Source organism: Nocardioides sp. AN3 (genome assembly GCF_054653495.1).
Map to the genome: position 1 here is coordinate 1 of NZ_BAAIGC010000002.1, position 226291 is coordinate 226291.

Below are 226291 nucleotides of genomic sequence, written 5' to 3' on the forward strand. Positions count from 1 at the left end.
TTGTCGAGTTCGCCGAACGACCGCCGCATGCGACCACTCTAACTCAGTTTCACGCTATAAACAAACACACGTTCGAAAGGCGCGCGGTCGTGCCTGGAGTCGCGGACGGGCGAGTGAGGCCGGTGTCTCGTCTGGTGGTCGCCGCCGGCGCTCCCGAGGTCATCGATGCACCCCTAGTACGTCCCCTTGATCACGAAGAACGAGCCGCGGATCGTGCCCGCGAGCTTGGACTTCTGGCGAGCGAACTTGAACCGCTCGGCCAGCTCCGCGGGCACCTCCATCCCGTCTGACAGCTTGAAGCCGACGGCGCGCTTGCCGCTGTCCTCGATCGTGTACATCACGTTGATCGACAGGCCTGACTCGTAGAAGACGTAGGCCATCCGTATCCCGTCGACCTCGAAGGCCGTCGCCTCCAGTGGCGTCGACTCGATGACGAGGTCGCGCTCCTTCTGGAGGATCTCGTGCACCCAGTCGATCACCTCTCCAGCCTTTGCCGCAGGCTGAACCGTGAAGACGTGGTCATACTTGTTCTTGAAGTAGCGGGCCTCATTGGCTCGCAGGCCAGCGAGCGCCTCAGCGACGGGCGAGGACTCCAGACCGATGGTCGAGACGTCGTGGAAGTCAACTGCGTAGGACATGAGTGCTCCTGAGGTGTGAGGGGGCGGATGAGTCACCGTGGTGATCTGCCCTGTCGACGATGACGGGCGCCGGAATGTGACAACCCGCGAGGAGAGCGCCCCATCTGGGGGAGATCGCCTCGCCATCGCACGGGCTGTGTGCTCTGATGAGGAAGGAGCCGTCTGGGCAGCACGTGGCTGCTTCTCGGACCTTGGACGGTGGGCCACCCCAACCGGAGAAGGAGCCGAACATGTCACTGTCACCTGCGATCCGACGAGCGGTGATCTCTGCCGGAGTGGCGGTCCTTGCGGTCGGGGGCACCGCGCTACCGGCGAACGCCGCCGATTTCGTGGCACCGTCGTGCCCGGGCTTCGACGTCGGCGTGACCTTCTTGACCAGTCATGGCAACCCGATCCAGGCGGGTCCGCGAGCGATCATCGCGGCTGGCAGCGGCACGAGTGTCGTGGACAACGAGACGACCAAGGCGAGCGTCACCATCCAGGGCGCCGGCGCGTTCCGAATCACAGACAACCCCGATGGCACCCTCACCTTCACCGCCACGGGACGCTCCGTCGTGCTGCTGTTCGACACGGACCCGGGCGGTCCGGCGACCACCCTGTACACCGGCGGAGTGACGACCCTTCTCGGCACCGACGGGACACTCACCGTCGTGTCTCACCAGGGCGCAGCCACCGACCTCTGCGCCGCGCTCGGGGGCTGACAGGTCTCCCCGCACGACCGGGCCGCGCCGAGAGGCTCGAGATCAGCTGCTCGTCGTCCTCGTACGGCGCCAGCCGCCGGCCCGATTGTTCGCGACGATGGCGCGGAGCAGCTCGACCAGCGCAGGTCGGTTGATGATGTCGCCCTCGTAGATCTGAATCGCGCGGGCGGTCGCGTTGTCCTGCCCTTGGTTGATGATGCCGTCCGGGTCGGGGACCGTGGGGTCGTAGAGGAACAGGTTGATGTGGTCCTTCGTGGCCAGCAGTGCGCCGACGTTGCCGTGGAGCACGAAGTAGGGCCGGACCGATCGCTTGATCGTCTCCTCGATCTCGGGGTCGGCATCCCAGATGATGTGACGCAGCTCGGTGCAGACCTCGCGCTGCCAGGGTGGCGGTCCGGCGAGGTAGGCATCGACGCCTGGATGGGCCCGATCCGTCATGTCCCGGCTTCGCGCTTCGGTCCGACCGGCGTCAGCGGGCGCCGGGGAGGTTGCTGGCGTCGTCCCACGAAAGCGTCGTGCAGACGAACGTCGTGAAGATACGACCGATCTGGTCGGCGTCGACGAACCTGGTGCCGGCGGATGTCTGCACGTTGATGCCGTCGAACACGTCGACCGGCTCATCGACGAGCACCGCCTCCACGGTCCCGAAGTCGCGGCCGTCGGCCGTCTGCACCGGCGTCCCCGGCTGCAGCGCGGCGTACGCGATCGGGACAGGCTCTGCCTCCATGGAGCGACTCTACCGGGGTGGTCGAGCCGTCCGCCTCCGCCGAAATGAGTGACCTCCGGCCGAAGTGAAGCCAGCCTCCACCTGTCCGTCATCCGAAAGATGCCCGCTCCTCACCGGTCTCGGGTTACCGTCTTCGCGAACACGGGCCTGCGTGCCCAGCCAGACATCACCCCTGCGCCTCGCGGGCGGTGCCTGACACGAAGGAACGACCCGATGCCCGCACTCGAGCTCGGCACCGCGGCCTAGATGCGCGCATCCGCCGTTCCCGCTGCTCCCTCCATCGTCGAGCCGACCCTCGTCCACGTCGGACGGCTCCCGGCTGCCTTGCTCCGGGGCTTGCTGCTCGTCGGCGAGGTCGTCGTCGTCCCCGGTCTGCTTCTCTACGCCCTCGTCGCAGCGGGGCACCCGATGCTGGGCCTCCTCGCGGTCTTCGGATGGCGTACGGCGTGCATCGGCGGCCGCCTCTCCGCACGAGTCCGTGTCCCGGCGACCTGCTGGCTCGCCTTCGGCCTGTTCCTGGCGCGCACCGTCGCGGGGCTCGCGGTCTCCTCGGTCAGTCTCTACCTGTTCGTCCCCGTCGTGCTGTGCGCGGCTCAGGGAGTCTTCTTCGTCGGATCGACCTTCGCCCGGCGACCGGTGATGATGCGCCTGGCCGCCGACTACACCTCCGGGATCCCGGACCGATCTGAGCTGCGGCGTGTGTTCGCCCAGATGTGTCTGATCTGGGGCGGTGTCCACGTGGCGTCCGCGGCACTGGGCGCCTGGGCGCTGACGACGCTGGCGAACGTGGACGCCGTCGCGGTGACCAGCATGCTCGGCCTCGCCTGCACCGTCTTGTCTGCCGGCGGGTGCGCCGTGTGGGGCCTGTGGCGTGCGTCGCGCATCCCGGACCTGCGGATCGTCTGCGCGAACAAGCCCGTCCACCTCAACGTCTCGACCAGGGTTCCCGTCCCAGCGGCGGCCTGAGAAGGCTGCGTCATCCCTCCACGGCCTGCGTGACCTCGCCGTCGAGGAAGTCATCGCCCGGGCCGGCGAAGGTCCCGTCTGCGTTTCAGAGGAACAGGCCGACGTAACCCCTGCCCGGGCAGTCCGGCGTTCCGAAGTCGAAGAGCTCGTCGCTCAGGAAAGAATCTGCGTCCGTCTTCTGTCGTTCCCGCGTACGGCACGCTGCGGCTGCGCACGTCGTGTGCCTCTGGCGCGAACGAGCCCGGGGGAGCACCCTCAGAGGATGATGGCGAGCGAGGCGGGCGAGACGTTCACGCTGGGGTCGGCGTTCAGACCCAGCACGGTCGATGAAGCCGCAGTGGAGCAGATGGTGACGATCCTCGACCTGCAGGACGCCGCGCCGTCGATCGAGCGGCTGCGCGTGTGGGTGCTCGCGGCTGCTGATGTGCGCCCCGGCGATGTGTGCGTGGACGTCGGGTCCGGCACCGGCACGATGACGCGGCGGCTCGCCGCTCTGGCATGCGCCGATGGTGTCGACGGCCGGGCGCTCGGCGTCGAGCCGAACGACACCCTCCGCGAGATCGCGACGAAGCGGGCCGCCGAGACGGGTTCGCGTGCCGAGTTCACTCAGGGGCTGGCCACCGCGCTGCCTCTACCCGACGCCAGCGTGGACGTCGTCTGGTGCGAGCGGGTCCTGCAGCACGTGCCGGATCCGTCGGCCGCCATCGCCGAATTCGCGCGCGTCCTCAGGAAGGGTGGTCGCGCGTTGCTGCTCGACTCCGATCACGAGTCGCGGGTGGAGTCCGACATGGATCCGGAGGCCGCCCGCGCTCTCACGTTGGCCTTCATGGGCCAGCTGGCCAACCCGCGGGCGGCGCGCAGCATCCCGCGGCAGGCGATGGGGGCGGGGCTGGTGGTCGACCCCGACATCGGGTCCTCGGCGTTGGTCTTCCCTCAGGAGCAGCTGGCGATGGCTCGCCTGCACCGGATGGCCGCCGACCAAGCAGTCGCCGACGGACTGCTTGACGCCTCTGCAGCGGATGCGGCCGTCCAGGCGATCTCCGAAGCGGCCAAGCAGGGGTGGGCCTTCTCCGCGGTCACTGTCTTCGCATTCGTCTGTCGCAAGGCGTAGTGGCCGGACCATCCGGCCCGGGTGATGCGCCCAGCCCTGAGACGGGCGAGCATTGATGCATCGGGCAGAGACCGTCTTCCGGGAAGAGGAAGAGAGGCGATGGATGATGACGGAGGTCAGCACGCGCGGAACACATGTGCACCCGGCCGTTGCGATGAGCCTCATCGTCGTCGCGAGCCTCCTCGGTCTTCAGGCGTGCTCGTCCGGCACGCCGGCGATCTGTGAAGACGTCAGCTCACTGAAGTCATCGGTCGACGACCTGAAGAACGTGAAGATCGACGGCAACGTGCTGACGACGGTCTCGACCGATCTTCAGGCCATCAACGACGATCTCAAGCAGCTCACGTCCGACGCCGACTCGGAGTTCGGCGGCGACGTCGACAAGGTGACCGCGGCGGCCAAGCAGGTCGAGACGAGCGTGCAGTCGGCCGCAGCGACGCCGTCAGCTGCCACGATCGGCGCTGTGGCCACGGCTGTCCAAGGGCTTGTCGACAGCATCAAGGCCCTCGATGAGGCGGTCTCAGCCAAGAAGTGCTGACCCCCTTCGGCGGGCATGCCGCTCGGGCGCCCGGGGTACAGGATCCATCGCGCGGGCTCCTTTTCGCAGCCCCGCACAGTGAAGGAGGTCCGACCATGGGTGTGGGAGACAAGGCTCGTCACGCCGCCGAGAAGGCGAAGGGCAAGGCAGAAGAGGCTGTCGGGAAGGCGACCGACGACCCGACCCTGACCGGCCACGGTCAGCGGAAGCAGATGAAGGCCGACCTGAAGCAGGCCGGTGAGAAGACGAAGGATGCGTTCAAGGGCTGAGTCCCGGCACGGCATCACGAGAGCGCGGAGGCGGCCTGATGGCCGCCTCCGCGCTTCTTTGCCCCACCCCCCGTGTGTCACGGCGGCGCGGCATCGACGCGCCGAAGATATCTCGTCACGTCATGTCGAAGTGGCTCGTCGCCGTTCGACGTCCGTGTGAGAAGCAAGCTTCCGCCAATGAAAGAGGAGTGATCGACATGCCGCGCTTCATGGGATTCGTGAGGATGGAGGAGGGTGTCGGGACGCCGCCGCAGGCGCTCTTCGACGCGATGGACGCCCACGTCGGCGAACGGGCCGCCCAAGGCATCTTCCTCGATGGAGGGGGTCTCTACGGCACGGAGGACGCCGTCAACTTCGTCGTCCGCAAGGGCGAGGTCACCCGGGTCGACGGGCCGTACGCCGAGGCGAAGGAGGTCGTCGGGGGCTGGGCCATCATGCAGTACGACACCCTCGAGGAGGCCGTGGCCGACCAGCAGGTGTTCGCCGAGCTGCACGCGAAGCACTGGCCCGAGGTCACCGTGATCTCGACGCTGCGCCAGATCTCGACAGGTCCGGAGGCGCCCGGCGACTGAGCCGGACTCACTACGCTGGCGTCGTGCCGGCAGAGCCCAGGACGGATGGCCCCACCGAGGCCATCATCGCCGCGTGGCGGGCCGAGTCGGCCCGCCTCGTCGGCGCCCTCATCCGGATGACACGCGACGTGGAGCTCGCCGAGGATCTGGCGCAGGACGCACTGGTGGCCGCCCTGGAGCAGTGGCCCGCGACCGGTGTGCCGGAGAACCCGGCCGGCTGGCTGATGACCACGGCGAAGCGTCGTGGCATCGACCACTTCCGGCGCGCGGACAACCTCCGCCGCAAGGTCGCGGAGCTCGAGCACGCCAGCGGAGGGGAGGACGAGAGCATGCCCGACCTCGACAGCCAGGTGGACCACATCGAGGACGACGTCCTTCGGCTCATCTTCTTGTCCTGCCACCCGTCGCTGACCCCGGAGTCCCGGGCGGCGCTGACGCTGCGTCTGGTCGGGGGCCTCACGACAGCCGAGATCGCTCGGGGGTTCGTGGCGACCGAGTCCACCGTCGGCCAACGCATCTCGCGAGCCAAGAAGACACTGTCGCAGGCCCATGCCGAGTTCGAGCTGCCCACTGGGACGGATCGGACCAGGCGCCTCGACGACGTCATGGCCGTGATCTACCTGATCTTCAACGAGGGCTACACCGCCACCGCCGGTGACGACTGGATGCGGCCCGACCTGGCGAACGAGGCGGTGCGACTAGCGCGCATGCTCGCCGCACTCGCTCCCGACGAGCCCGAGGTGCTCGGACTGCAGGCGCTGGTGGAGATCCAGGGGTCACGGATGGCGTCTCGGCTCGACGACGACGGCGCGCCGGTGCTGCTCGAGGCCCAGGACCGCGACCGATGGGACCGACTGCTCATCCGACGCGGCTTGGCCGCGCTGCGGCGCGCCGAGCTCCTGGCCGCGCGCGGGACACCGGTCGGGAAGTACTTCCTGCAGGCCGCGATCGCCGCGGAGCACGCCCGCGCACAGCGTGCCGAGGACACGGACTGGAGGAGGATCGCCGCCCTGTACGACGTCCTCGCTGGCGCCGCACCCGGTCCGGTCGTCGAGGTCAACCGGGCCGTCGCGCACGGGCGGGCGTTCGGGCCGGACGCAGGCCTGGCGGTGCTGGAGGACCTGGAGGAGGATGCACTCGGCGACTCACCGCTGGTGCCGAGCGTGCGCGGAGACCTTCTCGAGCGCGCCGGCCTTCATGACGAGGCGACCAAGGCGTTCACCGAGGCGGCGGCCCGCACCAGGAACGAGAGCGAGCGCATGGTCCTGCGCCGCCGGGCCGAGCTGAACCGCGAGCATGCGTCGGAGTCCGGCGGAACGTGACCCCGCCCGGGCCTTCCTCGATGCTCATCGACAGAGCCCGTTGTGCGGGCGCAGGCTGTACGAAGGCCTGGATGAAGGCCGCGAGGCTCGGAGGTGAGCGATGAAGGTCGTCGGTGTGTGGCGCTATCCCGTCAAGTCCCTCCAGGGGGAGGCCCTCGATGCTGAGGTCATCGAGAGCGACGGACTCGCGGGCGACCGGCGTTGGGGTCTCCGCGACGAGCTCACCGGCCGGATCCTCACCGCGCGGCGACGACCTGAGCTGCTCCATGCTGCTGCCTGCGAGCAGGACGGCGTACCGCTCATCACCTTGCCTGACCGTGAACAGGCCTACGGCCCGGGGCACGCGACCGACCGGCTGCTGTCGGCATGGCTGGGCAGTCCCGTCTCGTTGGTGTCGGCGGTGGGGGCGTCGCCCGGCCGTGCCGAGTTCTTCGAGGACGCGACCGACGACACGAGCCGTGCGATCGAGTGGACCATGCCTGAGAGCAGATACGTCGACGCGGGTGCGCTCCTTGTGCTCACGACCGCATCACTGCGCACCGCCCGCGCGCTTCATCCGGCCGGTTTCTGGGAGCCTCGGCGCTTCCGGCCGAACCTGCTGATCGAGGACGACGCAGAGGGCTGGACCGAAGACGCATGGCTCGGCCAAAGGCTGCAGGTCGGGGCCGCGACGCTCACCCCGGATCAAGGCTGCATTCGTTGCACGATGGTGACGCGCGAGCAACCCGGCATCGATGCCGACCGCGAGATCTTCCGCGTGCTTGCTCGACATCATGGGGCCAGGTTCGGGTTGTGGTGTGACGTGGCGGAACCCGGACGCGTCGCCATCGGAGACGCGGCCTCGGTGCTGATGCCACGCGCCACCGCACCGCACTGAGGCTGTCGGAGGCGTGGAACGCCAAGGCTGCCAAGCGATCGGCGACCGGGCGCGGCCACTGATGGGAAGCACGAACGCTCACGTCTGATCGGCCGTAGCCTTCGGTCTATGACCGAGGAGGCGCGCTGGTGGGAGATGCGCCCCGCACAAGGCAGACAGGCGAAGACCTATACCTGCCCGATCTGTCACCGTCGCTTGTTGGCGATGAATCCGAACACGCTGATGTTCCCGGAGGGCGACCGTGAGCATCGCCGTCATGCCCATACCGAATGCGTGGCCAAACAGCGGAAAGCCGGGAAACTGTTGACGAAAGCGGAATGGGAACGGGCTCATCAGAGGCCAGGGGCAGCCAGACGGCGGTGGTGGCGACGGCTGTTCGGCGCGTGATCCGGACAAAGGTTGAGCGCGATCTCGGTTGAATTCTGGGCCTAACGAAGGCCCATGCCGAAAGCGCCGATACGGCCACGACACTTGAAGTGCGTGCCGGATTCGGGTAAATCGCCCGTAAACGCGGTACTCTCTCGCTTGTCACCCGCGGGCGGCGTATCAAGCAGCGTCAACAGGGCTTCAAGCATTCGACCGGATCTTCCCGCGATACACACGAGTTCAGGAGAACAATGAACAAGGCTGACATCATCGACCGCCTCGCCGAGCGTCTGGGCGACAAGAAGGTTGCTGCTGCTGCACTCGACGGCATCATCGACATCGTCGAGCGCGCAGTGGCGAAGGGTGAGAAGGTCTCGATCACCGGGTTCGGCACTTTCGAGACCTCTGCTCGTCCTGCCCGTATCGGTCGCAACCCGCAGACCGGTGAGTCCGTCAAGATCAAGAAGTCGACGGTTGCCAAGTTCCGTCCCGGCACCCGTCTCAAGGGCGTCGCGAACAGCAGCGTGAAGGTGGGCCGTGAGCCCAAGCACGTGCCGCTGCTGCCTTCCGGCGTCACGACCCTCGTCAAGCGTCTGGACAACGCGTCCGGCGCGGCGGCTGCTCCGGCGAAGAAGACCGCCACCAAGGCCGCTCCGGCAGCGAAGAAGGCAGCACCGGCCAAGGCGGCTGCCACCAAGGCTGCTCCGGCCAAGGCCGCTGCGACCGGCACGGCCGCGAAGAAGACCGCCACCAAGGCTGCTTCTGCCAAGAAGGCTGCGCCCGCAAAGGCCGCTGCCACCAAGACCGCGGCGGCGTCGAGCACGACGGCGAAGAAGACCGCCACCAAGGCGACGTCTGCGAAGAAGGCCGCACCGGCCAAGAAGGCTGCCCCCGCGAAGACGGCCGCCAAGAGGGCCGCCAAGCGGTAACGCATCCGTCTCCTCACGAACGCCTCGACGCCGTTGTGCGTCGGGGCGTTCGCCATGTCTCGGGGTCAGCTTCTCTTCGACAGCAGTTGGAGCACGGTCTCGCCAGGGCAGGTCGCGGATCTCTTGGTCGCCCACCGTCCTGTGAAGCCGTTGCCGGTCCAGTTCGCCTCGGCGTCGCTCTCCTCGGTCTCACCACCGGTGATGGCGAAGCCCGCACTCGGTGCGGAGTTCATCGCGTCCGCACCTCGTGGAAGGGCGTCGCAGTGACGCCGGTGGCGATGACGCCGTCTGCTCCCCGGTCCTCCACGTTGAACACCACGGTTCCTCTCGCGAGCGGGAAGGATCGCGCGAAGCCGTCGGGCTCGGAGGTGACGGGCGTGGCGTCCTCGAGGCACGTGCTGGTGTCGGCCGCGCCGGACGTGACGCCGGCGTCACGATCGCCTGACATCTGACTGGCGTCCTTGTCACCGCTGGCGTCCGTGCCGCCACCACCGCCGCTGCCCGAACGTCGTGCCACCGTCATGAGACGCGGCGCAGAACGCCGTCGCGTCGATGAACAGGATGGGGTCGAGACTGGTCAGTCCGCCCTGGAGGCACCCGTTCGTCGGCGTGGCGGAGACGTCGCTCCACGTCCGGGTATGCGGTGAACTCGGGCGCACTGGCGGTGCCGGGCGGCGACGAGACGAGATGACGGGACACGCACGATCATGAGTGATCTCCTTGTGGGCTGTCGCTGAGTGCCTCACGACGCGAGGTGGCCAGCGTCACGTGTGATGGAGCACAGAGGTGTCGGAGAGGCGTTGTCGGGGAACCCGGAAGGGATCCGGGGAGGTGTTGAGGTTGCTGCTCAGCGACACAAGCGATCTGTGGTGGAAGACGGCGGTCATCTACTGTCTCGACGTCCAGACCTTCATGGACTGGAACGACGACGGCATGGGCGACTTCACCGGCCTGATCGAGCGGGTCGACTATCTCGCGGATCTCGGCGTGACGTGCTTGTGGCTCATGCCGTTCTACCCGACCGCCGACCGTGACGACGGCTACGACATCACCGACTACTACGGGGTCGATCCGCGGCTGGGCACGTCCGGCGACTTCGTCGAGTTCATCCGCACCGCCCGGGACCGAGGGATGCGCGTGATCGTCGACCTCGTCGTCAACCACTCCTCCGACCGGCATCCGTGGTTCCGTGCCGCGCGATCCTCGCCGCAGTCGCCGTTCCGTGACTTCTACATCTGGCGGGACGACCGGCCGCCGGACACGTCCAAGGACGTGATCTTCCCGGACAAGGAGGACAGCCTCTGGCAGTACGACGACAAGGCGGCCGCATGGTACTTCCATCGCTTCTACCGCTCCCAGCCGGACCTCAATGTGACGAACCCGGTCGTTCGCGACGAGATCCTCAAGGCCATGGGCTACTGGCTGGAGCTCGGTGTCTCCGGCTTCCGGGTAGACGCGGTGCCGTTCGTGATCGAGACGACGGGTGTCGACGCGCAGGAGCTGCATCGCTTCCATGATCCGCACGCCTATCTGCGCGAGCTGCGGTCGTTCGTCGGCAGGCGCACCGGCGACGGCATCCTGCTGGGAGAGTGCAACCTGCCGCATCGGGACCAGAAGACGTTCTTCGGTGGCGACGACGGTGACGAGCTCACCATGCAGTTCGACTTCATCGGGATGCAGAACCTCTATCTGTCGCTGGCGCGGCAGGACGCCCGACCGCTTGTGCGGGCCCTGAGTCAGCGGCCCGGAGTGTCTCGGGAGTCGCAGTGGGCGACGTTCGTGCGCAACCACGACGAGCTCACCCTCGACAAGCTCTCCGACGACGAGCGCGAGGAGGTGTTCGCCGCGTTCGGTCCCGACCCCGACATGCAGCTCTACGGCCGCGGGCTCCGTCGTCGGCTGCCGTCCATGCTCGACGGCGACCCGCGTCGGATCCGGATGGTCTACAGCCTGCTCTTCTCGATGCCCGGCACGCCGGTGCTGTTCTACGGCGAGGAGATCGGCATGGGCGAGAACCTCGCCATCGACGGGAGGCTGGCGGTCCGGACACCGATGCAGTGGACCTCGGAGGCCAACGGTGGCTTCTCGCGGGCCCGGGCATCCCGCCTGCGTCGACCGCTGGTCGAGGGTCCCTTCGGGCCCGAGCACGTCAACGTCGCGGACCAGCGCGCCGACTCCGAGTCGCTGTTCGCCTTCATCTCGTTGCTCGTCAAGAGGTATCGGGAGTCGCCCGAGCTCGGGTGGTCGCAGTTCCACGTGCTCGACCAGCCGCATCGCAGCGTCCTGGCTCAGGAGTGCGTCCACGACGACCGCCGACTGGTCACCCTGCACAACCTCAGCCCGACGAGCTGCGTGGTGCCGCTCGAGCTCGAGGGCTGCGACGGCAGCTACGAGCTCCTCGACCTTCTCGTCGACGGCAAGCGGACGACCCTCGACGACCGTGGCCGGACCGAGGTGCCTCTGGAGGGCTACGGCTATCGCTGGCTCCGGGTGAGACCGCCCGACACGAAGCGCCTGTTCTGACCCGAGACGGCTTGGGTCGGGGACGTCATGCGGCTGGAGCAACCGCTTCCTCGATCCGCATGACGTCCCGGCTCAGGACAGATAGCTGCGCAGGCTCCCCATCGCGCGGTCGAGGATCGCGAGCAGCCGGGCGTTCGACCGGTCGTGCGGGCCAGCGGTCTCGGGCACGCCGAGCCACTCCTCGTAGGCGCTCACGGCGAGCGCGAGGGACACGTGCCCGACCAGCCGGGGGAGAGGGTCGCTGGCCGAGACGCCGGTCTCCGCGGCGACGTACTCCGCGATCACGCCGCGCCACTGGGCATATTGCAGCACCGAGTGCGCCTGGAGCGTCGGTGTGCCGAGGATGAGCCGCATCCTCTCGCGGTGCGCAGGCTCGGCATCGTCGGGGAACTCGTTGAAGCCGATGACGGCGCGGTGCACCCGCTGCCAGAGCGGAGCGTCGTCCGGCGCCGTGGCGAGCAGCTGCCTGAAGTGCTCCAGCGTGCGGTCGAACTGGCCCCACGGGATGTCGTTCTTCGAGCGGTAGTACCGCGTCAGCGTGCGCTGCCCGATCCCGGCCTCAGCGGCGATGTCGCTGAGCGTGGTCGCGTCGAAGCCCCGTTCGGCGAAGAGCCGGAACGCCGCCTGCTCGATGGCGGCGTGCGAGGTGACCGCAGGGCGCCCCCGCAACGACGGCCGTGCGGCGGCGGCAGCGGGCGCCGCGGACTGGGTGGAGGGGTGAGACGACATCGGAGGAAAACCTAGCGTGTCTTGCCCCTTCCATTTTGACCATGACTGCCATTAATGTGGCGGCGACCACAACCCACTTCGGAGGTGCCACATGAGCGCACAGACCACGACGGCCCAGACCTCGGACCAGGCGACGGCCGAGCTGACCGCGGATGCCCTGATCGAGGAGGTCTCGATCGACGGCATGTGCGGCGTCTACTGAGCCGGCGACAGAGCAGCTGGTGCATCTGATGAAGGTCACGCTGGAGAGCGCCTGGGCGCTCTCGCCGTCGGTGGCGCTGCGGCCTGAGCCGTTCGGTGCCCTGGCCTACCACTTCGGCAACCGGAAGCTGACCTTCCTCAAGACGCCGGCCCTGGTCGGGGTGGTGCGCGGTCTGGCGGAAGGGCCGGACGTGCGCACCACCTTGATCCAGGTCGGCGTCGCCGAGCCGGAGTACGACGCCTATCTCGCCGCCCTGCAGGGCCTGGCCGAGACCGACATGATCGTGGAGCACCCAAGCATGGAGTCTGGCGCATGAAGCTGATCGAGCACTTCGAGCAGGGCTTGGACGCCCCGATCTGCCTGACCTGGGAGCTGACCTATGCCTGCAACCTGGAGTGCGCGCACTGCTTGTCCTCCAGTGGCCGGCGTGATCCGCGTGAGCTGACCACCGAGCAGTGCGAGGCGGTCATCGACGAGCTCCAGCGGATGCAGGTCTTCTACGTCAACATCGGCGGGGGAGAGCCCACGATCCGTCCGGACTTCTGGCACCTGGTCGAGTATGCGGTGGCCCATCAGGTGGGGGTGAAGTTCTCCACCAACGGGGTTCGTCTCACCCCCGAGCGGGCGGCCTGGCTGGCCTCCCCGGCGTGCGGTGGCTACGTCGACGTGCAGATCTCCCTCGATGGTGCGACGGCGGAGGTCAACGACCGGGTCCGCGGGCCGGGGTCGTATGACACCGCGATCACCGCGCTGCGCAACCTGCACGAGGCCGGCTTCTCCGATGCCAAGCTGAGCGTGGTCTGCACGCGGGAGAACATCGGCCAGCTCGACGAGTTCAAGGCGATCGCGGACAGCTACGGGGCCACGTTGCGGTTGACCCGGCTGCGGCCCTCGGGTCGTGGCGCGGACGTGTGGGACGAGCTGCACCCGCTGCCCCACCAGCAGCGCGAGCTCTACGACTGGCTCGTCGCCCACGGAGACGGAGTCCTCACGGGGGACTCGTTCTTCCACCTCGCCGCCTTCGGTGACAGCCTCCCTGGTCTGAACCTGTGCGGCGCGGGCCGGGTGGTGTGCCTGATCGACCCCATCGGGGACGTCTACGCCTGCCCGTTCGCGATCCATGACAACTTCCTGGCTGGCAATCTGCTGCGCGACGGCGGCTTCCAGTCGGTGTGGCAGACCTCGGAGCTGTTCGCCGAGCTGCGCTCACCGCAGACCGGCGGCGCCTGCTCGAGCTGTGCGCACTACGACGGCTGCCGCGGTGGCTGCATGGCCGCGAAGTTCTTCACCGGCCTCCCGCTGGATGGTCCCGACCCCGAATGCGTGCAGGGGTACGGCGAGCTCGCGCTGGCCGGTGCCCGTACCCTGCCCGCGCCGAGCCAGGACCACTCGCGCACCGCGCCGACCCGCAACGCACCGGTGCTGTTGACGCTGTCGCGCCGACGGCCCGACGCCGACATCAGCCCGGCGGCCCCGCCGGTCAGCGCCTGCGCCGAGAGCCCGCTGGCGGGCTTCAGCCCGAACTAGTCCCGAACTAGTCCAGCAGAACTGGCCCAGCACGGAGCCATCACCAGACCTCCGCGTCGGCGGGCCGGACCCGAGAACCGCCCGCCGACGCGGATCAGACCCCACGAAGGAAACACTCATGTCCCGTCCTGCCTGGCTTGAGAACCCCTGGAAGCAGAACCCGTGGTTCGAGTCCGTCGCCGTCGCCCAGCAGCGTGCCCGCAAGCGGCTGCCCAAGCCGGTGTACGGCGCGCTGGTCGCCGGCTCTGAGCGCGGCCAGTCCAGCGCCGACAACGAGGCCGCCTTCGGTGAGCTGGGGCTCGCACCGCATGTGGCCGGCCAGCACCCGAAGCGGTCGATGGAGACCACCGTGCTGGGCCAGCAGGTCAGCCTCCCGGTCATCATCAGCCCGACCGGGGTGCAGGCCGTCCACCCCGACGGCGAGGTCGCCGTCGCCCGCGCGGCCGCAGCGCGGGGCACGGTGATGGGGCTGTCCAACTTCGCCTCGAAGTCGGTCGAGGAGGTGGCGGCGGCCAACCCGGCGACGCTCTTCCAGATGTACTGGACCGGCGACCGCGAGGTCATGGTCAACCGCATGCAGCGCGCGCACGCCGCCGGCGTGAAGGGTCTGATCGCGACCCTGGACTGGTCGTTCTCGATCGGCCGCGACTGGGGCAGCCCGGAGATCCCGGAGAAGGTGGACGTCAAGACCGCGGTCCGGTTCGCGCCGAAGGTCGCGACGAAGGTGCGGTGGATGAAGGACTTCGCGAAGGCCGGCGTGATCCCCGACCTGACCGCGCCCAACCTCGCACCGTCCGACGGTGCTGGTGGGTGGGGCCAGGCGCCCACGTTCTTCGGCGCCTACTACGAGTGGATGTCGACGCCGCCGCCGTCCTGGGACGACGTCGCCTGGATGCGGCAGACGTGGGCCGAGATGAGCGGCACTCCCTTCATGCTCAAGGGTGTGTGCCGGGTCGACGACGCGCGGCGTGCCGTCGACGCGGGGGTGGACGCGATCTCGGTTTCCAACCACGGCGGCAACAACCTCGATGGCACCCCGGCCGCGATCCGCTGCCTGCACCCGATTGCCACTGCGGTCGGCGGCCAGATCGAGGTGCTGCTTGACGGTGGCGTCCGGCGCGGCTCCGACGTCGTCAAGGCCGTCGCCCTGGGCGCCCGCGCGGTGATGATCGGTCGTGCCTACCTGTGGGGGCTGGCCGCCAACGGCCAGGCCGGCGTGGAGAACGTCCTCGACGTCCTGCGCATGGGCATCGACTCCGCGCTCCTGGGCATGGGTGTCTCCTCGATCGAGGAGCTCACCCCCGAGCACCTGCTGGTCCCCGACGGCTTCGGTCGCGCCCTGGGCGCCTGATCCGGGCACAGCCCGACCGATGATGTGAGCACCCGATGAGCCTCTCCGACGCCGTGTGGCCCGACCTGGCCGGCGCCGGCATCGTCCTGGTCCCGGTCGGCTCGACGGAGCAACACGGCCCCCACCTCCCGCTCAACACCGACACCGTGATCGCCCAGGCCGTCGCCGACGAGCTCGCCCCGCTCCTCGGTGCGCGGGTCGCCCCGGCGGTGCCCTACGGCGCCAGCGGCGAGCACCAGGCCTTCCCGGGCACCATCTCCATCGGCACCGAGGCGCTGACCACGGTCCTGGTCGAGATGGGCAGGTCGCTGACCGAGTGGGCCGCCCAGGTCGTCTTCGTCAACGGTCATGGCGGCAACCTCGACGCCCTCAACAGGGCGGCCACACTGCTGCGGGCGGAGGGTCGGCGTGTGTCGTGGGTGCCGTGCGCCACCCGGGACGGGGACCTTCACGCCGGCCGCAGCGAGACCTCGCTCATGCTCCACCTCGACCCCCACCGGGTGCGCTTGGGCCAGGCCGAGGCCGGCAACACGGGTTCGCTCGCGGAGCTCCTGCCGAGGCTGCGTGCGGGCGGCGTCGCAGCGGTGTCGGCCAACGGCGTCCTCGGTGACCCGAGCGGTGCCACCGCGGCCGAGGGGAACGAGCTTCTGCGCCACATGGTCAGCGCCGCCTACGACCGCATCCGCACCCAGGTCGTCGTCGCATGATCAGGCCGGCGACAGCTCCAGGGAGAGTGGCGCTGGTGACCGGCGCCGCGCGAGGCATCGGGGCTGCCACTGTGCGCAGGCTCGTCGAGGACGGCCTGCACGTCGTCGCGCTCGACTGGTGCCGAGGGGAGGACGGCCCGGCCGGCTATCCGCAGGCGACGAGCGCCGACCTCGACGCGCTCGTCGCCAGCCTGCCGGCCGACCGGGTGCTCCCGATCGTCGGCGACGTGCGCGACGAGTCGGTGCTCGCCGACGCCGTGCAGCAGGCGGTCGAGCGGTGGGGGCGCCTCGATGTCGTCGTCGCCGCCGCGGCCGTCGTCGCGGGCGGGCGTCCGCTGTGGGAGGACTCCTCGCTGGAGCTGCTCTGGGACGTCGACGTTCGAGGCGTCTGGAACACCGCCGCGGCGGCCGTCCCGGCCATGCTCGCGGGCCCGGACCCGGCCGGATGTCGCTTCGTCGCGGTCGCGTCGGCCGCGGGCTCCTCGGGGCTGTTCCGGCTGGCGGCGTACACGACGGCGAAGCATGCCGTCGTCGGCCTCGTGAAGGGGCTCGCGGCCGACCTGGTCGGGACCGGCGTCACCGCCTGCGCGGTCTCCCCGGGCTCGACGGACACGCGGATGCTGGCCGCGACGGCGGACCTCTACGGCGTGACCGTCGACGAGCTCGCCAGCCATCAGCTGCTGCGCCGTGCCCTCGAGCCTGACGAGGTGGCCGCCACCATCGCCTTCGCCGCGTCACCCGCGGGAGCCGCACTCAACGGGTCGGTCGTCGCCGCCGACGGCGGCTTCGGCGGATGAGCACGACGGCCATGGCAGCTCCGCGTCCCGCACTTCCGGACGGGTTCACGGTGCGGGTGCGCGACGACGTACGCCGCCTCCCGGACGGCACCGGTGGCGAGGTGCTCGTCGGCGGCTCGCCGTTGCGGGCGCTCCGGCTCGCGGCGGCTGCACGCCCACTGTTCACCGGACGCACCCTCACCGTCCATGGGTCGACCGGCAGCGGCGTCGCCCGGCGGCTCCTCGACGGCAACCTGGCCGACCCGGTGGACCTGGACCCCGCACGGCATCAGGACGTGACCGTGGTGGTGCCGGTCCGCGACCGCTCCCAGGAGCTCGACCGGTGTCTGGGGATGCTGGCCGGGCTGCGCACGATCGTCGTGGACGACGCCTCGCAGGACCCCGCCGCCGTCCGAGCGGTGGCGGAGGCGCACGGAGCCGAGGTGGTGGCGCTCGACCGCAATGTCGGACCCGCCGGCGCCCGCAATGCGGGACTGGCCCACGTGCGCACGCCGTACGTCGCCTTCGTCGACTCCGACGTCCACGCCGACCCGGCGATGCTGTGTGCCCTGGCCGGGCACTTCGCGGACCCGAGTGTCGCGCTCGTCGCGCCGTTGGTGCGCGGCCGGGCCTTCAGTGCGCGACCGCGGTGGTTCGAGCGGTACGACGAGCACGCCTCGTCGCTCGCCCTCGGGACACGCGCGTGCTCCGTGCGACCCGGCGCCGCGGTCGGCTGGCTGCCGAGCGCGTGCCTGGTCGGACGGACCGACGCACTCCGAGCCGACGGCGTCGACGGCTTCGACGCTCGGCTCCGCGTGGGCGAGGACGTCGACCTCGTCTGGCGCCTGCTCGCCCTCGGCGAGACGGTCCGCTACGACCCGACCCTGGTGGCCGACCATGCCGTCCGCACGAGCATGCGCGCCTGGCTCGGGCGGAAGCTCTTCTACGGCAGCGGCGGTGCGGAGCTGGGCCGTCGGCACGGCGAGGCCATCGCCCCGGCCGTGCTCTCCCCGGCGATGGCGCTCACGGGTGCGGCGCTCCTGACGCGCCGATGGTGGTCGATCCCGCTCGCGGTAGCGGGCCTGGTCTGGGCTCGCCGGTCGGTCGCGTCGGCGCTGCCCCCGGTCGAGGGAAGTGCCGCGGTCGCCACGTCGCTGGCGCTGCGCGGGCTCGGCTGGTCGGTCCGGCAGGAGGCGGCGCTGGTGGTGCGGCACTGGTGGCCGGCCGCGCTCGCCGCAGGCCTCGTGAGCCGGAACGCCCGCCGCGTGATCGCCACGTCCCTGCTGGTCGACGGAGCGGTCGGGCTCGTCGAGTACGACGGTCAGGGGCTCCTCGTGCCTGTTGCGGGGCGGCGGCTCGACGACCTCGCCTACGGGGCGGGCCTGTGGTGGGGCGCGTGGCGCACGCGGAGCGTCGCCTGCCTGCGGCCCAGGCTGGTCGGCAAGGGACCGGGCCGTTGGTCGAGTAGCGAGCGCCAGCGAGCGTATCGAGACCGCCCGACGTCGTCATCCTTCTAGCCGGACCCCGCATGGCGCGCGCTCCCGCGGGGAAATGACGTGCTGAGCAGTGAGATCGGGGAGGTGACGGGATGGGCGCAGCCGACGACCAGTCGGCCGAGGAGCAGCTGACCATCGACATCGACCGGTCAGACGGCGTGCCGGTCGTGCGCGTCCTCGGCGAGCTCGACCTCGTGTCCGTGGGTCGCCTGCGCGCCGTCCTCGACGAGCTCCTCCTCGGCTCGGGGCCGGTCATCGTCGACCTTCGTGAGCTCGCGTTCATCGACTCCGCGGGGCTCGGTGCCCTCGTGCGCGCGCACAAGAAGGCACGCGTGCTCCGGGGCTCTGTGACCTGCCTGTGCCTGCCGAACAGCCAGGTGGCCGGACTGTTCCGCATCACGGGCCTGCACCGGGTGCTGCGTGTCGCTGCCACGGTCGAGGAGGCGAGAGCGCTGCCGGTGCCGGAGGCGCCGGGCGGCGACCGTCGTTGAGCCCTTTCGCCCGCCGATGTGAAAGACTTCTCGCGACCTGAAGCAGACGGGCGTGAATGTCTCCACGTGAAGATCAGAGCGGCATGGAACTGACCAGTGAGCGTCTCGTCGTCGACCGGTTGCGCACGAGGGTGTCCGCGTGACGCGTGACGCCGCCCTGCGTGTCGGGACACCCCTCACGATCGCCAACACCTCGCCGCCGCCGGACAGCGCCGGGGCCGATCCGGGGCTGAGCCGCCTCTTGGACGCCGTGCGGTCGACGATGCACGCCGACACGGCGACCGCGCTGGTGCTCGACCGCACCAGGACGCTCCTGGAGCCGCTTGCCACCGTGGGGCTCGACCGCACGCTGCGGCGGGCGCGCCGGGTGCCGTTGGGGCACGGGTTCGCCGGTCGTGTGGCGCAGACCCGTCAGCCCGTGTCGCTGACCCAGGTCGACAGCTCGACGGTGGTCAACCCGGTCCTGCTCGACCACGGTGTCCAGTCGCTGCTCGGCGTCCCCGTGATGTTCGGCAGCGAGCTGCTGGGCGTGCTGCACGTCGGCTTCTCACGTCGCCACGAGGCCGACGACAACGAGAAGCGGGTGCTCACCGAACTGGCGTCCGAGGTCGGGGAGGTGTTGCACGAGCGCTTCGTCAACAGCCAGCACACGGCGGCGCTCGCTCTTCAGCGGAGCCTGCTCCCGACCGTCGTCGAGACGCCGGTCGGCATCTCCATCGCGGCCCGCTACGTCCCCGCGGACGGCGACCTGGGTGGCGACTGGTACGACGTCTTCGAGCTGCCGGACGGTCGCCTGGGCCTCGTGATGGGCGACGTCGCCGGTCACGGCCTCGAGGCCGCGATCGTCATGGGCCGCATGCGCAGCGCGCTGCGTGCCTACGCGCTCGACCACGACGACCCGGCCGAGGTGCTCTCGCGCCTGGACCGCAAGATCTGTCACTTCGAGCCGGATGCGCTCGCCACCGTCACCTTCGGTGTGGCGTCTGCGCCCTTCACCGAGTGGCGCTTCAGCTCTGCCGGACACTACCCGCCGCTGGTCGGAGTCCCCGGTCAGCCCGCCGTGGCCGCCGAGCTGCGCCCCGACCGGCTCCTCGGTGTCTCGCCCGACGCCGATCGGCAGAGCGCGCTGGTGTCGGTGCCGGCCGGAGGCTTCCTCTGCCTCTACACCGACGGACTCGTGGAGCGGCGTCCGGTGGGCGGGCGCACGCTGACCGAGACCGTGGACGACAACACCGCGCGGCTCACGGCCGCCCTGGCGGACGCCACGGACCCCGAGATGGGATGCATCCGTGCGCTCGCCGAGGTCGTGGGGGACCACATCGCCGAGGACGACATCGCCGTCCTCGTCGCGCACGTCGACCCTGCTCCGGCCGATCCTGGGTCTGGGGATTTGGCGTCTGCAGAGCGGGCGTCTGCAGAGCGGGCGTCTGCCGAGCCGCCGTCCGCTGTCCGCTGACCGCGGCGGCCGGTGCTCCGAGACATGCCGGGACAGCGCCGACCCTCCACGGCGTTCCTCCGACTCTCCACGGCGTGCCGCCGACCCTCCACGGCGTTCCGCGGACGTGCGCCCGCTGCACAGCCACTGATCCTCAGCCGACCGGGTCGAGGCGGTGGCGGGGACGCATCGTCGGGAGGCGGTGGACGACGTTCTGACAGCCGCACCGCACGACCTCGCCGTCCTGGCCGGCGACGAACGCACGGCAGGACTGCTGCGTCTTGCGCACGGGCACCATCAACGGCCGGTAGACCAGGTGCCCACAGTCAGGGCACGCGGGCGGCTGCTGAGGGCTCTCCGGCATGCGTCGATCTTCGCGGGCGGCCCCCGTCGACCAGCCGATGTCTCACGCCAGGGCACCGAACTGGGGTGGTGAATCCCTCAGTCGGGGGATGCTCGGCTAGTCACCCGAGGACGCCGAGGGCCTGGGAGCGACGTGCTCCCAGGCCCTCGTGCACCGGCTCGCCCGGCTGGCCGGGCGCGGCCGGCTGGCCGGGCTGGCCGGGCGCGGCCGGCTCACGCGGTCGGTTCAGCTGACCAGGTCAGCCACAGCATCCGCGTTCTCGTCATCGCGACGAACGAGACCCACGATGACGCCGACGACCAGGCCGATGATCGGGAGCAGGACGAGGAACCAGCCCAGCGCCGACAAGCCGAAGGTCTGCGTCGTCGGGTCGACGCCGGCGGCGACGGTGCCGGCGAGCAGGCCGAACCGCGACATCACCAGGTAGTAGGCGAGCACCAGGCCGAGGATCGACAGGACCGGCGCGGTGACGGTCTTCCACCAGTGGGGCTCACGGCGGAAGTAGACGATCACCGCGAGGGAGACCAGCGCCTCGACGAGCAGGATGGCCAGCACGGCGAGCGCACTGAACCAGCTGAACATCGTGGTCACCGGATCCTTGTGGGCCGCCGCGAAGACGACGATCACGATGCCGGAGATCACGGTGGTGGCGAGAGCCCCGTAGATGGGCGCGCCGTGCTTGTTGACGCGGTCCAGGGCCCGGGGCAGCACGCGGGCCCGGCCGAGCGAGAAGAAGTAGCGCGCGGCGCTGTTCTGGAAGGCCAGGAGGCCGGCGAAGAGCGAGCTGAGGACCAGCCAGCTCATGAGCGTGGCCAGCCAGCCGCCCACGAACTGCGTCGCCACCGAGTAGATGACCTCCTCAGGGCTGCTCAGGTTGTTGGAGATCTTCATGACGTTGTCGACGACGTGGTCGCTGCCGACGCCGCTGACGATGGCCCACGAGGTGATCGCGAAGAGCGCGGCGATCAGGGTGACGGCGGTGTAGGTGGCGATCGGGACCGCTCGCTTGGGGTTCTTGGTCTCCTCGGCGTAGATGGCCGTGGCCTCGAAGCCGATGTAGGAGGCGAAGGCGAAGGCCAGCGCGATGCCTGCGCCGCCGTTGAGGCCGCCGGCGAAGATGTTCCTCGGTGCGAACGACGCCGCGAAGTCGAGCCCGTCCGGGCCGCCGCCCTGCGCGATGACCGCCACCGCGGTGATGACGAGCGTGAGGATCTCGACGCCCATCAGCACGCCGAGCACCTTGGCGCCGATGTCGACCTGGAGGATCGAGAGGATGGCGACGACCGCCCAGGCGATCAGGCACCAGGCCCACCAGGAGAGGTTCGTTCCGAGCTTGTCGTTGAGCTGTCCGGCGGCGACCGCGCCGAAGAACCCGTAGACCGCGAGTTGGACGGCCAGGTAGGCGAGCAGCGACACGAAGGCGGAGGCGACGCCGGCGATGCTCCCGAGGCCGCGGCCGACGAAGGCGAAGAAGGCGCCGGTGTTGCTCACGTGGTGGCTCATCGTGGAGTAGCCGACGCTGAAGAACAGCAGCACGATGCCCGCGACGAGGTAGGCCCCGGGTGCGCCTGCGCCGTTGCCGAGGCCGATGGCGATCGGCACGGCACCGGTCATGCCGACGAGGGGCGCCGCGGCGGCGACGACGAAGAAGACGATGCCGGCGATGCCCAGGCGGTTGGCGGCCAGGCTCTCGTTGGCGGAATCGGGGCTGGCAGCCGGCTCGGTCTGTGCGGTCATCGGGAACCTCCTGGCGGCGACGCACGAGAATGTGATGTGGCGCACGCAGACTAGTTCGGGTCCAAACGATCTGTCGAGAGGGTGCGAGGAAAATGTTCGCGCGCGCATGACGCCTTGACCGTCTCTGTGCCAGGCAATACGTTTGGAGCCAAACGATCTCGGCTCCGGCGCGCTCGCGCCGTTCGATGGAGGATCCATGACCCAGCAGAAGGCGCCCCAGGCCACCCCCCAGGCGGCCCCGCACGTGGCTGTCGTCGAAGGCGTGGCCGTCGACACCCGGCACTGGATCGGAGGCGAGCGCGTCGCGTCGGCGCGGACCTTCGCCGACATCTCGCCGGTCGACGAGTCCGAGATCGCCCAGATGTCGGCGGGTGGCGCGGCCGAGGTGGACGCCGCCGTGGCGGCCGCTCGGGAGGCGTTCGGGGCGTGGGCGGCGTTGCCGGTGGCCGAGCGCTCGTCGATCCTGCGTCGGGTCGCGGACGGGATCGAGGCCCGCATCGAGGATCTCGCCAAGGTCGAGACGCGGGACAACGGCTCCCTGATCCGCAGCCACCGGCGCGGGGTGATGCCGCGGGTGGCGATGAACTTCCGTGCGTTCGCCGACTTCGCCGAGCACAAGCTCGGCCATCCCGACATGGAGGTGCCCGGCCGGGGTCACCGGCAGCGGATCACCTATGAGCCGGCCGGCGTGGTCGCGATCATCACGCCGTGGAACGCGCCGCTCATGCTGGCCACCTGGCGGATCGGTCCGGCGCTGGCGGCGGGGAACACCGTCGTGGTCAAGCCCCCGGAGTGGGCGCCGCTGACCGCTAGCCTGCTGGCCGACATCATGGCCGAGGCGGGTGTGCCGGCCGGTGTCTTCAACGTGGTGCAGGGCACCGGCGCGGAGGCCGGGGCGCCGTTGACGGCGCACCCGGGCATCAACCGGCTGGCGTTCACGGGCTCGGTGCCGACCGCGGGGGTGATCTCGAAGGCGGCGGCGGAGAACATCGTGCCGCTCTCCTACGAGCTGGGCGGCAAGTCGCCGCTGGTGGTCTTCGAGGACGCCGACCTCGACCTCGCCGTCGAGATCGGGGTGGAGCAGTTCGACAACGCCGGCCAGGTCTGCCTGAAGGCCGCACGCATGCTGGTGCACTCCTCGCTGGTCGAGGAGTTCACGCGGCGGGTGGTGGCTGGGGCGGAGGCGCTGCGCCAGGGCGACCCGCGTGAGGAGGACACCGACGTCTCGGCGCTGATCTCGCGGCGCCACTTCGACCAGATCTCCGGCTTCGTCGAGCGGGCCATCGCCGACGGTGCCCGGCCCCTCCTCGGCGGCGGGCCCAATGACGACCTCGGCGGCCTCTACTTCCGCCCGACCATCCTGGTGGATGCCAAGCCGGACGCCGAGATCATGACCGAGGAGGTCTTCGGGCCCGTGGTCACCATCGAGTCCTTCGACACCGAGGACGAGGCCGTCCGCCGCGCCAACGACACCCGCTTCGGCCTGGCGGCGACGCTGGTCACGGGCGACCCCGACCGCGCCGAGCGGGTCTCGGCCCAGCTGGATGCGGGCACCGTGTGGGTGAACTGCTTCTTCGTGCGCGACCTCGAGGCGCCGTTCGGCGGCAACGGTCGCTCGGGCATCGGTCGCGAGGGTGGCGTGTGGTCGTTCGACTTCTACACCAACATCAAGAACAGCGTCTTCAGCCCCGAAGGCTGGCGCACGGCGAAGGAGGCCTGACATGGGCGAGGTGGTGGGCGCCGGCCTGCTGGCGCACGTGCCGACGATCATGCTCCCCGAGGACATCAGGCGGGAGCTCAACAACGGCGAGGACAGCACGCTGGTCTCGGGGCTGCAGCAGCTGCGGCGCGAGGTCTTCGAGACGCTCGACTACGACACCGTGGTCGTGCTCGACTCGCACTGGGCGACGACGGTCGAGTTCGTGGTGACGGCGCAGGACCGCCGCAGTGGGCTGTTCACGTCCGAGGAGCTGCCGCGCGGCATGCAGCGCCGGCCCTACGACTTCCCGGGCGACCCGGAGCTCGCCCACGCGATCGCGGCCAAGGCGGGCGAGAACTCGACCTGGATCACCGCGATCGACGACCACTCGCTGCCGATCTTCTACGCGACCACGAACCTGTGGGAGTACCTCGGCCAGGGTCTGCCCGAGAAGCGATGGATCTCCATCGGCGTGTGCCAGACCGCCGACGCCGACGACTGCTTCCGTCTGGGCCGCGCGCTGGGTCAGGCGATCGCGGAGTCGGACCGCAAGGTCCTGCTCATCGCCTCGGGCGCGCTCTCGCACACGTTCTGGCCGCTGCGTCAGCTGCGCGACCACGAGGCCGCCGGTCACGAGCACATCTTCTCGCCCGAGGCGCTCGCCGCCGACCTCGAGCGGATCGCATGGTTCAAGGCTGGCGACCACAAGCGGGTGCTGGACACGATGGACGAGTTCTACCGGCACAGGCCCGAGGCCAAGTTCATGCACTACCTGATGATGATCGGCGCGGTGGGCGAGGAGTTGTGCACCGCACCCGGGCGTCAGTACGGCGAGTACGAGAACTCCGTGGGCACCGGCCAGGTCCACCTCTGGTTCGACCGGCCCGCCGACAGCTTCCCACCGCCGCACTCCACCCCCACCGACCCCGACTACGTCCGCCAGATGGGCGGCACCGGTGCGGACGTCCCCGCCGCCGGCTGAAAGGACACACGAACGATGACCCAGCGTGAGACCCTGCGCGAGACCCGTCGGATCCTGCTCGACGGCAACCCCGTCGACGTCGTACGCCGCGACGAGACCCTCGTCGCCGGCGACGGCCGCGAGGTGGCGATCGCCGACGCGATCCACCTGCCGCCCGTCACGCCGTCGAAGATCGTCTGCGTCCACCTCAACTACATCAGCCGGGTCACCGAGATGATGACGACGCTGCCGCCGGCGCCGACGTACTTCCACAAGCCCGTCTCCGCGCTCAACTCCCACGACGCCGCCGTGGTGCGGCCTGAGGGCTGCAAGTGGCTGAACTACGAGGGCGAGATCGCGATCGTCATCGGCCGCACGGCGCGCAACATCTCGCCCGCCGAGGCCGGGGACTACATCCGCGGCTACACCGTCGCCAACGACTACGGCCTGCACGACTTCCGCGACACCGACTCCGGCTCGATGCTGCGGGTCAAGGGCGCTGACACGCTGTGCCCGGTCGGGCCCGGCGTCATCGAGGGCTGGGACTTCCGCGGCAAGCAGATCCAGACCCGCGTCAACGGCGAGGTGCGCCAGGACGGCAACACCGACGAGATGGAGTGGGACATGCACTACCTCGTCGCCGACATCGCGCGGACCATCACGCTGCAGCCGGGCGACCTGCTGCTCTCGGGCACGCCCGCCATCTCGCGGACCGTCTACCCCGGCGACATCGTCGAGGTCGAGGTCGAGGGCCTCGGCACCCTGCGCAACCACATCGTCACCGGCCCCACCCCCATCCGCACCGACGTCGGCGCCCAGCCCACCGAGTCCGAGGAGGTCCTCTCCACGGCGCAGGGCGGCGACTGGGAGTTCCGCGGCATCCGCAAGCCGGCCCCGGCCGCGCACTGACCTGAGGTCGACCATGGTCGAGTCCGAGCGCCCCGGCCGCAGGCCGCGCATCGTGATCCCGGCGCGCTTCTCCACGAGCGCGTCGGCACTGCGGTACGCCGCAGAGGTCACCTCGCGCAACCTCGTGGCGGCCGTGTACGCCGCCGGCGGAGAGCCCCTCGTCCTGCACCCCCATGCCCCGGGCGGTCGCGTCTTTGATGCCGAGGTCGCCGAGCGGCTGGCCGTCGCAGGCGGCGTCCTGCTGCCCGGCGGTGGCGACCTCGGCGCGCACTGGAGCGGTCAGGAGCCGCACCCGACGCTCTACGACGTCGACGACGAGCAGGACGCCTTCGACCTCGCCGTCGCCCGCGTCTGCCTCGAGAAGGGCATCCCCCTGCTGGCCGTGTGCCGCGGCCTCCAGGTCGTCAACGCCGTCCGCGGCGGCACGGTCGTGCAGGACATGGACGAGACCTACGGCGAGATGCGCCACCACCGGCATCGCGTCCACACGATCGCGATCGAGGACGGCTCGCTGCTGGCGGCCACTGTGGGCGACAAGATCGAGTCCTCCTGCTACCACCACCAGTGTCTCGACCGCCTCGGAGAGGGCATGCAGGTCGTTGCCCGCGCCGAGGAGGGCGTGGTGGAGGCGGTCGAGATCCCGTCCGCGCCCGGATGGTTCCTCGGTGTGCAGTGGCACCCCGAGGACACCTGGCACACCGACGCCCAGCAGCTCGCCGTCTTCGAGGCCCTGGTCGCCGCTGCCCGCTGAGTCTTCCTCACAACGTCATACGCCCCGGTCGCTACGGCGACCGGGGCGTATGACGTTGCGGCGGCTCAGAGCCGCTCCGACGTCTGGACCAGCATCCGCAGCGCCTCCGTCATCGCCTCGAGCTGACCCGCGTCGACGTCGCCGACCACGGCCGACTCGGCCTTGTTGAACTCGGGGTAGATCTCGTCCATCAGCGCGAGACCGGCCGGGCTGAGCTCGAGGTTGACGAGCCGCCGGTCGACCGTGCTCGGGATCCGCACGATGAGCCCGCGTGCGGCCAGCGTCTTCGCGACGCCGGTCAGCGTCCCCTTGCTGATGCCGACGGACTCGGCGATGTCCCGGGTCTCCATCGAGTCCCAGATCCACAGCGTCCACAGCACCAGGAACCCGGTCCAGGTCAGGTCGTGGGGGCGCAGGACAGAGTTCGTGAGGTGGGCGCGCACCGCGTTCGCCGCGCGGTAGACGCTGAGCAGCGCATGCGAGGCGGCGAAGTCGAGCGGAAGGTGCTGGACACGCTCACGCGTCGCCCGCTCGGTCTCGGCAAGAGTGTGGCGGTCGGGCATGGCCGAAACTCTAGAGGCAGGGCCGAGGGCCTCAGCCCACGGACACGGGCGAGGACTCGGGTGAGGACCCGCGCGAGGACTCGGGGGAGAGCCGCGCGAGCGACGTGCCGCCGTTCCACTCGACGCCGACCTGGCGGAAGTAGCCGCCGATGATCTCCTCCACCTCGAGGCTGGCCAGCTCCTCGGTCGGCGCGTCGAAGAGCCGCAGCTCCGCGTCGCCCTTCCATGCCTGGCCGCCGGAGAAGGAGCTCGCGCCCGAGGAGATCAGCTCGGCGTAGGCGTCGCCCTGTCCTGCGATGTCGGGGTAGATGCGGTGGTGGGCCATCGGGTGGGCGTTGACGAAGCCGTTGGTGTCCGACTCCTCTCGCAGCGTCACGACGGCCTCGGCGATCCGGCGGTCGGCGGCGGCCAGGGTGGCGCCGAAGACGCCGCCGGGGCCGATCTGCGGGGCGGCCTGGGCGAAGGGGTGCGGCCGGGTCTGCCACATCGAGCCCAGCTTCTTCGGGTAGCCCTGGTGCAGGCCACGGGCGATCGCGAAGTCCTTGTCGACCCAGATGAAGACGCAGCGCGAGTAGGTCACGCCCTCGTAGGAGCAGCGGACGACGACGAACGCCTCCTTGTACTGCGAGAGCACCGGGTCGAGCAGCTCGTGCCGGTCCGAGGAGCACGACTGCCAGTCCGCCCAGATCAGCGCGACCGCGCCCGGGTCCTCCGGGGCGAGCGAGAGCGGAGCGGGGAGCAGCGCCTCCACGTTGGCGGGATCGGTGCGGTACTCGACCGTGAGCAGGTCGCCGGAGTAGAACCACGGCGGGGACGGGATCAAGGACGACGTGCCCGTCCGGGTGCGCGGGTAGAGGAAGCCGTTCATCTGCGTCATTCGAAGCTCCTGAATCTCGTTTGGATCCGTACGATACAAGTGATCCAGGTCGCAGGGAAGTCTTGTCAGGCGCCGTGATGCGGATTACTGTTCGGATCCAAACGATTCGGAAGGACTCATCGTGGCCCACTTCGACACCTCCGGTCTCGAGCCGGCGCAGCAGCGCCTCGAGGCGGACGACATCGACGTCGTCCGGTTGGGATATGCCGACCTGATCGGCGTGGACCGGGGCCGCGACGTCCTGGTCAACCGACTCGCGCGGACGGTCGGCGGCGGTGTGGCGTTCTGCCGCTCCGTCTTCGGCACCACGCCCCGCGGCGGCGTCGTCGACTTCGACGGCGGTCTCTCCGCGGGTCTTCCCGATGTGGTCGCCTTCCCGGACCTCAGCACCCTGCTGCCGGTGCCGTGGGAGCCGGGCGTCGCGCACTGCATCGCCGACGTGTTCAACCCCGACGGCACGCCGTCGCAGGAGAGCCCGCGCTATGTGCTGCGTCAGCTGTGCGAGCAGTTCGCCGAGCTGGGGCTGACCCCGATCGTCGGACCTGAGCTGGAGTTCTACATCCTCGAGGAGTCGTCTGAGTCGCCGTCCGGCTGGCGCCGCTACGGGGAGGGCACGGGCAACGTCTACACCTCGGGGCGCAAGGGCGACCCGGAGAACGTGCTGCTCGAGTCGCTGCGTCTGCTGGGCGACTACGGCATCGAGGTCATCGCCGCCAACCACGAGTTCTCCTCGGCCCAGTTCGAGATCAACCTCTGGCACAGCAACGCCCTGGACGCGGCCGACCGCGCGCATCGGTTCAAGGACGCGATCAAGGAGCTCGCCCGCCGGCGGGGCCACCTCGCCACGTTCATGCCCAAGCCCTTCAACGACGAGGGCGGCTCGGGCTACCACCTGCACTTCTCCCTCGTCGACGCCGACGGACGCAACGTCTTCGACGACCCCACGGCCGCCGACGGCCTCTCCAAGATCGCCCACCAGGCGATCGGCGGCATCCTGACCCACGCGCCCGCGCTGGCGGCGGTGGCGAACCCGACGATCAACTCCTACAAGCGCTTCGGCCCGGACACCCTCGCCCCCTGGCTGATCGACTGGGGTCTGGACAACCGCAGCGCCATGGTCCGCATCCCGCCCGAGCGCGGCGCCGCCAGCCGGCTCGAGCTGCGGCTGGGCGACGCGAGTGCCAACTCCTACCTCGCCATCGCCGGCATGCTGGCCGGCGCGCTGCTCGGCATCCGCAACCAGATCGAGGCCCCCGAGCCGCTGGTTGGCTACGGGTACGACGAGTCCAAGTCCGACAAGCTGCCCCAGGACCTCACCCATGCTCTCGACGCCCTCGAGCGCGACAAGGAGATGAGCGACCTTCTCGGCGACCCGTTCGTCAAGGCGTTCCTGGCCTACAAGCGCGACGAGGTCGAGCGCTTCCGCACGTGGATCACCGACTGGGAGTTCCACGAGTACACCTACCACATTTGAGCCCCATCTGAGCCACACCTCAGCCCCACCTGAGCCACATCCGAGGAGCCCGCCATGCCCCGCCACGCACCAGTCCCGCTCTCCGAGGTCGACCTGTCGGACATCGACGGCTTCGACGACGGCCGCGGCTACGCCCAGTTCGACACCCTTCGTGCCGAGGACCCGGTCCACTGGACCGACGAGAAGGACGGGGCCGGCTTCTGGGCGGTCACGAAGTACGACGACATCTGGGCCGTCGACCGTGACTCCGAGACCTACACCAGCGAGAAGTTCGTCAACCTCGAGGACGTCGACGACGACCTGCGCGACTTCCGCCGCTCCCTGCTCGAGACCGACGGCGTCCGCCACCAGGCCCTTCGCCGGCTCATCCAGCGCGAGTTCACCCCGCGCAACCTCATGAAGAACTACGAGTCCTTCCTGCGTCAGCTGACCAAGGACACCGTCGACCGCGCACTGGCTGCGGCCGCCGAGAACCGCGGTGAGATCGACTTCGTCAAGATGATCTCCGCGGACTTCCCGATCCAGGTGCTCGCGCGGCTGCTCGACGTCCCGGTCGAGCACACCGGTCAGCTGATCGCCTGGGGCAACGAGATGGTCGCCAACACCGACCCCGACTACGCGAAGGTCAAGCTGGATGACCCGGAGTCGGAGAAGTACCGCCACCTCCCGTTCCGGTCCCCGACCGTCCAGGAGGTCTGGGACTACGGCAACGACCTCAAGGCCAAGCGCATCGGCGGCGACGGCAACGACCTCGTCTCGATCCTGGCCAACCGGATGCCCGAGGACCAAGTGCCCCTGAGCCAGCAGGACTTCAACAACTACTTCTCCCTGCTCGTCATCGCGGGCAACGAGACGACCCGCCACGCGATCAGCCAGTCGATGCTCGGCCTCATCGAGCAGCCCGAGCAGCTGCGCCTGCTCCAGGACAAGCCCGAGCTGATGGCCGGCGCCGTCGAGGAGCTCCTGCGCTGGGCCTCCCCGGTCTACCACTTCCGCCGCACCGCCACGCGCGACGTCGAGCTGGGCGGCAAGCAGATCAAGGAGGGCGACAAGGTCGTCATGTGGTTCGCCTCCGGCAACCGTGACGAGTCGGTCTTCTCCGACCCCTACTCCATCGACGTCACCCGCACCAACGTCGACCACATGACCTTCGGCAAGGGCAGCCCGCACCTGTGCCTCGGCAACGCCCTCGCACGCCTGGAGATCCGGCTCATGTTCGAGGAGCTGCTGCCGCGGATCGCCGACATCGAGCTGGCCGGCGACGTCAAGCGGATCCGCAGCAACTTCGTCAACGGCATCAAGAGGTTCCCCGTCACGATCACCCCGGCCGCCTGACGTGGGCGCCGTACCGCGGATGTTGCTGATCCTGAGCGAGAACTGGACGCTCGCGTCGGGGCGCGACCTGCCCGAGCTGGTGCGCTGGGCTCGCGAGGCCGAGGACGCCGGGTTCGACTCGGTGATGCTGAGCGAGCACGTCGTCCTCGGACCCGACGCAGGGGCCAAGGGGGTCATGGCGAACCCGCGGGCCTACGCCGCCCCCGGCAACCAGGACCCCGCGACTCCCTGGCCCAACTCGCTGATGCTGCTCAGCGCGATCGCGTCGGCCACCTCCGACATCCGCCTGGTGGCCAGCGCGGTCCTCGCGCCGCTGCGGCATCCGCTGCTGCTCGCTCGGGAGCTCGGCACGCTGGACCTGCTCTCGCAGGGGCGCCTCGTGGTGCAGCCGGGCGTCAGCTGGAGCAAGGACGAGTATGCCGCGCTCGGCGTGCCGTTCGAGCAGCGCGGCGCGATCCTCGACGAGCAGCTCGCCGTGCTCGACACGGTGTGGAAGCAGACACCGGCCAGCTTCCACGGCCAGTTCTTCGACTTCGCCGACGTCTACCTGGAGCCGAAGGCGTTCCGCCCCGAGGGACCGCGGATGTGGTTCGGCGGTCAGCGGCTGCGCGGCCCGGTGCTGCGCCGACTGGTGCAGTCCGGCCACGGCTTCCACCCGTTCGGGGTGCCGACGGCCGACGAGATCGCGCTCCTGCGTCGCTCGCTCGCCGAGGCCGGCCGCGACCCGGCCGAGGTGGAGATGGTCGGCGGCACCCGCGCATCGTTCCCTGATGACGACTCCTGCGCGGACCTCGGCGCCGCGATGGCGCCGATCGCGGAGCAGATCGAGCAGGGCTTCACGACGTTCTGCGTGAAGCCGTCGCAGTTCATCGACGACGCCCAGGAGCTGCCCGCGTTCCTGCGCGAGGTGATGCGTCGCGCCGAGGCGCTCGCCGGCTGAGGCGGTCCGCTCAGGCGCCCAGCACGAGGGCGGTGCCCAGGAGGCCTGCCAGGACGGCGCAGCCGGCCACGACGGCCGCAGCTGTGCCGTCCGCGCGCATCCGGTGCCGGGCGATGGCGGTCACGTCGAGCCCCAGTCGTCGGTGCGCCGCTGCGGCGATGAGCGCGACCAGCGTGAACCCGGCAAGCAGGAGTGCGACCACCGCCACGGGGTGGTCGGCGCGGAGGCAGAGGCGGACCTCCGCGACCGCGACAGCGGCCACCGAGAGACAGGTCCGCGTCCACGAGAGACGGGTCCGGTCGTGCTGCGTCTCTCTCACCGCAGCGCCACCAGGGCGAGGACCGCGACGGCCGCCAGGACGACGCCGCCGCACACCAGCGCCCCGACGGCGAAGCCCGGCAGCGGCTCGCCTCGCCGCAGCGCCCGCTCGTTGGCCATCCAGCGCACGTAGGCCCAGCACGCGCAGGCGACCCCGACGGCGAGGAGGAGGACCGCGACGACCTTGCGCGCCCCGGCCGGCAACCCGGAGGAGAGGGCGTCGAGTGCCACCCCGGCCGCCATCAGCGCGAGCGACGTGCGCACCCAGGCGAGGAAGGTGCGCTCGTTGGCGAAGGTGAAGCGCGGATCGGGCTCGTCTCCCTCGCCGTAGACCCGGTGCGGCCGGCGCTCGGTCGTCGTCACGGAAGCTCTCCCTCCAGGCCGAACGGGGCCATCTCGATGGCCAGGTCCACGAACGCCTTCGCTGCCGGCGAGAGCGGTCCGTTGCGCCGGACGATCCCGATCTCGTGGGCGACCTGCGGCGAGGTCTCCAGCACGTGCGCTCCGAGCCGAGCGGCGTCGAGGGCCATGTGCCGGGGCAGGAACGACGCGCCGACACCCGCCGCGACGAGGTTGACGATCGTGGCGCGGTAGATGGTCTCGACGACGATGTTCGGCTCGGTGACGTTGGCGATCGCCAGAGCATCCTGGAGACGCTCCCGCGACGAGGTCCCGGGCGGGGTGGCGATCAGCGGCAGCTGACCGAGGAGGGAGAGCTCGGCGGGCCCGGGGGGAGGGACCGGCGCCTCCGGAGGCAGCACGAGGTAGTAGACCTGCTGGCCGAGGCTCGTCGAGACGAGGCCGCCGTTCTCCTTGGGCAGCCGCACGACGCCGATCTCGCACTGGCCCCCACCGACGATGGCGGTCGCTCCGCCGGGCACGTCGCAGTCGGTGATCCTCACGCTGACGCCGGGATAGCGCTTGCGGAAGGCGCCCAGGACAGCGCTCAGCGGGTGCGCGGCCACGGTGGGCGTCGAGGCGATGTCCAGCGTGCCGCTGTAGCCGCCGCGGACGTTCGCGACGGCGGCCCGCGCGACGGCATGGTCGCGCAGGACCTGGCGGGCGGGAGCGAGCAGCGCCTCACCGGCGGAGGTGAGCTTCACCTGCCGGCCGAGCCGATGGAACAAGGTGACGTCGAGGTCCTTCTCCAGGGCGTTGATCGCCTGCGAGAGGGAGGGCTGGGTGACGTGCTGCGCTTCGGCGGCCCGACTGAAGCCGCCGTTGTCCACGACCGCGATGAAGTACTCGAGCTGGCGCCTCTCCATGACGGGCAGGATAGGGACAACCCATAGGGAAAAGCCATAGCGTTCCGTCCGCTCCGCCGGGCGTCTGAACGTAGGACTACGGGAGTCGAACCAAGATGCGGAGCAACAGATAGGCATCTCCTATCGTTCGGACACGAAGAAACGTTTGGACCCGAGGGGCGGCTACGGTCACTCTGGTGTGACCCAACCCACGTCTGGAGGCACGATGCGTACACCCCGGTCCGGCCTGGTCGCCCTTCTCGCTGCGGCGGCTCTCGCTCTGGTGGGCTGCGGCGGGAGCAGCGGCGCGACGAAGAGCAGCGACGGGCTGACGACGCTCAAGGTGGCGTACACGCCGATCTACACGATCGGCGCGCTGCAGCTCGGGATCGACCACGGCTTCTTCAAGGACGAGGGCCTCGAGCTGCAGCTGCAGCAGGTCGCCAACCCGCCGGCGGGCATCGCCGCTGTCGCGGGCGGTCAGGTCGACCTCAACTACGCCCCGAGCATTCCGATCATCGGGGCCTCGTCGAGCGGCGTCGGGCTCAAGATCGTCGCGCCGGCCGACGGCACCGACCCCGTCGGGGTCACGAAGATCGAGAGCGACCCGGCAGCCGGGCCGCAGTACGACGACTCCGCAGTCGTGGTCGCGAAGGACGCCAGCATCTCGAGTGCCAAGGACCTCGAGGGCAAGAAGGTCTCCGTCCCGGCGCGCGGCGCGCAGCTCGAGGTGACGATCGCGGCTGCGGTCAAGAAGGCCGGTGGCGACCCGTCGAAGATCAACTGGATCACCCTCGACTTCCCGACGGCGGTCAGCTCGCTGAAGGCGGGTCGGATCGACGCGGCCGGTCTCGTCTCGCCCTTCGTCAACCAGGCGGCTACGGGCGGCGGCAGGATCCTTCTCTCGCCCGGGATCAGCTTCTTCGGCCAGGGGGCGGTCGGGATGTGGGTCACCTCCGCGAAGGAGGCGAGCCAGAAGGCGGACGCCATGGCGGCCTTCTCCCGCGCGATGGCGAAGACCAACGCGTATGCCGAGTCGCACATCGCCGAGGAGCAGGCCGCAGCCGCGAAGATCCTCCACGTCGACCTGAAGACGGTGCAGGGCGGCGCGAAGCCGAACTTCCCGACCACCGTGGACCAGTCGTCGATCCAGCGCACCGTCGACCAGATGCGCGAGCTCGGCTATCTCAAGAGCTCGGTCGACGTCGCCGGCCTGGTTCTCGCGGCCAAGTGACACCATCGGCAGGGGAAGGAGGCACGCCATGAGCGCTCGTGCTCGCCGCTACGGGTGGGGCGCGCTCGGCATCCTGGTCGCCGTGGCGGTGTGGCAGCTGCTCGTCACCGGGCCGTTGGCCGACAAGCCGTTCGCCGGAGTGCCGCAGATCGTGGCGGCCTTGAAGGACTTCGCCGGCAGTGCCGCGTTCTGGACCTCACTGCGCGAGACCCTGACCGTGGCGCTGGTCGGGCTGGCCCTGTCGGTGGTCGCCGGAGTCGCACTGGGGGTCCTCGTGGGCCTCTCGGACGCGGCGTACCGCAGCCTGCGGCTGGTGACGGAGTTCCTCAAGCCGATCCCGCCGATCGTGATCCTTCCCCTGCTGGTGCTGGTCCTCGGACCCACCGACAGGATGGGCATCTTCCTCGTGTTCTTCGGAGGCGTCTTCATCCTCATGACGCAGACGGCCAACGGCGTCGCGGACATCGACCCGGTGGCGATGGAGATCGCACGCTCCTTCCGGCTGACGGCACGCCAGCGGATCACCCAGGTGGTGATCCCGACGGCCCTGCCCTTCGTCGCCACCGGCGTGCGGATCTGTGCAGCCGCGGCCCTCGTGATCGCCCTGGTCTCCGAGATCATCGGCGGCGCCCCCGGGCTCGGCAAGGACATGGTCCTCGCGCAGCTCACCGGGAGCTACGACCAGATCTACGCCCTCGTCGTCGTCTTCGGCGTCCTGGGCATGCTCATCAACGGCCTCCTGGGCTACGTCGAGCGCCGGCTTCTCTTCTGGCACGCCTCGGTGCGATCGGAGGTGCCGGCATGAGAGGCACATGGACACGCCGGCTGGCGGTGGTCGGACTGGAGATCTGGCTCCCGATCCTGGTGGTCGCCGCCTGGTGGGTCTGGTCGGCCGGGGCGAACAGCCCGTTCTTCCCGCCGCTCGCCGACATCCTCCACCGGTTCCGCGAGCTCTGGCTCTTCGCACAGTTCACCTCCGACGTGCTGCCGAGCCTGCGCAACCTGGCGATCGGCTTCGCGATCTCCTCGGCAGCCGGCATCGCGGTCGGGCTGCTGATCGGTCGGATCGGCTGGCTGCGATCGCTGACCGAGCCGGTCGTCACGTTCCTGCGCAGCACACCGGCCGTCGCGATCGTGCCGATCTTCGTCCTGGTGCTCGGCTTCGGCTCCTCGATGAAGATCTCGATCATCGCGGTGGCAGCCTTCTTCCCCACGCTGATCGCGACGGTCGACGGCGTCCGCAGCGTCGACCCGGTGCTCATGGAGAGCGCTCGCGTCTACCAGCTGAGCATCCGCCAGCGGATCTTCCAGGTGCTGCTGCCGAGCGCGGGCCCTCAGGTCTTCGCGGGGCTCCAGGTCAGCCTGCAGACCGCGTTCGTCGTCATGATCGCCAGCGAGATGCTCGGTTCCAGCGAAGGCATCGGTGCCCTGACCCTCAAGGCGCAGCAGTCCTTCCAGGTCCAGGACATGTGGGCGGGCATCGTCCTGCTCGGCGTCCTCGGCTACCTCATCAACCTTCTCTTCCTCCTCGTCCGCCGGCACCTGCTGGGTTGGTACGACGGCGTCCGAAAGGCGGCCAAGCAGTGAGCTCCCTCCACCCCATCGCCCCCGAGGCCACGGCCGACGTCCGCCCGTTCCCCGTCGCCAGGCCGGTTCGCCTCTCCGTCCAGGGCGTCAGCAAGGGCTACGGCTCCGGAGCGACCCGCAAGGAGGTCCTCGCGGACCTCAGCTTCGATGTGCACTCCGGCGAGTTCGTCTGCATCGTCGGGCCCTCGGGTGCGGGCAAGACGACCCTGCTCAAGTGCCTGACCGGTCTGCATCCCGTCGGCGCCGGCCGGGTGTTGCTCGACGGCGAGGAGATCACCGGGCCGCCGGCGCGGATGGCGATGGTGGTCCAGGAGTACACCCGCTCGCTCATGCCCTGGCTGACGGTGGCGAAGAACGTCGCCCTGCCACTGAAGAACCTCCCGATCGACAAGGCCGAGCGCAAGCGCCGGATCGCGGACGCGCTGGCTGAGGTCGGGCTCTCCGACGTGCCAGACAGCTATCCCTGGCAGCTCTCCGGCGGCATGCAGCAGCGCGTGGCGATCGCCCGTGCGCTGGCCTACCGGCCCGAGGTCCTGGTGATGGATGAGCCGTTCGCCTCGGTGGACGCGCAGACCCGCGCCGACCTCGAGGACCTCATGCTGCGCGTGCGCGACGACTTCGGCATCACCATCGTGCTCGTCACCCACGACATCGACGAGGCGGTCTACCTCTCCGACCGTGTCGTGGTCCTCACGAAGGGACCCTGCACCGTCGACGAGATCGTGCCGGTCGACCTGCCGGGCAAGCGGGACCAGATCGCCACGAAGGGTGACAGTCGGTTCGCGGAGCTGCGCGCCCACGTGTTCTCGCTCATCAAGGCGAACGCATGAGGAGGGTCCGCAACGTCGTCGTCATCGTCGCCGACCAGCTGCGTGCGGACCACCTCGGGTTCGGCGGGGGACCGCTCGCGACACCACACCTGGATGCCCTGGCGGCATCGGCCACGGTCTTCGACCAGGCGTACGTCGCGAACCCCACCTGCATGCCCAACCGGTCCACCATCGCCACCGGCCGCTGGCCCACCGCGCACGGGACCAGAGCGAACGGGATCACGCTCGACGGGGATGCGGAGACCTTCATGCGCTCGATGCAGCGGTCGGGCTGGCGGACCGGCGCCGTCGGCAAGCTGCACTTCCAGACGATGGGCTGGCCCTATGAGCCGCACCAGGTCGAGGAGATCCGGCGACGGTGCCCTGAGGTGATCGATCCGGCCATGTCGGACGCGGCGCCGCGCCGTCGTACTCCCGGGTGGGACCAGTGGGAGGACTCCGCCCGTCATCGGAAGTCCTACCTCCCGATGCCCGCGGACTACTACGGCTTCGACGACGTCGACCTGGTGGTCGGTCACGGCGACCAGCCCAGCGGGCACTACCCGCACTGGGCCCGCGAGCGCGGCCTCGACCCCGAGAGCGTGCGCCTCATGGCGGACGCGCTCGTCGCCTTCCCGGGGTGGGACCAGGTCTACCAGTCGGAGGTGCCGGTGGAGCTCCATCCGACGACCTACGTCACGGAGAAGGCGGTCGAGCGCCTGGAGCGGTACGCCGCGGCGCCCGACCCGTTCCTCCTCTTCGTCTCCTACCCCGACCCGCACCACCCCTTCGCGCCGCCCGGCGACTACTGGCACCTGGTCGACCCTGCCGGCGTGAGGCTCCCGGACACCTTCTTCGACACCCACGACCGGTCGCCGGCCCACGTGCGCCACATGGTCGCCGAGCGCGGCCGCCCGGCGGCCGACCCCACGATGACCTGGTCGCCGACCGAGGAGCAGTTCCGCGAGGCGCTCTCGGCCGAGCTCGGCCTCATCGCCCTGCTCGACGCCAGCATCGGACGGATCCTCGCGCGGCTCGATGAGCTCGGTCTCAGCGACGACACCGCGGTCGTCTTCACCAGCGACCACGGCGACCTCTTCGGCGACCACGGGCTGATGCTCAAGCACTTCGTGCACTACAGCGGCGTGACGCGGGTGCCCTTGCTGGTCCGGCTGCCCGGGGCCGCGCCACAGCGGTCCGACGCGCTGGTCAGCAGCGCGGACATCGCGCCGACGCTGCTCGGGCTCGGAGACCTGCCGCGCTACCGCGGGATCCAGGGCGTCGACCTCACTGCCGTGGTGGAGGGTCGCGCCCGGGGAGTGCGGGACGTGCTGCTGGTCGAGGAGGACCAGCCCTTCGGCGTCGAGGGACTCGCCGGCCCGGTGCGCATGCGCACGGTCATCACGCACGAGGCCCGGCTGACGACGTACGGCGGCATGCGGACGCGCGAGCTCTACGACCTGAGCGCCGACCCGCAGGAGACCGAGAACCTCGCCGGCACACTGGACGGTGGTGCGCTCGAGGCGACCATGGTCGGGCTCCTGGCCGAGGAGCTGATCGCCGTGGCCGACACGGGCGTCCGACCCGTCGCCTCCGCATGAGGGGGAGCATGGGCGTCGGCCTGGGCGTGGACCTGGTGCTCCACTCGGGGACCGTGATGACGCTGGACCGGCGCTCCCGCGTCGCCGAGGCGGTCGCCGTGCGCGACGGCCGGATCGTCGCGACCGGCTCGAGCCGAGACATGCTGGAGCTCGCCGGGCCGGACACCCGTCGCGTGGACCTCGCGGGTGGGTCCGTCCTGCCGGGCATCAACGACTCGCACCTCCACCTCGCCTGGTGGGCGGAGAGCCGCGACCGGATCGACCTCAGCGGTGTCACGACGCTCGCCGAGGTGCAGGACGCCGTACGCCGCCACGTGGCCGGCCTGCCTCCGGATGCCTGGGTGCTCGGGCAGGGCTGGCACGAGGGCCGCCTGCAGGGAGTCGGGCCCGCAGGACCCACCGCGGACGACCTCAACGGACTCGCAGGCGGACGGCCGGTCTTCCTGCAGCACTTCAGCGCGCACGGCGGATGGCTGGACCGCGAGGGGTTGCGTCGCGCCGGGATCACGGCAGGTCGGCCTGACCCCGAGGGCGGGACGTTCGTCCGCGACGAGGCCGGCGAACCGACCGGGATCGTCCAGGAGTCGGCGCTGGCCGTCGTCCGGCGTGCTGTCGGTGAGCCGTCCGCAGCCCAGCGCCACGCCCTCATCGAGGAGGCCCTGCGCGAGCTCGTCCGACGGGGCGTCACCAGCGTGACCGACCCGCTGGTCTCGGCCGAGCTCATGCGCGACTACGTGGCTCTGCGCAACGCGGACCGGCTGGCTGCGCGGGTCACCACGCTGCTGAACTGGGGGTCCTACGTGACGACCTCCGTCCCGGTGCTCGAGGACGCGCTGCGGTACGTCGGGTCGGTGACCGGTCTGGGCGACGACCTTCTCCGCGTCGGTGGCTGCAAGCTCATGGCGGACGGTGTCGCCGCGCTCGGCACCTCCTGGATGGAACGAGCGACCGCCGACGGCCACCGCTGCGGCAGCCTCGTCACCGAGGGTGACGACGACGCCGAGCGGCTGGCCAACCTGCGGCGGCTCATCGCGCTCCTGCACGAGCACCGCTTCCAGGTGCAGGTGCACGCCACCGGCGACCTGGCGTGTGACGCGGTGGTCGAGGCCTTCGGCGAGCTGATGACCCGCGACCCCTGGGACGCCCGGCACGTGCTCATCCACGCCAACCACCCGAGCGCGGAGTCGATGCGCACGATGGCCCGGCACGGGCTGGTCGCGAACGTCAACGCGCTGGTGAAGCGGCAGGCCGCAGCGGGGCTGGTGTCGATCCTCGAGCCGGCCGCCTGGCACTCGATGATGCCGGCCCGTTCACTGCTCGAGGCGGGCGTCGTGCTCGCCGACGCCTCCGACGCGCCGGTCACGGAGCCACGTTGGCAGGACGCCCTGCAGATGCTGGTGACCCGCGTACCGCTCGGGTTCGACTCGCCGAGTGGTCCCGACGAGCGCCTGACACGCGAGGAGGCGCTGCGTGCCTGGACCGTCGCGCCCGCCTACCAGGACCATGCGGAGGACCGGAAGGGCACGATCGAGCCGGGCAAGCTCGCGGACCTGACGGTCATCGCCGAGGACTTCCTCACCGTCCCCGACGAGGAGTTGCACGGGCTGACGAACGTCATGACCGTCCTCGGCGGGGAGGTCGTGTTCGAGGCGTAGGCGTCGTCTGAACGCGCGGCGCTGGATCCATCGCCGCCTGCCACCGGGCTGCCGGCCTCAGGCGTGTGCGGGAGTCAACGCGTTCCCGAGCTCCTCGGCGACCATCCGCTGCAGGATGCGTCGGACATGGCTGACGGCCGCGTCGGCGGCGACTGCGATCTCGGGCCGTGGACCCTCGTCGTCGAGGATCTGCTGCATCTGCTCGAGCACCAGGCCGACCCGGGCGTAGTAGGTCTTGAAAAGCGGCCTCAGGATCCCATCCGCCGCGGCGCCGGGTGCGAAGTTCCGGCTGACCCGCCACAGGTGCCGCGTCCGCGTCGCGGAGACGGGTGCCAGCGCGTGGCTGAAGACGAAGGTCGGCCGACCGTCGAGGGCGCCGTGTCCGTCGACCGCGACGGTCCAGCGGTCGACCCAGTAGCCCGGGCTGACGAACTCGCCGGTCTCCACCTGCTCGTGCGTGGCGTCCTCGGGGAGCTGGAGCAGCTGGGCGTGGTAGGCCGACAGCGGCGCCGCCGGGAAGCGCCGCGAGAAACGGACGCTGGTCTCGGAGACCTCGACCTGCATCGGCGGCGTGGGGCCGGCCGTGAGCACCGGGGGTGCGATGTCGGAGTCGATGTGAGGCACGTGGGTGATGTCGCAGAAGTTGTCGAGCAGGAGCCCGAGACGGGCGTCGGTGTCGAGGGCTCCTCCGAAGGAGGTCCAGCCGTCGGCGACGAGCACCCCGGTGTCCGGAGGCGTGCGCAGTGCGGCCAGTCCTGGCTCGCCGGGCCACACCCAGACGAACGCGCCGTCGTCGAGCACGGGGAAGGCGCGCACCGCGGCGCCATACGGCACCTTGTCCTGCGTCGGCACGGAGACGCACTGTCCGCTGCGGTCGTAGGCGAAGCCGGTGTAGGTCGACCGGATCGTGTCGCCCTCGACGCGACCGTCGCTCAGCCGCACCGGGCGGTGGGCGCAGCGGTCCTCGAGCGCGACGGGCTGCCCGTCACAGGTGCGGTAGAGGACGATCGCCGTGCCGAGGAGCCGGCAGGCCAGCGGCATGCGGCCGAGCTCCTCGGAGGCGGCGACCGGATACCAGGTGTGGTGGGGGAGGGCGACGCGTCGCTCGGTGCTCATCGCCGGCCCCTCAGGCGTCCAGCACCAGCTGGGCGCTGCGGGCACGGGAGACGCAGACCATCATGCAGTCGTTCGCGTCGCGCTCCTCGTCGTCGAGGACGGAGTCGCGGTGGTCCACCTCGCCCTCGAGCACGGACTGCTCGCACGTGCCGCAGATGCCCTCCAGGCATGAGCCGAGGACGCTGACCCCGGCCGCGCGCATGGTGTCGAAGACGCTCACGCCGGGCTCGACGGTGAGGGTCAAGCCGGAGCGCTGGAGCACGACCTCGAAGGCGGCGTCCTCCTCGCCATCGGGGCGCTCCTTGGCGGCGAAGCGCTCGACGTGGAGGCTGTTGGCCGGCCAGGCCCGGCAGCTGTCCTCGACCGCCTGGAGCAGGGGCTCGGGGCCGCAGCAGTAGACCAGCGTGCCGGGGTCCGGCGACCCCAGCAGCGTGGCGAGGTCGAGGAGGCCGTCCTCGTCCTGAGGCACGAGGTGCACGCGATCGCCGTACTTGGCGAGGAGCTCGCGGAACGCCATCGAGGCACTGGTCCGGCCGCCGTAGTGCAGCTCCCAGTCCGCGCCCGCGGCGTCGGCCTCCTCGAGCATCGGGAGGATCGGCGTGATGCCGATGCCGCCCGCCAGGAAGACGTAGCGACGGCTCGAGACGAGGGGGAAGTGGTTGCGGGGACCACGGATGCGCAGGCGGTCGCCGGCATTCAGGCCGTGCACCGCGACCGACCCGCCCCGGCTGTCAGGGGTCTTCAGCACCGCCACCTGATACTGCCCGAGGTCCGCAGGGTTGCCGCAGAGGGAGTACTGACGGACGAGGTCGTCGCCGAGGATCAGATCGACGTGCGCGCCGGGCGTCCAGGCCGGGAGGGCGGAGCCGTCCGCGGCGACGAGCGTCAGCAGGACGACGTCGTCGGCGACGCTCTCGGCACCGGCCACCGAGACCTCGGTCTCGAACTCGGTCATCTGGGGCGGAGCTGGCTGAGTCATGGGCTTCTACTCACCTCGGGTTGTCGTTTGTGTCCAAACGATATCGCGAGAGGTGGGTCCCGTCCAGAGGTCGTCGAGTCGGCGTCTCAGGGCTGCGACGTAGCGCCGACTCGGCCCTCGGGGGCGGTCGCGACGTGGGCGAGGAAGCCGTCCACGAGGGCATGCGCCCGCGTGCGGCTGCGGTCGTCGGCGGCGCGGGTCGCCTCGAGGAGTGCGTCGGGGTCGAGCCCGGCCTTGCGGGCCTCCTCGGCGCCGCCCAGCTCGAGCCAGCCCTGCAGGGCAGAGCCGGTGAGCTCGGGGTGGAACTGCACCGCGAGGTTGCGCCTGAGCACGAAGGCTTGAGAGGCGGCCTCGTTCCGCGCGATCTCCCACGCGTCGGCCGGCAGCGTCCACCGGTCGTAGTGCCATTGGAACCACGGCCCGCCCAGGACGATGTCCTCGATGTCGCTCTCGACCGTCGCCCAGCCGATCTCGGGCATGGGCGAGCGGGACACCGACCCGCCATGGGCCGTGGCGAGCATCTGGCCGCCGAAGCAGATGCCGAGGACCGGCACGCCGGCCTCGTCGGCGCTCCGGAGCTGCTCGATCTCGGCGGGCACCCAGCTGCCGATGGTCGGCTCGTCGTACGTCGACCACGGCGCCCCCATCGTCACGACGACGTCATGCTCGGCGAACGCGGGGAACGCCGGGTCGACCCAGGGTGCGTGGTGATGCTCCTCGGACACGACGTTGTGGATCTCGAGGCGGAAGCCGTGTTGTTCCAGGCGCTCGCCGATCGGGCCGATGGGGGAGACGTGGTCGTGGGCGATCACCAGGGCCTTCATGTCGCGCACCGTAGCAAGTTGTTCGGATCCGAACAATCGTTATCGCGCGCCGAGCTCCAGCACGACGGGCACGACCAGGTCGACGTCCTCGGCGCTCGTGCGGAAGTTGACGAAGCACACGCGCAGGCAGACGCGACCGTCGACCACGGCCGGCGCGAGGAAGATCCGGCCGTCGCGCTGCATCTGGAGAGCGAGCCGCTCGTTGTGCTCGTCGAGCTCCTCCTCGCTCAGGCCTGGGGGACGGTGCCGGAAGCACACCGTCGAGAGCATCGGCTCGTGCAGCAGCTCGAGGTCGGGATGGTCGCGGATCTGGTCGGCGAGGCGGCTCGCGTGCTGCAGGGTGGTCTCGATCCAGGTCCGGAACTGCGTGGCGCCATAGACCCGCATCGAGAGCCACAGCCGAAGGGAGCGGAAGGGCCGGGAGTACTCGAAGGTCGAGTCCACGGGGTTGGCGATGTCCTCGCCATGGAGCATGTAGTGCTCCTCGTGGCCGAACGCAGCGCGCAGGGCCCCGGCTCGTCGCAACAGCACCACGCTGCAGCTCTTCTGCATGCCGAGCCACTTGTGTGCGTCGATCGTCACCGAGTCGGCTCGGTCCAGCCCGGCGAACCAGTGCCCCGCGGTCGTCGTCGCGGCGGCCGGCAGGCCGTAGGCGCCGTCCACGTGGAGCCACACGCTCTCCCGCTCACAGACGTCGGCGATCGCGTCCAGAGGGTCGACCGCTCCGGTCAGCGTGGTCCCGGCGGTGGCGACGACGGCCATGGGGGTGATGCCCTCCGCGCGGTCCCGGGTGAGGGCGGCCGTCAAGGCGTCGACGCGCATGCGACGGTGGTCATCGGTCGGGATGCGGCGGACGGCCTGCCGTCCGAGGCCGGAGGCCTCCACGGCGCGTACGACGGAGTGGTGTGCCTCTTCGGAGCAGTAGACGCTTACGTGCCGACCGGACAGTCCGTGCTCGCGCGTGCCCGGAAGGGCGTGCTCCCGGGCCGCGAGCAGAGCGGTGAGGTTCGAGGTCTGGCCCCCACTGGTGAAGTGGCCCTCGGCCAGCGGGAAGCCGACGAACTCCGCGATCCAGCGGACCGCCTGCTGGTCGAGCAGGTCGGCGGCGCCGGCAGCGGTGGCGAGGTTGGCGTCGTACGCCGCCGCCAGCGCCGAGCCCAGCACGCTGGTCTCCAGGCCGCTCGAGCCGACGTAGGCGAGGAAGAGCGGCCGCGACGGAGAGACGCTCGACTCGAGGATGTCGACGGCGTCCCCGAGCGCGGCCTGGGCGTCGCTCGGGCCCTCGGGCAGACCTGCACCGAGCCGCTCGAGGAGCGCGTGGTCGGGCTGCGGCTCCGACGGCCGCGGATGGTCGAACGACGCCCACGCCCTCGACAGGTGGCGGGACAGCTCGCGGAGCACGCCCTCGCGGTCGGCCAGCGCCGACGCCCCGGGGGTCGGCACGTGGAGGGCGGTGTCACTGCTGGTCGGCACGGTCATGTGTCTGAGACTGCTCATGACCGTGCGCTTGCGCAACAGCAATGCGTGGTGCTGATCAGAATGTCACGTCCGTGGTGATCGACGTGTCACGATGATCAACATGGACGCTCTCGATGCCCGCATCCTGCTCGCCGTGGACGACGACCCCGACGCGACCAGCCTCGCGATCGCCCAGCGGCTCGGGATCGCACGCAACACCCTGCAGGCTCGGTTGCGCAGGATGGAGGCGGCGGGCGCCATCAAGCCGTTCAGCCGCCGCCTGGACCCCGCGGCCCTCGGCCGCGGCCTCCTGGCCTTCGTGTCGATCGCGCTGAGCCAGGCCGCCGGCGACCGGGCGACCGAGGCACTCGCAGCCGTGCCGGAGGTGATCGAGATGCACGCCATCACCGGCGAGGCCGACCTCCTGGTCCGGGTGGTCGCCCGTGACACCGCGGACCTGCACCGGGTCACCCGCGCGCTGCTCGCCATCCCGGAGGTCGAGCGGACCAGCACCGTGGTGTCGCTGCAAGAGGAGATGCCGTTGCGGATGCGCGCACTGCTGGAGCAGCTGGCGCGCGAGTGACCTGGTCCTACAGGAGTCCGGCGACGCTTGCGCCGTCGACCCCCAGGGCGACCCCGCTGACGAAGGCCGCCGGCTCGGAGCAGAGAAAGGGCGACGACCTTGCCGAAGTCCGCCGGATCACCGACCGGACCGTCCACCTGACGCTCGCGGAGTCGGTCTGTCGCATGCAGGCCGGGGCATGCCAGATTGACGGTGATGCCGTCGGCGGCCAGGTCCTGCGCCGCTGTCTTGGCCCAGGCCCACAGGCCAGTGCGTGCGACGTTCGAGAGCGCCAGGTCGCGGATCGGCTGACGCACCGACGACGAGGCGATGAAGCAGATCCGCCCCCATCCGACCACACGCATGTGCGGGATGGCGGCACGGGCCAGCCGGACCGAGCTGAGCAGGTTGGACTCGACCGCCGCGTGGACCTGCTCGTCAGCGATGTCGAGAGCCCGCGCGGCGGCCGGCCCACCGTTGTTGCCGACGACGATGTCGACCCGTCCCCAGCGCTCGATCGCCGCGTCGACGAGGCGCTGCGGCAGGTCGGGGGCGCTGGCATCACCGGCGACGGCGAGCGCTGTCGGATGCGCATCGGCGAACTGCGCGAGCTGCTCCTCGCTGCGTCCGTTGACGACCACGCGAGCCCCTTCGGCCACGAGGGCCTCGGCGGTCGCACGTCCGAGCCCGCGCGTGCTGGCCGTGACGATCGCGACGCGATCCCTCAGCCCCAGGTCCATCCCTCAGCCTCCTGCCTCTCGCCGTCGCCGTCTCGCCTCGCGACCCCATCGTGTCGCGCACCGTCTCATCGCGCTCGCTCCGGTCCCCGCGTCGGCCCCTCGAGCGGGTCAGTGCAGCGCGGCGGTCGAGATCGTGAGCCTGCGGGTGCGGGTGGTCCTGGCATCGGTGACGCGCACGTGCCCGGTGACCTGCTCGCCGACGACGGCGACGGCGGAGGAGATCTCGAGCGCCCGAGGCTGCGACGACCTCGACGACGAGCGACAGGTCAGCCGGAGCGACGTGCCGACGTGCTCGGGCGGCCGACACGACCACGCTGTCGAACCGTCGCCGATCGAGTAGCCCGTGACGTTCGCGAGGTCCATGACCAGTCGCAGGGATCCCTCACCCGCCGTCGTGACCGCGACGAACGCCACCGCCGCCTCTCGAGACGTCGCCGCACCGGCCAGGGGAGGTGGCAGGACGAGCGGCGTTGGTGAGCGGGGGACGCCTGGAGCCGGGCCGGGCGGAGCCTCCGGCGGTATGGACGTCAGAGGCGTCGAGTCGGGGCTGGGCGTCGACGGATGGGTCGTGGCCGCCGGCGGAAGGGCCCTGGCCGCCGACGGTGCGTGCGACGGCGTGCTCGGGTGACGTGCGGATTGCTCGTCGTCCCCGCGGGTGAGGCTCCAGACCCCGACCACCGAACCTGCGACGACTGCCGTGGCAGCCAGGCCCGTGACCACGCCCTTGATCGCGCCGAGGTAGCCGGCCTGGGTCGCATGGCTGCCCCCGGCGGCAGACGTGAGACTCGACACGAGACCTGACCCGAGCCCGGCCCCGAGACCTGTCCCGACGGACGCGAGGAGGAGCGCGGGCACGACGAGTGCGCCCAGGTGGGAGTTGACCTGGGCGAGCTCCTCCACGGCGGCTCGGCAGTGGGCGCATCCGTCGAGGTGCTCCTCGAGGCGCTCCTTCTTCCGCGCCGAGAGCTGCCCGCGGATGTAGGCCGGGATGCTCGCCGAGTGTCGTTCGCACTCGCGGGTGGGGGAGCGGGCGACGTACTTCGCCAGGTAGGCCTGGCGAAGCCCTTCGCGGGCGCGGTAGCAGAGCACCGCAGCCGCGTTCGGCTTGATGCCGAAGTGGGCCGCGAGCTCCTCCTGTGACTCCTTCAGCACCTCGGAGCGCCACAGCGCCTCGCGCCAGCGCGCGGGGAGGGTCTTCAAGGCCTGCATGACGACTGAGGTCTCGACGAAGGTCTCCGACTCCGACTCGACCGGAAACAGGTCGGCCTCAGCCTGCAGGTCGCCGACCGCACGCTCGCGGCCGTCGCGTCGCACGCTGTCGAGCATCGAGTTGCGGATCGTGGTGAAGAGGTAGGCCCGGAAGTTGCTCGTCGGTCCGGCGCCGGCGTCGAGGCGGACCATGACCTTCGTGAAGGCGTCGGCGACGAGGTCGTCGGCTCGGATGTCGTCGCCGACGAGGCCGACGGCGTAGCGGCGAGCCGCCTCGACGTGGCGGTCGAAGAGCTCGGCGTACGCCTCGCGGTCCCTGCGCCTGGCGACCTCCAGGAGGGCCGCCTCGGAGAGGTGATCGTCGGCGGGTTCGTTCATGCTCCCTGCTCATTGGCTCGCGACGTGACTGATCGTTGACGCTCGCGGCGCCGCGCTGATGACGCGGGATCAGGCGGATCCTTCATCCACGGGATCGGAGGACTACTTCTCGGCGGATCGCGTCACGAAGCGCGCACCCCGGCCGTCGATTGTCCGTGCCGATGCCTACCCGCCCCGCTCGACCGCTGTGGCGTCGGACCGTCGCGATCGGCGCCGCCGCCGTGACGGCCGCGTGGTTGCCGGCGACCCTCCACGTCCCTGCGGCGGTGGCCGACTCGCCGGTGCTGGCCGCGTCCGTGACGCCTGTGCCCAGTGCGGGTGAGACGTCCGTGCGGGTTCGTGACTCCTCCACCCGTGTGATGACGCTCTCCGGCGGGCTCGGCGACGACCTCCGCCTGGACTCGGTCGGAGTCCCCGCGGGCAGGCTTCGGCCGCTGGCGGGACGGCTCGAGGCGCGGTTGCGACGCGTTCCGGACGGATGCACCGCCGTGGACCGGCAGACCGTGTGGGCGGGGCCGTACGGCGTGCGCGAGGACGGCTACGACGTCGCCGGCACGCTGCCGACGACGATGGAGCAGGCGCTCGAGGACCCGTCCGTGGGCAACGGCGTGGACAACGCGCTCACCAACGACCCCTCCGCGACGTGCAACGACGTCGAGCGGATCGACCTGCTCGGTGCGCCTCACCAGGTCGTGGATCCGGCCGCCGACGGCTACCTCCTGCTCGAGCGCGGCGGCAACGACCCGTTCGGGATCGCTGCCGTCACCGCGGTGGATGCGGGCGGCGACCCGCTCGCCGTCGGTCCGCTGCACGCCGCCCGTGCGGGCGGGTGGGGTTCAATCCGATCGCTCAGCCTCACGGCGCTGGTCATGCGCAAGGATCCGAGCGAGGCCGCCTGGACGTTGACGAGCAGGCTGTCGGAGCAGCCGGTCGCCGGTCGGCTCGTCACCGCTGCCGATCTGGGACTGTCGGCGGGGCAGAGGATGTTCGGCGTCGTGATCGTGGCCGCCGACGTCGCACCCCACGCCGATCTTCTCCGTCCTGACTCGTTCCCGCGGGACACGACCGAGGCCTCGGGTGGGCTGGACCTGATCGGTGCCACCCCGATGACGACCCGGCCGGAGGCCGATCCGGAGCCCGCCGCGCCCACGGGCCTCGCGCTGGCAGCCGACGTCCGGAGCCCGCGGGACCTCGACCACGACGGCGTCGACGCAGGCGACGAGGTCACCGCCCGGTTCGTGGTCCGCAACAGCGGTGCTCTCGCCCTTCGCGACGTCTCCGTCGTCGGCGACCGGCTCGGTCGACTGACCTGTCCCGACTCAGGTCTGCGGCCCGGAGCGTCGATGACGTGCACGGCTGCGCCGCTCCGGCTCGTGCAGCACGATCTCGACGCTGGTCACCTGGTGGTCTCCGCCGTCGCTCGCGCCACGCTCCCCGACGGCCCCCCGCCGGGCACCCAGGTGACCGCGCACGTCGCCACCGATCTCCGTCTTCCGAGGAGGCCGAGCATGAGTGTCGAACGGCGGGCCGGCTCGCGCCCGGCCGGCGCCGCCAGGGCGGTCTTCCGGTTCGTCATGTGGAACACCGGCAACGTGACGCTCACCGATGTCGGTGTGAACATGCCCTTCGCGCGGGAGGTGACGTGCCCCGCCACCACGCTCGCGCCCGGGCGGTCCACGACCTGCTCGGTGGCCGCATCGTGAGGGATTGCGCCGCGGTGAGCGCCGTGTGGCACGACGGAGTCGAGGAGATGCGTAACACCGACCGGCCAAGGGCTGTCCATGGAGTGGATGGCGGTGCGTGCGTCGGATGGCCGGGCCCGCGGATCGCGGGACGCCGACGGCATGGTCGCGATCCGACGACGAGGACGAGCAGGTGTGGTGAGGATGGACGAGAACGAGTGCCCCGGGCCGGGCGAGGTGTGGCCGGCGCGAGAGCTGGAGTTGGTGCGGGAGTCGATCGTGCGAGACGCGATGGAGGATCTGGACCGGCCCCACATCGTGCTCATCCGGGACGGAAGGCTCGACCTGACCCTGGTGATGGGGCCGTTCCCCGACGCGCTGACGGCGACGGTGGCGGCCCACGGCCAGCGCCTCGAGGACGACCGCGAGCTCGGCGAGTCGCAGAGCCGCACCTACGCCGTCTTCGTCCTGCTGCCACCGGTCTCGGTGGCGGTCTGATCGGCCGCGCCCTTGGGTGTCCTCCCGACCGTCATCGAACGCCGAGCTCGTCCGTCATAGAGGGATGACCACCCACACCCTCCGGCGGCCGAGACCGGGAGCGCCGACGCGTGGGCACCGTCGGGGTCGCTCGCGGACGGCCACTGCGCTGGGCACGTGGGGCGCACGGCGAGTCTGTGTCGTCCTCATCGCGCTGACGGGCATCTCGGTGCTGCTGTTCCCGTCCGCTGCGACGTGGCTCTCCGACCGCACGCAGCACGCCGCCATCGGGGGGTATGTCGACACGGTCCGCGGCATGACGCCGGAGGCCACCCGCACGGCGCTCGCGGCGGCGCACGACTACAACCGGCACCTGGTCGCCGGGCCTCTGCTCGATCCCTACACCGCGACGAGCGACGCCAGGGTTCCCTCAGCCGACCCGGTCTACCAGACCTATCTGCACACGCTCGACGTCGGCGGCGACGAGATCATGGGCTATGTCGCCGCCCCCGAGATCGGCCTGAGCCTGCCGATCTACCACGGCACGGCCCCAGCGACCCTCGACCGCGGCATCGGCCATCTCTACGGCACCGCGCTGCCCGTCGGTGGCCCGGGCACGCACAGCGTCCTCACCGGGCACTCCGGGCTGGTCCGCTCGACGATGTTCACCAACATCCGCAAGCTTCGCCGCGGTGACGAGTTCACGGTCACGGTCCTGGACCACACCCTGACCTACCGCGTCGACCAGATCCGCACCGTCCTGCCGGAGGACACCGACGCGCTCCGCGCGGTCGCGGGCAAGGACTACGTCACCCTCGTGACCTGCACTCCGATTGGCGTGAACTCCCATCGGCTGCTCGTCCGCGGCGTGCGGGTCGCCGGTGACGCCGGCTCGTCCCAGCAGGTGTCGGTCGGCGGCCGTGCGGCGGGCGCCGGTTTCCCATGGTGGTTGCTCCTGGCGGTCTTCGCTCTGCTGGTCGTGCTTTTCGCGACCCGCCCCTTGGGCCCGCGTCGCGGGCCGGCCGCGGACGCATGACGGCGCCTGTCGCGCGCCGGCGACGGCTGCTCTGGCTCGGCCTGGGGCTCGTGGCGGTCGGGCTCTCGCTGCTCGGCTATGTCGCGTGGGAGTTCTGGGGCACCGGGTGGGTCACGCACCGGCACCGCGCGGCGGCGATGGGCGAGATCCATCGTGCCTGGGCCAAGCCGCAGGCACGCTCCGCGCAGGTGCGGACCCAGTTCGGCATGGCCAGCGCGATCGTCGAGATCCCGGCCTTCGGGCCGCATTACGCGGTGCCGGTCTTCGAAGGGACCGGAAGCGATGTCCTCGCCGTGGGCTACGGCCACTTCGTCGGCACGGCCGGCCCCGGGCAGGTCGGCAACTACGTGATCGCGGCGCACCGCGTCACTCACGGCGAGCCGCTGCGCCACATGCCGGACCTCGAGGCGGGGGATGTGGTCAGGATCGTCACACGGCAACTCACCTACACCTACCGACTGCTCTCCAGCGGGGCCGACCTCATCGTGCCGATGACGGCGTCATGGGTGACGACCCCGCTCCCACACAACCCCGCCGGGGGCGTCGAACCGCCTCAGCGCCCCGGGCAGCGGCTCATCACGCTCACGACCTGCGCCGAGCTGTTCCACACCGACAACCGGATGGTCGCCTTCGGGGTCCTCGAGCGCACCGACCGCACCGCGTAACGAAGCTTGGTCGCCTAGCGTCAACCTCCTGACGCCGCGCGGTGGGAGGGACCGTGCCTACCGCTGCGCGGCGTCCACGCTGCGGCCCGAAATAGGTGGTGCCGATGGTGGCCTCTATGCTGGAGGTCGAAAGGGAGTAGTCCCCAACAGCCGTGTCGACATGCTGACCTCCGGGTCCGGCGCGGCGGGCCACCTGCGGGTGGCGGACGAGACTTTCGACCAGACACCCGTATGCAGTCGTGCCTGGTCGAAGGGGCGTCCGCGCGAGATCCCTCCGGCCCGGCGCTGGAGAGGAAGAACCGTTGCTGTACGCGTTCCTGTTGAGCACCGCCGTCATCTTCGTGGCCGAGCTGGGCGACAAGAGCCAGCTGATGGCGATGACGTTCGCGGCTCGCTACCGCGCCCGCGACGTGCTCATCGGCATCACCGCCGCCACCGCGCTCGTCCACCTCGCCTCGGTCGCCATCGGCTACTTCATCGGCGACGTCTTCGCGGGCGCCCAGGGCACCATCGAGATCATCGCCGGCGTCGCGTTCCTCGCGTTCGCCGCGTGGACCCTGCGCGGCGACGAGCTGACCGAGGAGGAGGCCGACAAGGCCCGGCACAGCCGCGGCCTGTCCATCGTGGCCGTCGGCACCGCCTTCTTCCTCGCCGAGCTGGGCGACAAGACGATGCTCGCGACCATCACGCTCGCCACCCAGCAGGGCTGGTTCGGCACCTGGATCGGCTCGACCGTCGGGATGGTGGCCGCCGACGCCCTCGCCATCGGCGTGGGCGCGATGCTGGGTCGCCGCCTCCCCGAGAAGGCGATCAAGTACGGCGCCGCCGCGCTGTTCGTGATCTTCGGCGTGCTCCTGATCGCCGGCGGCCTGGGCTGGCTGTAGGCCGCGTCTGCGTTCCGGCCTCCGCCCGTCAATGCCGGTGGTGCCCCAAGCGGATCCGACGTCCCATCGCGACGTCCTCCTTCGCCTTCTTGGCGGCCTTGTCGGTCTGACGGGTGTCGCGAGGCGGCAGCTGGATGCTCTCCTCCGCCGCGATGCCGGCCTGCAGCTCCCGTCCGCGCTCGAGCTCGGCGTCCAGCTCGGCACCGAAGAGCAACGCCAGGTTGGTGATCCAGAGCCACAGCAGGAAGGCGATGACACCGGCGAGCGAGCCGTAGGTCTTGTCGTAGTGGGAGAAGTTCGCGACGTAGAACCCGAACGCGACCGAGGCGATGATCCAGGTCAGGATCGCGACGATCGCGCCGACGCTGATCCAGCGGAACTTGGGCTGGGAGATGTTCGGAGTGACGTAGTAGAGCAGCGCCACGATGAAGACCACCACGAGCAGCATGACCGGCCACTTGGCGATGTTCCAGACCATGACGGCGGTGTGGCCCAGGCCGATGACGTTGCCCACCGACTGCGCGGCGGGACCGGTCAGGACCAGCGCCAGGCCGACCGCTGCCACGAGGACGACCAGGATGAGGGTGAGGAGGAGCATGATCGGCCGTAGCTTCCAGATCGGCCGGCCCTCGCCGACCTCGTAGATCCGGTTCATGCCGCGGCTGAACGCCCCGACGTAGCCCGATGCCGACCACAGGGCCGTGAGCAGGCCGATGACGAAGGCGAGTCCGCCCGACTGGTTGGCGGCCAGCCTGGTGATGGTCGGCTCGAGGGTGTGAGCGGCCGAGCTGGCACCGAGGTCGGAGAGGATCTGCATCAGGTTCGCGACGGTCTTCTTCGGGTCGCCGACGAGGCTCACCAGTGAGAGCACCGCGATGAGGCCGGGGAAGAGCGCGAGGATCGAGTAGTAGGTGAGCGCGGCCGCCAGGTCGGTGCACTGGTCCTTGCTGAACTCGCGCATCGTCTTGCGGCCGACGTACTTCCAGGAGGGCTTCGCCAGGTCGGTCGGCGACTGCGGCTTCTCGCTCGCGTCGGGGTCGGGATAGGCCTGCTTCTCGGTGGTCTTCACGATGCTCTCCCTCAGGTGGGCCACGTCTACGACGGCTCGGTGCCCGCGCACCTTGGCCGTCATGCCCCGCCTGTCACACCGCGGATCACGGAGCGACAGGCTGCCCGGAGAGCTTCTTGTAGGTGTACGCCGCGCCGATGAGCACGATGGGGGCCGAGACGAGGAGACCGATGCAGAGGATGCAGAAGCCGATCACGTAGACGATGAAGCCGACGATCGCCCAGACGAGCACGTTCCCGACGTTGTCCTTGACGAGAGTGAAGCTCGCCTTGACGGCCTCGAGCGCCGGCATGTCCTTGTCGACGACGAAGAACGGCGTGAACAACAGCAGGAACGCCGCGATGAGTCCGGGCACGTAGCACAGGAAGGTGCCGACGGCGGTGATCACCGCGACAAGAAGGCCGGCCAGCAGCACGTTCCCGATGTTGAGCCGCCCGAAGAGGTCGCCGACCCGGAACGGCCGCCCTTCGGTGATGTCCAACGCGCCCCGGATCAGGGCGGCCTGCACGATCCACACCACGAGCGTGTAGATGAGGGTTCCCAGCGCGCTCGAGAGCGTCGAGCCGAAGATGCCCGACGTGCTGCTGTCGATGCCGAGACGGACCGGGAAGTCGATGGCGAGGGCGACGGCGGTGGCCAGCAGGAGCAGCAGCGCCGCGAGCAGGATCTGCCCGAGGTTGGCCGTGAACTTCTCGATGCCGTATCCGAGCGCGTTGCCCACGCTCCACGGCTTGCCGTCGTCGCCGTAGGGCGGGGCGCCGTAGCCGCCTCCAGGGGGCGGGGCACCGTAGTCGCCCGGCGCGCCGTACCCGCCCGGCGCTCCGTACCCGCCCGGGGGCGGCGGAGGTGTCCCGTAGCCGGCCCCGGGAGGTGGGGGCGCGCCGTAGTCGGGGCCGGAGGGTGGCGTCGAGCCGGGGGTGCCGCTTGGCTCGTCCGGAGGAGTCGTGGACATCGTGGGGATCTCCGTTCGTCGTGGCCGGCGCGAGGCCGGCCCCCGGTGATGTCTCGCAACGTATCGTCAGCGACCGCCGGCCGAACAGATCCGCGCAGCGAGAGGCACGCGTGTCGCATCCGCGATGCGCGGGGGCCAGAATGACGACGTGACCAACCTGGAGGCCCGGCCGGACGAGATCGTCTGCGAGAGCCGGGCACACGGCGGCCTGGAGATCATCGCCCCGCGGGTGGTGCCGTTGGGAGGCCCGCGGGCGATGAGCGTACGCCGCACGCTGCCCTCCCGCGAGCGGTCGCTGATCGGGGCGTGGTGCTTCCTCGACCACTACGGCCCCGACGACGTCTCGGCGACCGGTGGCATGAAGGTCGCGCCGCATCCCCACACGGGGCTGCAGACGGTGTCGTGGCTGTTCACTGGCGAGATCGAGCACCGCGACTCCGCCGGCAACCACGCCATGGTGGTCCCAGGCGAGGTCAACCTGATGACCGGGGGTCGCGGCATCAGCCACTCCGAGGTCTCGACCGAGGCCACGCCGGTGCTCCACGGCGCCCAGCTCTGGGTCGCCCTGCCGCACGCAGCCCGCGACACCGCGCCCGGCTTCGCGCATCACGTGCCGCAGCCGATCAGCGGTCCCGGGTGGACGGTCCGTGTCTTCCTCGGAAGCCTGCTCGGCGACACCTCGCCGGTGCCGACATACACCCCGCTCCTCGGCGCCGAGATCCTTCTCGAGCCGTCGACGTCGCTGACCGTGCCGGTCGAGGAGTCCTTCGAGCATGGCGTGCTCGTCGACACTGGAGGGGTCGCGCTCGCGACCGACCGGGGCCTGTCGGCGCTCGTCGGCAAGGACCACCTCGCCTACGCGCCTCCGGGCGCGTCGTCGCTGACGGTCGAGGCCGGGGGGTCCTGGACGCGGCTGCTGCTCCTCGGCGGCCCGCCGTTCGGTGAGTCGATCGTGATGTGGTGGAACTTCGTGGGCCGCAGCCACGAGGACGTCGTCGCCTACCGAGAGGCTTGGCAGTCGGCGATCACCGACGAGGCCGGCGAGGTCGTCGCCGACTCCCAGCTCGTCGCCGACTCGCGGTTCGGGAGGGTCGTGGGCGACCACCTCCCGCCGATCCCGGCACCCCCGCTGCCGGCGGTGCGACTGCGGTCGCGGCAGTAGGTTCCTGTCATGGGTGAAGCACTCGAGGAGCTGGTGAGCGCCCTTCCCGAAGGCGTCGTCATCACCTCACCGGTCGCGATCGAGAAGTACCGGGAGGACTTCGCCCGGGACGGCTCGGCCGGCATGCCGATCGCCGTCGTACGCCCGGAGACCGCCGACCAGGTGCAGACCGCCGTCCGCTGGGCGGCGGAGCATCTCGTCCCCGTCGTGCCGCGCGGCGCCGGCACCGGGCTCTCCGGCGGCTCCTCGGCCGTCGACGGCGGGATCACCATCTCGCTGGACCGGATGACGGCCATCGAGATCGACCCGCAGTGCCAGGTGGCGGTCGTCGAGCCGGGCGCGCTCAACGCCGAGGTCAAGCTGGCCGCCGCCGAGCACGGGCTCTGGTATCCGCCGGACCCCTCCTCCTTCGAGATCTGCTCGATCGGCGGCAACCTCGCCACCAACGCCGGCGGGCTGTGCTGCGTGAAGTACGGCGTCACGACCGACTACGTGCTCGGCATGGACGTGGTCCTCGCCGACGGCACCCTCGTGACCCTGGGCGGCAAGCAGATCAAGGACGTCGCCGGGCTGTCGCTGCTGAAGCTCTTCGTCGGCAGCGAGGGCACGCTCGGCGTCATCACGCGGGCGATCCTCCGGCTGATCCCGCTGCAGACCCCGAAGGCGACGCTGGTGGCGACGTTCGCGACGATGACGGGGGCGGCAGAGGCCGTGGTCGCCATCCGCGGCACGGTCCGCGCGTCCATGCTCGAGCTCATGGACAACGCCAGCATCAACGCCGTCGAGGACTGGCGCCCCCACGGGCTCGACCGCTCGACCGGAGCCCTGCTCGTCGCTCAGTCCGACGCCCCCGGGCAGGCCAGCGCGACCGAGATCGCCTCCATGGCCGCCCGCTGCGAGGACGCGGGCGCCGACGACGTCTTCACCACGACCGACCCGGAGGAGGCGTCGATGTTCGTCTCCGCACGACGCAACGCCTTCCACGCGCTCGAGCAACGCGGCAGCGTCCTCTTCGAGGACGTCGGCGTGCCGGTGCCGTGCCTGCCCGACCTCATCGCCCAGATCGCCGGCATCGCCGAGCGCAACGCGGTCGAGATCGCCGTCGTCGCGCACGCAGGGGACGGCAACACCCATCCGATCGTGGTCTACGACGCCGCCGACGCCGGCTCGGTCGCCCGAGCCCGTCAGGCCTTCGCGGACGTCATGTCCGCGGCCATAGCGATGGGCGGCACGATCACCGGCGAGCACGGGGTGGGCAGGGCCAAGCGGTCCGCCCTGCCGGCGCAGCTCGGCGAGGACGTCCTGGCCCTGAGCTGGCGCGTCAAGGACGCACTCGACCCGCATGGCATCCTCAACCCCGGAGCCGTGCTTCCACCACGCAGCAGAGGAGACCGATGACCCCGATCGTGCGACGCCACCTCTTCGGCCCGGGTCCGACGAACCCGTATCCCGAGGCGACCGAAGGGCTGGCCCGACCGCTCCTCGGCCATCTGGACCCGGTGTTCATCGACATCATGGACGAGACGTGCGACCAGCTCCGCGAGGTCTGGGGCACCGCGCAGAACCGCACGCTGCCGCTGTCGGCGACCGGGTCGGCCGGCATGGAGGCGGCGTTCGTCAACACGGTGACCCCCGGGGACGTGGTGGTCGTCGCGGTCAACGGGCTCTTCGGACAGCGCATGTGCGAGGTCGCGGCTCGTTGTGGTGCCGAGGTGGTCCCGGTCGAGCACCGATGGGGCTCGCCGGTCGACGTCGAGCGTGTCGTGGCGGCGCACCCGTCGCCGGCGATCGTGGCCGCCGTGCACGCGGAGACCTCGACGGGCGTTCGCTCCGACATCGCCTCGTTGGGTGCCGCCGTGCGCGAGGCCGGCGACGCGCTGCTGCTGGTCGACGCGGTGACCTCGATCGGCGGCATCGAGCTGTGCGCCGACGACTGGGGGATCGACATCGGGTATGCCGGCACCCAGAAGTGCCTCGGCGTCGCCCCGGGTCTCGCCCCGTTCACCATCAGCGACCGCGCCTTCGCCCGGCGGGTGGACAGGCCACGCTCCTGGTATCTGGATCTCGGCCTCCTCGGGGGGTACGTCGGCGATGCCGGTGACGCCGCCGACCGGCCACGTGCCCGGACCTACCACCACACCGCGCCCGTCGCGATGGTCGCCTCGCTGCACGCCGCTCTCGGCCGGATCCTCGCGGAGGGGCTCGAGGCGGTGTGGGCCCGTCACGCCGCGGCGGGCCAGGCACTGCAGGACGGCCTGGAGGCGATGGGCCTCGAGCTCTTCGCCGACGCCGGACACCGGCTGCCGGAGCTCACCACCGTCAAGGTGCCCGACGGGGTCGACTCGGCCGCCGTACGCCGGACCCTCCTCGAGCGCTACGACATCGAGATCGGCGCGGGGGTCGGGGAGTTCGCGTCGTCGGTCTGGCGCATCGGCCTCATGGGACCGAACGCCAGCCCCGACGCCGTCGCCCTCGTCCTCGGCGCCCTGGGCGAGGTGCTCTGAACGCTCGGCGAAGGATCAGCCCAGCGCGACCGCCTCGCGAGCGAGCCGCGTGACGGCCTCCCAGTCGCCGGCGTCGAGGGCGGACTTCGGCGTGATCCAGGTGCCGCCGACACAGCCCACGTTGCTCAGGGCCAGGTAGGTCGGCGCCGTGGCGGGGCGGATGCCGCCCGTCGGGCAGAACCGCGCCGCGGGGACGACGGTCGGCAGGGAGGAGAGGTACGCCGTGCCGCCGGACGCCTCGGCGGGGAAGAACTTCATCTGGGTGACGCCGTACTCGAGCACCGCGAGCACCTCGGACACGGTGGCCGTGCCCGGCAGGAACGGCAGCCCGGTGTCGAGCATGGCGTCCATGAGTCGGGGCGTCGCGCCGGGGGAGACGAGGAACGACGCCCCGGCGTCGTGGGCGGCCTTGGCGAGGTCGGGCGTGGTGACGGTGCCGGCGCCGATGGTGATCTCGGGGACCGCGTCCGCGATCGCCCGGATCGCGTCGAGCGCGACGGGGGTGCGCAGGGTCAGCTCGATGACCGGCAGGCCACCGGCGACCAGCGCCTCGGCGACCGGCACGGCGTGGTCGACGGACTCGACGACGACGACGGGGATGACCGGCGCGATGCCGAGGAGGTCGGTGTGGGAGAGATCAGGCGTGGACAACGGAGAGCTCCTGGTGGCTGGTGGTGACGGGGGCGAAGACGGAGGCACCGGTGTCGGCCGAGCCGACCGCGGCCCGGAAGGAGGCGAAGAGCTCGCGGCCGGTGCCGGCCCATTCCTCACCCATCGGCGCCCGGCCGGTGGCCTCCCGGGCGTTGAAGTCGCCAGGGTCGACCTCGATCGTCAGGGTGCCGGTCACGGCGTCGACGGTGATGAGGTCGCCGTCGCCCACACGCGCCAGCGGGCCGCCGAGTGCGGCCTCGGGCGTCAGGTGGATCGCGGCGGGCACCTTCCCGGAGGCGCCGGACATGCGGCCGTCGGTGACGATCGCGACGCGGTGTCCGCGGTCCTGGAGGACGCCGAGCGCGGGCGTCAGCTTGTGGAGCTCGGGCATGCCGTTGGCGGCAGGGCCCTGGTAGCGGATCACCGCGACGAGGTCGTGGTCGAAGCGCCCCTCGGCGAACGCGGCGAGGAAGTCGGCCTGGTCGTCGAAGACCACCGCCGGCGCGGTGACGACGCGGTTCTCGGGCTTGACCGCCGAGGTCTTGATGACGGCGGTGCCGAGGGGGCCGTGCAGCACCCGCAGGCCGCCGTCGGATGAGAATGGCGCCTCGGCCGGCCGCAACACGTCGAGATCACCGGACTCAGGTGCACCGTCGACCCATTCGATGCCGGCGGCGTCAGGCGTCGAGCCGAGCCCGTCGGCTGCCAGGCGGGGCTCCTGGGTGTAGCGCGAGAGCCCGGTCCCGACGATCGTCCGGACGTCCGCGTGCAGCAGGCCGGCGGCCAGCAGCGTCCGGATCAGGTAGCCGATGCCACCGGCCGCATGGAAGTGGTTCACGTCGGCCTGGCCGTTGGGATAGATCCGAGCGACCAGCGGCACGACGGCCGAGAGGTCGGAGAAGTCGTCCCACGTCAGCGCGATGCCGGCGGCGCGGGCGATCGCGACCAGGTGCATCGTGTGGTTCGTCGACCCGCCGCTGGCGAGCAGCGCGACGCAGGCGTTGACGATCGCGCGCTCGTCGACGATCTCGCCGATCCCGTTCGCCGTCCCGGTCAACGCGGTGACCCGGGCCGCCGCCGCGCGGGTCAGCGCCTCGCGAAGCTCGCCGACCGGGGGTGTGAACGAGGCGCCGGGCAGGTGCAGCCCGAGCACCTCCATGAGGAGCTGGTTGGAGTTCGCGGTGCCGTAGAAGGTGCAGGTGCCCACGGAGTGGTAGGACGCCGACTCGGCGGCGAGCAGCTCCTCGCGGCCGACCTTCCCCTCGGCGTACAGCTGGCGCACGCGTGCCTTCTCGCCGTTCGGGATGCCTGACGCCATGGGGCCGGCGGGCACGAAGACGGTGGGCAGGTGGCCGAAGGAGAGTGCCCCGATGAGCAGGCCCGGCACGATCTTGTCGCAGACGCCGAGCATCAGCGCGCCGTCGAACATGTCGTGCGAGAGCGCGATCGCCGCCGACATCGCGATGACGTCGCGGGAGAAGAGCGAGAGCTGCATGCCGTCGCGGCCCTGGGTGACGCCGTCGCACATGGCCGGCACCCCGCCCGCGACCTGCGCGATCCCGCCCGCGCGGAGCACGGCCTTCTTGAGCGCGGGCGGATAGTCGGCGTACGGCGCGTGCGCCGACAGCATGTCGTTGTAGCTCGTCACGATCGCGACGTTGGGCTTCGCGGCCGGGCCGACGATCTGGAGCTCACGCTTGGCGTCCGGCTCGGCGCCGGCGAAGCCGTGAGCCAGGTTGCCGCAGCCCAGACGACCGCGGGCCGGGCCCTGTGCGGCGGCTGCGCGGATGCGGGCGAGGTAGGCCGACCGGGTCGACGCACTGCGGGCGGCGATGCGGTCGGTCACCTCGGCGACGGTCGCGTTGATCGGCGGACCGTGGGTGGGTCCGATGCTGTCGGGTGTCATAGCGAGTCCTCCTGCCAGGAGCGGCCGTCCCGCTCGATGAGGGTGATGGCGTTCGTGGGGCCGGCCGAGCCCGCGGCGTACCGCTTCGGCGGCAGTCCGCTCTCGGTCCAGTGGGCGATGATCGGGTCGCACCACGTCCAGGCCGCTTCGACCTCGTCGCGGCGCATGAACAGGGTGGGGTTGCCCTTGACGACGTCCATGAGCAGCCGCTCGTAGGCGTCGGGGGAGCGTTGCTCGAAGGCGGAGGCGAAGTTGAGGTCGAGCGAGACCGGCTTGAGCCGGTAGCCGCCGGGGCCGGGCTCCTTCGCGGTCAGGTGCAGCCGCATGCCGTCGTCGGGCTGGACCTGGATGTGCAGCCGGTTGGGCGCCGTGACGCCGGTGCGGTGCGGGAAGACGTCGTGCGGCGGCTCCTTGAAGACGACGACGATCTCCGAGGAGCGCCGGTCCATCCGCTTGCCGGTGCGCAGGTAGAACGGCACGCCGGCCCAGCGCCAGTTCTGCACCTCCACCTTGAGGGCGACGAAGGTCTCGGTGAGGCTGACCCTGCCGGACGAGTAGACGTCGTGAGTAACGACCGAGGGCGAACAGAGACCCGCCTCCTCGTCATAGGACGGCACGGCGCGGCCGTTGACCAGCCCCGTGCCGTAGCGACCGCGGACCGTGTCGCGGTCGATCTCCGCCGGCGAGAGGGGCTTGAGCGCTTGGAGGACCTTCAGCTTCTCGTCTCGGACGTCCTCGCGGCCGACCTCGATCGGGGGCTCCATCGCGACGAGGCAGAGCAGCTGGAGCAGGTGGTTCTGCACCATGTCGCGCAGAGCCCCGGCCTGCTCGTAGTAGTCGACCCGCTCGCCGACGCCCAGCGTCTCGGCGACGGTGATCTGCACGTGGTCGACCCAGTGACTGTTCCACAGCGGCTCGAGCAGCGTGTTGGCGAACCGCGTGACCAGGAGGTTCTGCACGCTCTCCTTGCCGAGGTAGTGGTCGATGCGGAAGATCCTCGACTCGTCGAAGACCTCGCCGACGACCGCGTTGATGGCGCGGGCGGAGGCGAGGTCGTGGCCGATCGGCTTCTCCAGCACGACCCGTGCAGGTGCCTCGGTCATGCCGCCCTCCTCGAGGCGGCGGCAGATCGGGCCGAACAGTGCAGGGGCGACGGCGAGGTAGTAGACGCGCACGGTGTCCTCGACCCCCGGGCGGTCCTTCAGCAGGCCGTAGAGCGCGTGCCAGTCGGCCGGCTCGAAGACGTCGACGCCAGCATGGTGCACGCGCGCGAGCAGCCGGTCGGCGGTCTCGTCGTCGAGGTCGCCGACGTGCTCGCTCAGTGCGTCGTGGACCAGTGCGCGATAGGCGTCGTCGTCGAGGTCGGACCGGGAGACGCCGATGATGCGGGTGTCGTCCGGCAGGTGACCCTCGAGGTCGGACTGGTAGAGGGCGGGCAGGAGCTTGCGGAGGGCGAGGTCGCCGGTGCCGCCGAAGACCGTGAAGTCGCAGCGCTGCGGCATCACGGGAATGCCGTTCGCGGTTGCGTCGGGGGCGGAAGCGGGGTGCATGCCTCCACGGTGTCAGGAATTTTGGATCGATACAAGCACGACTTAGGTTTTCCTGAGACAAAAGTGGCGGCTTAAGATCCGTTCCATGTCCGAGATGACCGCTGTCCCGTGGGGCTCCTCCCTGCCGAGCGCAGGGGATCTGCTCGACCTCGTCCGCGCCGGCCGAGCGTCGACGCGTGGCGATCTCCAACGGCTGACGGGCCTGTCCCGCACCGCCGTGGGAGCTCGCGTCTCGGCGCTCGTGGACACCGGGCTGCTGGCGTATGGCGACGAGTCGCCCTCCACGGGTGGGCGGCCGCCCGGCACGCTGCTCTTCAACGCCGACGCCGGGGTCGTCCTGGCGGTCGCGATCGGCCGCTCGCGCAGCCAGCTCGCGGTCTTCGACCTCGAAGGGCGCGAGCTGGCCGGGGACACGCGTGACCACGAGGTCGGGGCGGGGGCGCCGATCCTGATGCCGCAGATGGTCGACCGGCTGCGCACCATGCTCGAGGGCCTCCCGTCGAAGCCTGTGCTGGGCGTCGGCGTGAGCCTCCCCGGGGTCGTCGACCCGGTGCGTCTGGTCAGCGTCGACTCACCGGTCATGGGCGGCTGGGACGGGGTCGAGCTGGCGCCGTTCTTCCGCGAGCTCACCGATGCACCGGTCTACCTGGCCAACGACGCCGACGTGCTGGCCCGTGCCGAGCTGTTCGGGGGCAGTCCCTATCGCGACCTGCTGGTGGTGAAGGCGTCGACCGGCCTCGGGCTCGGCGTGGTGGCGGACGGACGCATCCTCGCCGGCCACCTCGGCGCCGCCGGCGAGATCGGCCACACGCGCACGGAGGCCGGCGAGCTGCCGTGCCGGTGCGGCAGCTCCGGCTGCCTCGAGACCATCGCCGGTGGCTGGGCGCTGGTCAACACGTTCAACGACTCGGGGCGCCAGGCGGGCCACATCCGCGACCTCGTCGCCTTCGCCCTCGGCGGCGACGCGGTGGCGCGCAAGCTGCTGCGCGACTCCGGCCGTCGGCTGGGGGAGGTGCTCGCCGTCGCCATCAACCTCCTCAACCCCGAGGCGGTCGTCATCGGCGGCGACATGGGCCAGGCCTTCGAGGTGTACGCCGCCGGCGTGCGCGAGTCCGTCTACGCCCGGTCCACCGCGTTGGCCACCCGCGACCTGCAGTTCCTGCCCTCCGCGCAGGGCGACTCGGCCGGTCTTGTCGGGTGTGCGGCTCTCGCCATCGACCACGTCCTCGCGCCCACGGCCGTCGACGCGCGGATCGCCGACGCGGTCACTGTCTGACGCCGAACCCCGGGTTGTGGTCCCTCGAACCCCGGGTTCTGGCGACCAGAACCCGGGGTTCGAGGGACCACAACCCGAGGTTCGACGGGACTCCAGGGTCAGCCTCCCAGGAGCGTCTTCTTGATCTCCGTCTTGAGCACCTTCCCGACCTTGGAGCGCGGCAGGTCGGGCCAGACCTCGATCTGCTTGGGCGTCTTCACGCTGCCGATCCGCGCCTTGACGAACTCCTTCAGCTCTCCGGAGTCGACCTCGAGTCCCGGCCGCAGCTGCAGCACGGCGGTCACCCGCTCGCCCCACTTCTCGTCGGGGAGCCCGACGACGGCGCAGTCGGCGACGGCCGGGTGCTGCATCAGTGCCTGCTCGACCTCGGTGGAGTAGACGTTGAACCCGCCCGTGATCACCATGTCCTTGGCGCGGTCCACGATGTGAAGGAGGCCGTCGTCGTCGAGGTAGCCGATGTCGCCGGTGTGGTGCCAGCCGTGCGCGGACGCCTCCTCTGTCGCGGTCGGGTTGCGGTAGTAGCCGCGCATGACGAGCGAGCCGCGGACGACGATCTCGCCGCGCTCGCCCGGCGGCAGCAGGTCGCCCTCCTCCGACATGATGCTGACCGTCGTCAGCGGGGACGGTCTCCCCGCTGACGACAGCCGTTCGCGGGCGACGCTCCCGTCGGGACGGAAGTGGTCGCGCGGCGCCATGGTCGAGACCATCATCGGCGCCTCGGTCTGCCCGAAGAGCTGTGCCATGACGGGTCCGATCCGGTGCAGTGCCTCCTCCAGGCGTGTCGCCGACATGGGCGCGGCGCCGTACCAGAAGCACTGCGATGCGGAGAGGTCCGTCTCCGGCAGGGCGGGATGGTCGAGCACCATGTAGATCAGCGTCGGCGGCAGGAAGGTGTGCGTGACGCGCGCGGAGGCGATGTGGCCCAGGAACGCGCCGACGTCCGGCGTGCGCATCACCACGATCGCCCCGCCCAGGCAGAGCACGGGGAAGCACAGCACGCCGGCGGCGTGGGTGAGGGGCGCCAGGGCGAGGTACGTCGGCCGGGCCGGCGCGTCCGGCCACGGGTAGCTCATCAGCGTGATCGCCGTCATCGTCTCGAGGTTGGTGCCGGTCAGCATCACGCCCTTCGGGCGCCCCGTCGTGCCGCCAGTGCCGACGATCATCGCCAGGTCGTCCTCGGCGGCTCGGTCGATGCTCGAGTAGCCGGAGCCGCTAGGCGGAGGCGTATCGAGACCCAAGAACTCCTCCCACGTCAGCGCCCAGGGGACCTCGCCGTCGAGGCAGACCAGGGTCGACAGCGCCGGCAGATCCCCGCGGATCTGGTCGACGAGCGGCGCGAAGGACGAGGCGAAGACGAGCACCGAGCACTCGAAGAGGTCCAGCAGTTCGCGGTTCTCGGCCGCCTCGTTGCGGGGGTTGATCGGGCACCAGACCGCGCCGGCCCGGCTGATGCCGAAGACGCAGGCGAAGGCGACGGGGTCGTTGGCCGAGAGGATCGCCACCTTGTCGCCCGGCGCGACGCCTCGGGTGGCCAGCGCGGCCGCGACACGTCGACTGATCGACACCACGTCGGCGTAGGTCCAGGTCTCGCCGTCGCAGACCAGGCAGGGGGCGTCGCCGCCGAGCGACGCCCCCTTGTCCAGGTAGTCGACGAGCCGCATCAGCTGCCCTGGTAGGTGACGACCGGCTCCGCCACCAGGCCGAAGGCACGCAGCTGCCCGAGCAGCTCGCGGTGGCCGAACGCCTGGCATCCCGACGCGAAGCCGACCCGCCTCGGCGGCTGCTGCAGCAGCGAGTAGGCGGCGTACGCCTGCATCATCCCAGTCTGCTTGTAGTTCTGGTTGCCGTGGATGACGCAGTGCGCGCGGCCAAGCGGCCCCGAGGCGTGGACCGAGTCGAGCGACTTGTTGAGACGGGGGTTCTCGCGCGGTGGCATCTGGTTCATCACCTGCGCCGCCGTTGCGGTGAGTGCCGCGTCGCGGTCCTCGGGCGTCATGTCCTTGGTCGCCTCGATCGCCGCGGCCACGATCTGCGGCACACCGTTCATGAGTGCGGCGTTGAACACGCCGCCCTGCGACTTGCAACTGGCCACGCGTGGGTCGCGGCGATACCAGACGGGGTGCGACATGCCGCCCCACGGCAACGACATCGCGAGCTCGTGCTGACCCGGGACGACGAGCGGGACGAGCCCCTGCGTCGGGTCGAACTCGACGAAGGCGTTCTGCTGCAGGTAGTGCGCCTTGGACGTCGCGGCGTTGACCAGGATCGTTCGGGTGGAGGCGATCGTGGGCGAGCCGCCCCAGAAGACGGCGATGTCCAGGGTGTCGAGCCCGGGCTTCTCCAGGCAGATCTCGGCGGCGATCTCGCTGGTGGTGTACATCTGCGCGATGCCCGGCGCGAGCAGGAGGCCGGCGCGAGCGAAGGCGGCGCCGTACCTCTCCTCGCACGAGAGCAGCCAGTCCTGCTCACCCGTGGTGTCGGTGTAGTGGCTGCCGGACTCCAGGCAGGCCTGGACGACCTCATGACCGAGGCTGCTGAACGGGCCGACCGTGTTGAGCACGACCGAGGCTCCCGCGAAGAGCGACGCTAGGGCGTCGACGTCGTGGGTGACCTCCGCGACCTCGTAGTCGGCGGTCTCGATGCCGGCCACGTGGGCCTCCATCGAGGCCTTCACCTTGCCGCCGTCGCGGCCGGCTGCGACGAAGGCGACGTTGAACTCGCGGAGGTACTCGCACACGAGGCGGCCGGTGTAGCCGGAGGCGCCGTAGACGACGACGGGCTTGCTGGACATCGTCACATCCCCATTCCGCCGTCGACCGGCAGTCCTGCGCCGGTGATGAAGCGCGAGGCGTCCGAGGCGAGGAAGACCACCGCGTCGGCCATGTCCTCGACCGTGCCGAGACGACCGACCGGCGTCAGCTCGACGACTGCCCCTACCGCCTCCTCCGGCGAGCCGAAGAGCCCGAGGCGGGCCACGTCGTTCGCGAGGCCCGCGCCCATCTCGGTCGGGACCAGACCGGGGTAGAGGCAGTTGACGCGGACGCCGTAGCCCAGCTTGCCGCTCTCCATCGCGGCCACGCGGGTGAGCCGGTCGACGGCCGACTTCGTCGCGGAGTAGACCGAGATGCCCGGGAACGCGATCGTCGCTGCGACGGAGGCCACGTTGATGACGCTGCCGCCCGCGCCGGCCGCGCCGCCCGGTCGCATCGCGCGGAAGGCGTGCTTGATGCCGAGCGCGGTGCCGAGGACGTTGACCTCCAGCATCCGACGGACCTGGTCGGGGTCGAGGTCGACGATGAGGCTGGTGATCTCGACGCCGGCGTTGTTCACGACGATGTCGAGCCCGCCGAGCTGATCGATGGCGGAGGCGACACCCCGCTCCCAGGAGGCGTCCTCGGTGATGTCGAGGTGGACGAAGCCGCCGCCGAGCCGCTCGCCGACCTTCGGTCCGAGGTCGTCCTTGACGTCGGCGATGACGACCCGTGCGCCGGCTTCGGTGAGGGCGGTGGCCATGCCCTCGCCGAGCCCCTGGGCGCCTCCTGTCACGAGGGCCTTGCGGCCGGTCAGATCGAGCTGCTTCATCGACGTGTGCCTCCTAGATCGTAGTGACGTAGATCACACGCTTCCTGCATCCTGGACGAGTGTCAAGAAAAATCTTGACGATCGTCAAGGGCGCACTTCGGCTTGCCATCGGGGGTCGGCGGGCTACCGTGCGAGCCATGGTGGATGCCTTCGCCGATGACGCTCTGGGGCACGACGACGCGGTCGGGCTCGCCGGCCGGCTCGCGGCCGGCGAGGTGAGTCCCGAGGAGCTGGTGGAGGCCGCCATCGGCCGCATCGAGAAGGTCGACGGCGAGCTGAACGCGGTCGCCGTGCGCGACTTCGAGCGCGCCCGGCGGACGACCGGAGCGCAAGGCTTCCTGCACGGCATCCCCACGCTGATGAAGGACAACGTCGACGTGGCGGGCCTGCCCACCCAGCAGGGGAGCGATGCGTACGTCGGTCGCCCGGCGGAGCACGACGGGGAGCTCTCCCGCCTCCTCAAGTCCCTCGGCGTGGTCTGTCTCGGCAAGACGCAGATGTCGGAGTTCGGGTTCTCGGCGACCGCTGAGCATCCTCGGCTCGGGGCCGTGCGCAACCCGTGGGACACCACGCGCACGGCCGGGGCCTCGTCGGCCGGCGCGGCGGCGCTCGTCTGCGCCGGCGCCGTGCCGCTCGCCCACGGCAACGACGGCGGCGGGTCGATCCGCATCCCCGCCTCGGTCAACGGCCTCGTCGGGCTCAAGCCCTCGCGCGGCCGTCTCCCGCTCGAGCCCTTCCACCGTCAGATGCCGCTGCGGATCGTCGTGGACGGCGTGATCACCCGCTCGGTGCGCGACACCGCGGCGTTCCTCCGGGAGGCCGAGCGTCAGCACCCCGCGCCCCCCACGCTGATGCCGATCGGCGACGTGACCCGGCCGGGTCAGGACCGTCTGCGAGTGGCCTTCTTCACCTCCTCGGCCGGGCGCGCGGCCACGTCGGAGGTGGATGGGCTGACGCGATGGACCGCCGAGCTGCTGGAGTCGCTCGGGCATCGGGTCGAGGAGGTGGAGGCGCCGGTGACGCCGGCGTTCGCGGACGACTTCGTCCTCTACTGGGGCTTCCTCGCCCTGATGGTCATCCGCAGCGGTCGCCTGTTCGCCGGCCGCACCTGGGACACCGCGAAGCTCGACAACCTCACCCGTGGCCTGGCGGCGCACACCAGGCGCCGGCTCCACCGGCTGCCGGGCGCGCTCCGGAGGCTGCGGCGCTCGAGCGCCCTGTCGGCCGGCCTCCATGCGACGTACGACGTCGTCCTGACGCCGACCCTCGCCCAGGAGACCCCGCTGGTCGGCCACCTCGACCCGATGCAGGACTACGAGACGGTCATGGATCGGCTGCGGGACTGGGTGGCCTTCACGCCGTGGCAGAACGTCAGCGGCGACCCGGCGATCTCGCTGCCGCTCGCGACGACCTCGAACGGACTGCCCCAGGGCATGATGCTGGGTGCCGGGATCGGGCGGGAGGCACTGCTGCTCGGGCTGGCCTACGAGCTCGAGGAGGCCGTCGGATTCGCGTCGGTCACGGGCTTCGCGCGCGCCTGAGCGGCGGCGATTTCGCGAACCGAGGGGTGGCTCTGTAGTGTTCTCGCTCGTTGCCCCCTTAGCTCAGTCGGCAGAGCGACTCCATGGTAAGGAGTAGGTCTACGGTTCGATTCCGTAAGGGGGCTCTGAGGCAAGGTCGCCCCATGGCCATCTTGCTGACGTGGCGGGGTAGCTCAGGCGGTTAGAGCGCACGACTCATAATCGTGAGGTCGCGGGTTCGATCCCCGCCCCCGCTACCAAGCACCGCATCAGGCACCATCCGACGAAGGACTTCTCATGGCCTCCAAGAGCAGCGACGTTCGCCCCAAGATCACTCTGGCGTGCACCGAGTGCAAGGAGCGCAACTACATCACGAAGAAGAACCGCCGCAACGACCCCGACCGGATCGAGCTGGCCAAGTTCTGCCCGCGTTGCCGCAAGCACCAGCCGCACCGCGAGACCCGCTGACACACCGAGCCCCGGGGTCTCGTCCCTCGAGCCCCGGGTTCTCGCTCAAGGCCGCAGGTTGTCCTGCGGCCTTGTGGCATTTCTCGGGCACGAATCCGGTGCTCGAGGGACCAGAACCCCGGACTCGAGGGGCAACAACCCGGGGCTCGGCGGCTCCCCGTTAGGGTGAGGCCCGTGGACAGCTCGATCGTCGGCCGGCAGTTCCCGCCCGTCGGCCCCTACCTTGTCTCGGCGGAGAAGGTGCGGGAGTTCGCCTCCGCCATCGGCTGGGAGCACGACGGCGTGCCGCCGACCTTCCCGATCGTGCTCGCCGGCGCCTCGATGAACGCCTTCCTCGACGAGGTCGGCCTGGAGCTGTCGCGGATCGTGCACGGGGAGCAGCGGTTCTCCTATGAGCGCGAGCTCGCGCCCGGCGACCAGCTCACCTCCACGTTGACGGTCGCGAGCCTGCGGCAGATCGGAGGCAACGACATCATCGGCACCTCGACGACGTTCACCGACGGCTCGGGCACGCTCCTGTGCACGGCGACCGCCACGCTCGTCCACCGAGGGGCCGCGGCATGAGCGGCGTGAAGCTCGAGGCCGGCGACGCGCTGGAGCCGCAGACCTATACGGTGACGCGCGCCGACCTGGTGCGCTACGCCGGCGCCTCCGGCGACTTCAACCCGATCCACTGGTCCGACCGCACCGCGACCGCCGTCGGCCTGCCGGGCGTCATCGCGCACGGCATGCTCACGATGGCGCTGACCAGCCGGGCCGTCGCGACCTGGACCGACGGCGCGCCGGTCGTCGAGCTCGGCAACAAGTTCACCAACATGGTCGTCGTCCCTGACACCGACGAGGGCACCACGGTCACGGTCGGCGGGACGGTGAAGTCGGTCGCCGACGGGCTCGTCACCCTCGCCCTCGAGGTCACCTGCGACGGACAGAAGGTCCTGGGCGCCCCGAAGGCCGTCGTCCGTGCCTGAGCAGGCGATGCCTGAGCTCCTCGCCGATCACACCACCCTCCGGTTGGGCGGGCCGGCGTCGGCGTACGTCGTCGCTCGCACCGCCCACGAGCTGACCCAGGCCGTCACGACCGCCGACGCGGCGGGGGAGCAGGTGCTCGTCCTCGGCGGCGGCAGCAACCTCGTCGTCGCCGACGAGGGCTTCACCGGGACCGTCGTCGAGGTGGCCACGACCGGCGTGACGTCGGACGTCGAGGACGCGGGTCCTGCATGCGGTGGCGCGATGGTCACCGTCGCAGCCGGCGAGAGCTGGGACGAGCTCGTCGCCACCGCGGTCGAGCACGGCTGGGTCGGCATCGAGGCGCTCGCCGGGATCCCCGGTCGCGTCGGCGCGACGCCGATCCAGAACGTCGGCGCCTACGGCCAGGACGTGTCCCAGACCATCGCTGCGGTGCGTGTCTGGGACCGCGTGCTGAAGGGCTACCGGACCTTCGCGAACGCCGACTGCCGGTTCGGCTATCGCACCTCGCGGTTCAAGGCCGACCCCGGCCGTCACGTCGTGGTCGATGTGACCTTCCAGCTGCGAGTCGGGACGCTGTCCGCGCCCATCGCGTACGCCGAGCTGGCGCGCTCGCTCGGCGTCGAGGTCGGCCAGCGAGCGCCGCTGGGCGATGTTCGCGACGCGGTGCTGCGGCTGCGCCGGGGCAAGGGCATGGTGCTCGACGCCGACGACCACGACACCTGGAGCGCCGGCTCGTTCTTCACCAACCCGGTCGTCGATCCGGACCGGCTGCCGAAGGGTGCACCGGCCTACCCCCAGCCCGACGGTGGCGTGAAGACCTCCGCCGCCTGGCTCATCGAGCATGCCGGCTTCACGCGGGGCTACCCGGGGAGCGGCGCCGCGACGCTGTCGACCAAGCACACGCTCGCCCTGACCAACCGCGGCTCGGCGACGACGAAGGACCTGCTCGGTCTCGCCCGCGAGGTCCGGGACGGCGTCGAGGAGCGGTTCGGCATCCGGCTGGAGAACGAGCCGGTGCTGCTGGGCGTCGAGATCTGAGCCCTGTCAGGACGGCGCCACCAGGTCCTGACATCGGAGGAGTGCTCGACGTGCATCACCGGGAGAGCAGCACCAGCACCTCGTGATGGTCGGTGTGGGGGAACATGTCGAGCAGCCGCCCCGAGACCGGCTCCAGGGACGGCATGGCGGCCAGGTCGCGGGCGAGGGTGTCGACGTTGCACGAGGAGTAGACGACGTGCCGCGCGGCAGACGCCTCGAGCCATCCGGCCAGCTTCACCCCGATGCCGCGCCGAGGCGGGTTGACGATGACCAGCTCCGGCGCCCGGCCTGCGGCGAGGGCGTAGGCCGTCGCGTCGCCGGCCACGAAGGTGGCCCCCACGCCGAGCTCCGTCGCGGTCAGCCGAGCCGACTCGATCGCCTGCTCGCTCGACTCCACGCCGACGAGGACCCGACCCGGGGCCGCCACGTGCAGCCCGAAGCCACCGACGCCGCAGTAGAGGTCCCAGACCGACGCCGGGTCGACCGACGAGACGAGCTCCTGCGCTTCGCGGTAGAGCCGAGCCGCCACCACCGTGTTGGTCTGGAAGAAGGACTGCGGACGCAGGTGCAGGTCCAGGTCGTTGACCCGCATCGTCAGCGTGTCGCCGTGCAGCACCTGCTCCTCCGGGCCCTCGAGCACGGCCTGGTGCGTCGGCTGGAGGTTGACCGAGACGACAGCGGCGGGCAGGGCGTCGAGCAGCGCCGACAGGTGCTTGCGCAGTCTCGGCACCGCCTCGGTCGACCGGAGGACGAACCGCACCATGAGCTCGCCGCTCGGTGCCACGGTGACCAGCAGGTGCTTCAGCTCGCCGCGTCGGTCGGGGACGGAGTAGGGCGCCAGTCGGGCCGTCCGGACCAGCTCGGCGAGCACCGGCAGCGCCTCGCGCAGGCGGGGGTCGTGCAGCCCGCACTCGCGGAGGTCGACGCCACGTCCTCGCGGGTCGAGGATGCCGAGCGTCGGCGCCTCGAGGGTGCCGCTGACGACCATCTTCGCCTTGTTGCGGAAGCCCTCCTCCGGGCTGGCGGCCGGCTCGAGCCAGGTGAGCGGAGGCAGGGCAGCAGCGACCCGAGCCTGCTTCGCGGTCAGCTGCTCGGCGTACGGCAGCTCGATCCACCGGCAGGACCGGCACACATGCGCGTCGTAGTAGGAGCAGTGCACGAGGAGTCAGGCGTTGGTGCCGGTGCTGCCGCCGTCGTAGTTGTCCCAGGAGTCGGCGGTGACACCGATGACCACGAAGAGGGCGATGACCGCGAGGATGACGAGGACCAGCAGCACGGTGCCGATGATGCCCAGCACCACGCCGGCCTGAGCGTTGCCCCGGCCGCCGAGCTGGCCGTTGGACGCGTCGATCCGCTTCTTCGCCTGATGCCCGAGGAACCAGGCCACCGGTGAGCCCAGGAAGCCCAGGCCGACGCAGGCGAGTCCCAGGGCGAGGGCGACGATGCCGACGATCATCGCGGCCTGGGCGCCACCGTCCTCGGGTCGTCGCGGCACGTAGCCCGGATAGCCCTGGCCGTAGCCCTGCGGGTAAGGCTGCCCGTACGTCTGGCCATAGCCCTGGCCATAGCCCTGGCCATAGCCCTGGCTGTAGCCCTGGTACGGCGCCGGCTGAGCATACGGCTGCGGAGCGTACGGATTCTGGCCGCCCGGGTGGTCATCAGCCTGCTGTCCGGCGGACGGCTGCGCCGAGGACGGCGTCCCGAAGGACTGCTGCGTCTCGTGGGGCTGCTGTCCGTAGGGCTGGTCGTACGGCTGCCCGTAGGGCTGCGAGTAGGGCGGCGGGGTGCTGCCGTAGGAGGGACCGTAGGGCTGCGTCGGGGGAGGGACAGCCGGATCCTCAGCGGCGTTCGGCTGCTCGCCGGAGGGGTCTTGCTCGTTGCTGCCGTCGGTCATGGCGTCATTCTTCCCCAGGCGTCTCACTCGGGCTTGGCGAGCCAGGCGTCGATGTCGTCCAGCAGGGCCTGCTGGGTCGACTCCGGCGCTGCCGAGGCCCGCACCGACATCCGGGCGAGCTCGGCCAGCTGGCCATCGTGCAGGTCGTGGGCGGCACGCACCGCGGCGTACTGGCCGAGGAGGCGTGAGCCGAAGAGAAGGGGGTCGTCCGCACCGAGCGCGACCGTCGCGCCGGCTGCGACGAGGGAGGGCACCGGCACCTCGGTGAGGGACGAGTAGACCCCGAGAGAGACATTGGACGTCGGGCAGACCTCCAACGCGATGCCGGCCTCGACGATCCGGTCGAGCAGCGCGGGGTCCTCGGCGGACCGCACGCCGTGACCCAGCCGCCGCGGGTGCAGCGTGTCGATCACCTGCGCGATGTGCTCGGGGCCGCGCAGCTCGCCGCCGTGCGGCACCAGCATGAGTCCGGCCCGCTCCGCGATCGAGAACGCCGGGCCGAACTCGGCCGTCCGCCCACGGCGCTCGTCGTTGGAGAGGCCGAAGCCGACGACGCCGCGGCCGGCGTACTGCGCCGCCAGGCGTGCCAAGGTCCGCGCGTCCAACGGATGGCGGGTCCTGTTCGCCGCGATGATGACCGCGATCGGAAGCCCGGTCTCGCGCGAGGTGGCGGCCGCGGCGTCGATCACCAGGTCGGTGAAGGCCGTGATGCCGTCGAAGCGGGCGGCGTAGCCCGAAGGGTCGACCTGGATCTCGAGCCAGCGCCCGCCGTCGGCGACGTCGTCCTCAGCGGCCTCCCGGACCAGGCGGCGTACGTCGGCCTCGGTCCGCAGCACCGAGCGCGCGACGTCGTAGAGCCGCTGGAAGCGGAACCAGCCCTTCTCGTCGGCCGCACTGAGCTGCGGCGGCCACTCGCTGACGAGCTGGTCCGGCAGGTGGATGCCGTCGCGCTCCGCCAGCTCGAGCAGCGTCGAGTGCCGCATCGACCCGGTGAAGTGCAGATGCAGATGCGCCTTCGGGAGCGCCCGGAGGTCGCGGGTCTCGATACGGGTCTCGATACGCTCGCTGGCGCTCGCTACTCGACCTCCGAAATCGCTGGCGCTCGCTACTCGACCACCGGTCACGCAAAGAGCTTCTGGAGGCGGGTGACACCCTCCACCAGGTCGTCGTCACCCAGGGCGTAGGACAGCCGGAGGTAGCCGGGCGCGCCGAACGCCTCACCGGGCACGACGGCGACCTCGACCTTGTCGAGGATGTACTCCGCCAGCTCGGCCGAGGTGTCGATCCGCCGCCCGTCGTGCTCGCGACCGAGCAGCCCCTTGACCGACGGAAACGCGTAGAACGCACCCTCCGGCGTCGGGCAGACGACCCCGTCGATCTCGTTGAGCATCGAGGTGATCGTCTTGCGCCGCCGGTCGAACGCGGTGCGCATCTCGTCGACCGCCGACAGGTCGCCCTCGAGGGCGGCGATCGCGGCGCGCTGGGAGACGTTGGCGACGTTGGAGGTCGCGTGCGACTGCAGGTTGGTCGCGGCCTTCACGATGTCGGCCGGGCCGATCATCCAGCCGACCCGCCAGCCGGTCATCGCGTAGGTCTTCGCGACGCCGTTGAGGATGACCGTGTAGTCGGCGATCTCAGGGCACAGCGTGGCGATCGAGCCGGTCTCGACACCGTCGTAGAGCAGGTGCTCGTAGATCTCGTCGGTCACGACCCACAGTCCGTGCTCGGCGACCCAGGCGCCGATCGCACGGATCTCGTCGGCGGTGTAGACGGCGCCGGTCGGGTTCGACGGCGAGACGAAGAGCAGGATCTTGGTGCGCGAGGTGCGGGCGGCCTCGAGCTGGTCGACGGTGACCTTGTAGCCCTGGATCTCGTCGGCGAAGACCTCGACCGGCACGCCGCCGGCGAGCTGGATGCACTCGGGGTAGGTCGTCCAGTACGGCGCCGGCAGGAGCACCTCGTCGCCTGGGTCGAGCATGGCGGCGAACGACTCGTAGACCGCCTGCTTGCCGCCGTTGGTCACCAGCACCTGAGCGGGGGTGACCTCGAGGCCGGAGTCCCGCTTTGTCTTGGTCACGATGGCGGCCTTGAGCTCGGGCAGGCCGCCGGCGGGGGTGTAGCGGTGGTTCTTCGGGTCGCGAGCGGCCTCGATGGCGGCCTCCACGATGTAGCCGGGGGTCGGGAAGTCGGGCTCGCCAGCGCCGAAGCCGATCACCGGGCGCCCCTCCGCCTTGAGGGCCTTCGCCTTCGCATCCACCTTGAGGGTGGCCGACTCGGCGATGGCGCCGACCCGCTGGGACACACGACGGTCACGAGGGGAGGAGGTCATGGCGCCACTCTATCGGCCGGGTGCCGCCCCGACGGTGGCCGATCTCGCGGTGCCTCGAGGCAACCCGATTGGTGCTCGGCCCAGCCGACCCGTAGACTCCTCGACTGGTGGATTTCCCACATGCTGTTGCGCGCCTCCAACCGGCTGCGGCGGCGGGACGGCCATCGGAGGGCACTAGCTCAACTGGCAGAGCATCGGTCTCCAAAACCGAAGGTTGGGGGTTCAAGTCCCTCGTGCCCTGCAGGACGCAACACTGAGGAGAGGCATGTCCGAGAGCACCACGGCTCCGGCCCCGAAGAAACGGGACCGGTCCGAGAAGCGCACAAGCCCTTTCCTGTTCTACCGACAGGTGGTCGCGGAGCTCCGCAAGGTCGTCTGGCCGACGCAGCAGCAGCTGACCACGTACTTCATCGTCGTTCTCGTGTTCGTGCTGGTCATGATGGCCACCGTGTCGGCCCTCGACCTGGCCCTCGGCAAGCTGTTCTTCGAGATCTTCGGCGGCCGGAACTAGACGGTTCCGCATCACAGTGAGTTTGGAGCGAAGCGTGTCTGAGCAGGAGTTCGAGGCGGACGCCATCGACACCGAGGTCGAGGCGACCACGGACGACGAGGCGACCCCGGAGACCGCCGAGGAGACGCCTGAGGAGGACGTCGCCGGCGAGGCCGTCCTCGGCGAGGACGTGGCCGAGGAGGCTGACGAGGACGTCGCCGACGTCGCCGATGTCGCCGAGGAGAACGACCCGTTGGAGGCGTTCCGCCGCGAGCTGTGGGCCAAGCCCGGCGACTGGTACGTCGTCCACACCTACTCCGGCATGGAGAACCGGGTGAAGTCCAACCTGGAGCAGCGCAAGCTCGCGCTGAACATGGAGGACTACATCCATGAGATCGTCGTGCCGACCGAGGAGGTCGCCGAGATCAAGAACGGCCAGCGCAAGCTCGTGAAGCGCACCGTGCTCCCGGGCTACGTGCTCGTCCGCATGGACCTCACCGACGAGTCCTGGTCGGCCGTGCGCCACACCCCGAGCGTCACCGGCTTCGTCGGCCACCAGCACCAGCCGGTGCCGCTGTCGATGAGCGAGGTCGAGAACATGCTGGCGCCGGCCGTCGTCGCCGCTGCCGAGGCGGAGGCCGCCGCAGCGGGCACGGCGGCGGCAGGCTCGCCCACCACGCCGGCCAAGAAGCCGGTCGAGGTCGCGGACTTCAGCGTGGGCGACTCCGTCATGGTCGTCGACGGCCCGTTCGCGACCCTGCACGCGACGATCACCGAGCTCAACGCCGAGTCGCAGCGCGTCAAGGCGCTCGTCGAGATCTTCGGCCGCGAGACGCCGGTCGAGCTGAGCTTCAGCCAGATCCAGCGCGTCTGAGCTCGCTCGGCGCGGCTCGGAGCGGTCGCGCGGTTTAGACAGTTCTTGGGTGACCGCGGACAATGGACAGGTTGCCCAGCAACACCGCAGCACGCAGGTGGCAGAGGACGTCGTACGCCCTCGTCATGACCACGAGAAGAGAGAGATAGAGCAATGCCTCCCAAGAAGAAGATCGCCGCGCTGGTCAAGGTCCAGCTCCAGGCCGGCTCCGCGACCCCGGCCCCGCCGGTCGGCACCGCGCTCGGTCCGCACGGCGTGAACATCATGGACTTCTGCAAGGCCTACAACGCCCAGACCGAGTCCATGCGCGGCAACGTCATCCCCGTCGAGATCACCATCTACGAGGACCGGTCGTTCACCTTCGTCACGAAGACCCCGCCGGCCGCCGAGCTGATCAAGAAGGCCGCTGGCCTCGCCAAGGGCTCCTCGGTCCCGCACAAGGACAAGGTCGGCAAGCTGACCAAGGACCAGGTGCGTGAGATCGCGACCACCAAGCTTCCCGACCTCAATGCCAACGACATCGAGGCCGCGATGAAGATCGTCGAGGGCACCGCCCGCTCGATGGGCGTCACCACCGACTGACACCGTGGGAGAGCCGCGCTGGCTCGCTAACCACATCTCCTGACAGACAAAGAGGAACATCATGCAGCGCAGCAAGACCTACCGCGCGGCGGCCGAGTCGTTCGACAAGACCGAGCTCTACGCCCCGCTCGAGGCGATCAAGATCGCCAAGGACTCCAGCAAGAAGAAGTTCGACGAGACCGTGGACGTCGTCATGCGTCTCGGCGTCGACCCCCGCAAGGCCGACCAGATGGTCCGCGGCACCGTCAACCTGCCGCACGGCACCGGCAAGACCGCCCGCGTCCTCGTGTTCGCGAACGGGGACAAGGCCGAGGCCGCTCGTGAGGCCGGCGCGGACTTCGTCGGCAGCGACGACCTCATCGAGAAGGTCGCCGGCGGCTGGCTCGACTTCGACGCCGTGGTCGCGACCCCGGACATGATGGGCAAGGTCGGCCGCCTCGGCCGCGTGCTCGGTCCGCGCTCGCTCATGCCGAACCCGAAGGTCGGCACCGTGACGCCGGACGTGGCCAAGGCCGTGTCCGACATCAAGGGCGGCAAGATCGAGTTCCGCGTGGACCGTCACGCGAACCTCCACTTCATCATCGGCAAGGCCTCGTTCTCCGAGGTCCAGCTCGCGGAGAACTACGCCGCGGCGCTCGAGGAGGTCCTCCGTCTGAAGCCGGCCAGCTCGAAGGGCCGCTACGTCAAGAAGGTCACCGTCTCCACGACCATGGGCCCCGGCGTCCAGGTCGACCCCAACCGCACCCGCAACGTCGCGGTGGAGGACGAGGCCTGAGCCTCACCTGACCTGCGTGACCGGCCGTCGCCCCTCGGGGTGGCGGCCGGTCGCGCATTTCAGCCGTCGGCCTCACGCCACGTCGGGACCCTGCCGGCGTACCTCGCGGACCCGGTCGAGTGACTCATGCAGGTCGCGCAGCCACTCCTCGCTGTTGCGCTGGACCAGCCGGACGCACCAGGCGAGTGCCTCGCTGCGGCTGCGCGCGACCCCGCCGTCGATGAGCAGGTCGAGCACCTGCCGCTCGGGCTGTCGCAGACGGGTCATCACCGGCGCGGAGACGTTGGTGAAGAGGAACCGTCGTCCCTCGCACTCCACGCCCCACGACACCTTCCGCTCGAACCGGTGCTCGGCCTCGCGGGCGACGGCGATCCGGTCGCCACGCGTGCGCTCGCGGAACTCGCTCACCTTGCCGTCGACGGCGGCCGCACGCTCGGCCTCCGACGCCTCCGAAGCGAGGGTCGGGCCAGCGATGCGCCCGATGACGGTGATCTCCTCGCGGTCGACGGCGACCTCGATCAGCTCCTCGAAGAGGCCTTCGGGGAGGCGCCCGGAGAACCAGCCCCGGACGGCTTCGACCTCAGATGTAATCATGTAATCAAACGTACGCCGCCGCGTCGCCCGACGCTAGATGCGCACGCGACTTCCCGGCCGGGCGCGGGCGCTCGGGGGCGCGCGGCGATGGTGTCGGCCCGCCAGTGCGCGTCCAGAGGGCGACTCGCCGCGGCGTACGGCGTGTCGCGGTGATCTCGCGCAGCGGCGGGCCGGGGAGTCTCGATACGCTCGCTGGCGCTCGCTACTCGACCGGCGGACCGGCCGGGTCGTTCGCCGGCCCGCCAGTGCGCGTCCAGAGGGCGACTCGCCGCGGCGTACGGCGTGTCGCGTTGATTCCGTGCAGCGGCGGGCCGGGGGTCTTGCTGGAGCTCGCCGGCGCTCGCTACTCGACCGGCGGACCGGCCGGGTCGTTCGCCGGCCCGCCCATGCGCGCCCAGAGGGCGACTCGCCGCGGCGTACGGCGTGTCGCGCTGATTCCGTGCAGCGGCGGGCCGGGGGTCTCGCTGGAGCTCGCCGGCGCTCGGTCCGCGACCGGCGACGCGACCCTTACTCCAGGATCAGCCGCTCGTCGACGAGCTGCTCGCGGACGAGGGCACCGTCGGGGTCGAAGCGGTTCTGCTCGAAGTGCTTGCGGAACTCCATCTCGATGCCGGCGCGGCCGTTGCGGTTCTTCTCGACGCTCAGGACGACCCACTGGCGGAAGCTCTCGGCGTTCGCGGCGTAGGCGAGGTGTTGGCGCGAGACGATGTCGTACTTGTTGTTGAGGATCAGCAGCACGTCGCACTCGTAGGCGAGCGCGGTGGACCCGCGCAGGTGGTGGGCGCGCATGCGCTTGCCCGAGAGCAGCCCGGCCTTGTCCGAGGCGCTGATGGCCAGCACGGGCACCTGGTGCATGATCGCGAGGTCTTTGAGGTCCTCGACGATCTCGGTCGCGCGCTCGGACTCGAAGGCGGAGTCGGCCTTGACCTTCTGGAGGTAGTCGACGATGACGAGGGGCGTCTGGCCGGTGGCACGGCGCACCTGGTCGACCGCCTCGGCGATCACCTTGATGTTGGTCGTGCTGCCGGTCGAGCGGTGGATGTGGAACAGGTCCTGGTAGTCCAGCACCGCGCCGAGCGCCTCCGCGGCGGTCGGCAGCGTCTGCAGCCGCCCGACGAGCCCGTCGGGTGTGGCGCTCTCGTCCTCGAAGAGGCGACGGAAGCGGTCCTGGTTCGGCGCCTGGGAGCCGTAGCGCAGCCCGGACTCCAGCGAGACCAGTCGGCCGAGCAGGACCTCGGGGTCGTGCTCGTAGCAGAAGTACAGGACCGCCTGGCCGGCCGCGGCGATGTTGCGGGCGATCTGCAGCGACATCGTCGTCTTGCCCTCGCCCTGTGGGCCGGCTAGCAGGATCAGGTTGCCGCTTCGCAGACCGCCATCGAGGATGTCATCGAGCAGCGAGAAGCCGGTCGGCCACACGACCGGTGTGTCGCTGCCGATGCGGGCGCGCTCGTCGACGCGCTCGAGCACGGAGGCGAGGGAGTGCAGCTCTGGGTCCACGTCCATCATGAGAGCAAGGTTTCCCAGGCTCCGCCGACGATTCCCTTAACTTTTTCGCGACACGGCGAAAATTGGGTAGCCGGCGAGGGGTCCCAGGACCGTCCCGGTCGCGGAAATCGGGGCCTTCAGGTCCGCGATTTGGCGAACCTCGCGCCGGTCCGCATACTTGACGACTGAAACCAGAGACCGCCGGTGGTGGCTCCGCCAGGAGTGACCGAAGGTGCCGTGACAGTGCTCAGCGCTGGAGCGGACGGCCAGCGTAGGTGACAGAGCACGAGGACGACGTACGTCGTGATCACGCCCTGAGCCTGCGCTCGGGGCGTTCGTTCATTTCACGGCTCGAAGGCTCAGCACAGCGGTGGTCTCGATTCCACGGAAAAGAGGAGACCCATGGCGCGGGCAGACAAGCAGGCCGCCGTCGCCGAGATCGCTGACGAGTTCAGCGCCTCGGTCGGTGCCGTGCTGACCGAGTACCGCGGTCTCACCGTCAAGGAGCTGAAGGACCTCCGACGCTCCCTCGGTGCGAACGCCGACTACGCCGTGGTCAAGAACACGCTGGCCAAGATCGCCGCCAAGCAGAGCGGCATCGACGGCTTCGACGACCTGCTGACCGGACCGACCGCCATCGCCTTCATCAAGGGCGACGTGGTCGAGACGGCCAAGGGTCTGCGTGACTTTGCCAAGGCGAACCCGCACCTTGTCATCAAGGGCGGGGTCTACGAGGGCAAGGCTCTCGACGCTGCCGAGGTGGCCAAGCTGGCCGACCTCGAGTCGCGCGAGGTCCTGCTGGCCAAGCTGGCCGGCGCGATGACCGCCACGCTCTCGCAGGCGCTCTACGTCTTCAACGCCCTCCCGCAGAAGGCCGCGCAGCTCGCTGCCGCGCTGGCGGAGAAGGCCGAGAACGACCCCACGATCCTCGCAGGTGGTGCTGGTTCGCCGGCTGCCGCCGAGGAGGCTACGACTGAGGCTCCGGCCGACGTCGAGGCTCCCGCTGCCGAGGCCGAGGTCACCGAGGAGGCTGCCCCTGAGGCCGCCGCCGAGGAGACCACCGAGGCCTGAGGCCCGGGACACCACCACCTGAAACCCGGCCGCGCTCGTCGCACGACGCGGCCACACTGAAAGGACAAGCCATCATGGCGAAGCTCACCACCGACGAGCTGCTCGACGCGTTCAAGGAGCTCACCCTCATCGAGCTCTCCGAGTTCGTGAAGGCCTTCGAGGACACCTTCGGCGTCACCGCCGCCGCTCCGGTCGCCGTTGCCGCTGCTCCCGCCGCCGGCGGCGCCGCGGGCGGTGCCGAGGAGGCTGCTGCTCAGGACGAGTTCGACGTCGTCCTCGAGGCTGCCGGTGACAAGAAGATCAACGTCATCAAGGAGGTGCGCGCCCTCACGAGCCTCGGCCTGAAGGAGGCCAAGGACCTCGTCGAGGCCGCCCCGAAGACCCTCCTCGAGAAGGTCAACAAGGAGGCCGCGGACAAGGCCAAGGAGGCCCTCGAGGCCGCTGGCGCCACCGTCACCCTCAAGTGAGTTAGAGGCTGGCCGACCCGGCCTCGCCTACTCCGCCCCACCAGGGCACGCACCCGGCTTCGTTGTCCTCGGTCGCCGTGGCTCCGCCACGGCTCCCTCCTCCGCCTTGCCGGGCACGCACCCTGACGGCGCGGACCACGGCGACTCCGGGTCGGCCAGCCTCACCGCGGGAGGGAATCCCGCAGCCTGATCATCGCCCCAGGGGCGGCCACGCATGTGGCCGCCCCTGGTGGCATTTCGGGACCGTCCCGCCACGCTTCGTCGGCCCACACACGGGGTACGTCGCCCCCGGGGAGCGTGACGAGCGCCTCAATCGACCCGTAACCCCGCCGGTGGACCGCCGTTGTTACTCGTGAGTGGGACGCCGGTCACACCGGGGGGACTGGCCGGCGGCGACGGAGGGAGTGCGGGCGCATGGGCGTGGACATCAGGATCGACCACCTGACGAAGAGCTTCGGCAAGCAACTGATCTGGGGCGACGTCACGCTCACGGTCCCGGCCGGAGAGATCTGCGTGATGCTGGGCCCGTCGGGCACGGGCAAGTCGGTGCTGCTCAAGACGCTCATCGGGCTCCTCAAGCCGGACGCCGGCGCGGTGGTCATCGAGGGCACCGACATCTGCTCGTGCTCGGAGAGGGAGCTCTACGAGATCCGGAAGCTCTTCGGCGTGCTGTTCCAGGACGGCGCGATGTTCGGGTCGATGAACCTCTACGACAACGTCGCCTTCCCGCTGCGCGAGCACACCCGGAAGTCGGAGTCGGAGATCCGGGCCATCGTCATGGAGAAGATGGACCTGGTCGGTCTCATCGGCGCCGAGGACAAGCTGCCCGGCGAGATCTCCGGAGGCATGCGCAAGCGGGCCGGTCTGGCTCGCGCGCTGGTCCTCGACCCCGAGATCATCCTCTTCGACGAGCCGGACTCGGGCCTCGACCCGGTGCGCACCGCGTTCCTCAACCAGCTGATCGTCGACCTCAACGCGCAGATCGACGCGACGTTCCTCATCGTCACCCACGACATCAACACCGCCCGCACGGTGCCGGACAACATCGGCCTGCTCTACCACAAGCACCTGGCGATGTTCGGCCCGCGCGAGATGCTCCTCTCCAGCGAGGAGCCGGTCGTGCGCCAGTTCCTCAACGCCCAGCGGGTCGGCCCGATCGGCATGTCGGAGGAGAAGGACGCCGACCAGCTGGCAGCCGAGAGGGACATGGACCTGCCGCCGCTGCCGCCCATCCCGCTCCAGCTCGAGCCGTCCAACGGCATCCCGCGCCGCAGTCAGCGGCCGCCGGGGGAGTGGTGCCTGCACAACGGAGTGACGCCGCCGCCGGGGTCGTTCATGCCGGACTCGGTGTTGGCCGGCGGAGCGCGGGCCTGACCGTGTCCACGCCGACCGTTCTCAAGCCGGTCGGGACCGCAGGCAGGTTCTTCGCCTTCGCTCTCGACGTCGCCCGGAGCCTCTTCCGGCCCCCCTTCCAGTTCCGCGAGCTGATCCAGCAGGCCTGGTTCATCGCCTCGGTCACGATCATCCCGACGGCGTTGGTCGCCATCCCCTTCGGCGCGGTGATCGCCCTCCAGGTCGGCGGCCTCATCAAGCAGTTCGGGGCGCAGTCGTTCGTCGGCTCGGCGAGCGTGCTGGCCGTCGTCCGCGAGGCGGGCCCCATCGCCACCGCCCTCCTCATCGCCGGCGCCGGCGGATCGGCCATCGCGGCCGACCTGGGCGCCCGCAAGATCCGCGAGGAGCTGGACGCCATGATGGTGCTCGGCATCGACCCGATCCAGCGTCTGGTCGTCCCGCGCGTGCTTGCGTGCATGCTGGTCTCGGTCTTCCTCAACGGCCTGGTGAGCGTGGTCGGCGTCGCCGGCGGCTACGTCTTCAACGTGCTGCTCCAGGGCGGCACGCCTGGTTCCTACATCGCCAGCTTCACCGCGCTGGCGCAGCTGCCCGACGTCTGGCAGGGGCTCGCGAAGGCGCTCGTGTTCGGGATGATCGCGGCCGTCGTCGCCTCCTACATGGGCATGAACGCCGCCGGAGGCCCCAAGGGCGTCGGCGACGCCGTCAACCAGTCGGTCGTCGTCACCTTCATGTTGCTGTTCGTCGTCAACTTCGTCATGAGCGCGATCTACTTCCAGCTCGTGCCGTCCAAGACGGGATGAGCGCCATGTCCCAGCTGAAGTCCGCCTACGAGCGGCCGCTCGCGACGCTCGACAAGCTCGGTGGAGAGCTGTCGTTCTACCTGCGCGCGCTCGCGTGGACGCCACGCACCGTCCGCCGCTACAAGAAAGAGGTCCTGCGCCTGCTCGCCGAGGTGACCCTCGGCACCGGCGCGCTGGCCGTCATCGGCGGCACGGTCGGCGTCATCGCGGCGATGACGTTCTTCACCGGCACCGAGGTGGGCCTCCAGGGGTACGCCGCCCTCAACCAGCTGGGCACGGCCGCCTTCTCGGGCTTCGTGTCGGCCTACTTCAACACGCGTGAGATCGCTCCGCTCGTCTCGGCGATCGCGCTGGCGGCGACGGTCGGCTGCGGCTTCACCGCGCAGCTGGGCGCGATGCGGATCTCCGAGGAGGTCGACGCCCTCGAGGTGATGGCGGTCCCGTCCCTGCCGTTCCTCGTCACCACCCGGATCATCGCGGGGCTGATCGCGATCGTGCCGCTCTACGTGATCGGGCTGCTGTCGTCGTACTTCGCCACGCGGCTCACGGTGACCGTGGTGTTCGGGCAGAGCTCAGGCACCTACGACCACTACTTCACGACGTTCCTCCCGCCGGGCGACGTGCTGTGGTCGTTCGGGAAGGTGCTCGTCTTCAGCGTCGTGGTGATCCTGATCCACTGCTACCACGGCTACCACGCCTCGGGCGGCCCCGCGGGCGTCGGCGTCGCGGTCGGGCGCGCGGTGCGGACCAGCATCGTCGTGATCAACGTGCTCGACCTGTTCCTCTCCATGGCGATCTGGGGCGCCGCGACGACCGTCCGGCTGGCGGGATAGCCGTGGCTGCTCTGCGTCTGCGCGTCCTCGGCGTCTGCTTCCTCGCCCTCGTGGTGGGCGGGGTGTGGCTGACGTATGCCGTCTTCACGCAGAGGTTCACCCACTTCGACCAGATCACGCTCGAGACCTCGCGCGTCGGACTCCAGCTGCCCGACCGCGCCGACGTCAAGGTGCGCGGGGTCCTCGTCGGGCAGGTGCTCGCGCAGAGGGCCACCGCCGACGGCGCGCAGCTGACCCTCGGGATCCAGCCTGACGAGATCGGCACCATCCCGGCCAACGTCACCGGCTCGATCCTGCCGAAGACGCTGTTCGGCGAGAAGTACGTCTCCCTCGTCGTTCCCGACCAGCCGGCGAGCACCTCGATCCGGCCAGGGACGGTCATTGCGCGCACGGCGGTCTCGACCGAGGTCGACAGCGTGCTCTCCGACCTCTACCCGCTGCTGCGGGCCGTGCAGCCGGCCGACCTCAACATGACGCTCAACGCCCTGGCGACGGCGCTCGAGGGCCGCGGCGAGCAGCTCGGCACGACCATCGAGACGGCCGACGCCTACCTGCGTCGGCTCAACCCCCAGATCCCGGCGCTCGTGGAGGACCTCAGGAAGACGACGAGGGTCGCGGACATCTACGGCAGCGTCGTCCCCGAGATCAGCAGCCTGCTGCGCAACACGATCACCACGACCGGCACGCTCGAGGACGACAGCGCCCAGCTGCACGCCCTGCTCACCAACGTCACCTCGGTGTCCGGGACGGCGCGTGACTTCCTCTCGACCAACCAGGACAACCTGATCCGCGTGGCCGACATCAACAACGGCCTGCTGAAGACGGCCGCGCGCTACTCCACGGAGTTCCCCTGCCTGCTCGGCGGCCTGGACAACCTCGGGAAGCGGGAGGCCGACGCCTTCCGCGACTTCACGCTCCACATCGTGCTCGAGACGCTGCCCCGGCAGCCGCGGCGCTACACGCCCGCCGACAAGCCGCACTTCGGCGAGGACCGGGGACCGGCCTGCGGTCACCTGCCGAACCCCCCGTGGAACCAGCAGAACCCGGACGCCCAGTCGCCGTCGATGAACGACGGCGTCTCCGGGCCGGTCCGTCGCGCGCCGCTCGGAGACGCCTTCCGCAACGGCTTCGGGTATGCGGGAAGCCCCGCCGAGACCCGCCTCCTCGACCAGCTGCTGGCGCCCGGCCTGGGCGTCTCGGCGAGCGATGTGCCGGATCTCGGAGGGCTCCTCGTCGGCCCGATGGCGCGCGGTGCGACGCTCGGCTACGGAGCCCCTGACCAGGGGGGTGCGCGATGAGCCTCCTCCTCGACCGGCGCACCCGTGCCGACCTCGTCAAGCTGCTGGTCTTCATCGTGGTCACCACCCTGGCCACCGGCCTGCTGGTGCTGACCATCGGCAACATCTCCTTCGGCGGCACCCACGACTACCGGGCCGTCTTCGCCGACGCCACAGGAGTGAACAAGGGCGACGACGTCCGCATCGCCGGCGTCAAGGTCGGCACCGTCCGCAAGGTCGAGATCACCGATCGGACCCGCGCCCTCATCACGTTCTCGGTCAAGGACGACCAGTCACTGAGCGAGGCCACCCACGCCGCCATCCGCTACCGCAACCTGGTGGGCCAGCGGTACGTCGCCCTCACCGACGAGCTCGCCGGGGGAGCGCACCTCGAGCCGGGTCAGACGATCCCGATCAGCCGGACCAGCCCCGCACTCGACCTGACCGTGCTGTTCAACGGCTTCAAGCCGCTCTTCCAGGCGCTCTCGCCGAGCGACATCAACAAGCTCTCCTACGAGATCGTGCAGGTCTTCCAGGGCGAGGGCGGCACGCTCGAGGGCCTGCTGGCCCACACCGCGTCGGTGACGCAGACGCTGGCCGACCGCGACGCCGTCATCGACTCCCTCATCGACAACCTCAACCAGGTGCTCGACCATCTCGGCGACCGCGACCAGCAGCTCTCGACGCTGATCACGACGTTCCGCTCCTTCGTGCACGGACTGACCGGTGACCGCCAGGCGATCCTGTCCTCGCTCGACCAGATCTCGGGGCTGTCGGTGCAGACAGCGAGCCTGCTGCAGGGCATCCGGTCACCCTTCGTGGCCGACATCAAGCAGCTGCGGCGCATGACGGGCACGATCGACGCCAACCGTGCCGAGCTCGACCGGCAGATGCAGGTGCTGCCCATCAAGCTCAACAAGGTCGGCAACACCGCGACGTACGGGTCCTTCTTCAACTTCTACCTGTGCAGCTTCACCGGCTCGGTGAAGCTGCCGGCCGGACAGGAGCTGCCGGTGACCTACAAGACGGGCGGCGGGAGGTGCAGTCTCGGATGAACCACCCCACCCGACTCTCCTCCCCCGCTTCGCTCCTCCGGACAATCGATCGGGGACCCCGATGATCCCCTTCCGCGAGCGCAACCCCGTCAAGGTCGGCGCGATCAGCCTGGCCGTCCTCGCCCTGGTGATGCTGATGGCCTTCAAGGCCCAGGACCTGCCCCTCATCGGCGGCGGCGACACCTACTACGCCGACTTCTCCGAGGCCGGCGGGCTGAAGGCGGGCGACGAGGTCCGCATCGCCGGCGTCCGCGTCGGCAAGGTGACGTCGGTCGGTCTCGACCGTGGGCACGTGAAGGTCGCCTTCAAGATCAAGGGCGGTGCGGACTTCGGCACCACCACGCGGGCCAGCATCAAGGTGAAGACGCTGCTCGGGGCGATGTTCCTCGCACTCGAGCCGGCGGGGGCCGGTCAGCTCGCCAAGGGCGCCGAGATCCCGGTGGACCGCACGCAGTCGCCCTACGACGTGGTCGAGGCCTTCACCGGACTGGCCGACACAGCCGGCGACATCGACACCGACCGGCTGGCGAGTGCCCTGACGACGCTGTCAGACCTGACGCGCACGACGCCGGCGTCCTTCCGGGCGGCCCTGACGGGTGTCTCGGCGCTGTCGAAGAACGTCGCGGCCAAGAACGAACGGATCGGCACCCTGCTCACCAACCTCAAGCGCGTCTCGACCGTGCTCGACCAGCGCGACGGCGACATCGTCGGCCTGATGAAGGACTCCAGCGTGCTCTTCACCGCGCTCGTGCAGCGGCGCGAGTCGGTGCACCAGCTGCTGGTCTCGACGACGACCCTCTCGACCGAGCTGAGCGCGCTCATCGAGCAGAGCCGTGCCGACCTCAAGCCGGCGCTGACGCACCTCGAGAGCGTGCTGGCCGTGCTCAACAAGAACGAGGACAACCTCGACAACAGCCTGCGGCTGATGGCGCCGTTCTACCGGGTCTTCGCGAGCACGCTCGGCAACGGGCCGTGGTTCGACACCTACATCCAGAACATGCCTCCGGTGCCGGCGGTGGGCGGATGACCCCCCGCATGCAGGGTCTGCTGAAGTGGCTGGTGGCGGGCCTCATCGTGATCCTCGTGGTGACGGCAGGCGTCAGCATGCTCACCGGCGGCGGGGAGCGGACCCTCGTGGCGCACTTCCCGCGGACCGTGTCGATCTACGAGGGCAGCGACGTCCGCGTCCTCGGGGTGCCCGTCGGGAAGGTCGACGCGGTCACACCGAACGGCACCGACGTGAAGGTGACGATGCACTACACCGACGAGGTGAAGGTGCCGGCGGACGCGAAGGCGGTCATCGTGGCTCCGTCCGTCGTCGGGGACCGCTACGTCCAGTTGACGCCGGCGTACACCCGCGGCCCTGTGCTCGCCGACGGCGCCGTGCTCGACACCAGTCGCACCGCGGTGCCGCTCGAGCTCGACGATGTCTACGGCAGCCTCGACGAGCTGGTCGTCGCGCTCGGACCGACGGGTGCGAACAAGAACGGCGCCCTGTCCGACCTGCTCACCCAGACGGCGCGGAACTTCGGGGGCCAGGGCGCCCAGGTCCGCCAGACGATCGGCGACTTCGGCACGCTCAGCAAGACGCTCGACGACAACAAGGACGCGCTCTTCGGCTCGGCGGCCGAGCTGCAGAGCTTCGTCACCACGTTGGCGAAGAACGACACCACGGTGCGCGACTTCAACTCCTCGCTCTCCCAGGTCTCGACGCTCCTGGCGGGGGAGCGCGGTGACCTCGCCGCCGCCCTGCGGAACCTGGCGACCGCGCTGGGCGACGTGACGACCTTCGTGCGGACCAACAAGCAGGTGCTGCACTCCGACATCGCGGGGCTCAACCGTGTGGCGAAGGTCCTCGTGAAGCGCCGCGACCAGCTGAGCGAGATCCTCGACGACGCGCCGCTCGCGCTCAACAACCTCTACTACGCCTACGACCCGAACTCCGGCACGCTCGACACGAGCGCGAACATGCCGAGCGCGGTCGGCAGCGTCGTGAACAACCCGGCGCTCAGCCTGTGCACCTTCCTCGACCAGGCCGACAAGAGCGGCGGCCTGTGCAAGCTCGTCGACGCGGCCCTGCCGCGCAGCGGCCCCTTCGGATCCGGCGCCGTCGGTGCCGGCAGCGGCGGCACCGGCACCGGCTCTGCTATCGGCAAGCACACCGACCCGACACTCGGCGGTCTCGTGAGAGCAGGCTCGCGATGACGCGCCTGCTCGCCCTCCTGGCCGCCGTCTGCCTCACGCTGACGGCGTGCGACTTCGACGTCTACGACCTCCCGCTGCCCGGCGGAGCGGACACCGGGTCGCACCCGTTGACGCTCCACGTCGAGTTCGCCGACGTCCTCGACCTCGTCCCCGACTCAGGCGTCAAGGTCAACGAGGTCTCGGTCGGCAAGGTGACGTCGGTCAAGCTCGTCGACGGGCATGCCGACGTCACCCTCGAGGTGCGTCGCGACACGAGGATCCCCGCCAACGCGACAGCCCAGATCCGGCAGACGAGCCTGCTGGGGGAGAAGTTCGTCTCGCTCGCCGCGCCGACCAGCGGAGCAAGCCCAGCGTTGCTCGAGAGCGGCGACACCATCCCGCTCGCCCGCACCGGCCGCAACCCGGAGGTCGAGGAGGTCCTGGGCGCGCTCAGCCTCATCCTCAACGGCGGAGGAGTCGCGCAGCTCAAGACGATCTCGACCGAGCTCAACAAGGCGCTCGCCGGCCACGAGGACGCCGCACGGTCCGTGCTCAGCCAGGTCGAGGTCCTCACCCGCAACCTCGACGACCACAAGGACGCGATCGTCGCGGCGCTGGCCTCGATCGACCGGCTCTCACAGTCGGTCCGGGGCCAGGAGAGGACGATCGACGCGACCCTCGGGGAGCTGCCGAGCGCGCTGAAGAGCATCGACGCACAGCGCCAGGACCTGGTCACGATGCTCCAGGCGCTGAGCGGGCTCGGCGACGTCGGCGTACGCGTCATCAACGCTTCGAAGGCCGCGACCATCGGCGCGGTCCGCAACCTGCAGCCGACCCTGACCCAGCTCGCCGACGCCGGCGACAGCCTGGTGACCTCGATGAACACCGCGCTGACCTATCCCTTCGTCGACGAGGTCGTCGGACGCGACCCGCAGGTGGCGCGCAACCTGCACATGGGCGACTACGTCAATCTCTCCGTCGACCTCCAGGTCGACCTCGGTGGTCCGCTGGAGGCCGGCGCGAGCGGATCGGCGGTGCCGTCCAACCTCGACCCCACCACGACCGTGAGCGACGTCGTGAAGTGCCTGCGGAGCGGGAGCCTGACCAGCCAGGCCTGCAAGGCCGTGCTCGGGTCGGCCGCCGGGCTCGCCAACCTCACCAACGAGTGCAAGAAGCCGGCCAACCGCGGCACCGCCGTCTGCCAGGGCCTCAACCAGCTGCTGATCGGGCTGCCCGCGCCCGGCGCGGGCGGCACCTCGCAGCCCGACGGGAGCTCCAACCCGCTCGGCGACCTCGGCGGCGGACTCGGGCTGGGTCGTGCGGCACCTGGCGCGCATGTCGTCACCGGGCCGACCCGGTTCACCTACGAAGGCCTCGCCGGCATCTACGACCCCACGCTGGTCAAGCTGCTCGTGCCGGGCCTCGACGCCGGTGCGGCCATCGAGGGCGAGGAGGCGAAGTGATCAGCCACCGGACCAAGCTCCAGCTCGTCGTGTTCGCCGTCATCACGCTGCTCGGGGTGTCCTTCACCGGCGCCCGCTACGCCCGACTCGACCGGCTCCTCCTCGACGACCACTACACCGTCGTCGCGCACTTCGTCGCCTCGGGCGGCATCTACACCGGCGGCGAGGTCTCCTACCGCGGGGTGAAGGTCGGCCAGGTGGGCAAGATGGCGTTGACCCGCAACGGCGTCGACGTCTACCTCGACATCGACAACACGTTCGACAAGATCCCGGCGGACACCCTCGCAGTGGTGGGGAACAGGTCGGCGGTGGGGGAGCAGTACGTCGAGCTGCAGCCGCAGGCCGACACCGCGCCGTACCTGCGCGAGAGCTCCGAGATCGCGCCCACCGACACGCGCACACCGCTGCCGACCGAGAAGCTGCTGGCCGATGCCGCCGACACGGTGTCGTCGGTCCACACCGGCGACCTGAGCACGACCGTCAGCGAGCTCGGCACGGCGTTCGCCGGGTCCGGCGAGGACCTCCAGCGGATCCTGCAGACCAGCTCGGACTTCATCAGGACGGCCAACGACAACTTCGACGTGACCAGCGCGCTCATCCGCGACGGCAACACGGTGCTCAGTGGGCAGGTCGCGAGCGAGAGTGCGATCCGGACCTTCGCCCGCAACCTCTCGCTCTTCAGTGGCACGCTTGCCGGAAGCGACGCCGACCTGCGCCGACTCCTGGTCAACGGCGCCGCCGGCGCCCAGGAGATGCAGGCGTTCCTCCAGGCCAACAAGGTCGACCTGACCGAGCTGTTGAGCGAGTCGGTCACGACCGGCGACATCGTGCTCGAGCATCTGCCCGGGCTGCGCCAGGTGCTCGTGCTCTACCCCTACGTCGTCGAGGGGGGCTTCACCGTCCTCGCCAAGAACAAGGCCGGTCACTACGACGCCCACTTCGGCCTGGTCATGTCGCCGGCGAAGCTGTGCAAGAGGGGCTACGAGGGGACGCGGAAGCGGCCTCCGCAGGATGGCGCCAACAGGGCGATGAACACCGCAGCGCGCTGCTCGGAGCCCATCACCGAGAGCAACGCGCGAGGCGCGCAGAACCTCGGCCGGGCGGCCCCCGCCGGTGCCGGGGCGACCGACTCGCCCGTGGTGGCGGCCTACGACCCGGCGACCGGCAACCTGCAGTGGGGCGACCCCCGAGCGGGCACAGGGACCGTCGATGCTCCTGCGCCGCAGACGTCTGGAAAGGACACCTGGCAGTGGCTCTATCTCCGATCCTCGACCGGCACGACGAAGTGACCGACGCCGACGCCCCCGCGTCGGCCCCAGCTCCCGCGCTGCTGCGCTGGGGCGTGCTGGCGGTGCTCTGCGCTCTCATCGTCGCCTCCCTCGCGGCGCTCGGGATCCAGGCCGCGCGCCGCGGGGGCAACCCGTTCTCCACGACCGACAAGGTCCAGGCCGCTCGCGACGACGCCATGTCGAGGGCGCGGCGGTTCATGCTGCGGGTCAACACCTACGGGCCGGACCTGCTGCAGGGCACCACCATGCCGACCTACCGTCGCGACGTCGCCGCCCTGGTGTCCGCCAAGTTCGAGGCCGACTTCGAGAAGAACGTGCCCTACGCCGAGGCCACCGTCGCGCAGGGCGGGCTCGCGCGCACAGCCCAGGTGTACGCCGTCGGCATCCGCGACCTGGACCTCGACCGGGGCCGCGCGACCGCCCTCGTGGCCGGCGCCTTCACCAACTCCTACCCCGACCCGAAGGACAAGACCAAGCGCGTGAACGCCGACCCCCAGCCCTATCGCGTCGAGGAGACCCTCGTCCTCCAAGGCGGCGTCTGGAAGGTGGACACGTTCGCGCCGGTGGGGGCTGCCCCCTCGTCCGGCGACTCGTCGTCCGGTGGCCCGTCGTCGCCGTCCTCCGTGCCCTCGGGAGGTGTCCAGTGAGCGCCGCCCCCACCTGGTATGACCTGCTCGACGTCGGGCCCACGGCGACGACGGAGGAGATCCGCGCGGCCTGGAGGAGCGCCGTCGCCGACCTCGACCCCACCGACCGCCGCTTCAGCCGCCTCGCCGACGCGGCGGCAGTCCTCCTGGATCCGGAGAAGAGACAGGACTACGACAACAGTCTGAGAAAGGCTCCGGTAGGAAGCGACCCGCACGCCGCCGACAACACGGAACCCACCTCCAGCCGAGCAGACGCAAACGGACCGCAGCGCAGCGAGGACCGGCTTGCGTCGGCTCGGCGTCCTGCGCGTCCTGCGCGTCTCGCGCACCCGGTCCGCCGCCGCCGCACCCTCCCCGCCGACCTTCCGGCGGGCATGGCGGCCTCCTCGGTCGGTGACCTCCCGGAGACCGAGCCGGGCATCTCCGACATCGAGCCGGCCTCGGTCGCCGTCGAGCATGACCCGGAGATCCCCGCGCCTGCCGCCGAGCGACGGTCCGCACGGTGGGCGGCGCGAACCGTGCCCCTCTGGGGCCTGGGCGTCGCCGCCGGCGCGGCGCTCGTTCTCGTAGTCCTGGCCGCGTTCGCCTGGACGCGGCCGGACCCGACTGCCATCGAGCGAGAGGCGGGCACGGCGCAGTCGACCGCGGAACGAGCGGTGGTGCCGGTGCTGTCCTACGACTACCGCACCCTCGCCGAGGGCCAGCATCGGGCGGAGTCGTGGCTCACGCCGCGCTACCGCGACAAGGACTACCGGCCGCTCTTCGCCACGATCAGGAAGAACGCACCGGGGACCCAGACGGTGGTGAGCACCAAGGTGGTCACCTCGGCCGTCGTGCGTGCCGCGCAGGACCGCGTCGAGGTCCTGCTGCTGGTCGACCGGCCGATGACCAACAAGCGGCAGACGACCCCGATCACCTACGAGGACCACGTCACGGTCACGATGCAGCGCAGCGGCGGCGGCTGGCTGATCGACGACATGCAGACCTGAGCGGCGTACGACGCCCGTTGCCACCCAGCCTGTGGGCGGAGTGCTTGACCTGAGGCCCCGATCGGCGCATCATCGTCGCGCAGGGTGGCAGGGACCGGACCGGATCTCGGCGCCGATCTTGAGGTGTCCCCTTATTTGGTGTATCGTTGCGCTTTGCGCGTGCCCTCAAATGCCCTTCAGCCTGCCCGGTGGCTGATCGAGTGGGGGGCATCGTCGCTCACCAACCAGCGAAACCTGTCGAAGGATTCCTCTTGGCCGCGCGCAGCACCTCCGCTGACTCCAAGTCTCGCCGCATCTCTTTCGCAAAGATCACTGAGCCTCTCGAGGTTCCCCAGCTCCTCTCGCTCCAAACCGACAGCTTCGACTGGCTGGTCGGCAACGAGGCTCACGCTGAGCGCGTCGCCGCTCGCCGGGCCGCCGGCGAGGACGTGTCCGAGAAGTCCGGCCTCCAGGAGATCTTCGAGGAGATCTCCCCGATCGAGGACTTCTCCGAGACGATGTCGCTCTCGTTCGAGAACCCGGTGTTCTACGACCCGAAGTACACCGTCGACGAGTGCAAGGAGAAGGACTTCACCTACTCCGCGCCGCTGTATGTCTCTGCCGAGTTCACCAACAACGACACCGGTGAGATCAAGGGCCAGACCGTCTTCATGGGCGACTTCCCGCTCATGACCGACAAGGGCACCTTCATCATCAACGGCACCGAGCGTGTCGTCGTGTCGCAGCTGGTCCGCTCCCCGGGCGTCTACTTCGAGCGCACCGCCGACAAGACCTCCGACAAGGACATCTTCACGGCCAAGCTGATCCCGAGCCGGGGCGCCTGGCTGGAGTTCGAGATCGACAAGCGCGACATGGTCGGCGTCCGTCTCGACCGCAAGCGCAAGCAGAACGTCACCGTGCTGCTCAAGGCCCTGGGCTGGACCAACGAGCGGATCCGCGAGGAGTTCGGCGAGTTCGAGTCCATGATGCTCACCCTCGAGAAGGACCACACCGCCGGTGAGGACGACGCCCTTCTCGACATCTACCGCAAGCTGCGTCCCGGCGAGCCGCCGACGCGCGAGGCCGCGCAGACGCTGCTGAACAACTACTACTTCAACCCGAAGCGCTACGACCTGGCCAAGGTCGGTCGCTACAAGATCAACAAGAAGCTCGGGCTGACCGAGGCCTTCGACCAGCAGACGCTGACCGTGGACGACATCGTCGCCGCGATCAAGTACATCGTCGCGCTGCACGACGGCCGCACCCAGCTCGAGGCGCCCCAGGGCACCATCGACATCGACGCCGACGACATCGACCACTTCGGCAACCGTCGCATGCGCACGGTCGGCGAGCTGATCCAGAACCAGCTGCGCACCGGCCTCGCCCGCATGGAGCGCGTCGTGCGCGAGCGGATGACGACCCAGGACGTCGAGGCGATCACGCCGCAGTCGCTGATCAACATCCGCCCCGTCGTGGCGGCGCTGAAGGAGTTCTTCGGCACCTCGCAGCTCTCGCAGTTCATGGACCAGACCAACCCGATCGCCGGCCTGACGCACAAGCGTCGCCTCTCGGCGCTCGGCCCGGGCGGTCTCTCCCGAGACCGCGCCGGCATGGAGGTCCGCGACGTCCACCCGTCGCACTACGGCCGCATGTGCCCGATCGAGACGCCGGAAGGCCCCAACATCGGTCTGATCGGCTCGCTGGCGTCGTACGGGCGGATCAACCCGTTCGGCTTCGTCGAGACGCCCTACCGCAAGGTCGAGAACGGCCAGGTCACCGACCAGATCGACTACCTCACCGCCGACGACGAGGACCGCTTCGTCATCGCGCAGGCGAACGCGCAGCTCGACGAGAGCGGCCGCTTCGTCGGCGAGCGCGTGCTGGTCCGCCAGCGCGACGGCGAGGTCGCCGAGATCACGGCCGACGAGGTCGACTACATGGACGTCTCGCCGCGCCAGATGGTGTCGGTCGCGACCGCCCTGATCCCGTTCCTCGAGCACGACGACGCCAACCGTGCCCTCATGGGCGCGAACATGCAGCGCCAGGCCGTCCCGCTGGTGCGCAGCCAGTCGCCGCTCGTCGGCACGGGCATGGAGTATCGGGCGGCCGTCGACGCCGGTGACGTCGTCACCGCGACGAAGGCCGGCGTCGTCAAGGAGGTCTCGGCCGACATCGTCGAGACGCTCAACGACGACGGCACCTACTCGACCTACCGCCTGGCGAAGTTCAAGCGCTCCAACCAGGGCACCTGCATCAACCAGCGTCCGCTGGTCAACGAGGGCGACCGGCTCGAGGTCGGCAGCCCCATCGCCGACGGCCCCTGCACCGACGAGGCGGAGATGGCCCTGGGCCAGAACCTGCTGGTCGCGTTCATGCCGTGGCAGGGCCACAACTACGAGGACGCGATCATCCTCAGCCAGCGTCTGGTGCAGCAGGACTACCTCACCTCGATCCACATCGAGGAGCACGAGGTCGACGCCCGCGACACCAAGCTGGGTCCGGAGGAGATCACCCGGGACATCCCGAACGTCTCCGAGGAGATGCTGGCCGACCTCGACGAGCGCGGCATCATCCGCATCGGCGCCGAGGTCACCACCGGTGACATCCTCGTCGGCAAGGTCACGCCCAAGGGCGAGACCGAGCTGACCCCGGAGGAGCGTCTGCTCCGCGCGATCTTCGGCGAGAAGGCGCGCGAGGTCCGCGACACCTCGATGAAGGTCCCGCACGGAGAGGAGGGCACCGTCATCGGTGTCCGCGTCTTCGACCGCGAGGAGGGCGACGAGCTGCCGCCGGGCGTCAACCAGCTGGTGCGGGTCTACGTCGCTCAGAAGCGCAAGATCTCCGTCGGCGACAAGCTCGCCGGTCGTCACGGCAACAAGGGCGTCATCGCGAAGATCCTGCCGATCGAGGACATGCCGTTCATGGAGGACGGCACCCCGGTCGACGTGATCCTCAACCCGCTCGGCGTGCCGCGTCGTATGAACATCGGGCAGATCCTCGAGCTCCACCTCGGCTGGCTCGCCAAGCAGGGATGGGACCTCAACCTGTCCGGCGATCAGGGCGACGCGGAGTGGAAGCAGCGCCTGATCAAGATCCACGCGGACAAGGCGGAGCCCGACACCAAGGTCGCCACGCCCGTCTTCGACGGTGCCCGTGAGGACGAGATCACCGGCCTGCTCGGAGCGACGATCCCCAACCGCGACGGATTCCGCGTCGTGGGCGAGGACGGCAAGGCGCGCCTCTTCGACGGTCGCTCGGGCGAGCCGTTCCCGGAGCCGGTGTCGGTGGGCTACATGTACATCCTGAAGCTCCACCACCTGGTCGACGACAAGATCCACGCTCGCTCGACGGGCCCCTACTCGATGATCACGCAGCAGCCCCTGGGCGGTAAGGCCCAGTTCGGCGGCCAGCGGTTCGGCGAGATGGAGGTCTGGGCGATGGAGGCGTACGGCGCCGCCTACGCCCTCCAGGAGCTCCTCACGATCAAGTCGGACGACGTGCCCGGCCGCGTGAAGGTGTATGAGGCGATCGTCAAGGGCGAGAACATCCCCGACTCGGGCATCCCGGAGTCGTTCAAGGTTCTCGTCAAGGAGATGCAGTCGCTGTGCCTCAACGTCGAGGTGCTCAGCCAGGACGGCTCGAGCATCGAGCTCCGTGACGCGGAGGAGGACGTCTTCCGCGCCGCCGAGGAGCTCGGCATCGACCTGTCCCGGCGCGAGCCCAGCTCGGTCGAAGAAGTCTGACCGGGGGACGCGCGAGCGCAGCGAGCGCTTGTTCCCCGGAGCAAGCCGGCAGCCGCGCGAAGCGCGCCCATCTCGGTCAGTCCACGAACATTCAGTCAGCCTCAAGAGCCAACAAAGGAAATCCCGTTGCTCGACGTGAACTTCTTCGACCAGCTTCGGATCGGCCTGGCCACCGCGGAGGAAATCCGCGCGTGGAGCCACGGCGAGGTCAAGAAGCCGGAGACCATCAACTACCGCACGCTCAAGCCCGAGCGTGACGGCCTCTTCTGCGAGAAGATCTTCGGTCCCACCCGGGACTGGGAGTGCTACTGCGGCAAGTACAAGCGCGTCCGCTTCAAGGGCATCATCTGCGAGCGCTGCGGCGTCGAGGTGACCCGCTCCAAGGTCCGCCGTGAGCGGATGGGCCACATCGAGCTGGCCGCGCCTGTCACCCACATCTGGTACTTCAAGGGTGTCCCGTCGCGTCTGGGCTACCTGCTCGACCTGGCGCCGAAGGACCTCGAGAAGGTCATCTACTTCGCGGCGTACATGATCACCGCCGTCGACGAGGAGGCGCGACACCGCGACCTGTCCTCGCTCGAGGGCAAGGTCGGCCTGGAGCGCGACCGCCTCAACAACCGCATGGAGACGGCTCTCGCCGACCGCCAGAAGAAGCTCGAGGAGGACCTCGCGGCACTCGAGGCCGAGGGTGCCAAGGCCGACCAGAAGCGCAAGGTGCGCGACGGTGCCGAGCGTGAGCTCGCCGCCATCCGCAAGCGCAGCGAGGCCGAGATCGCCCGTCTCGAGGAGGTGTGGGACACCTTCAAGAGCCTGAAGGTCCAGGACCTCATGGGTGACGAGCTGCTCTACCGCGAGATGAAGAACTGGTTCGGCAAGTACTTCGAGGGCCACATGGGCGCCACGGCGATCCAGAAGCGCCTCGAGACCTTCGACATCGACGCCGAGGTGGAGTCGCTGCGCGAGACCATCGCGACCGGCAAGGGCCAGCGCAAGGTCCGTGCCCTCAAGCGGCTGAAGGTCGTCGACGCCTTCCGCAAGACCGGCAACAAGCCGATCGGCATGGTGCTCGACGCCGTCCCGGTCATCCCGCCGGACCTGCGGCCGATGGTGCAGCTCGACGGTGGCCGCTTCGCGACCTCCGACCTCAACGACCTGTACCGCCGCGTCATCAACCGCAACAACCGCCTCAAGCGACTGCTCGACCTCGGTGCGCCCGAGATCATCGTCAACAACGAGAAGCGGATGCTGCAGGAGGCCGTCGACTCGCTGTTCGACAACGGTCGCCGTGGTCGTCCGGTCACCGGTCCGGGCAACCGTCCGCTGAAGTCGCTCTCCGACATGCTCAAGGGCAAGCAGGGCCGCTTCCGTCAGAACCTGCTCGGCAAGCGCGTCGACTACTCCGGTCGTTCGGTCATCGTCTCGGGTCCGCAGCTGAAGCTGCACCAGTGCGGTCTGCCCAAGCAGATGGCGCTGGAGCTGTTCAAGCCCTTCGTGATGAAGCGCCTCGTCGACCTGTCGCACGCGCAGAACATCAAGTCGGCCAAGCGGATGGTCGAGCGTGCTCGCCCGGTCGTGTGGGACGTCCTCGAAGAGGTCATCACCGAGCACCCCGTGCTGCTCAACCGTGCGCCCACGCTGCACCGTCTCGGCATCCAGGCGTTCGAGCCGCAGCTGATCGAGGGCAAGGCCATCCAGCTGCACCCGCTCGTGTGTGGCGCCTTCAACGCCGACTTCGACGGCGACCAGATGGCTGTCCACCTGCCGCTGTCGGCGGAGGCGCAGGCCGAGGCCCGCGTGCTGATGCTGTCGACCAACAACATCCTCAAGCCCTCCGACGGCCGTCCTGTGACGATGCCGTCGCAGGACATGATCATCGGTCTGTTCTTCCTGACCTCCGACCGTGACGGGGAGCCCGGCGAGGGCCGCCTGTTCGCGTCGCCGGCCGAGGCGATCATGGCGTTCGACCACGGTGAGATCACCCTGCAGAGCAAGGTGCGGATCCGTCTCGACGACATCGTCCCGCCGGAGGGTTGGGAGGCTCCCGAGGGCTACGTCGAGGGCGACCCGATCATCCTCGACACCACCCTGGGCCGGACGATCTTCAACGACACGCTGCCGGCGGACTACCCCTACGTCAACGAGGAGGTCGGCAAGAAGCGCCTCGGCGCCATCGTCAACGCCCTCGCGGAGCGCTACCCGAAGGTCGTCGTGGCGGCCTCGCTCGACGCGCTGAAGGACAACGGCTTCCACTGGGCCACCCGCTCGGGTGTCACGGTCTCGATCGACGACGTCACCACGCCGTCGGACAAGGCTGAGATCCTGGCCGGCTATGAGGAGAAGGCCGCGAAGATCCAGAAGCAGTTCGAGCGCGGTCTGGTCACCGACGAGGAGCGCCGTCAGGAGCTCGTCGAGATCTGGACCGAGGCGGCCAAGGAGGTCGGTGAGGCCATGGAGAAGGCCTTCGACCGCCGCAACCCGATCTTCATGCAGGTCATCTCGGGTGCCTCCGGCAACTTCAACCAGATCCGGCAGGTCGGCGCCATGCGTGGCCTCGTGGCCAACCCGAAGGGCGAGATCATCCCGCGGCCGATCAAGGCCAACTTCCGCGAGGGTCTCTCCGTGCTCGAGTACTTCATCTCGACCCACGGTGCCCGCAAGGGTCTGGCCGACACCGCGCTGCGGACGGCTGACTCGGGCTACCTGACCCGTCGTCTGGTCGATGTGTCGCAGGACGTCATTATCCGCGAGGAGGACTGCGGCACCGAGCGTGGCTTCGTCGTGGACATCACGCACGAGGACGTCGAGACGACGGCGTACGCCCGGACCACGGCCGAGGACGTCCTCGGCGCCGACGGCGAGGTCGTGGCCCCCGCGGGCACCGACCTGGGTGACGTGAAGATCGCCGAGCTGGTCGCCGCGGGCGTCAACGAGGTGAAGATCCGCTCCGTCCTCACCTGTGAGGCCGTCACCGGCACCTGCGCGAAGTGCTACGGCCGCTCGCTGGCCACCGGCAAGCTGGTCGACATCGGTGAGGCGGTCGGCATCATCGCCGCCCAGTCCATCGGCGAGCCCGGCACGCAGCTGACGATGCGTACCTTCCACACCGGTGGTGTGGCGTCGGCCGACGACATCACGCAGGGTCTGCCCCGCGTCGTCGAGCTGTTCGAGGCGCGCACCCCCAAGGGTGTCGCCCCGATCAGCGAGGCCGCCGGCCGCGTCCAGATCGAGGAGACCGACAAGGCCCGCAAGGTCCTGGTCACCCCCGACAACGGCGACGAGGTCAAGGAGTACGTCGTCTCGCGTCGTGCCCGCCTCAACGTCGCGGACGGCGAGCACATCGAGGTCGGTCGCACCCTGACGGTCGGCACGCCCGACCCGAAGGAGGTTCTCCGCATCCTCGGTGTCCGCAGCACCCAGAAGCACCTCGTCGACGAGGTGCAGGGCGTCTACAAGAGCCAGGGTGTGGCGATCCACGCCAAGCACATCGAGATCATCGTGCGGCAGATGCTGCGCCGGATCACCGTGCTGGAGTCGGGCGAGACCAACCTGCTCCCGTCCGACCTGGTCGACCGGGCGCTCTTCGAGGTCGAGAACCGTCGCGTGGTCTCCGAGGGTGGCAAGCCGGCCTCGGGTCGTCCCGAGCTCATGGGCATCACCAAGGCCTCGCTCGCGACCGAGTCGTGGCTGTCGGCCGCGTCCTTCCAGGAGACCACCCGCGTCCTCACCGACGCGGCGATCAACGGTCGCTCGGACTCGCTGCGCGGTCTGAAGGAGAACGTGATCATCGGCAAGCTGATCCCGGCGGGCACCGGCCTCGAGCGGTACCGCAACATCCGGGTGGAGCCGACCGAGGAGGCCCGCGCTGCGGCATACTCCGTCACGGGCTACGACACCTACGACTACGAGTTCGGCAACGCCGGCGGCCAGGCCGTCGCCCTGGACGACTTCGACTTCGGTCAGTACCAGAGCTGAGCGTCGTACGCTCCGGGCCGGTGTCTCCCTCGGGAGGCACCGGCCCGGTGTGCTTTTGCGGGCGGTGGTGGGCGGCTGTTCGTCGAGGTATGCAGCCGAGTCGTCACCTCCCGTGCGGAGTTCCGCACGGGAAGTGCGCATTCGTCTGCATACCTCGACGAACAGCCGCGAGGACGGTAGACCGCTCAATGCAGCAACCTCCCGGCCGCCGGCTGCGTCTTCACGACATGAGGACCCCTTCGATGATCGCCGTCGTCGCGACGGCGGCTGCTCTTCTCGTGCCGACGACCGCGTCGGCCCGTGCCACCTCCGTGCCCGAGTGCCGCAGCAGCGACCTGCGGGCCAGCTTCGCCGCCGACGGTGGTGCGGCGGCGAGCCGCTTCGGGCACCTGCGCCTGCGCAACGTCAGCGGCCGCACGTGCGTCCTGCAGGGATACGGCGGCCTCTCCTTGGTCGGGCATGGCAACGGCACCCAGATCGGCGCCGCGGCCACCCGCACACCCTCAGCACGGCCCAGGGTCACCCTGGAGCCGGGCGAGCGGGCCGCGAGCCTGGTCGAGATCACCTCTCCCGACCCGTTCCCGCGCACGACCTGCCGACGGAGGCACGCGGACGGGTTCAGGGTGTACGTGCCCGACAGCCACGTGGCGAAGTTCGTGCCGTTCCCGACCGTCACCTGCGCCAACCCCATGCTCGTCATGCTTCAGCACAAGGCCTACCGCCACGCCTGAGCCGGCCGCCCGGCACCCGTCGATGGGGCGTCGCAGGGCGGTGCTGGAAGAATGCTCGTATGAGCGCCGCCCTGCCCACCTCGACCGACGTGCTGGTCGTGGGTGCGGGGCCGGCGGGATCGGCGGCAGCCGCGTGGGCGGCGAGGGCCGGCCTGGACGTGCTGCTCACCGACATGGCGCACTTCCCCCGGGACAAGACCTGCGGGGACGGGCTGACGCCCCGCGCGGTCGACGAGCTGATCAGGCTCGGGCTGGAGGACTGGCTGCGGGCACACCCGGTCAACCGGGGCCTGCGGGCGCACGGCTTCGGACAGACGCTCCAGCTGCCGTGGCCCGGCGGGACGCTGCCCGACTGGGGCTCAGCGGTTCCCCGCACCGAGCTCGACGACCACCTCCGCACGACCGCCATCAAGGCGGGTGCCACCGCGGTGGACGGGGTCAAGGCGGTCGACGTACGCCGTGAGGGCGACCGGGTCGCCGCCGTGCTGTTCGCGTCGGCAGCCGGTGTCACCGAGGTCGCCTGCCAGCGGGTCATCGTGGCCGAGGGGGTCCGGTCGCCGCTGGGCAAGGCGTTGGGACGTGAGTGGCACCGCGACACGGTCTACGGCGTCGCCGGCCGGTCCTACGTGACCTCCACGCGCACCGACGACCCCTGGATCAGCTCGCACCTCGAGCTGCGCGGCGAGCGGGGGGAGGTGCTGTCGGGCTACGGCTGGGTCTTCCCGCTCGGGACCGGGGAGGTCAACCTCGGTGCCGGCACCCTGGCCACGGCGAAGCGGCCGGCCGACGTCGCGATCAAGCCGTTGATGCGGCACTACGCCGAGTCGATCCGCGAGGAGTTCGGGATCGAAGGCCGGCTGCGCGCCGAGGCGTCGGCGCTCCTGCCCATGGGCGGCGCGGTCAGCGGCGTCGCGGGTCCGAACTGGGCGCTGATCGGCGACGCCGCCGGCTGCGTCAACCCACTCAACGGCGAGGGCATCGACTACGGGCTCGAGACGGGCCGCCTCGTCGCGCACGTGCTCGTCTCCTCGCGCGACCTGTCGCAGGTCTGGCCGACCCTGCTGCGCGAGCACTACGGCGAGGCCTTCTCCATCGCCCGTCGTCTCGCCGGCGTCGCCACCAACCCGCGCCTGGTCGCAGCCCTCGGGCCGGTCGGCATGCGCTCGGACGCTCTGATGACGCTCGCGCTGCGGTGGATGGGCAATCTGGTGAGCGACGAGGACCGTGACCGTGCCGCACGGGTGTGGCGGTGGGCCGGGCGGCGCTCGCTCGCCCGCGACCACCGGCCGCCGTTCTCATGAGCCGCCCGCTCAGGAGCGCGCCCGCAGGCTGCGCGCTCTTCGCCGGTCGCCGTCGGGAGCGCGGATGACGCCGACCCCACCGCGCCGACGGCGACTGCCGCAGGTCCAGCGCGTCGCGGCGTACGCCGTCATCCTGCGCGAGGACACCGACACGGTCGGTCCCGACCCGACGACCGGTCCCCGTCGGCTCATCCTCCTCAGCCGGCTCTCGGACACCCTCACTCCGTCGCCCCTGTGGACACTGCCCGGCGGCGGCCTCGACCACGGCGAGGACCCCCGGGCGGCGGTCGTCCGCGAGGTCCACGAGGAGACGGGCCTCGACGTGAGCGTCGGGGAGACGGCGTGGGTGCTCTCGGCACATCGCGCGAACACCTGGCGGCGCGGGCGCAACGTCGACGCGCACGCCGTCCGCATCGTCTACGACGGCTGGGTGCCGCTCGACTCGCCCGAGCCGAAGACCGTCGAGGTCGGCGGGTCGACCGCGGAGGCGGCGTGGCTGCCGCTGGACGACGTGCTGTCCGGGGCGGTCCCGACGCTGCCGCTCGTGCTCGACGCCCTCGAGCAGCACCGGCTGGCCCGCGTCCAGCGCGTGGCGGCGTACGCGCTCATCCTGCGAGGCCCTGCCGAAGCTCACGAGGTGCTGCTCACCCGGATCGCGCCCCATGCCGTCCACGGCGGCAAGTGGCACCTGCCCGGCGGCGGGCTGGACTTCGGTGAGGACCCGCGTGCGGGGCTGACCCGCGAGGTCCACGAGGAGACCGGGCTGGCGGTCACCGTCGGCGAGCCCCTCGACGTGCACGACATCTCGCTCACCGGCGTCGCGCCCAACGGGCGGTTGGAGGAGTTCCACGGGATCCACCTGATCTTCACCGGCACGGTGGCGCGGGGCGAGGACCCGCGCGTCGTCGAGATCGGCGGGACGACCGACGCGGTGGCGTGGGTCCCGATGGACGCTGTGGCCGGGCTCACGGTCACCAGCACCGTCGAGGCGGCGCTGGCGGCGTGGGAGCGGCAGCGCCAGTGAGGGCCGCGGAGGATCGAGCCTCGATACGGGTCTCGATACGCTCGCTGGCGCTCGCTACTCGACCTCCGAGATCGCTGGCGCTCGCTACTCGACCAGCGGGACGTCGGCTCGTCGCCGAGCCTCGTCTGGGAGAATGCGTCGCGTGACAGCCGTTGCCCTCGACCTCGCCGCCGAGCTTCGCAGCCGGGGCGTCTCCGGAGTCGACGACTCCACGCTCGCGAGGGCGCTCTACAGCTCCGACGCCTCGCTCTACCGGGTCATCCCGCAGGTCGTCGTCAGGCCGCAGCACACCGACGAGCTCCTCGCCGTCCACGAGGCCTCGCGGGCCCTGGGCGTCCCGGTGACGATGCGTGGTGCCGGCACGAGCATCGCCGGCAACGCGGTCGGCCCGGGGATCGTGGTCGACACCCGGCTCCTCGGCAGGGTCCTCGAGATCGACCCGGAGGCTCGCACCGCCCGCGTCGAGCCCGGTCTGGTGCACGCCGACCTGCAGAGGGCCGCCGCGCCGTACGGCCTGCGCTTCGGTCCCGACCCCTCGACCCACCCGCGCTGCACGATCGGCGGGATGATCGGCAACAACGCGTGCGGGTCGCGCGCGCTGGGCTACGGGCGCACCGTCGACAACGTCGAGGGGCTCACGGTCGTCTGGGGGAACGGGGAGGTCGCCTCCTATGACGCCTCCTCGGCCGGCGGCGACCTCGCGGCGGGGCTGCTGGCGATCGCGGATGCCGACCTGGCGCATCTGCGCACCGAGTTCGGCCGGTTCGGGCGGCAGGTCAGCGGCTACTCCCTCGAGCACCTCCTGCCTGAGAAGGGCCGCCGGATCGACCGATTCCTCGTCGGCTCCGAGGGGACGCTGGCCACCGTGCTCGAGGCGACGGTCCGGCTCGTCACCGACGAGCCGGGACGGCTGTTGCTCGTGCTCGGCTACCCGACGATGCACGAGGCGGCCGACGCGGTGCCGGCGCTGCTGGCCGCCGCACCCGGCCGCCTCATTGCCTGTGAGGGCATGGACGCGCGGATCGTCGACCTCGTCCGGGCGAAGGGTGGCGCCGTGCCCGACCTCCCGAAGGGCGGCGGGTGGCTGATGGCCGAGGTCGCGGGGCCTGACGCGCCCGACCTCGTCGAGCGGCTGCGCGCAGCTGGCAACGCACTCGAGACGCGGCTGGTCACCGACACCGCCGAGGCGGCGACGCTGTGGCGCATCCGCGAGGACGGCGCGGGGCTGGCGGGGCGGTCGCTGCCGACGCCGGCGTACTCCGGCTGGGAGGACTCCGCCGTGCCGGCCGAGCATCTCGGTGCGTGGCTGCGGGACTTCGACGAGATCCTGGCCGGCCACGGCCTGCAGGGAGTGCCCTACGGCCACTTCGGCGACGGCTGCATCCACTGCCGCATCGACTTCCCGTTCGCTCCCGGCGATCCGGCCTCGGCGGGCGTCTTCCGCGACTTCATGACGGCGTGTGCGACGAAGCTGAGCGAATACGGCGGGTCGCTGTCGGGCGAGCACGGCGACGGTCGCGTGCGGTCGGAGCTGCTGCCGCTCATGTACGACGCCCGGTCCATCGACCTCTTCCGCGCCGTGAAGCGACTCGCGGACCCCGATGACCTGATGAACCCGGGCAACATCGCCAGTCCCGACGAGCGCGGTCCGGCCTCGATCACCGACGACCTGCGTCCGGTGCGGCCGCGCGCGTCGGTCCGCTCGGCCCTGCGCCTGGTCCACGACGATGGCGACCTCGGTGCCGCGGTCCACCGCTGCACGGGCGTCGGCAAGTGCGTCGCGCCGCGCACCACCGGCGTCATGTGTCCCTCCTTCCTGGCGACTGGCAACGAGAAGGACGCCACCCGCGGCCGGGCACGTGTGCTGCAGGAGGCGCTCGACGGCTCGCTGGTCAACGGCCTCTCCGACCCCGCCGTCGGCGAGGCGCTGGACCTGTGCCTGGCCTGCAAGGGCTGCGCCTCGGACTGCCCGACCGGCATCGACATGGCGACCTACAAGTCCGAGGCGCTGCACCAACGGTGGTCCGGCCGCCGTCGGCCGCGATCGCACTACCTGCTGGGCCGCCTGCCTCTCTGGGCGAGGCTCGGGGCGCCGTTCGCCCGGCTCACCAATCTCTTGATGCGGATCGCGCCGCTGGCGTGGCTCGCGAAGTGGTTCGCGGGCATCGACCAGCGCCGGTCGGTGCCTCGCTTCGCGCCCGTGACGCTCAAGCGCTCGTCCACGACGGGGTCGCTCGCATCGGCCGAGTCGGCCCCCGACGTGTGGGTGTGGGCCGACTCGTTCACCGACCACTTCTTCACCCGATCCGGGCACGCGGCGATCCGCTACCTCGAGGCCCAGGGCCTGACCGTCAGGGTCATCTCCGACCAGGCGTGTTGCGGGCTGACGTGGATCACCACGGGCCAGCTCGACCAGGCCCGCTCGATCATGGAGCGCACGGTGCGCACCCTGGCGCCGTACGTCGCCTCCGGCGTCCCCGTCGTGGGCCTCGAGCCGTCCTGCCTGGCGACGTTGCGGTCGGACTCCGTCGAGCTGTCGGCGCTGCCGGAGGCGCAGACGGTGGCCGACGGGATGCTCACCTTCGCCGAGCTGGTCACCCGGCTCGACCTCCCGCTGCCGGACCTGTCCGGCGTCGAGGTCGTCGCCCAGCCGCACTGCCACCAGCATGCGGTGCTCGGGTGGGCCGCCGACCAGCGACTCCTCGAGAAAGCGGGCGCCAGCGTGACCAAGGTGTCCGGCTGCTGCGGCCTGGCCGGCAACTTCGGTGTCGAGGAGGGGCACTACGAGGTCTCGGTCGCGGTCGCGGAGACGCACCTGCTGCCGGCGGTGCGCTCCCATCCGGACGCGGTCATCCTCGCCGACGGCATGTCCTGCCGCGTCCAGCTCGACGACCTCGCACACGTGCCGACCATGCACCTGGCGGAGCTCTTCGCGTCGCGGGTCTGAACGGCCGGTCGCGGCACTCACCGCCGGGCGGCGTCGTGGGTCTGAACGGACCGGTTCTCGTCCACAGCCGGTCCTTGACGTCGCCTTGTGCACAGGGTCCTCGCGACCCTCGGCCGGCCGGCGGGCGGCCACGCGAGGCTCGGACCATGAGCATCCAACCGTTCCAGCCCGTGCTGCGCACCCAGGCCGACGTCGAGAGCTTCTGGAGGCGCATCTGCCACCCGCTCGGCTGGACCCGCCACGATCTCTGGTTCGCCATGATCGGCGCCGACGGGCGTCCGCTGCCGATCCTGCACGATGTGCGCGACAGGCCCGTGGAGGTGGATCCCTCCGCGGTGCGGAGTCTCGTCGAGCTCTGGCGGAGGCTGGAGGCTGAGCACGCGCCGGGCGGGCGGATCGCCGTCCTGCTGTGCCGACCTGGGGCGGAGGCGATCCAAGCCTCCGACCGGCTGTGGGCTCGCGCGATCGCGACGGAGGCGGCCACACTCGGCGTTGCGCTGGAGGTCATCCACGTCGCCAGCGACGAGGCGATCCGGCCCCTGGTGCTGGACGACGCAGCGTGAACGTGGTGGTATCAGGGGGTACCACGGCATACCATCGCGACATGGCGATGACGCTGCGACTCCCGACCGAACTCGATGTGAAGTTGCGGGAGACCGCCGAGCGCGAGGGCCGCTCGCTCCATGAGACCGTCCTGGTGGCGATCGAGGAGTATGTGACGAAGCGCGACCGCAGAAGAGACGCGCTGCTCTCCCGGATCATGGAGGAGGACCGCGATCTCCTCCATCGCCTCGGCAACGCATGACGTTGTACCTGCGCTTGGACGACTTGCTCACGATAGAGCGGGCGCTCGGGTCTCCCGGTATCCGAGACGTGGGATTGCTCGAGTCCGCCTTGGCGCGACCACAGGCGACAGCATTCGGCGACGAGATCTACCCCACCTTGGCACTTCAGGCGGCGGCGCTCACCCACTCGCTGGTCACCAACCACGGACTGATCGACGGCAACAAGAGGCTCGGCCACGTCGCTCTCCGGCTCTTTCTCGGGATGAACGACCATGATCTGATGGCAACGGAGGACGAGAAGTTCGACCTCATCGTGTCTATCGCTGACGGGACGTTGCGCGACGTGCGAGACATCGCAGACCGCATCGAGCACTTTCTCGTCGAGGCCAGGGCACGATGACGGCCCCGCCGCCCCGCACTCCTAGAATCGACGCGTGAACCCCCGCCATCGCCGCCTCGTCATCCCGGCGGCGCTGGTGGTCCTGCTGCTCATCGTCCTCATCGCCCAGGTGCTCAAGTGACCGAGCCGCTGCTGCGGGCGCTCAACCGGATGCGCGCCCTGATCCTCGACCCGGACATCTTGGTCAAGGCAGTCGCCTCGGGCCGCCAGAAGGGCGAGGAGGCGCCGCCGTGGCGTCGGGTGGAGCTGCGCTACGTCGACCTCAAGGCAGGCCGCCATCTCCAGGTGACGAAGTACGACGCCACCCAGGCCTTCACCTCCAACCACTCGCTCTCCTCCGACTCGGGCGACGCGCGTCAGGCGGTCGACGAGCTGATGGACCTGGCCTTCGGCCACTGGAACGTCTCCACCGTCACCGAGGACCACGCCCTGCGGGTGACGAAGCGTCTCGAGGCGGTCGTCAGCACGACGCCCCGCGCCACCGCGGTCGAGGTCGTCCGCGGTCACGACCAGCCGAAGGCACGGCTGCTGCCGGAGGACGACCCGGTCTTCGTGACGCTTGGCATCTCCGACAAGCAGGGGCGGCTCAAGCCGAGCCGGCAGGCGAAGTATCGCCAGGTCGAAGAGTTCCTCCGCCTGCTCGACGCCTCCGTCTCCGAGGCGGTCGAGAAGGGGCACCTGCGCCGACCCAGCGCCGAGGAGCCGCTGCGGATCGTCGACCTCGGCTGCGGCAACGGCTATCTCACCTTCGCGGCGCAGCGCTACCTGACGAGCGTGCGAGGACTGCCCGTCGTCGTCACGGGCGTCGACGTCAAGGAGCAGTCGCGCGACCACAACACCGCGGTGGCGCGAGAGCTCGGCATCGAGGCCGAGTTCGTCGCCGGCACGATCTCCGGGGTGCGGCTCGAGCAGCACCCTGACGTCGTGTTGGCCCTGCACGCCTGCGACACGGCCACCGACGACGCGCTCGCTCGAGCGGTGGAGTGGGAGGCGCCGCTCGTGCTGGCCGCACCCTGCTGCCACCACGACATCGCGGCCCAACTGCGCAAGGCGCCGACCCCGGCGCCGTACGCGATGCTCACCCGGCACGGGATCCTCCGCGAGCGTCTGGCCGACACCCTGACCGACGCGCTGCGCGCGTCGCTGATGCGGCTCGCCGGCTACCGCGTCGACGTCGTGCAGTTCGTCGAGAGCCAGCACACGCCCCGCAACACGATGCTCCGCGCAGTCCGCACCGGAGGCCCGGTCAAGGGCGGCTCCGTGCGCAAGGAGTACGACGACCTGGTGACCACCTGGGGCCTGCGGCCGAAGCTCGGGGAGCTGCTGGGTGCCCAGGGCATGGCCTAGATCGCCGCGGCCACTGCTGGGCCCGGTGCTGCTCGGACTGCTGGTCGTTCCCTTCCTGCTGGGCGCCGCCGCCGCGCCGAGCGGCCACGCACGCGTGGTGTTCTCCTTCCAGGACCAGCGCATCACCGAGTCCAGCGGACTCGTCGCGCTCGGCACCGGGCTCTTCGTGACGACCAACGACTCCGGCGACAGCGCCCGCGTGTTCACGGTCGACGACCGGGGCCGCACGGTCGGCGTGACGACCTGGTCCGGGCACGCGCACGACGTCGAGGCCCTCGCCCCCGACGGTCCGGGTGAGGTGTGGGTCGGCGACATCGGTGACAACCGGTCCTCGCGCGACTCGATCCAGGTGACGCACGTGCCGGTCGGCCGCGGCGACCGGCACTCGGACGGGCCGGTCTACGAGCTGACCTACCCCGACGGGGCCCACGACGCCGAGACGCTGCTGGCGGGGCCCGACGGCCGGCTCTACGTGGTCACCAAAGGCTTCCTCGGCGGGTCGGTGTATGCCGCGCCGCCTCTCCTCGACGCGGATCACGCCAACCGCCTGGTCCGTGTGGCCGACGGCCTCCTGCCGATGGCGACCGACGGCACGGTGCTGCCCGACGGCCACCACGCGCTCATCCGCGGCTATGCAGGCGCCGTGCTGTACACGTTCCCCGACTTCGGCCGGGTGGCCTCGGTGCCGCTCCCGGCTCAGCCGCAGGGAGAGGGACTGGCGGTCGCGGCCGACGGTGCGCTGTACGTGAGCAGCGAGGGGGTCGGCTCCGACGTCCTGCTGCTGCCGCAGTCGGGCCTGTGCTCGGCCGACTCCGGCATCTGCTCGCGCGACCGCGCCTCCTCCGCCGAGCCTTCGCCGACGCCGGCGCAACCGTCCGCCAGCCCGGACACCCGGGTTGCCTCGAACCATGGCGACGGGCGCAGCCAGGGCTCTCGCGAATGGTGGCCCTGGCTGCTCGGCGGTGCCATGGTCGCAGCTGTCGTGTGGCTGCAGGCGCGCTTCCTGCGGTCGCGCTGAGAGCAGGAATGGCGCGCCTGCCCGGCGGCTACCGAGCGGCCATGGTCAGGCTGCGTCGTACCTCCCCTGAGCAGCCAGGCTGGACGCGCCGGCGTGCCGGGAAGGGCTTCGTCTACCTCGACGAGCACGGGAAGCGCCTCGGGAAGACAGAGGTGGCGCGCATCCGGGAGCTCGTGATCCCGCCGGCCTGGGAGGACGTGTGGATCTCCCCGCACGAGAACGGCCACCTGCAGGCCGTCGGCACCGACGCCGCGGGAAGGCGGCAGTACCTCTACCACCCGGACTGGCGCACGCGGCGCGACGCCGAGAAGTTCGACCGCGTCCTGGTCTTCGGAGAGGCCCTCATGAAGGCACGCGAGCGAGTTCTGCTCGACCTCGGCAGTGAGGGGATGCCGCTCGAACGTGCCTGCGCGTGTGCGGTGCGGCTGCTCGACATCGGCTACTTCCGGATCGGCAACGACGTCTACGCCGACACCAACGGCAGCTTCGGCCTCACCACCTTGCAGCGTCAGCACGTCAGGCGGCTCCAGGACCGGCTGGTGTTCACGTTCACCGGCAAGTCCGGAGTGGACCACCGGATCGAGATCGACGATGCGATGGTCACCGAGGCCATCGAGGTGATGCGGCGCCGACGGTCGGGCGACCGGACCCTGCTCGCCTACCTCGTGGGCCGGCGGTGGCGGGCGATGCTGCCGGCACTGGTCAACGACTATGTGCGCGAGATGACCGGCGTCGACGCGACCGCCAAGGACTTCCGGACCTGGCACGCCACCGTGCTCGCGGCGGCGGGCCTGGCGTCGCGGCTCGGCGAGGCCGGCGGGACGGTCTCGCGCACCCGAGGCCGCCGGATCGTCACGGCGACAATGCGTGAGGTGGCCGACTTCCTCGGCAACACCCCGACCCTGGCCCGGAAGTCCTACGTCGACCCGCGGGTCGTCTCCGCCTTCGAGGAGGGCCGCACGATCATGCCGGCGGTCGCACGCACCTACGGCACCACCGACGAGCGCCAGATCGGCCTCGAGCGTGCGACACTGCGGCTCATCCGGAACGAGGCGGACTGAGCACCAGCACTGAAGCAGGCGAGGGCATGGACATCACCGTCGTCCAGGGCGACATCACCGAGCAGCGGGTCGACGCGGTCGTCAACGCCGCCGACAACGCCATGCGGGGCGGAGGAGGCGTCGACGGGGCGATCCACCGGGTAGGCGGCCCGGCCGTGCTGGAGGACTGCGTCCGGCGCTTCCCGCGTGGACTGGCGACCGGTGACGCCGGCTGGACCACTGCCGGCGAGCTGCACGCCCGCTGGGTCATCCATGTCGTCGGGCCCGTCCACGGCCGTGGCAGCCGCCGCCAGCTCACCTCCTGCTACCGCCGCGCGCTGGAGGTCGCCGACGAGCTCGAGGCGGCCACGGTCGCCTTCCCGCTCGTCAGCGCCGGTGTCTACGGCTGGCCGAAGGACGATGCCGTCGACGCGGCGCTCGAGGTCTTCCGCTCGGCCTCGTCAGCTGTGGCTGAGGCGCGGATGGTGGCGTTCGACGCCGCGACCTACGACCTGATCGCGCAGCGGCTCGCCCTGTGAAGCCAGCGCGAGGCTCGAGCACACCTGGGGTCACGGTGGACTTCACAAGCGCTCGACGACCCAGTCGATGCAGTGCGTGAGCGCCTCGACGTCGGCGGGGTCCACGGCGGGGTACATGGCGATCCGCAGCTGGTTCGCCCCCACACCGCGGTAGGCGTCGAGGTCGACGATCCCGTTGGCGCGCAGCTCGTCCATCACCCGCACCTTGTCGATCGAGGCGTCCAGCTCGACGGTCGCGACGACGGGGGAGCGGTGGGCGGGGTCGGCCACGAAGGGGACGACGTACGACGACCTCTCCGCCCAGCCGTAGAGGTGCTCGGCCGACGCGTCCGTGCGCTTCGCCATCGCGTCGAGGCCGCCTTCGGCGAGCATCCAGTCGAGCTGCTCGGCCATGAGGAAGAGCGTGGCGACCGCGGGCGTGTTGTAGGTCTGGTCCAGGCGGGTGCTCTTGAGGGCTCCCACCAGATCGAAGAACGCCGGGATGTAGCGGTCCGAGGCGGCCAGTCGCTCCGCGCGCTCGATCGCCGCCGGCGACAGGGTCGTCAGCCAGAGGCCGCCGTCGGAGGCGAAGGACTTCTGCGGGGCGAAGTAGTAGGCATCCGTCTCCGCCAGGTCGACCCGCAGCCCGCCGGCGGCCGAGGTGGCGTCGACGAGCACCAGCTGGTCGGCCCGGGCGCCCGCGGGACGCACGACGGGTGCCACGACGCCTGTCGAGGTCTCGTTGTGGGTCCACGTGTAGGCGTCCACGTCGTCCTCGGCCGTCGCCGATGCGAGGGACCCGGGCTCCGCCGACCGCACCGTCGGCTCTCCCAGCCACGGCGCCTTGCGGGCGGCGGAGGCGAACTTCGCGCCGAACTCGCCGAAGACCGCATGCTGGCTGCGATGCTCGACCAGGGCGTAGGTCGCCAGGTCCCAGAACGCCGCGGAGCCGCCGTTGCCGATGGCCACCTCGTAGCCCTCTGGGAGCGAGAAGAGCTCGCCGACCCCGTCCACGACGCGGCGGACGAGCTGCTTGACCGGCGTCTGCCGGTGCGAGGTGCCCATGAGGGCGGCGCCGCTGCCCGCCAGTGCGTCCAGACGCCCGGCGGGCACCTTCGAGGGGCCGGAGCCGAAGCGTCCGTCCGCGGGGAGGAGGTCGTCGGGGATGCGCAGCGCCATGGACGTATTCTCGCAAGGCCCATCCGCGCCCCTGTGAGGAGTCCACGTGCAGGTCCGCCGCGTCGCCTACGACGACCCTGTCGTCGGAGCCCTCGTCGCGCGTGTGCAGGAGTTCTACGTGGAGCGGTACGGCACTCCCGACGACGACCCCACCGACCCGGCCCACTTCGAGCCGCCTGCCGGTGCGTTCTACGTCGGCTATCTCGACGACGCGCCCGTGGCGATGGGGGCCTGGCGCGTGGTGGGGGAGGAGCGGCTCGGCACGTCCAGCACCGCCGAGATCAAGCGGATGTACGTCGTCCCCGAGGCACAGCGCCGCGGCCTCGCACGTCGCATGCTGGCGCACCTCGAGTCGACCGCGGCACAGGCCGGTGTCGAGGCGCTCATCCTCTCGACCGGAGCGGCGCAGCAGGAGGCCATCGCGCTCTACGAGGCCTCGGGCTACGAGCCGATCGAGGGGTTCGGCCACTACGCCGGGTCCGAGCTCAACCGCTGCTACGGCAAGCGGCTCTGACCCGGCGGCGGCGTCAGCCCCAGGCGGAGTCCCAGCCCTCGACCGAGCTGGCCGGGCGCGTCGCCGGGCCGGTGTAGATCGCCGAGGGGCGGATGAGGCGGCCGGTCGTCTTCTGCTCCAGGATGTGGGCCGACCAGCCGCCGGTGCGGGCGCAGGTGAACATCGAGGTGAACATGTGCGCCGGGACCTGGGCGAAGTCGAGCACGATGGCGGCCCAGAACTCGACGTTGGTCTCGAGCACGCGGTCGGGGCGTCGCTCGCGCAGCTCGGCCAGAGCGGCCTTCTCGAGCGCCTCGGCCACCTCGTAGCGCGGCGCGCCGAGCTCACGGGCGGTGCGGCGCAGCACGCGGGCGCGCGGGTCCTCGGCGCGGTAGACGCGGTGGCCGAAGCCCATCAGCCGCTCACCGGAGTCGAGCAGACCCTTCACGTAGGCCTGTGCGTCACCCGACTTCTCGACCTCCTCGATCATGCCGAGCACACGCGAGGGGGCGCCGCCGTGCAGGGGGCCGCTCATGGCGCCGATGGCACCCGAGAACGCGGCGGCGACGTCGGCGCCGGTGGAGGTGATCACACGGGCGGTGAAGGTGGAGGCGTTCATGCCGTGCTCGGCGGCCGAGGACCAGTAGGCGTCGATCGCGTGGGCATGCTTCGGGTCCGCCTCGCCGCGCCAGCGGATGAGGAACTTCTCGGCCAGCGTGGTGCCTTCATCGACGACCCTCTGCGGCACGACAGGGAGGTGGATGTCGCGGGCCGACTGTCCGGCATACGACAGCACCATGACCGCGACCCGCGCCAGGTCGGCCCGCGCCTGCTCGTCGCTGATGTCGTAGGTCTGCCCGAAGCCGAAGGCCGGCGCGAGCATCGCGATCGCCGCCTGGACGTCGACACGGACGTCGCCGGTGTGCACCGGCAGGTTGTAGGCCTCGGCCGGCGGAAGGCCGGGGGAGTAGCTGCCGTCGATCAACAGGCCCCACACGTTCTCGAACGGGACGCGCCCGACGAGCTCCTCGATGTCGACCCCGCGGTAGCGCAGCGCCGAGCCCTCCTTGTCGGGCTCGGCGATCTGGGTCTCGAACGCGACGACGCCCTCGAGGCCGTGGTGTACCTCAGTCATGCCAGCTCCTCCAGCTAAAGGTCCTCCGGCATTCTGCACCAGCCCTCCGACATCGGCGTTGTGAGAGACGCCACTAGGGTGCGGGTCATGACCTCCGAGGATCTGGCCGCCCGACGCGAGGACTACGCCCGGGGCGGGCTGTCCGAGGCGGACCTGGCCGACGACCCGATCGTGATGTTCGAGCGCTGGTATGCCGACGCGATCGCTGCAGGCCTGCATGAGCCGAACGCGATGGCGGTGGCCACGGCCGACCTCGACGGTGTTCCGTCGGCACGCTTCGTGTTGCTCAAGGGCGTCTCGCCGGACGGCTTCGTCTTCTACACCAACCTGACCTCGCGCAAGGGGCACGAGCTGGCGGCCAACCCCCGATGCGCGCTGCTCTTCCCGTGGCACCCGCTCGAGCGCCAGGTCCGGGTCGAGGGTCACGCCGAGCAGCTCCCCCGCGCGCAGGTGGCGGCATACTTCGCCAGCAGGCCGCGGGGCTCCCAGCTCGGCGCGTGGGCCTCGCACCAGTCGGCGGTGGTCAGCGGCCGTGGCGAGCTCGACGAGGCGTACGCCGCGGTCGAGGCCCGCTTCGACGGCGGCGACGTGCCGGTGCCGGAGGAGTGGGGCGGCTTCCGGGTCCGTCCGGAGCGCGTGGAGTTCTGGCAGGGACGGACGGGACGCATGCACGATCGGCTGGTCTACCGGCGTACCGACTCCGGCTGGGCCGTCGAGCGGCTGGCGCCGTAGGGGAACTCAAGTTGTGAGTGAGTGCTCACTCATCTACAGTCATGCCTGTGGAGGCACGACGCGAGCGGGCACGACCGCTCACCCCTGAGGAGCGCCGCGAGGCACTCATCTCGGCGACCCTGCCGCTGCTCTATGTCCATGGCCGTGCGGTCACGACCCGACTCATCGCCGAGGCGGCCGGAGTCGCGGAGGGCACGATCTTCCGCGTCTTCGACTCCAAGGAGGAGCTCATCGACGCCGCAGTCGCCCGCGCCTTCGCTCCGGGCCAGGTCGCGGCCAGGATCGCCGAGGTCGACCCAGCCGAGCCGCTGCGCGAGAAGCTGCTGAAGATGACGAGCATCCTGCAGCAGCGCTTCCGGGCCGTGTTCGGGCTGATGCGCGCGATGGGCGAGATGGGGCCGCCCAAGCACGCCCACACCGAGAGCAGGCGCGCCGAGATGGCGGCGATCCGGGAGGCGCTCGTCGAGCTCGTGGAGCCGAACGCGGCGGAACTGTCGGTGGAGCCCGCCATGCTCGTCCACACGCTTCGCCTGCTCACCTTCGCAGGCAGCAACGAGCAGATCGCCGACGGTCAGGTGCTCACACCCGAGCAGATCGTCGACACCCTCCTGCACGGGATGCTCAGAAAGGGAGACTGACGTGCTGCTGCGGATCCTGCGGACCTACCTGAGTCCCTATCGCTCCTGGCTCGCCATCATCGTCGCGCTCCAGTTCGTGAGCACCGGGGCAATGCTCTACCTGCCCAGCCTCAACGCCGACATCATCGACCAGGGCGTGGTCACCGGCGACACCGGCTACATCCTGCGGACGGGCGCCCTGATGCTCGTCGTGAGCATCGCCCAGATCGCCTGCTCGGTCACGGCGTCCTACTTCGCGTCGAAGTCGTCGATGGGCTTCGGGCGCGACCTGCGCCGGACACTGTTCGGTCGGGTGGGCGGCTTCGGCGCCTTCGAGGTCGGCCGGTTCGGCGCCCCGAGCCTCATCACCCGCACGACGAACGACGCCCAGCAGGTCCAGCTGCTCGCCTACATGCTCTGCGGCATGGCGGTGCAGATCCCGATCATGATGGTCGGCGCGGTCTTCATGGCACTGCACCAGGACACTCACCTGGCCTGGATCTTCGCCGTGCTCATCCCCGCCCTCCTCCTCACTGTCGGCATCATCGCGAGCCGGATGATCCCCAACTTCAAGCGCCTGCAGGCGCGCCTCGACAACGTCAACCGCGTCCTGCGCGAGCAGATCACCGGGATCCGTGTGGTCCGCGCCTTCGTCCGTGAGCCCGAGGAGCGGGCGCGCTTCGGCGCTGCCAACGACGAGCTCACCGACGTCTCACTGCGTGCCGGCCGGTGGCTGATGACGTTCTTCCCGCTGATGATCATGATCGTCAACACCGCGTCCGTCGCCGTGATCTGGTTCGGTGGCCACCTCGTCGACTCGGGCCAGATGCAGGTGGGGGCTCTGACCGCGTTCCTCGCCTATCTGATGCAGGTGATGATGAGCGTGATGATGGGGACGTTCGTCTTCATGCAGGTGCCGCGCTCGTCGGTCTGCGCCGATCGCATCCACGAGGTGCTCACGACGGAGCCGTCGATCGTCGCTCCTGCCCACGGCGTGACGACCTCCGCGATCCGCGGAGAGCTCGTCCTCGACGGCGTGGGCTTCACCTACCCGGGCGCCGAGCAGCCGGTCCTCGCCGACATCAGCCTCTCCGCGCACCGCGGGCAGACGATCGCGGTGGTCGGATCCACCGGCGCGGGCAAGTCGACCCTCCTCAACCTGGTGCCGCGACTCTTCGACGCGACCGCCGGCCGCGTCCTCGTGGACGGCGTCGACGTGCGCGCCTGGGCTCCCGACGCGCTCGGTGCCCGACTCGGGCTCGTGCCGCAGAAGGCGTTCCTCTTCTCCGGCACGATCCGGTCCAACCTGCGCTACGGCAAGGACGACGCCACCGACAAGGAGATGTGGCACGCCCTCGAGGTCGCCCAGGCGGCCGACTTCGTCAGGGCGCTCGGGCACGAGGGTGACAGCGGGCTGGACGCGCCGGTGGTCCAGGGCGGCAGCAACTTCTCCGGCGGGCAGCGGCAGCGTCTCGCGATCGCGCGGGCTCTCGTCCGGCGCCCGGAGATCTACCTCTTCGACGACTCGTTCTCGGCGCTCGACCTCGCCACGGACGCCCGGCTGCGCGCCGCGCTGCGTCCGGAGACCACGGACGCGACCGTGGTCATCGTCGCCCAACGAGTCTCCACCATCCGCGACGCCGACGTCATCCTCGTGCTCGACGACGGGCGGATCGTCGGCCGCGGCACCCATGCCGAGCTGCTGGCGGGCAATGCGACGTACCAGGAGATCGTCGCCTCGCAGCTGAGCGCGGAGGAGGCGGCCTGATGACGACCACACAGACGTCGGCTCCCAAGCAGGGCCAGCAGATGAAGGCGACCGAGCGCATCCAGATGACCGGTGGCCCGGGCCGCGGACCGGGCGGCATGGTCGGGCAGAAGGCCACGACCTTCTGGCCGTCGGCCAAGCGCCTGCTCGGCCGGCTCGCGCCCCAGCGGGTCAAGCTGGCCGGGCTGCTCGTCCTCGCGGTGACGAGCGTGGTGCTCAACGCGCTGGCGCCGCGCTTCCTCGGTCACGCGACCGACCGGATCGTCGCCGGCTCCATCGGTCGCCAGCTGCCGGCTGACGTCACGGTGGAGCAGTACGTCGCGGGTCTGCGCGCGCACGGCCAGGACCGGTTGGCCGACGTCATCGCCGGCGTCGACCACGTGGTGCCCGGCCATGGCGTCGACTTCGGCGCGGTCGCCGCGATCCTGCTGTTCGTGCTGGGGCTCTATGCGTGCTCCAACCTGTTCTCCTTCCTCCAGGGCCTCATGCTCAACGGCCTGGTCAACCGGACGGTGCGGGACCTGCGCGCCGATGTCGAGAGCAAGGTCAACGCCCTGCCGCTGGAGTACTTCGACTCCCAGCCGCGCGGCGAGATCCTGTCCCGCGTCACCAACGACATCGACAACATCAGCCAGTCGCTCAGCCAGACGATGTCGCAGCTGCTCACCTCGGCGGTCAGCGTCGTCACGATCCTCGCGATGATGTTCTGGATCAGCCCGCTGCTCGCGCTCATCGCGCTGGTCTCGGTGCCGATCTCGATGCTGGTCGCGCGCGCCGTCATGAAGCGGTCGCAGGGGCAGTTCATCAACCAGTGGCGCTCGACCGGGCACCTCAACGCCCACATCGAGGAGACGTTCTCGGGCCACGAGCTCGTGCGCGTCTTCGGTCGCCAGGCCGACGCCGAGGCGGCCTTCGCCGAGCGCAACGACGCCCTGCACGACGCCGGCTTCAAGGCGCAGTTCCTCAGCGGCCTGGTGATGCCGGTGATGATGTTCATCGGCAACCTCAACTTCATCGCCGTCGCCGTCGTCGGCGGCCTGCGGGTGGCCCACGGCGCGCTGACGATCGGTGACGTGCAGGCCTTCATCCAATACTCCCGGCAGTTCAACATGCCGCTCACCCAGGTCGCCTCGATGATGAACCTGCTCCAGTCCGGTGTCGCGAGCGCCGAGCGCGTCTTCGAGCTGCTCGACGCCCCCGAGCAGGTCCCGGAGCGGCACGGCACGCTGCCCGACGTGCCTGAGGGACGGCACAGCGGGGAGGTGCGCTTCGAGCACGTGTCCTTCTCCTACGATCCCGACGTGCCCCTCATCGAGGACCTCTCACTCGTGGCACAGCCGGGTCAGACGGTGGCCATCGTCGGCCCCACGGGCGCCGGCAAGACGACCCTGGTCAACCTGATCATGCGCTTCTACGAGCTCGACGGCGGGCGGATCACCCTCGACGGCGTCGACATCACCGAGATCCCCCGGGCGCAGCTGCGCGGCCAGACCGGCATGGTGCTGCAGGACACGTGGCTCTTCGAGGGCACGATCCGCGACAACCTCCTCTATGGGCGCCCCGACGCGACCGAGGAGGAGCTGCTCGCGGCGGCTCGGGCGACGTTCGTGGACCGCTTCGTCCACACCCTGCCGGACGGCTACGACACCGTGGTCGACGCCGAGGGCGGTTCGCTGTCGGCGGGGGAGCGGCAGCTGCTGACGATCTGCCGGGCCTTCCTGGCCGAGCCGTCGCTGCTGATCCTCGACGAGGCGACGTCGTCGGTCGACACCCGGACCGAGCTCCTGCTCCAGCAGGCCATGGCAGCGCTGCGCACCGACCGGACGTCGTTCGTGATCGCGCACCGGCTCTCGACCATCCGCGACGCCGACCTCATCCTCGTGATGGAGAGCGGGTCGATCGTCGAGCAGGGCGACCACGAGCAGCTGCTGGCGGCCGGCGGAGCGTACGCACGGCTCTACCAGTCGCAGTTCGCGGCGCCGATCGAGGACGAGCAGGTCGCCTGACGCCGCCGGGTCGTCTGACCCGCGGACGTCATGCGGACCGGCTGCTCTGACGACCGACTCGCAGGACGTTGCGGACGTCATACGGACCGGCTGCTATGACGACCAACTCGCAGGACGTCCGGCCGCGAGAGCTGCTGCGGAAAACCCGTTGAGCGACGAGCGAGGGCGACGTACGGTCGTCGTACACGGGAAAGGAGGTGATCCGAGGAATGATCGATTCTTGGACGCGTGAGGTGGCTGCCCGCTAGCAGCCCCCAGCAGGGACGCCGGGGTTGAGACACCCCCGCCGGCTGCTGGCGAATTCCAAGCAGCTACCCGACCCGCAGACGACCGGGACCACGTCCCCCGGTGCGGTGCCTCGCAGAGGCGCCACGTCTGCGGGTCGCTGCATGTGTGGGCCGGGTCATCCGCGAAAGAAGTTGCTGATGTCAACCAACCGGGAATATAGTTGTCATAAGCAACCTTTTACTCGTCGAATCCTCGCCCGTCCGCACGTCACGAATCGAGAAGCATGCCCCAGGACGTCCTCGCCCCCGCCGACAGCTCGGCGGAGCCCATGACCCATCAGGAGATCCTCCGAGCACTCTCGGGGCTCCTCATCGCGATGTTCGTCGCCATCCTCTCGAGCACCGTCGTGACCAACGCGCTCCCGACGATCGTGCACGACCTGCACGGCTCGCAGACCGGCTACACCTGGGTCCTCGTCGCCACCATGCTGGCCATGACGGCGACCACCCCGATCTGGGGCAAGCTCGCCGACCAGTTCTCCAAGAAGCTGCTCATGCAGATCGCTCTGGTGGTCTACGTGTCCGGCTCGGCGTTGGCCGGCATGGCCCCGTCGATGACGTGGCTGATCGGCGCTCGCGTCGTCACCGGCCTCGGGGTGGGCGGCGTCATGGCACTGATCCAGATCATCATCGGCTCGATGGTCTCGCCGCGTGAGCGCGGCCGCTACTCCGGCTACATCGGCGCGGCATTCGGTCTCGCGACCCTGATCGGCCCGCTCGTCGGCGGTGTGATCGTGGACAGCCCGCTCGGCTGGCGTGGCTGCTTCTACGTCGGCCTGCCGTTCGCGATCCTCGCGTTCATCGTCCTGCAGTTCACCCTGCACCTGCCGACCACGAAGCGCGCGGTCAAGATCGACTACCTCGGCTCGCTCCTCATCATGGGCGGCGTCAGCGTGCTTCTCATCTGGGTCTCGCTCGCCGGCCAGCAGTTCGACTGGGTCTCGGCGACGTCCGCCGCGATGCTCGTCGGGGGCCTCGTCCTGCTCGCGCTCGCCGTCCTCGTCGAGGGCAAGGTCGCGGCCGAGCCGATCATCCCGCTGCAGCTCTTCAAGGACCGCACCATCACCCTCGCCACGATCGCCGCCGTGCTGGTCGGCGTCGTGATGCTGACGGCGACCACGTTCCTCTCGGAGTACTTCCAGGACGCGCGCGGCATGAGCCCGACCAACGCCGGCCTGATGTCGCTGTCGATGGTGGTCGGCCTGATGATCGTCAGCATCATCTCCGGCCGCATGATCAGCGGCACCGGCCGCTGGAAGATCTGGCTCGTCGGTGGCATGGCCGCCGTCGTCGTCAGCGCGGCGCTGCTCGCGACGATCGACCACTCGACGTCGCTGTGGCTGATCGGCGCCTACATGTTCGTCCTCGGCTCCGGCCTCGGCGCCACCATGCAGAACCTCGTCCTCTCGGTCCAGAACAACGTCGACCAGGCCAACATCGGCGCCGCCAGCTCGGTGGTCGCGTTCTTCAGGACGCTCGGCGGCGCGATCGGCGTCAGCGCGTTCGGTGCGGTCCTCTCCCACAAGATCACCGTGCAGGTCACCGACGGCATCGGCGCGCTGGTCCGGACTGGCAAGGTCACCGTGCAGCAGGCGCAGGGGCTCTCCGGTGGCGGGCTGCCGAGCGTGAGCTCGCTGCCGGCGCCGCTGCGCGGGCTCTTCGAGGCCGCCTTCGGTGACGCCACCGGCCAGATCTTCCTGTTCACAGTGCCGTGCGCAGTCCTGGCCCTGGTGACGGTCTCCCTCATCAAGGAGAACCGGCTGCGGACCACCCTCGACATGATCGAGGAGCCCGAGGTGAACATGGACCTCGCTGCCGAGCTCGAGGCCGGAGGGATCGGTCGGCGATGACCGGCATGACCCGCACCGAGGCCCTGCGCTCGATCGAGGACGAGATCGGCGTGCTCGTCCGGCGCCTCAAGCGTGCCATCGCCGAGCGCGCGCATGCCGTCCACACTGACCTGCAGGGAGCGTCGTACCTCATGCTCCGCTGGCTCGCCGAGAACGGTCCCGTGCGCGCCTCCGCGATCGTCGAGGCGTTCGGGACGGACAAGGGCTCGCTGAGCCGCCAGCTCCAGCACCTGGGGGAGCTGGGCCTGATCGAGCGGACCCCTGATCCTGCCGACGGGCGCGCCACGCTGGTGTCGGCCAGCGAGGAGGCCATACGCCGCCTCGCCGAGGTCGACGAGAAGCGACGCGCCTGCCTCGACGAGCGGCTGGGCGACTGGAGCGTCGCCGAGCTGGACGCCTTCGCCCGGCAGCTGGGGCACTACAACCAGTCGCTTGACTGACCGGCTGGGGTAGACGGTATGGAGTGAGCCTGCGGTTGTGAGGCTTCCCTCGCTGTTGGAGTCTCTGCTGGTGGCCCTGGGTGTCAACGTCGTTCATGCTCGCTTCGCTGCGCGTGCTCCACGTTGACACGCTGGCGGGCCCCCAGCAGGGGCGGCTGGGAGCGAGGGATCGCCGGGGTCTGGGCCAAGGCTGCTCACCGCGATTCAGTGTCTTGGGGGTTGCGGGCCGGGGCCTCGCTCACAAGATTCGTGGGTTACCGAGCAGGGGCTGCCTGCTCGGCCTATCCGACAATTGTGGGAGGGCCCCGGTGTTCACCGAGCGTACGAGTGTTGGGCTCGACGTGCACGCCAGGTCGGTCGTTGCCTCAGCGATCGATGGCGTCACGGGCGAGTTGTTCAGATCGCGTCTGACTCCGTCCTGTGAGGACATCACCGGGTGGGTGCGGGACCTGCCAGGTCCGGTGGCGGTGGCCTATGAGGCCGGCCCGACCGGGTTCGGGCTGTATCGGCACTTGGACGCGGCGGGGATCCGGTGTGTGGTCGCGGCGCCCTCGAAGATGACCCGGCCACCGGGGGACCGGGTCAAGACCGATGCTCGCGACGCGGATCTGTTGGCCCGGCTCTTGCGGCTTGATGACCTGGTGCCGGTCGCGGTGCCCACGGTCGGGCAGGAGGCGGCCCGGGATCTGGTCCGCGCCCGCGAGGACACCCGCGGGGACCTGACCAGGGCCCGACACCGGCTCTCCAAGCTGCTGTTGCGCCACGGGATCGTCTACTACGACGGCAAGCCCTGGACCCAGCGGCACGACGCCTGGCTGCGGGCCCAGCGTTTCGAGCAGGTCGGCACCCGGCTGGCCTTCGAGGGCTGTTATGAGACGGTCGTGGAGGTCTCGGCGCGTCGGGACCGGCTCGACGAGCAGATCGCCGCGATGGCGGCGGACTCAGAGTTCACCGCGCTGGTGCGCCGGTTGGCCTGCCTGCGGGGCGTCTCCACGCTGACCGCGTTCGCCCTCGCGGTCGAGATCGGTGACTGGTCGCGGTTCACCGGTGCCAGCATCGGCTGCTTCGTGGGTCTGGTCCCCAGTGAGCACTCCAGCGGTGAGTCCCGCAGCCAGGGCTCGATCACCCGGGCCGGCAACGGCCACGTGCGACGGCTGCTCATCGAGGCAGCCTGGCACCACCGCAAGCGGTACGTCACGACCAAGACGATGCGTCAGCGGTGGGCGGCCTCGACTCCAGCCGCGGCCCGACGTGGCGATGCCGGCAACCGCCGCCTCCACCACCGCTGGGCAGTCTTCGACGCCCGCAGCAAGAAGGCCACCATCGCCAACACCGCCATCGCCCGCGAACTGGCCGGCTGGTGCTGGTCCCTCGCCGTCATGAACGACTGAAAAGTCGCCCCCCGAGCTCGTCGTCGCAGACGGTGACGCGGCAGCGCATGGAGCACGACTCGGGCCCGCACTATGAGCAACCCCCGCCAGGGCCACGCTCGAGGTTAGACAACCGACCATCGCTCCAGCCGAACGCCCCGTCATGCGGTAGCCAACCCGCGCATATCAGTCTCGACACGCGTCGCAACGACACGCCCCGTCACCAGATCCGACGACGAACGTGGAGCGCCGTCCCGCAACCCAGCAGGGCGGCGCTCCACCATGCCCTCTTGACAACCAGGACCGCCATATCAGTTCGGGACGTTTCCGACCGTTACCGGCCAGTAGACCGTGGGAAACGTCCCGAACTACCTCGGGCGCCCAGCTCAGACCAGCCAGGCGGACGTGTTGGGCGGCAGTGACCGGCCCTCGAGCGGGTCGCTGGAGAGCACGACCTCGCCGGACGGGAGGTCGACGGGCGTCTCGCCGCAGTTGAGGACGACCGTGAGGCCGTCGCGGCGGAAGGCCAGGACGTCCTCGCCCAGGTCGAGCAGCTCGACGGTGTCGCCGCGCTCGGGGCCGGCGTACGTCCGACGGGCGGTTAGCGCGCGCCGGTAGAGCTCGAGGACCGAGTCCGGGTCGCCGGTCTCGGCCTCGACGGTGACCGACGCCCAGTCGGCGGGCTGGGGGAGCCAGGGCTGTCCGGGACCGGGGCTGAAGCCGTACGGCGGCTCCGAGCCCCTCCACGGCATCGGGATGCGGCAGCCGTCGCGGCCCTCCTCGGGCCGAGCGGTGCCGCGGGTGCGCAGCCAGGTCGGGTCCTGCCGGTCGTCGGGTGCGACCTCCACCTGCTCGAGGCCGAGCTCCTCGCCCTGATAGACGTACGCCGACCCGGGCAGCGCCAGCATCGTCACGGTGGCCGCACGCCCGCGGGTGATGCCGAGCTGCCCGCCGCCGTACCGCGTGGTGTGCCGGACGACATCGTGGTTGCTGAGCACCCAGGTCGGCGACGCCTTGACGTCGGAGAGCTCCTCGAGGGTGCCGGTGATGACCTCGGCGAACGCCTTGGCCGACCAGGGCGCCAGCAGCCAGGCGAAGTTGAAGGCCTGATGCATCTCGTCGGGGCGGACGTAGCGCGCGAGCGAGACGGCCGTCTGGGTCCAGGCCTCGGCGACGAGCATGCGGTCGCCCGGATACTCCTCGAGCACGCGGCGCCAGCGGCGGTAGACGTCATGCACCTCCGGCTGGTCCCACATCGGCTCGTCGGTGAGCGAGAGCTCGATCATCGACTTGGCCTCCGAGGAGGGGTCGAGGCCCTCCGGGACGATCTGGTCGCGCAGCGTCTCGTCCTTCAGGAGGCCGTGCGCGACGTCGATGCGGAAGCCGTCCGCGCCACGGTCGAGCCAGAAGCGCAGCACGTCCTCGAACATGTCGCCGACCTCGGGGTTGCGCCAGTCGAGGTCGGGCTGGGAGCTGTCGAAGAGGTGGAGGTACCACTGTCCGTCGGGGACCCTCGTCCACGCGGGACCGCCGAAGACCGACCGCCAGTTGTTGGGCGGCTCGTTTCCGTTCGGACCGCGCCCGTCCCGGAAGAGGTAGCGGGCCCGCTCGGGGGAGCCGGGCGCCGCGGCCAGCGCCTCCTGGAACCAGGCGTGCTCGCTCGAGGTGTGGTTGGGGACGAGGTCGACGATCAGCCGCAGTCCGAGCTCGTGGGCGCGCGCGATCAGCGCGTCGGCGTCGGCGAGCGTGCCGAACAGCGGGTCGATGTCGCGGTAGTCGGCGACGTCGTACCCGTGGTCCTTCTGCGGAGAGGTGTAGAACGGGCAGACCCAGAGAGCGTCGACGCCGAGGTCGCGCAGGTAGGGCAGCCGCGACGTGATGCCCGGAAGGTCCCCGATCCCATCGCCGTTCCCGTCGGCGAAGCTGCGTGGGTAGACCTGGTAGGTCACGGCGTGGCGCCACCAGGGCGCGGCGGAGGAAGCGGTCACCCCACAACCCTAGAATGGGACGGTGAGCGACCTGATCGACACCACCGAGATGTACCTGCGGACCATCTATGAGCTGGTCGAGGAGGGCATCGTGCCGCTGCGGGCTCGCATCGCCGAGCGGCTGCACCAGAGCGGGCCCACCGTCTCGCAGACCGTGGCTCGGATGGAGCGGGACGGGCTGCTCACCGTGGAGGGCGACCGCCACCTGGAGCTCACCGACGAGGGTCACCGCCTGGCCACCCGCGTCATGCGCAAGCACCGGCTCGCTGAGCGGCTGCTGACCGACGTCATCGGGCTCGACTGGGAGCTGGTCCACGAGGAGGCGTGCCGCTGGGAGCACGTCATGTCGGAGACCGTCGAGAAGCGCCTGATGGAGCTGCTCGGCCACCCGACGGAGTCGCCGTACGGCAACCCGATCCCCGGCCTCGACGAGCTCGGCGCCGACATGCTCGGCGAGGACTTCATGGACGGCGTCGAGTCGCTCGCCAAGGTCGCGACCCTCGAGAAGGGCACCGTGCTGGTGCGCCGCATCTCCGAGGAGATGCAGAAGGACGAGACGCTGATGAGCGCTCTGCGCCGGGTCGGCGCCCTGCCGGACAAATCCGTCACCGTGGTCGCCACCACCGAGGGCGTGCTGGTGGGCTCAGGCGGCGAGAGCGCTGAGATCGTCCCCGAGGCGGCCGAGCACATCTTCGTCCGGCGCCTCTGATCGCGGCGCCTTCATCGCGGCGCCCTTCATCAACGGGATCCCCACAGTTCGGCATAGGGCCGGTGAATCCGAGCCCGGGGCCGCCGTTTCGTGATGGCCTGGCTTCCTTGCGTGACAGCCGTCCGGTGGCGTGGCAGCAGCCGCGGGGCCAGGCGGCCGGGGGGAGGGAAGCCAGATGGAGCTGTTCGGGGTCGACATGTCGGCGGCGGAACTGGTCTCGGGTCCAGGACCGCTCGTCGTCTCCCACGAGTCCACCGGCCTCGAGGCCGGGCTCATCGAGGGCCAGGACGTCCTCGTGACCGACAGGGACGGCGAGTTCCACGCCGCCGTCGTCCTGTCCGTCGACCGGTTGCGAGGTGAGGCGGTCTACGCCTTGCACCTCGGCGCGCGCCTGCCGATGGAGATGGCGGCGCAGCGCCTCACCGACGTGGACCTGCTGCCGGAGAACCAGGGCATGCACGAGCTCGTCGACCTGCTCGGCGACCTGCGCGACGCGCAGGCCTTCATGCGACTGCCCTAGCCTCCCTTGCCAGCTCGGTCAGGAACTCGCTGCACCCGGCGTCGACCTTGTACGTCGCCAGGTCGTCGCCTCGCGTGGCGCCGCGGTTGACGATGACGATGGGCGTGCCGTTGCGGGCCGCGCGGCGGGCGAACCTCAGTCCGCTCATCACGGTCAGGCTGGACCCGGCCACGAGCAGTGCGCCCTCGCCGGCGAGGGCATCGACGGCGGCGTAGCACGCCTCCACCCGGTCGCGGGGCACGTTCTCGCCGAAGAACACGACGTCGGGCTTGAGCACGCCGCCGCACTTCTGGCACGCCGGAACGACGAAGCCGTCGGTCGTCTCGAGGTCGACGTCGCCGTCGGGACGCACCGCGACATCGGCGTGCGCGGCGGCCCAGTCGGGGTTGAGCTCATCGAGCCGGCGCTGGAGGTCGGCCCGGGAGCTCACACGGCGACACGCGAGGCACACCACGTCGGAGATGCGGCCGTGGAGCGCGACGACATCGCGGCTGCCGGCCTGCTCGTGAAGGCCGTCGACGTTCTGCGTGATCAGCAGCGTCGGGTCGAGTGCCGCGAGCGCGTGGTGACCGGCATTCGGCGTCGCCGCGCGCATCCGTCCCCAGCCGAGGTGGCTCCGCGCCCAATAGCGCCGCTGCGCCTCCTCGCCCGAGACGAACTCCTGGTAGGTCATCGGAGTCCGATCAGGCGCGCCCGGACCGCGGTAGTCCGGGATGCCCGAGTCGGTCGAGAGCCCGGCCCCCGTCAGCACGACGAGCGGTCGCCCGCGGAGCAGGGCGAGCGCGGCGTCAGCCGGCATACCGAGCCTCGGCGCGGGCGCGTCTCTTGGCCGCCTCGACGTCGCGGTCCTTGGGTGGGGCGGTGGTGACCAGGTCGTCGAGCAGGTGTCTGGTCGCGTGTGCGATCTCGGCGACGGCGCGGTCGAACGCCGCCTGGTTCGCCAGGGACGGCTTCGTCGTGCCGGCCACCTTGCGCACGAACTGCAGCGCCGCGGCGGTCACCTCGTCCTCGGTCGCCGGCGGCTCGAAGTTGTGGAGCGGGCGGATGTTGCGACACATGCGGTCAGGGTACGTCCGCGCGCCGACAGACGGGCGGTCCTCGATCACGTGGCCCATCCGGGTCACTTGGGCCGCCGTCCGGTCGGACCGTCCCTGAGGGGGTCCCGGGGACCCCATCGGCCACCTAGGGTGGTCCGGTGCAGGGACGTCACCGGGCCGCAGTGAGGACCCTGCCCGACGACGTCACCAGATCCCATGCGCTGCTGGACGCGATCGACCTGATCGGGTCCGCCCCGGACCTCGACGAGACGCTGCGACGCACCGCGTCGGTCGCGCGTGCGCTCGCAGAGGCGCCGTACGCCGCCGTCGAGATGAGTGCGGAGGACTCGCCGGTGCATCGCGTCGAGGACGGAGCTGTGCCGGCCGACGATGCGGAGAGCCTCGTCCTGGATCTGCACGCGCACGGCGCGGTGCTCGGGCGGCTCACGGTGGCCCGCCCATGCGCACCGATCGACGGTGAGGACCGCGCACTCCTCGAGCGGCTCGCCACCCTCGCGGCTCCGCTCGTGGGCAACGCGCTGGCCTACGACGAGAGCGAGCGCCGCCGCCGGTGGCTCGAAGGCACCGTCAAGGTCGCCGCCGCTCTCGCACCGACCATGCGCCCCGAGGACGCCCGCGCCCAGCTGGTCTCCGGCGTGCGGACGGTGGCGGGCGCCCGTCGGGTCGCGCTGTTCCTCGACGACGGCCGGGGCGAGGAACGGTGGCATCTGGCCGAGTTCGAGGGTGCGGATGACGACGACGAGGCCGAGGTGCTCGCCGCCGCTGTCGCGCTGCGCGAGGAGATCGCCGCGGCGGGCGACGCCGGCCAGCTGCGCTGCGCCCAGCGCGTCGCCGGGCTGGAGTCGCTGCTCCTTCCTCTGCAGACACAGCTCGCGCCGCCCGGCGTTCTGCTCGTCGAGCAGCCTGGCATCTCCTCGGCGCTCGGAGGCCTGGAGCGGCATCTGCTCTCGACGTTCGCCGGCCAGGTCAGCCTCGCGCTGGACCGAGCCGAGGCGATCGACGAGCGGCATGAGCTCCTGATCGCCGCCGACCGCGACCGGATCGCCCGGGACCTGCACGACCTCGTCATCCAGCGGCTCTACGCGACCGGCATGCAGCTGCAGGCGGCCCGCGGGGGAGGCCCTGAGATGATGGAGGCCGCCATCGCCGCCAGCGTCCGCGACCTCGACACCAGCATCCGCGACCTGCGTGCCACGATCTTCGAGCTGGGCCGCGGCCTCGACGGCTCGCTGTCGACGGCGGCCCGCGCGCTGGTGGAGGAGTACGTCGTCGTGCTCGGCTTCCGACCCGCGCTCCGCGTCAGCGGACCGGTCGACACGACCCTCACCGAGGCCGTCTGCGACGAGGTGCTCCTGGTGCTGCGTGAGGCGCTCTCCAACATCGCGCGGCACGCCCATGCTTCGGCAGCACAGGTCGAGCTGACCGCGTCGGCCGCGTGGTTCATGCTGCGGGTGAGCGACGACGGCGTCGGGATCCCGCCGGCCGCGGGGGTGGCGAGCGGGCTGCGCAACGCTCAGCGGCGGGCGCAGGCGCTCGGTGGCGTCATGCGGACCGGCTCGGCGACACCGAAGGGCGCGAGTCTGGTGTGGATGGTGCCCGCGGCGCACTGACGCGGATCTCGTCGTCCGGAGGGTGATGACGAAAAGCAAAAATCGCGTGTTAGGTAGCGATCCGTCGTACTTCAAGCGTGGGCGGCCGTCGTACGACCCGGTCGTGCCCGGCATCGAGAAGTACTGGCTCGACAAGGCCGCCGGCTACTCCGCCGCCTGCAAGAGCGCGGGCGGGGGTGCTGGCAGACGCGGCGAAGGGCGACCTGACGCTGGCCGAGGACGCGTACGGCGCACCCGGCGACGCCACCTATGCGACGTACCTGGCGGTCGAGTGCACCGACGCGGCCTGGCCGCGGTGGAAGCGGCAGGAGCACGATGCGGACAAGATCGCCTCGTACGCACCGTTCCTCGCCTGGAACAACACCTGGTACAACGCTCCGTGCCTCACCTGGCCGGCCTGGCCCTCGCGGCCGGTCGACGTGAACGGCAAGGGCGTGCCGCCGATCCTGCTGATCGAGGAGACCAACGACGCGGCCACGCCGTGGCCAGGCGCCATCGAGGTGCGCAAGCGGTTCCCGCGGTCGTCGCTGATCGAGGGCGTGCGAGGGACGACGCACGCGGGCTCGCTCTCCGGCGTCTCCTGCACCGATGACGCGATCGCGACCTACCTACTCACGGGCGTGGTGCCGAAGCGGCAGCCGGGCAACAACCGGTCCGACCTCACGTGTGACCCCGTGCCGCCGCCGGCCCCGACGCCGGTCGCCGGTGCGGTCGTCGCCTCGCCGTCCGGCACGGCTGTCCACGACCGGATGGGTGCCGGTCTGCGCAAGCTGATCACGGAGGCGGCGATGCCCCAGCCGTGACGTTTCGCTCGGGGGTGGGGGAAATGGCTGCTCCCACCCCCGAGGCACCTCAGCTGCGGTCGAGCACGGCGCGGACGCCGTCCACGGCGAACTCGTTCCAGGCCCGCACCCGACGCAGCAGGTAGTGCCCCGCGTCGCCCATGTCGGTGAACTCGGCGTCGCAGACGTGTTGGGCGCGCTGGACGAAGCTGCGCGTCGCCGCCGCCGAGGTGATGCGGTCGAGTCGTCCGTGAGCGGCCCGGAGCACCTTGCCGGTCAGCGGCTTCACCGGCTCGCTCGAGGGGAGCCAGGGCGCGAGCGCGACGACGCCCCGTACGGCGGCGTGGTCAGCCACTGCGACAGCTGTTCGTCCGCCCATGGAGTGCCCGACGATCACGACCGGAAGCCCGTGCCGCTTCTCGAGCTCGTCCAGGGCCCACCGGGCGTCGACCACGGGCGCCGGCTCGCCGAGGCGCGCGTTCCACCCCTTGACCCGATAGCGCAGCAGCACGACGCCGACATCGTCACGGCTGAGTGGCCGCTCGATGTCGCGCAGCAGCTGCCGGCCGCGCCGCCACGACAGGCTGCGCCGGTCGACCGGCTGCTCCGCGAAGTCCGCGCCGCCATGGAGCACGAGCGCGAGCGCGCGTGGCGCCTGCGGGAGGCGTACGTCGGTGAAGGCCGCGGCCGAGCCCGGCGGGTGTGAGGTCACAGATCGCATCGTCCTCTGGTTCGGAGCCAGCGCCATGGCGGATCGGTAACCGGCGCGCTCCGTTTCAGACGAGCGTGTTGCCAGGCGGTCATGGCCGACCTTCCCGAGGTGACCGCTCGACGCACGAAGGCCCCCGAGGAGTCCTCGGGGGCCTTCGACTGCCTGTGGCCAGGGGCGGGGTCGAACCGCCGACCTACCGATTTTCAGTCGGTCGCTCGTACCAACTGAGCTACCTGGCCGGGCGAGGGGAGAGACTACCGGACCGGTCGGCGGGGGGACCAATCGGTATCGGTGGCTGACTCGCGGTGGCTGCCTCGCGCTGTCGGCCCCGCGCTCTCGGCCCCGGTGCGTCATGCGGGGTGGCTGTCGGAGCCGCCATCCCGCCTGACGTCCCTCGGTTGGGGAGGTCCGGCGGCAGACCACTAGACTGGCGCGCGCTTGGAGCCCCCTTCGTCTAGCGGCCCAGGACCCCGCCCTTTCACGGCGGTAGCGCCGGTTCGAATCCGGTAGGGGGTACGACGCTCATCGGGCCTGACCTAGAGACGCTACAGACGATGAGGCCGCCGAACTATGACTTCGGCGTGGCCGCAAGTGAGCTCGTCGCGCCCCTCCTGCGGGGGACGCGACGCGACCCAGGGTCGATCGAGCCGCGGACGACCTGAAGCATGCCTGAGCCGTGCCTCTGAATGTGACGGATTTCCTGCAGCGTCACACAGACCGGCCGTCGTCTTGGGTGCTTCCGGCCGGTCGACTGTTGGAATGGCGGTTCAGGTCGCCCTCCCGGGATCGGAGACTCGAAGTGTGGCGAGGTGCCTTCCCTCAGGACGGAATGTCGAGACGTCAGTGGACCCTCTCGGCCGGATCGTTGACCCGCGACGTCGCGGGGATCCCGACCGCATTCAGCGCCGAGTTCGGCAGTGGCGGTCCGGTCATCGCCATCCTCGGTGAGTACGACGCGCTGCCTGGTCTGAGCCAGGCCTCCGGTGTCGCCGAGCGGACGCCGGACCCGGCGAGCACCACGGGCAACGGCCAGGGGTGCGGCCATCACCTGCTCGGAGCGGGGTCGTTGCTCGCGGCCGTCCCGGTGGCGCAGCGCCTCTGGGAAACCGGAGCCGCAGGGCGTGTCCGCTACTACGGTTGTCCCGCGGAGGAGGCGGCCGCAGGGAAGACGTTCATGGTGCGAGACGGTGCCTTCGAGGACGTGGACGCGGCGGTGAGCTGGCACCTTGCCGCGACAACGACGACGCGGCAGATCTTGAGCCTGGCGTATGCGCAGGTCCACTTCCGCTTCCGCGGCGTTGCCGCACATGCGGGTGCCTCGCCGCACCTGGGACGCAGGGCGCTCGACGCGGTCGAGCTCATGAATAGTGCCTGTCGACAGGTTTCGACACCCCGGGGGTCCCGGGTTGGGCCCTGTGCGCGTGCCGGTCCCGACCTCCGCTGTCGCGATCGTCACGGCCGATCGCGAACGTGAGAGGCATCACCGGCGTTCTCGTCTCCCATAACGCCGCCGCAACGTCCCTGTTTCGCAGGTGACATCTCGGCGCTGGAATCTGCCCGGTGAAGGTCGATACGAGGCGCGGCTCTTGATGTGGCCGCCTCGTACGAGGGAGGGAGATCACCGTGGCTCGCCACACCCACAGCTGTGCCGTGCGCTGGTTCGACATGGACGCATACGGGCACGTCAACAACGTGACCTTCCTGCGCTATCTGGAAGAGGCGCGGATGGACTTCGCGCAGAAGCAGGCGGGAAAGACCGAGGCAGGCATCCCGGTGTCCGTCGTCGCTCAGCATGACATCACCTACTTGCGGCCGCTGCGCTACCGAGCGGAACCGGTGATCGTCGAGATGTGGGTGACCGAACTCGGCGCTCGCTCTTTCAAACTGGCCTACGAAGTGAAGGACCGACCGGGGATGTCAGCGGACGCCAACGATGTGTATGTCCGCGCGGGGACGGTCATGGTGCCGTACGACCTGTCCCGCTCGCGACCGCGGGAGCTGAGTGTCGAGGAGCGCGGCGCCCTAGCCGGATTCCTCGAGGAACCGGTCCTCGTCCGGGGTTGAACGTGCCTCCCCTCGACGCCGCCTGGCCTCCACGCTTGGCGTAGCGGGCCTCGCTGGGGCTCCACCGCGACCTGCGTCGCGTCGCATACTCGCTCATCGGGCGGGGCGCCGTCCATCCCCCGGTCGGGTGACTCGGCCCCCGTAGGAGCGCGGGCCCGCCGGCGCACCGCTCTACGGTCCGGGAGGCGGGTCGCCCGGCCGGCCTACCGCGGCGCCCGATGACGCCCGACGACAGCACGGAGGTGGCAACGAATGACCGAGACCATGCGCGCGGTCCAGATCGTCAACCTGGATGGTCCTGCCTCGGCTGTCGAGGTCGCCGAGATCCCCCTGCCCGAGCTGCGGCATCGGCTGGCAGCACCTGACGAGCTCGTGGTGATCGATGTGAAGGCCGCGGGAGTGTCCTTCCCCGAGGTCCTTCAGACCCGCGGCAGGTACCACTACCAGCCCGAGCTGCCGTTCGTGCCTGGGTGCGAGGTCGCCGGACTCGTCCGCAGCGCACCCACCGGTTCGGGCTTCCAAGCCGGCGACCGGGTGGCGGCATACGCCGACCTGGGCGCTTGGGCGGAGGTCGCTGTCGCACCAAGCTGGATCACCGTGCCGTTGCCGGACCGGCTCGACTTCGCCCAAGGTGCCTCACTGCTGCTCAACTACCACACCGCCTACTTCGCCATGGTGGTCCGCGGCCGGATGCAACGTGGGGAGACGATGCTGGTCCAGGGAGCGGCCGGTGGGGTCGGCACCGCTGCGTTGCAGATCGCGCGTGGGCTCGGGATCCGCACCGTCGCGGTGGTCTCCACCGAGGAGAAGGCCGCTGTCGCGTGGGAAGCCGGGGCCGACCAGGTCGTCCTGGCGAACGACGACTGGAAGGGAGCAGCCCAGACGCTCGGCGGCGTGGATGCCGTGCTCGACCCGGTGGGCGGTGACCGGATCCTCGACAGCCTCCGCTCGCTTCGCGACGGCGGCCGGTTGATCGTGGTGGGCTTCGCGGCGGGCACGATCCCGGAGGTCCGCCTCAACCGGCTGCTGCTGCGCAACCTCGAGGTGATCGGGGTCGAGTGGGGTTACGTCTTCAGCCGGCTCGACGTCCACCGCCGCGTGACCGACGGCGTCAACCGGCTCGTCCAGGACGGCTCCATCACTCCCCTCGTCACGCATCGCTTCCCGGCCGCGCGAGCCGGAGAGGCGATGGTGTTGCTCGACGAGCGCCGGGCGGCCGGGAAGGTCGTGCTGGAGTTCTGACCCCCGCCGCGGCCAGCCGGTGCGCAGGTCAGGGCGCGGCTGGTCCGAACGCTAGCCCGCCCCTGGCGAGGGGCGTGACGGCCACGCCGTCCTCGGCACACGCCACCGCCCACGCAGCGTGCACGGCGCGGTGTGTGGCCGCTGCGGTCGCTGCCCGCGGCGCGAGGGTCGAGGTGACGACGGGATCCCGCTCGAGGGTGACCTGGATCAGGTCTCCGCTGTTGCGCACGGTGACCGGGAACCCCGCCGCGCGATGCACCAGCGCGAAGTAGGCGGCCCAGGACCGCGCGCCGGACTCGGCGAGTGCGGCGTCGAAGTAGGGACGGAACGAGCCGACGGTCAGTGCTACGGCGCGACCGATCGCTGTCGTCCCTTCGTCGCCGAGGAGGAGCGGCGCGGCACTGATGTGGTCCCAGGCCCATCCGCTCACGAGGTTGCGCAACGCCCGCAGCCGCCGTTCCTCGGGCCACACGCTCTCGTCGAGCTCCGGCAGCCGACGGTCCTGCGGGGGCGGTGGCGTCGATCCGTGCGCGAAGCGCAGCCGGTCCTCGGGAGGGACCGGACGACCGGTGTCCTCGAAGTAGCCAGCGTCGTAGGGGTCGCCGTCCGCGACCAGGTGGGTCACCACGAAGACCATCCGGTCGTTGCCCAGAGAGGGGCCGTTGTGGACGTACCACCCTCGATAGGCCGCCAGCTGGAGCTCGCGCCGGTACGCCGGTGATGCCACCGACATGATGTTCGGCTGGTAGAAGATCCACGCCTTCGTCTCCGACTCGATCGCGTACCGCGACCGCGATCCCGCGAGGCCCGTCGACAGGCAGTGGTACAGCGCGCAGCGAGTTGCGTCGCTCGCATCGCCCGGAATGCCGAGGAGGTCAGCCCCAGCGGGGAAGTAGGCGCTCTGCTGGGCTCGGAAGACCTGTTCGACGTAGGCCGTCCAGCGCTCGGGCCCGACCGCGCGGAGCAACGCGTTGTCGACCTCGTGCGCGACAGCGTCCCAGAACTGCACGCCTGCCAGCGTCTGCTCCTGGAAGGTCCACTCGGAGGCCGCGCGAGGGCGCGCGAGGCCGTGCAGGTCGTTGTCGAGGATGATCGTCATCGGACCTCCTCCAGGTGGGTCTCCGTTGCAGAGGGGTCGACGATCCGACAGACCAGGTCACCGCGCGTCACGGAAACACCTTCGCGGACACGAAGGTCCGCCACCACGCCGGCTCTGTGGGCCTTGAGCGGCTGCTCCATCTTCATGGCCTCGAGCACCACCAGGACGTCGCCCCCGGCGACTTCCGCTCCCGCCGCGACGGCGACCTTCACCACGGTGCCTGGCATCGGGGCCACGAGCTGGTCGCCGGCTTGCCGTCCGGCGACGGCGCTCACGCCGCGGCGGCGAGGCCTCCGCCCGCGCGTGACGATCCGACCGTCATGGCACACCACCGGGCCGGACGGCCGGGGCACGTGCCGTCCGGCAGGATCCTGAGGGTCGGCGGACTCTGAGCGCTCCGTGCCACTGTAGGGCTCGATGGTGTTGTCGAAGTCGGTCTCGATCCAGGTCGTGTGGACGTCGAAGGAACCGGTGCCCGAAGAGTTCGACGAGGCGACCCAGGCCGGGTCGTTGACGACGACCTCGGCGAAGGTGAGGGCGGTCGGCATGCCGTCGACCTCGAACTCGGCGATCGCGCGGCGGGCGCGCTCGATGGCCTGGGTGCGGTCGCGGCCGGTGACGATCAGCTTGGCGATGAGGGAGTCGAACGAGGCAGGGACTGTCTGGCCGTTCTCGTAGCCACCGTCCACGCGGACGCCCGGGCCTTGCGGCGGGTTCCACCTGGTGAGGGTGCCGGGGGTGGGCATGAAGCTGGTGCCGGGGTCCTCGGCGTTGATCCGGAACTCGATGGCGTGACCGATGATCTCCGGGTCGTCGTAGCCGAGCTCTTCGCCCGCGGCGATGCGGAACATCTCGCGGACCAGGTCGATGCCGGTGACCTCTTCGGAGACGCAGTGCTCGACCTGCAGGCGGGTGTTGACCTCGAGGAAGGAGATAGTGCCGTCGGCCGCGACGAGGAACTCACACGTGCCGGCGCCGACGTAGCCGGCCTCGCGCAGGATGGCCTTGGAGGACTCGTAGAGGCGCTTGCTCTGCTCGTCGGTGAGGAACGGCGCCGGGGCCTCCTCCACGAGCTTCTGGTGGCGTCGTTGCAGCGAGCAGTCCCGGGTGGAGACCACGATGACGTTGCCGTGCTCGTCGGCCAGGCATTGGGTCTCGACGTGGCGGGGCTTGTCGAGGAACTTCTCGACCAAGCACTCGCCGCGCCCGAAGGCCGCCGCGGCCTCGCGCACGGCCGACTCGTAGAGCTCAGGGATCTCCTCGAGGGTGCGGGCCACCTTGAGGCCGCGGCCACCACCGCCGAAGACCGCCTTGATCGCCACAGGCAGGCCGTGCTCGTGGGCGAAGGCGACGATCTCGTCGGCGTCCTTGACCGGGTCCTTCAGACCCGGCGCGAGCGGGGCGCCGGCCGCGAGGGCGATGTGCTTGGCCTTCGCCTTGTCGCCCAGCGACTCGATGGCGGCCGGCGGGGGGCCGATCCAGATCAGCCCGGCGTCGAGGACGGCCTGGGCGAAGTCGGCGTTCTCGGCCAGGAAGCCGTAGCCCGGATGCACCGAGTCAGCCCCGGACTGCTTTGCGAGGTCGATGACCTTCTCGATCACCAGATAGGAGTCGCCGGGCGTCGAGCCCTCGAGCGAGTACGCCTCGTCGGCCATTCGCACGAACAGGGCGTCGCGGTCGGGCTCGGCGTACACCGCCACCGACGCGATGCCGGCGTCCTTGGCCGCACGGATGACCCGAACGGCGATCTCACCGCGATTGGCGATGAGCACCTTCTGGGGGGATCGAGACATGTGTCCTCCTGACGAGGCGGCCGATCCGTCGGAGGATCGCGGTCGCTGCGCCTAGCCTCGGGCTTGGCGGGAGGGACAGCACGCCGTACGGCGCGGGCCATCCCCCAACCGGGCCACCTCGGATGTGGCACCGGACACACGTCGCGGGTCCGGAGCCTAGCGTCGGGATTCGTGACCACGGCAGCAGAGGCCCCCACGCAGTCCGCAGTCGGCACCTTCTCGACCGCCGAGCCCTCCATCGCCTGGATGCTCGGAGGCCACGGGATGCCGCAACCGGTCGATCCGGCCCGCACGGCACTTGTGTGGGAGGGAGGCACGCGCACCTATCGCGAGCTTCGCGAGCACGCGCTCGGTCTGGCCGCCGCGCTGCGTGCCCACGGCCTGCGGCACGGTGATCGTGTCGTCACGCATCTCTTCAACCGTGGTGAGGTCTTCGAGATCTACTTCGCCTGTGCGTTCGCGGGGCTCACCATCGTCCCGGCCAGCTTCCGCGCCACCGCAGCGGAGCTCGCCGACGTCCTGCGGGACGTCGACGCCAGGTTCGTCTTCACCGAGGAGACACTCACGTCGTCCGCACGGCAGGCTCTGGATCTCGCCGGTCTCGCCGTCCCCTTGGTCGTGCTCGACAGCGACCGCAGCGGCACGGCGTACGGCGAGCTGCTCACCACGCCGCCGACGTCCGCTGTGAGCCCCGCCGACCCGCACGTGATCCTGTTCTCCTCGGGCACGACCGGCAAGCCCAAGGGGGCGATGCTCGGCCACCGCAACCTGCTCTACTACGCGATGCAGCAGGCGGCGATGTTCCCCGGCTACCGCGCGGAGATGCGGACCATGGTGGTCCCGACGCTCTTCAACACCGGCGGGCTGCACGACTTCACACTGCCGACGTTCCTCGTCGGAGGAACTGTCTGCATCATGCCCAGTCGGAACTGGAGCGCGGAACGGATGGCTGAGTACATCGACCGGTGGGGCGTGACCCACACCATCGTCTTTCCGACGATGTTCCAGCCGATGCTGCACGCGGACGACGAGTCGCGCCTGCCCCTGGACACCTTGGAGGTCATGCTCACCGGCGGCGAGGTGTGCCAAGCCGACCTCATGCGGCGGGTGCGCGAGCGCTGGCCCGACAAGGAGCTGATCATCGGGTACGGCGGCACGGAGGCTGGCGGCATCACGATCATCGGCAACGACGAGATCGACCGCAAGCCCGGCTCGGTCGGACGACCGGCCCTGGGGCAGGTGCTCCGGATCGTCACCGACGACGGTGTCGAGGCGGCGGTCGGACAGAGCGGCGAGATCTGGACCTCCTCTCCGACCGTGATCACGGGCTACTGGAACGCCCCGGAGCTCTCGGCCGCGGCGCTCAGCGACGGCTGGCTGCGCACCGGTGACCTGGGCTACGTCGACGAGGACGGCTTCCTCTACATCAACGGCCGGGTTCGCGACATGATCATCTCGAAGGGACAGAACGTCTACCCGGCCGAGATCGAGGGCGTGCTGCTGCAGCACCCGGACGTCGATCAGTGCGCCGTGGTCGGGGTGCCGGACCCGGAGTACGGCGAAGCGGTGGTCGCCGTCGTCGTACGCAGGAGCGGGGCGGAGGTGGGCGCGGACGACCTCGTCGCGTTCGTGCGCGAGCACATCGCGTCGTACAAGAAGCCGCAGCACGTCCTGTTCCGCACCGAGCTCCCGATCAGCGTCAACAACAAGGTCCTCAAGCGAGAGCTGGCCCTCGAGGTCGCAGACGTGCTGGCCGTTCGCTGATGGCCCGTCGGCGGTCAGCGGCCCAACGCAGCGATCATTCCGAGCGCCACGTCCACCGTCAGCCGACGGTAGGACTCGGTGCGTGAGGAGCCGTCCCGGCGGCGGGCCCGCCGCAGATCGCGTCGGACCTCGTCGGGAACCTCGCCCGCGCGGGTGAGCACCCTGCTCGCCCATCGGCGGGTGTCGACCGAGCGTGCGGTGAGGAGGGCCTTCCGAGCGATCCGTGCGAGGTCGAGCGTCGCATCGAGGTTCTCCAGCAGGCGTCGGTCGGCCGTGCTCACCTCGACGTCGGCGTCGTCGACCAGGCCGCTCGGGTCGTACGCGAAGCAGGAGGTGATCCGCTCTCGGGCGCTCTGCTGCTCGGCCGCGGTGTGCGGGCCGTCCTCGAGGAGCGCGAGCGGGGCCGGGGCGAGCGCGGGCACCGCGAGCCGGGTGATCGCATGGGCGTTGATCGCGGCCAGCACGTCGACCGGTGTCGCGCTCGGCACGACGACCTCCTTGCGCGGCGGCCAGAAGTCGAAGCCGCTGTGGTCACCCATCGGCGCGCCCACGTGGAGTGCATAGATCTCCGGATACGTCGGGGTCGTCCGCCGCTCGGGCCGTACGTCGAAGAAGGCTGCGACGGCGGCCTGGATCAGCAGGCTCGCGCCCAGGGCGAGCCGTAGGGACGGTCGACGACGATGCCGAAGCGGTCCGCGACCGTCCAGCCGGGGAGGGCGGCTTGCAGGCCGCGCGTGCTCCCGTCGAGACGGAACGCGAACGCCGCGGCGTCGAGCTGCGTGGCGGTGTGCACACCACTCACCCCTCATCGTGAACGCCGGCGGCCTGCCGGTGCGCCCGACGACTGCCGATCAGCGCGCTGACCACCATCAGCAGCACCACGAGGACCAGCATCATGGTCGCGACCGCAGCCAGGGCCGGGGTGACGCCGGACTTGAGCATGGTGAAGATCGTGACCGGCAGCGTCTTGTCGAGCCCGGTCTGGAACAGCGCGATCACCGGTTCGTCCCACGACGTGATGAACGAGACCAGCAGGGCAGCGACGACGCTGGGCACGATGTTCGGCAGCACCGCCCTTCGGAAGGCACGCTGGCGGGAGGCCCCCAGCGTCCAGGCCGCCGGTTCGAGGGAAGAGTCGATGTTGGCCAGCGCATTGTTGAGGATCGCGAACGCGAACGGGAGCGCGATCACGGTGTGCGCCAGCACCAGGCCCACGGTCGAGCCGAGGAGACCGAGCCGCGCCTGGACGTCATACACGCCGATGGCCAGCAGGATGAGCGGCACCACCAGCGGGGCATACACCGCGCTGAGCAGCAGCGTGCGTCCCGTCGCCGACCGGAGTGCCGCCATCGTGCGCGCCAAGACCAGCCCGGCCGACGTGGACGCCACGGCGACTCCCGACGCCACGACGGCGCTCTTGCGGATCGAGTCCGTCCACAGCGGGTTCTGCAACACGTCGGCGTACCAGTGCACCGTGAAGCCCTGCGGCGGCCACACCAGCCGGGAGGTGTCGGTGAACGACACGGCGACCACGACGAGCAGCGGGAGGAGCAGAGCGGCGAGCACCAGCACGGCAGACACCCACAGTGCCACGCTCATGGTAGAGAACCGGAGCGGCTCTGCTGTCACGGTTCCCTTGCTCGACGCTCCGCCCGTCGGTGCCGCGGCCGCGAGACCACCCAGCCGGACGGCAGCGACGTACCCGATCAGCGTGACGACCAGCAGCAGGATGCCGATCGCGCTTGCGGTGCCCCATTGGTAGAGGTCGATCTGCTGCTGGATGTAGATCGCCACGGTCGTGTCCCGCGGCCCCCCGAGTACGGCGGGCGTGAGAAAGAAGCCGAGCGAGAGCACGAAGATCAGCAGCAGGCCGGTCACGATCGAGGACCTGACCATCGGTAGGTAGACGCGGAGGAAGGCCTGCCGAGGCGAGGCGCCGAGCGTCCTGGCGGCGGTCAGCAGGCTGTGGTCCACCCCCGACATGCCGGCGTGCAGGATCAGCACCATGTACGGCAGCAGGTAGACGATCATTCCGATGATCGTCGCCGGAGTGTTGAACAGCAGTGCGTAGGGCCCGTGCCCCCAAGTGCTGGCCAATCGGTTGATGAGGCCGTCCCGACCGAGGATCTGGGTGTAGGCGAACAGCCGCACCAGGATCGAGACCCAGAACTGCAGCATCACGAGCGAGAGAAGGATCATCCCGGCCCGACGCGACAGTCGTGAGATCAGGTAGGCGACCGGGAACGCCAACACGCCCGTCAGCGCCGTCGCCCATGCCGCGATCACGAACGTGTGCCCGATGATCCGGCGCAACGTCGCGTCGGTCAACGCCTCCCGGTAGTGGGCGAGCGAGAGGTGCAGGTCGCTGAGGTGTGCCTGCCCGGCGGGGTCCAGGCTGCGCAGGAGCACGGTGAGGAGCGGCCAGACGAAGAAGACCAGGCAGAGCGCGGCGACGGGGGCGAGCACAGCTCCTCGGCGCAGCGCTGCGGACCCGAGACGTCGCGTGGCGAGCAGAGGTGCCGACCCGTTGAGGGGCAGCTGACGGATGGCTGACATCGGGGGCTCCTGACTGGTTTTCCGACCGTCCGTTTCGCGGTCACACGCGGAACTTCGGCCCTGACTGGGAGGGGAGGGGTGTGCGTGCTGCGAGGGCGAGCAGCCGCGCCAGGACGTCCCGTGACTCACGTGGGTCGATGACGTGCTCGACCGCGAAGTGCTCAGCCGCGCGCCACATCGAGGTGTTCTCGGCGTACTGCTCGAGGATGCGGCGGCGTTCGGCCTCCGGATCCTCGGCGCCCTCGATCTGCTCGCGGAACTCGGCTTCGATGCCGCTGGAGACCGGCATGTCGCCCCACTCTGCCGAGGGCCACGCGATGCGAACGCTGTTGGCATGGGCGTTGCCGGTGGCGTTGGCAGCAAGGCCATACGACCGGCGGACCTGCAGCGTGTACACAGGGACGGAGGCGCGCTGGATCGCCTGGAGCGCTCGGGTGCCGTAGCCGAGCACGCCGCCTCGTTCGGCGTCCGGGCCGATCATGAAGCCCGGGACGTCGACGACGTACACAAGCGGCAGGTGGAACTCGTCGCACAGCTCGACCAGCGAGATCTGCTTGCGTGAGGAGTCGGCGTCGAGGGCCCCGCCGAAGAAGCGCGAGTCGGAGGCGAGCACCCCCACGGCATACCCGTCGATCCGGGCGAGGCCGGTGACGAGCGACCGGCCGAAGTCCGGAGCGAGCTCGAAGAACGAGTCGCCGTCGACCAGAGCGTCGAGCACCAGCCGCGGGTCGAATGGCCGCCGGCTGTCCGGCGGCACCACGTCCAAGAGGGTGTCGGGCTCGGCAGCGGGCTGGCACGGGATGGCTCGCGGTGGCCGCTCGTCCACGTTGGACGGCAGATACCACAAGAAGCTACGGATCGCGTCGAAGGCCTCCTCCTCGTCCTCCGCCGCGTTGGCGATCAGACCCGAGGTCTCCACGTGGACGGCCGAGCCGCCGAGCGTGAGCTTGTCGACGTCGACACCGGTCGCCCGCTTCACCAACGGCGGGCCGCCGGCGAACAGGCAGCCGTGGGGCCGCGACATCACCGTGAAGTGGGTCGCCACGGCGCGAGCAGCGGAGCCACCCGCGGCGGGGCCGAGCACCGCAGCGACGACCGGCACCTGCTCGAGCAGCTCGAACATCGGGTACGTCGGCTGCCCGGCCAGCAGGGTCGCGTAGCCCTTGACGTCCTGCAGCTCGATCGTGCCGCCGGCGCTCTGGATCAGCAGCACCAGCGGAATGCGGTAGCCGAGTGCCAGCTCCTCGATGAAGCCGCCGAAGCCGCCCTTGAAGCGATGCAGGTTCACACCGGCGCTCCCGGCCTGGATCGTGAAGTCCTCCGCTCCTACGGCGACGGGCTCGCCGTTGATCTCGGCGAGGCCACACAGGTAGGTGCTTGGTGCGCTGCCGTCGCCGTCCGGCGTCGTGGCAAGCATGCCGAACTCGAGGAAGGTGTCGGGGTCGACCAGGCGGGTGATGCGCTCGCGCGCCGTCAGGCGACCCCGGGCGTGCTCGCGCTCAATCCGCTCACGGCGCCCGCCCGCCAGGGCGTGCGCACGACGCCGAGCGAGCTCCTCCAGCAGAGGTGCCCACTCGGCGCGTGCGTCGCTCACTGACCGACCCAGTCGGTGAAGGTCTTGCTCAGGCCGGTGATGTTCGCGCTGTACCAGTCCTCGTCCTCCGGCTCCGCATTCGCGATGTTCTGGCCGAGGGGAACCCACTTCGCGACGGAGGGCGGAATCTGCAGGTCCTTGATCGGTGCAGGGTAGGGGAACCGCTTGAGGAAGGCCTCCTGCGCGCCCGTGTTGGTCAGGAAGTGCGCGAGGTAGGCCTGCGCCGCACCCTTGTTCGGCGCATTCGTCGGGACGCCGTAGTAGCCCGACGCGTACAGACCGCCGTTCCACGTGAAGTCGAGCGGTGCATGGTCGTTGGTCACGGCGTCGAAGAGCCGTCCGGTCCAGACGACGCCCAGGTCGCACTCGCCGCTGGTGAGGTACTGGATCGCCTGGTCGCCGCTTGTCCACCACACGATGTCGTTCTTGATGGTGTCGAGCTTGGTCAACGCAGACTTGACGTCGAGCGGATAGAGGTCGCCCGGGGCCGCCCCGCCCGCGAGGAGCGCGGACTCCATCGTGGCGCCGAACTGCGGGTACTCGAACATGCAACGCTTGCCCGGGAACCGCTGGGTGTCGAAGAGGTCGGCCATGGTCGTCGGTGCCTTCCCAGCCGGGAACTTGTCGGTGTTCCAGGCGAGGACGATCCCGTAGCGGTGGGACGGGAAGTAGTAGTCGGTGGCCGACTTGTCGTCGACCTTGTCCAGAGGTACGACGGAGGGGTCGAGCTTCTCGAGGTATCCGTGCTCCTGCGCCGCCTTGGCGTCACCGCCGGTCGCGAACTCGACGACGTCCCACTGACCCTGACCGGCCTGCATTGCGGCGTTGAACTTGGTCATGGTGGCGTTGTAGTCGTCGACCACCTTCACGCCGGTCAGAGCGGTGTAGTCCTTGTCGACCGTGGCGTTCAGGGCGGCGATGCCAGAGCCGCCGCCTGTGTCGTAGTAGGTGAGCTTTCCGCTGAGCCCGCCGTACACGCTGGTGGGGTAGGCGGAGGTGGGGAACTCCTGCGGACTCGCCGTCGCGTGGTCGGAGCCTCCACCGCAGGCCGCGGTGGCCGCGAGGACCAACGCGAGGGGCAGCGCCACCGCGAGGCGTTTGCGTGGGTGCGACATGTTCATCTCCTGATCGGTTGGATGGTTGCTGCTGTCGGCCGCGCCCCGAGCTCAGCCGCGTTCCTGGGTGTCAGCGAGGACCACCGGGATCCCGCTCCGCCAGCCGACCTCGACGCGCTCGCCGACGTCGGGGACCCGGCCGCGCGCGGCGACTTCGGCATCCAACCGGGCGTCCTCGCGGCGCAGCGTCAGGCGGTATCGCCCGCCGAGGAACAACCGCCGGGTGACGTCCATCGGCCCGAAGCGGCAGCGGTCGGCGCGTTCCGGTGCATGCCCGTCGACGATCTCGACGTCCTCGGGGCGGATGCTGCACATCGCCGTTGACCCCACCGGTGCCGGCGCGACGCCCGAGCAGCGGACCTCGATGCCGTCGACGTCGAGCATGCTTGCCGAACCGTGGCTCGACATGACCTGTCCGGTCAGGATGTTGGTGTCACCGAGGAAGGTGGCGACGAAGTGGTCCTTCGGGGCGGTGTACACCTCGGCCGGCGAGCCACACTGCCGAATGCCGCCATCGCTCATGACGACCACGGTGTCGGACAGGATGAAGGCCTCCTCCTGGTCGTGGGTGACGTAGATGGCGGTGATCCCGGTGTCCTGCTGGATGCGCCGCAGCTCGGCGCCGAGCAGCTGGCGGAGACGCCGGTCCAGAGCTCCAAGGGGCTCGTCGAGGAGCAGGACCTCGGGCTCGAAGGCAAGCGCTCGGGCGATGGCCACGCGCTGCTGCTGGCCCCCGCTGAGCTCGCCCGGGTAGCGACTCTCCAGGCCGCCGAGGTGAACGAGGCCCACCATCTCGGCGGTCTGTCGGCTGCGCTGGGCACGGCCGTCGCCCCTCAGCTTGAGCGCGAACTCGATGTTCTCCTGGACCGTCAGGTGCGGGAAGAGTGCGTAGTTCTGGAAGACGAAGCCGATGTTGCGGTGCTGGACGTCGATCTGCGTCACGTCGCGGCCGGCAATGTGGACCGATCCCGCGCTGGGCATGAGCAGCCCGGCGATGATGCGGAGCAGGGTCGTCTTCCCTGAGCCGCTCGGGCCGAGCAGAGTGTAGAACTGGCCTCGGCCGACCTGTAGGTCGAGCTCGTGCAGCGCGATCTGCGACCCGAACTCGTGGCGGACTCCGCGCACCTCGACGGCCGGAGCCGGTTCGGCGACGGCGACGGCGAGGGCAGCAGCGTGTGCTCGGTGGGCAGTGGGCATGCTCGGACCGTAGGAACGGTCCACACGGAGCACCGGGTGTGACGCAGCCGACATCCCCCCGGTGGGGGATGTTTGCCCGTCGGCACCCAAGCGTCAGCTGACGCGGGACATGAGGCTGGACCTCCCCGAGGAGACGGAGCTCGCATGGGCGATCAAGCGGCGCCGGCGCCACCCGATGTGTGCGTGATCGGCTTGGGACACCTGGGCACGGCGGTGGCACGGGCGTTCCTCGATGCGCGCCTGAGGGTCGCGGTCTGGAACCGCACGGCGGGCCCTGCCGAGCAGCTGGGCGGGCGGGGCGCGCTGGCGGCGACCGACCTCGTGGAGGCGGTCGCATCCGCGCCTCTGCTGGTCTCGGTGCTGATCGACCACGACGCGACGTTGGCTGTGTTGCAGTCGCCTGGCGTGACCGAGCGGCTGCTCGGGCGCACCTTCGTGCAGCTGGCGGTAGGTGGTGCTGAGCAGGCGCTGGTCCTGCAGGAGCATGTGACGGGGGCCGGAGCCGACTACCTCGGCGGTCACCTCCGGGCCTACCCGCGTCAGGTCGGCACCGAAGAGGCCGAACTCGTCGTCTGCGGAGGGCAGGTCGCACTTGATCGTCATCGCCATGTGCTGTCGGCCCTCGGTCGGGTCCGGTACGTCGGAAGCGACGTCGTGCTCGCGTCCCACCTCGTCAACTGCCAGGCGGTGCTGCTGGAGACGATCGTGGTCGGATTCCACGAGTGCCTGGCGGCTGCCCGCGCCAGGGGAGCCTCTCCGGAGGAGGTGGTGGCCGGGTTGGAGCAGACGTTCGTCGTGGCACGGCGGACGATCAGCGACACGGTCGATCACCTGCGTGACGAGCCGGACGGCCTGGTGTGCAGCCGCCAGGCCGCCATCGACGTGCACGCCGCCGGTATGTCAGCCCTCCTCGCCTCGGTGGCGGGCACAGGTGTCCGGTCCGATCTCGGCCGAGCCACCCTTGCCATCCTCGATATGGCGCGCGACCGTGGTCTGGGCGCCTACGAGATCTCGGCGTTGCAAGTGGTGCTGCAGCAATCCCCACCCAGTCGGCTCCGCTCCACGTGATCGGCCGCGGCAGCACTGGCCGGGGCACACCCGGCCACGCCCGGTGGGGTCAGTGGATCAGCTCGGTGACGACCTCGTAGACGGGCGCGCCGGGTGCGGGCGGCACGTCGGCGTACTGCGCGAGGTCGTGGAAGAAGGTCTTTGGGTCGATCGCGCCCTCGGGGCCGTGCACGCCGGGTTGGTGGACCTCGCCACGGGCGGCCATGAGCGCAGCGACCGCGAGGGGGATGCCGGTCATCTCGCCCATGTTGCGCTCGGGCTGAACCAGCGCCTGGGCGCCGACGCGGACGCGCTGTCCGTCCTTGGTGCCCTCGGCGATGGCGAAGATGTTGCTGGGTAGCACCGGTGAGGGGCCGGCGCTCTTGCCGCTGAGGTTGGGCTGGCGCAGCAGCTCGTCGGAAGCCTGTCGTACGTCGAGCTCACCGGACCGGACGCGTCCTGCGATGCGGGTGATGGCCTCCATCAGGCCGCGGCGCGCGCTCATCACGTTGAGCGACTCGCGCACCTCCGGCCGGACGCGCGGGAGCGTCAATGGCTCGGGGTGGCCGCACACCCAGACCGGGTCGGTGCCGACGCCGGGGTAGGTCAGGGTGGTCTCCTCGAGACCATAGCCGTCGACGAGGCCGCCGTCTCGCCAGAGCTTGATCGGCTCGGTGCAGTTGTGCACCCAATGCTCGATGGCGGCGGTGGCGTCGGGGAAGTCCTGGCCCTCGCCGGCGCGGGGGAAGTGCGCGGCGGAGGCGCGCCAAGAGGTGTAGACGCGGTCGACGGTGTCGCACTCGTCCATGGCGAGCATCGCGAGCAGGTTGCTGGTGCCGGGGCTGGCGCCCATGCCGATGACGGCGGTCACGCCGGCCGCGCGGGCGGCGTCGTCGAGCTCGAGCATCTCCAGCGTCGGCTCCCAGTCGTCGCAGATGTCGAGGTAGTCGGTGCCGGCGGCGATCGCCGCGCTGAGCACCTCACGACCGAACCGGTAGAACGGTCCTGCGCAGTTGAGCACGATGTCGACGTGATCGAGAGCCAACGACAGTGCGTCGGAGTCGGAGATGTCGAGCGCGAGGGAGGTGGCCTTCGGCCCGAGGTCGATCGCCAGCTTCGCGGCCTTCTCATCATCGCGGTCGGCGACGATGACCTGCTCGACGGCCTCGGCCTGCGCCAGGACGCGGCACGCGTAGGCACCCATCTCGCCGGCGCCGCCTGTGACGAGCACCCGCTTGGGTGCGGTGTGGTTCGTGTCCATGGACGCATCGTGGCTCACCGAAAGAGGCGGCCACGGGCCGCCCGGTGGTCTATGCCCACCTGGGGGAGTGGATCAGCGGTTGTCGACGGACTGCTGCGTCAGCCAGCTCGCGATCTGGGTGCGGGAGGTGAAGCCCAGCTTGGTCAAGATGGTTTCGACGTGCCCCTCGGCGGTGCGCAGCGAGATGACCAGGCGGGCGGCTATGTCTTTGTTCGTCATGCCGGCCGCGACCATCTCCGCCACCTCGCGCTGCCGGCGGGTGAGCAGTGATGCGGCCGGCGCGACGGAGCCACCGGTCGTCGGCGCGACATCCTGTCGTAGCGCCAGTGCGACGGCCTCCTCGGTCGGCATCGACCGGCCCTGCCCGAGCGCGAGCTCGAATGCCGCGTCGCCGGCCTGCTTGCGCGCCATGGCCTCGAACTGCTCGCGCTGGCTGATGAGGTGGCGGGTCCCGACCGCCGAGCTCCAGAGGCGGTCGGCGGCACCGAGCAGGGTGGCCGCTCGTGTCCCGTCCCCCTGCGCCGACGACGTCCAAGCGAGCAGCTCGAGCGCGAAGGCGAAGCCGAGAGTGTCGTGCAGTTGCTGCTTGATGGCCAGTGCCTCGTGCAGGTCGGCCTCAGCGCGGTCGACCTGCTCGCGCAGCAGGGCGACGTACCCTCGTCCCCACAGCGCGTAGGAGAGGTTCCACTGGTCGCCGTTGGCCTGGCACTGCTCGAGCAGTGCGTCGAGGACCTTCGCGGCGTGGTCGACCTCGCCGTTGAAGAGGTACGCCGCGGCGAGCTCGATCCGCAGGCTGTCGGGGTACTGCGCCTGGACCCCGGTTCGGACATAGCCCTCGAGCGCCTCGGTCAGCGGAGGTATCGCGCTGCTGGGGTCGGAGCTGACGGTCTGACGCATCCCCAGCGCATGCAGGGCGTAGGCGATCGCTGGGGCGTCGTCCAGCTCGCGCGCGAGGGCGAGCGCCTCCTCGGGCAGCGTGGCCATCGCCTCCTCGTCCCCCTGGAACACGGCGATGTAGGCCGCGGTGGCCAGTGCCCAGGCGCGCTCGTGGGACGGCTCGCGGTCCAGCGCGAGGGCTCGGTCCAACCAGAGGCGGCCCTCGTTGAGATGGCTCGTCCCGCCCCACAGCCAGGGAACGGCGGCCATTCGTAGCGCGGTCCGGGCCTCGCCGGGCTCGGAGGTGGAGAACTCCAGCGCGCGGCGCAGGTTGGCATGCTCGGTCTCGAGCCGTTCGGCCCACTCGCTCTGATGCGGCCCGACCCACTCGGCGCCGGCGGTCTCGACGAGCCAGAGGCACCAGTCGCGGTGCCGACGGCCGAACTGCTTCGACGCTCCCGCCTCGGTCAACCGGTCCTGACCGTAGGCACGCAAGGTCTCCAACATCCGGAAGCGGACATGCCCTTCGTGCTCGTCACGCAGGAAGATCGACTTGTCCACGAGGCCGGAGGCGGTGTCGATCACCGCCGAGGGCGGCAGGTCCTGGTCGGTGCAGACGGCTTCCATGGCCTCGAGGGTGAAGCTGCCGGCGAAGACCGACGCCCGCGCCCACAGGGCCTGCTCGGTCGGGGTGCACAGGTCGTGGCTCCAGTCGACGAGCGCCTGCAGCGTCTGGTGCCGTTCGGGCAGGTTCCGGTTGCCCTCGCGCAGCAGGCCGTACCTGTCATCGAGCCGGTTGACCAGCTCCTCCGGGGTCAGCACCCGTAGTCGGACAGCGGCCAGCTCGATCGCCAACGGGATCCCCTCCAACCGCTGACACAGGCGGACGACGGCGACCTCGTTCTCCGGCGTCAGCACGAAGCCAGGGAGGACGGCAGCGGACCGCTCGGCGAACAGCATGACGGACGGGTACTGCAGGGCTGTCCCTGGACGGATGGTGGCCTCGGGGTGCGGCGCCGGCAGCGGAGCGAGCGGGTAGGTGTACTCGCCGGCGATCCGGAGCGCCTGGCGACTGGTCGCAAGGATCTGGACGTCGGGGGCCACCCGCAGCACGTGGTCGGCGAGCTCGGCGACGGCCTCGACGATGTGCTCGCAGTTGTCGAGGATCAACAGCAGGTGACGCGACCGGAGATGCTCTCCGAGCACTGTCATCGGCGGTCGCGTCGACTGCTCCTGGATGCCCAGGGCGTCCATGATGGTCTGCGGGAGCAACGCGGGGTCGGTCAGCACAGCCAGCTCCGCGGAGTAGACCCCGTCCGGGAACGCGCGGCGCAGCTCGTCCGCCACGCGGAATGCGAGCCTGGTCTTCCCGACGCCGCCGATCCCGGTCACTGTCACCATTCGAGCCGTCGAGCACAGCTGACGGACCGCAGCAAGGTCCTGCCGGCGGCCGACGAAGCTCGTCAGCTCGACCGGAAGTTGGGACGGCGCCTTTGCTGACCGTGAAGCCATCAAGTCCTCGGTGACGTCGGCAGGATGGGTCGTCGCGATGCTACCGCCGGCTGGGGGCATGAGGTCAGAGATGCCGCTCGCTGATAGTGGGCGCGTGGCGGCCTTTGCCAGGCCGCCTCGGGGGACCCGGGGATCCTGTCAAGGCCGAGCCGACGATGGTTGCGACTAGCCCGTGAAGCCCACCCATCCGGGGGAGGTGGCGCCCGGGGTCACGGCAACAGGCCCAGCTCCTGCGCACGGCTGGCAGCCTGTGCTCTGTTGCGAACGCCCAGCTTGCGATACACCGCGCTGGTGTGCTGCTTCACCGTGTGGCGGGAGAGGTTGAGCAGGTCGGCGACCTCAGGGTTGCTCAGGCCGGTCGCCAGGTGCTGCAGGACGTCCAGCTCACGCGGAGAGAGCTGCGCTCCGGTGGGGCCACTGTCTCTGGGGAAGATCTTCGCGCCCTCGGCAACGCGCTGCAGAGCGCTGGCGATCACCTGGCGCGGCATCTGCTTCGACAGCGAGCCGACCGCGCCGTGGCTGAGCGCCATGGCGGCGGAGACCCGACCCTCACCGGACATGAGCACGACCCGCACGTGCGGCATCCGGTCGCGGAAGGAGCGGCACAGCTCCAGCGCCGAGCGCGAGGCCAGCGAGGTGCTCACCAGCACCAGCTGCGGGTGATGCCTCTGGGCGACGTGCCACGCGACGTCGGCCGACCTGGCCACCAGGCAGGAAGCCACCCAGCTCTGCTCGCAGAGGATCGAGCGGAGACCCGCTTGGACGAGCTCGTTCTCGTCGACGACGAGCACACGCTGGAGCTGACAGCGGTCTTCGGGACCGGACGCGCGGTCGTCGAGAGCGGGGGCAGGCGCGAGCCTCGGGGCGGGGACCGGTTCGAGGGCAAGGACCGCGCTCATGCCCGCGCCGCCTTCGACGCGCTCTGCTGCTTGCGAGATTCACCCATCGCTCCTCCTCCGGCCGGCTCCGCGTCATGGAGCGTCTGCGGAGAAGAGTCGTACGGGGGACTACGCGGAACACCCCGGGAACTACGTGCGTAGCTACCTGTCCGGTGAGGGGGATCACAGTCGGACAGGCGTCAGTCGAAGCGCACGACCCCCCGGATCAGCTCGCCGGCGAGCAGGTCCTGATAGCCCTGGTTGACCTCCTCGAGCTTGTACTCGCGGGTGACCAGCTCATCGAGCTTGAGCCGGCCGCTGCGGTACAGGTCGAGCAGCTTGGGGACGTCGTACTGCGGGTTGAACTGACCGAAGATGCAGCCCTTGACCGTCTTCTGGAACATCGCGAGCTGAGCGGCGGGCAGCTGGACACTGAGATCGTCCCACGGGCCCATCGCCGTGATCGCGACGGTTCCCGCCTTGCCGACGACGTTGAAGGCGTGCGTCACCACCTCGGGGTTCACGTCGCCGACGATCACCATGGCCTTCTCGGCGCCTTGCCCGTTGGTCATCTCCCAGACGGCCTCGAGCGCGGACTCGGCGTCGGCGAAGACGTGGGTCGCGCCGAGCTTGAGGGCGGTGTCTCGCTTGAACGCGACCGGGTCGACGACCACGACGTTCTTCGCGCCGGCCGCGGCAGCACCCTGAACGGCATTGATGCCCACGCCGCCCGAGCCGTAGATGACCGCCGTGTCGCCCACCGAGACGCCGGCTGCGTTGACGGCGGTGCCCCAGCCGGTCGGGACGCCACACGAGGCCAAGACGGCCTTCTCCAGCGGATGTGACTCGTCGACCTTGATCACCGAGTGCTGCGAGAGCGTGCCGAACTGCGAGAACGAGCCGACCGAGCACATGCCGCCGGCGTCCTCGCCGTCCAGGCGGAACCGGAACGTGCCGTCGGGCAGCTGGCCGTCGAGCAGGAACTCGCCGAGGTCGCAGAGGTTCTGGTGGCCGGTCCGGCACCAGCGGCACTCACTGCAGCTCGGGATGAAGCTCACCAGGACGTGGTCGCCGGCCTTGACCTTGGTGACGCCCGGCCCGACCTCCTCCACGACGCCGGCACCCTCGTGGCCGCCGACGATCGGCAGCCGTGACGGGAAGTCGCCCTTCATGAGATGGAGGTCGGAGTGACAGAGGCCAGCTGCGACGTACCGGACGAGGACCTCGCCCTCCTGGGGGCCGTCCAGCTCGAGCTCGACGATCTCGAACGGCTTGCCGACCTCGGTCAGCACGGCAGCAGTGGTCTTCATGTGCGGTCCTCGTCTGGTTGGGTGGGAAGGCGGTACGGCGACGCTAGGTTGCGCGCACGTCGCGGTCGCCCTTCGCAGACGGCCGACACCCGAGTGGGGGACCTCACCGGTTGTTCATCGATCCCCCGAGTGGGCGCCCTTGACAATGTCGGCCGACGTGACCCGCTCGAAACCGCGTGGAATCACTGCCAACCATCCACAGAGGAGACCGCTCGCATGGTGCAAGCTCGTGAAGTCGTCGAGGCCGAGGCCGAGGCCGAGGCCCGTCTCCGTCGCGAGCTGGCCGCGGTCTACCGCCTCGTGCACCACTTCCAGATGACCGATCTGATCTTCACCCACATCTCGGCGCGTCTGCCAGGGCCCCAGCACCGCTTCCTCATCAATCAGTACGGTCTGATGTTCGACGAGATCACCGCGTCGAACCTCGTGGTCATCGACCTCGACGGCAACCTCGTCGACGCGCAGCCGGGGGTGATCGTGAATCCGGCTGGGTTCGTCATCCACTCGGCGATCCACCGCAGCCGGGATGATGCGCAGTGCGTGCTGCACACCCATACTCGAGCAGGCTGCGCTGTGGCCGCCCAAGAGGGCGGCCTGCTGCCGTTGAACCAGATGTCTCTGATGTTCTACAACCGCGTCGGCTATCACGGCTACGAGGGTGTGGCCCTCAACAGAGACGAGCAGGAGCGCCTCGTTGCGAACCTCGGTGACAACCACTCGCTGATCTTGCGCAACCATGGCTTGCTGACCGTGGGCACGTCGGCGGCGGAAGCGTTCCTCCGGATGTTCTACCTCAACCGCTCGTGCCAGATCCAGGTCGACGCCCTGGCTGGTGGCACAGCTGTCGTGTTGCCCCCGGCGGAGATCTGCGAGCACGTCGTCCGGCAGTTCGAGGGGACAGAGGACAGCGACGACTACTCAGACAGCGCGGGTGACGAGCTCGTGTGGGAGTCGCTCCTTCGACTGGTCGAGCGGCACTATCCCGACTACGCGGACTGAGCTGCTCGGCGCGCGGGCCCGCGCCCGTCTACCCGAGCTGAGCAGTGCCCCGGGCGGCGTAGGGAGTGCGCCCGAAGACACGGCGCACCATGGGTTCGAAGTGCTCCATCGGGAGAGTGTCGTAGGTCGGGTCGAACGAAGGGCAGTCCCAGTCCCGGCAGAACGCCTCGCAGTCGTCGAACCACGGATGTCCGCGGAACTCCTCCCGAGCATCGGGGTCCATCCCGATCTTGTCCCAGTAGTACTTGCCCTGGAAGATGTCGTGCTGCTCGACGATCCAATGGGTCCTCTCGGACACGTACGGCTTGAGGATGGACGCAGCGAGGGCGGCGTGCGCATACGGCGCCAGCTCGTCGCCGACGTCATGGACGAGCGCGGCCACCACCATCTCCTCGTCGGCCCCATCGCGGAAGGCGCGGGTCGCGGCTTGCAGTGAGTGTTGGAGGCGGGTGATGCGGAACGGCTGCGGGCCGTCTCCGAGCCGCCGCACGGCGGCCAGGACGCGGTCGGCGAGGCCGACCAGCTCGGCCTCCTCGCACCTGGCGATGATCTCCCAGTCTTCCCGGGTGCTCTTGTCGATGCTGGTGAACGTCGCCTTCAACATCCCGCTCCTCACTCCTCCGTCGGACCAACAGGTGCTCATGCGTTTCCTTCGAGTGGTCTCACACAGTGGCACCCGGCGGGGCCTCGCGCGCTCCGCCTGGGACGCCAGGGTTCCCCGGCTGGGGGAGTGTCGGAGCGCTGCCTGCCCGGTTGATAGGGCCGTTGCTGCCCCAACCGGGGGATGCCGACGATGATCTGGAGCACGCGCCGCGAGGGCGTTCCTAGGTTGACCGGACCATCGTCCATCAGAGCAGGAGCAATCCGTGACCGACATCGCCGCGCAGCCGTTCACCCCGACCCTCGGATCGGAGGTGCCCGCCGCGCTGTGCCTGATCGACGGCGCCTGGGTCGAGGGGCAGGGGCCGATGAAGGACACCGTGAACCCGGCGACGGGAGAGGTGGTGACGCGGGTCGCCTACGCCTCGGCCGAGCAGGTCGACGCCGCGGTCGCGGCTGCCAAGAAGGCGCAGAAGGAATGGGCCAAAGTGCCGATGGCGGCGCGCGCCGACATCATCGTCGCCGCGGCCGACGCGATGGAGGCGCGGGCGGCCGAGATCGGCTGGTGGGTCTCGCGCGAGATGGGCAAGACACTGGCGGAGGCACGCGACGAGATCCTCGAGATCACGGTCCCGGTCACGCGGGCGACAGCCGCCGAGGCGCGGGGATTTGCTGGCTCGACGCCGCCCGCGAGCAGCGCGGCGTATCCGCGGCGTCGGGTGCAGACCATCTTCCAGCCGATAGGTGTCACGTCGTTCATCTCGCCGTGGAACTTCCCCGTCGAGATGATCGGCAACGCCGCAGTCGCGCTGCTCACGGGCAACGCCACTGTGTGGAAGCCGAGCGAGTGGGCGCCGTACGCCCCGCAGCTGATCACCGAAGCCTTCCTGTCCGTCGGCGTTCCTGAGGGGCTCGTCAACCTGGTCTACGGCGGCCCCGAGATCGGCGAGCACCTGGTGGCGAACCCGGATGTGGGCCTGGTGGCCTTCATCGGCAGCACTGCCGTTGGCGAGCAGATCGCCCGCGCGGCCGGCGTCAAGCGGCTCCTGCTGGAGCTCGGCGGCAACGGGCCGCAGATCGTCCTTGATGACGCGGATCTTGACAAGGCGGTCGAAGCCGCGACCCTCGGCTGCTTCTACCAGGCCGGTCAGGTGTGCACCTCAGCAGAGCGGATCCTCGTGCACGAGGACGTCCACGACGAGTTCGTCGCGAAGATGACCGCAGCAGCGAAGGCGATCAAGATCGGCGACCCGCAGGCCGACGGCACCGACATGGGGCCGCTCAGCGACAAGCGGATCCTCGACAAGGTCGTGGCACACGTCGAGGATGCCCGCGCGAACGGTGCGACGGTCACCACCGGCGGCCACCACGAGGGCCTGTTCTACGCACCGACCGTCCTGTCCGGCGTCACGCCGGACATGGTCATTGCGCGGGAGGAGACCTTCGGCCCGGTCGCGCCGATCATCAAGATCAGCAGCGCCGAGGAAGCACTGACGATCGCCAACGACAGCCCCTACGGCCTGAGCATGTCCGTCTTCACCAGCGACCTCGCCACGGCCTTTGACATGGCGGAGGGACTCGAGGCGGGCGCCGTCAACGTCAACTCCTCGACCAACGACTGGGAGCTCAACGGTCCGTTCGGCGGCTGGAAGAAGAGCGGGATCGGTCGAGAGCTCGGCGTCTTCTGCATGCGCGAGTTCAGCAACGTCAAGACGATCACCTTCGATCTCGGCTGACACCGAGCGCCGAGGGAGCGACGACGAGCCGATCGTCCGGTCGGAGGCTGGCCGCATGGCCGCAACCCGATCAGCACGTCAGTCGACCGGACGTCAGCCGTCGATGCCCCACTTCTTGGCCGCGGCGAGCAGCGACGCGGTGTGGAAGACGATCAGCTCGCGGTAGCCGCCGGTCATCTCCCAGGTGCCGGACCAGCCTTTGGGCGCGACGAACCAGTCGCCCGGGCCGTAGGTGTCGACCCGCCCGTCCGCTGACGTCAGGACCGCCTTGCCGCTGAGGATGTGCACGTGCTCGTCGTAGGGCAGGTCGGTGAACGCGACCGAGCCGTCGTCGGACTCGTAGACGCACGTGGTGATGTCCTCCCCGGCGTACCAGACGACGTTGCGGTTGGTCGCGATCGGGCGCGGCATCATCTCGGCCGGCCACATCGGCATCGGAGGGAGATTCCTGCCCTCGAGGTGGTCGCGCTTGGCGGGCACCGGATGGATCTCGGTCACGAGAAGAGCTCCTTGTGGGTGGTGATGTAGTCGTGCAGGGTCTCCTGCGCGCGCCCCAGCATCCGGGTGATGGTGTCGACGTGCTGGACACCGGCGTACGAGCCGGTCTCGTGGCTGAGGTAGGTCATCAGCTGGTCGAACGCCGGGCCCATGGCCTCGCGCAGCGGGCGGTCGTCGTCGACGTAGGTCACGGTCTCGCCGAGCACCTCGGTGAAGATCTCCGCGAGGCCGGCGAAGTCGTGACGGTCGGGCGAGGTCAGCACGTGCTCGCGCCCCACGTGATCGGCCGGGTCACCGGACAGGACCTGCGCGAGGATCTCGGCGACATCGCCCTCCGACACCCACATCCGGGGGCAGTCGGTGCTGGAAGGCATGGCGACGCGACGATGCGGCTTGACGTCCGTGGCCACGAACGACGGCAGGTTGAACATCAACCACGCCGGGGCATTGACGTAGCAGACCGGCAGGCCGCTCTCGTCGAACAGCGGCTTGGCGACGACGTGCAGGCCGGCGCCACAGCGCGCGGCGACGTACGCCGGATCGGTTTGCTCGAGGGTGAGGCCCGGTGGCATCCCGAGCAGCCGCACGAGCAGCTCGACAGTGCCGGCCTTCTGAGCGGCGCGGATGATGTTCGGAGTCACCACGGACTCGTCCGTGACGATGTCCGGGGTCACCACGAGGACCCTGTCGATGCCACGCATCGCGTCGGCCAGGCTGGCCTCGTCGTTCCAGTCGCAGAGCACCGCCTCGGCGTCGGGGAACCGCCGGCTCAGACGACGCAGGCCGGGCTCGCGACTGGTCGCGACCCGCAGCGACTTCGGGTCTCTGTCCTGCAGGTGGGCGGCGGTGAGACCGCCCAGATTTCCGGTCGCTCCGAGGATCAGTGTCTTTCCCATGGGTCGAGTAGAGCCCCGGACCGGCCGGGCAGCGCGTGCAAGCGCGTGCAACACCCCCAGTTGGGCGGGTCGGCGGTCCGGGGCTCTGTGATCGAGCCGTGCCGGGACGGTCAGGCGTCGGTGCGGGCCACCTTGGTGAGCGCGAAGAAGCCGAGGCCGCCGAGGCCGGCCTGCTCGGCCTCGCCCAGGTTCTTCACCGCTGCCTCGAGCAGGCGAGCCTTGAAGCCGGCCTCCTGCATGACACCGAGCGTGGCGCGGCAGCCCTCGGCGTACACGCCCAGGTAGGCGGCCTCAGTCTCGTGCTCATCGCTCACGATGGCGGAGACGGCTTCCTTGCCGTTGGCTGCCAGTGCCTGGAAGGCCATGTCGCTGATCGCGTTCAGGGTGTCAGCGTCGATGCCCTGGGACAGCGCGTAGGTCGCGGCCTCGACGTAGGCGTTGAGCGCGGCGGAGTAGAAGCCACCGATGATCGCGGCGTCGAGCACGCTCGCCGCCTTGATGTTGTCCGACACGAGCGCGGAGTACGGGCCGGGAGTCATCAGCGCCTGCTCGTGCTCGGCCCACGCCTGGGGAGAGCCCGAGTAGAGGATCATGCCCTCCTCGGTGCCTACCTGCTGCGGGTAGCAGAGGATCGCGCCGTCGAGGTAGCGCGCACCACGCTCGGCCGCCCACTTCTCCATCTCCACGGCCTCGGTGGGGGTGCCCGTGCCGATGTTGACCAGCGTGGTGCCGGCCCAGTCGGTGACGCCCGCGAGCGACTCACGGGTGGTGCCGTACGTCGAGGTGCAGGCGACGACGAGCTTGGCGGAGCGGACAGCCTCGGCGACGTCGCGGACCGGAGTGACGCCGTCCGGCGCAAGTGCATCGGCCTTCTCCGGCGACCGGTTCCAGGCGGCTGTGGTGAGGCCCTGAGCGGCGAAGTTGCGGGCCAGGGCGGCGCCCATCAGGCCGCAGCCGAGGACGGCCACGTCATAGGTCTTGGTGGTCTCAGTCATGTGTTCGCTTTCTGTTTCGCGGTGGGACCGGTCAGGACGCGCGGGGACCGAGACGGACCGGGAGCGTGATGCGCTGGTTGACGAAGTAGGACTCGGCGAACGGCGCGGCGCCGATGATCTCCATCTGGGGATAGCGCGACAGCGTCTCCTGGAGCATGATCCGCAGCTCGAGGCGGGCGAGGGCGTTGCCGAGGCAGAAGTGGCGACCACCGGCGCCGAAGGCCTGGTGCTCGGGGTTGCGGGTGACGTCGAACCGGTCCGGATCGTCGTACTTCGCCTCGTCACGGTTGGCCGAGGGGTACCACAGGACGACCGAGTCGCCCTCCTTGATCTGGGCGCCGCTGAGCTCGACGTCCTTCGTCGCCGTGCGGCGCATCAGGGTGAACGCAGGGAACATCCGCAGCGCCTCCTCGACCGCGCTCGGCACCAGCGACATGTCGTCGAGCACCTTCTGGCGCTCAGCGGGGTTCTGCATCAGCGCGATCATGGCACTGGTGAAGGTCGCCATGGTGGAGTCGTTGCCGGCCGCGAAGAGCAGCAGCATTCCCGCGATGATCTCCTCGTCGCTGAGCTTGTCTCCCTCGACCTCGGCCTTGATCAAGATGCTGATCAGGTCATCGCCGAGGTTCGCCTTCCGCGTCTCGACCAGGGTGAAGCACTGCTCCATCAGGTCGGGGATGAAGACGTTGATCCACTCCTCGAGGCCACCCGGGTTGTAGTGCGGGTCGTCCAGGGCGATGTAGCGGCTCATGTTGTGGATCCAGCGCGCGTCGTCCTCCTCTCCGATGCCCATGAAGCCGTGGATGACCCGCGCGACGATCGGCTTGGAGATGTCGTTGACGAGGTCGCAGGTCTCGCGACCCTCGAGCCGGTCGAGCACATGGGTGACGGCCTTGAGGACCGCGTGCTCCTCGGCGGCGATGCGCTCCTGCGTGAAGCCCGCGAGGAAGAGCTGCTTGAGCCGGTCGTGTCGTGGCGGGTCGAGGTTGATCATGTCGAGCTTCGACTGTTCCTTGAGGTCCTCGGGCATGCCGTCCCAGGTGAGGTCGGTGGCGCCGTCGCGGTTCGAGGAGAAGGTCTTCCAGTCGCGGCTGACCTTCGCGATGTCCTCAGCCTTGGTGATCGACCAGAAGCCCCGGGCCTCGGGGACGCCGACGACCTCGGGTGAGTGGTGCACGGGGCACTTGCCGCGCATCTCCTTGAAGACCTCGTGCGGCGGGCCGTCGATCCACAGCTCAGGGTTGGCGATGGTGAAGCTGTCGTCGTCGATCGCAGTCATGGGTTCCTCCCACGTCGGAGCAGGTCAGAGTCGTTTCAGGTAGCGCGAACGTAGGTTGCGGGTCCGCGCCGGGTGTGACCCCGGCAACAGGTACGCCCAGTTGGGGGAGTGCCGGGGTCATCGATCGGTGAAGCGGGTCAGGCGTTCTCCGCGTCCCACGCAGCGGCGGTGATCCCGCGAGCGCGCACCTGGTCCTTGTTGACCCGCTCGGTGGGGGTCTTCGGAAGCTCCCCGACGATCTCGAGGTAGCGCGGCAGCGCATGCTTGGGAAGGTCGGCGGCGAGGAACTCGCGCACGGCTGCAGCGTCGATGTCCGCGCCGTCGCGGGGCACCAGGAGCGCCGCCACGTCCTCCTCACCCAGATCCGACGGCACGCCGATGACGGCCGCCTCGAGCACGGCCTCGTGCTTGGCGAGCGCGAGCTCGACCTCCCACGCCGACACGTTCTCGCCGCGTCGCCGGATCGAGTCCTTCAACCTGCCGACGTAGTAGAGGTAGCCGTCCTCGTCGGCGCGCATCCGGTCACCGGTGTGGAACCACAGGTTTCGCCAGGAGGCGAGAGTCGCCTCGGGCTTGTTCCAGTAGCCGGCCATGATGACATCCGGCATCCGCGGCCGCAGGACGAGCTCGCCGATCTCGCCGACGGCGACCGGGCGGTCGTGCTCATCGACCAGCTGCGTCTCGAGCTCGGGGGAGGGTCGGCCGACCGCGCCGAGGCGGCGATCGTCCGGGCTGTTCATGGTGATGCCGAGCGCCTCGGTCATGCCGTACATCTCCACGAGGACGACGCCGAAGCGCTCCTCGAAGTCGTGCTGGATGGCGACCGGCAGGCCGCCCCCGACGCCGATGAGCGGACGTGTGCTCCTCTCGCCGGGCCGCCGTGGCGCGGAATGGAGCATCGACAGCATCGTCCCGAGGTAGGCGAAGTAGGACGCATCGCAGGCGCGCACCTCGTCCCAGAACCGGCTGACGCTGAACCGCTTGCCGAGCGCGAGCCGGCCGCCGGTCATCAGGCAGGCGACGACGTAGGACCGGGCGTCGGAGTGGAAGAGCGGCTCGGCCGTGTAGCAGGTCTCCCCGGCCTGCATCCCGAGGGCGAGCGCTCCTCGGCGGGCCCAGGTGACGTGGTAGGCCTGCGGCAGCATCACTCCCTTCGACGGGCCGGTCGTCCCGGAGGTGTAGATCATGGTGGCGATGTCACTCTCAGCCGGCGGCTGCAGGGTGGCGGCACGCCCGAGGTCCAGCAGCTCGGCGTAGGTCAGATGGCGGGTGCGGGGACCGAACGGGCTCTCGCCGCCGTCGGGCTCGATGACGATGGCGAACTCCGGGTGCTCGTCGACGACCTCGGCCAGCGCGCGCAGGTAGTGCGGAAGACCGAAGACCACCCGCGGAGCGCAGTCCTCGACCAAGTAGCGCAGGAACGCACCCCGGGCGTCGGGGTTGATCGGCACGTCGATCATGCCGGCGGCGTCGATCCCGAGCCACGCGGCCACGGTCTCGAAGCGGTTGTCGGAGACGATGACGCCGCGGTCGCCCTTGCCGAGGCCGAGCGACTGGAGCGCGGCGCCGATCGCGCGGACCGAGGCATGGAGCTCGGCGCGGGACCAGTCCTTTCCGTCGATGAGGAGGGCTGGCGCTTCCGGGAACAGCTCGGCCTGCTCCTGGAGTACGGCGAAGACGGTGGCGTGAGCCATGGTGGAGGCTGCCTCTCTCTGTGGCCTCGGGAACCGGCTCGGCCACGAGGTGCACGGCGGCTCGATGGGATGGAGGGGCTTAGGGAACCCGCCACGCATCCGGTCGGGGTGGCCTCTCGGGAAGCGGCACCCGACTGGGGGAGACGGCTTCTGGGCTCGTCATCCCCCGACTGGGCGCGGTGCCGCCGATGCCGCCACCGCGCACCGTGCCAGCCGCGACGATCGAGCCATGCAGATCGACTCCGCCATCCGTGAAGAGAAGTGCGACGTCATCGTCATCGGCGCGGGCGCCGCAGGCCTGGTCGCCGCGACGACTCTGTCGCCGAACGCCGACGTGATGGTCCTGGAGGCCGACACCCGCGCCGGTGGGCGCGTGGAGTCAGTGCGCCGGGGCGGCTACTGGCTCAACGTCGGCACCCAGTTCACCGAGGGCGAGGGTCCCCTCTTCGACGTGATGGACCGCTTCGAGATCGAGCGCGGTTCGCTCGCCGGCCGCAAGGCCGCCCTCTACCTCAAGGGCCGGTTGGTGACGACGGACAGTCCCACGCTGCTCTTGCTGCGCTCCCGTATGTCGCTGGCGGCCAAGGTCGAGCTGGCGCGGGTCGGGCTACGGATCAAGTGGGCCTACCGCCGGCTGTTCGGCAAGAATGCCACGACCGCGCTCGCCTGCCGCACGCGGCTGGAGTCGCAGACCGGCGCCGAGGCTCTGATGCGCGGCGTGAGGTCTCCCGAGATGGTGGCGTTGTTCGACGCATGGTCGGGACAGTGGATCGGCTGCGACCCGGAGGAGACCGCCGCCACCCAGCTCGCCGTCTCGATCGGCACGGCACTGGAGAAGGCCGCCAAGGTGCCCAACTTCGCGCTGCCCGTGGGCGGGAACCAGACCTTCACCGACGCGCTCGCCGCCGAGCTCGGCGACCGGTTGCGCCTGGGCGCGGAGGCGCGTCAGATCACCTGGAGCGATGACGAGGTGACGGTCGAGTACGTCGATGTGAGCGGCCCGGTTCGGGTGACGGCACGCCGGGCGATCGTCGCGACGCCAGCCGACCGGGCGCTGGAGATCATGCCCGAGCTGCCGTCGGCCCAGCGTGCCGCGCTCGCCGACATCAAGTACGGCCGCTACATCCTGGCCGGCGTCTTCACGACGGAGGAGGGGGCACAGCGGTGGGACGACTACTACGGCATCTCGACACCCGAGCTGTCCTTTCAGATGGCGTTCAACCACGCGGCACCGCTGCGAGCCGCCGGCCCGCGCCGGCCCGGCGGGGCACTGGTCCTGCTGGCTGGTGGCTCAGCCGCGGACAAGCTCGCCGAGCTCGCCGACGAGGAGATCGAGCAGCGGTTCCTGCGCGACCTGCTGTCCATGTTCCCGGAGCTCGAGGGACAGATCGACCACGTCGTGGTCAAGCGCCAGCCTCGCGTGGTCTCCTACTGGGAGCCGGGCAAGCGCACCACGTCGCAGAGCACACTGCGCGAACCGATGGGCCCGATCCGGTTCGCCGGCGACTACCTCGCCGACCCGTCCCTGGCGGCGGCCGCCGCCGCGGGCCAGCGCGCTGCGCACAAGACGCTGGAGAGCATGGCGTAACCAGAGACGAAATGAGGGCGCGGCCAGCAGGCGCTGGCCGCGCCCTCGTTCGCATCCAGGCTCGGAAGTCCTCTGAGTCTTGGGCTTCAGAGTCCCATGTCGTGGGCGATGATCAGCTTCATCACCTCGGAGGTTCCGCCGTAGAGCCGGTTGACCCGGTTGTCGGCGTAGAGGCGTGCGATGGGGTACTCGTTGATGAAGCCATAGCCGCCGTGCAGCTGCAGGCAGCGGTCGATGACGCGGTGGGCGACCTCGCTGCAGAAGAGCTTGGCGGACGCGGCCTCGGCAGCGGTGAGCTCGCCTGCGTCGAGTGCTTCGAGTGCGCGGTCAGTGACGGCCTCGGCCGCGTCGACCTCGGCCTGGCAGGCGGCGAGCTCGAACTTGGTGTTCTGGAAGCTGGCCACGGGCTGGCCGAACACCTTGCGGTCGGTCACGTACGCCTTCGCGAGCTCGACGGCGGCCTTGGCCTGGGCGTAGGCGCCGTGGGCGATGCCCCAGCGCTCGGAGGCGAGGTTCTTGCCGAGATAGGAGAAGCCCTGGTTCTCCTCGCCGAGCAGGTCCTGCGCCGGGACCCGGACGTCGACGAAGGCCAACTCCGCGGTGTCGGAGGTGCGCAGCCCCAGTTTGTCCAGCTTGCGCCCCACGGAGTAGCCCGGGAGCGAGGTTTCGACCGCAAACAGGGAGATGCCGTAGCGGCGATCATCCTCCTTGGCGGGGCTGGTCCGGGCCGCCACGATCACGCGGTCGGCCAGTGCACCCCCGGTGATGAAGGTCTTGGCACCGTTGAGCACGTAGTGGCTCCCGTCAGCCGAGAGCTTCGCCGTCGTCCGCATCCCCGCGAGGTCCGAGCCCGCGCCGGGCTCGGTCATGGCGAGCGCCCACATCTCCTCGCCGGTGACGAAGCTGGGCAGGTAGCGGGCCTTCTGCTCGTCGGTGGCCAGCATCTGCACGTAGGGGAGTGCGAGGAGGACGTGTGCGCTGGAGCCGCCCAGGAGGACGCCGACGCGAGCGATCTCCTCGTATTCGATGGCGGTGAACTTGTGGGTGGCGAGTCCCGCGCCGCCGTACTCCTCGGCCACCGAGATCCCGAACAGACCGAGCTCGCCGAGCTTGAGGTACAGCTCCTTGGGCACGACCCCGGCGGAGAACCACGCGTCGTAGTGGGGCAGCACCTCGGCCTCCAGGAAGGCGCGCAGGGTCTTGCGGAAGGACTCGTGGTCGTCGTCGAAGACGGTGCGGTGCATGGGGGACCTCAGCTCGTTGGGATGCGTGGTTTCGGCGGTCGAATGTAGGCACCGGCGAGGAGGGAACCCGGTCGCTGATCCCGGTGATGCCCGGGTGGGGGATGGAGGGGGCACGTCTGCGCCGGGAGCCAGGCCCGAGACATGCGCACCCCCCGGTTGGGCAGTCTTCGGCGCTCACCCCCCATCGACGCACGGATGACCCGGACATTGGGCGTCGTACCTGCCTGAACGCAAGGAGAGTCCCGCCATGACGCTGAAGCTGACGCTCGATCTCGACGGATGCACGGGATGCGCGTGCTGCATGATGGAGTGCCCCGACCTGTTCGACATCGACGACGAGTCGGGCATGGCGATCCTTCTGGAGCCCGCGCCAGCCGACGACCGCCTCGAGGAGGCCGAGCGCGCTGTGCGCTCGTGCCCGGAGAACGCGATCAGCCTCGAGCGGGTCTGAGCCATGGATCGCGTGGTGGTGGTCGGCGGATCCGTCGCAGCGGTGAACGCCGTCGACGGCTTGCGGCACGCGGGCTTCGAGGGTGAGGTCATGCTGGTCAGCGCCGAGGAGGTGCTGCCCTACGACCGCCCGCCGCTGTCCAAGGAGGCGCTGCGCGAAGGGCATCAGCACCACACGCTCCTGCTCAAGGAGCCCAGTTGGTACAACGAGCAGGACGTCCGCGTGTCCCTCGGCAGGCGGGCCGTCGGTCTCGATCCGGCCGGCAGGAGGGTGACCCTCGAGGGTGGCTCTGAGCTCCCGTACGACGGCCTTGTCATCGCCACCGGGTCGCGGACCCGCGCGCTTCCGCCGCTTGCCGGTGTGCCTGGTGTCTTTGAGATCCGTACGCTGTCCGACTCTCTCGCCCTGCACGCCGAGCTCGTGCCCGGCCGCCATCTCGTCGTGATCGGCGCGGGGTTCATCGGCCTCGAGGTCGCGGCGACGGCCCGGAAGATGGGCCTGGACGTCTCCGTCGTCGAGATCGCCCAGCTCCCGCTGACCCGCGTCCTCGGCACCGAGATCGGACGTTGGTTCCTGGATCACCACACCGACCAGGGCGTCCGGCTCCACGTCGGCACCGGCGTCGACCGGGTCGAGGCCACGGCGGGCGGCTCGAAGGTGCACCTCTCGGACGGCACCGTCCTGTCCGCCGACCTCATCGTCGCGGGCGTCGGCGTCGTGCCCGACACGGGGTGGCTCGAGGGCAGTGGCATCGAGCTCTCCGACGGCGTGGTGTGCGATGAGACGCTGCGCACCTCGGCACCGGGCGTCGTCGCCGCTGGCGACATCGCCCGGTGGCCGAACGGCCTCTTCGGCGAGACCATGCGCGTCGAGCAGTGGCTCAACGCGGTCGAGCAGGGCACCCATGCCGCCAGGACCCTGATGGGGGCGAACGAGGCGTTCGCCCCGGTTCCCTACTTCTGGTCCGACCAGTTCGACGCCAAGGTCAAGTTCGTCGGGTACGTTACCGGCGATGACGTGATCCACGTGACGCAGCCCAGCGAATCCTCGCTCGTGGCGCTGTTCGGCCGCGGCGATCGCCTGCGCGGTGCCCTGTGCATCAACTCCCCGCGCCAGCTCGCGCTCTCCAAGCGCGACATCCTCAACGGCGTTCCGTTCGCTGACGCGGCGGCCGCGCTCGGCTGACGCCGACGTGTCCTGGCGACGCTGACACCGCGTCGCGCCCGAGCAATGCGCAGACGGGAGGTCGAATGCGACACGTCCCCGAGCTCGACCTCGCTCTGTGGGCGTCGCGCCAGGAGTCCGGGCTCGGGGGGATGGAGATCGTCGGCGAGGCGCCGTACGCCGAGTCGTTCTTCATCAACCAGGTGAAGGCGCTACCGTCAGGCTCGGCCCGCGGGCCTGAGACCTGCGGGCCTGAACCCGCGGTCAGGACAGCTCGAAGCCGTGGTATCCGGCGGCGGCGACGCCGTCGGCGATCTCCTTGTACATCCCGACACCGCCGACGAACGGCATGAAGACGCGCTGCTTGCCGGGGATGTTCGCGCCCATGTACCAGGACGCGGCCTGCGGCATCAGGGTCAGGTCGGCGAGATCGTTGTTCGCCTGCACCCAGTTGTCCTCGTTCTCCGTCAGCGGCTCGATACGCCTCAGGCCGCGGTCGCGCAGGCTGGTGAGCGCATCGGCGATCCACTCGACGTGGTACTCCAGCGAGGTGATCACGTTGGAGAGCACCGACGGGCTCTGCGGGCCGCAGATCGTGAACAGGTTGGGGAACCCGGCAGACATGAGGCCGAGGTAGGTGCGCGGGCCGTGCGCCCACTTCGCGCTCAGCGTCCGGTCCGCGTTGCGGATCTCCATGGCGTCGAGCGCTCCGGTCATCGCGTCGAACCCGGTCGCCATGATGATCACGTCGAGCTCGTGCTCCGCACCGCCGGCCTGGATGCCGCGTGCGGTGACTCGCTCGATCGGCTCCTCCAAGATGTCGACCAGCGTCACGTTGTCCTGGTTGTAGACCTCGTAGTAGCCGGTATCGACACACAGCCGCTTGGTCGCGATCGGGAAGGTGGGGAGCAGCTTCGCCGCGACCACGGGGTCCTCGACCTTTGCGCGGATCCGCTCGCGGACGTACGCTGACACGCGTTCGTTCGCCTCAACGTCGATCAGCACGTCGGCGAACGTGTCGGTGAAGCACAGGCCGCCGACATCCCAGCGTTTGTCGAGCGCGGCGGAGGTCTCGGAGGCCGGGATCTCGGCCAGCGACGTGGTCTCGACGGGGCACTGGTAGCCGCTCGGGGTCATCCGGCTCACCACCCGGCGCGCCGGGTAGTCGGCCTTGACGCTCGGCAGGAGGTCGGCGACGGGGCCGTTGTGCGCGGGTACGGCGTAGCAGGCGGTGCGCTGGAAGACGGTCAACGAACCGACGAGCGGCGCGATGGCGGTGATGGTCTGCAGCCCGGAGGAGCCGGTGCCGATGACGCCGACCCGCTTCCCGGCCAGGTCGACGCCGTCGGGCCAGCTCGAGGTCCAGTACAGCTCGCTTGCGAAGTCGTCGAGCCCCGCGATGTCGGGCCGCGAGGGAACGGACAGGCAACCGGTGGCCGCGATGACGTACGACGCCGTGCGGGTGGTCCCGTCGGACGTCGACACCGTCCAGTGCCGGGCGACCTCGTCCCAGTCGAGCGCCTCGACCCGGGTGCCGAAGACGATGTCGCGGCGCAGGTCGAAGCGGTCGGCGACGTGGCGGGCGTAGCGGAGGAGCTCCGGCTGGGCGGCGTACCGCTCGGTCCAGATCCACTCCTGCTCCAGGTCGGCGTCGAACGAGTAGGAGTACTCGATCGACTCGATGTCGCAGCGCGCACCCGGGTAGCGGTTCCAGAACCAGGTGCCCCCGACGTCGGCGCCCGCCTCGACCACGACCACGTCGAAGCCGCGCTGCCGCAGCAGGTGCAGCTGGTACATGCCGGCGAATCCGGCGCCGATGACGAGGACGTCGTGGTCAGCCATGGAGGGACTCCTCGATGGAGGTGGAAGCGGAGGTGAGGGTGGTCAGGTGATCGCTCAGCAGCCGGAGGCCCTGGTCGTAGCCGGGGAGAATCCCCGCCATCTGCATGAATCCGTGCATCTGGGTCTCGGCCACCTCGAGCCGCACCGGCACTCCGGCTTCGCGCAGTGCGTGGGCATAGGCGACGCCGTCGTCGTGCAGAGGGTCGTACGCCGCGAGGTAGACCAGAGCGGGCGGGAGGCCGGCCAGCGACGGGGCGTGGATCGGCGAGGCGTCCGGGTCGGTGCGCCCTTCCTTGTCCGGGACGTACTGGTCCCAGAACCAGATCATCGTGTCGCGGTCGAGGAACAGCTGGTTCTCCGGCGCGAGGTAGGAAGTGGTGTCCACGTCGCAGCCGGTCACCGGGTAGATCAGGATCTGCTGGTCGATGCGCGGACCGTTCCGGTCGCGCGCGCGGCGAGCCAGCACCGCGGCGATGTTGCCACCGGCGCTGTCGCCGGCGACGACCAGCGGGACCCCCGCCGGGGCCAGGTCGGAGGCGTTCTCGGCAGCCCACTGGAGCGCGGTCCAGCCGTCGTCGATCGCCGTGGGGAACGGGTGCTCGGGAGCCTTGCGGTAGTTCACGAGGACGACCGTGACCTGGCCGCCGTTGACCAGGTCCCGGGCGACGTGGTCGTACTGCAGGTCGATGTCGCCGAGCACCCAGCCACCGCCGTGGAAGTAGACGACGACTGCCCGCGGCCTCTGCGCAGGACGTAGCACGCGCACGCGGAAGGTGCCACTGTCGGCGCCCGTGAGGCGCAGGTCCGAGACCGAGCCGACCGCCGGGCCGGGCCCGCTGTGACCGGCCAGGATCATGTCACCCAGCCGGACGATGGCCGGCGTGAGCTCTCTGACGGGCGGCGTCCCGGCAGCTGCCAGCTCGTCCATGAGGGCGCGAGAAGCACCGTCCAACGGCATGCTCATTGCGCGGTCAGACCACCATCGGTCACGAGCACCTGGCCCGTCATGTAGTCGGACGCCGAGGACGCGAGGAAGATCGCCGGGCCGGCGTACTCCTCGGGCTGCGACCAGCGCCCCGCGGGCACCTGCTTGCGGATGTAGTCCGCGACGCCCTCCTGGCCCAGCTGGGGCAGCATCGCCGTCTCGACGAAACCGGGGGCGAGAGCGTTCACCTGCACGTTCTTGCGCGCCCACTCGAGGGCGACGGCCCGGGTGAGACCCACGAGCCCGTGCTTGGCCGCGATGTAGGCGCTGTCGTCGCGCATGCCGACCAGGCCGAGGACCGAGGCGACGTTGATGACCTTCCCTCCGCCGTCCTTGAGGAACGGCGAGGCGGCCTTGGTCATCACCCAGCACGACTGGAGGTTGAGGTCGACCACCCGTTGGAAGACGGCGAGGTCGGTCTTCTCGATCGGGGAGTCGTGGTCGTCGGCGGCGTTGTTGACCAGGATGTCGATGCCGCCGAGGGTCTCGGCTGCTGTGAGGATCGCGGCCTCGGCGGACTCCGGCGCGAGCAGGTCGGCGGCCTGGACGTCGATCGTGCCGCTGAACTCAGCACCCAGCGCGGCGGTCTCCTTCAGGCCCTCCTCCGATCGGGCCATGATCAGCACGTGTGCCCCCGCCTCGGCGTACGCGAGCGCGATCGCCCGGCCGATGCCGCGGCTGGCTCCGGTGACGATGGCTCGCTTGCCGGCGATGTCGAAGATGTCGGTGGTCGAAGTCATGAGGTCGAGGATGCGCGTGCTGACCGCCGTGCTCTGCGATTCCAACGGCGGGGACCGCCCGGTTGGGTGATGTCCGCACCCTGCCCCGCGGAGCCGGCCTCCCCCGGGCGGGCGGTGTTTCCCGGCGAGGGTCACCCACCCCGGACCGACGACGGGAGCGTGGCGGGACGAAGCACAGTCCAGCTACGACCAGAGAGGACGTCGTGAGCACCTACGCCATCGTCGACCCGTACACGGGGCAGACCGTCCAGGAGTTCGCCGCACTGACCGATGACCAGCTCGAGGCGAAGGTCGCTCATGCCGACGAGACCTACCGGACCTGGGGCCGGACCCTCTCGCCTGCCGAGCGCGGTGCCCTGCTCGGCCGTGTCGCCGAGCTGTACGCCGAGCGCCGCGACGAGCTCGCCCGCATCATCAGCCGCGAGATGGGCAAGCCCGTCGAGCAGGCCGGGCTCGAGGTCGACTTCGCCAGCGCGATCTACGACTACTACGGCCGCAACGCCGAGAGGTTCCTGGCCGATGAGCCGGTGGCGCTCGAGTGGGGCGAGGGCACAGCCGTTGTGCGGCGTACGCCGGTCGGCGTGCTCCTCGGCGTCATGCCATGGAACTACCCCTACTACCAGGTCGCCCGGTTCGCCGCGCCCAACCTGATGGCCGGCAACACCATCGTGCTCAAGCATGCCGCGCAGTGCCCGGAGTCGTCCGCGGCCATGGAGCAGATCTTCCTGGACGCGGGCCTGCCCGCCGGCGCGTACGAGAACCTGTATGCGACCTACGCGCAGGTCGACCGGTTGATCGCCGACCCGCGGATCCAGGGCGTCTCCGTCACCGGTTCGGAGGGCGTCGGTGCGCATGTGGCCGAGATCGCCGGGCGCAACCTGAAGAAGGTCGTCCTCGAGCTCGGGGGGAATGACCCGTTCATCGTGCTCAGCACCGACGACCTCGACGCGACGGTGGAGGCCGCTCTCGGCGTGCGCTTCTACGACAACGCCGGCCAGATGTGCTGCGGCGCGAAGCGGTTCGTGGTGATCGACAGCCTCTACGACGGGTTCGTCGAGAAGATGACCGGGGCGCTGGCCCAGCTGACGCCGGGTGATCCGTCGAACGCGGAGACCGCCCTCGGCCCGCTGTCCTCGGTCGGTGCGGCCGAGTTCCTCGAGGACCAGGTCAACCGGGTCGTCGCCGGGGGCGCCAAGGTGCTCGCCGGTGGTTCGCGGGACGGAGCGGCGTACGCGCCCACCGTGCTCGCGGACATCGACCCCACCAACGAGGCGGCCCGCGAGGAGCTGTTCGGTCCCGTCGCAAGTCTTTACCGCGTCTCCTCGGAAGAGGAGGCGATCAGTGTTGCCAACGACTCTCCTTTCGGACTGGGGTCCTACGTCTTCACCACGGACGCCGACCAGGCGCAGCGGGTGGCCACGGCGCTCGACGCAGGCATGGTCTTCGTGAACATCGTGGGCGCGGAGGAGCCGGGCCTGCCCTTCGGCGGCACGAAGCGCTCGGGCTTCGGGCGCGAGCTCGGTCCGTTCGCCGTCGACGAGTTCGTCAACCGCAAGCTCATCCGCATCGCCGGCTGAGCTTCACGCATTCGACGCTGTGGCAGGGCCTCCCCCACCCGGGCGGTCCTGCTCAGTGTGATCCACGACTCGTCGCGAGTTTGTGGCGTAGTTCCCAGAAGCGACCGATCGCGGTCGCGCTGGTCCGGACCCTCGTTGCCGGGCCGAGGAAGAGGAGGAGCTCGTGAAGTACATCAGGTGGCGGCGCACAGCCGCTTTGGTAGCCGCCACGACGCTGAGCTTCGGGCTCGCAGCGTGCGGTGGTGACAACTCCACGGCAAGCAGCTCAACGAGCACTGCCGACCAGAACGCCTACCAGGCACGGCTGGAAGCTTTGTACAAGGGCACGTACAAGACGCCGGCCGGGCCGAAGGTGACGCCGCCGACCGGGAAGTCGATCTGGCTGATCGAGGCGAGCCTGGGCAGCGACTACGCCACGCGTGGGGTCGCGGCGGCGAAGGAGGCGGCCGCGAAGCTGGGCTGGACGGTGCACGTGTTCGACGCGAAGTACGACCCCAACCAGATGCTCACGGGCATCCAGCAGGCGGTGGTCGCGAAGGCGGACGGTGTCATCCTGTCTGCCATTGACTGCCCGACGGTGAAGAACGCCCTCGAGCAGGCGAAGACGGCGAGCATCCCCGTCGTCGGCGTCGAGACCAAGGAGTGCTCGCCGCCGCTGTTGTCGCACGTCGTCACGTACGCCAATCACGAGTCCTTCGCCGACACGACGGAGGACTGGGGATCGGCTCAGGCCGCGTGGGTGATCGCGAAGACCAACGGCAAGGCGAAGGTGGTCATCGACACCGAGACGGACCAGTGGACCACCGTGCTGTCCAGCAAGGGCATCCGGCGGGAGATCGCGAAGTGCTCGGGCTGCTCCGTTGTCGGTGATGCGACCTTCGTCGGCACGGACCTCGGCCCGGCTCTGCAGCAGAAGATCCAGCAGGCACTGGTCCAGCACCCGGAGGCGAACGCCTACATCCCGGCCTATGACGTCGTGATGACCCAGAGCGGCGGAGCGCAGGCTCTCCAGGCGTCGGGACGATCGAAGTCGCTGGCCATCGGAGGCGGCGAGGGCACGGCGGCCGCCGTCGATCAGATCCGCAAGGGCACCGGCGAGCAGGCATGCGCGGGCCAGTCGGTCGAGTGGGAGATCTACAGCGCTGTCGACGCGATGATCCGGATCTTCGACAAGCAGGACCCGAATGCTGTCGACACCGGCAACGGGATCCAGGTCTGCGACAAGGAGCACAACATGCCGCCGGAGGGCCAGCCGTACACGCCACCCGTCGACTTCCGCTCGGCCTTCCAGACCATGTGGGGCGTGAGCTGAGCGAGCGGTCCATGTGATCAGAGGTGGGCCGCGCGACCCGGCGGGCGGCCCGCCTCGGACCATGACGCTCGACCTCCAGGCGCCTGACCCAGCCGGGGGGGGGGTCGCCTCGCAGGACCGCACAGGACGCCCGGCGCGCCGCATCGTTGTGCCGATCGACCATGACATCTACCCGAGGGGATCATCGTGAGCGCAGACCTGAGTGCCCACGCGTTGGTGCTGACCGACGCGCACAAGTCCTTCGGGTCCAACAAGGCCGTCGACGGGGTGTCGTTCTCACTGGCCGCTGGCCAGGTGCACGCACTGCTGGGCGGGAACGGGTCCGGGAAGTCGACGCTGATCAAGATGCTCGCAGGCGTCGAACGAGCCGATGAGGGCCGCCTGACGATCGGTGACCAGACCATCCCGCTGAGCGACATGACCCCCGCGCGGGCGGCATCGGCCGGGCTCAGGTTCGTGCACCAGCAGCGCTCCACCTTCCCCGAGCTCACCGTGGCCGAGAACCTCGCGATCGGTGGATACGGCTTCCCGCTCGCTCGAGGGGGTCGCGTGCGCTGGCGCGCGGCGCGCCGGAGGGCCGCTGAGGTGCTGGACAAGTACGACATCGAAGCCCTCCCCGACCAGCTCCTCGGCGAGCTCGGTCCGGCACGCCAGGCGATGGTCGCGATCGCGCGCGCCCTGCAGGTCGGCGGAGACGGCGGCATCCTCGTCCTGGACGAGCCCACCGTGTCCCTGCCCGACACCGAGGTGCGACTCCTGCTCGACGCTGTTCGCAAGCACGCTGACCAGGGCCAGACCGTCATCTTCGTCACCCACCGCCTCGAAGAGGTGTTCGCTGTCGCCGACAACGCGATCCTGCTCCGCAACGGGCAGCTGGTCAGCGAGGTCGCACCGCGCTCGATCACGCGGGCCGACCTGATCGAGCTGATCGTGGGACGAGCTGTCGACGAGATCGCGCCGAACGCCGAGGCCGAGCTCGGCCCGGCCATCCTGGAGGCGGAGGCACTCTGCGCCGGCCCGATCGGGCCGGTCGACCTGACGCTGCATGCCGGCGAGGTGGTCGGCGTCGCAGGGTTGGTGGGCTCGGGCCGCTCGAGCCTGCTCAAGTCGCTGTTCGGCGTGCTGCCGATCGAGTCCGGATCCGTGCGTCTCGCCGGTCAGCCGCTGTCGCTCGCGACCCCGCGCGACGGGATGCGCGCCGGCATCGCCTACGTCCCGGAGAACCGTGCTGAGGACGCCGCCTTCCCCGAGCTCAGCCTGACCGACAACGTGTCGGTGGCCGTGCTCTCCGACTACTGGACGAAGGGTCGGCTGCGCGCCGGCCTCCAGCGTCGCGACGCCCGCGGGCTCCTGTCACGGTTCCGGATCAAGGCGCAGTCGGTCGAAGACCCCCTGTCCGCGCTCTCCGGAGGCAACCAGCAGAAGGTGATGGTCGCCCGCTGGCTGCGGCGCTCGCCGCGCGTGGTCCTCCTCGACGAGCCCACCCAGGGCGTCGACGTCGGCGCCCGCCACGAGATCTACCTCCTGATCCGAGATGCCGTCGAGGCGGGTGCTGTGGCACTCATCGCGTCCTCGGACAGCGAGGAGCTGGCAGCGATCTGCGACCGCGTGATCGTCCTCCGAGGAGGACGGATCGTGGGCGAAGTGCCACGAGCCGAACTCACCAGCAGCCGCGTCGAGCGCCTCGCCCATGGTCAATCGAAGGAAGTGACGGTATGAGCTCCGTGTCAGACAACATCACGGTCGGCGAGCAAGCCCGGCCAGAGTCCATCGAGCCGGTCCGGCGGCCGCGGCGCAGCGTGCGCTCCTACCTCGAGGCGTACGCGTTCCTGGGTCTGCTGGTGGGCGCTTTCGTCTTCTTCAGCCTCTGGTCCCGGACGTCGGCGACCTTCCCGACCAGCGCCAACCTGCAGGTGCTGCTTGGTTCGAACACGGTCGTGGCCATCACCGCACTCGCGGCGCTGATCCCGCTGATCTGCAACGAGTGGGACCTGTCGATCGGCGGATCGGCAGCCCTCAGCTCGGTCTTCGTCGCGCAGTTCATGACCAACGGGATGAACCCGTTCCTCGCGCTCGTCATCGGGATCGCCATCGGCGTCTGTGTCGGCGTCGTCAACGCGGTCCTCGTCACCAGGATGGGCGTCAACGCCGTCATCACGACGTTGGGCATCTCGATCATCATCACCGGCATCATCAGTCTGAAGACCGGAGGAGTGACCGTCGCGGGCAACATCTCCCAGGGGGTGACCGACTTCGGCACCCTCAGCTGGCTGGGGATCCCGCGCACCGTCTACGCACTCGCGCTGGTGGCGGTGGTCGTGTACTACCTCATCGACCACACTCCGTTCGGCCGCTACCTCTACGCCCTCGGCTCGAACCGGTCGGCTGCGCGTCTCGCCGGCATCCGCGTCAAGCTGGTCGTCGGGTTGACGTTCGTCATCGCCGGCGCGGTCTGCGGTGCGGCCGGCGTCCTCCAGGTGGCACGGTCCGGAGGAGCCAATCCACATCTCGCCGACGCGCTGCTGCTCCCGGCCCTCGCGGCCGCGTTCCTGAGCGCGGCGGCGATCCGGCCAGGCAAGTACAACGTGGGGGGCGTCCTCGTGGCGGTCTACTTCCTCGCTGTCCTCAACAGCGGTCTGAACCTGGCCGGCGCCCAGCCCTACGTGGCGAACTTCGTCAACGGGGGCGCCCTGATCATCGGTGTTGGCCTGGCCGCTCGCCTGGGGGACCGGCGGGAGCCCTGAGACCACCCCCATCCGGGTCATCGCCAAGGCCCACGGCCGTCTCGGGTCGAGCCGGCGAACCTACGTTGGCCCGGCTCGAGGCGGTCGATGGGCGGTCGCCGGGAAAGGGGCAGACATGAACAACCGAAGGAAGGCCATCTCGGCGGTGGTGGGCCTGCTCGCCATCGGCGCCGTCGCGACCGGAGTCGTCGTGACGTCGCCGGCGGGGAACGCAGCGACGCACAGCGCGACTTCCGGCTGCGCTCGGCCGCTGAACATCCTGCTGACCAACGACGACGGCTACTCCGCGGACGGCATCACGGCGGTGTACGACGCCCTCGTCGCCGCCGGGGAGCACGTCAAGCTCGTCGCCCCCGACACCAACCAGACCGGCAAGGGCGGTGCCCTGGCGTACGGCGGCACGCTGACCGTCACCCAGCCCGTGGCCGGTGACCCGAACGTGTACGCCGTGTCCGGCTCGCCCTCGGACTCGGTCGCGCTGGCGCTCGGCGCCCTCTACCCGGACGGCGCCCCGGACCTCGTGGTCTCCGGCGCCAACGCCGGCACCAACCTCTCCCGGACGATCAACCACTCGGGCACGATCGGTGCCGCCGTCACCGCCATGGACCTCGGCGTGCCCGCCATCGCGGTCAGCTCCGCCCACCCGGCCGAGTTCGACCCGCACTGGGACGGCACCGGCTCGATGAACTTCGCCGGCACCGCGACGCTCGTGCGTCAGATGGTGACGACCCTCCAGCGCAGCGCGCGGAGCTGCCAGGACCTGATGCCGGGCCGGATGGGGCTCAACATCAACTACCCGGCCGGGACGTTCAAGGGCACCGGCGTCGCCTCGCTGGCCGCCACCGAGCCGATCCCGACCACCTACACCGCGACGGGCCCGGGGCAGTACAAGGTCGGCTACAGCCTCGCTCCGCTGTACGCCGCCACCGCGGACCGGCAGGGCCCGACGAACGTCGACTACCGCCTGGTGGCCCGCGGCTACGCCTCCATCTCGCCCCTCGACGGCTCCCTCGCGGTCGAACCGCCGGCCTCCGCGAAGCTGGCCTTCGTCGACCAACTGGTCACCCGCCTCAACCGCACGGCGCCGTGAGGATCGAGCCGGCGAGCGCCAGTGGTACCACCGACCGGGGCCCGGGCCGCAGGCGTCGGGCCCCGGCCGGCTACACCGAGTGGTGGTCGATGGACCTGCGACTGTGGTGGCGCGACTTCGACGGCTACGACCACCTGACGGCGACCGCGTACCCGGTGATCTACGCCGAGGCGATCGGCCAGTTCATGGCCGAGGTCTGGGGCGTGCCCGACCCGCACTTCGTGGTCGCGGATCTCGGGGTGACCTACCTGCGCGAGGTGCGCCGCGCGGACAGTCCGGTCCGCGTTCACGTCGGGATCGCCCGGGTCGGCCGGTCCAGCTTCGAGGCCGAGATCGTGCTGTGCGCCGCCGACGGTGAGGTGGCCAGCGTTGCCGAGACCCGTTACTCCGCCTGGGATCCCGACGCTCGCCGCTCACGCGAGCTGACCTCCGCTGAGCGGTCTGCCCTGCTGACCCGGTGACCTGTCGCGGCGCGCTCGGACGCGTCGGGTGGTCGAAACAGGTAGTTCCACGCGTGCCCTTCGCTTCGCGGTTGACGACCGTGCGTCTGACAGGGAAATTCGGCAAGAACGGGGTGCTCGATGACAGTCGTGATGCAGGAGGCGGAGCTCGGTCAGCGCATGCCGGTGGTCGAACGCGAGTGGCTCGATGAGGTCCGGCCTCAGAGGGTCCTCGTCGTCGACGAGCACGAGCTCCTCCTTGCCGGGCTGCGTGCGGTGCTCGCGGAGGCGCCGTGGGTCGAGAACTGCCTGATGGCCGGTTCGGCCGAGGTCGCACTGCAGATAGCGCGCCGCCACTACCCGCAGGTGGTGTTGGTCAGCGCGTCGCTGGGCGGGCGCTCCGGGCCAGAGCTCTGCCGGACGCTGCGCGAGCGGATGCCCCACGTCAAAGTGGTGCTGATGTTCGGTGACGGGCGGATGCCCGCGGCTCTGGCGTCGTCGCTCGGCGCGGTCGCAGCTCTGTCGAAGAACATGGCATCCGGCGCGCTCCTGATGGCGATCAAGCACGTCGCAGAGGGCGGCCGGGTCTTCCCGAAGGGCAGGGCGACCCCGGCCGTCAAGCTCTCGCGGCGCGAGCTCGACGTGCTGCACCACCTTGCTGACGGGCTCAGCAACCCCGAGACGGCCGCCTCTCTGAAGCTGTCGCGGCACACCATCAAGCAGCACACCAGCTCGGTCTACCGCAAGCTCGGCGTTCGCAACCGGGCCGAGGCAGCCAGCAGGGCACAGGAGCTGGGTCTGCTGGGCCGGCTCGGGACGGACTTCGCCCGTGAGCAGCTCCATGCCGGCTGACGGGGACGAGTCGGCCTTCAGGCGTGTGGGCCCGTCCGCACGCACGCGCTCGTGACACTGGTCCGTCCCGGCCGACGACTCGGTGCCCGGTCAGCCATCTCCATCGAGGTCGTCGCGGCCGTCTCCTCCAGCGCGAGCGGCCCGTTCGGGAAGTCGCTCATCCTCAGTGGGTGGTCGACCGGCGGGGTGCTCCTGGTGCGCACCTGCCTGGCGGCGCTCGTGCTGCTGCCGCTGGCGTGGTGGGCCGCACGACGCCATGGCACCGATCTGCGTCGCAGCCTGGGTGGCGTCCTGGTGCTCGGTGTCCTCGGGATCACGGGCACCGTGGTCTGCTACTACAACGCCGTCGCCCGGCTTCCGGTCGGCGTCGCGATGATGCTGCTCTACCTCTCTCCGGTGCTCGTCCTCGGCTGGGTCTGGATGCGGCACGGCGAGCGTCCGGCTGCCACGACGTGCCTGGGCGCGGCGGTCGCGATCGGCGGCCTGGTCCTGGTCGTCGCGGCGATGGGGGTGCAGCGCCCGAGCCCGAGCGGCATCGTGTGGGCGCTCGGAGGCGCGGGCTGTGTGGCGACGTACTTCCTCACCTCGGACCGCATGACCGCCTCGGTCCCGCCGGTGGTCCTCGCCTGCGCGGGCCTGTCGGTCGCCGCCGTCTCGATCGGGCTGCTGGTCGTCGTCGGGCTGTTGCCGTTCCAGGTGGTGGGGGCGGCGGTGCACCTGGGTGGCTGGATCGTCTCCCCGGTGCTGCCGCTCATCCTCGTGGTGCTGCTGTCGACCGTGCTCGTGTACGTCGCCGGGTTCACCGCCGTCCGGGTCCTCGGTGCCCGCATGGCCTCGTTCGTCGCGCTCGCGGAGCCGATCGCGGCGCTCGGCTCAGCCTGGCTCCTGCTCGGCGAGGTCCCGCGCCCGCTGCAGCTCGCCGGCGCGGCGCTCGTCGTGACGGGCGTCGTGCTGATCCGCTCCGAGCGATCCGACCGTCCTACCGTGCGGTCCAGCCGCCGTCGACCACCAGCACCTGACCGGTCATGAACGACGACGCCGAGGAGGCCAGGAAGACCGTCGGCCCGACCATCTCCTCGGGCTGGGCCCAGCGGTGCATCGGCGTGTTGCGAAGCACCCAGGCGGCGTACGCCTCCTCCTGGAAGCCGGGCGAGGTCATCGCCGTCTCGACGTAGCCGGGCGCCAGCGCGTTGACACGGATCCCGCGGCGGCCCCACTCCAGGGCGAGTGCGCGGGTCACCCCGACGAGGGCGTGCTTGGCGGCAACGTACGCGGTCTCGTGACGCGACCCGATCGTCCCGAGCATCGAGGCGACGTTGATGACGCTGGAGTCCTCGGACAGGACGGCGGAGGCGGCACGGCAGAGGAGCCAGCACGACTGCAGGTCCAGGTCCATGACCTGCTGGTAGGCCGCCAGGTCGGTGTCCTCGATCAGCGACCAGTGCGTGGACGCGGCGTTGTTGACCAGGATGTCCAGGCCGCCGAACCGGCTGACGGCGTGGGCGATCAGCGGGTCGATGGCCGCGGGGTCGCTCAGGTCGGCCGAATAGGTCGTCAGCGTCCCCGGTCCGACGGCCTGCTCGGCGGTCTCCGCTAGTCCCTCGGCGGAGCGCGCCACGGCGATGACGTCGGCACCGCTGCGGACCAGGCCGGTCGCGAGGGCGCGGCCGATGCCGCGACTGGCCCCGGTCACGACGGCTCGTCGGCCGAGCAGGGGAGCGGCGGCGTTCTCAGTGGTCGGGCGGACAGTGGTCGTGCTCATGGTGATCTCCTCGGATCGTCGGTCAAGACAGGGCGTACGCCGGCGGGCGGCCCTCGGCGAAGGCGGCGGCCGCTTCGTGAGCGTCATCGCTCTGGGCGGCGGCGACGCTGGCGACGGTCTCGCGGCGCATGACCTCCTCGAGCGAACCGGTGCCCGCCTGGTCGAGGAGCTCCTTGCTCAGGCGCAGGGCCTGGGGCGACTTCGTGCGCAGCTCGGCGACGACCCCGGCGACCTCGGCGTCGAGCTCGTCGTCGGCGACGGTGCGGTTCACCAACCCCCAGGCCATCGCCTGTCGTGCGTCGAACGGCCGGCCGAGCATGACGATCTCCTTCGCCACGACCGGTCCTGCCGTCCGTGGCAGCACCGCGGTGAACCCGTTCGTCACGACCAGGCCGACCGCCGTCTCGGTGAACCGGAAGGTCGTGCTCTCGCCGCACACGACCAGGTCGGCGCTCAGCGCGATCTCCGCCCCGCCGCCGATGGCGTGGCCGTGCACCCGCGCCACGACGGGCGCCGGGCAGGCGCGGATCCGTCGGGTGATCTCGTGCAACCGCTCAGTGGTCGCGGCCAGCTCCTCGGCGGTCTTGGGACCTTCGGCGACCTGCTCGGCGGACCATTTCAGGTCGTGGCCGGCCGAGAACGCGCGGCCGGCGCCACGCAGCACCACGGCGCGCACGTCCTGCGGCAGGTCCGCGAAGGCGGCGTCGAACGCGTCGAGCAGGTCCGGGTTGAGCGCGTTCAGTCGCTGGGGACGGTTCAGGGTGATGGTGCGGACAGCATCCACGGTCTCGATGAGCACGGGGGACTCCGACATGTCGGAGATCATCGCCTCGCTGTCCGCTGGCGACGCTGCGAGCCGCGCGGAGGATCCCCCAGCCGGGTGGCACCGAGCAGGACGAGCCCGTGCTGCCAGGGGACGGTGGGGAGGATCGCACCATGCCCCAGCGAGACAGCCTGATCGACGCGCTCCGCAGCGCGGCCGCCGACGTACCGGACCACGAGTTCCTGCGGATCGCGGGAGAGTCCTTCAGCTACCGCGCCGGGCTCGAGTTGGTCGAGTCGACGGCTCGCGGGCTCCTCGCTCTGGGCGTCGAGGCCGGTGACCGCGTCGGACTCATGTGCGACAACCGCGCGGAGGTCGCCTGGATGTGGTTCGGCACCAACGCCGCGCGTGCCATCGACGTCCCGTTCAACGCCGATGCTCGTGGCCGGATGCTCGCCTACTTCGTCGACGACGCCCAGCCGCGGGTCCTGATCGCGACGCCGGACTACCTGACCATCCTCGCGGAGTCGATCACGCACGACCCCGAGGTCGTCGTCTGCGTGGGGGACAGCGCGGAGCGGCCGTTCGGCGACCGGGCCCGGCAGATCTCCTTCGAGGAGCTCGTCGAGCTCGGCCGGGCGCACGGGGGCGAGCTCCCGTCGCCGGGACCGGGCGAGACGGCCACGATCATGTACACCTCCGGCACGACCGGCCCGTCCAAGGGCGTGATGCTGCCGCAGCGGTACTACACCGCGCAGGCCGCGCACGTCACGAACACCTACGGCCTCACGCACGAGGACGTCATCTACTGCGTCCAGCCGCTGTTCCACATCGACGCGCGCGCGTTCATGTCGACCGTGGTGGACCTGCGGGCGACCGCCGTGCTCGGGCGCCGCTTCAGCGCGTCGCGGTTCTGGGACGAGGTCCGGGCAGAAGGCGCGACGGCCTTCGGCACGATCGGGACGATGCTGTGGCTGCTCTACAAGCAGCCGGCCCGCCCCGACGACAGCGACCACCCGGCCAGGCTGGCGATGTGCTCGTCCACGCCGGGCGACATCATGCGCGAGTTCGAGGAGCGCTTCGACGTCCGGATCATCGAGGCCTACGGGATGACCGAGTGCGTGCTCATCACCACGGCTCCTCCCGGCGAGTCCCAGCCCCGGCGGATCGGCCGGCAGCTGCCCGAGGTCGAGCTGCAGGTGGTCGACGACGACGACGTGCCGCTCGAGCCGGGCACGGTGGGGGAGCTCGTCTTCCGACCGCTCGAGCCGTTCGCCATGATGCAGGGCTACTGGAACAAGCCCGAGGCGACGGTCGAGGCGTGGCGCAACCTGTGGTTCCACACCGGTGACCTGGTCCGCCAGTACCCGGACGGGTTCTTGGAGTACATCGGCCGGAAGAAGGACTCCATCCGCCGGCGCGGCGAGAACGTCTCGTGCTGGGAGGTCGAGACCGCCGTGGTCGCCCATCCCCGCGTCCTCGAGGCTGCCGCCATCGGCGTCCCGTCCGATGTCGGCGAGGAGGACGTCGCCGTCCTCGTCGTGCCCGTAGCGGGCGCCGAGCTGGACCCGGCCGAGCTGGTCGAGTTCGTCGCCGCGGACCTGCCCCGCTTCGCGGTGCCCCGGTACGTCGAGCTGGTGGACAGCCTCCCCAAGACTCCGTCGGAGCGGATCGAGAAGGGCAAGGTGCGCGAGCGCGGCATCACGTCCGCGGCGTGGGACTCCAACCTCGCCCTCGGGCGTCGGTGAGCGCGGCCGAGCTCAGCTCCGAGCCAGCTGCGCTTGCTCGGTGACCCAGATCGCGAGTTGCGAGCGGGACTTGAAGCCCAGCTTGGTCAGGATCCGCTCGACGTGGCCCTCGGCGGTGCGCAGCGAGATGACGAGCCGGGCCGCGATCTCCTTGTTCGACATGCCCTCGGCGACCAGCTGGGCGACCTCGCGCTCGCGGCGGGTCAGACCGACCGCGGTCTCGGGAACGGCCCGCGTGGTCTCCGGCTCCGGCTCGCGCAGGGCGAGGGCCAGCAGCTCCTCCATGCTGAGCCGCCCCCCGCGCGCGTACGCCGTCGCGAACCGGGCCTCGTCGAGCTGGCCGCGCACCAGCGACTCGTAGTGCTGCCGGAAGCCGCGGAGCTGACGTGCTCCGAGCATCCCCCAGATCGCGTCCGTGCCCCCGAACAGGACCGCGGCCCGCTCCGCCTCGCGGTTGACCGCGGCCGTCCACGCGACCACCTCTAGGGTCAGTCCGTGGCCGAGGGTGTCGTGGAAGGGCCGCTTGATCCGGAGCGCCTCGAAGAGGTCTCGCTCGGCCTCGTCGTGGTCACCGCGGATCAGGGCCAGCAGGCCACGCAGCCACAGTGAGTAGGAGTAGTTCCAGTGCTCGCCCTTCGCCGCGCACCGGTCGTGCAGCGCGTTGGCGACCCGCAGGGCCGCGTCGTGCTCGCGCAGCGCGATGAGGGTGGCGGCGAGCTCGACCTGCAGGCTCTCGGCGTACTGGCTGACGAGATCGGTGGCGGCGTACTGCGCGAGGGCCTCCTCGAACATGGGGATCGCGGCGCCGATCTCGGAGGCGGCCCCGAGCGAGCGTTCGAAGCCGAGCACGTGGTTCGCGAACGCGAGGGCGCGTAGGTCGTCGAGCTCGACCGCGAGTTCGTGGGCCTGGTCGGCACAGGTCCTCGTCGTCATTACGTCGCCCTGGAAGGCGGCGATGTACGCCGTCGTGGCGAGCGCCCACGCGCGCTCGAAGGAGGGTTCCGGGTCGAGTGCCAGCGCGCGGTCCAGCCAGCGCCTCGCCTCCGTCAGGTGGTCCATGGCGCCCCAGAACCACGGCACCGCCGCCATCTCCAGGCCGACCCTCGCCTCGCCGGGCACCGTCACGCAGTACTCCAGCGCCGCGCGGATGTTCGCGTGCTCGAGGTGGAGGTGGGTGGCCCAATCGAGCTGGCGCGGCCCGGACCACTCCTCGCCGGCGGTCCGGATCAGCCCGGCGTACCAGTCGCGGTGCCGGCGCACCGTCGTGGCCCTGTCGTCCGGCGAGGCAGCGAGCCGCGCGAGCCCGTACTCGCGCAGCGTCTCCAGCATCCGGAACCGGGTGTGGCCCAGGTGCTCCTCGCGGATGAGGATCGACTTGTCCACCAGACGAGCGACCGTGTCGATGACGTCGTCCTCGGGAAGGCGGTCGTCGGTGCCGACCGCCTTCAGGGCATCGATGCCGAACCCGCCCACGAAGACCGCGGACCGGGCCCACATCAGCTGCTCGATCGGGGTGCAGAGGTCGTAGCTCCAGTCGATGAGCGACTGCAGCGTCTGCTGGCGCTCGGGCAGGTTCCGGTTGCCCTCGTGGAGGAGCTCGAAGCGGTCGTCGAGGCGGCTCGCCAGCTCGTCCACGGTGAGGACGCGCAGCCGCACGCAGGCCAGCTCGATGGCGAGGGGGATGCCCTCCAACCGGTGGCACAGGCGCACCACCGCGGCCTCGTTCTCGGGGGTGACCGTGAACCCGGGGACGACGGCCGCCGACCGGTCCGCGAACAGGGCGACCGCGGGGTAGTGGCCGGCGGCGCCCGGCTCCCGGTGGTCCTCCGGATCCGGGGCGAGGAGGGGGGAGACGGGGTAGAGGTGCTCGCCGGCGATCCGCAGCGCCTGACGGCTCGTGGCCAGCATCTTCACCTCGGGCGCGATCCGCAGGATGTGGTCCGCGAAGGCCGCCGCCGCCTCGACCAGGTGCTCGCAGTTGTCGAGGACGATCAGCAACGATCGCTCGGGGAGGAGGTCCTCGAGGACGGAGAGCGGTTCCAGTGCCGGTTGCTCCCGCAGCCCCATCGCATCCATCACGGCCTGCGGCAGCAGGTCGGGGTCCTTGAGCGTGGAGAGCTCCACCAGATAGGCGCCGTCGGTGAACGCGCGGCGCATCTCGTGAGCGGCCTGGATCGCCAGCCTCGTCTTGCCGACTCCGCCGATGCCGGTCAGGGTCACGAGGCGGGCCACGGAGAAGAGCTGGCGCACGGCTGCCAGGTCGTGGCGCCGACCCACGAAGCTGGTGAGGGCGGAGGGCAGCGCTCGGCCCGGTTTCACTGGCAGAGCAGCCAACTGGACGTCCTTCGAGGTGCCGTGTTCACGTGCGTCACGATCCTAGCGACGACGGGGTGCCCGAGCACCGGGGCGTCAGCGGGGCGCGCACCGCGCTAGCCGACCGCGAGGGGCTCCGGTGCTCGGGTCCTGCGCCGTTGGAGCACCTCGGCGGCCGCCCGCTCCCCGGAACGCAGGGCACCGTCCATCCCGGTGGCCCACATCTCGGCGGTGTGCTCCCCGGCGAAGTGGATCGGGCCCACGGACTGGGCCAGCAGGCTGGGCAGCCGCGGAAAGTCACCCATGAGCATCGAGACGACGCCTCCCGCGTACCGCTCCTGGGTCCAGTCCTGGACGACCCCGGCCAGCCGGCGGGGGGACGTGCCGGTCGCCGCGGCGACCAGGTCGTCGAGGACGGTGAGGCAGCGTTCCTCGTCGCGGAGCACCCCGTCGGCGCGGTCGGCCAGCAGGCCCAGCACGACGACGGTGTCCTCGGGCCCGGTCGGGCGCGCCCAGATCAGGGAGATCGGACCGTCGCTCATCGCCGACAGGCCGAGGGCCCGGGAGATGACCTCGCCGTCGGCGTACTGCCCGACGACCTTGCCGCCCTGGGTCATCGGGGTGGCCAGGAGGGCGGTGACCTTCCAGTCCGGCAGCACCGGATCGAAGCCGATCGCCAGCGTCGGGGTCACCGGCGTGGCGACCACGACGTCGCGTGCGGAGAACCGGTCGGTGTCGGTCTCGACCACCAGATGCCCGCGACGCCGGTGCGTGGCACGCACCGGCTGCTCCAAGCGGATGTCGAGGCCCTCAGCCATCGCCTGCGCGAGGGCGTCGGTGCCGTCGGCCATCATCCAGCAGACGCTGCCGACGTGGGGCGGGTGGAACATCGACATCGGGATCTGCGAGGCCTCGTGCACGGGGTTGTAGCCCGTCTGCCAGCAGAACAGGTTGCGAGCCGCCGGGGTCAGGCCGGCGCGCGCGGTCCAGGCGAGGACGGGCTCGGTGGGCTCGGGCGGCGTCGTGTCCAGGGCCGTCCTGACCTCGTCGGCCAGCCGGTCGCGCTCGCCGACCGAGAGCCGCCGGCCGCCGACCACGAGCGTCGTGCGCAGAGGCGATGCCGCGGTCAGCCGGCCGTCGGGGTCCGACGGGAAGAGGGCGACCTGGGGCGTGAGGGCGACCCCGAGCTCGTGGCAGTACTGGAGCAGCTTGTCCTGGCCGATGTCGATGAAGGACGCGCCGAGGTCCGCCGGCTGACCGTGCCGGAGACGGTCGCGCAGCGTGCGCGTGCGTCCGCCCACGAACGGCTGGGCCTCGAGCACCACGACGTCCTCACCCGCGCGGGTCAGGCTCCGGGCGGCGGCCAGGCCGGCCGGGCCGGCTCCGATGACGACCGTGCTCATTTCGGGGCCCCCGCGGAGTTGTTGGCCGGAGGAGCGAAGCGGGGGAGGCGAAGAACTCCGTGGGGTGAGTTCATGTGCGCACCATCCTCGTGTTGATCTCGGCCAGGGGGATCCGGGTCGGCGCGCGCAGGATCTCGTCGGCCACCCGATGGCCGGACCGGACCGCGCCCTCCATGGTGCCGCTCAGCTCGAGGTCGGTGAAGTCGCCGGCGAAGTGCACCCTGCGCTCGGGTGTCGCGAGCTGCGCGACGAGCGAGTCCCGGGTCGCCTGGTTGTACATCACGCCCATCGCGAAGGCGTAGCGGTCCGCGGTCCAGTTCTTGGAGTGCTGGACGATCCGGGTGACGGGTCCGCCGACTGCCAGACCGACCAACTCGTCGAGGAAGGCGAGTGCGGTCTCCTCGGACTCCAGGACGGCGCGGTCCGCGCCGGAGAAGAAGCCGCTCACGACGGCCGGCCCGGACGTCACGTAGGGGTTGCTGACCCACGCGGTGTTGAGCGGGCCGTCGCTGAAGACGGCGTGGCTCAGCGCGGCACGGACGGCATCGCCCTCGGCGTACTGGGCGATCACCTTGCCTCCGCGCGAACGCTGCATCGAGGTGAGCGCTCCGATCCGGGAAGCCGGGAGCGGCGGGTCGAAGCCGATCGTCGGGAGGACGAACGGCGGGATCGCCATCACGACGCGGTCCGCACTGAGCTGTTCGCCGTTCTCGAGCTCGACGCGGACGTGTCCGCCCGACTGCCGGACGCAGAGCACCGGCGCCTCGAGCCGGACGCGGAGGTCGCGTGCGAGGGCGTTCGCCAGCTGCTGGCTGCCCCCGACGATGCGGCGGACGTTCCCGACGTGGGCGTCCGTCAGGTAGTGGGCGTCGACGTGGACCAGGTCGTACTGGACGGGCATCCGGGCGATGCCCGCCAACGCCCGCCGCGCCACACCGGAGAGACCGGCCCGCCGGGTCCACTGCTCGATCACCTCGTGGACGGCTGGAGGCGTGTCACGCAGCGCGACCCGGATCTCGTCGTCGACCGCCGCGAAGCGGCCCCCGGTCAGCACCTCCCCGTCGACGATGATCCTCCCGTCGGACAGGTAGCCCTCCAGCGGCGTCTCGCCGGGCCGGGCCTGCGGGCGCTCATACCAGACCTCGTCGGACACCTCGACCCCGACCGCGGCGCACAACGCCGTCAGTGCGCGGTAGTCGATCGTGACCAGCTCGCCGCCCAGATCGCCGTGCTGTCCGTCGGCGAACCCCTCCCGGACGGTGTACGTGCGGCCGCCCACCCGGTCCCGGGCCTCGAGCACCGTCACGTCGAGACCGGCCGCGGTCAGCGCGTGTGCCGCGGTGAGGCCGGCGAGTCCTGCGCCGACGACGAGCACCCGAGGCGACTCGTTGCTGCTGGCATCCATGTTCCCAGCATCGGTGCGGCGCGATCGAGGGTCGGTGGTCCGAGGGATCGACGCCCCCCGGTTGGGGGATGGGCATGGCGGCCGCCACGGCGCACGCGGGCCCGCGGCGCGAACCTGCCGAGGTGACCACCAAGACGAGCACCCGTGTCGGCATCTACGGAAGCGGCAGGACCGCGGCCGAGCTGGTCCGGGCCCTACGACCGAGCCCGCACCGGATGACCGCCGGCATCGTCCACTCCGAGCGACGTGCCGGTGCCGATCTCGGCGAGCTGACGTGCGGTGACCCGAACGGCATCACCACCACGAGCGACCTGGCGGCAGCCGTCGGGTCCGGCGACTTCGACCTCCTCCTGTACGCCGGCCTGTCGGGGGAGCGTCATGAGGAGGCGATGCGGCTCTGCGTCGATGTCGGGATCGACATGGTCCACGCCTGCTTCGTGCACCCGCGTACGGCGCTGGACCCGACCGTCCACGACAGGCTGGCGGAGCGTGCAGCCGCGACGGGGTCGCGTGTCGTCGGCACTGGCATGATCCCGGGTCTCTGGCTCGACGTGCTGCCCGCCCTGCTGTCCAGCGGGCTCCCCGCTCCGGTCTCTGTCCGGGCCGCGCGCGCCTCGGATATCAGCTCGTGGGGAGCCGACGTGCTGCGCACCGAGCTCGGGGTCGGCACGGTGCAGTCCGGCACGGCCGACCACGTCGACGGCGCGCTGCGTCAGTCGGCGCAGCTGATCGCCGAGGCGCTCGGGCTCGTAGGCGTGACGCCCGAGTCGCGCGGGGGACTGGTGCTCGCCGACGAGGACACCATGGTGGGCGAAGTCGCCGTCGCCCGTGGGCAGGTCGAGGGGTTCCGCCAGGAGGTCCTCGTCGCGTGCGACGGTGTCGAGAGGGTGGTCCTCGCCTGGTCGGGCCTCGCGGGGAGGCCGACGGCGTCGACGGACGAGAACAGCGTGGTGCTCAGCCTCGCCGGCGGCGACAGGACGGCGATCGAGGTCAGGGTCGCCACCCCGCTCGACCCCTACCCTGGCACGGCGGCGCGGATGGTGCAGGCGGTGGGTGGCCTGGCCGGTCTCGCGCCCGGTCTCCACCCGACCAATGCGCTGCCGGCGTCGTCCTGACGTGCCGGTGGGCTCAGGCGGTCACCGCCCGAGCCCACCAGGAGTCGTCGGTTCAGGCAACCGGGCCCTCGGCGATCAGCAGCAGGTCCTCGACGGAGGCGACCGGCGGCTGGACGAAGGCGCGGAACACCTCGAAGAAGTCCTCGGGCTCGATCGCACCCTCGGGCGCGTGGACGCCCGGCTCGGTGATCAGGCCCTGGCGCAGCAGCTCGAGGCCGACCGCGAGCGCGGCACCGGTGCCGCCGCCCATCTTGCCCGGGGGCATGGAGGTGGGCTCGACGGAGATCGCCAGCGGCTCGCCGTCGCGCTCACCGCGGGCCATGGCCCAGACCTGGTGCAGCGGGTCGCGGGTGCGCGGCGCGTCGGCCGGCGGCTCCGGGAACTCCTCGAGCCTCTTGGCGCCCTCCTTCAGGGTCAGCTCGCCGGCGTCGTACTCCGCGGCGACGGACCGCGCGTGGTCGAAGACCCAGGCCGGGCCGGAGGTGAGGTTGGTGCAGTTCACCACCGTCGGGAGGTACTTCGGCAGGGTGAGCGCCTCGGGGTGGCCGACGGTGTACGCCGTGACCTGGCCCTTGCCGGGGTAGAGGATGTCGGTGGGGAGCAGCGGCTCGATGTCCTTCGGGGCACCGTCGCGGAAGGCGCGGATCGACCCGCTGATCTGGATCAGCCAGTGCTCGACGGCAGCGCCCGCCCCGTCGGCGTGGGGGTACGCCGGCTCGTCCTCGAGGACGGCGCCGCGCATCGACCAGCCGGTGAAGATCTCGGTGACCCTGTCGAGCCGCTTGGCGACGAGCAGGGCGGCGAGGTTGGAGATGCCGGGGCTGCCCCCGATTCCCTTGACGACGACCAGGCCCTTCTCGCGGGCGCGGGCGTCCAGCTCGTCGGCCTCGACCGTGGACTCCCAGTCGTCGTCGATGTCGAGGTAGTGGCAGTCGGCGTCGATAGCGGCCTCGAGGATCGGGCGGGCGAACTTCGAGAACGGGCCCATCGTGTTGAGGATGACGTCGCACTCGGCGAACGCGGTCCTCATGGCCTCGGTGTCGGTCGCGTCGAGGCGGATCGCGACGCACGGGCCGCCCACCTCGGTGGCGACCTGCTCCGCGCGGGCCAGGTCGATGTCCGCGACCAGCAGCTTCTCGGCCGAGCCCAGCTTGGCGATGCCGCGGACGGCCCAGCGGCCCATGGCCCCGGCTCCGCCGACGATGAGAACGGTGCCCAGGGGCGCCTTGGCGTCAGTCATGGTGGAATTGCTCCGATCAGGAAGGGAAGGTGTGCGGATGTGCGTCGGGAAGGGGGTCAGCGGAGGACGCCGCTGAGTCGGTCGGTGATCCGGTCGGCCGCCCAGCCCAGGCGCAGGGTCACGGGGGAGACGACGCCGGGCATGAAGCGCTGGGTCTCGCGCCACACGGCGGCCAGGTCGTCGTGCATGCCTTCGCCGGCCAGGTGGTCGGCGAGCAGAGTGCCGAGGTACGGCGCCTGGGGGAGACCGTGTCCGTTGCAGGCCATCGAGTACGAGATGTTCGGGGTCAGCTGCCCGACGTTCGCCATGTTGGACGGGGTCAGACCGATCCAGCCGCCCCACACCCGGGCCGGGGAGAGCTCGCCGAGCCCGGGGAAGCGCTCGTGGACTCCGCGCATGATGTCGGTGACCACCGACTCGCGGGGGAGCCTGCCCAGCTGAGCGTGGCGTGCTGCCTGCAGGCTACGGGTGGTGGTGACCATCGTGCCGCGAGCCGTGGTGCGGAAGCTCTGCATGACGAAGTGGTTGGTCGTGATCGGCGCGCGGCTGGTCCAGCCCTCCGCGTCGAGCTGGGCGTCGGAGACGGGCTCGGTCTCGACGGCGGTCACCCAGACCGGTGTGCTGAGGTTGCGGGGAGCGATGCTGAGGCCGTTCATGAACGCGTTGACGGTGAGGACCGCGTGGCCGGCCCGCACGTGGCCACCGGGCGTCGTGACGGTGACCCCGTGACCGGTGTCCTGGACGTCGGTGACCGAGGTCTGCTCGAAGACCCGGACTGATGAGGCACGGACGACCTCCCGCAGCCCGAGGGCGAGCTTGCCCGGGTTGAGGATGCCGCCGACCTTGATGTGCATGCCGCCGATGAACCGCTCGGGGATGCCGAGCGCCTCGGCGTCGCCCACAGCGACGCGCTCGTTGGGCTTGATGGTCTTCTCGATCTTCCGCAGCGCGCGCTGGCTCGTCGCCGTGGCGACGTTGCCGGTCGCGTCGTAGTCGCAGTCGATCTTGTTGTCCTCGATCAGCGACTCTGTGAAGGAGACAGAGTGCTTGGCGAACCGGTAGAGGCCCCTTGCCTTGTCGGCGTAGAACTTCTTGATGATGCGCGGGTCGCTGCCGAGGGTCTGCGTGATGTAGCCGGCGTTGCGGCCGCTGGCGCCCCAACCGCAGATCTCGGCCTCCAGCAGCACGACGTCCTGGCCGAGCTCGGCGAGCCGCAGGGCCGCGGCCATGCCGCCCATCCCGCCACCCACGACGACGACGTCACACGAGTCGTTGCCGACCAGGACCGGGGCGAGGTCGGTGGGACGGTCGACCCAGCCGCTCCCCGGAAGGTAGGTCACCGGGGCGGTGCGTGTCTCGTACATCTGGCGAACTCCTCTGTCGTCCCTGGACCTCTCGGGCCAGAGCCTCGCCGCGATCCGGCACGACGGGCCCACCTCGACCGCGGACGCTGCCCGGGTGGGCTACTCGCCGTGAGTGGATGTGCGCTACTGCGCGGTGTAGCCGCCGTCCACGACGTACGACGCTCCGGTCACGAAGCTGGCGTCGTCGCTGACCAGGAAGGCGACGACCGCCGCGATCTCCTCCGGCTCCGCCAGGCGGCCCAGGGGATGCCGGCCGGGAAGGGACGGGTCGGACTCGATGTCGAGACGCACCATCGGTGTGTTCACCCATCCGGGACACACCGCGTTCACCCGGATACCGTCCGCGGCGCACTCCAACGCAAGGGTCTTGGTCAGGCCTTCGATCGCGTGCTTGCTGACGACGTACGACGCAGCGCCCGGGATCGCGACGAGGCCGTAGATCGAAGCCGTGTTGACGATGGCGCCGCCGCCGCTCGCCACCAGGTGAGGCACCGCCATGCGGGCCATCAGGAACGCCCCGTCGAGGTTGACGTCCAGCACGCGTCGCCAGTCCGCGAGCGGCGTCGTTGCGATGAAGCTCTCGTCCACCACCCCGGCGTTGTTGAAGAGGACGTCGAGCCGCCCGTAGTCGGCGGCCAGCACCTGCGACAGCGCCGCCATGTCGTCCTCGTCGGTCACCGATGCGCGGTGGAAGGTGACCTCGAGGCCGAGGTTGCGCAGCTCGGTCTCGGCGAGCTTCCCGGTCTCGGCGTTGTGGTCGACGACGAGGACGCGCGCCCCCTCCTCGGCGAAGCGTCGCGCCGCGGCCTTGCCGATCCCGGAGGCTCCACCGGTGACGAGCACCACCCTGTCCAGGAAGCGTTCCATTCCTCGCTACCGCCGTTGCCCAGCATCGCTCCGCTGGCGCCGCTCACCGGTGCTCTGCGCTGCGGCCGCGAGCCGGAGCCCGAGCCGCGGTGCCAGCCCGGTCGCTCGAGCCGCGAGCGCGTTGATCCGCGGCACAGAGCGCACAGGGCTGCTGCTGGACAGCAGTTCCACGCCTGCCTGTGCGACCTGGTCAGGGGTCAGCTGGCGGGCGGCCGCGAAGAGGATCGCCGCCCCCGGGTCGGACGAGCGCGATCCGACCATGTCGGTCGCCACGACGTCCGGACACAGCGCGTGCGCGCGGATCGGCAGCCCGGCATGGTCCAGGTCTCCCTGGAGCGAGGTGGTGAAGGAGAGCACGGCCGCCTTGCTCGCGGCGTACACGGCCAGGCCGGGGACCGGTCCGTGCGCCGCCATCGAGGCGATGTTGAGGATCCTGCCGCCCTTGTCCGCCATGGCCAGCGTGGCAGCACGCGAGCCGAGCATCATCCCGAGAACGTTGACCTGGAGGGTCGAGGCGATCTCGTCCGGTGTGTGCGACCACGCCGGTCCTGCGATCAGGACGCCCGCGTTGTTCACCCACACGCGAACCGAGCCCAGTGCGGAGGCGGCGTCCGCGATCCGCTCGTGGCTGCCAGGATCGCGTACGTCCTGCGCGGCCCACTCGCAGCCGGAGCCGAGTCGGCGCGCGGTCTCGCGCGCGAGTGACTCGTCGCGATCGGTGATGAGGACGCGGTGACCGCGAGCGGCCAGGCGGCGGGCGATGGCAGCTCCGATACCACGGCTCCCGCCGGTGACGACGGCGACAGCCGGCTCGGAAAGGTCGTTCGACATGTCTTCTCCGATCCGTCGGGGACTCAGCGTGCTTCGGAGACGACCTCGACGACCTCGCCCTCGGGCCGGTCCTCGACGAGGAGCGAGAGCTCGTGGAAGTAGGTCTCGGGGTCGATGGCTCCCTCGGGACCGTGCACTCCCGGCGCGGTGACCTGCCCGCGCGCCAGCATCAGCGTGGCGATCGCGAGCGGATAGCCCGTCATCTCGCCCATGTTGGCGTTCGGGAGCACGATCGGCTGGGCGCCGACGCGGATCCGCTTGCCGTCCTTGGTGCCCTCGGCGACGGCGAACAGGTTCGGCAGGGTCGGCGACGGCCCGGCGGCGGCACCGCCGGTGTCGGGCTCGAGGAGGATCTGCTTCGAGGCGCCGGTGACGTCGAGCTCGCCGCTACGCACCCGCGCCGCCACACGCTGCATGCCCTCCATCAGGCCGCGGCGCGACACCATGAGGTTGAGCGACTCCTGCACCTCGGGCCGCACGCGCGGGAGCGTCAGCGGCTCGGGGTGCCCGCAGACCCAGACGGGTCCCTCCCCGCGACCGGGATAGGCGATGGTGACCTCTTCGAGGGCGAACGCGTCGACGAGCTCGCCGCCGCGCCAGATCTTGATCGGCTCGGTGCAGTTGTGCACCCAGTGCTCGAGCGCGGCGTTGGTCTGCGGCTCCTCGCCCTCGGCGGGGTAGGGGAGCGCGCCGGCCCGCCAGGCCGTGACGACGCGGTCGACGGTGTCGCACCGGTTCATGGCGAGCAGCGCGAGCAGGTTGCTGGTGCCCGGGCTGGCCCCCATGCCGATGACGGCGGTCACGCCTGCCGCGCGGGCGGCGTCGTCGAGCTCGAGCATCTCCAGCGTCGGCTCCCAGTCGTCGCAGATGTCGAGGTAGTCGGTGCCGGCGGCGATCGCCGCGCTGAGCACCTCACGACCGAAGCGGTAGAAGGGGCCGGCGGTGTTGAGCACGATGTCGACGTTCGAGAGCACCTTGCCGAGGGCGTCGGCGTCGGAGATGTCGAGCGCGAACGCGACGGCCTTGGGCCCGAGGCCGGATGCCAGCGCCTCGGCGCGCGCCACGTCACGGTCGGCGACGAGGACCTGCTCGACCTCGTCGGCCTTCGCGAGCACACGGCAGGCATAGGCACCCATCTCGCCGGCGCCGCCGGTCACCAGCACGCGCTTGCGGGTCGTCGCGGAAGTGGAAGTAGTCGTCATGGAGGCATCCTTCGTCCGCGCGGTTCCACACGGCCCGGGCGTACGCCGCATCGCTAGCCCGTCTGGGGGAGTGGATTGCGGCCCGCCCGGGCGGGGCGGTGCGCTTGGTTGGTGGGGTCAGTCGAGCACTGCGGTCATGTCGATCTCGACGACGTGGTCGGGGTCTGACAACCCGCTCACGCCGATCAGCGTCATCGTGCTCGGCTTGGCGCCCACCTCGGCGAGCGCCTTGCCGAAGCCGGCGTACACCTGCTCGAGGTTGGTGGGTGTCGGGTCGACGACGTAGATCATCAGCCTGACCACGTCCTCGGGGCGACCTCCTGCGGCGGCGATGCCGGCATACCCGTTGAGCATGGACTGGAGCATCTGCCCCTCGTAGTCGTCGCGGGCGGCGACCATCCTCTCCTCGATGTCCTGGGCGACCTGACCCGAGGTGAACACGATCCGGCTCCCGGTGGCGACGGTGACCTGGGGCCAACCGTGGGTGGGGGGCATGGTCTGCGGCTTGAGCTTCTCAGTCGTCATGGCCGTCACGCTCGTACGAGATGCCCCCCGAGGGCCGCCGATCGAGCCCGGCTCCACCCGCATGGGGGAGGGTCGCGGTGGGCGGAGTCGAGCGGTGAACGGCGCTGTGGAGGGATACTCCCCCAAGTGGGTGAGGCCTGAGTCACAGGTCGTCGCCGCGGTGAATCATCCCTACGGTCCCACCGGTAGGGCTGGACCCCAGCCGCGTCGACGGTGCCGCCGAGCATCGGCACGTGACCCCTTGGAGAGGACCATGGATCAATACGAAACCGTAGTCGGGTTGGCCGATGAGTCGCCGACCCGCACTCCCGCCTCCAGCCCCGGTGCACTGATCGCAGTCGCAGCGTTGCTGGCGACCGTCACGAACGCGGTGGCCTTCATGCTGCCGCCGCTGCTTCCCGTGATCACCACCAGCTATGCGCACAACTCGGTCAGTGCGGCGACCTGGGTCTTCACCGCGCTGACGCTGGGGGGTGGTGCTGGCTTCGTCCTCATCCCGCGGCTGACCGACATCCTGAGCGACCGTGCGACCAGCCTCATGTCGGGCGCGTTCCTGACCGGCGGAGCCCTGGTCGCGGCCGTGGGCGACAACTACGCCTCACTCGTCATCGGCTCGGTGCTGCTCGGCTTCGGTGGTGCCGCGCAGCTCGTTCCCTTGAGCTTCTTGCGCCGCCACCTGCCCGGCAACGGTGTCTCCACGGCCGTCATGGTGCTGATCATGGCGACCGGAAGCGGCGTCGTCCTGGGGATGGTCGGCGGTGGCATCTCGGTGCGCCTGTGGCCGCTCCCGGACCATCTCAACGCCGACGGGTCACTGCCGACCCTCTCGATCGCGCCCTTCTACTACGTGCTTGCGGCGCTGTTCGTCATCACGACCATCGCCCTGCTCGTCGTGGTGCCGAACTCGCCTCCGGAGTCCGCAGGGCGGATCGGTCTGCTCGGCACCGTCTGGCTGATCGGCTGGGTGACGCTCATCCTGCTCGCGTTCAGCGCGCCCACCGACTCCACGATCGGCAAGAACGCGACGCTCATCCTCGTCGTGGGAGTCGTTGCGGCCGTGGGATGGGTGTTCGCCGAGCGCCGGTCGGCTCGGCCGGTCTTCGACCTTGCGGTCCTGCGTAGGCCCTTCGTGACGACGGCCTGCCTCTCGGCCGGCCTGTTCGGCTGCGTCGACGCGGCGTTCCTCGTGCTCGCCAACTACTACATCCAGAACCCGACCGGGCTGCCGGCGTCCACGGACGGCGGGCAGACGGGCTGGCCGACTCACGTCGCCCAGTACGGGTTGAGCTACGACCCGTTGCAGACCAGCATGATCCTGCTGCCCTTCGCGCTGACGATGTTCATCAGCGGCAAGTACTCCGAGCGCATCATCAGTCGCGGGCGCCCCGGCCTCGTCCTCGTCGGCGGTGCGGTGATCTGTCTGGCCGGCCTGCTCTTCCTGGCATTCGCCCACGACCAGGCGTGGCAGTACGTCGTCGGCTCCGCCGTCGTCGGACTCGGCAGCCGGGCCGGCTACAGCGGCGCCTTCGCCGTCCCGCAGTTCGTGGTCCCGCCGGCTCAGGCGGGCATGGCCGCCGGCATGCCCGGCACGATCATGGCGATCGGCTTCGCGGTCGGCGCCGCCGTGGTGACCGTCCTGCAGAACGGATCCGGCTTCGTGTACCACTCGGTCGACGTGGCGAGCATGCTCGCCGGCAAGCTCAACCCGGCCGATGTCAACCTGAAGATGTCGGACTACCTGCTCGAGGGCACCCACATCCCGAGCGCGGACGTCTACACCAACGGGTATGTCGTGGCGATGATCTTCCCTGCCCTCGTCATCGTCGCGGCGGTGATCTCGCGACTCCGGAACCCGAACGGCTTCCAGAAGGTGCTCGAGGAGCACGGCGCCTGACCCGGCCACGCAGCCTCCACAGCCCCTCGTCGACAGTGGGCCCGCCTCCGGGAGGTGGGCCCACTGTCGTCGTCCCTGCGTCGTCCCGGCGGGTCCCCCGTGGTCGACGTCACACATCCCCCACTCGGGCGCGAGCGGTGGTCGCAGGCCGGCGCAGGACGGTCGTCGCAGGCACGGTGGGCGCACCAACCACCTGAAGAAGACACAAGGAGCGCTCCATGCCTGAAGCGGTCATCGTGGCCACTGCCCGTTCACCGATCGGTCGAGCCGGCAAGGGCTCGCTCAAGGACATGCGGCCCGATGAGCTGACTGCCCAGATGGTGAGCGCGGTCCTCGGCAAGGTGCCCGAGCTCGATCCGCGGGAGATCACCGACCTGATCCTGGGCTGTGGCCAGCCGGCCGGGGAGGCCGGCAACAACCTGGGCCGTGCGGTCGCCGTGCTGGCCGGGATGGACCACCTCCCCGGCGTCACGGTGAACCGTTACTGCTCGAGCAGCCTGCAGACCACTCGGATGGCGTTCCACGCGATCAAGGCGGGTGAAGGTCATGCCTATATCTCGGCCGGTGTCGAAACCGTGAGCCGGTTCGTCAACGGGTTCGCCGACAACCCCGAGGGCCAGAACCCCCGCTTCGACGGCGCCCAGGCAGTGACGACCAAGCGCGCAGAAGGCGCCGCGGAGAAGTGGGAGGATCCCCGCGAGGCCGGGGAGCTGCCCGACCTCTACATCTCGATGGGCCAGACGGCCGAGAACGTCGCTCAGGTGCTCGGCATGTCCCGCCAGGAGCAGGACGAGTTCGGTGTCCGCAGCCAGAACCTCGCCTGCCAGCGGATCGAGGAGGGCTTCTGGGCCCGCGAGATCACGCCGGTGACGCTCCCCGACGGCTCCGTGGTCTCGAGTGACGACGGCCCACGTCCTGGCACCACCCTCGAGGCGGTGAGCCAGCTCAAGCCCGTGTTCCGGCCGGACGGCACCGTCACGGCCGGCAACGCCTGCCCACTCAACGACGGCGCGGCCGCGCTGGTGATCATGAGCGACACCCGGGCGAAGAGCCTCGGTCTGACGCCGCTCGCGCGGATCCTCTCGACGGCCGTCACCGGTCTGTCGCCCGAGATCATGGGCCTGGGCCCGGTCGAGGCCATCCCAGCGGCTCTGCGCCACCTCGGCATGAGCGTGAGTGACATCGATCTGTTCGAGATCAACGAAGCGTTCGCCGTCCAATCGCTGGGCTCGGCCCGGCAGCTCGGCATCCCGTTGGAGAAGCTGAACGTCAACGGCGGCGCGATCGCGGTCGGCCACCCGTTCGGGATGACCGGCGCTCGCATCACCGCCACGCTGATCAACTCGCTGCAATGGCACGACAAGCAGTTCGGCGTGGAGTCGATGTGCGTGGGCGGCGGCCAGGGTATGGCGATGGTCATCGAACGGCTCGCGTGATCTGTGTGGCGAGCAACAAGCGGTTCGAGGGCCGTACGGCGATCATCACCGGCGCAAGTCGCGGGATCGGCCTCGGCATCGCGGAGCGGCTCGTGGCCGACGGTGGGCGGGTCGTGATCACGGCGCGCAAGAAGGAGGCGCTGGACGAGGCTGTCGCCCGCCTCGGCGGTGCGGACGTGGCGCGCGGGGTCGCTGGTCGTGCCGACGACACCGAGCATCAGGCAGACACCATCCGCACGGCGATCGAGGCGTTCGGGAGCGTCGACTTCCTGGTCAACAACACCGGCATCAACCCGGTGTACGGCCCGCTGGTCGACCTCGACCTGGATGCGGCGCGGAAGGTCGTCGAGGTCAACTGCATCGCGGCGGTCTCCTGGGTCCAGCAGGTGCATCGCGCGTGGATGGCCGAGCACGGCGGTGCGATCGTCAACGTCTCCTCGCTCTCCAGCGTGCGGACCGCACCGAACATCGGCTTCTACGGCGCCTCCAAGGCGATGCTCAACTCGCTCACGGAGCTGCTCGCGGTCGAGCTCGGCCCCAACGTCCGGGTCAACGGGGTCGCGCCGGCCGTGGTGAAGACCAAGTTCGCCGCGGCCCTCTACGAAGGGCACGAGGAGCAGGCTGCCCGGTCATATCCACTCAAGCGCCTCGGCGAGCCGGAGGACGTCGCCGGACTGGTCGCCTTCCTGCTCTCCAGGGACGCCGCATGGCTCACGGGCCAGACGGTGCTCGTCGACGGTGGCGTCAGCCTCACCGCCGGCGAATGACCTCGTGACCGAACTACCACTCTCCATCCACCTGACAGGAATCCCATGACCAACTCCCGCACTGCCGTTGTCACCGGGGCCGCGCGCGGCATCGGAGCCGGCATCGCTCGCCGTCTGGCGACCGACGGCCTCTCCGTCGCCGTTCTCGACCTCGACGAGGCCGCCTGCAAGAAGGTCGTTGCCGACATCGAGGCCGAGGGGGGTCGCGCCCTGGCAGTCGGGGTCGACGTCGCCGACGAGGCCGCTGTCCAGGACGCGGTCGGTCGTGTCGTCGCCGAGCTCGGCGAGCCGACCGTGCTCGTCAACAACGCGGGCATCATCCGCGACAACCTGCTCTTCAAGATGTCGACCGGCGAGTGGGACGCGGTCATGAACGTGCACCTGCGTGGTGCCTTCCTGATGACCAAGGCCGTCCAGGGCTACATGACGAAGGCCAACTGGGGACGGATCGTGAACCTGTCCAGCACCTCGGCTCTCGGCAACCGCGGTCAAGCCAACTACGCGGCCGCGAAGGCAGGCGTCCAAGGGTTCACCAAGACGCTCGCAATCGAGCTCGGCAAGTACGGCGTCACGGCGAACGCCATCGCTCCGGGCTTCATCGAGACCGAGATGACGATGGCCACCGCGGAGCGCATGGGCGTGTCGTTCGACGACTTCAAGGCCTTCGTGGTCAAGGACATCCCCGTGGGCCGCGGTGGCCTGCCAGCTGACATCGCCCATGCGGCCTCGTTCTTCGCGAGCGAGGGCGCCGGCTTCGTGTCCGGTCAGGTGCTCTATGTCGCCGGTGGGCCGAAGGCATGAGGACCTTCGACGGCATCGCCGAACTCGAGGCCGCGGTCGGCGAGCACCTCGGCTACTCCGGCTGGCACACGATCACCCAGGAGCAGATCGACACCTTCGCCAAGGGCACAGGCGACTTCCAGTGGATCCACATCGATCCGGTCGAGGCTGCGAAGGGCCCCTTCGGCGCCACCATCGCCCACGGCTACCTCACCCTGTCGCTGGTGCCCATGCTCACCTGGCAGGTCTACGACGTGCGCGGCATCAAGATGGGCGTCAACTACGGCGCCAACAAGCTGCGCTTCCCGTCCCCGGTCCCGGTCGACTCGCGAGTCCGCGCCGGCGTCGAGCTTCTCGAGGTCGCACCCGGAGGGGGCGGCTACCAGGTCGTGACACGGGTGACCATCGAGCGCGAAGATGGCGACAAGCCGGCCTGCGTCGTCGACACCGTCAGCATCCTGGTGCCGTGATGCAACTCGCCGAGCGGTCCCTCCCCGGACTCGACCTCGACAGGCTGACCACCTGGCTGACAGATGCCGTCCCGGGCGCCGGGAGCGACCTCGCCGTGACCCTGCTGGCCGGCGGCAAGTCGAATCTGACCTACACCGTCAGCGACGGGACGAGCGCGTGGGTCTTGAGGCGACCTCCGTTGGGACACGTGCTGGCCACGGCGCACGACATGGCTCGCGAGTACCGCGTGATGGCGGCGCTGCAGGGCACCGACGTACCGGTTCCGGCGACCATCGCCTTCTGCGAGGACGACGACGTGCTCGGAGCCCCGTTCTACGTCATGGAGCGGGTCGCAGGGCGGGCGTATCGGCACGCCGCCGAACTCGATCCCCTCGGTCCGTTACGGACCCGTGGCATCAGCGAGGCGCTGGTGGACACCCTGGCCACACTCCACACTGTCGATCCGATCGCCGTCGGCCTCGGTGACTTCGGGCGCCCCGAGGGATTTCTCGGACGGCAGGTCCGGCTGTGGAAGAAGCAGATGGACGCGTCGTACTCGCGCGAGCTCCCGGCCGCTGAGGAGCTGCACCGCCTGCTCGCAGCCAAGGTTCCGACTCAGGGGGTGACCGGGATCGTGCACGGCGACTTCAGGCTCGACAACGTCCTCATCGACGAGCAGGACCGTCCTGCCGCTGTCATCGACTGGGAGATGGCGACGTTGGGCGACCCGCTCACCGACCTCGCGCTCATGTGCGTCTACGGACGGCTCGGCGAACAGGTCAAGGGCGACGAGGTCGTGGACGCCACATGTGCACCTGGCTTCCTCAGCGAGGAGGAGATCATCGCCCGCTATGCGGCGAAAAGCGACCGGGACCTGTCCCGGTTCGGCTTCTATATCGGGCTCGCGTCGTACAAGCTCGCCGTGATCCTCGAGGGCATCCACTACCGCTACATCCACGGCCAGACCGTCGGGGACGGGTTCGCCGCTGTCGGCGATGTCGTGCCGGTCCTTCTCGACGGTGGCCTGCAGGCCCTGAAGGAGGACAGCTGATGGACTTTCAGTACGACGCCCGCACCGAGGAGCTTCGCACCGAGCTCCTCGACTTCATGAAGGCGCACGTCTATCCCGCGGAGCCGGTCTTCGGAGAGCAGCTCGCGGCGCTCGACAACCTGTGGGCATGGGACTCGGCTCCGGTCGTCGACGATCTGCGGAAGGAGGCGCGCAGCCGCGGCCTGTGGAACCTCTTTCTTCCTGGCGAGGAGGGTGCCGGGCTCACGAACCTGCAGTACGCCGCCCTGGCGGAGATCTCAGGCCGGAGCCTGCACCTCGCGCCGCCGGCGATGAACTGCGCGGCGCCGGACACCGGCAACATGGAGGTGCTGCACATGTTCGGCACCCCTGAGCAGAAGGAGCGCTGGCTCGAGCCGCTGCTGGACGGCGAGATCCGCTCGGCGTTCGCGATGACCGAGCCCGACGTCGCCTCCTCCGACGCCACCAACATCCAGCTCAGCATCGTGCGCGACGGTGACGACTACGTCATCAACGGCAGGAAGTGGTGGATCACGGGGGCGATGAACCCGAACGCCACGATCTTCATCGTCATGGGCAAGACCGACCCGATGGGGGAGCGGCACCGGCAGCAGTCGATGGTCCTGGTCGAGCGGGACACGCCGGGCCTCGAGGTCGTTCGCGGCATGCACGTCATGGGATATGACGACCACGAGCACGGCGGCCACGCCGAGTTGCGGTTCACCGACGTCCGTGTCCCGGTGAGCAACCTGATCGGCGAGGAGGGTGGCGGGTTCGCCATCGCCCAGGCCCGTCTCGGTCCCGGCCGGATCCACCATTGCATGCGTGCGATCGGCACCGCCGAGCGGGCCATCGAGATGGTGTGCGCCCGCGCCGATGAGCGAGTCGCCTTCGGGAGGCCCCTCTCCGCCCAGGGCGTGATCCGGGACTGGATCGCCGAGTCGCGAGTCAGGTTGGAACAGCTGCGGCTGCTGGTCCTGAAGACCGCGTGGTTGATGGACACGGTGGGCAACAAGGGCGCCCACACCGAGATCCAGGCCATCAAGATCGCGACGCCTTCGACAGTCCAGTGGATTCTCGACAAGGCGATCCAGGTCCACGGCGCCGGCGGGCTCTCGCAGGACTTCCCGCTGGCCGCGATGTACGCGGGTGTCCGCACCCTCCGCCTCGTCGACGGACCAGACGAGGTCCACAAGAACGCGTTGGCCAAGGCGGAGATCGCTCGGCAGCGCAGCACCAGGGAGGCACGATGACCATCGACGAGCTTCGCGTGAGGGTGGCCGACTTCCTGGCCACCCACGACCCGAGCACGACTGACCGGCTGGAGTTCCTCCGTGCCCGGTACGACGCTGGGCTGGCCTGGGTGCGCTTCCCGGTCGGACACGGCGGGCTCGGTCTCGACCAGACGCTGCAGCCCGAGGTCGACCGGTTGTTCGCCGAAGCCGGCGCGCCCGACAACGAGCCGCAGTCCAACGGCATCGGGCTCGGCATGGCCGCCCCGACGATCCTCACCTATGGGACCGAGGAGCAGAAGGACCGCTTCCTCAAGCCCTTGTGGACCGGTGAGGAGAAGTGGTGTCAGCTGTTCAGCGAACCAAGCGCCGGCTCCGACCTCGCCAACGTCAGCACCCGCGCCGTGCGCGACGGTGACGAGTGGGTGGTCAACGGCGAGAAGGTGTGGACCTCGATCGCGCACCTCGCCCGGTTCGCGATCCTTGTGGCCCGCACTGACCCCGATGCCGTCAAGCACGGTGGGCTGACGTACTTCCTGTGCGACATGACCGACCCAGGTGTCGAGGTGCGGCCGCTTCGCCAGATCACCGGGGAGGCTGAGTTCAACGAGGTCTTCCTCACCGATGTCCGCATCCCCGACAGTCATCGGCTCGGAGCGGTGGGCGAGGGATGGCGGGTCGCCAACACCACTCTCAACAACGAGCGCGTCTCGATCGGCAAGGGTGGGCAGCGCGAGGCCGGCATGATCGGGCGTGTCGCCCAGACCTGGCGCGAGAACCCCGAGCGTCATACGGCAGAGCTGCAGGACCGCCTGCTGCAGCTCTGGGTCGAGGCGGAGGCCGCCCGGGTGACGGGGGTCCGGCTCGCGCAGAAGCTCGCCTCCGGTCAGCCCGGACCCGAAGGCTCGGTGATGAAGCTGCTGTTCGCCCGCAACGCACAGAGGCTCTCCGGTCTCGAGCTGGAGCTCCTGGCCGAGGACGGCCTCCGCTTCTCGGACTGGACGATGGTCCGTCCCGAGAGCGTCACGTTCACCGGTCGCGACGCCGGCTATCGCTACCTGCGCGCGAAGGGGAACTCCATCGAGGGCGGCACCGACGAGGTCATCCGCAACGTCGTCTCCGAGCGCGTCCTCGGGCTGCCTGCCGAGCCGCGCACCGACAAGGACCGCCCCTGGAAGGAGCTTGCCAAGTGAGCGCCACACCCGACCTTGACCTGCTGCCCACCGACATCGAGGACGACCTCAGGACAACGGTGCGTGACCTCCTCGCCGACCGCTGCTCGCCGGGCGCCGTCACTGCCATGTACGACGGCGACCGCGCGGTCGTCGAGCCGCTCTGGAAGGCGTTCGCGGTCGAGCTCGGCCTCGCTGGTCTGCTCGTGCCCGAGGAGCTCGGCGGCGCCGGCGCCTCGGCGATCGAAGCAGCAGCCGTGCTGGAGGAGCTCGGCCGGGCGTGTGCACCGGTGCCGTTCCTGACCAGCTCGGTCGTCGCGACGACTGCCTTGCTCGCCTGCGACCACGCGGCAGCTCGTGCGGCCCTCGGCGAGCTGGCCTCCGGTGAGGGGACGGCTGCCCTCGTCGTACCGCTCTCGACCGGGCCTGACGGTCAGCTTCCGCTGGTGACCGTGGCGGATGGCCGGTTGACCGGCACCGTCCGAAGCGTCGGAGGTGCGATCGAGGCCGATCTGCTCGTGGTGCCTGCGAGAACCCCTGACGGCATCGGGCTGTTCCTCGTCGAGCAGAACGCCGCATGGGTCGAGCCGGTCGTGTCGCTCGACATGGGCCGCCAGGTCGCAGACGTGAGTTTCGACGGGGCGGCAGGCCAGCTGGTCAACGGGGACGCCGAAGCCACTGTGCGCGCGGCTCTTCTCGCAGGCGCCGGGCTCCTGGCCTCCGAGCAGGTCGGTGTCGCGCGGTGGTGCTTGGAGGAGACCGTCGCCTACCTCAAGGTCCGTCGGCAGTTCGGCCGCATCGTGGGCGGGTTCCAGGCGCTCAAGCACCGTCTGGCGGACCTGTACGCCGAGGTGGAGTCCGCCTCCGCCACGGCTCGGTACGCCGCCGCAGCTCTCGCAGCCGGCGAGGACGTGCCGATCGCCGCACGCGTCGCTGCGGCGTACTGCAGCGACGTCGCGGTGCACGCAGCCGAGGAGGCCGTGCAGCTGCACGGTGGCATCGGGATGACCTGGGAGCACCCGACGCACGTCTACCTGAAGAAGGCGAAGGCCGACCAGATCGCGCTGGGCACCCCAGGAGCGCACCGGGCAGGTCTCGCGCCGCTGGTCGAGCTGTCGCTCGGCGCCGCGACGGACTGAGCTCGACGCGCGCCGTGGACATTGCAGGACAGGACGGAGTGACCATGAGCCGACCACCCGAGATCACGCCGTACCGCCGCAGGACACGGCCCCAGGCGCCGCCCGAGGTGCTGCACTGGCCCGAGTTCGTCGTCTCCGCGGCCCACAGTGTGCCCGCACCGAGAGACAGCGCTTTTGCGCGTGTGCCGTTCGGCACGTGGCATGGCCGAAAGGTCGGCAGCCCCCGGACCCTGTGCGGAAGATCCGCGACAACATGGACCTACTTCTGGACGCTCGACTTCCGGCGGACGGGCCGAAAGTTCGCATGCCCCGACTGCGCCCGGGTCGCGGGTCTCGAGTCACCAACCCAGTGAGGACGGCACGGAGTGGACTAGCGGGCCTGTGACCCGAGTGATCGCATGCGATCGTGCTCCGTCCGCGTTGCCTTCAGCATCGCTGTCACTGGCATCCCCTCTGAGGCGGTGACCTGGCAACACTTGGCGACAGCGCGGCCAGTCTTGACCGACGAGGACCATCGGCAGCCAACGGCGAATCCCGGGCCTGACCTGGGAATTCAGTCGTTCTCAACAATCACCGTAAGCGTCCCGTCAGGCCCTTTTTCGACTTTCACGGCGGTAGCGCCGGTTCGAATCCGGTAGGGGGTACTACGCGAGCTCTGGGTTTGACCTGCGGAAGCAGCGTCGTTGCTAACTGCTGCAAGCGTCTCTTCGGGCATCGCCTCAGGGCTGTGCCCTCCCGTGGGTGCAGCGTGCGTCGTCGGCGCGAAAACGGCGCCTGGCCTGGCGAGACGATACCTTTCCGAGGACCGGTGCTGCGCGGAGCAGCCTCGTGTCGGATGCCTTCGGAGTTGTCGCCGGGCAGGATACGGGCACAAGTTCCGGCGCTAGTTGAGGCGGCTTGCAGGCGTGGAACGCGGCTTCGGGATGGTCGAGCTGCTGTCCGGGCCTAGGGAGCAGACCCGGGCTTGACCGAGCAGGTCGTCATGAGCGACGTTTCTGCTGCCGCAGATCATGCTGCATTATGTGATGCGTGGGTACTCTGCGTCGACAAGTCGCACGCAAGTCGCTGCCGCTCTCGCAGCGCGACTTGGATGATCTCGCGACGCTGCGCGGCTCGGTCGCCCATCGCGAAGCCCTGGCCATCCTTGCCGGCACTACTATCGGCACCGATGAAAGCGAAGCCACGGTGCTGCACGCGTTGGTGGTGGCCGGTCTGAAGGCAGTGCGCGAGCGGGTGGAAGAGGATGCCTACGCGCAGGTGGCTGCTGAGCTGGACTCAGCGGCCAAGAAGCGGAGCGCTCGCCGGCGGCGACCGGCCTGGGCGGATGAGGTGTGACGTGGCCGCTTCAGCGCGGCCTGGTCGTTCGCGCCGACATCAACCTCGATGAGCCGAAGATCTTCGTCGTGGTTTCGAACAACCGACGCAACCGCCAGTTGCCCAGCGTGCTGGCCGTGCGGCTGACCACCTCGCGAAAGCCCGCAATGTCGAGCATCGTTGAGCTGGGCCACCCCGAAGTGTTCGTCGGTCGAGCGGTGTGTGACGACATCGTCGAGCTATATGAGGACGAGGTGCTGTCCACGCTGGGCACGTTGTCCCCGCGAGCGATGCGAATGGTCGGCGCGGGCTTGGCTGCTGCGCTTGACCTTCCAGCTCTCGAGTAGCAGGCGAGCCTCACATCGCGAAGCCGGTGATCGACAACGCTCATTCCCGCAGGGTGTAGGCAACATTGAGGGCACCTACCGAGTCCGGCAAACATCGGAGACCTGCGACCACCACGTGTCCCAATTCCGGACATCGTTGCACGTGACGGCGCAGGATCCGGGTGATCCGGATAGCGTAACTGGCCGCCGATGGCAGGTCTATGACAGCTGAGATACTCGCCGGTCGACGGTGGTGTGCGGAGATCCATTGCCTCGTGCGGCGGAGCTGTGGTGTCGTCGGGCCTGGTCCACTGGCGCCCGGCGCCATGACGTCTGCTGTCGAGTCCTGGGAGTGAAGATGAGCAACAACGAGATCACCTTCGTCATCGAATGTGAAGTCCAGCCGGGAAGGTCGGCGGACTTCGACGCCCTAGTCCCCGTGCTCGAGGCCGCTGCTCGCGAGTTCCCTGGGACGGTGGAGTACTGCTGGTACGCCGGCCCGACGCCTACGTCTCGTGGACTCGTCGAGAGATACCGAGACTCCGACGCAACCCTTGAGCACATCCAGGCCTTCAGCGCCGAGCTGACGCCGCGCTACCTCGAGACGGTGACGATCAAGTCGGTCACCATGATCGGTCCCGCCTCGGACGAGCTCAACGCTCAGCTCGCGCCTTTCTTCGATGGCGCCGTGCCAGATGTGAAGGCGACGTGGTATCGCCCCGTGGAGGCGGGATCCACGGCCAGCTAGGTGTGATGCCCAAGCCAGATTGTCCGACCTGGTGATGGGTGCGGCCTTCCCGATTCCTGAGTGGGGCCTCGGTGGTTCTACTCGGGAACCGTCCTGGCCGAGCGGCGAGGCGGCCTGACTCGGAGTTGTAGAACTTCTTCGTGCAGCGGGTTGTTCCGCTGACAGCCGAGCAGGCCGCGGATAATCGGAGCGAGAAGCGCACTATGAGCCCGAAGGGTGTTCTCAAGTGATGTCCAGCGAGGAGACCGCTCATCGCAGCGCGCGAGACGGCCGGCGATTGCCTCGAGCTGCCCAAGGATGCGACCGACCACAGCGGATCGAGCCCTTGACGCCCCAAGAGTGGCGTGAGGCGATGATGAGCACCGTTGATGATTTCGCGTGAGCTTGCCGGGCGAGGAGATGGCGGCGCGAAGAGGATGATCGTGCTGATGGAGCGCGCTCGCCAAGGACGCACCCACGCGTTCGTGAACGAGGGCTCCCGACCCTACGTCGGCAAGGGTGTGATCCAGCGGATCATCGACGTCGCACCCGACGAGCCGGCACCGCGCCGCGGCGCGGCCATGCAAGACCCTGCACTGGCAGACACTGGCGCAGATCCTCACCGAGCCGCTACCAGGCCCTGTCCACGAGTGTGGGCCACCGGGGCTCGAACTCCGCAGCCGAACCTGCCTGACGCTCCGGGATCCGTTTCAACCGTCGCCGACAGTCTCATGTTCGATGACAAGACGTGCCGTCATGCAACCTACCAACGTCGAAGTCCTGGGCGCCGGAACGGCCGTGCCATCGGGCGTTGGCGCATCGCCGCAGTGATGACGGGGCGCTTCTCGCGGCCTTCCGCACGTTCGCCCAGCCGCAAACCTGGGCCTCACGCTTGAGATCACGATGTTGTGGCACTGCTGACGCGACTGATCGCCTGCTACGACGCGAACTGCATGGTGGGCTCGCCGATCATGCTCAAGAGAGGCCGTTTGCGGGCCTTCAGAACGCGACCTCGTCTGCTCCCTTGAGCTCGAGGATCTCGCGCGCCTCCTTCGGTGTGGCCACCTCGAAGCCGAGGCTCTCGAGCGCCTGCCGGATCTTCCTCACCTGCGAGGCGTTGTCGGGAGCGAGCTCGCCCGGGCCGAGCCAGAGGGAGTCTTCGAGTCCGACGCGGACGTTGCCGCCCATGGCGGCTGCCTGGGCGGCGATCCGCATCTGCGAGGCGCCGGCGCCGAGGACGGACCAACGATAGGAGTCTCCGAAGAGTCGGTCGGCAGTGCGCTTCATGTGCAGCACGTCCTCGGGGTGGGTCCCGATGCCGCCGAGGATCCCGAACACCGACTGGATGAAGAGAGGCGGCTTCACCAGGCCGCGGTCAAGGAAGTGCTTGAGGTTGTAGAGGTGCGCGATGTCGTAGCACTCGAACTCGAACCGGGTGCCGTTCTCGTAGCACGTGGAGAGGATGTACTCGATGTCCTGGAACGAGTTCCGGAAGACCAAGTCCCGCGTGGCCGCGAGGAACTCGGGCTCCCAGTCGTGCTTGAACTCGTGGTACCGGTCGAGGAGGTGGAACAGACCGAAGTTGATCGAGCCCATGTTGAGGGATGCGACCTCGGGCTTGAACTCGGCGGCCGGCTTCACGCGCTCCTCGACCTTCATGTAGGGGCTGCCACCGGTGGTGATGTTGATGGCCGCCTCCGTGCCGGCCTTGACCTGCGGCAGGAAGCGTCGGAACGCCTCCGGCGTCTGGTCCGGCTGCCCCGTCTCCGGGTTGCGCGCATGCAGATGGAGGATGGATGCGCCGGCCTCGGCTGCACCGATCGCCTGCTCGGCTATCTGCTCGGGCGTGATGGGGAGGTATTCCGACATCGAGGGCGTGTGGATCGCGCCGGTCACCGCGCAGGTGATGATCACCTTGTTCTTCCGTGCCATTTCCAACCGCCTCCATCCGCCACCAACTCGTAATGAGTAGGCATTCAATAACGGGGAACAGTCGGTGTCAAGGTCATCCGGGAGGCAAGGGGTCGATGAAGGCGTCGACCGCCATGGAGACCAGTTCGGTGCGGTCATTCGGAACAGGGGTCCGGTGGATGTGCTTGCGGACCAGGTAGTAGATCAGCGTGGACTGGAGCTGCCAGATGCGTTCGTGATCGATTGCTGGGCCGGCGCCGCCGCAGGCCGCCGCCTCCTCGGAGATGATGCCCATGACCTTCTCGACCCGGTCCGAGATGTAGTCCCGCGTCATGTCCAGGCCGTCGAGGCTGGCGTACATCACGATGCGGATCCAGACGCTGTCGTCGATGGCATCGAGGTAGCGCTGGTAGAAGTCGAGAAGCCGGCTCCGCAGTGGCCTGCCGCGGTCCCTCAAGAGATTCGCCCAGTCGTCGTCCCACCGAGACTCGATGACTTCGTGGAAGACGCCGCGGATGAGTGCGTCCTTGGTGGGGAAGTAGCGGTAGATGAGGGGCTCGGAGATCCCGAGCCGCGTCGCAAGCTCTCGGGTCTGAGCGTTGAAGCCCCTTTCGGCGAAGAACTCGATGGCGCTCTGGAGGATGGCAGCGCGACGAGCTTCGGGCGACAGTCGGGTTCGCGGGGGGCGGCCCTGCTGGCGGGTCACGAGCTCTCCTCTCTATTCTGCGGGCGTGTCGGACGGTCAACCTATCGCCGTGCTTTGTTGAATGATTCTTCATTGAGAATTACGCTGCGTGGCCGGAGCGCCGGTCGGCGTCCGGTCGGCCTCCAAGACAGGTGTCCCATGCCCCATCACCCGTACGTCGCTGCGATCGGTGAGCGAACACCAGTCATCGATCCGAGCGCCTGGTGCGCCCCCTCTGCGAGCATCGTGGGCTCGGTGACGGTGGGTGCCCGGGCGTCCGTGTGGTACTCGACGAGCGTGCGCGGTGACACGGAGACGATCGCGATCGGCGCCGACTCGAACGTCCAGGACTGCTGCGCTCTCCATGCTGACGCCGGCTTCCCGCTGCGGATCGGTGGGCTCGTCTCGGTCGGGCACGGCGTCGTGCTCCACGGTTGCCAGCTGGGAGATCGTGTGCTTGTCGGCATGTCAGCCACGGTCATGAACGGTGCCGTCGTCGGCGACGGCTCGATCGTCGGTGCTGGAGCGCTGGTGACGGAGGGAACGAACATCCCGCCAGGCTCCCTCGTGATCGGTGCGCCGGCGAAGGTGGTTCGGCCGGTCACCGACGCCGAGCGGCAGGGCGTGGTCGAGAACGCCGTCGCTTATGTGCGGCTCGCCCGGGAGCATGCCCGGGCAGTGCGCGTCGTGGAGCACTGAGGGTCGACCCAAGCGCACCTTCGATCACGCCCGCCGCGAATCCGGCGCCAGGCACCGCTTCCCATGAGGTCCTGAAGCTGCGCGCTCGGTCGAGATCCTCTCCCGCACAGGTCACGCGGGCCGTCTCAATAGGCGCGTCCGGGGTTGAGGATGCCGTGTGGGTCGAACGCTCGCTTGATGTCGTGCATGAGTGCCACCTCGGCCCTTCCTGCCTGCCGCGTGACCAGCTCTGTCTTGAGGGCGCCGACCCCGTGCTCGCCGGAGATGGACCCGTCGAGCGCCAGGGCGGCTTCGAGGATCTGATGGAAGGCGTCAACGGCGCGGGCGCTCGCGGCAGGATCCTGGGCGTCGTAGACGATCGTCGGATGCAGGTTGCCGTCGGCGACGTGCCCGAACGTCCCGATGATGACGTTCGTGTCGCTCGCGATGGCGTCGATCGCGTTCAGTAGCTCGGGCAGCCGGTGGGTCGCGACGCTGACGTCGTCGAGCAGTGTCGTGCCCAGTGCCTCCAGCGCCGGGTACGCGGCGCGGCGCGCTGCCATCATCGCGTCCCCCTCGCCCTCGTCGTCTGTCGCGTACGTCTCGGCGCCCCGCTGCGCTGCGATGGACGCGCAGCGCTCGGCCGTTCCGGCCGCGTCCGCGTCGTCGAACTGGGCGAGCACGACCGCGCCGGCCGTCTCGTCGAGCCCGATACGGGTCATCTGGTTGACCGCTCGGACCGTCGTGCGGTCCATCAGTTCGACGGCGGCAGGAACGGCGAAGTTCGTCCACGCGGCTACGGTGTCGATGGCCCCTCTCGTGTCGGCGAACGTCGCGGCCAAGGTGGCTGTCGTAGCGGGCACCGGGTGCAGCCGGACAAGGGCTTCGACGAAGATGGCGAGGGTCCCTTCGGACCCGACAAGCAACCGGGTGAGGTCGAGCCCCACGACGTTCTTCCGTGTCGTCCCGCCGGTTCGGATGATGTCGCCGGCCCCCGTGACCGCGGTGATGCTCATGACGTGGTCGCCGGTGACGCCGTACTTCGCGCAGCACATGCCCCCCGCGTTCGTCGCGAGGTTGCCGCCTACGGAGCTGATCGCGCGGCTGCCGGGATCGGGGACATACCGCAAGCCGTGCTTGCGCGCTGCACGATCGAGCTCGCCATTGATCACGCCAGGCTCTACCGAGGCAGTCCTCGCGACGGGGTCGATGTCGAGGATCCGGTTCATGCGACTGAGATCGAGGACGATGCAACCGTCCATGGCATTCGCCCCGCCGCTGAGTCCGCTCCCCGCGCCCCGGGTGACCAGCGGGACCTTGTGCCGCGCGGCATAGGCCACCACCGCCGCCACCTCGTCGACGGAGCGTGCCAGGACCACCGCGACGGGAGTGCCGGATGCGGTCACGAGACAGTGGTCACGCGAGTAGGCGGTCATGGCCCCGGGGTCGACGACGACGGTCGCAGCACTGGCGCCAAGGTCGTCGAGGAGCGTTGTCGACATGAATCGGTCCGATCATGGGGGAGTGGTGTCGACATACTAATGAATAACTCCTCAATAGTTGACCGCCGTCCCGAACTGCTGACAGCATGCGTCCACCGTCGAACCTCGAGGAGTGCCATGTCAGAGATCGGCTTTGGGGGCAAGGTTGCCGTCGTCACCGGCAGTGGACGCGGGCTCGGCCGGGCCTATGCGCGCCTCCTGGCCGCGCGCGGCGCGAGCGTGGTCGTCAACGACTACAACGTCGCGGTCGACGGGTCGCCGGGCGACCCCTCTGAGAGCCCGGCCGCGAATGTGGCCGCGGAGCTCAACGCGGCCGGTGGCCGAGCAGTGATCAATACCGACAGCGTCGCCGATCCTGCAGGAGCAGCGCGGATAGTCCAGCAGGCGCTGGACAGCTTCGGTCGGATCGACATCGTCATCAACAATGCCGGGGTTGGCTTCAGCGACCACATCCACCAGGAGCCGGGTCCCCTCTATGACGTCAACATGGGCACCCACCTGCTCGGCGCGATGCAGGTCACCGGTGCTGCGCTGCCGCACCTGGTCGAGCAGGGCAGCGGACGCGTCCTGAACGTCAGTTCCGGAGCGATCTTCGGGTCGGCGTGGCCCGATGGCAACGTGCTCGGCGCTTATGCGCTGGCCAAGGCAGGGGTCTTCGCCTACACGCGGCAGATGGGTCGATACGCCGCCCCGCTCGGCGTCAAGGTCAACGCCGTTCTCCCCTTCGGTTTCAGCCGGACGAACGCCGACGAGGGCGGCCACATGTCGGACTCGGAGCAGGCGGAGATGTGGCGCACGGTCCTTCCGGCCGAGGCGGTCGCCAACGGCGCCGCCTTCCTCGTGAGTGACGAGTGCCCGGTCAGCGGCGAGTGCTTCAGCATCGGTGGCGGCCGCATGGCGCGGGTCGTGTTCGCCGAGCCGCGAGGGTACGTCTCGCCGCACATCTCCCCAGAGGAGGTGCGCGACAACTGGTCGATGGTGATGGGCGAGGTGGACTCGGATGCGGTTCTGGCCGGCTTCTCGGAGGTGAGGTCGCTCGACCACGAGTTCGAGCTGATGGTCGCGGCCGGCGTGGGCGGTGACGACAGCGCCTGAGCCGGGCCCGACCCGAGGCACCTCTCCAGGGAAGTCCTCAGGACCGGGCGGGACGCCGGTCTGCGCTGGCGTCGGCGACGTCGGCCAGCAAGCAGGCCGTTCGTGCCTCGATCACCGCCCGGGGTGACCGGAGGTTGAGGCTCGTGAGGGTCTCGATGCGACGAAGCCGCTGGCTGACCGTGTTGGGGTGCAGCACCAAGAGGTCTGCCGTCATCTTCCGGTCGAGGTCGCAGTTGAGGTACGCACGTAGGGTCTTGAAGAGCTCAGTGCCGTGGTCGGCGTCGTACTTTCGCAGCACTCCGATGGTTCGTTGCGTGTAGCGCCGCAACTCGGCGGGGTCGGCGTACTGCAGGAGGAGGCCGGCAGCCCCCAGGTCGTCAAGCGTGACCAGGCTGCGGGAATCGCCGTCTGCGGCGGCGAACGCCAACGCTCCTCGCGCTCCACGGTAGGCGGCTGGGATGCCGTGCCGGTCGAGCCTTGTCATCGCCATGGACGCGGCGGCACCGTCGTGCGCCGACGAGATGGCCCGTCGCAGCGCCTGTTCGCCCTTCGCCAGGTCGACGCTCTCCGGCCACAGCGCGACGACCACGCCACGAACGGCAGCGATGAGCGGGCGTGGCCTGAGGTGTGAGGTGAGGCGCACCGCCTCTGTCACGGCCCGCTGGGCGAGCTCGACCTCGTCGACGGGAGCCCGCCTCGGTCGGGGGGAGCCGGGAGCTTGGATGGGCGAGGCCACCAGCATGACGTGGGGCAGGGCCAGGTTGTGCCCCATCAGACCGGCGCGGTCACGGATCGGCTGCGACTGCGGGTCAGCGCCAGCGAGAAGATCCGCGAGCAGCTCCCCGCGCAGCGACTGCTCGACCTCCGCAGCCGTCCGCTGTCGCAGCAGCTCCAGGGACACGACCACCGAGGCGTGTTCCAGCGCACGCACGGTGAGCGGGTCGAGATCGTCATCCGCGCCGTCGAGCAACCACACGGTGGCCACGACCGCGCCTTCGAGCACCACGTCGGCGGCGAGGTGGTTGTCCACCCTTCTCACCAGGCTCGCCCCGGACTGGGTGCGCCGCTGTGAGGAAGCGACCGCTTCGATGTGGTGTGCACCTGCGACGGGGTGGGGCTCTGCCGCCAGGGTGGAACCGTAGGAGTCGCGGATGACCACGTCCCGGCTCAGGAGCTCGTTGAGCGCCGATGCGATCCCCGGCACTCCACCGGACCGCACCGCGACGCTGAGCAGACGCTCGTGAATCTCCTCGGACCGCGCGATCAACTCGTGCTTCTCGCGCAGGTCGTCGAGGATCCGGGCAGAAGTGAGCGCGATGGTTGCGTGCTCGGCCAGCAGCTCCAGCTGTTCGATCTCTTGACTGGTGAAGTGGTGGGGGGTGACCCGATAGCTGTTGAGCGTCCCGATCACCGTCGAGCTGGCGAGCAACGGGACGGCGAGGATCGACCGGTATCCCTGGTCGGTGGCCACCTTGGTCCAGCTCGACGGCGGCTCTGCGGCGACGTCGCTGACCATCGTGGGCCGACCTGACCGGAAGGCTCGGCTCGCGGGAGCGCCGGTCGTGGCGTTCGTCTCGAGACGGACGGCGTGCTCCCTGTTGATTCGCGCGATGTACTCATCAGGCAGGCCGCTGGCCCCGGCCACCGCGAGGTACTCGCCGTCGTCGTCGGGGAGCATGACTGCGCAGAAGCTCAGGTCGAGGAGGGTCTGGGCGGTGGCAGCAACGAGGTCCAGCAGGGACGCTAGATCCCGGTCCCCGTTGACCGCCGCGGTCAACGTGCCGATCGCGGCCAACCACGACCGCAGCTCGGAGGTCGTCTCGCCACCCATAGCCGTAGTGTCCGCCAGGCCACGGATCCTGGTCAACCTATGCTCCTATCAACATCGGTTGTGGGCATTCCGGGTGCCTGGCGCCACATCGAGCGAGGAAACCATGTCTTGGGCTCTATAGCGCTGCCGACGAGTGTGGGCGCAGTATGCCTTCGACGGTCTGCGTCCTGTTCTCCACCTCCCCTTCGGCGGCGAGAGCAGTCCGATGAGTTCCGAAAGGTGCGCAGTGGTTGATTTCTCGCTCTCCGAGGAGCAGCTGGCCCATGTCGCGTGGGTGCGGGAGTTCATGGACGCCCACGTCCGCCCCGTGGCGCCTCGACTCGACAAGATCTCTGACCCGGACGAACGATTCCCGTGGGAGATCGTGGAGAAGGCCCACGCGGCGGGACTCATGCGGTTCGGGCTCCCTCAGAGGTACGGCGGCACGCCCGTCGACGAAGTGACTCTCTGTCTGATCATGGAGGAGTTCGGCGCGGCTGACGTCGGTGCGACCGGCGTCATCGCGCAGTACTGGAACTGCATCTCCCTGATCGACCGGATGGGCAGCGACTTCCACCGCGACACCTTCATTCGTCCCTACCTCGACAACCCTCGCGCGGTCTACGCGCTCGCGATGACCGAGCCCACCGCAGGCACCGACGCCCAGCTCCCGTTCGACTCACCAGACGGCGGACCGATGCTCGAGGCGGTGCCCGACGGTGACGAGGTCGTCCTCAATGGGGTCAAGACGTACATCAGCTACAGCAATGTCGCCGACGTCATCATCGTGTTCGCGCGCACGGATCGCTCGGTGGGATTGACCCAGGGGATCACGGCCTTCGTCGTCACCAAGGACACCCCAGGCTTCCGGGTGGCGCGCACCTTCGACCTCATGGGTCACCGCCTTGCCCCGATCGCGCGGCTCGAGTTCGAGGACTGCCGCATCCCGAAAGCCCATCAGCTGACAGCCTGGAACGCGGGCTTCGCCGAGATGTCGCGCTTCACGGTGGGGCGCTACTGGGTCGGCGCGCGGTGTCTCGGTGTCGCCCGGACTGCCTTCGAGCTGGCCCTCGACTACGCCAAGACCCGCGTGCAGGGCGGCAAGCCCCTCATCGAGCACCAGATGGTCGCACGCCAGATCGGGGAGATGGCGATGACCATCGAGGCTGCTCGCAACACGATCTGGAAAGCGGCGTGGGCCGCGGAGCACCCGGAACAGGCGGATCCCATCGTGCTGCGGATGGCCCGGGTGCTCGGCTCCGAGGCGGCGATGAAGGTCGCGCTCGACGCCGTCCGCATCTTCGGCGGCCCGGGGACCTTCACCGACGTCGGGGTCGAGAAGCTCCTGCGGGACGCGGCCACGGGCCTGCACCCGGCGCCGCTGGACGTGCAGCTGATGATCATGGGCCAGGCGTTGGCAGGAAACCGCCAGGGGCCGGTTGCTCCGCTCAACGTCGCCTCCTGAGCGGCGGACCCGCGGACCCGTCGCCCGACCCCACCCAGACCCTGTCCCTTCAAGCCCCATGCCCACGAGCCACCGCGGAGGACCGATGACCCTGACCCTGAACGACCACATGGTGGACAATGCCTGGCTTCCGCCGTTCTCCAAGGCGGAGTACGAGCGCCGCTTCGCGCTCGTCCGTCGGGGTATGGCCGAGCAGGGGCTCGACGCGCTGGTCGTGTACGGCGCGCACTCCTTCGCTGGCCGGGACCTCGGTCAGATCAATGCCGTGTACCTCGCCAACTACGCGGCGTTCATCCACACCTACGTCGTCGTCCCGCTGCACGACGAGCCGACGATGTTCATCCCGATCGCACCCCACCTGGCGAACGCGAAGGACCTGTCCTGCCTCACCGACATACGCAGCGCAGGCACCCGCTGCGAGATCGGAGTTGCGGACCGTCTGCGGGAGCTCGGTCTCGAGCGCGCGGCCATCGGTGTGGTCGGTCCGCTCAACCCGTCCTGGTGGGACATGTCGTTGCCGGTCGAGGCTTGGAACCACCTCACGCAGGCATTCCCGGAGGCGCGGTTCAGGGTCGTGAGCGATCTCTTCGAGCAATGGCGGCTGATCAAGAGCGACGAGGAGCTCGAGCACCAGAGCCGGGCCGCAGCAATCAACGACGCCGCGCAGGAGGCCGTCGTCCACGCCACCAGGCCGGGAGTGAGCCACCACGAGCTCTCCGAGATCGGCTATGCGGCCGCACAAGGGTTGGGTGGCAACACCGCCTACATCCACATGAGCTCGACCTCGATGACCGATCCCAGGATGGTCTACCCCGACCCCTATCCGACTCACCGATTGGTGGAGGCGGGCCAAGTCGTCATGTCCGAGCACAGTGTCGGGTTCGGGGGCTACTACGGCAAGCTCATGACGACATGGTTCACCGGAGAGCCGACCCTGGAGTACCGCGACCTCTTCGAGGTCGCCTCTGAGGTGTACCGAACCGCGCTCGCCGAGCTGAAGCCTGGCATGACGAGTGCGGACGCGGACCGCATCATCGAGCCGGTTGCGAAGGCCGGCTGGACCGTGCCCTTCCCGCTGGTGAGCGGGTGGGGCGCCTACAACTCGCCGCCGATGGTGGGATGGCCGTCGACGGTCGACGAGGGACTTCGCGCCCGAGCGATCCGCACCGTCAACCCCTCCGAGTTCGAACCGGGCATGGCCGTCCGCATCAGCGTCAACCCGCACACTCAGGATGGCCGGCGCGCACTGTGGGTTGCTTCCGCGTGCGTCTTCACCGAGACGGGTCTGGAGTCGCTGCATGCCTACGACCCGACGGTGCTCCGCATCATGCCGGGGGAGTGAGCATGCAGGCCGTCGTCTTCCATGCGTTCGGCGGACCTGATGTACTCCGCGTCCTGGACCGCCCTGAGCCAGTGCCCGGCCCGGGGGAGGTGCGGGTTGCCATCGCGGCTGCGGCGGTCCACCGCTTCGACCTGCTGACCCGGTCGGGCGCCATCGTCCGCGCGGGGATGGTGCCCGCCCCGGAGCGTGGGTTCGAGTGGGGACTCGGCTGGGACTTCGCCGGGGTGGTCGACGCTGCCGGCGACGGAGTCGACATCGCCGCGGGGCAGCCGGTCATCGGCATGCAACCTGCGATCGGTGTGCCGACCGGAGCGCAGGCGACGAAGGTGGTCGTGCCCTCTACCTCGGTGGCGCCCGCCCCCGACGGCATCGGTGCCGTCGCCGCGGCCACGCTGCCGCTCGACGGGCTCACCGCGATCACAGCCTTCGAGGCTGCGCAGCTCGAAGCCGGCTCTCACCTGCTGGTCCTGGGCGGCGCCGGCGGGGTCGGGTTCTTCGCCGTCCAGCTGGCGGTGCGTGCAGGCGTGAGGGTGACAGCGACTGCCAACGACGCGGACGCAGGGGGCGTGCGGGCACTCGGTGCAGAGGTCGTCGGACGGGACGAGCTGGTCAACGGCGTCGACGCCGTTCTCGATACGCCGGGGCTCGGCGCGGCTGCGCTGGAACCGGTGCGAGACGGCGGCACGCTCGTCACGGTTGCCGGACCAGTGGAGCCCGTCCGTGGGATCCGATCGGTCCAGGTCAGGGTGAGCCAGCTCGAGCAACGCAGCCGGCGCCTGGCCGAGCTCGCGGAGCTGGCGGCCTCGGACAGCCTGGTCCTGCCAGCGGCGTCGACCCTGGGCCTCGAGGATGTCGGGCAGGCGCACGAGCAGCTCGCCGCCGGTGGCGTGGGTGGTCGGCTCGTGCTTGTGCCACGGTGACCGACCAGGAACGACTGTCAGCTGTGACCGCCCTGTGCCGACCCGGCACGGGGCGCGAGTTGTCAGCCGCAGGAGGCGCCGTGGGACCGGAGATGTCGGTGTGCACACACCCTCGGCTGCGGTTGTATGTCACCAGACGTCGATGGCGCTTCGCGGCGCGTGGCAGGGTCCGTGACAGCAATCAGTAAGCCGTTCCGGTCCCGCCGCGCTCCTGCCGTCCGGTGCCGGCGTCGTTCGGCACGACGGTCGGTGCGGCACGCGTCCGCGACCGAGTCGTGGTCGGGCGGGCGGGCGGGTCGAGCCTCGATGAAGGGCCTTGTCATGACAGACGTGCAGTCCACCAGCCAGCCGCACACTACGCCGCGCACCGAAGAGGAGTGGATCGCACTCGTCGACGAGCTCTGTTTGCGCTACCGCAACTGGGGCCGCTGGGGCGACGACGACCAGCGGGGCACCCTCAACTTCATCACCCCTGACGCCCTCCGGCACGCTGCCACGATGATCCGCTCCGGAAGGGTCGTCTCCTGTGCGCTGCCGTTCGACAACCACGGACCGCAGAGCGGAGGCTTCGGCGGACGCACCAATCCGGTCCACTCGATGCTCCAGGACGGCGGCGACATCGCCCTCGGTGCCCAGGACCATCTCGCCATCCTGCGGTACACCGACGATGCCGTGGCCATGCCGCTGCAGTGCGCGACGCAGTGGGACGCCTTGGCGCACATCTTCTACCGCGGCCAGATGTACAACGGTCATGGGTTGGAGCACGTGACGAGCACGGGCGCCTCCATCAACGGCATCGAGAAGATCAAGAACGGCGTCGTCGGGCGCGGCATCCTCCTCGACATCCCGCGCCACCGCGGGGTCGACTGGCTCGAGGCGGGGGACGCCATCGACGACGCCGAGCTGACGGCCTGCGCGCAGGCACAGGGGGTCGAGGTCCGCTCGGGCGACATCGTCCTGGTGCGGACGGGCCAGATCGCCCAGGTCCGCTCCGCGGGTTCGTGGGGACAGTACGACGGCGGCCCGGCTCCGGGGCTGGGCCACCGCGCAGCCCATTGGCTGGCGGCCAACGAGGTCGCGGCGATGGCGACCGACACCTGGGGGACCGAGGTCCTGCCGAACGACACCCCCGGAGTGTTCCAGCCGCTCCACCTGATCATGCTCGTCAACGCCGGCCTGACGATCGGCGAGATCTTCGACCTCGAGGAGCTCTCGCGCGCCTGCCAGGAGGAGGGCCGATATGAGTTCTTCTTCAGCGCGCCCCCCCTGCCGATCACCGGAGCCGTCGGGTCGCCGATCAACCCCTTGGCGATCTTCTGATGTCCCTGTTCCAGGCGGACAGCGTCGAGGTCACCGTCCTGGTCGAGAACTGGGTCGACATGTTGCTGCCGGATCGTGAGCTGGCCCCGGGCGACCATTGTGTCCGCACCGGCCTGGTCGAGCACTTCGACCATCGTCGTGTGCCGCCGCAGGCTGAGAACGGGATCAGCCTGCTGGTGACGGCTCGCCGCGGCCGTCACACGTCCACGGTGCTGTTCGACGTGGGCCTGACCGGTTCGGTTCTCATGCACAACCTGGATGTGCTGGGCATCGACCGTGACGCCATCGATCACGTCGTCCTCAGCCACGGCCATCCCGACCACTTCGGCGGTGTCTACTCGTTCCTGCAGGCGTTCTCTCGGCCGATGCCGGTCGTCACCAGTGACGAGGCGTTCTGGCCGCGGTATGCCGTCATGGGTGACGGCCGGACCTCCGCCTACTACAACCAGGCTTTCACGATTGCGGAGGTCGAGCGGCACGGTGGACGTCCCGTGCTGACCCGGGGTGCGCTGGACCTGGGTTGCGGCGTCTATACCACCGGCTTCATCCCGCGGACCGTGTCGTTCGAGGGCCCCGTGGAACCGCCCGCTGAGCACGCCCCAGGGCTGTACCAGGTGCGTCCCGACGGCAGCTATGGGCTCGACGAGGTGTCGGAGGAGCAGGGTCTCGTCATCGATGTCAAGGAGAAAGGGCTGGTCGTGCTCACAGGCTGCGCGCATGCAGGTGTGCTCAACACGATCGACCGAGCCCGCGACATCTGTGGTCCCAAGCCGGTGCTCGCGGTCCTGGGTGGGTTCCACCTGGGCTTCCCGACGACGCCCACAGAGAACGTCGACCTCACGATTGCGGGGATGCTCGAGCGGGAAGTGTCGCACGTCATCCCGATGCACTGCAGCGGTCTGCAGACCCATGCAGCCATGCTCGCCCGGATGCCGGAGCAGTACCTGCAACCCGCGGTGGGCACCGTCCTCCGCTTCGGCACATGAGCGAGCAGGTCAAGCCGCTCGACGGCGTCCGCGTCATCGCTCTCGAGCACGCGGTTGCTGCGCCGCTGTGCACGCGTCACCTCGCCGATCTCGGCGCGGACGTGATCAAGGTCGAGAGGCCCGACGGGGGCGACTTCGCCCGTGGCTACGACACGTTGGTCAAGGGACTGGCGTCCCACTTCGTCTGGCTCAACTACGGGAAGCGCTCGATCGTCCTCGACGTGAAGTCCGCAGATGGCCGGGCGACCCTGCTCCGACTCGTGGAGGCAGCAGACGTGCTCGTCGCGAACCTCAGCCCCGGTGCCCTCGACCGCCTTCTCCCGCCCGACGAGCTCGAGCGACTCAACCCACGCCTCGTGACGTGCCAGATCAGTGGCTACGGGCCGACCGGACCCTACAGGGACAGACGAGCGTTCGACCTGCTCGTCCAGGGAGAGGCAGGCGTGACCGCCAACACCGGTCTGCCCGGGGAACCGGCCAAGCCCGGAGTCTCACTGGCCGACCTCAGCGGGGGGATCTACGCGGTGACGGCGATCCTCGCTGCGCTGAGGGCGCGTGACCTCACCGGGCGGGGCCGGCGGATCTCCATCTCGATGTTCGACGTGCTGACCGAGTGGATGAGTCCATTGCTGCTCGCGTACCGCGAGAGCGGTGTCGACGTCGAACCGGCGGGGACCAGGCACGCAACGATCACCCCGTATGGTCCTTTCGCAGCGAAGGACGGGGTCGTCGTGAACATCGCCGTACAGAACGACCGTCAGTGGCAGGAGCTCTGCCGCCTCCTCGGTCTTGAGGGCGCTGCGTCGGACCCCCGGCTCAGCGCCAATTCGGGGCGCCTGGAGCACCGCATCGAGGTGGAGGACGCGGTCGCCACGGCCGTTGCCCTGTGGTCGTCAGACGCGCTCGAGGGGGCGCTCGACAGCCATGGGATTCCGTGGGGACGGTTGAACCGGACCGCCGACGTGGCTGCTCACCCGCAGCTCGCCGAGGCCGGGCGGTGGCGGCCGATCCAGCTCCCGGGCGGTGAGCGCGTCCACGTCCTCTCAGATCCCTTCTCTCAAGAGGAGGAGAGCCGTCGTTGCAGCACTCCGCGGGTTCCAGCGCTCGGCGAGCACACGGACGACGTCATTCGAGAGCTCGCGGGTCTGGAGGAGGAGTGACGTGGCGGAGTACCTGGTGCGGATCGTCCTCACGAGACCCGAGGGGCTCGACGACGCCGGATGGGCACAGCTGCTTGCCGCGGAGCGCGAGGTGGGGCTCGACCACCTCGCCCGCGGCGTCATCGTGCGCATCTGGAGGGTGCCGGGGACGACATCGAACGTCGGGGTCTGGTCGGCGAAGGACGCCTCAGAGCTCGATCGCCTCCTCGGTGGTCTCCCGGCGTCGCGCTACATGAGCATCCGGGTCGAGGCGCTGGCCGAGCATTACCTCGAGGCCGCGTTTCGCGACGGCTCGTCCTGAGCGAGGTCACCGTGAGGCGCGGCGCAGGATGTCCCGCGCGCGCTGCTCCACCGGCCTGTCGACCATCTGAGCGCCGACGACCCGCGCTCCGCCTTCAGCTGGCCCGGACAGCACGTCGCGGGCCCAGGTGACGTCCGCGGGGGACGGCGCCATGCCACTCCTGGCGGGCGCAACCTGGTGGGGATGGATGCACAGCTTGCCGCGGAAGCCGAGGGACGCGGCGTGGGCTGCGTCGCGGGAGACCTCGGCCTCGTCCTCGAGGTCGGTGGTGACTCCATCCACCGGACCGAGCAGACCCGCGGAAGCGGAGGCGAGCGCGAGCAAGGACCGTGCCATGAGCAGCGCCTGGCGATCCTCGGGGGCGACGCCGAGCTCAGCTGCGAGGTCGACGTTGCCGAAGGCCAGCCGCACAACGGCGTCGTGCTCGGCAATGCTGCCGGCGGCTGCTATCCCACGAGGGGTCTCGACCAGGGCGACCACACTGGTCCCCGCACCCAGTGCAGTGGCGGCCGCCGCGACGTCCGTGGACGACTCCACCTTCGGGAGCATGACGCTCCTGACCACCCCGCGAAGCGCCTGAACGTCCGACATGTAGTCCGGGCTTCCGAGCACGTTGATGCGGACGACGGCTGACTCGCCATCGCGCAGCCAGGCCTGGACGTGGCGACGAGCGGCCGGGCGGGATGCGGGCTCGACGCCGTCCTCCAGGTCGATGACGACGACGTCGGCCCCGGAGGAGGCGGCCCGCTGGAATCGGGCCGGCCGGTCGCCCGGGACGAACAGGAACGTCGTTGCGACGCGCGGGTCGATCACCGGTGAGAGACTAGTGGGCGGTGCGGAGCTGAGGCTGTGTCCCGAGGGACACAGCAAGAGGGGTCGAGTGTGGAGCCGAGGCCGTCGTCGGAGGGCCGCCTCCCCGATAGCGTCGGCGCGTGAGTGTCTGCACGCGTGTCGGGATCGTCGGGGCCGGGAACATCGCCCGGGAGGTCAACCTTCCGAACCTCCAAGCCATCCCGGGCGTGGAGGTGGTCGCCGTCTGCAACTCCAGGATCGAGACGGCGCGGCAGGTGGCTGCCGAGTTCGGCATCGCCGAGGTGGTGGAGGACTGGGCGTCGATGGTCGAGCGCGACGACCTCGACGCGATCTGGATCGGAACGCCGCCGGTGATGCATGCACCCATCGCGATCGCGGCGCTCGAGCAGGGCAAGCACGTCTTCTGCCAGGCGCGGATGGCGATGGACCTCGCCGAGGCTCGCGCGATGCTCGCCGCCGCCCGGGACCGTCCACACCTCGTCACGATGCTCTCGGCCCCACCCGTGGGCATGAAGGCTGGCAAGCTGCTGCGGAACCTGCTGGACGAGGACTATGTGGGCGAGCTCTACCACTTCACCTTGGTGGCCGACTCCGACATGTTCGCCGACCCGACGGCTCCTGCGCATTGGCGCCAACGGCGCGAGCTGAGCGGACAGAACACGCTGGCGGTGGGGATCTACTTCGAGATTCTCCAACGCTGGCTGGGCCGCCCCAGTCGGTTGCACGCCCGGACCAGGGTCTGCGTCTCCGACCGCCTCGGGTATGAGGTGTCGGTGCCAGATGTCGTCCAGGTGACAGGGGAGTGGGCCGGCGGAGTGCTCGGCGCGCTGGAATGGACCGGTGTCTCCCTGTTCCCGCCCCATCCGATGCTGACCGTCTACGGCCGCGAAGGCACCCTGCAGTACGACTTCGCCACCGATGAGGTTCGAGCCGGCCGCCGGGGTGACCAGAAGCTCATGCCGGTCGCGCTCCCGCCCGACCTGGAGACCCCCTGGACGGTCGAGCAGGACTTCATCACCGCGGTCCGCACCGGCGGGCACCCCGAGCCCAGCTTCGAGACCGGGGTCGCCTACATGGAGCTGACCGAAGCCGTGCACCTCAGCGCCGCCTCCGGGCGCGAGGTCGTGCTCCCGCTGCCCTGAGTCGCCGGGGCCACGCCAGGACTTCCGGTGGGCCGCGCTGCCCTGGTAGGCGCGGAGACATGCCGAGGTCGACAACAATGGTGGCGAAGCCATGGTCTGGTTCCGGCGCGAGGCGTTGAATGAGAGCCCCGGCGGCGTCGGGCTGAGTCGGTTCGACAGAGGGGACGACATGCTGTTCCAGGACGCGGTGGCGGCGGGTCTGGCCGACCACGGCATCGACACGGTCTTCGGCCTGATCGGCGACGGCAACCTCTTCGTGATGGACAGCTTCGTGCATCGGTCGGGGACGACCTACATCGCCGTCGCCCACGAGGCCACCGCCGTCGAGGCGGCGTCCGGCTACGCCCAGGTCACCGGACGACTCGGCGTCGCGACCGTCACGCACGGTCCTGCGCTGACGAACACCGTGACCGCCCTCGCCGATGCCGTTCGGGCGCGCGTCCCGCTGCTGCTCATCGCCGGTGACACGCGGGCCGGGGATGACCAGCACCTCCAGAAGATCGCCCAACGCGAGGTGGTCCTGGCGTCAGGCGCCGGCTTCCAGCAGCTCCGCTCACCGCAGAGCTTGTCGGACGACCTGACGACGGCGATCCGTCGCACCCACGCAGAGCGACGGCCCGTCGTGCTGAACTCGCCGGTCGACTTCCAGTGGGCGGAGACCGACTACGCCCGGCCGCCCTCGGGGCACGTCGCGCTCGACGGTGTCCGCCCCTCCGAGGAGGCGCTGGACGCCGCCCTCGGCATCATCGCCTCCGCCAAGCGTCCGGTCGTGCTCGCTGGTCGAGGGGCGATCGAGCCGACCGCACGCAAGGCGCTCCTGCGCCTGGCCGCTCGGATCGGTGCTCCGGTGACGACGTCGCTCAAGGCCCGGGACCTCTTCCGCGGCGAACCCCACGACCTCGGCATCTGCGGGACCTTGAGCCACGAGGTGGCGCTCGACACGCTGGCCGCGGCCGACTGCGTCATCGCCTTCGGGGCCTCCCTCAACCGCTTCACGACGTCGGAGGGGTGGCTCGTCGACGGGCGTCGGCTGGTGCAGGTCGACGACGACGTCGCGAGCCTGGCCCGCCACGTCGTTCCTGATGTAGGCGTCCTCGGCGACGCCGCGGCAACCGCCGATGAGTTCGTGACGCTGCTCGAGGAGGCCGACGTCGCGTCCACCGGATTCGCCTCCCAGGAGCTGGCACGGCGTCTCGCCGGCCGCGACGTTGTGGCGGCGGATCGCAGCACCGACAGCACGGTGGACATCCGGACGGCCGTGCGCCGGATCGACGAAGCCGTCACCCCGGACCGCACGGTCGTGACCGACAGTGGGCGCTTCATCCACACGGCGTGGCCCGTCATCGGCGTCGAGGACCCGCGACAGTTCCTTCACACCGCGAGCTTCGGCTCGATCGGGCTCGGTCTCGGCACCGCGCTCGGGGCGGCCGTGGGACGGCCTGGCCATCCGACCCTCCTCGTCACCGGAGACGGCGGGTTCATGAACGGAGGCCTCAACGAGTTCAACACGGCGGTCAGGCACGGTCTCGACCTGATCGTCGTGGTCCTCAATGACAGCGCGTACGGAGCCGAGCACATCCAGTTCGTTCGTCGTGAGCTGGACCCCGCTCTGAGCACGTTCCTCTGGCCCGATCTCGGCCCGGTCGCGGAGGCCTTGGGCGGACGCGGCTTCACGGTGCGCAACCTCGCGGAGCTGGAGGTCGCTCTCGCAGCGCTGCCGCACCGCGACCGGCCGGTCCTCATCGACGTCCACATCGACCCGGAGCTGGTGCCCGCGGCGCACTGAGACACGCGGCTCGCACTCGGGGATCGAGACCGGTGCCGCACCCTGGCCCGGCAGAGCGAGAGACAGGAGGAGCCATGGCTGACTTCACGTTCGCGCCGCTGACCCCGGTCCAGTTCCTGGACCGGGCGGAGCAGGCGTTCCCGCACCGATCTGCTGTCGTCGACGGCGACGTCCGGCTGACCTACGCCGAGCTCGCGACTCGTTGTCGCCGCCTGGTGACGGCTCTCGCCGGAGCGGGCGTCTCGCCCGGCGACCGTGTCGCCGCGCTCTGCGCCAACAGCCACGTGATGCTGGAGCTGCACCATGCAGTGCCGGCTCGCGGAGCGGTGCTGGTCGCGATGAACGTCCGGCTCGCGGTGGAGGAGATGGTCTACATCCTCGAGCACTCCGGCGCGCAGCTCCTCGTCGCGACGAGCGAGTTCGAGTCCCAGGCCCGCGAGCTGGCGGCGCGCACGGGAGTTCGTGTCGTCGTGGCGGGAGGACCGACCGACGAGTACGAGTCGTGGCTGCCTGACTCGGGGTCCGACACCGACCGCGAGGCGTTGCACGAGCAGGACCTGCTCGCGATCAACTACACCTCCGGCACCACCGGTCGACCCAAGGGCGTGATGTACCACCACCGGGGCGCCTATCTGCAGGCCGTCGCCATGGCCTTCCATGCCGGACTCGGCACCTCGACGTCCTACCTGTGGACGCTGCCGATGTTCCATTGCAACGGGTGGTGCTTCACGTGGGCCGTGACCGCAGCGGGAGGCACACACGTGTGCCTTCGCCGGGTCGACACCGCCGAGATCTGGCGGCGTCTCCTCGAGGACGGTGTGACACACCTCAGCGCTGCGCCGACGGTGCTGGCGATGATCGCCGAGGACAACCGCGCCGCAGCGCTTCCGCGACGGATCCACGTCGACACCGGCGGCGCCCCGCCGTCGCCGGCGCTGTTGCAGCGCCTGCGGCCGCTCGGGCTGGACGTCACTCACTTGTACGGACTGACCGAGACCTTCGGTCCCGTCGCCGTGAACGTGTGGCAGCCGGAATGGGACCACCTCGACGAGCCCG

Annotated in this window: 210 protein-coding genes, 5 tRNA genes and 1 pseudogene (1 of these 216 cut by a window edge); 138 read left to right on the forward strand and 78 right to left on the reverse strand. The window is 70.0% G+C overall.

Going from position 1 to position 226291, the window contains the following annotated elements; genetic code table 11:
• Positions 1-173 precede the first annotated feature (173 nt).
• A complete protein-coding gene (locus ACYQ1K_RS02615; protein WP_459981188.1) occupies positions 174-638 on the reverse strand; it encodes a phage tail protein in 465 nt (154 codons plus the stop codon).
• 230 nt (positions 639-868) lie between these two features.
• Between ACYQ1K_RS02615 and ACYQ1K_RS02620 the strand changes: the two genes are divergently transcribed.
• Positions 869-1339 (forward strand): hypothetical protein, encoded by a 471-nt coding sequence (locus ACYQ1K_RS02620; RefSeq protein WP_459981190.1) that lies wholly within the window; start codon positions 869-871, stop codon positions 1337-1339.
• A 42-nt stretch (positions 1340-1381) separates the two neighbouring features.
• Here the strand turns inward: ACYQ1K_RS02620 and ACYQ1K_RS02625 are convergent, their stop codons facing one another.
• Positions 1382-1777: a DUF1801 domain-containing protein gene (locus ACYQ1K_RS02625; protein WP_459981192.1), complete on the reverse strand. Its 396-nt coding sequence runs from the start codon at positions 1775-1777 to the stop codon at positions 1382-1384.
• Positions 1778-1808: 31 nt separating this feature from the next.
• On the reverse strand, positions 1809-2066 hold the full coding sequence (locus ACYQ1K_RS02630) for a hypothetical protein (protein ID WP_459981194.1): 258 nt from the start codon (positions 2064-2066) through the stop codon (positions 1809-1811).
• Positions 2067-2312: 246 nt separating this feature from the next.
• On the opposite strand from ACYQ1K_RS02630, the gene ACYQ1K_RS02635 reads away from it, so the two are divergent.
• The 9 genes from ACYQ1K_RS02635 to ACYQ1K_RS02675 all read left to right on the forward strand — a co-directional run bounded on the left by ACYQ1K_RS02635 (position 2313) and on the right by ACYQ1K_RS02675 (position 9016).
• Positions 2313-3032 carry a DUF3159 domain-containing protein gene (locus ACYQ1K_RS02635; RefSeq protein WP_459981196.1) on the forward strand — a complete coding sequence of 240 codons (720 nt, stop codon included), beginning with the start codon at positions 2313-2315 and terminating at the stop codon, positions 3030-3032.
• 262 nt (positions 3033-3294) lie between these two features.
• A complete protein-coding gene (locus ACYQ1K_RS02640; protein WP_459981198.1) occupies positions 3295-4143 on the forward strand; it encodes a methyltransferase domain-containing protein in 849 nt (282 codons plus the stop codon).
• 106 nt (positions 4144-4249) lie between these two features.
• A complete protein-coding gene (locus ACYQ1K_RS02645) occupies positions 4250-4681 on the forward strand; it encodes a hypothetical protein (protein WP_459981202.1) in 432 nt (143 codons plus the stop codon).
• Between the two features lie 95 nt (positions 4682-4776).
• On the forward strand, positions 4777-4950 hold the full coding sequence (locus ACYQ1K_RS02650; protein WP_459981207.1) for a CsbD family protein: 174 nt from the start codon (positions 4777-4779) through the stop codon (positions 4948-4950).
• Between the two features lie 197 nt (positions 4951-5147).
• Entirely contained in the window at positions 5148-5522 is a 375-nt protein-coding gene (locus ACYQ1K_RS02655; RefSeq protein WP_459981209.1) for a YciI family protein, read from the forward strand.
• A 23-nt stretch (positions 5523-5545) separates the two neighbouring features.
• Positions 5546-6844, forward strand: a complete 1299-nt coding sequence (locus tag ACYQ1K_RS02660) for an RNA polymerase sigma factor (protein ID WP_459981212.1) — start codon at positions 5546-5548, stop codon at positions 6842-6844.
• A 100-nt stretch (positions 6845-6944) separates the two neighbouring features.
• Positions 6945-7721 (forward strand): MOSC domain-containing protein, encoded by a 777-nt coding sequence (locus tag ACYQ1K_RS02665; protein WP_459981215.1) that lies wholly within the window; start codon positions 6945-6947, stop codon positions 7719-7721.
• Between the two features lie 108 nt (positions 7722-7829).
• Positions 7830-8108, forward strand: coding sequence for a hypothetical protein (locus tag ACYQ1K_RS02670; RefSeq protein ID WP_459981217.1), 279 nt, complete (start codon positions 7830-7832; stop codon positions 8106-8108).
• Between the two features lie 230 nt (positions 8109-8338).
• Entirely contained in the window at positions 8339-9016 is a 678-nt protein-coding gene (locus ACYQ1K_RS02675) for an HU family DNA-binding protein (protein WP_459981220.1), read from the forward strand.
• 65 nt (positions 9017-9081) lie between these two features.
• Here ACYQ1K_RS02675 and ACYQ1K_RS02680 read toward each other — a convergent pair whose 3' ends face one another.
• Positions 9082-9249 carry a hypothetical protein gene (locus tag ACYQ1K_RS02680; protein ID WP_459981222.1) on the reverse strand — a complete coding sequence of 56 codons (168 nt, stop codon included), beginning with the start codon at positions 9247-9249 and terminating at the stop codon, positions 9082-9084.
• Entirely contained in the window at positions 9246-9464 is a 219-nt protein-coding gene (locus tag ACYQ1K_RS02685) for a hypothetical protein (protein ID WP_459981224.1), read from the reverse strand. Before ACYQ1K_RS02685 ends, ACYQ1K_RS02680 begins: the two co-directional genes overlap by 4 nt.
• A 392-nt stretch (positions 9465-9856) precedes the next feature.
• On the opposite strand from ACYQ1K_RS02685, the gene ACYQ1K_RS02690 reads away from it, so the two are divergent.
• Complete coding sequence (locus ACYQ1K_RS02690) at positions 9857-11539, forward strand: alpha-amylase family protein (RefSeq protein ID WP_459981226.1); 1683 nt, start codon at positions 9857-9859, stop codon at positions 11537-11539.
• A 72-nt stretch (positions 11540-11611) separates the two neighbouring features.
• Here ACYQ1K_RS02690 and mftR read toward each other — a convergent pair whose 3' ends face one another.
• Positions 11612-12268: a mycofactocin system transcriptional regulator MftR gene (gene mftR / locus ACYQ1K_RS02695; RefSeq protein WP_459981229.1), complete on the reverse strand. Its 657-nt coding sequence runs from the start codon at positions 12266-12268 to the stop codon at positions 11612-11614.
• 91 nt (positions 12269-12359) lie between these two features.
• Between mftR and mftA the strand changes: the two genes are divergently transcribed.
• From mftA to ACYQ1K_RS02740, 9 genes are all read left to right on the forward strand, one after another.
• Positions 12360-12470 carry a mycofactocin precursor MftA gene (gene mftA, locus ACYQ1K_RS02700; RefSeq protein WP_459981231.1) on the forward strand — a complete coding sequence of 37 codons (111 nt, stop codon included), beginning with the start codon at positions 12360-12362 and terminating at the stop codon, positions 12468-12470.
• A gap of 28 nt (positions 12471-12498) precedes the next feature.
• The gene (gene mftB / locus ACYQ1K_RS02705; protein ID WP_459981234.1) at positions 12499-12786 is read left to right on the forward strand and encodes a mycofactocin biosynthesis chaperone MftB; all 288 of its coding nucleotides are present in this window, start codon (positions 12499-12501) and stop codon (positions 12784-12786) included.
• A complete protein-coding gene (mftC, locus tag ACYQ1K_RS02710; RefSeq protein WP_459981237.1) occupies positions 12783-13997 on the forward strand; it encodes a mycofactocin radical SAM maturase in 1215 nt (404 codons plus the stop codon). The genes mftB and mftC overlap by 4 nt, the downstream gene beginning before the upstream one ends.
• A 118-nt stretch (positions 13998-14115) precedes the next feature.
• The gene (gene mftD, locus ACYQ1K_RS02715) at positions 14116-15348 is read left to right on the forward strand and encodes a pre-mycofactocin synthase MftD (RefSeq protein WP_459981239.1); all 1233 of its coding nucleotides are present in this window, start codon (positions 14116-14118) and stop codon (positions 15346-15348) included.
• A 35-nt stretch (positions 15349-15383) separates the two neighbouring features.
• Complete coding sequence (mftE, locus tag ACYQ1K_RS02720) at positions 15384-16055, forward strand: mycofactocin biosynthesis peptidyl-dipeptidase MftE (RefSeq protein WP_459981241.1); 672 nt, start codon at positions 15384-15386, stop codon at positions 16053-16055.
• 35 nt (positions 16056-16090) lie between these two features.
• On the forward strand, positions 16091-16852 hold the full coding sequence (locus ACYQ1K_RS02725) for a mycofactocin-coupled SDR family oxidoreductase (protein WP_459981243.1): 762 nt from the start codon (positions 16091-16093) through the stop codon (positions 16850-16852).
• The gene (gene mftF, locus ACYQ1K_RS02730; protein ID WP_459981247.1) at positions 16849-18348 is read left to right on the forward strand and encodes a mycofactocin biosynthesis glycosyltransferase MftF; all 1500 of its coding nucleotides are present in this window, start codon (positions 16849-16851) and stop codon (positions 18346-18348) included. The genes ACYQ1K_RS02725 and mftF overlap by 4 nt, the downstream gene beginning before the upstream one ends.
• Positions 18349-18419: 71 nt before the next feature.
• Positions 18420-18818, forward strand: a complete 399-nt coding sequence (locus tag ACYQ1K_RS02735; RefSeq protein WP_459981251.1) for an STAS domain-containing protein — start codon at positions 18420-18422, stop codon at positions 18816-18818.
• A 139-nt stretch (positions 18819-18957) separates the two neighbouring features.
• Entirely contained in the window at positions 18958-20274 is a 1317-nt protein-coding gene (locus ACYQ1K_RS02740) for a PP2C family protein-serine/threonine phosphatase (protein ID WP_459981253.1), read from the forward strand.
• A gap of 133 nt (positions 20275-20407) precedes the next feature.
• Here the strand turns inward: ACYQ1K_RS02740 and ACYQ1K_RS02745 are convergent, their stop codons facing one another.
• Both ACYQ1K_RS02745 and ACYQ1K_RS02750 read right to left on the reverse strand, forming a co-directional pair.
• Complete coding sequence (locus ACYQ1K_RS02745) at positions 20408-20617, reverse strand: hypothetical protein (RefSeq protein WP_459981256.1); 210 nt, start codon at positions 20615-20617, stop codon at positions 20408-20410.
• A 225-nt stretch (positions 20618-20842) separates the two neighbouring features.
• A complete protein-coding gene (locus ACYQ1K_RS02750; protein WP_459981261.1) occupies positions 20843-22354 on the reverse strand; it encodes an APC family permease in 1512 nt (503 codons plus the stop codon).
• Positions 22355-22550: 196 nt separating this feature from the next.
• Between ACYQ1K_RS02750 and ACYQ1K_RS02755 the strand changes: the two genes are divergently transcribed.
• Genes ACYQ1K_RS02755 through ACYQ1K_RS02770 form a run of 4 tightly spaced genes read left to right on the forward strand, consistent with a single transcriptional unit; the run spans position 22551 to position 26674 of the window.
• Positions 22551-24074 (forward strand): aldehyde dehydrogenase, encoded by a 1524-nt coding sequence (locus ACYQ1K_RS02755; RefSeq protein ID WP_459981263.1) that lies wholly within the window; start codon positions 22551-22553, stop codon positions 24072-24074.
• A gap of 1 nt (position 24075) precedes the next feature.
• Positions 24076-25035 (forward strand): DODA-type extradiol aromatic ring-opening family dioxygenase, encoded by a 960-nt coding sequence (locus tag ACYQ1K_RS02760; protein WP_459981265.1) that lies wholly within the window; start codon positions 24076-24078, stop codon positions 25033-25035.
• A gap of 15 nt (positions 25036-25050) precedes the next feature.
• Entirely contained in the window at positions 25051-25923 is an 873-nt protein-coding gene (locus tag ACYQ1K_RS02765; protein WP_459981268.1) for a fumarylacetoacetate hydrolase family protein, read from the forward strand.
• Positions 25924-25936: 13 nt separating this feature from the next.
• Complete coding sequence (locus tag ACYQ1K_RS02770; RefSeq protein WP_459981271.1) at positions 25937-26674, forward strand: gamma-glutamyl-gamma-aminobutyrate hydrolase family protein; 738 nt, start codon at positions 25937-25939, stop codon at positions 26672-26674.
• Positions 26675-26739: 65 nt separating this feature from the next.
• On the opposite strand, the gene ACYQ1K_RS02775 is transcribed toward ACYQ1K_RS02770, so the two are convergent.
• The gene (locus ACYQ1K_RS02775; protein ID WP_459981273.1) at positions 26740-27237 is read right to left on the reverse strand and encodes a MarR family winged helix-turn-helix transcriptional regulator; all 498 of its coding nucleotides are present in this window, start codon (positions 27235-27237) and stop codon (positions 26740-26742) included.
• Positions 27238-27268: 31 nt separating this feature from the next.
• Positions 27269-28114 (reverse strand): acetoacetate decarboxylase family protein, encoded by an 846-nt coding sequence (locus tag ACYQ1K_RS02780; protein ID WP_459981277.1) that lies wholly within the window; start codon positions 28112-28114, stop codon positions 27269-27271.
• A gap of 121 nt (positions 28115-28235) precedes the next feature.
• On the opposite strand from ACYQ1K_RS02780, the gene ACYQ1K_RS02785 reads away from it, so the two are divergent.
• From ACYQ1K_RS02785 to ACYQ1K_RS02795, 3 genes are read left to right on the forward strand one after another with little or no spacing between them, the layout of a single operon-like run.
• On the forward strand, positions 28236-29588 hold the full coding sequence (locus tag ACYQ1K_RS02785; RefSeq protein WP_459981279.1) for a glutamine synthetase family protein: 1353 nt from the start codon (positions 28236-28238) through the stop codon (positions 29586-29588).
• A 54-nt stretch (positions 29589-29642) separates the two neighbouring features.
• Positions 29643-30923: a cytochrome P450 gene (locus tag ACYQ1K_RS02790; RefSeq protein ID WP_459981281.1), complete on the forward strand. Its 1281-nt coding sequence runs from the start codon at positions 29643-29645 to the stop codon at positions 30921-30923.
• A 19-nt stretch (positions 30924-30942) separates the two neighbouring features.
• The gene (locus tag ACYQ1K_RS02795; protein ID WP_459981282.1) at positions 30943-31863 is read left to right on the forward strand and encodes a TIGR03619 family F420-dependent LLM class oxidoreductase; all 921 of its coding nucleotides are present in this window, start codon (positions 30943-30945) and stop codon (positions 31861-31863) included.
• A gap of 10 nt (positions 31864-31873) precedes the next feature.
• On the opposite strand, the gene ACYQ1K_RS02800 is transcribed toward ACYQ1K_RS02795, so the two are convergent.
• The 3 genes from ACYQ1K_RS02800 to ACYQ1K_RS02810 are packed head-to-tail and all read right to left on the reverse strand — an operon-like array spanning position 31874 to position 33446.
• Positions 31874-32182: a DUF202 domain-containing protein gene (locus tag ACYQ1K_RS02800; RefSeq protein ID WP_459981283.1), complete on the reverse strand. Its 309-nt coding sequence runs from the start codon at positions 32180-32182 to the stop codon at positions 31874-31876.
• A complete protein-coding gene (locus ACYQ1K_RS02805; protein WP_459981284.1) occupies positions 32179-32544 on the reverse strand; it encodes a YidH family protein in 366 nt (121 codons plus the stop codon). Before ACYQ1K_RS02805 ends, ACYQ1K_RS02800 begins: the two co-directional genes overlap by 4 nt.
• Positions 32541-33446, reverse strand: coding sequence for a LysR family transcriptional regulator (locus ACYQ1K_RS02810; protein ID WP_459981285.1), 906 nt, complete (start codon positions 33444-33446; stop codon positions 32541-32543). Before ACYQ1K_RS02810 ends, ACYQ1K_RS02805 begins: the two co-directional genes overlap by 4 nt.
• A 205-nt stretch (positions 33447-33651) precedes the next feature.
• Between ACYQ1K_RS02810 and ACYQ1K_RS02815 the strand changes: the two genes are divergently transcribed.
• Genes ACYQ1K_RS02815 through ACYQ1K_RS02840 form a run of 6 tightly spaced genes read left to right on the forward strand, consistent with a single transcriptional unit; the run spans position 33652 to position 40311 of the window.
• Positions 33652-34659, forward strand: coding sequence for an ABC transporter substrate-binding protein (locus tag ACYQ1K_RS02815; protein WP_459981286.1), 1008 nt, complete (start codon positions 33652-33654; stop codon positions 34657-34659).
• Between the two features lie 28 nt (positions 34660-34687).
• Entirely contained in the window at positions 34688-35464 is a 777-nt protein-coding gene (locus tag ACYQ1K_RS02820) for an ABC transporter permease (protein ID WP_459981287.1), read from the forward strand.
• On the forward strand, positions 35461-36246 hold the full coding sequence (locus ACYQ1K_RS02825; RefSeq protein ID WP_459981288.1) for an ABC transporter permease: 786 nt from the start codon (positions 35461-35463) through the stop codon (positions 36244-36246). Before ACYQ1K_RS02820 ends, ACYQ1K_RS02825 begins: the two co-directional genes overlap by 4 nt.
• Positions 36243-37076, forward strand: coding sequence for an ABC transporter ATP-binding protein (locus tag ACYQ1K_RS02830; RefSeq protein WP_459981289.1), 834 nt, complete (start codon positions 36243-36245; stop codon positions 37074-37076). Before ACYQ1K_RS02825 ends, ACYQ1K_RS02830 begins: the two co-directional genes overlap by 4 nt.
• Complete coding sequence (locus ACYQ1K_RS02835; protein WP_459981290.1) at positions 37073-38656, forward strand: sulfatase family protein; 1584 nt, start codon at positions 37073-37075, stop codon at positions 38654-38656. The genes ACYQ1K_RS02830 and ACYQ1K_RS02835 overlap by 4 nt, the downstream gene beginning before the upstream one ends.
• An 8-nt stretch (positions 38657-38664) precedes the next feature.
• A complete protein-coding gene (locus ACYQ1K_RS02840) occupies positions 38665-40311 on the forward strand; it encodes an amidohydrolase (RefSeq protein WP_459981291.1) in 1647 nt (548 codons plus the stop codon).
• Between the two features lie 57 nt (positions 40312-40368).
• Here the strand turns inward: ACYQ1K_RS02840 and ACYQ1K_RS02845 are convergent, their stop codons facing one another.
• The 4 genes from ACYQ1K_RS02845 to ACYQ1K_RS02860 form a co-directional block, all read right to left on the reverse strand.
• Positions 40369-41427 carry a Rieske 2Fe-2S domain-containing protein gene (locus tag ACYQ1K_RS02845; protein WP_459981292.1) on the reverse strand — a complete coding sequence of 353 codons (1059 nt, stop codon included), beginning with the start codon at positions 41425-41427 and terminating at the stop codon, positions 40369-40371.
• A gap of 10 nt (positions 41428-41437) precedes the next feature.
• Positions 41438-42406, reverse strand: a complete 969-nt coding sequence (locus ACYQ1K_RS02850; protein WP_459981293.1) for a PDR/VanB family oxidoreductase — start codon at positions 42404-42406, stop codon at positions 41438-41440.
• A gap of 86 nt (positions 42407-42492) precedes the next feature.
• On the reverse strand, positions 42493-43230 hold the full coding sequence (locus ACYQ1K_RS02855; RefSeq protein WP_459981294.1) for a type 1 glutamine amidotransferase: 738 nt from the start codon (positions 43228-43230) through the stop codon (positions 42493-42495).
• Positions 43231-43269: 39 nt separating this feature from the next.
• A complete protein-coding gene (locus tag ACYQ1K_RS02860; RefSeq protein ID WP_459981295.1) occupies positions 43270-44709 on the reverse strand; it encodes a pyridoxal phosphate-dependent decarboxylase family protein in 1440 nt (479 codons plus the stop codon).
• Positions 44710-44809: 100 nt separating this feature from the next.
• On the opposite strand from ACYQ1K_RS02860, the gene ACYQ1K_RS02865 reads away from it, so the two are divergent.
• On the forward strand, positions 44810-45271 hold the full coding sequence (locus tag ACYQ1K_RS02865; protein ID WP_459981296.1) for an Lrp/AsnC family transcriptional regulator: 462 nt from the start codon (positions 44810-44812) through the stop codon (positions 45269-45271).
• Between the two features lie 155 nt (positions 45272-45426).
• Here the strand turns inward: ACYQ1K_RS02865 and ACYQ1K_RS02870 are convergent.
• Positions 45427-45990: pseudogene (locus ACYQ1K_RS02870) on the reverse strand (SDR family NAD(P)-dependent oxidoreductase); the annotation flags it as partial.
• 108 nt (positions 45991-46098) lie between these two features.
• The gene (locus ACYQ1K_RS02875; RefSeq protein WP_459981297.1) at positions 46099-47577 is read right to left on the reverse strand and encodes a sigma-70 family RNA polymerase sigma factor; all 1479 of its coding nucleotides are present in this window, start codon (positions 47575-47577) and stop codon (positions 46099-46101) included.
• 161 nt (positions 47578-47738) lie between these two features.
• Here ACYQ1K_RS02875 and ACYQ1K_RS02880 point away from each other — a divergent pair, with 161 nt between their 5' ends.
• The 5 genes from ACYQ1K_RS02880 to ACYQ1K_RS02900 all read left to right on the forward strand — a co-directional run bounded on the left by ACYQ1K_RS02880 (position 47739) and on the right by ACYQ1K_RS02900 (position 52321).
• Entirely contained in the window at positions 47739-49280 is a 1542-nt protein-coding gene (locus tag ACYQ1K_RS02880; RefSeq protein WP_459981298.1) for a DUF7507 domain-containing protein, read from the forward strand.
• A gap of 183 nt (positions 49281-49463) precedes the next feature.
• Positions 49464-49757, forward strand: a complete 294-nt coding sequence (locus ACYQ1K_RS02885; RefSeq protein WP_459981299.1) for a hypothetical protein — start codon at positions 49464-49466, stop codon at positions 49755-49757.
• Positions 49758-49821: 64 nt separating this feature from the next.
• Positions 49822-50772, forward strand: a complete 951-nt coding sequence (locus ACYQ1K_RS02890; protein WP_459981300.1) for a class C sortase — start codon at positions 49822-49824, stop codon at positions 50770-50772.
• Complete coding sequence (locus tag ACYQ1K_RS02895) at positions 50769-51437, forward strand: class E sortase (protein WP_459981301.1); 669 nt, start codon at positions 50769-50771, stop codon at positions 51435-51437. The genes ACYQ1K_RS02890 and ACYQ1K_RS02895 overlap by 4 nt, the downstream gene beginning before the upstream one ends.
• A 320-nt stretch (positions 51438-51757) precedes the next feature.
• Positions 51758-52321, forward strand: coding sequence for a TMEM165/GDT1 family protein (locus tag ACYQ1K_RS02900; protein WP_459981302.1), 564 nt, complete (start codon positions 51758-51760; stop codon positions 52319-52321).
• Between the two features lie 28 nt (positions 52322-52349).
• Here the strand turns inward: ACYQ1K_RS02900 and ACYQ1K_RS02905 are convergent, their stop codons facing one another.
• Together ACYQ1K_RS02905 and ACYQ1K_RS02910 are read right to left on the reverse strand one after the other, a co-directional pair.
• Positions 52350-53390: a YihY/virulence factor BrkB family protein gene (locus tag ACYQ1K_RS02905; RefSeq protein ID WP_459981303.1), complete on the reverse strand. Its 1041-nt coding sequence runs from the start codon at positions 53388-53390 to the stop codon at positions 52350-52352.
• A gap of 85 nt (positions 53391-53475) precedes the next feature.
• Positions 53476-54342, reverse strand: a complete 867-nt coding sequence (locus ACYQ1K_RS02910; RefSeq protein ID WP_459981304.1) for a hypothetical protein — start codon at positions 54340-54342, stop codon at positions 53476-53478.
• Positions 54343-54490: 148 nt separating this feature from the next.
• Between ACYQ1K_RS02910 and ACYQ1K_RS02915 the strand changes: the two genes are divergently transcribed.
• Genes ACYQ1K_RS02915 through ACYQ1K_RS02925 form a run of 3 tightly spaced genes read left to right on the forward strand, consistent with a single transcriptional unit; the run spans position 54491 to position 58008 of the window.
• Positions 54491-55504 (forward strand): pirin family protein, encoded by a 1014-nt coding sequence (locus ACYQ1K_RS02915; RefSeq protein ID WP_459981305.1) that lies wholly within the window; start codon positions 54491-54493, stop codon positions 55502-55504.
• 9 nt (positions 55505-55513) lie between these two features.
• A complete protein-coding gene (locus ACYQ1K_RS02920) occupies positions 55514-56902 on the forward strand; it encodes an FAD-binding oxidoreductase (protein WP_459981306.1) in 1389 nt (462 codons plus the stop codon).
• Positions 56899-58008, forward strand: coding sequence for a pyridoxal-phosphate-dependent aminotransferase family protein (locus ACYQ1K_RS02925; RefSeq protein ID WP_459981307.1), 1110 nt, complete (start codon positions 56899-56901; stop codon positions 58006-58008). The genes ACYQ1K_RS02920 and ACYQ1K_RS02925 overlap by 4 nt, the downstream gene beginning before the upstream one ends.
• A gap of 15 nt (positions 58009-58023) precedes the next feature.
• On the opposite strand, the gene eda is transcribed toward ACYQ1K_RS02925, so the two are convergent.
• Genes eda through zwf form a run of 3 tightly spaced genes read right to left on the reverse strand, consistent with a single transcriptional unit; the run spans position 58024 to position 62115 of the window.
• Positions 58024-58659, reverse strand: a complete 636-nt coding sequence (eda, locus tag ACYQ1K_RS02930) for a bifunctional 4-hydroxy-2-oxoglutarate aldolase/2-dehydro-3-deoxy-phosphogluconate aldolase (protein WP_459981308.1) — start codon at positions 58657-58659, stop codon at positions 58024-58026.
• On the reverse strand, positions 58646-60565 hold the full coding sequence (gene edd / locus ACYQ1K_RS02935) for a phosphogluconate dehydratase (RefSeq protein WP_459981309.1): 1920 nt from the start codon (positions 60563-60565) through the stop codon (positions 58646-58648). The genes eda and edd overlap by 14 nt, the downstream gene beginning before the upstream one ends.
• Complete coding sequence (gene zwf, locus ACYQ1K_RS02940) at positions 60562-62115, reverse strand: glucose-6-phosphate dehydrogenase (protein ID WP_459981310.1); 1554 nt, start codon at positions 62113-62115, stop codon at positions 60562-60564. Before zwf ends, edd begins: the two co-directional genes overlap by 4 nt.
• 85 nt (positions 62116-62200) lie before the next feature.
• Here zwf and ACYQ1K_RS02945 point away from each other — a divergent pair, with 85 nt between their 5' ends.
• Positions 62201-63391 (forward strand): ROK family protein, encoded by a 1191-nt coding sequence (locus tag ACYQ1K_RS02945; protein ID WP_459981311.1) that lies wholly within the window; start codon positions 62201-62203, stop codon positions 63389-63391.
• Between the two features lie 98 nt (positions 63392-63489).
• On the opposite strand, the gene ACYQ1K_RS02950 is transcribed toward ACYQ1K_RS02945, so the two are convergent.
• Genes ACYQ1K_RS02950 through ACYQ1K_RS02960 form a run of 3 tightly spaced genes read right to left on the reverse strand, consistent with a single transcriptional unit; the run spans position 63490 to position 66973 of the window.
• Positions 63490-65052 (reverse strand): acyl-CoA synthetase, encoded by a 1563-nt coding sequence (locus ACYQ1K_RS02950; RefSeq protein ID WP_459981312.1) that lies wholly within the window; start codon positions 65050-65052, stop codon positions 63490-63492.
• Positions 65052-66182, reverse strand: coding sequence for a DUF5938 domain-containing protein (locus ACYQ1K_RS02955; protein WP_459981313.1), 1131 nt, complete (start codon positions 66180-66182; stop codon positions 65052-65054). Before ACYQ1K_RS02955 ends, ACYQ1K_RS02950 begins: the two co-directional genes overlap by 1 nt.
• A 2-nt stretch (positions 66183-66184) precedes the next feature.
• Complete coding sequence (locus tag ACYQ1K_RS02960) at positions 66185-66973, reverse strand: SDR family NAD(P)-dependent oxidoreductase (RefSeq protein WP_459981314.1); 789 nt, start codon at positions 66971-66973, stop codon at positions 66185-66187.
• A gap of 137 nt (positions 66974-67110) precedes the next feature.
• On the opposite strand from ACYQ1K_RS02960, the gene ACYQ1K_RS02965 reads away from it, so the two are divergent.
• The 7 genes from ACYQ1K_RS02965 to ACYQ1K_RS02995 all read left to right on the forward strand — a co-directional run bounded on the left by ACYQ1K_RS02965 (position 67111) and on the right by ACYQ1K_RS02995 (position 70968).
• Positions 67111-68514 carry an amidase gene (locus ACYQ1K_RS02965; protein ID WP_459981315.1) on the forward strand — a complete coding sequence of 468 codons (1404 nt, stop codon included), beginning with the start codon at positions 67111-67113 and terminating at the stop codon, positions 68512-68514.
• A 52-nt stretch (positions 68515-68566) separates the two neighbouring features.
• Positions 68567-68639: transfer RNA gene (locus tag ACYQ1K_RS02970), tRNA-Thr, on the forward strand.
• A gap of 37 nt (positions 68640-68676) precedes the next feature.
• Positions 68677-68753, forward strand: a tRNA-Met gene (locus tag ACYQ1K_RS02975).
• A 37-nt stretch (positions 68754-68790) separates the two neighbouring features.
• A complete protein-coding gene (rpmG, locus tag ACYQ1K_RS02980) occupies positions 68791-68961 on the forward strand; it encodes a 50S ribosomal protein L33 (RefSeq protein ID WP_091124146.1) in 171 nt (56 codons plus the stop codon).
• 174 nt (positions 68962-69135) lie between these two features.
• The gene (locus tag ACYQ1K_RS02985; RefSeq protein ID WP_459981316.1) at positions 69136-69525 is read left to right on the forward strand and encodes an FAS1-like dehydratase domain-containing protein; all 390 of its coding nucleotides are present in this window, start codon (positions 69136-69138) and stop codon (positions 69523-69525) included.
• Complete coding sequence (locus ACYQ1K_RS02990) at positions 69522-69929, forward strand: MaoC/PaaZ C-terminal domain-containing protein (protein ID WP_459981317.1); 408 nt, start codon at positions 69522-69524, stop codon at positions 69927-69929. The genes ACYQ1K_RS02985 and ACYQ1K_RS02990 overlap by 4 nt, the downstream gene beginning before the upstream one ends.
• Before the next feature lie 7 nt (positions 69930-69936).
• A complete protein-coding gene (locus tag ACYQ1K_RS02995; RefSeq protein WP_459981597.1) occupies positions 69937-70968 on the forward strand; it encodes a UDP-N-acetylmuramate dehydrogenase in 1032 nt (343 codons plus the stop codon).
• Positions 70969-71023: 55 nt separating this feature from the next.
• Here the strand turns inward: ACYQ1K_RS02995 and rlmC are convergent, their stop codons facing one another.
• From rlmC to ACYQ1K_RS03015, 4 genes are read right to left on the reverse strand one after another with little or no spacing between them, the layout of a single operon-like run.
• Positions 71024-72127 (reverse strand): 23S rRNA (uracil(747)-C(5))-methyltransferase RlmC, encoded by a 1104-nt coding sequence (gene rlmC, locus ACYQ1K_RS03000; protein ID WP_459981318.1) that lies wholly within the window; start codon positions 72125-72127, stop codon positions 71024-71026.
• A gap of 6 nt (positions 72128-72133) precedes the next feature.
• On the reverse strand, positions 72134-72862 hold the full coding sequence (locus ACYQ1K_RS03005; protein WP_459981319.1) for a DUF4190 domain-containing protein: 729 nt from the start codon (positions 72860-72862) through the stop codon (positions 72134-72136).
• A 23-nt stretch (positions 72863-72885) separates the two neighbouring features.
• Positions 72886-73986, reverse strand: coding sequence for an adenosine deaminase (locus ACYQ1K_RS03010; protein WP_459981320.1), 1101 nt, complete (start codon positions 73984-73986; stop codon positions 72886-72888).
• On the reverse strand, positions 73983-75191 hold the full coding sequence (locus tag ACYQ1K_RS03015; RefSeq protein ID WP_459981321.1) for a pyridoxal phosphate-dependent aminotransferase: 1209 nt from the start codon (positions 75189-75191) through the stop codon (positions 73983-73985). The genes ACYQ1K_RS03010 and ACYQ1K_RS03015 overlap by 4 nt, the downstream gene beginning before the upstream one ends.
• Positions 75192-75359: 168 nt before the next feature.
• Here ACYQ1K_RS03015 and ACYQ1K_RS03020 point away from each other — a divergent pair.
• From ACYQ1K_RS03020 to rplA, 5 genes are all read left to right on the forward strand, one after another.
• Positions 75360-75432: transfer RNA gene (locus ACYQ1K_RS03020), tRNA-Trp, on the forward strand.
• 24 nt (positions 75433-75456) lie between these two features.
• Positions 75457-75702, forward strand: a complete 246-nt coding sequence (gene secE, locus ACYQ1K_RS03025) for a preprotein translocase subunit SecE (protein WP_459981322.1) — start codon at positions 75457-75459, stop codon at positions 75700-75702.
• A gap of 34 nt (positions 75703-75736) precedes the next feature.
• Positions 75737-76555, forward strand: a complete 819-nt coding sequence (gene nusG / locus ACYQ1K_RS03030) for a transcription termination/antitermination protein NusG (protein WP_459981323.1) — start codon at positions 75737-75739, stop codon at positions 76553-76555.
• A 153-nt stretch (positions 76556-76708) separates the two neighbouring features.
• Complete coding sequence (rplK, locus tag ACYQ1K_RS03035; RefSeq protein WP_459981324.1) at positions 76709-77137, forward strand: 50S ribosomal protein L11; 429 nt, start codon at positions 76709-76711, stop codon at positions 77135-77137.
• Positions 77138-77198: 61 nt separating this feature from the next.
• Positions 77199-77912: a 50S ribosomal protein L1 gene (rplA, locus tag ACYQ1K_RS03040; RefSeq protein ID WP_459981326.1), complete on the forward strand. Its 714-nt coding sequence runs from the start codon at positions 77199-77201 to the stop codon at positions 77910-77912.
• A gap of 72 nt (positions 77913-77984) precedes the next feature.
• On the opposite strand, the gene ACYQ1K_RS03045 is transcribed toward rplA, so the two are convergent.
• Complete coding sequence (locus tag ACYQ1K_RS03045) at positions 77985-78506, reverse strand: hypothetical protein (protein ID WP_459981327.1); 522 nt, start codon at positions 78504-78506, stop codon at positions 77985-77987.
• Positions 78507-79013: 507 nt separating this feature from the next.
• Positions 79014-80012, reverse strand: coding sequence for a DnaB-like helicase C-terminal domain-containing protein (locus ACYQ1K_RS03050; protein ID WP_459981328.1), 999 nt, complete (start codon positions 80010-80012; stop codon positions 79014-79016).
• 381 nt (positions 80013-80393) lie between these two features.
• On the opposite strand from ACYQ1K_RS03050, the gene rplJ reads away from it, so the two are divergent.
• The 26 genes from rplJ to ACYQ1K_RS03180 all read left to right on the forward strand — a co-directional run bounded on the left by rplJ (position 80394) and on the right by ACYQ1K_RS03180 (position 112245).
• On the forward strand, positions 80394-81062 hold the full coding sequence (rplJ, locus tag ACYQ1K_RS03055) for a 50S ribosomal protein L10 (protein WP_459981329.1): 669 nt from the start codon (positions 80394-80396) through the stop codon (positions 81060-81062).
• Between the two features lie 74 nt (positions 81063-81136).
• Positions 81137-81529 (forward strand): 50S ribosomal protein L7/L12, encoded by a 393-nt coding sequence (gene rplL / locus ACYQ1K_RS03060; RefSeq protein WP_459981330.1) that lies wholly within the window; start codon positions 81137-81139, stop codon positions 81527-81529.
• 414 nt (positions 81530-81943) lie between these two features.
• Entirely contained in the window at positions 81944-82903 is a 960-nt protein-coding gene (locus ACYQ1K_RS03065; RefSeq protein WP_459981331.1) for an ABC transporter ATP-binding protein, read from the forward strand.
• Entirely contained in the window at positions 82900-83682 is a 783-nt protein-coding gene (locus tag ACYQ1K_RS03070; protein ID WP_459981598.1) for an MlaE family ABC transporter permease, read from the forward strand. Before ACYQ1K_RS03065 ends, ACYQ1K_RS03070 begins: the two co-directional genes overlap by 4 nt.
• The gene (locus tag ACYQ1K_RS03075; protein WP_459981332.1) at positions 83679-84515 is read left to right on the forward strand and encodes an MlaE family ABC transporter permease; all 837 of its coding nucleotides are present in this window, start codon (positions 83679-83681) and stop codon (positions 84513-84515) included. The genes ACYQ1K_RS03070 and ACYQ1K_RS03075 overlap by 4 nt, the downstream gene beginning before the upstream one ends.
• 2 nt (positions 84516-84517) lie before the next feature.
• Positions 84518-85813, forward strand: a complete 1296-nt coding sequence (locus ACYQ1K_RS03080; protein WP_459981333.1) for an MCE family protein — start codon at positions 84518-84520, stop codon at positions 85811-85813.
• Positions 85810-86847 carry an MCE family protein gene (locus ACYQ1K_RS03085; RefSeq protein ID WP_459981334.1) on the forward strand — a complete coding sequence of 346 codons (1038 nt, stop codon included), beginning with the start codon at positions 85810-85812 and terminating at the stop codon, positions 86845-86847. The genes ACYQ1K_RS03080 and ACYQ1K_RS03085 overlap by 4 nt, the downstream gene beginning before the upstream one ends.
• A 61-nt stretch (positions 86848-86908) precedes the next feature.
• Entirely contained in the window at positions 86909-87874 is a 966-nt protein-coding gene (locus ACYQ1K_RS03090; protein WP_459981335.1) for an MCE family protein, read from the forward strand.
• Positions 87871-89052, forward strand: coding sequence for an MCE family protein (locus ACYQ1K_RS03095; RefSeq protein ID WP_459981336.1), 1182 nt, complete (start codon positions 87871-87873; stop codon positions 89050-89052). Before ACYQ1K_RS03090 ends, ACYQ1K_RS03095 begins: the two co-directional genes overlap by 4 nt.
• Positions 89049-90494 (forward strand): MCE family protein, encoded by a 1446-nt coding sequence (locus ACYQ1K_RS03100; protein WP_459981337.1) that lies wholly within the window; start codon positions 89049-89051, stop codon positions 90492-90494. The genes ACYQ1K_RS03095 and ACYQ1K_RS03100 overlap by 4 nt, the downstream gene beginning before the upstream one ends.
• Positions 90491-91783, forward strand: a complete 1293-nt coding sequence (locus tag ACYQ1K_RS03105; protein ID WP_459981338.1) for an MCE family protein — start codon at positions 90491-90493, stop codon at positions 91781-91783. The genes ACYQ1K_RS03100 and ACYQ1K_RS03105 overlap by 4 nt, the downstream gene beginning before the upstream one ends.
• The gene (locus ACYQ1K_RS03110) at positions 91744-92430 is read left to right on the forward strand and encodes a hypothetical protein (RefSeq protein ID WP_459981339.1); all 687 of its coding nucleotides are present in this window, start codon (positions 91744-91746) and stop codon (positions 92428-92430) included. The genes ACYQ1K_RS03105 and ACYQ1K_RS03110 overlap by 40 nt, the downstream gene beginning before the upstream one ends.
• Positions 92427-93419, forward strand: a complete 993-nt coding sequence (locus ACYQ1K_RS03115; RefSeq protein ID WP_459981340.1) for a J domain-containing protein — start codon at positions 92427-92429, stop codon at positions 93417-93419. Before ACYQ1K_RS03110 ends, ACYQ1K_RS03115 begins: the two co-directional genes overlap by 4 nt.
• A 251-nt stretch (positions 93420-93670) precedes the next feature.
• Positions 93671-97141 (forward strand): DNA-directed RNA polymerase subunit beta, encoded by a 3471-nt coding sequence (gene rpoB / locus ACYQ1K_RS03120; protein WP_459981341.1) that lies wholly within the window; start codon positions 93671-93673, stop codon positions 97139-97141.
• Between the two features lie 126 nt (positions 97142-97267).
• Positions 97268-101113 carry a DNA-directed RNA polymerase subunit beta' gene (locus ACYQ1K_RS03125; protein ID WP_459981342.1) on the forward strand — a complete coding sequence of 1282 codons (3846 nt, stop codon included), beginning with the start codon at positions 97268-97270 and terminating at the stop codon, positions 101111-101113.
• A gap of 242 nt (positions 101114-101355) precedes the next feature.
• The gene (locus ACYQ1K_RS03130) at positions 101356-101844 is read left to right on the forward strand and encodes a DUF4232 domain-containing protein (protein ID WP_459981343.1); all 489 of its coding nucleotides are present in this window, start codon (positions 101356-101358) and stop codon (positions 101842-101844) included.
• Between the two features lie 59 nt (positions 101845-101903).
• Positions 101904-103145: a geranylgeranyl reductase family protein gene (locus ACYQ1K_RS03135; protein ID WP_459981344.1), complete on the forward strand. Its 1242-nt coding sequence runs from the start codon at positions 101904-101906 to the stop codon at positions 103143-103145.
• Positions 103146-103209: 64 nt separating this feature from the next.
• Positions 103210-104169 (forward strand): NUDIX hydrolase, encoded by a 960-nt coding sequence (locus ACYQ1K_RS03140; RefSeq protein ID WP_459981345.1) that lies wholly within the window; start codon positions 103210-103212, stop codon positions 104167-104169.
• A 133-nt stretch (positions 104170-104302) separates the two neighbouring features.
• On the forward strand, positions 104303-107116 hold the full coding sequence (locus tag ACYQ1K_RS03145) for an FAD-binding and (Fe-S)-binding domain-containing protein (RefSeq protein ID WP_459981346.1): 2814 nt from the start codon (positions 104303-104305) through the stop codon (positions 107114-107116).
• A gap of 146 nt (positions 107117-107262) precedes the next feature.
• Complete coding sequence (locus ACYQ1K_RS03150; protein WP_459981347.1) at positions 107263-107679, forward strand: hypothetical protein; 417 nt, start codon at positions 107263-107265, stop codon at positions 107677-107679.
• 41 nt (positions 107680-107720) lie between these two features.
• On the forward strand, positions 107721-107921 hold the full coding sequence (locus ACYQ1K_RS03155) for a hypothetical protein (protein WP_459981348.1): 201 nt from the start codon (positions 107721-107723) through the stop codon (positions 107919-107921).
• Entirely contained in the window at positions 107918-108301 is a 384-nt protein-coding gene (locus ACYQ1K_RS03160) for a type II toxin-antitoxin system death-on-curing family toxin (protein WP_459981349.1), read from the forward strand. Before ACYQ1K_RS03155 ends, ACYQ1K_RS03160 begins: the two co-directional genes overlap by 4 nt.
• Before the next feature lie 117 nt (positions 108302-108418).
• Positions 108419-109648: a class I SAM-dependent methyltransferase gene (locus ACYQ1K_RS03165; protein WP_459981350.1), complete on the forward strand. Its 1230-nt coding sequence runs from the start codon at positions 108419-108421 to the stop codon at positions 109646-109648.
• A complete protein-coding gene (locus ACYQ1K_RS03170; RefSeq protein WP_459981351.1) occupies positions 109629-110666 on the forward strand; it encodes a hypothetical protein in 1038 nt (345 codons plus the stop codon). The genes ACYQ1K_RS03165 and ACYQ1K_RS03170 overlap by 20 nt, the downstream gene beginning before the upstream one ends.
• Positions 110667-110674: 8 nt before the next feature.
• The gene (locus ACYQ1K_RS03175; protein ID WP_459981352.1) at positions 110675-111727 is read left to right on the forward strand and encodes a DNA topoisomerase IB; all 1053 of its coding nucleotides are present in this window, start codon (positions 110675-110677) and stop codon (positions 111725-111727) included.
• Between the two features lie 26 nt (positions 111728-111753).
• Positions 111754-112245 carry a macro domain-containing protein gene (locus ACYQ1K_RS03180; protein WP_459981353.1) on the forward strand — a complete coding sequence of 164 codons (492 nt, stop codon included), beginning with the start codon at positions 111754-111756 and terminating at the stop codon, positions 112243-112245.
• Between the two features lie 42 nt (positions 112246-112287).
• Here the strand turns inward: ACYQ1K_RS03180 and serC are convergent, their stop codons facing one another.
• The gene (serC, locus tag ACYQ1K_RS03185; protein WP_459981354.1) at positions 112288-113403 is read right to left on the reverse strand and encodes a phosphoserine transaminase; all 1116 of its coding nucleotides are present in this window, start codon (positions 113401-113403) and stop codon (positions 112288-112290) included.
• Positions 113404-113449: 46 nt separating this feature from the next.
• Here serC and ACYQ1K_RS03190 point away from each other — a divergent pair, with 46 nt between their 5' ends.
• Complete coding sequence (locus ACYQ1K_RS03190) at positions 113450-113917, forward strand: GNAT family N-acetyltransferase (protein ID WP_459981355.1); 468 nt, start codon at positions 113450-113452, stop codon at positions 113915-113917.
• A 13-nt stretch (positions 113918-113930) separates the two neighbouring features.
• On the opposite strand, the gene ACYQ1K_RS03195 is transcribed toward ACYQ1K_RS03190, so the two are convergent.
• Positions 113931-115031 (reverse strand): citrate synthase 2, encoded by a 1101-nt coding sequence (locus ACYQ1K_RS03195; RefSeq protein WP_459981356.1) that lies wholly within the window; start codon positions 115029-115031, stop codon positions 113931-113933.
• A gap of 87 nt (positions 115032-115118) precedes the next feature.
• On the opposite strand from ACYQ1K_RS03195, the gene pdxH reads away from it, so the two are divergent.
• The 7 genes from pdxH to ACYQ1K_RS03230 all read left to right on the forward strand — a co-directional run bounded on the left by pdxH (position 115119) and on the right by ACYQ1K_RS03230 (position 124122).
• The gene (gene pdxH / locus ACYQ1K_RS03200) at positions 115119-115763 is read left to right on the forward strand and encodes a pyridoxamine 5'-phosphate oxidase (RefSeq protein ID WP_459981357.1); all 645 of its coding nucleotides are present in this window, start codon (positions 115119-115121) and stop codon (positions 115761-115763) included.
• Positions 115764-115810: 47 nt separating this feature from the next.
• The gene (locus ACYQ1K_RS03205) at positions 115811-116401 is read left to right on the forward strand and encodes a TetR/AcrR family transcriptional regulator (RefSeq protein WP_459981358.1); all 591 of its coding nucleotides are present in this window, start codon (positions 115811-115813) and stop codon (positions 116399-116401) included.
• Between the two features lies 1 nt (position 116402).
• Entirely contained in the window at positions 116403-118148 is a 1746-nt protein-coding gene (locus ACYQ1K_RS03210) for an ABC transporter ATP-binding protein (RefSeq protein WP_459981359.1), read from the forward strand.
• Entirely contained in the window at positions 118148-120154 is a 2007-nt protein-coding gene (locus ACYQ1K_RS03215; protein ID WP_459981360.1) for an ABC transporter ATP-binding protein, read from the forward strand. Before ACYQ1K_RS03210 ends, ACYQ1K_RS03215 begins: the two co-directional genes overlap by 1 nt.
• 511 nt (positions 120155-120665) lie before the next feature.
• Positions 120666-122291 (forward strand): MDR family MFS transporter, encoded by a 1626-nt coding sequence (locus tag ACYQ1K_RS03220; RefSeq protein ID WP_459981361.1) that lies wholly within the window; start codon positions 120666-120668, stop codon positions 122289-122291.
• Entirely contained in the window at positions 122288-122731 is a 444-nt protein-coding gene (locus tag ACYQ1K_RS03225) for a MarR family winged helix-turn-helix transcriptional regulator (RefSeq protein ID WP_459981362.1), read from the forward strand. Before ACYQ1K_RS03220 ends, ACYQ1K_RS03225 begins: the two co-directional genes overlap by 4 nt.
• Positions 122732-122826: 95 nt before the next feature.
• Positions 122827-124122, forward strand: coding sequence for an IS110 family RNA-guided transposase (locus ACYQ1K_RS03230; protein ID WP_459981599.1), 1296 nt, complete (start codon positions 122827-122829; stop codon positions 124120-124122).
• A 365-nt stretch (positions 124123-124487) separates the two neighbouring features.
• On the opposite strand, the gene ACYQ1K_RS03235 is transcribed toward ACYQ1K_RS03230, so the two are convergent.
• On the reverse strand, positions 124488-126089 hold the full coding sequence (locus tag ACYQ1K_RS03235; protein ID WP_459981364.1) for a glycoside hydrolase family 13 protein: 1602 nt from the start codon (positions 126087-126089) through the stop codon (positions 124488-124490).
• 22 nt (positions 126090-126111) lie between these two features.
• Between ACYQ1K_RS03235 and ACYQ1K_RS03240 the strand changes: the two genes are divergently transcribed.
• Together ACYQ1K_RS03240 and ACYQ1K_RS03245 are read left to right on the forward strand one after the other, a co-directional pair.
• Positions 126112-126798 carry an iron-dependent transcriptional repressor DtxR gene (locus tag ACYQ1K_RS03240; RefSeq protein ID WP_459981365.1) on the forward strand — a complete coding sequence of 229 codons (687 nt, stop codon included), beginning with the start codon at positions 126112-126114 and terminating at the stop codon, positions 126796-126798.
• Positions 126799-126973: 175 nt separating this feature from the next.
• Positions 126974-127318, forward strand: coding sequence for a hypothetical protein (locus ACYQ1K_RS03245; protein ID WP_459981366.1), 345 nt, complete (start codon positions 126974-126976; stop codon positions 127316-127318).
• Here the strand turns inward: ACYQ1K_RS03245 and ACYQ1K_RS03250 are convergent.
• Both ACYQ1K_RS03250 and ACYQ1K_RS03255 read right to left on the reverse strand, forming a co-directional pair.
• The gene (locus tag ACYQ1K_RS03250) at positions 127302-128117 is read right to left on the reverse strand and encodes an NAD-dependent protein deacetylase (RefSeq protein ID WP_459981367.1); all 816 of its coding nucleotides are present in this window, start codon (positions 128115-128117) and stop codon (positions 127302-127304) included. The two genes, ACYQ1K_RS03245 and ACYQ1K_RS03250, sit on opposite strands and share 17 nt — an antisense overlap.
• Positions 128107-128376 (reverse strand): DUF2277 domain-containing protein, encoded by a 270-nt coding sequence (locus ACYQ1K_RS03255; protein WP_459981368.1) that lies wholly within the window; start codon positions 128374-128376, stop codon positions 128107-128109. Before ACYQ1K_RS03255 ends, ACYQ1K_RS03250 begins: the two co-directional genes overlap by 11 nt.
• A 137-nt stretch (positions 128377-128513) precedes the next feature.
• Here ACYQ1K_RS03255 and ACYQ1K_RS03260 point away from each other — a divergent pair, with 137 nt between their 5' ends.
• Together ACYQ1K_RS03260 and ACYQ1K_RS03265 are read left to right on the forward strand one after the other, a co-directional pair.
• Positions 128514-129986: a GAF domain-containing sensor histidine kinase gene (locus ACYQ1K_RS03260; RefSeq protein WP_459981369.1), complete on the forward strand. Its 1473-nt coding sequence runs from the start codon at positions 128514-128516 to the stop codon at positions 129984-129986.
• Between the two features lie 176 nt (positions 129987-130162).
• Positions 130163-130789, forward strand: a complete 627-nt coding sequence (locus ACYQ1K_RS03265; RefSeq protein ID WP_459981370.1) for an alpha/beta hydrolase — start codon at positions 130163-130165, stop codon at positions 130787-130789.
• 49 nt (positions 130790-130838) lie between these two features.
• On the opposite strand, the gene ACYQ1K_RS03270 is transcribed toward ACYQ1K_RS03265, so the two are convergent.
• Together ACYQ1K_RS03270 and ACYQ1K_RS03275 are read right to left on the reverse strand one after the other, a co-directional pair.
• Positions 130839-131480 carry an alpha/beta hydrolase gene (locus ACYQ1K_RS03270; protein WP_459981371.1) on the reverse strand — a complete coding sequence of 214 codons (642 nt, stop codon included), beginning with the start codon at positions 131478-131480 and terminating at the stop codon, positions 130839-130841.
• A 165-nt stretch (positions 131481-131645) separates the two neighbouring features.
• A tRNA-Phe gene (locus ACYQ1K_RS03275) sits at positions 131646-131719 on the reverse strand.
• A 204-nt stretch (positions 131720-131923) separates the two neighbouring features.
• Here ACYQ1K_RS03275 and ACYQ1K_RS03280 point away from each other — a divergent pair.
• From ACYQ1K_RS03280 to ACYQ1K_RS03295, 4 genes are all read left to right on the forward strand, one after another.
• A tRNA-Glu gene (locus ACYQ1K_RS03280) sits at positions 131924-131996 on the forward strand.
• A 313-nt stretch (positions 131997-132309) separates the two neighbouring features.
• Positions 132310-132954, forward strand: a complete 645-nt coding sequence (locus ACYQ1K_RS03285) for a zinc-binding metallopeptidase family protein (protein ID WP_459981372.1) — start codon at positions 132310-132312, stop codon at positions 132952-132954.
• A gap of 149 nt (positions 132955-133103) precedes the next feature.
• On the forward strand, positions 133104-133544 hold the full coding sequence (locus tag ACYQ1K_RS03290; protein WP_459981373.1) for an acyl-CoA thioesterase: 441 nt from the start codon (positions 133104-133106) through the stop codon (positions 133542-133544).
• A 252-nt stretch (positions 133545-133796) separates the two neighbouring features.
• Positions 133797-134786: an NADPH:quinone oxidoreductase family protein gene (locus ACYQ1K_RS03295; protein ID WP_459981374.1), complete on the forward strand. Its 990-nt coding sequence runs from the start codon at positions 133797-133799 to the stop codon at positions 134784-134786.
• Between the two features lie 28 nt (positions 134787-134814).
• Here ACYQ1K_RS03295 and ACYQ1K_RS03300 read toward each other — a convergent pair whose 3' ends face one another.
• On the reverse strand, positions 134815-135885 hold the full coding sequence (locus tag ACYQ1K_RS03300; protein WP_459981375.1) for a hypothetical protein: 1071 nt from the start codon (positions 135883-135885) through the stop codon (positions 134815-134817).
• Positions 135882-137678, reverse strand: a complete 1797-nt coding sequence (locus tag ACYQ1K_RS03305; protein WP_459981376.1) for an acetyl/propionyl/methylcrotonyl-CoA carboxylase subunit alpha — start codon at positions 137676-137678, stop codon at positions 135882-135884. The genes ACYQ1K_RS03300 and ACYQ1K_RS03305 overlap by 4 nt, the downstream gene beginning before the upstream one ends.
• A gap of 171 nt (positions 137679-137849) precedes the next feature.
• Between ACYQ1K_RS03305 and ACYQ1K_RS03310 the strand changes: the two genes are divergently transcribed.
• A complete protein-coding gene (locus ACYQ1K_RS03310; protein ID WP_459981377.1) occupies positions 137850-139442 on the forward strand; it encodes a class I adenylate-forming enzyme family protein in 1593 nt (530 codons plus the stop codon).
• A gap of 14 nt (positions 139443-139456) precedes the next feature.
• Here ACYQ1K_RS03310 and ACYQ1K_RS03315 read toward each other — a convergent pair whose 3' ends face one another.
• From ACYQ1K_RS03315 to ACYQ1K_RS03340, 6 genes are all read right to left on the reverse strand, one after another.
• The gene (locus ACYQ1K_RS03315) at positions 139457-139981 is read right to left on the reverse strand and encodes a hypothetical protein (protein WP_459981378.1); all 525 of its coding nucleotides are present in this window, start codon (positions 139979-139981) and stop codon (positions 139457-139459) included.
• A gap of 95 nt (positions 139982-140076) precedes the next feature.
• Entirely contained in the window at positions 140077-140235 is a 159-nt protein-coding gene (locus ACYQ1K_RS03320; RefSeq protein WP_459981379.1) for a hypothetical protein, read from the reverse strand.
• 5 nt (positions 140236-140240) lie between these two features.
• Complete coding sequence (locus ACYQ1K_RS03325) at positions 140241-141998, reverse strand: ABC transporter permease subunit (protein WP_459981380.1); 1758 nt, start codon at positions 141996-141998, stop codon at positions 140241-140243.
• 40 nt (positions 141999-142038) lie between these two features.
• Positions 142039-143592 (reverse strand): acyl-CoA carboxylase subunit beta, encoded by a 1554-nt coding sequence (locus ACYQ1K_RS03330; protein ID WP_459981381.1) that lies wholly within the window; start codon positions 143590-143592, stop codon positions 142039-142041.
• Entirely contained in the window at positions 143589-144707 is a 1119-nt protein-coding gene (locus tag ACYQ1K_RS03335; RefSeq protein ID WP_459981382.1) for an extracellular solute-binding protein, read from the reverse strand. The genes ACYQ1K_RS03330 and ACYQ1K_RS03335 overlap by 4 nt, the downstream gene beginning before the upstream one ends.
• 51 nt (positions 144708-144758) lie before the next feature.
• On the reverse strand, positions 144759-145904 hold the full coding sequence (locus ACYQ1K_RS03340; RefSeq protein WP_459981383.1) for an ABC transporter ATP-binding protein: 1146 nt from the start codon (positions 145902-145904) through the stop codon (positions 144759-144761).
• Positions 145905-146048: 144 nt separating this feature from the next.
• Here ACYQ1K_RS03340 and ACYQ1K_RS03345 point away from each other — a divergent pair, with 144 nt between their 5' ends.
• Positions 146049-146972, forward strand: coding sequence for an NAD(P)-binding domain-containing protein (locus ACYQ1K_RS03345; protein ID WP_459981384.1), 924 nt, complete (start codon positions 146049-146051; stop codon positions 146970-146972).
• Between the two features lie 49 nt (positions 146973-147021).
• Here the strand turns inward: ACYQ1K_RS03345 and ACYQ1K_RS03350 are convergent, their stop codons facing one another.
• The 4 genes from ACYQ1K_RS03350 to ACYQ1K_RS03365 form a co-directional block, all read right to left on the reverse strand.
• A complete protein-coding gene (locus ACYQ1K_RS03350) occupies positions 147022-148212 on the reverse strand; it encodes a saccharopine dehydrogenase family protein (protein ID WP_459981385.1) in 1191 nt (396 codons plus the stop codon).
• Between the two features lie 72 nt (positions 148213-148284).
• Positions 148285-150600: an ATP-binding protein gene (locus ACYQ1K_RS03355; RefSeq protein ID WP_459981386.1), complete on the reverse strand. Its 2316-nt coding sequence runs from the start codon at positions 150598-150600 to the stop codon at positions 148285-148287.
• A 209-nt stretch (positions 150601-150809) separates the two neighbouring features.
• Positions 150810-151499 carry a LuxR C-terminal-related transcriptional regulator gene (locus tag ACYQ1K_RS03360; protein ID WP_459981387.1) on the reverse strand — a complete coding sequence of 230 codons (690 nt, stop codon included), beginning with the start codon at positions 151497-151499 and terminating at the stop codon, positions 150810-150812.
• A gap of 179 nt (positions 151500-151678) precedes the next feature.
• Positions 151679-152788: an NDMA-dependent alcohol dehydrogenase gene (locus tag ACYQ1K_RS03365; protein ID WP_459981388.1), complete on the reverse strand. Its 1110-nt coding sequence runs from the start codon at positions 152786-152788 to the stop codon at positions 151679-151681.
• Positions 152789-153004: 216 nt separating this feature from the next.
• Here ACYQ1K_RS03365 and ACYQ1K_RS03370 point away from each other — a divergent pair, with 216 nt between their 5' ends.
• On the forward strand, positions 153005-153787 hold the full coding sequence (locus tag ACYQ1K_RS03370) for a class II aldolase/adducin family protein (RefSeq protein ID WP_459981389.1): 783 nt from the start codon (positions 153005-153007) through the stop codon (positions 153785-153787).
• A gap of 28 nt (positions 153788-153815) precedes the next feature.
• Here the strand turns inward: ACYQ1K_RS03370 and ACYQ1K_RS03375 are convergent, their stop codons facing one another.
• Entirely contained in the window at positions 153816-154391 is a 576-nt protein-coding gene (locus ACYQ1K_RS03375; RefSeq protein ID WP_459981390.1) for an HD domain-containing protein, read from the reverse strand.
• A gap of 262 nt (positions 154392-154653) precedes the next feature.
• On the opposite strand from ACYQ1K_RS03375, the gene ACYQ1K_RS03380 reads away from it, so the two are divergent.
• A complete protein-coding gene (locus ACYQ1K_RS03380) occupies positions 154654-156123 on the forward strand; it encodes an aldehyde dehydrogenase family protein (RefSeq protein ID WP_459981391.1) in 1470 nt (489 codons plus the stop codon).
• Positions 156124-156216: 93 nt separating this feature from the next.
• Here the strand turns inward: ACYQ1K_RS03380 and ACYQ1K_RS03385 are convergent, their stop codons facing one another.
• The 5 genes from ACYQ1K_RS03385 to ACYQ1K_RS03405 form a co-directional block, all read right to left on the reverse strand.
• On the reverse strand, positions 156217-156621 hold the full coding sequence (locus tag ACYQ1K_RS03385; RefSeq protein WP_459981392.1) for a cupin domain-containing protein: 405 nt from the start codon (positions 156619-156621) through the stop codon (positions 156217-156219).
• Positions 156618-157517, reverse strand: coding sequence for an NmrA family NAD(P)-binding protein (locus ACYQ1K_RS03390; protein WP_459981393.1), 900 nt, complete (start codon positions 157515-157517; stop codon positions 156618-156620). Before ACYQ1K_RS03390 ends, ACYQ1K_RS03385 begins: the two co-directional genes overlap by 4 nt.
• 110 nt (positions 157518-157627) lie before the next feature.
• Complete coding sequence (locus ACYQ1K_RS03395) at positions 157628-158644, reverse strand: NAD(P)-dependent oxidoreductase (protein WP_459981600.1); 1017 nt, start codon at positions 158642-158644, stop codon at positions 157628-157630.
• The gene (locus ACYQ1K_RS03400; RefSeq protein WP_459981394.1) at positions 158544-159791 is read right to left on the reverse strand and encodes a cytochrome P450; all 1248 of its coding nucleotides are present in this window, start codon (positions 159789-159791) and stop codon (positions 158544-158546) included. The genes ACYQ1K_RS03395 and ACYQ1K_RS03400 overlap by 101 nt, the downstream gene beginning before the upstream one ends.
• A 137-nt stretch (positions 159792-159928) precedes the next feature.
• Positions 159929-161485, reverse strand: coding sequence for an AMP-binding protein (locus tag ACYQ1K_RS03405; RefSeq protein WP_459981395.1), 1557 nt, complete (start codon positions 161483-161485; stop codon positions 159929-159931).
• Between the two features lie 229 nt (positions 161486-161714).
• Here ACYQ1K_RS03405 and ACYQ1K_RS03410 point away from each other — a divergent pair, with 229 nt between their 5' ends.
• Positions 161715-163073, forward strand: coding sequence for a flavin monoamine oxidase family protein (locus ACYQ1K_RS03410; protein ID WP_459981396.1), 1359 nt, complete (start codon positions 161715-161717; stop codon positions 163071-163073).
• 86 nt (positions 163074-163159) lie between these two features.
• On the opposite strand, the gene ACYQ1K_RS03415 is transcribed toward ACYQ1K_RS03410, so the two are convergent.
• Positions 163160-164317 carry an acyl-CoA dehydrogenase family protein gene (locus ACYQ1K_RS03415; protein ID WP_459981397.1) on the reverse strand — a complete coding sequence of 386 codons (1158 nt, stop codon included), beginning with the start codon at positions 164315-164317 and terminating at the stop codon, positions 163160-163162.
• 247 nt (positions 164318-164564) lie between these two features.
• On the opposite strand from ACYQ1K_RS03415, the gene ACYQ1K_RS03420 reads away from it, so the two are divergent.
• Entirely contained in the window at positions 164565-164768 is a 204-nt protein-coding gene (locus ACYQ1K_RS03420; RefSeq protein ID WP_459981398.1) for a ferredoxin, read from the forward strand.
• A 3-nt stretch (positions 164769-164771) separates the two neighbouring features.
• Positions 164772-165953, forward strand: a complete 1182-nt coding sequence (locus ACYQ1K_RS03425) for an NAD(P)/FAD-dependent oxidoreductase (protein WP_459981399.1) — start codon at positions 164772-164774, stop codon at positions 165951-165953.
• A 243-nt stretch (positions 165954-166196) separates the two neighbouring features.
• Here ACYQ1K_RS03425 and ACYQ1K_RS03430 read toward each other — a convergent pair whose 3' ends face one another.
• Genes ACYQ1K_RS03430 through ACYQ1K_RS03440 form a run of 3 tightly spaced genes read right to left on the reverse strand, consistent with a single transcriptional unit; the run spans position 166197 to position 169499 of the window.
• The gene (locus ACYQ1K_RS03430) at positions 166197-167774 is read right to left on the reverse strand and encodes a flavin-containing monooxygenase (RefSeq protein WP_459981400.1); all 1578 of its coding nucleotides are present in this window, start codon (positions 167772-167774) and stop codon (positions 166197-166199) included.
• Positions 167767-168738, reverse strand: coding sequence for an alpha/beta hydrolase (locus ACYQ1K_RS03435; protein WP_459981401.1), 972 nt, complete (start codon positions 168736-168738; stop codon positions 167767-167769). Before ACYQ1K_RS03435 ends, ACYQ1K_RS03430 begins: the two co-directional genes overlap by 8 nt.
• Positions 168735-169499, reverse strand: a complete 765-nt coding sequence (locus ACYQ1K_RS03440; protein WP_459981402.1) for an SDR family NAD(P)-dependent oxidoreductase — start codon at positions 169497-169499, stop codon at positions 168735-168737. The genes ACYQ1K_RS03435 and ACYQ1K_RS03440 overlap by 4 nt, the downstream gene beginning before the upstream one ends.
• Before the next feature lie 203 nt (positions 169500-169702).
• Here ACYQ1K_RS03440 and ACYQ1K_RS03445 point away from each other — a divergent pair, with 203 nt between their 5' ends.
• The 8 genes from ACYQ1K_RS03445 to ACYQ1K_RS03480 all read left to right on the forward strand — a co-directional run bounded on the left by ACYQ1K_RS03445 (position 169703) and on the right by ACYQ1K_RS03480 (position 178543).
• Positions 169703-171076, forward strand: coding sequence for an NAD-dependent succinate-semialdehyde dehydrogenase (locus ACYQ1K_RS03445; RefSeq protein ID WP_459981403.1), 1374 nt, complete (start codon positions 169703-169705; stop codon positions 171074-171076).
• 163 nt (positions 171077-171239) lie between these two features.
• On the forward strand, positions 171240-172388 hold the full coding sequence (locus ACYQ1K_RS03450; protein WP_459981404.1) for a sugar ABC transporter substrate-binding protein: 1149 nt from the start codon (positions 171240-171242) through the stop codon (positions 172386-172388).
• A 186-nt stretch (positions 172389-172574) separates the two neighbouring features.
• A complete protein-coding gene (locus tag ACYQ1K_RS03455) occupies positions 172575-174107 on the forward strand; it encodes a sugar ABC transporter ATP-binding protein (RefSeq protein ID WP_459981405.1) in 1533 nt (510 codons plus the stop codon).
• A complete protein-coding gene (locus tag ACYQ1K_RS03460) occupies positions 174104-175132 on the forward strand; it encodes an ABC transporter permease (protein ID WP_459981406.1) in 1029 nt (342 codons plus the stop codon). The genes ACYQ1K_RS03455 and ACYQ1K_RS03460 overlap by 4 nt, the downstream gene beginning before the upstream one ends.
• Positions 175133-175247: 115 nt before the next feature.
• Positions 175248-176222 (forward strand): 5'/3'-nucleotidase SurE, encoded by a 975-nt coding sequence (surE, locus tag ACYQ1K_RS03465; protein WP_459981407.1) that lies wholly within the window; start codon positions 175248-175250, stop codon positions 176220-176222.
• 89 nt (positions 176223-176311) lie between these two features.
• Complete coding sequence (locus tag ACYQ1K_RS03470) at positions 176312-176683, forward strand: acyl-CoA thioesterase (protein WP_459981408.1); 372 nt, start codon at positions 176312-176314, stop codon at positions 176681-176683.
• Positions 176684-176803: 120 nt separating this feature from the next.
• Positions 176804-177514 carry a LuxR C-terminal-related transcriptional regulator gene (locus ACYQ1K_RS03475; RefSeq protein ID WP_459981409.1) on the forward strand — a complete coding sequence of 237 codons (711 nt, stop codon included), beginning with the start codon at positions 176804-176806 and terminating at the stop codon, positions 177512-177514.
• Between the two features lie 51 nt (positions 177515-177565).
• Complete coding sequence (locus ACYQ1K_RS03480) at positions 177566-178543, forward strand: DMT family transporter (protein WP_459981410.1); 978 nt, start codon at positions 177566-177568, stop codon at positions 178541-178543.
• Here ACYQ1K_RS03480 and ACYQ1K_RS03485 read toward each other — a convergent pair.
• Positions 178494-179276 (reverse strand): SDR family NAD(P)-dependent oxidoreductase, encoded by a 783-nt coding sequence (locus ACYQ1K_RS03485; RefSeq protein WP_459981411.1) that lies wholly within the window; start codon positions 179274-179276, stop codon positions 178494-178496. The genes ACYQ1K_RS03480 and ACYQ1K_RS03485 overlap by 50 nt on opposite strands.
• Positions 179277-179298: 22 nt before the next feature.
• The gene (locus tag ACYQ1K_RS03490) at positions 179299-180090 is read right to left on the reverse strand and encodes an enoyl-CoA hydratase/isomerase family protein (protein ID WP_459981412.1); all 792 of its coding nucleotides are present in this window, start codon (positions 180088-180090) and stop codon (positions 179299-179301) included.
• Between the two features lie 122 nt (positions 180091-180212).
• Between ACYQ1K_RS03490 and ACYQ1K_RS03495 the strand changes: the two genes are divergently transcribed.
• A complete protein-coding gene (locus ACYQ1K_RS03495; RefSeq protein WP_459981413.1) occupies positions 180213-181787 on the forward strand; it encodes an AMP-binding protein in 1575 nt (524 codons plus the stop codon).
• Between the two features lie 12 nt (positions 181788-181799).
• Here ACYQ1K_RS03495 and ACYQ1K_RS03500 read toward each other — a convergent pair whose 3' ends face one another.
• The 3 genes from ACYQ1K_RS03500 to ACYQ1K_RS03510 form a co-directional block, all read right to left on the reverse strand.
• Positions 181800-184121, reverse strand: a complete 2322-nt coding sequence (locus tag ACYQ1K_RS03500) for an ATP-binding protein (RefSeq protein WP_459981414.1) — start codon at positions 184119-184121, stop codon at positions 181800-181802.
• Positions 184122-184216: 95 nt separating this feature from the next.
• Complete coding sequence (locus ACYQ1K_RS03505; protein ID WP_459981415.1) at positions 184217-185503, reverse strand: flavin monoamine oxidase family protein; 1287 nt, start codon at positions 185501-185503, stop codon at positions 184217-184219.
• 70 nt (positions 185504-185573) lie between these two features.
• Positions 185574-186908 carry a flavin monoamine oxidase family protein gene (locus ACYQ1K_RS03510; RefSeq protein WP_459981416.1) on the reverse strand — a complete coding sequence of 445 codons (1335 nt, stop codon included), beginning with the start codon at positions 186906-186908 and terminating at the stop codon, positions 185574-185576.
• A 122-nt stretch (positions 186909-187030) separates the two neighbouring features.
• Between ACYQ1K_RS03510 and ACYQ1K_RS03515 the strand changes: the two genes are divergently transcribed.
• Entirely contained in the window at positions 187031-188023 is a 993-nt protein-coding gene (locus ACYQ1K_RS03515; protein ID WP_459981417.1) for a hypothetical protein, read from the forward strand.
• 52 nt (positions 188024-188075) lie between these two features.
• Here ACYQ1K_RS03515 and ACYQ1K_RS03520 read toward each other — a convergent pair whose 3' ends face one another.
• The 6 genes from ACYQ1K_RS03520 to ACYQ1K_RS03545 all read right to left on the reverse strand — a co-directional run bounded on the left by ACYQ1K_RS03520 (position 188076) and on the right by ACYQ1K_RS03545 (position 194052).
• The gene (locus tag ACYQ1K_RS03520) at positions 188076-189263 is read right to left on the reverse strand and encodes a saccharopine dehydrogenase family protein (protein WP_459981418.1); all 1188 of its coding nucleotides are present in this window, start codon (positions 189261-189263) and stop codon (positions 188076-188078) included.
• 56 nt (positions 189264-189319) lie between these two features.
• On the reverse strand, positions 189320-190627 hold the full coding sequence (locus tag ACYQ1K_RS03525) for an NAD(P)/FAD-dependent oxidoreductase (RefSeq protein WP_459981419.1): 1308 nt from the start codon (positions 190625-190627) through the stop codon (positions 189320-189322).
• A gap of 123 nt (positions 190628-190750) precedes the next feature.
• Positions 190751-191494, reverse strand: a complete 744-nt coding sequence (locus ACYQ1K_RS03530) for an SDR family NAD(P)-dependent oxidoreductase (RefSeq protein ID WP_459981420.1) — start codon at positions 191492-191494, stop codon at positions 190751-190753.
• A gap of 6 nt (positions 191495-191500) precedes the next feature.
• Complete coding sequence (locus tag ACYQ1K_RS03535) at positions 191501-192325, reverse strand: SDR family NAD(P)-dependent oxidoreductase (protein ID WP_459981421.1); 825 nt, start codon at positions 192323-192325, stop codon at positions 191501-191503.
• Between the two features lie 23 nt (positions 192326-192348).
• On the reverse strand, positions 192349-193527 hold the full coding sequence (locus ACYQ1K_RS03540) for a saccharopine dehydrogenase family protein (protein WP_459981422.1): 1179 nt from the start codon (positions 193525-193527) through the stop codon (positions 192349-192351).
• A gap of 117 nt (positions 193528-193644) precedes the next feature.
• Positions 193645-194052 carry a RidA family protein gene (locus tag ACYQ1K_RS03545; protein ID WP_459981423.1) on the reverse strand — a complete coding sequence of 136 codons (408 nt, stop codon included), beginning with the start codon at positions 194050-194052 and terminating at the stop codon, positions 193645-193647.
• A 253-nt stretch (positions 194053-194305) separates the two neighbouring features.
• On the opposite strand from ACYQ1K_RS03545, the gene ACYQ1K_RS03550 reads away from it, so the two are divergent.
• The 12 genes from ACYQ1K_RS03550 (at position 194306) to ACYQ1K_RS03605 (ending at position 206340) form a co-directional block, all read left to right on the forward strand.
• Entirely contained in the window at positions 194306-195946 is a 1641-nt protein-coding gene (locus ACYQ1K_RS03550) for an MFS transporter (protein WP_459981424.1), read from the forward strand.
• A 218-nt stretch (positions 195947-196164) separates the two neighbouring features.
• Positions 196165-197382: an acetyl-CoA C-acetyltransferase gene (locus ACYQ1K_RS03555; RefSeq protein WP_459981425.1), complete on the forward strand. Its 1218-nt coding sequence runs from the start codon at positions 196165-196167 to the stop codon at positions 197380-197382.
• Between the two features lie 5 nt (positions 197383-197387).
• The gene (locus ACYQ1K_RS03560; protein ID WP_459981426.1) at positions 197388-198149 is read left to right on the forward strand and encodes an SDR family oxidoreductase; all 762 of its coding nucleotides are present in this window, start codon (positions 197388-197390) and stop codon (positions 198147-198149) included.
• Between the two features lie 45 nt (positions 198150-198194).
• On the forward strand, positions 198195-198950 hold the full coding sequence (locus ACYQ1K_RS03565) for an SDR family oxidoreductase (protein WP_459981427.1): 756 nt from the start codon (positions 198195-198197) through the stop codon (positions 198948-198950).
• Positions 198947-199399, forward strand: coding sequence for a MaoC family dehydratase (locus tag ACYQ1K_RS03570; RefSeq protein ID WP_459981428.1), 453 nt, complete (start codon positions 198947-198949; stop codon positions 199397-199399). The genes ACYQ1K_RS03565 and ACYQ1K_RS03570 overlap by 4 nt, the downstream gene beginning before the upstream one ends.
• Positions 199399-200430, forward strand: coding sequence for a phosphotransferase family protein (locus ACYQ1K_RS03575; protein ID WP_459981601.1), 1032 nt, complete (start codon positions 199399-199401; stop codon positions 200428-200430). The genes ACYQ1K_RS03570 and ACYQ1K_RS03575 overlap by 1 nt, the downstream gene beginning before the upstream one ends.
• Positions 200430-201662, forward strand: coding sequence for an acyl-CoA dehydrogenase family protein (locus tag ACYQ1K_RS03580; protein WP_459981429.1), 1233 nt, complete (start codon positions 200430-200432; stop codon positions 201660-201662). Before ACYQ1K_RS03575 ends, ACYQ1K_RS03580 begins: the two co-directional genes overlap by 1 nt.
• Positions 201659-202834, forward strand: a complete 1176-nt coding sequence (locus ACYQ1K_RS03585) for an acyl-CoA dehydrogenase family protein (protein ID WP_459981430.1) — start codon at positions 201659-201661, stop codon at positions 202832-202834. Before ACYQ1K_RS03580 ends, ACYQ1K_RS03585 begins: the two co-directional genes overlap by 4 nt.
• Positions 202831-203952 carry an acyl-CoA dehydrogenase family protein gene (locus ACYQ1K_RS03590; RefSeq protein WP_459981431.1) on the forward strand — a complete coding sequence of 374 codons (1122 nt, stop codon included), beginning with the start codon at positions 202831-202833 and terminating at the stop codon, positions 203950-203952. The genes ACYQ1K_RS03585 and ACYQ1K_RS03590 overlap by 4 nt, the downstream gene beginning before the upstream one ends.
• A 1029-nt stretch (positions 203953-204981) precedes the next feature.
• Positions 204982-205287 carry a hypothetical protein gene (locus ACYQ1K_RS03595; RefSeq protein WP_459981432.1) on the forward strand — a complete coding sequence of 102 codons (306 nt, stop codon included), beginning with the start codon at positions 204982-204984 and terminating at the stop codon, positions 205285-205287.
• Complete coding sequence (locus ACYQ1K_RS03600) at positions 205284-205613, forward strand: type II toxin-antitoxin system PemK/MazF family toxin (RefSeq protein WP_459981433.1); 330 nt, start codon at positions 205284-205286, stop codon at positions 205611-205613. Before ACYQ1K_RS03595 ends, ACYQ1K_RS03600 begins: the two co-directional genes overlap by 4 nt.
• 337 nt (positions 205614-205950) lie before the next feature.
• A complete protein-coding gene (locus ACYQ1K_RS03605; RefSeq protein ID WP_459981434.1) occupies positions 205951-206340 on the forward strand; it encodes a putative quinol monooxygenase in 390 nt (129 codons plus the stop codon).
• 978 nt (positions 206341-207318) lie between these two features.
• Here the strand turns inward: ACYQ1K_RS03605 and kce are convergent.
• Both kce and ACYQ1K_RS03615 read right to left on the reverse strand, forming a co-directional pair.
• The gene (gene kce / locus ACYQ1K_RS03610) at positions 207319-208251 is read right to left on the reverse strand and encodes a 3,5-dioxohexanoate:acetyl-CoA acetone transferase (RefSeq protein ID WP_459981435.1); all 933 of its coding nucleotides are present in this window, start codon (positions 208249-208251) and stop codon (positions 207319-207321) included.
• 73 nt (positions 208252-208324) lie between these two features.
• On the reverse strand, positions 208325-208936 hold the full coding sequence (locus ACYQ1K_RS03615; RefSeq protein WP_459981436.1) for a TetR/AcrR family transcriptional regulator: 612 nt from the start codon (positions 208934-208936) through the stop codon (positions 208325-208327).
• Between the two features lie 138 nt (positions 208937-209074).
• Here ACYQ1K_RS03615 and ACYQ1K_RS03620 point away from each other — a divergent pair, with 138 nt between their 5' ends.
• Complete coding sequence (locus ACYQ1K_RS03620; RefSeq protein ID WP_459981437.1) at positions 209075-209614, forward strand: gamma carbonic anhydrase family protein; 540 nt, start codon at positions 209075-209077, stop codon at positions 209612-209614.
• 125 nt (positions 209615-209739) lie between these two features.
• Here the strand turns inward: ACYQ1K_RS03620 and ACYQ1K_RS03625 are convergent, their stop codons facing one another.
• Positions 209740-211095: an FAD-binding oxidoreductase gene (locus ACYQ1K_RS03625; RefSeq protein WP_459981438.1), complete on the reverse strand. Its 1356-nt coding sequence runs from the start codon at positions 211093-211095 to the stop codon at positions 209740-209742.
• A 117-nt stretch (positions 211096-211212) separates the two neighbouring features.
• Between ACYQ1K_RS03625 and ACYQ1K_RS03630 the strand changes: the two genes are divergently transcribed.
• On the forward strand, positions 211213-212190 hold the full coding sequence (locus ACYQ1K_RS03630; RefSeq protein ID WP_459981439.1) for an SDR family NAD(P)-dependent oxidoreductase: 978 nt from the start codon (positions 211213-211215) through the stop codon (positions 212188-212190).
• A gap of 37 nt (positions 212191-212227) precedes the next feature.
• On the opposite strand, the gene ACYQ1K_RS03635 is transcribed toward ACYQ1K_RS03630, so the two are convergent.
• Complete coding sequence (locus ACYQ1K_RS03635; protein WP_459981440.1) at positions 212228-214021, reverse strand: helix-turn-helix domain-containing protein; 1794 nt, start codon at positions 214019-214021, stop codon at positions 212228-212230.
• Between the two features lie 226 nt (positions 214022-214247).
• Here ACYQ1K_RS03635 and ACYQ1K_RS03640 point away from each other — a divergent pair, with 226 nt between their 5' ends.
• The 7 genes from ACYQ1K_RS03640 (at position 214248) to ACYQ1K_RS03670 (ending at position 221494) form a co-directional block, all read left to right on the forward strand.
• On the forward strand, positions 214248-215465 hold the full coding sequence (locus tag ACYQ1K_RS03640) for an acyl-CoA dehydrogenase family protein (RefSeq protein WP_459981441.1): 1218 nt from the start codon (positions 214248-214250) through the stop codon (positions 215463-215465).
• Between the two features lie 85 nt (positions 215466-215550).
• Positions 215551-216807 carry a M24 family metallopeptidase gene (locus ACYQ1K_RS03645; protein WP_459981443.1) on the forward strand — a complete coding sequence of 419 codons (1257 nt, stop codon included), beginning with the start codon at positions 215551-215553 and terminating at the stop codon, positions 216805-216807.
• Between the two features lie 2 nt (positions 216808-216809).
• Positions 216810-217727 carry an NADP-dependent oxidoreductase gene (locus ACYQ1K_RS03650; RefSeq protein ID WP_459981444.1) on the forward strand — a complete coding sequence of 306 codons (918 nt, stop codon included), beginning with the start codon at positions 216810-216812 and terminating at the stop codon, positions 217725-217727.
• Between the two features lie 321 nt (positions 217728-218048).
• Complete coding sequence (locus tag ACYQ1K_RS03655; RefSeq protein ID WP_459981445.1) at positions 218049-219047, forward strand: cyclase family protein; 999 nt, start codon at positions 218049-218051, stop codon at positions 219045-219047.
• A complete protein-coding gene (locus tag ACYQ1K_RS03660) occupies positions 219047-220033 on the forward strand; it encodes an MBL fold metallo-hydrolase (RefSeq protein WP_459981446.1) in 987 nt (328 codons plus the stop codon). The genes ACYQ1K_RS03655 and ACYQ1K_RS03660 overlap by 1 nt, the downstream gene beginning before the upstream one ends.
• Complete coding sequence (locus ACYQ1K_RS03665; RefSeq protein ID WP_459981447.1) at positions 220030-221193, forward strand: CaiB/BaiF CoA transferase family protein; 1164 nt, start codon at positions 220030-220032, stop codon at positions 221191-221193. Before ACYQ1K_RS03660 ends, ACYQ1K_RS03665 begins: the two co-directional genes overlap by 4 nt.
• A 1-nt stretch (position 221194) precedes the next feature.
• Complete coding sequence (locus ACYQ1K_RS03670) at positions 221195-221494, forward strand: muconolactone Delta-isomerase (RefSeq protein ID WP_459981448.1); 300 nt, start codon at positions 221195-221197, stop codon at positions 221492-221494.
• 6 nt (positions 221495-221500) lie between these two features.
• On the opposite strand, the gene ACYQ1K_RS03675 is transcribed toward ACYQ1K_RS03670, so the two are convergent.
• A complete protein-coding gene (locus ACYQ1K_RS03675) occupies positions 221501-222307 on the reverse strand; it encodes an HpcH/HpaI aldolase/citrate lyase family protein (protein ID WP_459981449.1) in 807 nt (268 codons plus the stop codon).
• A gap of 119 nt (positions 222308-222426) precedes the next feature.
• Between ACYQ1K_RS03675 and ACYQ1K_RS03680 the strand changes: the two genes are divergently transcribed.
• The 3 genes from ACYQ1K_RS03680 to ACYQ1K_RS03690 all read left to right on the forward strand — a co-directional run.
• Positions 222427-223449, forward strand: a complete 1023-nt coding sequence (locus ACYQ1K_RS03680) for a Gfo/Idh/MocA family protein (RefSeq protein WP_459981450.1) — start codon at positions 222427-222429, stop codon at positions 223447-223449.
• Positions 223450-223618: 169 nt separating this feature from the next.
• A complete protein-coding gene (locus tag ACYQ1K_RS03685) occupies positions 223619-225235 on the forward strand; it encodes a thiamine pyrophosphate-binding protein (RefSeq protein ID WP_459981451.1) in 1617 nt (538 codons plus the stop codon).
• A gap of 74 nt (positions 225236-225309) precedes the next feature.
• Positions 225310-226291, forward strand: the 5' portion of a protein-coding gene (locus ACYQ1K_RS03690) for an acyl--CoA ligase family protein (RefSeq protein WP_459981452.1). It continues 599 nt past the right edge of the window; the window shows 982 of its 1581 coding nt (coding positions 1-982); the start codon lies at positions 225310-225312; its stop codon lies off the right edge, out of view.

Bases quoted from the DNA above. Each gene is read 5' to 3' on its own strand.
- mftE (WP_459981241.1), top strand. From the start codon at position 15,384: ATGAGCCTCTCCGACGCCGTGTGGCCCGACCTGGCCGGCGCCGGCATC.
- ACYQ1K_RS02625 (WP_459981192.1), bottom strand. From the start codon at position 1,777: ATGACGGATCGGGCCCATCCAGGCGTCGATGCCTACCTCGCCGGACCG.
- ACYQ1K_RS03540 (WP_459981422.1), bottom strand. From the start codon at position 193,527: ATGACGACTACTTCCACTTCCGCGACGACCCGCAAGCGCGTGCTGGTG.
- ACYQ1K_RS03375 (WP_459981390.1), bottom strand. From the start codon at position 154,391: ATGTTGAAGGCGACGTTCACCAGCATCGACAAGAGCACCCGGGAAGAC.
- ACYQ1K_RS02790 (WP_459981281.1), top strand. From the start codon at position 29,643: ATGCCCCGCCACGCACCAGTCCCGCTCTCCGAGGTCGACCTGTCGGAC.
- ACYQ1K_RS03100 (WP_459981337.1), top strand. From the start codon at position 89,049: ATGACGCGCCTGCTCGCCCTCCTGGCCGCCGTCTGCCTCACGCTGACG.
- ACYQ1K_RS02810 (WP_459981285.1), bottom strand. From the start codon at position 33,446: ATGGAGAGGCGCCAGCTCGAGTACTTCATCGCGGTCGTGGACAACGGC.
- ACYQ1K_RS02815 (WP_459981286.1), top strand. From the start codon at position 33,652: ATGCGTACACCCCGGTCCGGCCTGGTCGCCCTTCTCGCTGCGGCGGCT.
- ACYQ1K_RS03520 (WP_459981418.1), bottom strand. From the start codon at position 189,263: ATGACTGACGCCAAGGCGCCCCTGGGCACCGTTCTCATCGTCGGCGGA.
- ACYQ1K_RS03530 (WP_459981420.1), bottom strand. From the start codon at position 191,494: ATGGAACGCTTCCTGGACAGGGTGGTGCTCGTCACCGGTGGAGCCTCC.
- ACYQ1K_RS02615 (WP_459981188.1), bottom strand. From the start codon at position 638: ATGTCCTACGCAGTTGACTTCCACGACGTCTCGACCATCGGTCTGGAG.
- ACYQ1K_RS03135 (WP_459981344.1), top strand. From the start codon at position 101,904: ATGAGCGCCGCCCTGCCCACCTCGACCGACGTGCTGGTCGTGGGTGCG.
- rplJ (WP_459981329.1), top strand. From the start codon at position 80,394: ATGGCGCGGGCAGACAAGCAGGCCGCCGTCGCCGAGATCGCTGACGAG.
- ACYQ1K_RS02920 (WP_459981306.1), top strand. From the start codon at position 55,514: ATGGGTGAAGCACTCGAGGAGCTGGTGAGCGCCCTTCCCGAAGGCGTC.
- ACYQ1K_RS03065 (WP_459981331.1), top strand. From the start codon at position 81,944: ATGGGCGTGGACATCAGGATCGACCACCTGACGAAGAGCTTCGGCAAG.
- ACYQ1K_RS02875 (WP_459981297.1), bottom strand. From the start codon at position 47,577: ATGAACGAACCCGCCGACGATCACCTCTCCGAGGCGGCCCTCCTGGAG.
- ACYQ1K_RS03390 (WP_459981393.1), bottom strand. From the start codon at position 157,517: ATGGGAAAGACACTGATCCTCGGAGCGACCGGAAATCTGGGCGGTCTC.
- ACYQ1K_RS03050 (WP_459981328.1), bottom strand. From the start codon at position 80,012: ATGATGGACGTGGACCCAGAGCTGCACTCCCTCGCCTCCGTGCTCGAG.
- ACYQ1K_RS03145 (WP_459981346.1), top strand. From the start codon at position 104,303: ATGCGTCGCGTGACAGCCGTTGCCCTCGACCTCGCCGCCGAGCTTCGC.
- mftC (WP_459981237.1), top strand. From the start codon at position 12,783: ATGAAGCTGATCGAGCACTTCGAGCAGGGCTTGGACGCCCCGATCTGC.
- ACYQ1K_RS03160 (WP_459981349.1), top strand. From the start codon at position 107,918: ATGACGTTGTACCTGCGCTTGGACGACTTGCTCACGATAGAGCGGGCG.
- ACYQ1K_RS03575 (WP_459981601.1), top strand. From the start codon at position 199,399: ATGCAACTCGCCGAGCGGTCCCTCCCCGGACTCGACCTCGACAGGCTG.
- ACYQ1K_RS03150 (WP_459981347.1), top strand. From the start codon at position 107,263: ATGAGCATCCAACCGTTCCAGCCCGTGCTGCGCACCCAGGCCGACGTC.
- ACYQ1K_RS03340 (WP_459981383.1), bottom strand. From the start codon at position 145,904: ATGCCCACTGCCCACCGAGCACACGCTGCTGCCCTCGCCGTCGCCGTC.
- ACYQ1K_RS03635 (WP_459981440.1), bottom strand. From the start codon at position 214,021: ATGGGTGGCGAGACGACCTCCGAGCTGCGGTCGTGGTTGGCCGCGATC.
- ACYQ1K_RS02760 (WP_459981265.1), top strand. From the start codon at position 24,076: ATGGGCGAGGTGGTGGGCGCCGGCCTGCTGGCGCACGTGCCGACGATC.
- ACYQ1K_RS03285 (WP_459981372.1), top strand. From the start codon at position 132,310: ATGTCGAGACGTCAGTGGACCCTCTCGGCCGGATCGTTGACCCGCGAC.
- ACYQ1K_RS02670 (WP_459981217.1), top strand. From the start codon at position 7,830: ATGACCGAGGAGGCGCGCTGGTGGGAGATGCGCCCCGCACAAGGCAGA.
- ACYQ1K_RS02990 (WP_459981317.1), top strand. From the start codon at position 69,522: ATGAGCGGCGTGAAGCTCGAGGCCGGCGACGCGCTGGAGCCGCAGACC.
- ACYQ1K_RS02630 (WP_459981194.1), bottom strand. From the start codon at position 2,066: ATGGAGGCAGAGCCTGTCCCGATCGCGTACGCCGCGCTGCAGCCGGGG.
- mftA (WP_459981231.1), top strand. From the start codon at position 12,360: ATGAGCGCACAGACCACGACGGCCCAGACCTCGGACCAGGCGACGGCC.
- mftR (WP_459981229.1), bottom strand. From the start codon at position 12,268: ATGTCGTCTCACCCCTCCACCCAGTCCGCGGCGCCCGCTGCCGCCGCC.
- ACYQ1K_RS03255 (WP_459981368.1), bottom strand. From the start codon at position 128,376: ATGTGTCGCAACATCCGCCCGCTCCACAACTTCGAGCCGCCGGCGACC.
- ACYQ1K_RS03415 (WP_459981397.1), bottom strand. From the start codon at position 164,317: ATGCACCGCACCGTCTTCGACGACGACCACGAGTCCTTCCGCAAGACC.
- ACYQ1K_RS03410 (WP_459981396.1), top strand. From the start codon at position 161,715: ATGCAGATCGACTCCGCCATCCGTGAAGAGAAGTGCGACGTCATCGTC.
- ACYQ1K_RS03140 (WP_459981345.1), top strand. From the start codon at position 103,210: ATGACGCCGACCCCACCGCGCCGACGGCGACTGCCGCAGGTCCAGCGC.
- ACYQ1K_RS02885 (WP_459981299.1), top strand. From the start codon at position 49,464: ATGGACGAGAACGAGTGCCCCGGGCCGGGCGAGGTGTGGCCGGCGCGA.
- ACYQ1K_RS03630 (WP_459981439.1), top strand. From the start codon at position 211,213: ATGTCAGAGATCGGCTTTGGGGGCAAGGTTGCCGTCGTCACCGGCAGT.
- ACYQ1K_RS03005 (WP_459981319.1), bottom strand. From the start codon at position 72,862: ATGACCGACGGCAGCAACGAGCAAGACCCCTCCGGCGAGCAGCCGAAC.
- ACYQ1K_RS03085 (WP_459981334.1), top strand. From the start codon at position 85,810: ATGAGCCTCCTCCTCGACCGGCGCACCCGTGCCGACCTCGTCAAGCTG.
- ACYQ1K_RS03475 (WP_459981409.1), top strand. From the start codon at position 176,804: ATGACAGTCGTGATGCAGGAGGCGGAGCTCGGTCAGCGCATGCCGGTG.
- ACYQ1K_RS03555 (WP_459981425.1), top strand. From the start codon at position 196,165: ATGCCTGAAGCGGTCATCGTGGCCACTGCCCGTTCACCGATCGGTCGA.
- ACYQ1K_RS03355 (WP_459981386.1), bottom strand. From the start codon at position 150,600: ATGGCTTCACGGTCAGCAAAGGCGCCGTCCCAACTTCCGGTCGAGCTG.
- ACYQ1K_RS02675 (WP_459981220.1), top strand. From the start codon at position 8,339: ATGAACAAGGCTGACATCATCGACCGCCTCGCCGAGCGTCTGGGCGAC.
- ACYQ1K_RS02755 (WP_459981263.1), top strand. From the start codon at position 22,551: ATGACCCAGCAGAAGGCGCCCCAGGCCACCCCCCAGGCGGCCCCGCAC.
- mftB (WP_459981234.1), top strand. From the start codon at position 12,499: ATGAAGGTCACGCTGGAGAGCGCCTGGGCGCTCTCGCCGTCGGTGGCG.
- ACYQ1K_RS03495 (WP_459981413.1), top strand. From the start codon at position 180,213: ATGCCCCAGCGAGACAGCCTGATCGACGCGCTCCGCAGCGCGGCCGCC.
- ACYQ1K_RS03625 (WP_459981438.1), bottom strand. From the start codon at position 211,095: ATGTCGACAACGCTCCTCGACGACCTTGGCGCCAGTGCTGCGACCGTC.
- ACYQ1K_RS02955 (WP_459981313.1), bottom strand. From the start codon at position 66,182: ATGTCCAGCAAGCCCGTCGTCGTCTACGGCGCCTCCGGCTACACCGGC.
- ACYQ1K_RS02655 (WP_459981209.1), top strand. From the start codon at position 5,148: ATGCCGCGCTTCATGGGATTCGTGAGGATGGAGGAGGGTGTCGGGACG.
- ACYQ1K_RS03580 (WP_459981429.1), top strand. From the start codon at position 200,430: ATGGACTTTCAGTACGACGCCCGCACCGAGGAGCTTCGCACCGAGCTC.
- ACYQ1K_RS03425 (WP_459981399.1), top strand. From the start codon at position 164,772: ATGGATCGCGTGGTGGTGGTCGGCGGATCCGTCGCAGCGGTGAACGCC.
- ACYQ1K_RS03525 (WP_459981419.1), bottom strand. From the start codon at position 190,627: ATGTACGAGACACGCACCGCCCCGGTGACCTACCTTCCGGGGAGCGGC.
- ACYQ1K_RS03435 (WP_459981401.1), bottom strand. From the start codon at position 168,738: ATGAGCATGCCGTTGGACGGTGCTTCTCGCGCCCTCATGGACGAGCTG.
- ACYQ1K_RS03650 (WP_459981444.1), top strand. From the start codon at position 216,810: ATGCAGGCCGTCGTCTTCCATGCGTTCGGCGGACCTGATGTACTCCGC.
- ACYQ1K_RS02840 (WP_459981291.1), top strand. From the start codon at position 38,665: ATGGGCGTCGGCCTGGGCGTGGACCTGGTGCTCCACTCGGGGACCGTG.
- ACYQ1K_RS02895 (WP_459981301.1), top strand. From the start codon at position 50,769: ATGACGGCGCCTGTCGCGCGCCGGCGACGGCTGCTCTGGCTCGGCCTG.
- ACYQ1K_RS03350 (WP_459981385.1), bottom strand. From the start codon at position 148,212: ATGGACACGAACCACACCGCACCCAAGCGGGTGCTCGTCACAGGCGGC.
- ACYQ1K_RS03015 (WP_459981321.1), bottom strand. From the start codon at position 75,191: ATGACCTCCTCCCCTCGTGACCGTCGTGTGTCCCAGCGGGTCGGCGCC.
- mftF (WP_459981247.1), top strand. From the start codon at position 16,849: ATGAGCACGACGGCCATGGCAGCTCCGCGTCCCGCACTTCCGGACGGG.
- edd (WP_459981309.1), bottom strand. From the start codon at position 60,565: ATGACACCCGACAGCATCGGACCCACCCACGGTCCGCCGATCAACGCG.
- ACYQ1K_RS03155 (WP_459981348.1), top strand. From the start codon at position 107,721: ATGGCGATGACGCTGCGACTCCCGACCGAACTCGATGTGAAGTTGCGG.
- ACYQ1K_RS02780 (WP_459981277.1), bottom strand. From the start codon at position 28,114: ATGACGCAGATGAACGGCTTCCTCTACCCGCGCACCCGGACGGGCACG.
- ACYQ1K_RS03045 (WP_459981327.1), bottom strand. From the start codon at position 78,506: ATGATTACATCTGAGGTCGAAGCCGTCCGGGGCTGGTTCTCCGGGCGC.
- ACYQ1K_RS03075 (WP_459981332.1), top strand. From the start codon at position 83,679: ATGAGCGCCATGTCCCAGCTGAAGTCCGCCTACGAGCGGCCGCTCGCG.
- pdxH (WP_459981357.1), top strand. From the start codon at position 115,119: ATGACCTCCGAGGATCTGGCCGCCCGACGCGAGGACTACGCCCGGGGC.
- ACYQ1K_RS03230 (WP_459981599.1), top strand. From the start codon at position 122,827: ATGCTCGCTTCGCTGCGCGTGCTCCACGTTGACACGCTGGCGGGCCCC.
- kce (WP_459981435.1), bottom strand. From the start codon at position 208,251: ATGGCACGGAAGAACAAGGTGATCATCACCTGCGCGGTGACCGGCGCG.
- ACYQ1K_RS02960 (WP_459981314.1), bottom strand. From the start codon at position 66,973: ATGAAGCAGCTCGATCTGACCGGCCGCAAGGCCCTCGTGACAGGAGGC.
- ACYQ1K_RS02855 (WP_459981294.1), bottom strand. From the start codon at position 43,230: ATGAAGGCCCTGGTGATCGCCCACGACCACGTCTCCCCCATCGGCCCG.
- ACYQ1K_RS03315 (WP_459981378.1), bottom strand. From the start codon at position 139,981: ATGGGTGACCACAGCGGCTTCGACTTCTGGCCGCCGCGCAAGGAGGTC.
- ACYQ1K_RS03345 (WP_459981384.1), top strand. From the start codon at position 146,049: ATGGGCGATCAAGCGGCGCCGGCGCCACCCGATGTGTGCGTGATCGGC.
- ACYQ1K_RS03360 (WP_459981387.1), bottom strand. From the start codon at position 151,499: ATGAGCGCGGTCCTTGCCCTCGAACCGGTCCCCGCCCCGAGGCTCGCG.
- ACYQ1K_RS03195 (WP_459981356.1), bottom strand. From the start codon at position 115,031: ATGACTGAGGTACACCACGGCCTCGAGGGCGTCGTCGCGTTCGAGACC.
- ACYQ1K_RS03300 (WP_459981375.1), bottom strand. From the start codon at position 135,885: ATGACGATCATCCTCGACAACGACCTGCACGGCCTCGCGCGCCCTCGC.
- ACYQ1K_RS02620 (WP_459981190.1), top strand. From the start codon at position 869: ATGTCACTGTCACCTGCGATCCGACGAGCGGTGATCTCTGCCGGAGTG.
- ACYQ1K_RS02735 (WP_459981251.1), top strand. From the start codon at position 18,420: ATGGGCGCAGCCGACGACCAGTCGGCCGAGGAGCAGCTGACCATCGAC.
- ACYQ1K_RS03605 (WP_459981434.1), top strand. From the start codon at position 205,951: ATGAGCAACAACGAGATCACCTTCGTCATCGAATGTGAAGTCCAGCCG.
- ACYQ1K_RS03535 (WP_459981421.1), bottom strand. From the start codon at position 192,325: ATGTCGAACGACCTTTCCGAGCCGGCTGTCGCCGTCGTCACCGGCGGG.
- ACYQ1K_RS02765 (WP_459981268.1), top strand. From the start codon at position 25,051: ATGACCCAGCGTGAGACCCTGCGCGAGACCCGTCGGATCCTGCTCGAC.
- ACYQ1K_RS02750 (WP_459981261.1), bottom strand. From the start codon at position 22,354: ATGACCGCACAGACCGAGCCGGCTGCCAGCCCCGATTCCGCCAACGAG.
- ACYQ1K_RS02680 (WP_459981222.1), bottom strand. From the start codon at position 9,249: ATGAACTCCGCACCGAGTGCGGGCTTCGCCATCACCGGTGGTGAGACC.
- ACYQ1K_RS03485 (WP_459981411.1), bottom strand. From the start codon at position 179,276: ATGAGCACGACCACTGTCCGCCCGACCACTGAGAACGCCGCCGCTCCC.
- ACYQ1K_RS03305 (WP_459981376.1), bottom strand. From the start codon at position 137,678: ATGTCTCGATCCCCCCAGAAGGTGCTCATCGCCAATCGCGGTGAGATC.
- ACYQ1K_RS03620 (WP_459981437.1), top strand. From the start codon at position 209,075: ATGCCCCATCACCCGTACGTCGCTGCGATCGGTGAGCGAACACCAGTC.
- ACYQ1K_RS03250 (WP_459981367.1), bottom strand. From the start codon at position 128,117: ATGCCGGCTGACGCCGCGCTCGCCCTGCTCCGCGGGCGACCGCTCGTC.
- ACYQ1K_RS02860 (WP_459981295.1), bottom strand. From the start codon at position 44,709: ATGACCGTGCCGACCAGCAGTGACACCGCCCTCCACGTGCCGACCCCC.
- ACYQ1K_RS02950 (WP_459981312.1), bottom strand. From the start codon at position 65,052: ATGCGGCTCGTCGACTACCTGGACAAGGGGGCGTCGCTCGGCGGCGAC.
- ACYQ1K_RS03370 (WP_459981389.1), top strand. From the start codon at position 153,005: ATGGTGCAAGCTCGTGAAGTCGTCGAGGCCGAGGCCGAGGCCGAGGCC.
- ACYQ1K_RS02945 (WP_459981311.1), top strand. From the start codon at position 62,201: ATGTCCGAGATGACCGCTGTCCCGTGGGGCTCCTCCCTGCCGAGCGCA.
- ACYQ1K_RS02880 (WP_459981298.1), top strand. From the start codon at position 47,739: ATGCCTACCCGCCCCGCTCGACCGCTGTGGCGTCGGACCGTCGCGATC.
- ACYQ1K_RS03365 (WP_459981388.1), bottom strand. From the start codon at position 152,788: ATGAAGACCACTGCTGCCGTGCTGACCGAGGTCGGCAAGCCGTTCGAG.
- ACYQ1K_RS03510 (WP_459981416.1), bottom strand. From the start codon at position 186,908: ATGGATGCCAGCAGCAACGAGTCGCCTCGGGTGCTCGTCGTCGGCGCA.
- mftD (WP_459981239.1), top strand. From the start codon at position 14,116: ATGTCCCGTCCTGCCTGGCTTGAGAACCCCTGGAAGCAGAACCCGTGG.
- ACYQ1K_RS03295 (WP_459981374.1), top strand. From the start codon at position 133,797: ATGACCGAGACCATGCGCGCGGTCCAGATCGTCAACCTGGATGGTCCT.
- ACYQ1K_RS03400 (WP_459981394.1), bottom strand. From the start codon at position 159,791: ATGACTGCGATCGACGACGACAGCTTCACCATCGCCAACCCTGAGCTG.
- ACYQ1K_RS03665 (WP_459981447.1), top strand. From the start codon at position 220,030: ATGAGCGAGCAGGTCAAGCCGCTCGACGGCGTCCGCGTCATCGCTCTC.
- serC (WP_459981354.1), bottom strand. From the start codon at position 113,403: ATGGCGCTGCGCATCCCCGACGACCTCCTCCCCGCGGACGGACGCTTC.
- ACYQ1K_RS03585 (WP_459981430.1), top strand. From the start codon at position 201,659: ATGACCATCGACGAGCTTCGCGTGAGGGTGGCCGACTTCCTGGCCACC.
- ACYQ1K_RS03565 (WP_459981427.1), top strand. From the start codon at position 198,195: ATGACCAACTCCCGCACTGCCGTTGTCACCGGGGCCGCGCGCGGCATC.
- ACYQ1K_RS02865 (WP_459981296.1), top strand. From the start codon at position 44,810: ATGGACGCTCTCGATGCCCGCATCCTGCTCGCCGTGGACGACGACCCC.
- ACYQ1K_RS02745 (WP_459981256.1), bottom strand. From the start codon at position 20,617: ATGCCGGAGAGCCCTCAGCAGCCGCCCGCGTGCCCTGACTGTGGGCAC.
- ACYQ1K_RS02850 (WP_459981293.1), bottom strand. From the start codon at position 42,406: ATGACTCAGCCAGCTCCGCCCCAGATGACCGAGTTCGAGACCGAGGTC.
- ACYQ1K_RS03175 (WP_459981352.1), top strand. From the start codon at position 110,675: ATGGCGCGCCTGCCCGGCGGCTACCGAGCGGCCATGGTCAGGCTGCGT.
- ACYQ1K_RS03430 (WP_459981400.1), bottom strand. From the start codon at position 167,774: ATGGCTGACCACGACGTCCTCGTCATCGGCGCCGGATTCGCCGGCATG.
- ACYQ1K_RS02640 (WP_459981198.1), top strand. From the start codon at position 3,295: ATGATGGCGAGCGAGGCGGGCGAGACGTTCACGCTGGGGTCGGCGTTC.
- ACYQ1K_RS03685 (WP_459981451.1), top strand. From the start codon at position 223,619: ATGCTGTTCCAGGACGCGGTGGCGGCGGGTCTGGCCGACCACGGCATC.
- ACYQ1K_RS03470 (WP_459981408.1), top strand. From the start codon at position 176,312: ATGGACCTGCGACTGTGGTGGCGCGACTTCGACGGCTACGACCACCTG.
- ACYQ1K_RS03505 (WP_459981415.1), bottom strand. From the start codon at position 185,503: ATGAGCACGGTCGTCATCGGAGCCGGCCCGGCCGGCCTGGCCGCCGCC.
- secE (WP_459981322.1), top strand. From the start codon at position 75,457: ATGTCCGAGAGCACCACGGCTCCGGCCCCGAAGAAACGGGACCGGTCC.
- ACYQ1K_RS02825 (WP_459981288.1), top strand. From the start codon at position 35,461: ATGAGAGGCACATGGACACGCCGGCTGGCGGTGGTCGGACTGGAGATC.
- ACYQ1K_RS02925 (WP_459981307.1), top strand. From the start codon at position 56,899: ATGACCCCGATCGTGCGACGCCACCTCTTCGGCCCGGGTCCGACGAAC.
- ACYQ1K_RS03570 (WP_459981428.1), top strand. From the start codon at position 198,947: ATGAGGACCTTCGACGGCATCGCCGAACTCGAGGCCGCGGTCGGCGAG.
- ACYQ1K_RS02665 (WP_459981215.1), top strand. From the start codon at position 6,945: ATGAAGGTCGTCGGTGTGTGGCGCTATCCCGTCAAGTCCCTCCAGGGG.
- ACYQ1K_RS03130 (WP_459981343.1), top strand. From the start codon at position 101,356: ATGATCGCCGTCGTCGCGACGGCGGCTGCTCTTCTCGTGCCGACGACC.
- ACYQ1K_RS02995 (WP_459981597.1), top strand. From the start codon at position 69,937: ATGCCTGAGCTCCTCGCCGATCACACCACCCTCCGGTTGGGCGGGCCG.
- ACYQ1K_RS02645 (WP_459981202.1), top strand. From the start codon at position 4,250: ATGACGGAGGTCAGCACGCGCGGAACACATGTGCACCCGGCCGTTGCG.
- ACYQ1K_RS02845 (WP_459981292.1), bottom strand. From the start codon at position 41,427: ATGAGCACCGAGCGACGCGTCGCCCTCCCCCACCACACCTGGTATCCG.
- rpmG (WP_091124146.1), top strand. From the start codon at position 68,791: ATGGCCTCCAAGAGCAGCGACGTTCGCCCCAAGATCACTCTGGCGTGC.
- ACYQ1K_RS02650 (WP_459981207.1), top strand. From the start codon at position 4,777: ATGGGTGTGGGAGACAAGGCTCGTCACGCCGCCGAGAAGGCGAAGGGC.
- ACYQ1K_RS02635 (WP_459981196.1), top strand. From the start codon at position 2,313: ATGCGCGCATCCGCCGTTCCCGCTGCTCCCTCCATCGTCGAGCCGACC.
- ACYQ1K_RS03215 (WP_459981360.1), top strand. From the start codon at position 118,148: ATGACGACCACACAGACGTCGGCTCCCAAGCAGGGCCAGCAGATGAAG.
- rplA (WP_459981326.1), top strand. From the start codon at position 77,199: ATGCAGCGCAGCAAGACCTACCGCGCGGCGGCCGAGTCGTTCGACAAG.
- ACYQ1K_RS03245 (WP_459981366.1), top strand. From the start codon at position 126,974: ATGGAGCTGTTCGGGGTCGACATGTCGGCGGCGGAACTGGTCTCGGGT.
- ACYQ1K_RS03325 (WP_459981380.1), bottom strand. From the start codon at position 141,998: ATGTCAGCCATCCGTCAGCTGCCCCTCAACGGGTCGGCACCTCTGCTC.
- ACYQ1K_RS02835 (WP_459981290.1), top strand. From the start codon at position 37,073: ATGAGGAGGGTCCGCAACGTCGTCGTCATCGTCGCCGACCAGCTGCGT.
- ACYQ1K_RS02795 (WP_459981282.1), top strand. From the start codon at position 30,943: ATGTTGCTGATCCTGAGCGAGAACTGGACGCTCGCGTCGGGGCGCGAC.
- ACYQ1K_RS03095 (WP_459981336.1), top strand. From the start codon at position 87,871: ATGACCCCCCGCATGCAGGGTCTGCTGAAGTGGCTGGTGGCGGGCCTC.
- ACYQ1K_RS02685 (WP_459981224.1), bottom strand. From the start codon at position 9,464: ATGTCAGGCGATCGTGACGCCGGCGTCACGTCCGGCGCGGCCGACACC.
- ACYQ1K_RS03440 (WP_459981402.1), bottom strand. From the start codon at position 169,499: ATGACTTCGACCACCGACATCTTCGACATCGCCGGCAAGCGAGCCATC.
- ACYQ1K_RS03405 (WP_459981395.1), bottom strand. From the start codon at position 161,485: ATGGCTCACGCCACCGTCTTCGCCGTACTCCAGGAGCAGGCCGAGCTG.
- rplL (WP_459981330.1), top strand. From the start codon at position 81,137: ATGGCGAAGCTCACCACCGACGAGCTGCTCGACGCGTTCAAGGAGCTC.
- ACYQ1K_RS03655 (WP_459981445.1), top strand. From the start codon at position 218,049: ATGACAGACGTGCAGTCCACCAGCCAGCCGCACACTACGCCGCGCACC.
- ACYQ1K_RS03550 (WP_459981424.1), top strand. From the start codon at position 194,306: ATGGATCAATACGAAACCGTAGTCGGGTTGGCCGATGAGTCGCCGACC.
- ACYQ1K_RS03460 (WP_459981406.1), top strand. From the start codon at position 174,104: ATGAGCTCCGTGTCAGACAACATCACGGTCGGCGAGCAAGCCCGGCCA.
- ACYQ1K_RS02770 (WP_459981271.1), top strand. From the start codon at position 25,937: ATGGTCGAGTCCGAGCGCCCCGGCCGCAGGCCGCGCATCGTGATCCCG.
- ACYQ1K_RS03225 (WP_459981362.1), top strand. From the start codon at position 122,288: ATGACCGGCATGACCCGCACCGAGGCCCTGCGCTCGATCGAGGACGAG.
- ACYQ1K_RS03490 (WP_459981412.1), bottom strand. From the start codon at position 180,090: ATGTCGGAGTCCCCCGTGCTCATCGAGACCGTGGATGCTGTCCGCACC.
- ACYQ1K_RS03645 (WP_459981443.1), top strand. From the start codon at position 215,551: ATGACCCTGACCCTGAACGACCACATGGTGGACAATGCCTGGCTTCCG.
- ACYQ1K_RS03420 (WP_459981398.1), top strand. From the start codon at position 164,565: ATGACGCTGAAGCTGACGCTCGATCTCGACGGATGCACGGGATGCGCG.
- rplK (WP_459981324.1), top strand. From the start codon at position 76,709: ATGCCTCCCAAGAAGAAGATCGCCGCGCTGGTCAAGGTCCAGCTCCAG.
- ACYQ1K_RS02775 (WP_459981273.1), bottom strand. From the start codon at position 27,237: ATGCCCGACCGCCACACTCTTGCCGAGACCGAGCGGGCGACGCGTGAG.
- ACYQ1K_RS02820 (WP_459981287.1), top strand. From the start codon at position 34,688: ATGAGCGCTCGTGCTCGCCGCTACGGGTGGGGCGCGCTCGGCATCCTG.
- ACYQ1K_RS03180 (WP_459981353.1), top strand. From the start codon at position 111,754: ATGGACATCACCGTCGTCCAGGGCGACATCACCGAGCAGCGGGTCGAC.
- ACYQ1K_RS03660 (WP_459981446.1), top strand. From the start codon at position 219,047: ATGTCCCTGTTCCAGGCGGACAGCGTCGAGGTCACCGTCCTGGTCGAG.
- ACYQ1K_RS03545 (WP_459981423.1), bottom strand. From the start codon at position 194,052: ATGACGACTGAGAAGCTCAAGCCGCAGACCATGCCCCCCACCCACGGT.
- surE (WP_459981407.1), top strand. From the start codon at position 175,248: ATGAACAACCGAAGGAAGGCCATCTCGGCGGTGGTGGGCCTGCTCGCC.
- ACYQ1K_RS02890 (WP_459981300.1), top strand. From the start codon at position 49,822: ATGACCACCCACACCCTCCGGCGGCCGAGACCGGGAGCGCCGACGCGT.
- ACYQ1K_RS03220 (WP_459981361.1), top strand. From the start codon at position 120,666: ATGCCCCAGGACGTCCTCGCCCCCGCCGACAGCTCGGCGGAGCCCATG.
- ACYQ1K_RS02965 (WP_459981315.1), top strand. From the start codon at position 67,111: ATGGTGGATGCCTTCGCCGATGACGCTCTGGGGCACGACGACGCGGTC.
- ACYQ1K_RS03335 (WP_459981382.1), bottom strand. From the start codon at position 144,707: ATGTCGCACCCACGCAAACGCCTCGCGGTGGCGCTGCCCCTCGCGTTG.
- zwf (WP_459981310.1), bottom strand. From the start codon at position 62,115: ATGCACCCCGCTTCCGCCCCCGACGCAACCGCGAACGGCATTCCCGTG.
- ACYQ1K_RS03090 (WP_459981335.1), top strand. From the start codon at position 86,909: ATGATCCCCTTCCGCGAGCGCAACCCCGTCAAGGTCGGCGCGATCAGC.
- ACYQ1K_RS02910 (WP_459981304.1), bottom strand. From the start codon at position 54,342: ATGTCCACGACTCCTCCGGACGAGCCAAGCGGCACCCCCGGCTCGACG.